The organism is Catellatospora sp. TT07R-123, from assembly GCF_018327705.1.
GTDB lineage: Bacteria > Actinomycetota > Actinomycetes > Mycobacteriales > Micromonosporaceae > Catellatospora.
In genome coordinates this window covers 3,490,558-3,716,117 of record NZ_BNEM01000002.1, presented here as the reverse complement: position 1 = coordinate 3,716,117, position 225,560 = coordinate 3,490,558, and the positions used below count along the sequence as shown (strand labels likewise).

Here is a 225,560-nt window from a genome sequence, read left to right as displayed (position 1 = left end):
CGGCAGCGTGATCAGATGCGTGTACCGGGCCAGCAGACCGACCACCATCAGCGGAATGTAGGCGTTGAGCCCCGCGGCGGTGGCCAGACCGGTGCCGGTCAACAGTTCGAGCACGGTCCAAGCATGGCACCTTCCGGGCGACACCGCCTTTCGAGCGCCGGACGTCCCATCGCCTAGGCTGGGTCGGTGCGCCTCGTCATCGCCCGCTGCACCGTCGACTATGTCGGCCGTCTGTCGGCCCACCTGCCCTCGGCCAAGCGCCTGCTCATCGTCAAGGCCGACGGCTCGGTCTCCATCCACGCCGACGACCGGGCCTACAAGCCGCTGAACTGGATGAGCCCGCCCTGCAAGCTCCAGGAGGGCCCCGGCGTGTGGCGGGTGGTCAACAAGGCCGGCGAGGAACTGCGGATCACCCTGGAGGAGATCTTCGAGGACACCTCGCACGAGCTCGGCGTCGACCCCGGCCTCCAGAAGGACGGCGTGGAGGCGCACCTGCAGGAGCTGCTGGCCGCCGCGCCGCAGACCTTCGGCGAGGGGTACACGCTGGTCCGGCGCGAGTACATGACCGCGATCGGCCCGGTCGACCTGCTGTGCCGCGACGCCGGGGGCGCCCACGTCGCGGTCGAGGTGAAGCGGCGCGGCGAGATCGACGGGGTGGAGCAGCTGACGCGATACCTGGAACTGCTCAACCGCGACCCGCTGCTGGCGCCGGTGGCGGGCGTCTTCGCCGCCCAGGAGATCAAGCCCCAGGCGCGCGTGCTCGCCACCGACCGGGGCATCCGCTGCGTCGTCGTCGACTACGACCGCCTCCGCGGCACCAAGCGCGACGAGCTCACCCTCTTCTAGGGCGCGCTCAGGGGGTCGGTGCAGTTTCGGGGAAGGTGCAGGAATCCGGACTCGGATTCGAGCACCTTCCCCGAAACTGCACGAAGGCAGATCAGCGTGAGCGGCCGTGGAGGAACTTCACGGCGGCCATGGCGAGCTTCATGCCCGCCGGGGTGCGGCGGAAGGTCAGCAGGGCCGGGGTGCTCGGCATGCGGCGCTTGGCGATGGACTTGGCGCGGGTGAACTCGCGCAGCCCGTCCGCGCCGTGGATGCGGCCGAAGCCGGACCCGCCCACCCCGCCGAACGGCAGCTCGGGCAGCACCGCGAACGCGAACGCCGAGTTCACGGCGGTCATGCCGGTGCGCAGGCGGGCCGCGATCTCCATCCCGCGCCCCTTGGAGAACACCGACGAGCCCAGCCCGTACGCCGAGTCGTTGGCCAGGGTGATCGCCTCGTCCACGCTGGCGACCTTGGTCACCACGATGGTCGGGCCGAACGTCTCCTCCCGCACCGCGGCCGAGTCGTGCGGGACGTCGACCAGGATCGTCGGGCGCACGTACGCCCCGCGCACCGAGTCCGGGCCGCCGAGCAGGGCGCGGCCGCCGTCGGTCAGGGCGGCGTCGATGTGGCGGGCGATGATGTCGCGCTGGCCGGGCATGGTGATCGGGCCGACCTGGGTGTCGACGTCGATCCGCTCGGTCTCGGCGACCAGCTTGGCCACGAAGTCGTCGTAGACCTTGGCGTGCACGTACGCCCGCTCGATGCCGACGCAGGCCTGGCCCGCGTTGAAGTTGGCGCCCCAGGCCGCGGTCTCGGCGGCCTGGGCCAGGTCCGCGTCCTCGGCCACGATCATGGCGTCCTTGCCGCCGCACTCGATCAGCACCGGCGTCAGCGACTCGGCGCAGGCCGCCATCACCTTCGCGCCGGTCGGGCCGGAGCCGGTGAAGGCGAGCTTGTCCACGCCCGAGCGGCACAGCGCCGCGCCGACCTCGCCGCCGCCGTGCACGATCTGCAGCACCGGGTGCTCCGGCACGACCTCGTTGAAGGCGTCGACGTAGAACTGGCCGATGGCCGGGGTGTACTCGCTGGGCTTGAAGACCACGGCGTTGCCCGCGGCCAGCGCGTACGCGATCGAGCCGAACGGGGTGAAGATGGGGAAGTTCCACGGGCCGATGACCCCGATGACGCCGTACGGCTGGTACTCCAGGTAACCGGCGTACTCCAGCTGCATCAGCGAACCCGGCACCCGGCGGCGGCGCAGCACCCGGCGGGCGTGCTTGGCGGCCCAGGCGGCGTGGTCCACGGCGCTGACGATCTCCAGCAGCGCCTCGTCGACGGGCTTGCCGCCCTCGCGGTGCATCAGCTCGGCCAGCGCCTGCATCCGCTGCACCAGCAGGCTGCGCCAGCGCAGCACCCGGCGGCGCCGTTCGCGCCAGCCGAGCCCGGCCCACCATGCGCTCGCGGCGCGGGCCCGCTCGACGGCCGCCGCGACGTCGGCGGCGCTCGCCACGGGCAGGCGCGCCACCTCCTCGCCGGTGGCGGGGTTGGTGGAGATCAGCTCGCCCGCGCTGACGACACTGGCACCGGGCTGCGGCTGGTTCGTCGTGGTCACGGGCGCAGTCTAGAACTACCGGTGAGTAATCCGAAACATCCTCAGGCTTTCAGATGTTCGGCGATCAGGTGGGCCGCGACGGCGGCGGGGTCGGGCAGCTCGTCGTTGTCGTACAGATCCTGGAACCGCTGCCGGCCCGCGAAGTCCGCGCCGCGGATCGCCTCCTGCATGCCCGTGTCCATCACGCCCGGGTTCACGCTGACCACGCTGAACCGGGGGTCGCGCTCGTACTGCTGCGCCACGTGGGCGAAGAACTCCTCGCCGCCGCGCTTGGTCGCCGAGTACGCCGACCAGCCGTCGATGACCCGGTGCGCGGCACCCGAGGAGACGAACATGAGCCGCACCCGGCGCACCAGCGGCGGCAGGGCCGACAGCAGCGAGTTGGTCAGCGCCATCGGGGCGGTCAGGTTGATCGTCACCGAGGCCAGCAGCTCGTCGGTGGGCAGGGTGCCGACCGCGCCGATCGGCGCCACCACGGCCGCGTTGTGGATCAGCACCACCTCGTCGGCGTCGGCGATCAGCTCGCCCAGCTCGGGGGCGGTCGGCAGGGAGGACGGTTCGGCCAGCTCGCAGTGGCGCAGGATCAGCTTCGGCCCGGCCAGCATGCGCTGGTTGTCGGTGAACGTCCGGCCCAGGGCCAGCACGGTCGTGTCCGGCTCGGCCAGCAGCTGGTTGAGCAGGGCCTCGCCCAGCCCCCGGGACACCCCGGTGATGACGACATAGCGCACGCCGCCAGCCTAGTCGCGGCTGATGATCCGTGATCGTGGACGCTGGGTGTCGCTATGGCAGCATCCAGCGTCCACGATCACGGATCATCAGGCCGGGGTTACTCGTATTCGGTGCCGCCCTTGCGGGTCAGGTATGCCGTCGAGACGAGCTTGCCGATGGCGCGACCGGCCGTGACCGGGCTGTAGCGCTCCGCCGCCGGTCTGACCACCAGGCCTTCCCGGATGTTGGCACCGGTGCCCGAGACCGTCTCCACGCCCTCGGCCAGCGCGGCGAGTTCCGCCTCGTCGTACGGCCCCCGGAACAGCACCGGCACGGCGGGCACGTCGTACGCGGCGGTGTAGGCCGCCACCTCGTCGGGCGTCAGCCAGCGGATCTCGCCGCCGACGTCGGCCGCGATGTCGAACACGGCGTAGCCGGGCCGGGTGCTCGCGAGCACGCCGTAGCCCAGGTCCTGCACGCCCCGGCCGTACACCTCGCCGAAGACGCCGACCCGGGCCGCGCCGAGGTCGGCGGCGACGGCGGCGGCCAGCCGCGGCAGGTCGTACGCCCGGATCGCCCGCCAGTAGAGGTTGCTGTCGGCCTCCCTGATCGCCAGCCGCTGCCTGCCGAACCCCTTCGACGAGGCCAGCACCGCACCCGAGTCCGCGACCAGCGTCATCAGGCACGCCGAACCGTGGATCTTCTCGGTGGCCACCACCGGCTCGCCCGCGCTGAACAGCTGCGGGTACCGGCGGATGTTCTCCACCTCCAGCCACGGCAGCAGGTCCTCGGCCGCGTGCATGTCTCCGGCGAGATGGACCGGGATCGGCGGGACCCACTTGGTCACGCCGAGCGCCTCGGCGAAGTCGGTGCCCGCGGCGGCCGCCTCGGCCAGGTCCAGATCCGCCAGCGCCTTCGGGCGGCAGACGATGCCCTGGGACAGCTCGCCGCGCAGCCGTACGGCGGTGATGCGGTCCTTGGCCGGGCCCGCCAGGCGTCCGGTGAGGCCCAGCTCGGCGATGAGCGGCTCGGGTAGCACCGAGCCTTCGGGCAGGTAGACGGCGTGGTCGCCGGTGCGGTAGGCGCCCTTGGCCACGACGGCGCGCAGGCGTCCGACCTCAGCGAGTTCGAGTGCGTCGGCGTTGGGGTGCGGATGGATCACCAGCCGCTCGGCGACGACCTTGAGTATCGACATGCGAGAGATCGTCCAGCGCGGGCGACCGACCGGCAATCGCTTTACCGCGCCCACCCGCGCGGTCGAGGCAGGGGCCAGCGGAACAGGAGGCTGAGCATCGACGCGCCAGTGGCTTTGTTCACGCCGGGGACACGATGTGGCGGACCGCCACCCGTGGCAGACTCCGCAGTAACCTTAGCGGTCGTTCGGGAGGACTGGGTGAGCACTGTGGCTCGCGAGATCAATACGGTCGGCGTCGTCGGTCTGGGCACCATGGGTGCGGGCATCGTCGAGGTGTTCGCCCGCAACGGCCTGAACGTGGTAGCCGTCGAGATCAGCGAGAACGCGCTGGAGCGCGGCCGCGACAACCTCACCGGCTCCACCGACCGCGCGGTCGCCAAGGGCAAGCTGTCGTCCGAGGACCGCGACGCGCTGCTCTCGCGCGTCGACTTCCAGGTCGGTCTGCCCGCCCTGCACAGCGTCGACTTCGTGATCGAGGCCGTGCCCGAGCACCTGGACCTCAAGCAGGCCATCTTCGCCGAGCTGGACCGGGTCTGCCCGCCGCACGCCATCCTCGCCACCAACACCAGTTCGCTCAGCGTCACCGAGATCTCGGTCGCCACGCACCGGCCGAACCAGGTCATCGGCGTGCACTTCTTCAACCCCGCGCCGGTCATGAAGCTGGTGGAGATCATCCGTACCGTGGTGACCGCCCCCGAGGTCGTCGCCGACGTCGAGGCGCTGTGCGCGCGGCTGGGCAAGGTCGACGTCACCATCAGCGACCGGGCCGGGTTCATCGCCAACGCGCTGCTGTTCGGCTACCTCAACCACGCCGTCACCATGTTCGAGAACCACTACGCGACCCGCGAGGACATCGACGCGGCCATGAAGCTCGGCTGCGGCCTGCCGATGGGCCCGCTGGCGCTGATGGACCTGATCGGCCTGGACACGGCGTACGAGATCCTCGACACCATGTACCGCCGGGGCGGCCGCGACCGCCGCCACGCCCCGGCGCCGCTGCTCAAGCAGATGGTCACCGCGGGGCTGCTGGGCCGCAAGACCGGGCGCGGCTTCTACACGTACACCAAGAGCGGCTCGCCGGTCGTCGTCGCCGACGGGCTCACCCCGTCCGGCGCCGAGCAGTCCTCGGCCGCGCGCCGCATCGGCACCGTCGGCGTGGTCGGCTCCGGCACCATGGCCACCGGCATCATCGAGGTCTTCGCCAAGGCCGGGTACGAGGTGCTGAGCGTGACCCGCGGCGCCGAGAAGTCCGCCAAGGTCTGCGAATCCGTCAAGACCTCCCTGAACAAGGGCGTGGTCCGGGGCAAGCTGACCGAGGCCGAGCGCGACGCCGCCATCGGCCGCATCACCTGGTCCACCAACCTGGACCACCTGTCCGACGCCGACCTGGTCGTCGAGGCCGTGGTCGAGGAGCTGAGCGTCAAGAAGGCCCTGTTCGCCAGCCTCGACGAGATCTGCAAGCCCGGCACCGTCCTGGCCACCACCACCTCCAGCCTCCCCGTCGTCGAGTGCGCGATGGCCACCCAGCGCCCGGCGGACGTGGTCGGCCTGCACTTCTTCAACCCGGCGCAGGTGATGCCGCTGGTCGAGGTGGTCGAGACGATCCGGACCAGCCCCGCCACCCTGGCCACGGCCAAGGCCGTGGTCGGCAGCCTCGGCAAGACCGCCGTGGCGTGCGCGGACCGGGCCGGGTTCATCGTCAACGCGCTGCTGTTCCCGTACCTCAACGACGCGGTGAAGATGCTGGAGGCCAGCTACTCCTCGGCCGACGACATCGACGCGGCGATGAAGCTGGGCTGCGGCTACCCGATGGGGCCGTTCGAGCTGCTGGACGTGGTGGGTCTGGACGTCTCGCTGGCCATCCAGCGCGAGCTGTACCTGGAGCTGCGCGAGCCCGGCTTCTCCCCGGCCCCGCTGCTGGAGCACCTCGTCACCGCCGGCTACCTCGGCCGCAAGACCGGCCGCGGCTTCCGCGACCACACCCACCGCTGACCGCCGCGACGACCCTCTCTCTCGGCCAAGTTGCCGGGCAATCGGGCGTATGAGCACCTGCCGAGTGCCCGATTGCCCGGCAACTTGCGCGATCTTGAGCGCTCGCGGCGCTTGCAGGGCGCGGGGCGGGGCGGGCGGGTCGGCGGTCCGGTCACGGGCTGGGTGGTGACGTTCGGGGGCACCAGTACCCTTGGTCGACATGAGCCCGCGTCGCAACAATCCGAAGGATCGCGCCGACCGCGATCTGGACGAAGGCATGTCCCGGCGCGGGATCGAGCACGTCCGGGACGATCCTGACGGCGAGTGGACCGTGCGGCACCTGTCCGGGGACACCTCCGACAAGGCGTACCGCTGTCCCGGCTGCGACCAGGAGATCCCGCGCGGCGTGGCCCACGTGGTGGCCTGGCCCTCGGACGGCTGGGGCGACCCCGGCGACCGCCGCCACTGGCACACCACCTGCTGGCGCGGCCGCCACCAGCGCAAACCCAACATCCAACGCTCCCGCAACGCCCCCCGCTACGGCTGACCCGCGCCGACCCCGCGCTGCCGCGCCGACCCCGCGCTGCCGCGTGCAGTTTCGGGGAAAGTGCAGGAATCTTGGACGGCGTTCGTGCACTTTCCCCGAAACTGCACGAACACACCGCCCCGCCCCGGGCCCGGCCGCCCCGGGCCCGGCCGCCCCGGGCCCGCCCCGGGCCCGCGCTCGCGAGCGGGAGCGGGAGCGGGGGGTGCGGATGTCCGCGCCGGGTGTGATCACCGCGACGGCGGGCGGGCGATGATTAGCGGGGGTGCGGGCGGGCAGACTGGTGGGCGTGACTGCCATCCGCGCCAACTCGATCCTGCCCGCGCGCCGGGAGGAGATCGAACTGCATACCGCCGACGGGCTGCGCCTGGTCGGGGAGCTCGCCGCGCCCGCCGACCGCGACCCGGTGGCGACCCTGATCTGCCTGCACCCGCTGCCCACCCACGGCGGCATGATGGACAGCCACGTGTACCGCAAGGCCGCCTGGCGGCTGCCCGCGCTGGCCGGGATCGCGGTGCTGCGCTTCAACACCCGCGGCACCGCCAGCGTGCGCGGCACCAGCGAGGGCGCGTTCGACCACGCCGTCGGCGAGCGCTTCGACGTCGCCGCCGCCATCGAGTACGCCGAGTTCCACGAGCTGCCGCACCGCTGGCTGGTCGGCTGGTCCTTCGGCACCGACCTGGCCCTGAAGTACGGCTGCGACCCCGCCGTCGAGGGCGCGATCCTGCTGTCGCCGCCGCTGCGCTTCTCCCAGCCCGACGACCTGGCGGTCTGGGCCGCCTCGGGCCGCCCGGTGACCGCGCTCGTGCCCGAGTTCGACGACTACCTGCGCCCAGCCGAGGCGCGGCAGCGGTTCGCCGCGATCCCGCAGGCGGAGGTCGTGGGGGTGCCCGGCGCCAAGCACCTGTGGGTCGGTGACGCCGAGACGGTGCTGGACGCGATCGTCGCCCGCGTCGCGCCGGGCGTCCCCGTCCCGCTGCCGACCACCTGGGACGGCCCGATGGAGTACGGCGACGCCAGCGCGTACGCCGACCGGACCGTGGCCGCGTTCGCCGACAAGCCGGTCCCGTCCCCCGACGGAGCCTGAGCGCCGCCGGGGCGACCCGGCCTCAGCGACCGGGCCTCAGCGGGCCGGGCGGGTCTGGTCCGTGGACAGCGTGACCGTCTGCTCACCGGTGTTGAGCATGACCGTCTGCTCGTCGGCGGGCTCCTCAGCCTGAGCGGGCACGGCAGGCGCGGCGGCCTGGGTGGGCGGCTCCTCGGCCGGGCGCAGAGCCTCGTCGCGGCGCCGCTCGGCCTGCTCCGCCTCACGCTGCGCCGTCGCCAGCCGCTCCTGCCCGGCGGCGAGCTGGCCCTTCAGCTCGGACAGCCGCTGCTGCACCTGCGCCACCTCGGCCTGCACCGAGGAGAGCTGGCCGCGGGTGCCCACCAGCTCCTGCTGCGCGCGCTCGGCGGCGGCCTGCTGCTGCGTGGCGGCCTCGCGGGCGCGGGCCGACTCCTGCTCGGCCTGCGAGACGCGCTCGTCGGCGGCGGCGCGGATGCCCCCGGCGGCCTGCTCGGCGGCGGCCCGGATGGCGGCGGCGTCCTGCTGGCCCTTGGCCCGGGCGGCGGCGGCCTCCTGCTCGGCCTGGGCGACGCGCTGGTCGGCGGCGGCCCGGATGTTCGCGGCGGCGGCCTCGGCGGCCGCCTTGGCGGCGGTGAGGTCCTTGTCGGTCTGGATGCGGCGGGAGGCGGCCTCCTGCGCCGCGGCCGTACGCATCTGCTGCGCCTCCAGCTGCGCGTGGGCCAGCAGGTCGCGAGCCTCGGCGCGCAGGCGCTGCGTCTCGCTGCTCAGCTCGTCGCGGCGGCGCTCCTCGTCCTTGCGCTCGTCGGCGCGGCGCGACGCGAGCGCCAGGTCGAAGTCGCGGGTGGCGGTGGCGGCCCGGTCGCGCGCGTCGGCGAGCAGACGCTCGGCCTCGGCCCGCTGGTCGGCGATCTCCTGCGCCGCGTTGTTGCGCAGGTCGTCGGCCTGGTCCTCGGCGATGGTCAGGATCTGCTCGACCTTGGCACCGAGGTGCCGGAACGAGATGCGGGCCGGCACCGAGCGGCGGGCGGCGTCGCTGAGCTCCAGCTGGAGCTGCTGCACCTGGCCCGCGAGGGCCTGCACCTGAGAGAAGGCCTGGTCCCGCTCCGCGGCCAGGGTCGACAACTCCGACTCGACGTTGGTGACGTAACGGTCCACCTGCTTCTTGTCGTAGCCCCGCAGGGCGACGTCGAAGCTGGGTTCCGATGAGACGCCCTCACCGAGTGCAAACAGGTCTCCGCCATGCGACATGCGGTCCATCTTCACATAAAAGGCCACGCCGCACCCCTCCTGGAAAGGGCACGGCGTGACCTAATGCGAAACGTGATCGGCTATCTGCGCTGCGTGTTCGCCGCCGGGGTCAGGCGCCCTCGGCGGCCTTCGGCTTTTCCTCCGCGGCGGGGGCCGGAGCCGGGGCGCCGACACCCGGGACGATGCCGGCCAGACCGGACAGCATCTGGCCCAGCTGCGCGGTGACCGCGTTCTTCTGGCGGGTGAGGTCCTCGACCTCGCGGCGGGCGGCGTTGGTGGTCAGCTCGGCCTCGTTGCGGGCCTCGGTCACCAGGCGGTGCGCCTCGGCCTTGGCCTCGTTGACGGCCTTCTCCGCGCCAGCGCGCGCCTTCTCGGTGGTCTCGGCGGCGGTGCGCTCCGACTCGACCCGGCGGGCCTCTGCACGCTGCTCGATCTCCTTGGCCCGGTCCTCGGCGGCACGGGCGCGCTCCTCGGCCTCGCCGACCAGCTTCTGCGTGGCGGCGACGGCGGCGGAGTGACGCTGGGTCTCCTCGCGCTCGGACTTCTCCCGGCGCTCGGCCAGCTCCAGCTGGAGCGCCTGCAGGTCCTTGTCGCGCTTGTCGCGCGCGTCGGCCAGCATCTTCGAAGCCTCGGCGCGCTTCTCCTCCGCCTCGCGGGCGGCCTTGGCGCGCAGCTGGGTGATCTCGCGCTCGGCGGTGGCGCGCAGGGTGGCGACCTCGCGCTCCACGGTGGCCTTCAGCTCGGCGACCTCGTGCGAGGTGGCCGTGCGCAGCTGCTTGGTCTCGCGGTCGGCGTCGGCGCGCAGCGTGTCGGCCTCGCGGCGGGCCTGCACCCGGACCTCGGCGGCCTCGCGCTCGGCGGCGGTGCGCAGGTTGCCGGCCTCGCGCTCGGCGGTCGCCTTCATGGCGGCGGCCTCGGCCCGCGCCTTGTCGGTGATCTCGCGGGCCTCGAGGCGGGCGGCGGACAGGATGCCCTCGGACTCCCGCTTGGACTCGCCGCGGTGGTCGTTGGCCTGCTCCTCGGCCAGGCGCAGGATCTGCTCGACGCGCGTGCCGAGCCCGGAGAGGGTCGGGCGGCTGTTCTCCTCGAGCTGCTTGCTGGTGTCGGTGAGCTTCTGCTCGACCGAGCTCAGGCGCTGCTCGGCCTGGCGCAGCCGACGCTGGGCGTCGTTCATGCGCTGCTCGGCCTCGTTGCGGGCCTGCTCGGACTGGACGAGCTGGGCGTTGAGGCGACCGACGAAGTCATCTACCTGCGTACGGTCGTAACCGCGCAGGACGACAGTGAAGTCATGCTGGGTGTTCGCGCCATCGAAGAACGCGACGTTGGACGGCTGCTGGGGCATTGGGACATACTCGCAGATGACCCTGGGTGCTCCGCAAGAGCGTGGGGGCACTTTCGCCCACCGGACGGTCAGTCGATTGCAAACGGATGATCCGTAAGCGAAGGCAATCGTCTGATTTGCCGGAGATGCCCGGTGCACAGGTGTGGGGCGGAACACAACTGTGACCGTTCGGCCACCGCTGCCCGTCCCTCGGCGATACCGGGGGTGGACGGGCATCCCTAGGGTCTATATGTGTCTACGTCGATGCCATCGACCCCGTCCGAGCCCGAGCCGCCAGAGAGCGGCCTGGGCCTGCGCGACGAGCTGTACTGGATCCTCCCGATCGGGATCACCCTGGTCGGCGGAGTCGCATTCCTGCTGATCAATCAGAACTGGGGCGCCAACGTAGCCGCCATCCTCGCACTGCCGGTCGAGGTGGCCGGGGTGGTCTTCGCGGTCCTCACCGCGAAGGGGGTCGGCGGCCTGGGCGGCGCCCGCAAGCCCCGGATCCCGCGCAACCGGCGCCGGATCACCGTCTACCTCTCGGTGCTGATCCTCGCGGTGAGCGGTGTCGTCTACTACTTCGTCCGCGAGCCCGACCCGTACGAGTTCCTCTCCGGCGACGTCCGCATCGGCTACGTCGAGCCCGGCTACCCGGGCTGGCACGAGGGCAACGGGCTCGGCCGGCACGGGTTCAACGTCTCCGTGGCGCAGGCCCTGCTCGACTACTTCCCGAAGATGACCAGCATCCAGTGGGTGCCGCTGGAGGACAACGACGACCGGATCGCGGCGCTGACCGGCGACAACCCGGTGCAGTTGGTGATCTCCAACTTCTCCATGACCGAGGCGCGCAAGGAGCTGATCGACTTCGCGGGGCCGTACTTCAACGACGTCGAGGGGTTCGCCACGCACGACAGCACCGCCGAGACGGTGCACGACATCCACCGCGTCTGCGTGCCGTCAGGGTCGACGGCCGAGCTGCGGCTGCGCAAGCTCGGCTACGACGTCGTCGTGGAACCCACGCTGCGCGCCTGCTTCCAGCGCTTCTTCTCGGGTTCCGAACCGGACCTCGCCGTCTCCACCGACCTGGCGATCATCCAGGCGTACGTCGGGTCGCTGCCGCCGGACAAGCGCAAGGAGGTGCCGAGGTTCCTGTCCGTCGGCGTCGAGCAGTACGGCGTCGGCCTGCCCAACAACTCCCCGAAGCTCTGCGCGAAGGTCAACGAGGCGCTGTCGCAGTTCCTGCGGCTGGGCTGGTCCAACGCGTTCAAGGCCACGCTCGGCCAGCTGGGTCTCAAGGAGATCGACACCGTGCACAGCATCGAGCACCGTCCCGAGCGCACGGACCCCTGCGAGCCCGCGGCACCCTGGCGCAAGTGAGGACCGCGGGGCGGCGCGCGGTGTGGCGCCCCGCCCCGCGGCTGGCGGTCAGACCCCGCGGAAGCGGTTGATGGCGGTGAGGTGGCGGGCCCGCTTCTCCTGGTCGCGTACGCCCAGACCCTCCTGCGGGGCCAGGCACAGCACGCCGACCTTGCCCTGGTGGGTGTTGCGGTGGACCTCGTACGCGGCCTGGCCGGTCTGCTCCAGCGGGAACGACTTGGACAGCGTCGGGTGGATGCGGCCGAGGTCGACGAGCCGGTTGGCCTCCCACGCCTCGCGGTAGTTCGCGAAGTGGCTGCCGACGATCCGCTTGAGCGACATCCACAGGTAGCGGTTGTCGTACTGATGCTCGTAGCCGCTGGTCGAGGCGCAGGTGACGATGGTGCCGCCCTTCTTGGCGACGTACACGCTGGCGCCGAAGGTCTCGCGGCCCGGGTGCTCGAACACGATGTCGGGGTCGTCGCCGCCGGTCAGCTCGCGGATGCGCGCCCCGAACCGCTTCCACTCCGAGGGGTCCTGAGTGGTCTCGTCCGACCAGAACTGGTAACCCTCCGCGACGCGGTCGATGACCAGGTCGGCGCCCATGCGGCGGCACAGCTCCGCCTTGTCCGGCGAGGACACCACACAGACCGGGATCGCGCCGCCGTTGAGGGCCATCTGCGTCGCGTACGACCCGAGCCCGCCGCTGGCGCCCCAGATCAGCACGACGTCGCCCTGCTTCATGTTCGCCCCGTGGTGCGAGACGAGCTGCCGGTACGCGGTGGAGTTGACCAGCCCCGGGCTGGCCGCCTCCTCCCAGGTCAGGTGGGCGGGCTTGGGCATCAGCTGGTTGGCCTTGACGATCGCGAGCTGTGCCAGGCCGCCGTAGTTGGTCTCGAACCCCCAGATGCGCTGCTGCGGGTCGAGCATGGTGTCGTCGTGGCCCGCCGCGTCCTCCAGCTCGACGTTCAGGCAGTGCGCCACGATCTGGTCGCCGGGCTTCCACTTGGTGACCCCGGCGCCGGTGCGCAGCACCACGCCCGCCGCGTCCGAACCCACCACGTGGTAGGGCAGGTCGTGGCGCGCGGTCAGGGGCGACAGCCGTCCGTACTTCCTGAGGAAGGCGAAGGTCGACACCGGCTCGAAGATGGACGTCCACACGGTGTTGTAGTTGACCGCGCTGGCCATCACGGCGATCAGCGCCTCGCCCGGCCCGAGTTCGGGCGTCGGCACCTCCTGCAGGTGCAGCGACTTGCGCGGGTCCTTGTCGCGGGTGGCCAGGCCGTCGAACATCGCGGCCTCGTCGGCGCGCACGACCATGCCCTGGTAGGCGGCCGGTACCGGCACCGAGGCAAGTCGGCGCAGGTGCTCGGCGGGGTCGGCGGAGCCCTCGGCCTCCATGATCACGTCGAGGATGTCTTGCACGGCGCCACCTCCGTGGTGAGGGGACGCAGACGCCCGGTGGAGCTGAGCGGAATGGCGCCTGGTCCCGGGATCTGAGTGCTGCCCATGTTGGGCGCGGTCCTGCTGGTGCCGCCATGTGGTCGACACACATGGCGGCTCAGGTGGGCGGGACGTTACTCGTCGGTAGCTTGAGCCGGAACGGGTCTGTGAAAAACTCCACGCCAGACTTAACGATGATTCAGTGCATCAGTGGTCGGCGGCAGGCTGAACCAGCTCGACGAGTACGCCGCCCGCGTCCTTCGGGTGCACGAAGTTGATCCGGGAGTTCGCGGTGCCGCGCCGGGGGGTCTCGTAGAGCAGGCGCATGCCGCGTTCGCGCAGGGCCGCGCAGGTCGCGTCGATGTCCACCACGGTGAAGGCGAGCTGCTGCATCCCGGGGCCGCTGCGGTCGAGGAACTTCCCGATGGCCGAATCGGGGCGCAGCGGAGCCAGCAGCTGGATGGCGCCGCCCTCCACGCCGGGGGCGACCTGCATCATCGCCTCGCGTACGCCCTGCTCCTCGTTGGTCTCCACGTGCACGCAGGTCATTCCGAACGTACCTTCGTAGAAGGCGATGGCGGTGTCGAGGTCCGGCACCGCGACGCCGACGTGATCGATGCGCTGCAGCCCGACGGAGAGCGATTTGACACTCTGTGACGAGGTCGACAGGGATGCTGGTTCGGTCATGCGGTTAGTCTGACCGAACCATCGTTAAGGCGGAACGTAATCCAGGCCACTCGGAGGGCTGTCACCATGACTTCTGTGATCGTCAGCGGCGCGCGTACGCCGATGGGCCGCCTGCTCGGCAATCTCAAGGACCTCTCCGCGACCCAGCTCGGCTCGGTCGCGATCAAGGCGGCGCTGGAGCGCGCCGGGGTCGCCCCCGAGCAGGTCCAGTACGTGATCATGGGCCAGGTGCTCCAGGCCGGCGGCGGCCAGATCACCGCCCGCCAGGCCGCCGTCGGCGCCGGCATCCCGATGAACGTCCCGGCCCTGACCGTGAACAAGGTCTGCCTGTCCGGCCTCGACGCGATCGCCCTGGCCGACCAGCTCATCCGCGCGGGCGAGTTCGACATCGTGGTCGCGGGCGGCATGGAGTCGATGACCAACGCCCCGCACCTGCTGATCGGCCAGCGCAACGGCTACAAGTACGGCGACGTCGTGATCAAGGACCACATGGCCCTCGACGGCCTCACCGACGCGTACGACCAGATCGCCATGGGCGAGTCGACCGAGAACCACAACAAGCGCTACGAGATCAGCCGCGAGGAGCAGGACGCCTTCGCCGCGGCCTCGCACCAGCGCGCCGCCGCCGCGCAGAAGAACGGGCACTTCGCCGAGGAGATCGCCCCGGTCACCATCCCGGCCCGCAAGGGCGACCCGATCGTGGTCAGCGAGGACGAGGGCGTACGCCCCGACACCACGCCGGAGACCCTGGCCAAGCTGCGCCCGGCCTTCGCCAAGGACGGCACCATCACCGCCGGTTCCTCCTCGCCCATCTCCGACGGCGCCGCCGCGGTCGTGGTCATGAGCAAGGCGAAGGCGCAGGAACTGGGCCTGACCTGGCTGGCCGAGATCGGCGCGCACGGCAACGTGGCCGGACCGGACAACTCGCTGCACGCCCAGCCCGCCAACGCGATCAAGCACGCGCTGGCCAAGGAGGGCCTGACCACGGTCGACCTCGACCTGGTCGAGATCAACGAGGCGTTCGCGGCCGTCGGCATCCAGTCCATGCGCGAGCTGGGCATCACCTCCGACATCGTCAACGTCAACGGCGGCGCCATCGCGCTGGGCCACCCGATCGGCATGTCCGGCGCCCGGCTGGCGCTGACCCTGGCGCTGGAGCTCAAGCGCCGCGGCGGCGGTGTCGGCGCGGCCGCGCTGTGCGGCGGCGGCGGCCAGGGCGACGCGCTGATCCTCAAGGTGGCTGCGTGAATCTCGGCTCGATCCCTGAGCTGCTCGAACGTGCCCGGGCCGGTGAGGCCCGGGCCGTCGCGCGTCTGATCACCCTCGTCGAGTCCGGGTCGCCGCACCTGCCCGAGATCGCGGCCGCGCTGGCCCCGACCGCCGGGGCGGCGATGGTCGTCGGCCTCACCGGGTCGCCCGGCGTGGGCAAGTCGACCACGACCAACGAGCTGGTCCGGACGCTGCGCGCCGCCGGCAAGCGGGTCGGGGTGCTGGCGGTCGACCCGTCCAGCCCGTACACCGGGGGTGCGATCCTCGGCGACCGGGTCCGGATGCAGGACCACGCCACCGACCCCGGCGTCTACATCCGGTCCATGTCCAGCCGGGGCCACCTCGGCGGACTGGCCGCCGCCACCCCGGCGGCGGTGCGGGTGCTGGCGGGGGTCGGCTGCGACGTCGTGCTCGTGGAGACCGTCGGCGTCGGCCAGGCCGAGGTCGAGATCGCCAGCCTCGCCGACACCACCCTGGTGCTGCTCGCCCCGGGCATGGGCGACGCGATCCAGGCGGTCAAGGCGGGCATCCTGGAGGTCGCCGACATCTTCGTGATCAACAAGGCCGACCGCGACGGCGCCGACGCGACGGTCCGCGACATCCAGGGCATGATCGCGCTGGGCGGCCCCGACCGGGGGCCGGGGAGCTGGCGGCCGCGCGTGGTCAAGGCGGTCGCGGCGAAGGCCGAGGGCATCGGCGACATCGTCGGCGCGGTCGAGGAGCACCGGGCCTGGCTGGCCGAGTCCGGCCGGTTGACGGTACGCCGCCGCGCCCGCGCCGCCGCCGAGATCGAGGCCCTGGCGCTGGGCAGCCTGCGCGCCCGCTTCGCCGACCTGCCCGGCACCAGCCTGGCCGACCTCGCCGACCACGTCGTGGCCGGCACGCTCGACCCGTACGCCGCCGCCGAGAAACTCCTCGACGAACTGGTCTAGCCGCGCCTTCCCCGCATCCACCGACCGCGCTTTCGCGGGACGGTGACATCGGCGTGCTCGCTGACGGTAATCGAGGTGAACCCGCGCGTCGATGGCGCAAATCAAAAGGTGAAGCGGCTTTCAGGGCGTGCTTGCCGGTCGCTAAGGTGTCGGGGCACGTAGGGCTTTGAAGGAGGCGTCGGTGACCGGTTGGACCGTCATGCTGCGGGGCATCCGGCACCGCTCCGGCCGCTCACTGGTGGTGCTGACGCTGTCCGCGTTCGCCACCGCGGCGGCGGTGCTCGCCCCGGCGTACGGGCGGGCGGCCCAGCAGTCGGTGCTCACCGACGCGCTCAGCGCCGCCCCGGCGACGGCCGCCGCGGTCACCGTCGGCGCTGACGGCAGCGCCGAGACCGCGCCCGCCGCGCACGAGCCGGTCGGCGACGCGCAGACCGTGATCGCCGCCGCGCTGGCCCGCGCCCCGCACCTGTCCGCGGTGCTGGGCAAGCCGGTCGGCGCGGTCAGCACCGACACCTCGCTGACCACCGGCGGCGGCCGGTTCGCGACCCGGCTGGCCTGGCGCCAGGGCGCCTGCGCCCACCTCAAGGTCACCGGCAGCTGCGCCATCGACGCCGAGCAGGTCGTGCTCAGCACCCGCTCGGCGGCCGACGCCGGGGTCGACGTCGGCGACAAGATCACGCTCAAGTCGGCGCAGGGCGGCGCCTCGCGCCAGTTCGAGGTCGCCGGCCTGTACACGCCGCTGGCGCCGGACGACCCGTACTGGGGCAACAACGGCTACTTCGCGTACGCCCAGTCCGGCGGGGACGGCGCGCCGCGCCTGGACGCGGTGTTCGCCGGGGCCGAGGACGACGTGCAGCTGTCCGACGCGGTGCCGGTCGCGCTGTCGCTGACGTACCCGCTGCGCGCGGAGCAGGTGCGCCTGGACGACGTCGCCGCCCTGCGCAACGAGCTCGGCGCGCTCGGGCTCGCCCTCAACGCCGGTGAGCTCCAGGTACAGACCGCGCTCCCGGCGATCGTCGACGACGCCGCCAAGGACCAGGACGCGCTGGCCCGTACCGTCCCGATCATCGCGGTGCCGCTGCTGCTGCTCGCGTTCGTGGTCCTGCTGCTGCTGGTCGCGGCACTTACCGAGGAGCGCGGCCCGGAGCTGGCGCTGGCCCGGCTGCGCGGCTACGGCAGCGGCGGCACGGTCCGGTTCGGCCTCGGCGAGACGCTGCTGCTGATCCTGGTCGGCGCCCCGATCGGCCTGGCCGCCGGGCTGGGCGCGGTCGAGCTGGCCGCGCGGACCGTGCTCGCCGACGGCGTACACGTCGAGCCGCGCTGGCCGGTGTTCGCCGCCGCCGCGGGCGGCCTGGTGCTGGCCTGCGCCGCCGCCTGGCTGGCGGCCCGTGCCACGCTGCGCCGCCCGGTGCTCGGCCTGCTGCGCCGGGTGCCCGAGCGCCGCAACTGGCGGGCCGGGGCGCTGGAAGGCGTCGTGGTGGCGCTGGCCGTCGCCTCGCTGGCCGCCGCGCTCCAGGACCGCGCCGCCCCGCTGGCGCTGCTCGCCCCGGCCGCACTGGCCGTCGTGGCCGGGCTGCTCGCCGGGCGCCTGCTCGCGTTGTGGGCCAAGCTGCGGCTCGGCCTGGCCCGGCGCCGGGGCTCGGTGTCCGTGCTGCTCGCCTCGGCGCAGCTGTCGCGGCGACCTGGCGCGGGCCGTACCGCCGCGGTGCTGACCGCGGCCGTGGCCCTGCTCGCGTTCTCCGCCACCGCCTGGGACGTCGCCGCCGACGCCCGCGCCCAGCGCGCCGACGACGCCGTGGGCGCCCCGACGGTCTACGCCGTCGCCGCCGACCACCCGCAGGCGCTGGTCGACGCGCTGGCCCAGGCCGACCCGTCCGGCCGTTCGATGGCCGTGGTGCGCACCGACGAGCTCTACAACAACCAGCGCGTCGAGCTGATCGGCGTGCAGTCGCAGAAGCTGCCCGCCGTGGCGATCTGGCGCGGGCACGACGAGACCGCGTTGTCCACGCTGGCCGGGTCGCTGCGCGGCCAGGCGGGCGCGCCCGCGACCGTCGGCGGTGCGATCACGCTGCGCCTGGGCGCGGTGCTGCCCGAACCGGAGCAGCCCCCCGGCGGCACCGGCACCGGCACGGGCACGGGCACCGGCACCGGTACGCAGACCGGCACCGAGACGACCGAGCCCCCGGCCGACAGCGGCTCCCGCATCGGCGTGGTGCTGTCCGCGCCCGGCGAGCCGCCGACGGTGCAGTGGCTGGGCCGCCTCAAACAGGGCGTGCACGACTACACCGCCAGCGCCGCGGCCTGTGCCGACGGCGGCTGCCGCCTGGTCGGCCTGGCCGTGGGCCGCGTCCCCGGGACCAGCGGGCCGGTGCAGGCCACGCTGACCGTGCACGAGATCCGCTCCGCCGGCAAGGACGTCGCGGTACGCATGACCGACGCCGCCGCCTGGCACTTCCTGGTCGACCGCACGCCCAACGCCAAGGTGCGCGTCACCGCCGGGGAGCAGCTGAAACTGGCCGTCGACTCCAGTGACCAGGGCGACGTGCTGGTGTCGTACGCCGACACGCCCGCCGCGCTGCCCGCGGTGCTGGCCGGGGCCGCCCCGAGCAGCGACGATCCGACCACGTTCGACCTGCCCGGGTTCGCCGAGGCGCCGCAGGCGTTCACGGTGCTGGAACAGGCGGCCGTGCTGCCCCGCGCCGGCGACCACGGCCTGCTGTTCGACCTCGACCTCGCGGTGCGCGCCGCCTCGGTCACCCAGGGCCTGGCCGACGCCACCGACCTGCGCTACGAGGTGTGGGCGGCCAAGGACGCCCCGGCCGACCTGGCCGTCAAGCTGGCCGGCTCCGGGGTACGGGTGCTGCGCACCGAGACCGTCCCGGACGAGCTGGACCGGCTGGGCCGCCGCGCCCCGGCGCTCGGGCTGCGGCTGTACCTGCTCGCGGGCATCGCCGCGGCGCTGCTGGCGCTGGGCGTGCTGGCCCTGGGCACCCGCCTGGGCAACCGCGAGCGGCGCACCGAACTGGCCGCGCTGCGCGTCACCGGCGTACGCCCGGCGACCCTGCGCCAGGGCCTGCGCCGCGAGCGGCTGGCCATGCTCGGCCTGCCGCTGGTGCTCGGAGCCGCCGTCGGGGTGGCCGCCGCGGCACTGATGCTGCCCGGCATCCCCCTGGTCACCGTCGGCACCACCGGCACCCCGCAGCTGGCCGCCGACGTCCTCGGCACGCTCGTGCCGAGCCTGGCACCCGACGCGCTGCCGCTGGCCCTGGCCGGCGGGGTGCTGGTGCTGGTCGTCGCGGTGCTGCGCGGCGGCCGCCTGGTCAAGCGGGCAACCCCCGACCTGATTCGAGGAGGCGGCCGGTGAACGGCACCGTCAGCTGTCGCGGCCTGGTCTACATCTACCGGCTGGAGGGGTACGACGTCGTCGCCCTCGGCGGGGTGGACCTGGACATCGCGCCCGGCGAGTCCGTGGCGCTGCTCGGGCCGTCCGGCTCCGGCAAGTCCACGCTGCTGTCCCTGCTCGCGGGCCTGATCCGGCCTGCGGCCGGGCGCGCCGGCGTCGGCGACACCGACCTGGCCAAGGCCACCGAGGCCGAGCTCGCCAGGATGCGCGCCACCGAGGTCGGCGTGGTGCTGCAGGGCGCCGAGCGCAACCTGCTGCCGTACCTGACCGCCGAGCAGAACGTGCGGTTCGCCCAGCGCGCCGCCCGCAGCCACGGCGCCACCGACCTGCCCCAGCCGCGCGACGTGCTCGCCCTGGTGGGCCTGCTCGGCGTACGCGGAAGGCTGCGCCAGCGCCCGTCCGAGCTGGCCCCCGGCGAGCGGCAGCGGCTGGCCCTGGCCGTCGCGCTGGCCCACAAGCCGGGCATCCTGCTCGCCGACGAGCCCACCAGCCAGCTCGACTCCCGCGCCCGCGACGAGGTCATCGCCGCGCTCGAAGGCGTACGCCGCAACGGCACCACCGTCGTCGTGGTCACCCACGACCCCGCGGTGGCCGCCGGGATGACCCGCCAGGTCACCATCCGCGACGGCCGCGTCGGCGGCGAGGGCAGCCAGGGCGAGGAGTTCGCGGTCGTCGGCCGCGACGGCGCCGTGCACCTGCCGCCGGACGTGCTCGCCCTGCTGCCGCCCGGCACCCGCGTCCGGGTCCACCCGCGCCCCGACGGCACCGTGCTGCTCGCCGCCGCCACCGCGCGCCCCGAGTACGACCACGCCGACGACCACCCGCGCCACGCGCAGCCGACCCACTACGCCCGCGAGGTGGCCTGATGAGCCGGACCCTGCTCGCCGACCGGATCACCGTCACCTACGGCCGCGACCGCGACTACGCGGTGCTGCGCGAGGTCAGCGCCGCCGCCGTGCCCGGCCGCATCCTGGCCGTCACCGGCGCGTCCGGGGCGGGCAAGACGACGCTGCTGTGGGCGCTGGCCGGGCTGATCCAGCCGGCCGAGGGCCGGATCACGCTCGACGGCGGGCCGCTGGGCGACCGCGACCAGGCCGTCTCCGCCGGAGTCGTGCTGATGCCGCAGCACAACGGGCTCGCCCCGACGCTGACCGCCGAGGAGAACATCCAGGTGGCGCTGATCTCGACGGGCATGCGCGCCGGGGACGCGCGGCGGGCCACCACCGAGGCGCTGGAGCGGGTCGGGCTGTCCGGGCAGGCCGAGCAGCTGGTCGAGGAGCTGTCCGGCGGGCAGCAGCAGCGTACGGCGATCGCGCGCGGCCTGGCCCTGCGCGGCGCGGTCGTGCTGGCCGACGAGGTCACCAGCGAACTCGACGCCGCCAACCGCCAGCTGGTGCTGAACCTGCTGCGAGCCGAGGCGGACCGGGGCGCGGCGGTCGTCTTCGCCACCCACGACCCCCAGGCCGCCGCCGCCTGCGACGACGAACTCCACCTCGTCGACGGCCACGCCACCGCCCCCACCCGCTGACCCACCCCACCCGCTGACCCACCCCGCCCGCCGCGGTGGGCCGCGTCGCCGCCAAGATCACCGTCTGCGGTCAGAATCCGCCCTCTGTGGCCACGATCTGACCGGAACTGACGATCACGCGGGAGACCGCTGCTTTCCGCGTGGGGAGGAGGCGGCATGCGTCGCATGTGGACGGATCGGCTCGCTACGATGATTAGTCGGGGTAGTCGATGAAGTGGCGACGGGGCCGCACCGCGATGATCCGCACGATGTCGTGTACTTCCGGCGGCATCCAGGCGACGATCCGAGCCGCGAGGCCCCGGGCCAGATCTTCCTGCGGGCCTGCCCGCCCTCCGTGCGGGCGAAGTTCTTCGCGGTGCTGGTGGCGGTGGCGAAGGCTCCGCCGCACCGGTTCGCCGGCGGCGGGTTGTGGGAGGCGATGCACGGAGAGATGACCGGGTGGCATGAGATGCGCGTCGACGGCCCGAAGCCGGGCGGCGGGCACGGCCGTCATCACTACCGCCTGTTCTGCCTGATCGACCTGGACGCGACCGGCCGGGACAAGCCGCTCCTGGTCGTGGTGGCCGGGGTGATGAAGGCGGTGGCCACCAGGCTCACCGATGCGGACTACGCGGTGTGCCTCGTCTGGGGGCCGAATACCGTGCGCGGAATCCGCGTTCGCTGGGGTGAGGTTCACGCCGCCGGAGCGAACCGGGTCCTGGTCTCCGGCGTCGGTCTGCCGGTGCGGAGCGCGTCGGTGACGGCGCGGCGCTCGTCCTCGGGCATCGGTTCGAGGCGGATCCGCAGGCCCAGGGCGGCGGCGACTTCAGCGAGGGTGCCGATGGTGGGGTTCGGGCTGGTCGCCGAGAGCAGTCGCCGGACCACGGCAGGCTCGGCGCCGATCGCTCGGGCTAGTTCGGCCTTGTTGATCCGGGCGGACTCGCGCGCCTCCTCCAGCGCATTGACCAGTGCATCGATGGTGGAGATGCGTACGGACTCGGTGAGGTAGGCGCGCAGGAACTCGGGGTCGTCCAGGTTGTCGGTGAGGTCGTCCCAGAACGCGCTGCTCACAGCTGCCTCCGTGGTGGGGTGCGTAGCATAAATGCTACGCACCCCACTCTGCTGCGGCAAGGATGATCGGCGTCTGCGGTCCGTTTGTGCTTGCTGAGGCCGTGGAATGGCCGGAGACGGCGATCTTGCTCCCAAGGTCGCCGGCTCCGGTCAGGTCGCGCGGTGAGTCGCGGTGGTCAGCGGGAGTAGGTCTCGAATTCGTAGAGGGAGTAGCCGTAGGTGGTGCCGCGTTTGACGCCCTGCATGCGGACGTAGCGGGCGGAGACGGGGGCGAAGACGTCGTTGTCGGTGCCGCCGTTGCCGCTGCTCGTGGACCAGACGGTGGTCCAGGTGGTGCCGTTGGTGGAGACGTCGATGCGGTACTGCAGGCCGTACGCCGCCTCCCAGCGCAGCAGCACCCGCCCGACGGACTTCGCACTGCCCAGGTCGACCGTGATGCTCTGGTTGTCACTGGACGAGCTGGCCCAGCGCGACGTCGGGCTGCCGTCGACCGCGTTGCCCGCCGGATAGAACAGCTGGGTGCTGCTCACCGACACCGAGCGCCCCTGCGCCAGGTTGCTGATGTCCTGGCCGCGAGCGGCCGGGAACGACACCACCTGCTGGTATGTCGGTCGGTTCTGCCACGCCGTCAGCGGCGAGGTGATGCCGCCGAGCGGGGACTGCAGGATCGCGTCGGCGCACCACTGGTCGCCCGCGGCGCAGTGGTCGTCGCCGGGGTAGACCGCGGTCGCGGCCTGGCCGTTCGCGCCGGCCAGGGTCGACAGCAGCATGTCCCGGCAGGCGCTGAGCACGCCGCCGCCGCAGTACGTCCGCCCGAGGCCCCCGGCGACCGGGTCGCCGAGCACGGCGCGGATGTCCTTGTCGACGTACCCCCACCAGCCGTGCTGGAACGAGGAGCCCTTGTGGGCCTGGGCCTCGTTGAGCGAGGTCGGGTAGCTGGAGGTGTCGCCGGTCTGGCCGCCCGAGGGCGACTCGTTGATCTGGATGGTGTCGACGAGCGTCTGGTAGAGCTGGTCGCCGAGGCCGGACTTGAACTCGCCCCGGACCAGCAGCGGCCACCACGCGTCGAAGATGCGGATCGCGTCGGCGTGGGCGTACGCCTTCGAACCGGCCGCCGTCTCCTTGCGCGGGGCTCCGGCCTGCTGCCAGGCCTTGAGCTTGGCGACGGCGTCGGCCAGGGCCGGATCGGCGACGGGCTGGCTCTCCAGCACCCGGATCAGCTTGCCGAGCACCTTCCAGCCGCGCAGGTCGGTGGTCCCGGCGTTCTCGACGACGCGGACCAGGCCCGCCCGGTCGAACTTCTGGCCGCTCGCCACCGCCGCCTTGATCGGGGCGTCGAGCAGGTCGCCGCGGTGCACGGCGCCGAAGCTGAAGTCGCCGTCGGCGGCGCCGAAGTCGGCCGCCTGCTTGTTGTTCCAGCTGACGAAGTAGTCCTGGTTGACGCCCTGCGGGTGGGCCGAGGCCGGGATGTACGCGGCGGTGTTGGTCGCCGCGTCGTAGCCCTGCCACTCGTACGCCGCCTCGGCCTTCATCGGCAGGTTCGGGTTGGATCCGGCCGCGCGCACCGGGTTGAGGCCGGAGTCGAAGTACGCGGTGTCGGTGGCGTTGACGTAGAACCAGTTGAAGGCGTAGCCGACGGTGGCCGCGGCGGCGGCGAAGGCGGCGGGGGTGCCCATCGCGGCCGGGTCGTTGAACATCTGGAACCCGATCGCGGAGTCGGCCTCGTGCCGGTAGGTGGAGCGCAGCCGGGTGAACGCGTACGGCGCCCCGCCGACCTTGCCGCGCCAGGCGACCAGGCCCAGCTTCGTCCGGTACGTGACGATCTTGTATGACCCGGCGGCGGTCCCGTCGGCCGTGCTCGGCGTCCAGCTGTTGGTGTGCGACAGCTCCTCCATCGCGGTGCAGGTGCCGCGGTAGAGGTACTTGTTGCTGGTCAGGGTGGGGGCGGTGCCGTCGGTGGTGCACAGCGGCAGCGCGTACGCGTCGGTGATGTCGTGCCCCGACGAGGTGGCGCTCCACGCGTAGTCCTGGCCGCGGCCGAGCAGCACGTACAGGTTGATCCCGGCGAACGCGGCGCCGCGGGCGCTGATGCCCGGGCCCTGGAGCTCCTGCACCATCAGCAGCTGCGGGGAGAAGTAGCCGGTCTGCGGGCCGAACACGGCGACCGGGTGCCCGGTGGCCGAGTTCGCCGCCGAGATCACCGCCGCGTTGGACATGCCCCGGCTGGCCGGGCCGATGGTCAGGCTGCCCAGCGCGGCCGCCAGGTCTGAGTCGGCCGTGATCGAGCTGGTCGCCGAGCCGGTCTTGTTCGTGACCACCGGCTCGACGCTGACCGAGCCCGCGTCGGGCAGGACCACGCTCGGGGCGTCGTCGGCGGCGGCGCCGTAGGGGAAGCTCTGGCCGTTGTGGAGGGTCGTCACCGCCTCGGGGTCGTTGCGCGAGCGGAACGCGTTCCACACCGCGTCGCCCTCGGCGGCGCCGTAGCGGGCGCGGGCGGCGACCCGTACCAGCGCGGACTGGACCTCGTTGCCGCCGCCGCCGCCGAACAGGCCGCCGACCACGCCCGCGATGGCGATCAGGTCGGTCATGGTGAACTGCACCGGGCCGCCCGCGTTGGTGACCGCGTCGAGGTGCCCGGTCAGCACGTACTCCCCGGGGCAGTCGCGGTCGGCCATGCACTGGGCGATGTAGGCGTTGACGCCCGCGATGTAGTTGCTGACGTCGTCGTACAGCTGCTGGCCGCGGCTGCCCAGGTTGCGCAGCGCGTCCACCTGCGCCTGGAGGTCGGCCTCCTGGTACGGCGCGTTGCGCCAGACGCTCTGCTCCAGGTCGCGGTTGCCCTGGGCGCCGCCCGCGAACGGGGTCAGCGTGCCCCGCCCGACGTGGCGCATCAGGTCCATGGTGAACAGCCGGTCCTCGGCGCCCGCGAATCCGGCGCCGAACATGGTCCCGGCGCGGGTGGTCCCGGTGACGTGCGGGGTGCCGGTGGCTTTGTCGCGCACGACCGTGACGTCGGAGCGGGGCGAGTAGCTGCGCTCGACCTGCCCGGCGGGCACGCCGAACGACGAGTTGTTGAAGTACGCGGGGATCTGCTCGTCGGTGAGGCCGGCGTAGTTGTAGATCAGGTTCGCGTACTTGTCGAGCTGGTCGGCCGAGTGCGCGGGGCGGGTGCCGAACGCCTGGTGGCCGAGGATGTCGACGAGGGTGGCGTTGCCGTTCTGGCCGGGCGGCAGGATGTCGCCGCACTGCTCAAGGCAGTAGTCGTCGGGGGTGAGCACCGCGGCGGCGGCCGGGGCGGTGGGGACGAACGAGGCCAGGGCCGCGGTGACGGCCAGGGTCGAGGCGGCGGCGAGGGTGCGCCTGAGTCGGCGGTACGGCGATGACGCGCGTCGGGGCATGGGGGCGGACTTCCCTTCGGGCAAAGGGGGACGATGCGACGCACTTACATGAAGCAATTTCGTGTACCGCATGGTAACTAAAGATTGACCACTGTGAAAGAGCTCACATATCCCGGCGTGCTCGGTTGCCCGTGGCCTACTCAACGGTAGGAGTTGGCTTAGCGATCGTTCAGGACGGCGGGCTACGCTGTGCTCGGAAACCTGTGATCCAGGTATCAGACCAGGGAGGCCGTACGTGGACGCCGACGAGATCCAGGCAGGTCGCGAGCGCTGGCAGCAGCGCTACGACGGCGCGCGCAAGCGCAACGCCGACTTCACCACCCTCAGCGGCATGGAGGTCGACCCGCTGTACGGCCCGCCCGAGGGCGTCGCCTACCCGGGCTTCGAGCGCATCGGCTGGCCGGGCGAGTACCCGTTCACCCGAGGGCTGCACCCGACCGGCTACCGGGGCCGCGCCTGGACCATCCGCCAGTTCGCGGGCTTCGGCAACGCCCAGCAGACCAACGAGCGGTACAAGCTGATCCTCGGCTCGGGCGGCGGCGGCCTGTCGGTCGCCTTCGACATGCCGACCCTGATGGGCCGCGACTCCGACGACGCCCGCTCGCTGGGCGAGGTCGGCCACTGCGGCGTGGCCATCGACTCCGCGGCCGACATGGACGTGCTGTTCGACGGCATCAAGCTGCAGGACGTCACCACCTCGATGACGATCTCCGGCCCGGCCGTGCCGGTGTTCTGCATGTACCTGGTCGCCGCCGAGCGCCAGGGCGCCGACCTGGGCAGGCTCGACGGCACGCTCCAGACCGACATCTTCAAGGAGTACATCGCGCAGAAGGAGTGGCTGTTCGACCCCGAGCCGCACCTGCGCCTCATCGGCGACCTGATGGAGTACTGCGCGCACAACATCCCGAAGTACAAGCCGCTGTCGGTGTCGGGCTACCACATCCGCGAGGCGGGCGCGACGGCCGCGCAGGAGCTGGCGTACACGCTGGCCGACGGCTTCGGCTACGTCGAGCTGGGCCTGGCGCGCGGCCTGGACGTGAACGTCTTCGCCCCCGGCCTGTCCTTCTTCTTCGACGCGCACGTCGACTTCTTCGAGGAGATCGCGAAGTTCCGCGCCGCCCGCCGCATCTGGGCCCGCTGGATGCGCGACGTGTACGGCGCGACCAGCGACAAGGCCCAGTGGCTGCGGTTCCACACGCAGACCGCCGGCGTCTCGCTGACCGCCCAGCAGCCGGTCAACAACGTGGTGCGCACCGCGGTCGAGGCGCTGGCGGCGGTGCTCGGCGGCACGAACTCGCTGCACACCAACGCCCTGGACGAGACCCTCGCGCTGCCCACCGACGAGTCGGCCGAGATCGCGCTGCGTACCCAGCTGGTGCTGATGGAGGAGACCGGCGTCGTCAACGTCGCCGACCCGCTCGGCGGCTCCTGGTACGTCGAGGCGCTGACGGACCGGATCGAGGCCGAGGCGGAGGCGATCTTCGAGCGGATCCGCGAGCGAGGCTCGGACGGCACCATCACCTCGGGCATCCTGCGCGGCATCGAGGACGGCTGGTTCACCTCCGCCATCGCCGACTCGGCCTACACCTACCAGCGGGCGCTGGAGGACGGCATCAAGAAGATCGTCGGCGTCAACTGCCACACCGGCACCGTCGCCAAGGAGCTGGAGATCCTGCGCGTCTCGCACGAGGTCGAGCGCGAGCAGGTGAAGCTGCTCAAGGGCCGTAAGACCGATCGGGACCAGGGTGCGGTCGACGCCGCGATCAAGAAGATGATCGAGGTCGCGCGCACCGACGGCAACATGGTCCCGGCGATGCTGGACGCCTGCCGGGTCGAGGCGACCCTCGGCGAGATCTGCGACGCGCTGCGCGCGGAGTGGGGCGTCTACCGCGAGCCCGCCCGGTTCTGACCGGCGCGGAGACGGTGCGGCGCCCGCCCCCAAGGCTCAGGGGCGGGCGCCGCACCGTGTCACGGCACCGTGATCACATCGGTGCGGACCATCTCCGACAGCAGGTGCTTGCCCGTCAGCGGCGTCTCGTACCACGCGAACCGCAGGGCCGACGCGTCGTGCCAGGCCACGCCGACATAGGTGGTGGCGTAGCCGGCCGAGGCGTCCGGCACGCGTGACGTGCTCTTGAACACCTGGTGCGCCAGCGGCGCCGAGGTCGCCACGTCCAGCACGGTGACCTCCAGGTCGAAAGGCCGCTGCATGCCCCGCCACACCACGGCGGCCCGGGTGCCGTCAGGGGACAGGCGCACCTCGAGGATGAACGCCTCGTTCTCGGGCAGCTTCAGCTGGTACGTGCGGCGGTCGGCCAGGTCGTAGACCGTGATGGCGGTGGCGTCGGCCTGGCCCACCAGCGGATCGGACGCCGACTGCACCAGCCTGCCCGACTGCACCGATGCGGGGACGCTCATGCCGACCTCGCTGGGCTTGGGCAGCTTGCGCAGGTCGACCACCTGGTGCTCGCCGCCGGTGGCGAGGTCGTGCGCCACCACCAGGTCGTCGCGCCGCAGGTAGGCGTACCGCTCGTCCACGCCGACCAGGGCGACGTCGTGGCACTGCCTGCGGACGTTGCGCGACAGCGTGCGCCTGCCCGTCGCGTCGTACAGCTCCAGCCGGAACTCCAGTTTCGTGACACAGGGGCCGTCCGGGCGCCGGTGACCGGGGTCGAGGTCGCGCGAGCCCAGCAGCGCCAGGCCGCCCGACGGGGTGGGCAGCACGGTGTCGACCGAGGTGAGCAGCGTGTCGCGGTAGCGCAGCGGCTGCCCGACGCCGCTGTCGGACAACTCTCCGAAGTCGGGGAAGACCACGACCGCGTCCGGAAGGGTCACGTCGCGGAAGTTCTTGACCGTGTACGGCCCGTCGTAGTCGACGTTCGACGCCGACTCGTACGCCCCCTGCCAGCTGTTGATCATCCGCTGGGCCGACTGGCCGGTCAGCGTGCGGGGCGAGGGCGAGGCCGACGGGCCCGCAGTGGCCGATGGGCGAGGGGAGACGGCCGGGTCGGGGCCCTTGGCGCGGGCGGTCCAGACCGGCACCACGGTGACCACGGCGACCAGCCCGGCCAGCACCGCCGTGGTGGCGGCGGCGCGGCGGCGACGCCACTGCACGCCCCGCCGCTGCACGGCGGCGACCCCGGCGGCAGGGATCCGGCTCGCCCCCGGGGCGGCCGCGTGCACCAGCGCGCTGATCTCGGCCGGGATGTCGTCGGCGAATTCGTCGCTCATCGCATGCCCTCTTCTTCCTGCAGGGCCGCGCGCAGGTGGCTCAGCGCGCGAGAGAGTCGGCTCTTGACGGTGCCCTCGGACAGGCTGAGGGCGGCGGCGGTCTCGGCGGTGGACAGCTGCAGCAGCACCCGGCACACCACCACCGACCGCTGCGCAAGCGGCAGGGTGTCGAGCAGGGCGAGCGCGGTCGGGTCGCCGTCGTCGACGGGCGGCAGGGTCTCCGGCAGCGGGCGCTCCCGGCGCACCTTGCGCCACCAGGAGGTGGCCCAGTTCAGCCCGACGCGGTAGAGCCATCCGCCGGGGTTGGCGTGGAGGCGGAGCTGCGACCAGCGCGCGTACCCCCGGGCCATGGCCTCGTCGGTGGCCTCTGCGGCCAGGGTCGGATCTCGTAGGGTGACAGCCAGCGCGCGGAACACCCGTTCGCGCTGGCCGGCGTAGAACTCCTCGAACTCCGCCGCCGCGTCGGCACGCGGGGCGGCGGCGCTCAAGGTCACCGCGGACGGCATCTGCATGCCACATACACGCGCGTACCGTATGCGCCGTTCCCGGCGATCGCTGACCTTCTCGTAGCCGGTGTGACGCTCGTGGGAGACTGGGTAACCATGAGCGATCTCCGACCCGGACAGTCGATCTTCACGCGTGGAGCCGTGGATCTCAGCGCGCTGGCCAACCGCCCCGCTGCCCCGGCCACGCCCGCGCCCGCACCGGCCGACAACGGCTCCGCGGCGCCCACCGGCACCTTCCCCGGCGCCCCCGCGGGGGGCGGCGCCGTGGTCGAGGTGACCGAGGCCAACGTGCAGGCCGAGGTGCTGGAGCGGTCGATGGCCACCCCGGTCGTGGTGGCGTTCCTGGCGCCCGGCTATCCCGAGGTGCAGCAGCTGGCCGACACCCTGGCCCAGTTCAACGCCGCCGACGGCGGGCTCTGGGTGCTGGCCCAGGTCGACGTCCAGGCCAACCCGCGCCTGGCCGCGATGTTCCGGGTCCAGAGCGTGCCCACCGTGTACGCCGTGGTCGGCGGCCAGCCCGTCGACGCGTTCGCCGGACCCGTCCCGCCCGCGCAGCTGCGCCAGTGGCTCGACGCGGTGCTGCGCGCGGGCGGCGTGCCGGTCGAGGTGCCGGAGGACCCGCGCCTGGCCGAGGCCGACGACGCGCTGATGATGGGCGACCTCGACGAGGCCGAGCGCGCGTACCGCAAGATCCTGTCCGACGCGCCGAAGGACGCCGCCGCCGAAGCCGGGCTGGCCCAGGTGGTGCTGGCCAAGCGCATCGTCGGGGTGGACCCGCAGGCAGCGGTCGCCGCCGCCGACGCCAGCCCCGAGGACATCGCGGCGCAGCTGCGCGCCTCCGACGTCGAGGTGCTGGGCGGCCAGGCGGAGCAGGCATACCAGCGGCTGGTGAATCTGGTGCGCCGGGTCTACGGTGACGATCGGGAGAGGGTGCGCCAGCACCTGGTGTCGCTGTTCGCCGTCGCCGGGCCGGACGACCCCGCGGTGGCGGCCGCGCGGCGCGCCCTGGCCAGCGCTCTGTTCTAGACAGCATCGCGTAGGTCCAGGGGAGAGGTGTATGCGCCGGATCGCGGTCCTCGACGCACCGTCCAACCTGGGCCTGCGCCCGCCCACCGAGACCTCGGTGCCCGGCTGCGCCAAGGCCCCGGGGGCGCTGCGCGACCGGCAACTGCTGGCGCGGCTGGACGCCCGCGACGCCGGGTGCCTCACCCCGCCCCGCTACGACCCCGGTGACTGGCGCCCCGGCGACGGGGTGTGCCACACGCCGCAGCTGCACTCGTACACGGTGCGGCTGGCGGAGCGGATCGGGGCGATCGTCGACGCCGGGGAGTTCCCGCTGGTCCTGGGCGGGGACTGCTCGATCACGCTCGGCTCGGCGCTGGCCATGCGCCGCCTCGGCGAGGAGATCGACGGCCGGATCGGGCTGGTCTTCGTCGACGGGCACTCCGACTTCCGGCATCCGGGCAACGCCCCGTACGTCGGGGCGGCGGCCGGGGAGGACCTGGCCCTGGTCACCGGGCGCGGGCAGACCGAGCTGGCCGGGATCGAGGGGCGGCGGCCGTACTACCGCGACACCGACGTCGTCGTGCTCGGCATCCGCGAGCACGACGAGTACCGGCTGGACCTCCAGGCGGCCGGGTTCGCGGTGCGCCCGGCGACCGCGCTGCGCGCCGAGGGCGCCAAGCGCACCGCGCAGTGGGCCCGGGAGCGCCTGGCCGACTGCGCCGGATACTGGGTGCACCTGGACGTGGACGTGCTCGATCCGGCGGTGATGCCCGCCGTGGACGCGCCCGAGCCCGGCGGCATCGCCCTGACCGAGCTGGAGCTGCTGCTCAACGGGCTGGTCAACACGCCGGACTGCCTGGGGATGGAGCTGACCGTCTTCGACCCCGACCACGACCCCGACGGCCGGTACGCCTCCGAGCTGGTCGCGACCCTGGCCGCCGGTCTGGCCCCGCTGCTGCCCCCCAAACGCTCCGGCCGCGCCTCGACCCAGCCCCGCCTCGCGGGCCAGCCCCGCGTCCCGGCCCAGCGCACCCCCACCGCCGACCGCCGCGCCGTCGCCTGACCGCGCCCCGCCCCGCCCCCGCGCGCACCAAGATCGGCAAGGCCGGTCGAGACCGTTCAAGATCAGCCAAGTTGCCGGGCAATCGGGCATATCTGGGCCGGTCATTGCCCCGATTGCCCGGCAACTTGGCTGATCTTGGGGTTGGGTTCGGGTGACGTGGGAGGCATCGCGTGGCGGTCGGGGTGGGAGTCCGGGGGGCGGGGGTTAGGGTGGCTGCCATGTCCGATGTCCTGGCCACGGTGACGACCGTCGTCTCCCTGCTGCTCGCGGCGATCGCCCTGATCGCCACGATGCGCGACCGCGCACCCGACCGGGTGCAGTTCGTCGGCACCGTCGCGGTCAACGCGGTGGCGGTGCTGCTGCTGGCCGCCGCGGTGGTCACCTGGATCGGCGGCAGCGGCCCGCGCGAGGTCGCGACCTTCATCGGGTACGGCCTGACGCTGGCCCTGCTGCCCGCGGGCGCCTGGATCGTCGGCAAGATGGAGCCCACCCGCTTCGGCAGCCTGATCGTCGGCGTCGCCGCCCTGATCATGCCGGTGCTCGTCCTGCGCTTGGGGCAGGTGTGGGGTGTCTGACGGCCTCAACCGCGGCCTGGGCCGGGTCCTCGTCTTCGTCTACGGGCTGTTCGCCGTGGCGGCCACCTCCCGCGCCAGCGTGCAGATCATCACCAAGTTCGCCGACGCGCCGGTGTCGTACCTGCTCAGCGCCGTCGCCGCGGTGATCTACATCGTCGCCACGGTGGGCCTGGTGCGCGGTGGCGCGCACGGGCGCCGCCTGGCGGTCGCCTGCTGCAGCGTGGAGCTGGTCGGCGTGCTCGCGGTCGGCACGCTCAGCGTGCTGGCGCCGCAGGACTTCCCGGACCAGACGGTGTGGTCGGGCTTCGGCGAGGGTTACGGTTACCTGCCGCTGGTGCTGCCGGTGCTCGGTCTGGCCTGGCTGCGCCGCTCGGCCCGCCCGGTCGCCGACCCCGCCTGATCGATCCGCGCCGGCCTGGCCCCGCTGTGGAGGGGCCGCGCCGTCGATGCGTCTATGGGAGACTCGTTGCCCGTGCGTCATAAATCGTGGCAATGGAAGCGTTATAGCCTGTTGGCCGCTTTCTTCGGGCTGCTCGGCCTGCTCTGGCGGTGGTGGCTGTCCGGCGCGGGCACCCCGCCGACCAACAGCGACGAGGCGACGATGGGCCTGGCCGCGCTGCACATCGGCGCCGGGCGCGGGCTGCCGGTCTACTTCTACGGCCAGCACTACATGGGCACGATCGAGGCATACCTCGCCGCGCCGCTGGTGCTGCTGCTCGGCCCGACGGTGACCGCCCTGCGGATCGTCACCCTCGCCCTGTACGCCGCCTACCTCGTGCTGGCCTTCGTCTTCGTGCGCCGGGTGTACTCGCCCGGCCTGGCGGTGCTGACCGTCGCCCTGCTCGCCTTCGGCGCGGACCGCACGGTCAAGAACCAGCTCATCGCCGGGGGCGGGTATCCGGAGACGCCGGCGATGGTGCTCGGGCTGCTCCTGATCACCTGGCTGCTGGCCACGCGGCGGTGGGAGCGGCCGGTCGCGTACGCGGGCTGGGGCCTGCTGTTCGGCCTGATCGCCTGGAACCACTGGCTGCCCGCGCCGTTCCTGCTCGGTGCGCTGGTGCTGCTCATCGCCGCGAAGGTGTTCACCGCGCGCCGTGCCCTGTCCGCGGCCGCCGGTTTCGTCGTGGGCCTCGCCCCACTGCTGGTGGACAACCTCACCGCCCCGCTGGCGCAGAACTCCGTCTCGGTGTTCCTCGGGCTCAACGGCGCGGGCAGCGACGCCTCGCTGTGGGAGCGGTTGGTCGGCGGCGTGTGGCTGAGCGTCCCGCTCGGCATGGGCCTGTGCGCGCCCGGCCGGTGCGAGGCGTGGTCGCTGTGGTGGTCGCCGGTGTTCCTGGCGCTGGTCGTGGTGGCGCTGGTCATGGCGGTGTCCGCCCTGCGCCGCCGGGCTGCGGCGCGTCGCGCGGCCGGGGCCGGGCCGGTGTCCGCCGAGGACCGGGACGACTGGGCGCGCGACGCGATGAGCCTGGTGCTGCTCGGCGCCGGCCTGCTCAGCCTGCTCAGCTACGTGCGCAGCCCCGCTGCGGCGGACACGCCGATCGAGAGCGCCCGCTACCTGGCGGTGCTGCTGCTGGTGCTGCCCGCCGCGCTCTGGCCGCTGTGGCGGCGGGTGCGCCTCGGCGGTGCGCGCGGTGCCCTCGCGGCGGTGCCGGTGGCGGCCCTGGCGCTGACCATGCTGGCCGCTTCGGCGAGCCTGCTGGAGGTGACCGGGGACTACGGCCGCATGCGCGACGACAACGCCGCGCTGCTGGCCGGGTTGCGGGACAGGGGGTACAGCTACGTGCACGCCGGCTACTGGACCTGCAACTGGATCAGCTACCTCAGCGACGAGAAGGTGCTCTGCGGCGTCGTCGGCGACGACCTGAACCAGGGTCTCAACCGCTACCCGTCGTACTGGCACGAGCGGCCGCAGGCCTGGGTGGCCGAGGCGGGCAGCGCGCTGGACGTGAAGCTGGCGCAGCAGGCCGGGCCGCCCGTGTTCGAGACCGGCGGCTACCGGGTCTATCCCGCCCCGGCACAGCCCTGATCGGTACAGCCTGCTTCGAACGGCGGTGCCCCGGACAAACCCGTCCGCGGCACCGCCGTTTGTCTGGTCTGCCTGGTTGTTACCTGACCGTGATGTATCGCCGTGCGTATCCGGTGTGACAACAAAAAGCCGGAAAGGGTAGTCCCTACCGATCCATATTCGCCGCGATGCTCACTATGGGTAGGCGCTTCGGACGATCACTCCATTGTGGAGGGGGCGCGGCGAGCTCGCTGCCCCCACAGATTCGCGATCTCCCATTAATGTCGACCACGGATCGATCCACAACGGACGGATCCAGAAGCTCACGGGGGGCTTCGGCGCCATGCCGGCATGGCGCGGCTCCCGTGTGCCCTGGGCGTCCAACTCGGTTCACATCACGGGAGGAAATGAAAGTGTTCACGAAGATCGCGGCCAAGGCCGCCCTGACCGTCGCTGGTGCGGCCAGCGTGCTGGCCGTCTCGGCCGCCCCCGCTGCCGCCGCGAACGTCACCCCGCAGTGGTACGGCACGGTCCACGTCACCGTCGACACCTCGACGAAATTCGGCGGCATCATCGACGGCAACGGCCCGGACAGCTACCGCTTCTGGGTCTACTGCTCCAACGGCGACTTCAAGCCCGGGGTGACCCGGTGGGCCGGCGACCAGCGGGGTTCGTTCGGCACCTGCCCCTCGGGCACCACGGTGACGGACAAGGGGTTCGACCTGTTCCCGGCGTAGTCGGGCGGCATCGCCGGCACGGCCGCCCCGACGCGGGCCGGATGGCGATGACGCGGGCGCGCGGCTGACCGCTCACGAGCGGGTTGCCGCGTCACGATAGAGATGACGCGATGGGCAGGCGGTCCGCCAGACCGCCTGCCCATCGTCGTAAGCGGGACCCGTCAGCGCAGGCCGCGCAGGAACGCCTCCGTGATCGGCACGGCGGTGTCGGACGGGCGGTAGCCCGCCTCGACGAACACCGCGAACGCGATGTCGCCCTGCCATCCGATGAACCAGGCGTGGCTGTGGTCGGGGTTGTCGTCGTACTCGGCGGTGCCGGTCTTGCCCTGCACCGGGCCGCCGGGGACGTCCTTGAGCAGCGTCGCCGTGCCGTCGGTGACCACCTCGCGCATCATCGGCCGCAGCGCGGCCAGCACGGCGTCCTTCAGCGGCGCGCCGTCGGCGGCGGGCTTGGCCGGGGCGGGGTCGAGCAGCAGGACCGGCTGCTTCCACTGGCCGCGGGCGACCGCCGCCGCGACCCCGGCCATGGCGACCGGGCTGACGATGGTCTGGCCCTGGCCGAACGCGGCCGCGGCCTGCTCGGTGGCCGACCCGTTGGCCGACACCTTGCCGGTGAACGCGGGCGTGCCCAGGTCCCAGGCCTGGCCCAGGCCGAGCGTGGCGGCGGCGGTGGCCAGCCCGTCCGGGCCCAGCTGCGGGGCGAGCGAGGCGAACGCGGTGTTGCAGGACTTGGCGTAGTCGACGTGGAACTGGACGTTGCCCAGCTCCAGGAAGTGCGAGTTCTTGAACTGGCGCCCGTCGACGGTGATGAACTTCGGGCAGTTCACGAGGGTGGTCGGGGTGACCTTGCCCGCATCCAGCAGCGCGTACGCGGTGATGGTCTTGAAGGTGGAGCCCGGCGGCACCTGGGCGTTGAAGGCCAGGTTCTCGTCGCCGCTGTTGGCCACCGCGATGATCTTCCCGTCGCTGACCCGGATCGCGACCAGCGCGCTGCGCTGCTTCACCGTGGCCACGGCCTTCTCGGCGGCGATCTGGGCGGCCTGGTCGAGCGTGGTCTTCAGCGGCGTGCCGTTCTTGGCCTCGACCGTGTAGACGGCCTCGTCCTGGGTGGTGCCGTCGGCGGCCTTGCGGGAGACCACGACCTTGATCCCGGCGGTGCCGTGCAGCAGGTCGTCGTACTGGCGCTGCATGCCGCCCAGGCCCGCCTGGTCGCCCATGGCGTACACGGTCGGCTTGGCATCCATGATCTCCTTGGTCACCGGCCCGACCGTGCCCAGCAGCGCGCGGGCGAAGGTGCGCGTCGGCGACAGCAGCCACTGCTCCTCGCGGAACACGGCGCCCGGCAGCGCGCGCAGCTTGTCCCGGATCGGGTCGTACGCCTCCCGCCGCAGCGGCACCACCTCGACGAACGCGGTCGGCTGGGCCGCCTTGACCTTGGTGGCCAGGTCGGCCACGCTCACGTCGACCTTCGCGCCCTTCAGGATGTCGTCCAGGTCCTTGACCAGCTGGTCCAGGTCCTTGACGTCGCGCGGCTGCACGCCGACCACGACCACCGGACGCGGCTTGACGATCGGCTCGCCCGCCCCGTCGAGCACCCCGGCCCGCACCGGCGCGATCCGCCGCACGGTCAGGGCGTCGCCGAAGGTGAGCTTCGGGTGCACCACGGCGGGCTCCCAGATCACCCGCCAGGCGTCCTTGGCCTTCGACATGCGCACGGTGGTGGTGTATTCCCAGGTGGTGCCGTTGGGCAGCGGCTGCTTGACGGCCACCTCGGCGGTGGCGAGCTCGGCGCTGATCACCGGGTCGGACTTCTTGGTCACCGTGGGCGGGGTCTGCGCGAGGGTGCCCTCCAGCGCCCGCAGTTCGGTGCCCACCGCCGCGGGGTCCAGCCGCTCGCCGCTGGCCTTGACGAAGTTCACATTCTCGAAGGTGGTCTTGGGCCACCCGGCGAGGAAGGCGTCCAGCATCGGTGCCGGACCGGCCTCCTCCGAGCAGGCGGCGAGTGCGGGAAAGAGCAGCGTCAAGGACAGCAGAGAGAGAATGATCTTGGGGCGTGCGGTCACGCGAAGGGCCATGTCGGCATTCTGCCGCAGTCGTACCGGCGGTAGGAGTGGCCGTGGTGTCCAAGACTGGACTGCCTTCGTTCACGTGTCGGCGGCACCCGTGCGAGATCCTGGACGGCGAGGCTGATTAGGCTGGGGGAGACGACGGGACGGCCCCTCACGGCCCGTCCCACCAGCGACCCACAGCGTCGTGGGCGAAGGGGAGTGGCTTTCCATGGAGTCTGGCGGCCGAGTCGACGGCGGCACCGTACCGGAAGTGGCGGCGGGAGCGAGCGGCGATACCGTCCGGATCGAGGGTGTGCCGCAGGCGCAGCCCGACGACCTGGACGACACCGAGCTCGACGAGCCCCTGCCGAACAGCGAGCGGCTGATCGCGGCCGCGGTCGCGCTGGCGGCGGCCGGCAGCGGACCGGGCGGCCCCGACGCTGCCGCCCTGACCGACGAGCGGCTGGCCGAGGCGCAGCTGGTCCAGCGCTACTGGCGCTTCGCCCCGGACGAGGAACTGGCCGACCTGACCCCGGCCCGGCTGGTCGAGGCGGCCCGCGCACACCGCGAGCTGGCCTCGCGGCGCCGTCCCGGCGAGCTGAAGCTGCGCCTGTCGCTGTCGCACGCCCCCCGCCACACCGTGGTCGAGATCGTCACCGACGACATGCCGTTCCTGGTCGACTCGGTCACCGCGGCGCTGAGCGCCCGCAAGGACGTGCAGCTGCTGGTGCACCCGGTGATGGTGGTGCGCCGCGACGGCGAGGGCAACCTGACCGAGGTCTGCGCCGAGGTCGAGCCGGACGACGCGATCCCGGGCGACCTGGTCGAGAGCTGGATGCGCATCGAGGTGGGCGCCATCCGCGACGACGCGGAGCTGGAGCACCTGCGCGCCGACCTGGAGCGGGTGCTGGGCGACGTCCGGCGGGCGGTGGAGGACTGGCCGAAGATGCGGGCCAAGGCCCTGTCGATGGCCGACGAGATCGCCGGAGCCGAGCTGCCGGTGCCCGACCGCGACATCACCGACTCCGTCGAGCTGCTGCGCTGGCTGGCCGACCACCACTTCACCTTCCTCGGCTACCGCGAGTACGAGCTGGTCAAGGTCCCCGGCGCGGGCGCCGGCACGGATCTGATGCGGGCGGTCCCCGACACCGGCCTGGGCATCCTGCGCGGCGACGGCTCGACCGCCCGCACGCTGGAGTCGATGACGCCCGAGGCGCAGCACAAGGCGCTGGAGAAGCGGCTGCTGGTGATCACCAAGGCCAACTCGCGCTCGACCGTGCACCGCTCGGCGTACCTGGACTACCTGGGCTTCAAGACGTTCGCCGCCGACGGCAACGTCAGCGGCGAGCGGCGTTTCCTGGGCCTGTTCTCCTCGGCGGCCTACCGCACCAGCGTGCGGCAGCTGCCGGTGATCCGGCGCAAGGTCGACAACGTGCTGGAGCGCTCGGGCCTGTCGGCCCGGAGCCACTCCGGCAAGGACCTGCTGGAGATCATGGAGACCTACCCGCGCGACGAGCTGTTCCAGATCGCCACCGAGGACCTGTACCACGCGGTCACGGGCGTGCTGCGCATGGCCGGGCGCCGACAGCTGCGGCTGTTCCTGCGCCGCGACGGGTACGGCCGGTTCATCTCCTGCCTGATCTTCCTGCCCCGCGACCGGTTCACCACCGTGCACCGGCTGGCCATGCAGGAGATCCTGCTGCGCGAGCTGAACGGCGTCGGCGTGGACTACACCACCCGCGTCAGCGAGTCGAACCTCGCCCGGGTGCACTTCATCGTGCGCACCGACCCGGCCAACCCGCCCGGCGAGATCGACGCCGACGTGCTGGCCGAGCAGCTCGGCGACGCCACCCGCAACTGGGACGACGACTTCCGGCTGGTGCTGGAGCGCAAGATCGGCGATGAGCAGGCCAAGTCGCTGGCGGCGCGGTACACCGACGCGCTGCCGGAGACGTACAAGGACGGGCACCTGCCGTACGAGGCGGTCCAGGACCTGGCCAAGCTGGAGCTGCTGGAGGAGCCCGGCCAGCTGGAGATGCACCTGTTCCGGCGCAAGTTCACCGCCGGCACGGGCAGCACGGTCGAGCGGACCGGCCCCGGCAACGACGTGCGGTTCAAGGTGTACCGCCAGGGCGAGCCGATGCTGCTGTCGGCGGTGCTGCCGGTGCTGCACTCCCTCGGCGTGCAGGTCACCGACGAGCGGCCGTACGAGGTGCGCCGCGGCGACGCCAACATGTACGTCTACGACTTCGGCCTGCAACTGCCCGCCGGGGCCCGCGACCTGGCCGAGGTGCGCGCCCACGTGGAGAACGCGTTCGCGGCCGCGTGGCGGCGCGAGGCGGAGGTCGACGGCTTCAACGAGCTGGTGCTGCGCGCCGGGCTGACCTGGCGCCAGGTCGTGGTGCTGCGGGCGTACGCGAAGTACCTGCGCCAGGCGGGCACCGTCTACGCGCAGGAGTCGATGGAAGCCACGTTCACGACGTACCCGCAGCTCGCGGCGATGCTGGTGGCGCTGTTCGAGACCCGGTTCGACCCGAAGCTCCAACTGGCCGACACCGAGCGCTCCAGCCAGGCCAAGGAGCTGGTGTCGGCGATCGGGCGGCAGCTGGAGTCGGTGGCCAGCCTCGACCAGGACCGCATCCTGCGCAGCTACCTGACGCTGATCCAGGCGACGCTGCGCACCTCGTTCTTCCAGCGCGGGGCGGACGGGCGGCCCAAGTCGTACGTCTCGTTCAAGCTGGACCCGCAGGCGATCCCGGACCTGCCCGCGCCCCGGCCCAAGTTCGAGATCTTCGTGTACTCGCCCCGCTTCGAGGGCGTGCACCTGCGGTTCGGCTCGGTCGCGCGCGGCGGCCTGCGCTGGTCCGACCGGCGCGACGACTTCCGCACCGAGATCCTGGGCCTGGTCAAGGCGCAGATGGTCAAGAACGCGGTGATCGTGCCGGTGGGCGCCAAGGGCGGCTTCGTGCTCAAGCAGGCGCCGGCCGTGACCGACCGCGACGCGCTCCAGGCCGAGGGCGTGGCCTGCTACCGCCGGTTCATCTCGGCGCTGCTGGACATCACCGACAACCTCGACGCGGGCAAGGTCGTGCCGCCGGTCGACGTGATCCGCCACGACGGCGACGACCCGTACCTGGTGGTCGCGGCGGACAAGGGGACGGCGACGTTCTCCGACATCGCCAACGAGATCTCCGCGTCGTACGGGTTCTGGCTGGGCGACGCGTTCGCCTCCGGCGGCTCGGCCGGCTACGACCACAAGAAGATGGGCATCACCGCCCGGGGCGCCTGGGAGTCCGTCAAGCGGCACTTCCGGGAGCTCGCGACTGGAAGCGGTGAGCACGGTCGGGAGCTCGCTGCCGGAAGCGGCGGGCACGGTCGGGGCGTGGGGCACGACACCCAGACCGAGGACTTCACCGTGGTCGGCGTCGGCGACATGTCCGGCGACGTGTTCGGCAACGGCATGCTGCTGTCCGCGCACATCCGGCTGGTGGCCGCGTTCGACCACCGGCACATCTTCCTCGACCCGGACCCGGACGCCGCGTCCTCCTTCGCCGAGCGGCGGCGCATGTTCGACCTGCCGCGCAGCTCGTGGGCCGACTACAACCCGGAGCTGATCTCCGCGGGCGGCGGCGTGCACCCGCGTACCGCCAAGTCGATCCCCATCACGGCGCAGGTGCGCGCGGCACTCGGCCTGGCCGAGACGGTGACCGCGATGAGCCCGCCGGAGCTGATGAAGGCGATCCTGCTCGCCCCGGTCGACCTGCTGTGGAACGGCGGCATCGGCACGTACGTCAAGGCCACCACCGAGTCGCACGCCGACGTCGGCGACAAGGCCAACGACGCGATCCGGGTCAACGGCGCCCACCTGCGCTGCCGGGTCGTCGGCGAGGGCGGCAACCTGGGCCTGACCCAGGCCGGACGCATCGAGTACGCCCGCAAGGGCGCCCAGGGCGCCGGCGGCCACATCTTCACCGACTTCATCGACAACTCGGCCGGCGTGGACTGCTCCGACCACGAGGTCAACATCAAGATCCTGCTCGGCGCGGACACCTCGCTGAGCCTGACGGCCCGCAACGAGCTGCTGGCCAGCATGACCGACGAGGTCGCCGCGCTGGTGCTGCGGGACAACTACGGCCAGGCCCGCGCGCTGGGCAACGCCCGCTCGCAGACCCTGTCGCTGCTGCCCGTGCACCGCCGGGTGCTGACCGAGCTGGAGCGCGCCGGGAAGATCGACCGCGCGCTGGAGGGCCTGCCCACCGACGAGGAGCTGGTGGTCCGTGGCGAGAACGGCCAGGGCCTGTCCACGCCCGAGTTCGCCGTGCTCATGGCGTACGTCAAGATCTCGCTGGAGGAGCAGATCGTCTCCTCCGACCTGCCCGACGACCCGTGGACCGCGCAGACCCTCGCCGGATACTTCCCGGCCCCGCTGCGCGGGATGACCAAGGAGATGGCCGAGCACCGGCTGCGCCGCGAGATCGTCACCACGGTCCTGGTCAACGAGACGGTCAACCGGGGCGGCACCACGTTCGTGCACCGGGCCGTCGAGGAGACCGGCTCGACCGTCGCCGAGGTGCTGCGCGCGTTCGAGATCGTGTGGGAGGTCTTCGGACTGGCCGAGCTGTGGGAGGCCGTCGAGGCCACCGACAACCTCATCCCCACCGCCGCGCAGACCGAGACCTACCTCAAGGCCCGGCGGCTGATGGACCGCGCCGTCCGGTGGCTCATCCAGAACCGGCGCTCGCCGCTGGACGTGCCCGCCGAGATCGCCCGGTTCAAGCCCGGCGTCACCGCGCTCATGCCGCGCCTGTCCAGCCTGTTCCGCGGGGCCGAGCACGAGGCCATGAAGGCCCACGAGGCCGAGCTGGTCGAGCTGGGCGCTCCGGCGGACCTGGCCGAGTGGGGCGCGCGCACGCTGTACAGCTTCGGCCTGCTCGACGTCGTCGAGGTCGCCGCCGACACCGGCCGCGACCTGGAGGAGGTCGCCGGGGTGTACTTCGCGCTGTCCGAGCGGTTCCGCGTGGACGACCTGCTGACGAAGATCTCCCTGCTGCCGCGCGACGACCGCTGGCAGACCCTGGCCCGGATGGCGCTGCGCTACGACCTGTACGCCGCGCTGGCCGCCCTGACCAAGGAGGTGCTGGCGGCGACGCCCGTCGGCACCGCCCCGCAGGACCGGGTGCAGCACTGGGAGCAGGCCAACGCGACGGCCACCGCCCAGGCGCGCAAGTCGATCGCGGAGCTGGACGAGGTGAAGGTGGACCTGGCCCCGCTGTCGGTCCTGCTCCGCCAGATCCGCACCCTGGTGCGTACGGCGGCGGCCTGACCAGGGACGGGCGGCCCAGCCGCCCGTCCCCACACCAGTCCCGCCACATCCCGCGCGGTCCCGCCACACCCCGTTTTGTCATAGACGTTGGCCTATGACGTCGACTTCGATCTACCCGAATTCGATGTCATAGGCCAACGTCTATGAAAAGTGCTGCCTCGCCCCGGTCGGCGTGGCGGGGGTCAGCCCGCCAGGCCCAGGACCTCGGCGGCGGCGCGGCCGTTGGCGTGGCTCGCGCCGTACGTGGTGATGAAGGCCTGTGCCCCGCGCGGCCGCCATCCGGCCGGCCAGCCCATCTCGACCACGGCCAGCGGGTGCACCGCGGCGAGCTGCTCGGCTAGCGAGCGGGCCGCCGGGTTGCGGTGCGTGTGCCGCCCGACCAGCACGATCGGCCGCCCGGCCGCCGCGTCGATCAGCGCGTCGACGCTGGTCTCGTCGGCCGCCACGGCCAGCTGCGGGGTGTCGGCCAGGTGCATGGTCAGCCCCCACGGCACGGCGCCCTCGGCGATGGTGTGCCCGGCCCGCAGCTGCACCACGAACGGGTGCTCGAACCCGTCGAGGCTGCCCTCGACGCTGACCGCGCGGCGGGCGGCGTCGTAGCCCAGCCGGGGGCTGGCCTCGACCTCGATGCTGCCCGCGGTCCACGCCGCGAGGGCGTCGTTGCGGGCCGCGGCCTCCTCGACGCGGGCGAGGCTGAGGCTGCCGTCCTTGATCGCCGCGACGATGTCGGCGGCCACCTGCTCGACGATCTCCAGGTCGATGTCGGCGCCGAGGCACAGCAGGTCGGCCCCGGCGTCCAGGGCGCGGACGGCGGCCGGTCCGATGCCGCCCGCGATCCGCTTCGCGCCCTGCATCTCCAGCGCGTCGGTGACGATCACGCCGGTGAACCCGAACTCGTCCCGCAGCAGGTCCGTGAGCACGGCCCGGCTGAAGGTCGCCGGGTCGTCGCCGGTCAGCACCGGGACCCGGATGTGGGCGGTCATCACGGCCTTGGCGCCCGCGGCCACGATCGCCGCGAACGGGGGCAGCTCGCGCTCGCGCAGCACCTGTTCGGTGACGTCGACCGTGGGCAGGTCGTGGTGGGAGTCGGTGACGGTGGCACCGTGGCCGGGGAAGTGCTTGGCGCAGGCGGCCACCCCGGCCTGCTGGAGGCCGACGACCGCCGCGGCGGCGTGCACCGCGACGCGCACGGGGTCGGCACCGAACGAGCGGGTGCCGATGATCGGGTTGTCGGTGGCGGTGTTGACGTCCACCGTGGGGGCCAGGTTCAGGTTGATCCCGGCGGCGGTGAGCTCGGTGCCGATGGCGTGGTACACCCGGCGGGTGAGGTCGAGGTCGCCGATCGCACCCAGGGCGGCGTTGCCCGGGTACGGGCTGCCGGTGCGGTGCGCCAGCCGGGTGACGTCGCCGCCCTCCTCGTCGATGGCGAGCAGCGCGTCGGGCCGGGCGGCCCGCAGCTGGCCGGTGAGCGCGGCGAGCTGGTCGCCGTCGGAGATGTTGTAGCCGAACAGGGTGTAGCCCGCCAGGCCCTGGGTGAGCAGGTCGGTGGCCCAATCCGGAGCGGTGTGGCCGGGGAACGCGGCCAGCAGCGTACGCAGTGCCAGGCGCCGCAGCCCGGGGTCGATGGTCACGGTGATCCTCCGCTTCCGTCGCCCGAACACGATGTTGGCCTTTTGGCCAGTGTGTCGGGTCTTGCCATCCATAGTGGGTTTGCGTGTCGAAGCCGTAGGCTACGGCCGTACACGGTTAAGGGTACCTAATCTAATAAGAAACTTAACTAAAAGCTAGTGTCGGTGTCTGCACACCGGCTTCGCGGCGAGCACCTAGGATGATCGACCATGGCCGCAGTTTCCCAACCAGGCACCCCCCGCCTTCTCCGCGCGCTCAACGATCGAGCCGCGCTCGAGCTGCTGCTGGCGCGTGGGCCGCTGACGCGCTCGCAGCTCGGCGAGCTCACGGGCCTGTCCAAGGTGACCGCCTCCCAGCTCGTGGAACGCCTTGAGGAGCGCGGCCTGGTCCGGCGGGTCGGCGAGCAGGCCGGTGGGCGCGGACCCAACGCGCAGCTCTACAGCGTCAGCCCCGGCAGCGCGTACGTGGTGGGCGTGGAGGTCGGGGCCGAGCAGGTCACCGCCGCGTGCGCCGACATCACCGGCGCGGTCGTGGGCCGGGTCGAGGTCTCCATGCAGACCGAGAACAGCGGCGGGGTCGACGACCCGGTGCGGCTCGTGCACGACGCCGTGGTCAGCGCCGCCGCCCAGGCCGGCGCCCCGCTGAGCGCCGTACGCCGCATAGTGCTGGGCACCCCGGGTCTGGTCGACCCGAGCAGCGGCGACATCGTCTTCGCGTTCAACCTGCCGCGCTGGCAGCGGGGCCTGGCCGCCGCGCTGCGCGACGACCTGCACACCACGATCCTGTTCGAGAACGACGTGAACCTGGCCGCCGTGGCCGAGTCGCACCTGGGCGCCGCGCGCGAGGTCGGCGACTTCCTGCTGGTCTGGGTCGGCTCCGGCATCGGTCTGGCCGTCATGCTCGGCGGGCGCCTGCACCGCGGCTTCTCCGGCGCCGCCGGTGAGATCGGCTACCTGCCGGTGCCCGGTGCGGAGATCCCGCGCGACGTCAGCCGCCGCGTCGGCAAGGGCGCCTTCCAGATGGTCGCCGGGGCCGACGCGGTCCGCTCCGTCGCCCGCGAGCACGGCTTCCGCGCCCCCAGCGCCGCCGACGCGGTGAAGGCCGCGATCGCGGCCGGCACCAAGGGCGGCCCCGTCCTCGACGAGCTGGCCCGGCGGCTGGCGCTCGGCGTCGCCGCGTCCTGCCTGGTGCTCGACCCGCCGCTGGTGGTGCTCACCGGCGAGGTCGGCGCCGCGGGCGGCACTCCGCTGGCCGAGCGGGTGCAGCACGAGGTGGCGGCGATCAGCCCGGTGGCCCCGCGCGTGGTCGTCACCGGCGTCTCCGACGAGCCGGTCCTGCGCGGCGCCCTGCTCACGGCCCTGGACACCGTCCGCGACGAGGTCTTCGGCTCGACCGTCGACTGACGAGCCCCTACGCCGCGAAGCTGAGCAGCTTCGACGATCACACCGCACGGGGCGCCCAGCGGGGCCGCGCGACAGCGGGTCCGCCTGGCGCACCGCGCACACGGCACCGCACCGCGCGCACCGCACCGCGCGCACCGTGCCGCGCCGCGTTGATCGCTGCACTTTCGGGGAAAGTGCTGGAATCTGACGCCGCGAGGCTGCACTTTCCCCGAAAGTGCAGCCTCGCGAGCGCGCCGAGCGCGCCGAGCGCGCCGAGCGCGCCGAGCGCGCCGAGCGCGCCGAGCGCGCCGAGCGCGCCGAGCGGGCGCGCTCGGCGGTCAGGTCAGGTCAGGTCGCGGCGGTGGAAGCTGAGGTAGCCGCCGCCGACGAGCAGTGCGGCCAGGCCGAGCAGGACCGCGGCGCCGGTGCCGGCGTCGATCACGAGGGCGCTGCCGTCGTAGTTGCCCCAGTACCGGTAGCCGCCGTTGACCCAGGCGGCGACGTAGGTGGACAGGAACAGCGGGTCGCTCGGCTCCAGATTGATCATGTAGAAGACGAGCCGGGCGCCCAGCTCCCACGCGATGACGTACCCGATGAGCACGCCCAGGGCCGCGGCCGTGTGCCGTCCGATGGTGGCGATGGCGTACGCGCAGGCCGCCGTCACCAGCGCCAGCACGAAGCCGCGCAGCGACAGCCCGATCAGGTCCGGCCAGAAGTCGCCGCCGAGGTTGCCGGTCCAGCCGGTCGTGGCCGCCAGCACCCAGAACACGCCGACGTAGAGCACGGTGAAGCCGAGGTTGAACACGGCCAGCCCGCCCAGCAGCACGCCGAGCTTGGTGCCGTACACGGTGCCGCGCTGCGGCCGCCACAGCAGCAGGTTGATCAGGCCGCCGCTGCTCAGCTCCGCGCCGATGAACGACGCCGCGATGAGGAACCCGAAGAAGGCCAGGTATGCCGCGAGCATGTAGGCCAGCCCGGTGATCTCGTCGCTGAAGACGAACACGCCGGACAGGTACTGCTCGTCCTTGACGTCCGCCGGGTCGTACGCGGTGCAGTCGGCCCCGTAGTACTGGTCGTACAGGTCCTGCGGCGCGCCCGGGTCCTTGCTCGTCAGGCACCGCTCGTGCTCGCGCGTCCGGTCGGCGCGCGCCTCGGCGGCCATCTGGCGGGCCTCGGCCCACGCCTGGTCGCTGGGGCGGCTGCTGTCGATCATCACGACGGCCACGGTGAGGCCGAAGACCGCGAACAGCACGACCACCAGGAGCTTGACGAACCGGCGCGACATCAGCCGGTTGAGCTCGGCTTTCGCGAGGTTCACGACTGCTCCTTCAGGTCGAGGTCGATGACGGCGGCGGGGGCGTCGGCGGCGACGGGTCCGGGCTCGGGCTCGGGCTCATCGCCCGGGGTCACGTCCTGCACCTGCGGCGGCTGGCCCGGCGCCGGGCGGGTGTCGGTGAGGTCGAGGAAGACGCTCTCCAGGTCGGGGGCGATCGCGACCAGCTCGGCCAGCCACAGCCCGGCCTCGCCGAGCGTCTGGGTGATCCAGGCCGGGTCGTCGACCCCGCCCACCACCACGTAGCCGCCGTCGACCCGGGCGGCGCGGCCCGCGGACCGCAGCAGCTGCACCGCGGCCGAGGGGTCGCCGACCTGGACGCGGAACTCGCCGGTCGCGTGCTTGGCCAGCACCTGCGCCACCGGGCCGTGGGTGACCCGGCGGCCGCGCGAGATGATGGTGACCGAGTCGCAGACCTGCTCGATCTCGGCCAGCAGGTGGCTGGAGATCAGCACGGTCACCCCGGCGGCCGCGAGGTCGCTCATCAGCGTGCGCATGGCGTGGATGCCCGCCGGGTCCAGGCCGTTGGCGGGCTCGTCCAGGATCAGCAGCTCAGGCTGCTTGAGCAGGGCCGAGGCCACGGCCAGGCGCTGGCGCATACCCAGGGAGTAGCCCTTGACCAGGTCGTCGGCGCGCTCGCGCAGCCCGACCGTGGTGAGCACCTCGTCGACGCGGGTCGCGGGCACGCCGCCCGCGGTGGCCAGGATCTGCAGCGTCTTGCGGCCGCTGAAGCCGGCGAAGAACGCCGGGCTCTCCACGATCGCGCCCACCCGGTGCGCCACGGTGGCGTAGCGCTCGCTCGGGGTGCCGAGGATGCGCATGGTGCCGGAGTCGGCGCGCATCAGGCCCAGCAGGGTGCGCAGCGTGGTGGTCTTGCCGGAGCCGTTCGGCCCGAGGAAGCCGTGGACCTGCCCGGCGTGGACCTCCATGTCGAACCCGTCGAGGGCGGTCTGCCGCCCGCGACGCACGCTGTGGAACGTCTTGCGCAGGCCGCTGATCTCGATGACGGCGGTCAACGCGCCTCCTTAGGGTGAGGGGGACCGGCTCACCGTACGTGCTGGGCGTCGATCCGTGGGGGCGCGTGACGGAGCGGGACCGGGGCAGCGCCGACTGTGATCTGGCTGGCAGGGTCGCACGCGCGCAGTGCCCGGCGTGATTGGATATCGGCTGTGTCAGGACAGCACCGCGCGGCCGCCGCCGCTCCCGTAGTCGCCGCCGACGACCCCGATCTGGTGATCGCCGCGGACCAGGTCGACGTGGTCCGCCAGGGCAAGCACCTGCTCCGGGAGATCTCGTGGCGGGTCGAGCTGGACGAGCGCTGGGTGGTGCTGGGCCCCAACGGCGCCGGCAAGACCACGCTGCTGCATCTGGCCGCCGGGCGCTCCCACCCCACCAAGGGCACCGTGTACGTGCTGGGCGAGCGCATCGGCCGCGTCGACATGAACGAGCTGCGCACCCGCATCGGCCTGTCCACGGCCGGGCTGGCCGAGCGCATCCCGCCGGGCGAGCTGGTCCGCGACGTGGTGGTGACCGCGTCCTGGGCCGTGGTCGGCCGCTTCCGCGAGTCGTACGACCCGGCCGACCTGGCCCGCGCCGAGCAGCTGCTCGGCGAGTGGGGCATGAGCGGTTTCGCCGAGCGGGAGTACGGCACGCTGTCGGAGGGCGAGCGCAAGCGCACCCAGATCGCCCGCGCCCTGATGACCGACCCGGAGCTGCTGCTGCTCGACGAGCCCGCGGCCGGGCTCGACCTGGGCGGCCGCGAGGACCTGGTGGCGCGGCTGTCGGAGCTGGCCGCCGACCCGGACGCGCCCGCGCTGGTGCTGGTCACCCACCATGTCGAGGAGATCCCGCCGAGCTTCACCCACGCGCTGCTGATGCGCGAGGGCGGCATCGTCGCCGCAGGCCCGATGCAGGACGTGATCACGTCGGCGCACCTGTCCGAGACGTTCGGGCTGCCGCTGACCGTGACCGCGGCGGGCGGCAGGTACGCCGCGCGGGCGGCCTGATGCGGCGGTTCGCGCCCGGCGACACGATCGTGCGCCGGGAGATCCTGCGCGACGAGGTCTGGTTCGGGTACGCGTCGATCTGCGTGCAGGACACCGACGAGCTGCTGGTGACGTACCTGCCGGGCGGGACGCGCTTCGGGTACCCGAGGCACGGGGCGTTCCCGGCCGGGCGGCACCCGTACCAGGTGCAGGGGCGGCAGGAGTGGCACGGCCACGGCATGCTCGCGCTGCACTTCCCGGGCATCGAGCACGCCGTCTTCGTGTTCTGGAAGGGCCCGCGGCGCACCTGGAACGGGTGGTACTTCAACCTCCAGGACGCGCCGCGGCGCACCGCGATCGGCTTCGACACCCTCGACCACGAGCTGGACCTGCACTGGGCGCCGGGCGCGCCGCGCTGGGAGTGGAAGGACGTCGAGGAGTTCGCCGCGGCCGGGCCGGTGCGCTACCCGGGGCGGATGGAGGCGATCCAGGCCGAGGGCGACCGGGTGGCCCGGCTGCTCGACGCCGGGGAGCGCTGGTGGCACGACTCGTGGGCCGACTGGCACCCCGATCCGCGCTGGTTGCCGCGGCAACTGCCCGCCGGATGGGACGAACTGGCACCGACCTTGCCCTGAGGCGTCAGCATCGAGGGTATGCGGACGCTCCTCAACATCCTCTGGTTCATCTTCGGCAGCGGTTTCCTGCTGGGCCTGGCGTACGGCATCGCGGGCATCATCTGCTTCGTGCTGATCGTGACGATCCCGTTCGGGGTGGCCTCGTTCCGGCTCGCGCGCTACTCGTTCTGGCCGTTCGGGTACGACATCGCCGAGCGGCCCAGCGCCGGGCTGGCCTCGACGCTGGCCAACATCGTGTGGTTCATCGTGGCGGGCTGGTGGCTGGCCCTGATGCACATCACCGCCGGGGTGGCCCTGTGCATCACGATCATCGGCATCCCGTTCGGCATCGCCAACTTCAAGCTGGTGCCGGCCGCGCTGTGGCCGCTGGGACGGGAGATCGTGGCCCGCGCCTGACCTCGCGCGCCGGTGGTGCGACCGCTTCGGCTTAGCGACCGTTAGGCTCGAAGCGGCATACGGCACTCGACGAGGAGGCAGCGCGGTGGGCGAGTTCGTCAACCTGGAGATCGACGGCGGCATCGGCACCATCCGGCTGGAACGCCCGCCGATGAACGCGCTCAACGTGCAGGTGCAGGAAGAGCTGCGCGCGGCCGCGCAGGCCGCCACCGACGACAGCCGCATCGCCGCGGTCGTGGTGTACGGCGGCCTGAAGGTCTTCGCCGCAGGGGCCGACATCAAGGAGATGGCCGACATGTCGTACGTGGACATGTCGGCCCGCGCCGGTGCCCTGAGCGGCGCTTTCGACGCGGTCGCCCGGATCCCGAAGCCGGTGGTGGCTGCGGTGACCGGCTACGCCCTCGGCGGCGGCTGCGAGCTGGCGCTGGCCTGCGACTGGCGGGTGGTGGCCGAGGACGCCAAGCTCGGGCAGCCCGAGATCAAGCTGGGCGTCATCCCCGGCGCGGGCGGCACCCAGCGCCTGGCGCGGCTGGTCGGCCCGGCCAAGGCCAAGGACATCATCTTCTCCGGCCGGATGGTCGACGCCGCCGAGGCGCTGGCGATCGGCCTGGCCGACCGCGTCTGCGCCGCCGAGATGGTGTACGACCAGGCCAAGGCGCTCGTGTCCGGGTATGTCGGCGGCCCCGCCCAGGCGCTGCGGGCGGCCAAGGCGGCGATCGACGGCGGCCTCGACCGCGATCTGGCGGCCGGGCTGGCCTGGGAGTCGCAGCTGTTCGCGGCCCTGTTCGCGACCGAGGACCGGCGCGAGGGCATGACCGCGTTCGTGGAGCGGCGGCCCGCCAAGTTCATCGGCAAGTGAGAAGTCTTCACCTTTTCCGGCGTGCCGGTTAGGCTCCCGGCATTCGAAGGGAGGCCGTGATGGCGGCTGCGGTGGACGGTGCGGGTATCGAGGTCTCGGGACACGGCGGGCAGCTGGCGCTGGCCGCCTTGCGCGCCGCCGGGGTGGGGGAGCTGTTCACCCTCTCCGGCGGCCACGTGTTCCCGCTGTACGACGCCGCGCACACCAGCGGCTTCCCGCTCTACGACGTACGCCACGAGCAGACCGCGGTGTTCGCGGCCGAGGCCGTGGCGAAGCTGCGGCGGCGCCCCGGGGTCGCGGTGCTCACCGCCGGCCCCGGCGTCACCAACGGCATCTCCGGCCTGACCAGCGCGTACTTCAACGCCGCGCCGGTGCTGGTGCTCGGCGGCCGGGCCCCGCAGTTCCGCTGGGGGTCCGGTTCGCTCCAGGAGATCGACCACCTGCCGATCGTGCGCCCGGTGACCAAGCACGCCGCGACGGTGCTGTCCACCGACGACATCGCCGGTGCGGTGACCGCCGCCCTGGAGCACTCGCTCACCCCGCACCGCGGGCCGTCGTTCCTGGACCTGCCGCTGGAGGTCGTCTTCAGCACCGGCGACGCCAAGGTGTCCGCGCCGCAGGTGGCGGTGCTCGACCCCGACCCCGACCTGGTCGAGCGGGCGGCCCGGCGGATCGCGTCGGCGCAGCGCCCGGTCATCATCGCGGGCTCCGACGTGTACGGCGGCGACGCGGTCGAGGCGCTGCGGGCCGCCGCCGAGGCGCTGACCGTGCCCGTCTTCGCCAACGGCATGGGCCGCGGCGCCCTGCCGCCCAGCCACCCGCTGGCCTTCGCCAAGGCCCGCCGCAAGGCCCTGGACGGGGCTGACGTCGTCGTCGTGATCGGCACGCCGCTCGACTTCCGCCTCGGCTTCGGCGACTTCGGCACCGCCGAGGTGATCCACATCGTCGACGCGCCCGGCCAGCGCGCCGAGCACGTACAGGTCGCGGTGTCGCCCGCCGGGGACCTGCGCGCCATCCTCACCGGGCTGGCCGGCTGGACCGGCGAGCGGGCCGACCACACCGACTGGGTCGGCACGCTGCGCCAGGTCGAGCAGGCCGCCGCCGCCAAGCACGAGCTGGAGATGCAGGCGGGCGGCGAGCTGATCAAGCCGAGCCGGGTCTACGGCGAACTGCGCAAGGTGCTCGACGCCGACGCGGTCACCATCGGCGACGGCGGCGACTTCGTCTCGTACGCGGGCCGCTACCTGGAGCCGTCCGTGCCCGGCAGCTGGCTCGACCCCGGCCCGTACGGCTGCCTCGGCACCGGCATGGGCTACGCGATGGGCGCCCGCGTCACCTACCCCGACCGGCAGATCTGCGTGCTGATGGGCGACGGCGCGGCCGGGTTCTCGCTGATGGACGCCGAGTCGCTGGTGCGGCAGAACCTGCCCGTGGTGATCGTGGTCGGCAACAACGGCATCTGGGGCCTGGAGAAGCACCCGATGCGCGCCATGTACGGCTACGACGTCGCCGCCGACCTGCAACCCGGCCTGCGCTACGACGAGGTGGTCAAGGCGATGGGCGGGGCGGGCGAGACCGTCCGCGACCCCGGGCAGCTCGGCGCGGCGTTCACCCGTGCCTTCGCCGCCGGAGTGCCGTACCTGGTCAACGTCATCACCGACCCCGCCGACGCCTACCCCCGCTCCGCCAACCTCGCCTGACCCGGCGCTCGCGGCGCGGCGCTCGCGCTGCGCGCTTGGGCTCGTGCAGTTTCGGGGAAAGTGCTCGAATCCCAGCCAAGATTCCAGCACTTTCCCCGAAACTGCACCTCACCCTGCCGTGGGTGACGTGGTGTCAGGGGAGACTGTCCGGTCAGGGCTTCGACGGAACGCCGCAGTGCCGGTGGGCCAGGGCGCCGAACCGCTCCACCGGTGGTTTCCTGCCGCAGTCGAGGATGCCGATCGTTGAGCCGGTCCAGGTGCGCAGCACTCCGCTGACCTGGTGGGCGCTGCCCTTGCAGGAAAGCTGGAACGTGGCGACGATCTTGTCTATGCCGGAGTACGCGGCGTACGTGCCCGCGGTCTTGAACGTCGTCGCCATCAACATCTCCATGGCGTCCTCCGCGTGCCGGGGCGCCGTGGCACCGTACGGCCCGCCCGCCTCGTTCAGGCTGCTCACCAGCCATCCGAGCAGCGGAGTGAGCTCCTCCGGCTCGACGCTCGGCACCGTGGTGGGCCACGGGTAGCTGGCGGCGGTCTCGTCGACACCGGCTGCGGAACGCTTATGCACGGCGTAGCTCTCCAGCGTCGTGGTGGAGGAGACCGGCAGGTCCCATACGGCGGTCAGCTGGTCCTCGGCGCAGTCGAGCGCGGGCCTCGGCGACGCCGGTGCGGTGGGCGCCGCGGTGGGTTCGACCGTGGTCGGTCCGTTCGCGCAGGCGGCGAGCATGACGGTCGACGCCACCATGGCCATGAGACGGCCGGTCCTCATGTCGTGCTCCTCGGGTCGGGACGCGCCACCTTAGCGTGGCGGCGCACGTCCGCGAGGCCCGTGGCGCCGGGCTCGGAGGTCGCTCGACCACCGGGCCCGGCACGGTCGCTCAGGCGGCTGCCGGAGCCGGTTCGGGTGCGGCAGCAGCGCGGCGGGCGACGACGACCGCGCCCAGCGCCCACGGGATCCAGACGAACTCGGTGAGTACGCGCAGCAGGGCGGGGGACACCGGCAGGTACGGGATCATGAGCAGGCCGTGGTCGATCGCGCCCAGCAGGGCGAGCGCCGCCACGACCAGCGTGGTGACGCCGAGCCTGCGGGCGCCTGAGGTGCGCAGGGCCAGGCCGAGCAGGGCGAAGCCCGCGCCGTACAGGGCGAGGCCGATCGGGTGCAGGACGCTGCCGGTGTCGACGGTGCCGAAGACGCCGACGGTCAGGCCCGCCACTGCCAGCAGCATCCCGAGCAGAGCGCGGCGGGAGGCGCGCAGGCGGCGGTAGTACAGGCCGATCGCGAGCAGCCCGAGCACGACCGCGCCGCCGAGGGCCCACTTGACCTCGATGCGCCCCAGCCCCTTCGCGGCGTACGCGCCGAACCAGTCGCAGTCGACGGGCAGCCGCTGCGCGCCCTGGTCGTAGTTGGCGCAGGCGTACATCTTCAGGGTGTTGCCGGGCTCGCCGAGGTAGCGGTGGGCGCCGATCGCGGGCAGGTCGTCGTCGCCGCAGGCGGGCAGGGTGCGGATGTTGGTGTCGGACATGGCGGTCCAGCAGTTGCCGGTGCCCTGCCCGTCCCACCAGAAGTTCAGCCCGTTGGGCCGCTGCTCGCCCTTCTCGCTGACGCCCATGTGGTTGCCCAGGTAGCGGTTGTGGTGCGAGGTGTCGAACTGGGCCGCCCACCGGGTGTCGTTGCGGACGAACCCCGGCACGAAGCTGGTCACGAACCCGGAGTAGTGGTTGTCGTAGATCCAGTTCTCGCGCCAGATGTTGTAGTTGCCGCCGGGGTTGACCGCGCCGGTGCCGACCGGCAGGCCGACGGCCGGGCAGACCACGCCGCGCTCGTACCCGCGCTGCTCGAACGGCTTCTTGCAGGTGCCGTCGACGATGTTGGAGTAGTAGTCGGTGTTGTTGTGCGCGATGACGTTGTGCTCGAACTTCGAGTGGTTCTGCGGCATGCCGGGGTGGTTCGGGAACGCGCTGTCGGTGGCGATGCCCGCGGTGTTGTCGGTGAAGACGCTGTCGTGCACCCAGACCGAGTCGCCGGCGGTGCCGGAGTAGCCCAGCGTGTTGTGGTGGCCGTAGCAGCGCTGGATCTCCACGGCGTAGCGCGGCACGTCGTGGCCCCGGTCCTTGTTGATGTTCGAGGCGGCGCCGGGGTAGATCGCCGAGTCGCCGTTGCCGTAGCCCTCGCAGTCGGTGTAGAGCCCGTGGTCGACGGCGAAGGTGAGGAAGGCGTACTCGTCGTTCCAGCGGCCCAGGGTGTGGTCGAGGACGAAGCCGTCGGTCTCCATCACGTAGAAGGCGTTGAACTGGCTGCGCTGGGCGGCGAGGTTGCGGAAGTAGACCCCGTCGGCGTTGTCGGCGCGGATCGCGTTGAGCTTGCGGTACTGCGCGTCGACGATGACGTCGAGCGGGGTGGCGCCGGTGCCCTCGATCTGGAGGTCCCGCTTGCCGAGGATCGCCACCAGGTTGCCCAGGTGCGGGCAGGCGAGCTGCTGGTCCCAGGTGAGCACGGGGTAGCCGTACACCTTGCCCCGGGTCGCGTTGTCCTCGACGGCCTTGCACTCGCCGCTGGCCGGGGCCAGGCTCGGCTCCTCCAGGTAGAGGCCGGGCAGCATCTTGATGATGGTCCCCGGCAGCTGGGCGGCGTCGACGGCGGCCTGGAGGTGCCGGTAGCCGTCGCGCTGGCACTGCGCCCACAGGGCCTCGTTGGCGGCCTTGAGCTCGGCGGGGAACCCGGCGATGCGGGTGGCGAAGTCGGCCGGGTCGGTCTTGCACACCAGCAGGGTGGGGCCGTCGGTCCGGTATGTCGGGACGGTGCCCGTCCCCGCGAGCTCCCGCGTGGGCCGTTCCTCGTGGGCCGCCGCCGCGGACTGCGTGCCGAGCAGGGCGATGACCGCCACCGCCGTCACGCTCAGCAGTCGAGTGAGTGCCTTCATGGCGGCGGAGCCTAGAGAAGGTTTCATGTTTGCGCCAGGGTCGGTTTCGCGCCGTTCACCCGGTCGGGGTGTCCGCGCGACACGGGCCCGACTCTCTGGCGCAAACATGAAAAGTTCTCTAAGCTCCGCTCGCACCCGCCGTGACGTCCGCCCCAGCCGAGGGACCCCCCATGACCGAACCGGCCATCCTCGCCAGCGCGAGCAGCGAGAACACCGCGCCCGACGGCGCGCGCCCCGCCCCGTTCGCCGAGCCGACCGCGCCGGTGACCGGCCGGTGGATCACCCTGTTCGCGCTCGCCTGGCTGGGCATCTGGATGGCCCAGCTGACCCCGGTGCAGCTGCTGCTGCCGGTGCAGGTCGAGGCGCAGCTCAAGGCGCATGACTGGGTCGACAACGTGGTGGCGTTCGGGGTGGTGTCGGGCATCGCGGGCGCGTTCGCGCTGCTGGCGTACCCGCTGACCGGCGCCCTGTCCGACCGCACCGTCTCCCGCTTCGGCCGCCGCCGCCCGTGGATCGCCGCGGGCGCGCTGCTGTTCGCCGGTTCGCTGGTGATGCTGGGCCGCCAGGACGGCATCGTCGCGATCGGAGCGTGGTGGACCGCCGCGATCGTCGGATTCTGCGTGCTCACCGCCGCGCTCACGGCGACCATCTCCGACCAGGTGCCGGTGGGCCAGCGCGGCTTCGTCTCCGGCTGGATCTCGGCCCCGCAGGCCGTCGGCACCATCGCCGGCATCGTGCTGGTCACCACGGTCTTCCTGGGCCAGTTCACCGGGTACGCCTCGATGGCCGTGCTGCTGGTCGTGCTGGTGATCCCGTTCCTGTTCACCAAGGACGCGGTGCTCACCCGCGAGCAGCGCCCGAAGCTGACCTTCGGTGAGCTGCTCAGCGGCTTCTGGATCAGCCCGAAGCGCTTCCCCGACTTCGGCTGGACCCTGCTCAGCCGCATCCTGGTCAACATCGGCAACGCGCTGGGCACCACGCTGCTGCTGTACTTCCTGAAGTATCACGTCAAGGCCGCGGACCCCGACAGCTCGCTGCTGGTGCTGACCCTGATCTACATGTTCTTCGTGGTGCTGGCCTCGCTGTTCCTGGGCCGCCTGTCGGACCGGATCGGGCGGCGCAAGCTGTTCGTGCTGATCTCGTCGGCGTTGCAGGGCATCGCGGCGCTGCTGCTGGCCCTGTTCCCGAACCTGACCGTGGCCACCGTCGGCGCGGGCCTGCTGGGCCTGGGCTACGGCTGCTTCCTGTCGGTGGATCAGGCACTGGCCACGCAGGTGCTGCCCGACCCCGCCGCGCGCGGCAAGGACCTCGGCATCATGAACATCGCCACCGCCGTCCCGCAGGCGGTCGCGCCGCTGCTCGGCGCGGTGGTCGTTGCCTATCTCGGTGGATTCGGGGTGCTGTACCTCGCGTCCGGTGTCATCTCGGTGCTCGGCGCGCTCGCCGTGCTGCCGGTGAGGAGTGTGCGTTGACCGCGTTGACCCTGCACCCGCCCACGGACCGGCAGCCCTGGCAGGACCGGGACGCGTACTGGGCGGGGATGGACGCGGCCACCGCGCACCTCGATCCGGTCTTCGGCGCGCTGAACCTGGCCGCGCTGTCGCACAACGCCCACGACATGCTCCGCCGCGCCGCCGGGGTGCCGATCCGGGTCGCCTCCAAGTCGGTGCGGGTGCGCGCCGTGCTCGACGCGGTGCTGGCGCTGCCCGGCTACCACGGCGTGCTGGCGTACACGCTGGCCGAGGGCCTGTGGCTGGCCGAGACGATCGACGACGTGGTGGTCGGCTACCCCAGCGCCGACCGGGCCGCGTACGCCGCGCTGGCCGCCGACGAGCGGCTGGCCGGCCGGGTCACCGTCATGGTCGACTCGGTGGCGCACCTGGACCTGATCGACGCGGTGGTCCCGGCGGACCGCCGCGCCGCCCCGATCCGGGTCTGCCTCGAACTCGACGCCTCCTGGAAGAACCCGCTGCTCGGGCACATCGGCGTCTGGCGCTCACCGGTGCACCACGCCCCCGACGCGCGGGCGCTCGCCGAAGAGGTCGTCAAGCGGCCCGGCTTCCGGCTCGTCGGCATGATGGGGTACGAAGCGCAGATCGCGGGCCTGGGCAACAAGCCCGTCGGCCAGCCCCTGCGCGGCCTGATGGTCCGCGCGATCCAGCGCTCGTCAACGGCCGAGCTGCACCGCCGCCGCGCCGCGGCCGTGGCCGCCGTGTCGGAGCTGGCCGAGCTGGAGTTCGTCAACGGCGGCGGCACCGGCAGCCTGGAGTCCAGCGGCGCCGACAGCTCGGTCACCGAGGTCGCGGCCGGGTCCGGCCTGTTCGGCCCGCACCTGTTCGACAACTACGCCCACTTCTCGCCCGCGCCCGCGGCCGCGTTCGCGCTCCCGGTCGTACGGCGCCCGGCGCCCGATCGTGTGACACTGCTCGGCGGCGGCTGGATCGCCTCCGGGCCGCCCGCACCGGACCGGCTGCCGCAACCGGTGTGGCCCGCCGGGCTGCGCATGGTCGCCCGCGAGATGGCGGGCGAGGTGCAGACCCCGGTCGTCGGCGAACCTGCCCGGCGACTCGGCCTGGGGGACCGGGTGTGGTTGCGCCACACCAAGGCGGGCGAGCTGAGCGAGCACGTCAACGAGCTGTACGTGGTGGACGGGGAGCGGGTCGCCGGATCGGTGGCCACGTACCGTGGGGAAGGAAAGGCGTTTCTGTGAGCACGAGGAGTGAGCTTGCGAGCCCCGCAGGTGCGAACCCAGGCGGCACTGTGAGCAAGGTTTGGCAGAACTGGAGCCGGATCGAGAGCGTCACCCCGGCGCGGGTGGCGTATCCGGGCAGCCCCGACGAGGTCGTGCAGGCGATCGCCGCCGCGCGCGCCGAGGGGCTGCGGGTCAAGCCGATCGGTGCCGGGCACAGCTTCACGGGTATCGCGATCGCGCCGGGCGTGCAGCTCGACCTGCGCAACCTCCAGGGCGTCGTCCGGGTCGACACCGACCGCGGGCGGGTCACCCTGGCCGCGGGCACCCACCTCTACCGCCTGCCCGAGCTGCTCGCCCCGTACGGCCTGGCGCTGCAGAACATGGGCGACATCGACGCGCAGACCATCGCGGGCGCCACCTCGACCGGCACCCACGGCACCGGCGCGGCCTTCGGCGGCCTGGCCACCCAGATCACCGGCGTCACCCTGGCCACCGCCGACGGCAGCCTGCTGGTGATCGACGAGGAGAACAACACCGACCTGCTCGACGCCGCCCGGCTGGGCCTGGGCGCGCTCGGCGTGCTGGTCGACGTGACCGTCCAGTGCGTGCCCGCGTTCAAGCTGAACGCGGTGGAGAAGCCGGAGCCGCTGGCGGCGGTGCTGAACGCGTGGGAGGAGCGGGCCACCGGCCCGGACCACTTCGAGTTCTACTGGTTCCCGCACACCGCCACGGCGCTCACCAAGACCAACACGCGGCTGCCGATGGACGCCCCCAGCGCGCCGCTGGGCTCGTTCAAGCGCTGGGTCGACGACGACTTCATGTCGAACAAGCTGTTCTCGGCGGTCTGCGGCCTGGGCCGGGCCGTGCCCGCAGTGATCCCGCCGATCAACCGGCTGGCGCAGAAGCTCACCAACAACCGCGAGTTCACCGACGTCTCCACCTCGGTCTTCACCACCAAGCGGGAGGTGCGCTTCCGGGAGATGGAGTACGCGCTGCCCCGCGAGGAGGTCCCCGACGTGCTGCGGGCCCTGGACCGCCTGATCAACCAGAACAACTGGAAGATCTCGTTCCCGGTGGAGGTGCGCGCCGCCGCCCCGGACGGGCTGTGGCTGTCCACCGCGCACGGCCGCGACACCGGGTACGTCGCGGTCCACCGCTACTTCAAGGAGGAGCCCGGCCTGTACTTCACGTACGCCGAGCAGATCTTCCGGGCGCACGGGGGCCGACCGCACTGGGGCAAGATGCACACGCAGAATGCGGAGAGCCTGTCGGCGTCGTACCCCCGCTTCGGCGACTTCCTGGCCGTGCGCGACAAGCTCGACCCGCAGCGGGTCTTCGCCAACGACTACCTCGACCGCGTCCTGGGCGCCTGAATCCGTTCCCAGCCGCAACTTGCCGGGCAATCGGGCGTATCAAGGTGTTTGATACGCCCGATTGCCCGGCAAGTTGGCTGATCTATCAAGCTTCGGGGTCTTCGCGGCGGCGGAGTTCCTCTTCGCGGCGGCGCAGGTCCATCTCCCACTTGCTGAGCAGCTCGCGGTCGTCGTCGGCGGTCTTCTTCTGCTCGCGGGCGAGCCGGCGCAGGAACTCCGGGTCGTCGTCGGGCGCCACCTGGCGGGGCCGCTCGGCCTCCGGGAAGCCCGCACCCGGCCGCCATGTGCCCGGCCGCGGCTGCTGCTCGCGCCCGGCGACGAACCAGGCGATCGCGCCGACCGGCGAGAACAGCAGGATGATGATGACCCAGATGCCGCGCGACAGGGCCCGGATCTGGCCCTCCTCCGCGGACAGGCAGCTGATGAGGGCCGCCACCGTCAGCGCGATCTCGGCGAGGAAGAGGAAGAGCCAAATACGCGTCACGGCGTAGAGATTAGAGCCTCAGGCGAGGATGAGCAGTACCCCGAGCAGACCCAATCCGACACACGACAGCGCGACGGCGGTCAGCGTCCGGCCGACCACGGCCGGATCGGACACGGCCATCGCCCGGATGCGGTGCTGCGCCGTCCACAGCAGCCCCAGCCAGACCAGCGCGGTCAGGGACAGTCCGACGGTGCCGGCGACGTCCAGGCCCCGGGTGGCGCTGAGCCGTGCCAGCAGCAGGGCGCAGACGGTCGCCGCGAGCGCGGTGCGGCGCCAGGCCAGGCGGGTGCGTTCGGCCTGGGCGCCCGGGTCGGCGCTCATCCGCGTTTGAAGACGACGTCGATCAGGACCTCGGCCAGCAGCGCGAGCGAGCCGAGGGCGACCAGGACGGCGAGGATCGCGGGGAAGCGCGACGGCGGCAGCGGGCGGCCGGTGCGCATCGCGACCTCGCAGCGGATCCAGTGGTCGATGGCGCGCAGCGCGCAGCCCGCGCCGATGACGATCATGGCGACGCCGAGCACCTTGGTCATGTGTGGGACGGCCAGCGGCGGCAGGAACTGGGCCACCGCCAGGCCGCCGCCGATCAGGGCCAGGCCGGTGCGTATCCAGGCCAGGAAGGTCCGCTCGTTGGCGAGGGAGAAGCGGTAGTCGGGAGTCGTCCCCACGTCGCGCACCTCGCGGGGATCAAACCAGTTGCGCACCCTAGCCAGCACTTTTCTAGTATCACGGGCGATGACTGAACATCTTGACCCCGACGCCATGCTTGTGGCGTACGACGCGCAGCTGCGCGCCCACGTGCCCCCTGTCCTGCCCGCCGGTGTCACCGCCGAGCACGACGGGCCCCTGCTCCGCATGGTCGGCTTCGACCACGGCGGCTTCGTCGTCCCCTACCGCGACCTCTCCGGGCTCGACAGCGCGGAGCTCGACGCGCTCATCGCCCGGCAGCGTGACTTCTTCGCCGCTCGCGGCGAGCGGTTCGAGTGGAAGCTGTACGGCCACGACCTGCCCGCCGACCTGCCTGACCGGCTCATCGCGGCCGGGTTCGAGCCCGAGGAGCTGGAGACCGTGGTGATCGGCCCGGCCGCGCCGCTGGCCCGGCCCCCGGTGCTGCCCGAAGGTGTCACCCTGCGCGAGGTCAGCTCGCGCGCCGACCTCGACCGGATCGCGGCGATGGAGGAGGCGGTCTGGGGCGAGGACCGCCAGTGGCTGGCCGAGGGCCTGGAGAAGGAGATCGCCGCCGATCCGGACTCGGTGACCGTCGTGGTCGCCGAGGCGGACGGCACGGTCGTCAGCGCGGGCTGGGTCCGGTACGTGCCGGGCACCGAGTTCGCCGGGCTGTGGGGCGGGTCGACGCTGGCGCAGTGGCGCGGGCGCGGCATCTACAAGGCGCTGGTGGCGTACCGGGCGATCCGGGCGGTCGAGCGCGGGTACACGTACCTCCAGGTCGACGCGTCGCCGGACAGCCGCCCGATCCTGAACCGCCTGGGCCTGGCCTCCATAACCACGACGACCCCCTACGTGTGGTCACCCGCCGAGTGAGGCTGCAGTTTCGGGGAAAGTGCAGGAATCTTGATTGGGATTCCAGCACTTTCCCCGCAAGTGCATGATCAACTCGCTACCGCGTGATCAGCGGGTGGCCGTCGGCAGGTTCCAGAGGGTGCGGATGGTGTCGCGGACGCAGTCGTCGCGCAGGTGGCCGCAGGTGCAGAGGTGGTCGTCGGGAGCGGGGCGGCGGTGGTGCGCCACGAGTTCGGCCGGGGTCGCGTCGCACGCGTCTGCGGGTGCGGTGCCCGGCAGAGGTGTGGTTTGTGATGCCATGTCTGACACCTCCTGCTCACCCCGACTGTACGGGATTGTCGGTATGACAGGGTGAAGTCGGTCACTATAGGTGAGCGTTTGCTGGGTCCACGGAGTGGAAATCACTAACTTACTCACTGGTAACCTTGCCTGGCCCGCAAAAAGTCACAGCCGGTCGAACTTGACCGTCGGCCTCGGACGGGAAAGGCTGCGGCGAGGGCATGAACGTCCGTTCAACTCAGGAGGGTCGTCAGAGCGCGATGAAGATCGTCGTACTTGTCAAGCAGGTGCCGGACTCCGGCGCCGAGCGCAACCTGCGCGCGGACGACAACACCGTCGACCGTGCCTCGGCCAACAACGTCATCAACGAGATGGACGAGTACGCCATCGAGGAGGCGCTGCGGCTCCAGGAGGCGCACGGCGGCGAGGTGACCGTGCTGACCATGGGTCCGGAGCGGGCCGCCGAGTCCATCCGCAAGGCGCTGTCCATGGGCCCCGACGGTGCGGTGCACGTGCTCGACGACGCCCTGGCGGGCTCCGACACGCTGGGCACCAGCCGCGTGCTGGCCGCCGCGATCAGCACCCTCTCGCCCGACCTGGTGATCTGCGGCGCGGAGGCGACCGACGCCCGCGGCCAGGTCATGGCGCACATGATCGCCGAGCGGCTCGGCTTCGCCGCCCTGACCGGCGCGCGCAAGCTCACCGTCGACGGCTCGCGGCTGACCGTCGAGCGCCAGACCGAGGAGGGCTACGAGGTGGTCACCGCCGCCACGCCCGCCGTGGTCAGCGTGTGGGACACCATCAACGAGCCGCGCTACCCCTCGTTCAAGGGGATCATGGCGGCCAAGAAGAAGCCGGTCGACACCAAGTCGCTGGCCGACCTCGGCGTCACCGCCGAGCAGGTGGGCTGGGCCGGTTCGGCCACCACCGTGCTGTCGCACAGCAAGCGCCCGGCCCGCAGCGCGGGTGTCAAGGTCACCGACAGCGGTGACGGCGGCGTGGCGCTGGTCGACTTCCTGTCGTCCGAGAAGTTCGTCTGAGAGGCGTGCCCGACATGGCTGAGGTTCTGGTAGTCGTCGAGTCCGCCGCTGGGGCGGTCAAGAAGGTCACGCTGGAGATGCTGACCCTGGCGCGCTCGCTGGGCGAGCCCGCCGCGGTGGTGCTGGGCGCCCCCGGCACGGCCGCCGCGCTGGCCGACAGGCTCGGCGAGTACGGCGCGACGAAGATCTACGCCGCCGAGAGCGCGGAGATCGACGGGCACCTGGTCGCCCCGAAGGCGACCGCGCTGGCGCAGCTCGTGCAGCGGGTCTCCCCGGCCGCCGTGCTGATCGGCTCCACCCAGGAGGGCAAGGAGATCGCCGCCCGGCTCGCGGTCAAGCTCGACAACGGCCTGCTCACCGACGTGGTCGAGCTCGCCGCCGACGGCACCGCGACGCAGGTGGTCTTCGCCGGGTCGACCATCGTGAAGTCCAAGGTGACGCGCGGCCTGCCGCTGGTCACCGTACGCCCGAACTCGCTGACGCCGACCCCGGCGGCCGCGACCCCCGCCGTCGAGGCGGTCGAGGTCGCCCTGTCCGACTCGGACAAGCTGGCCACCGTGGTCGAGCGTGTCACCGAGGCCAAGGGCGCCCGCCCGGAGCTGACCGAGGCGTCGATCGTGGTCTCCGGCGGGCGCGGCGTCGCCTCGGCGGAGAACTTCAAGATCATTGAGGAGCTGGCCGACCTGCTCGGCGCGGCCGTCGGCGCCTCGCGCGCCGCCACCGACTCCGGCTTCTACCCGCACGCGTTCCAGGTCGGGCAGACCGGCAAGACGGTGTCGCCGCAGCTCTACGTCGCGGTCGGCATCTCCGGTGCGATCCAGCACCGCGCCGGCATGCAGACCTCGAAGACCATCGTCGCGGTCAACAAGGACACCGAGGCGCCGATCTTCGAGCTGGCCGACTTCGGCGTCGTGGGCGACCTGAACCAGGTCGTGCCGCAGGCGTCCGAGGAGATCCGCAAGCGTCGCTGAACGTGATCCGCACCGGGCCCGGCCGCCGCATCTCGGCGACCGGGCCCGCGCGCGTCACTCCCGCCCACCCCGGCCCACTCCTGGGGTACGCGCGGGCGCCGGTACGGCTAGGCTTGGCGGCGAGATGGCCTACCTTGATCATGCAGCGACCACGCCGATGCTGCCGGAGGCGCTGGACGCCTACGCAGCCACGGCACGCGAGGTCGGCAACGCGTCGTCGTTGCACGGCCCGGGCCGCCATGCCCGCCGCCGGGTGGAGGAGTCGCGCGAGCGCATCGCCGCCGTCCTCGGCGCCCGGCCGTCCGAAGTCGTCTTCACCAGCGGCGGCACCGAGAGCGACAACCTCGCGGTCAAGGGGATGTACTGGGCCCGCCGCGACGCGGGCCGCAACCGCGTGCTGGCCAGCGCGGTCGAACACCATGCCGTGCTCGACACCGTGCAGTGGCTGGCCGACCACGAGGGTGCCGAGGTCACCTGGCTGCCGGTCGACCCCGCCGGCCGGGTCCGGCCCGAGGCGGTCGCCGAGGCGCTCGACGAGGCCGTGGCGCTGCTCACCGTGATGTGGGCCAACAACGAGGTCGGCACCGTGCAGCCCGTGTCCGAGCTGGCCGGGCTCGCCGCCGCGCACGGGGTGCCGCTGCACACCGACGCGATCCAGGCGGTCGGCCACGTGCCCGTCGACTTCGGCGCCAGCGGCGCCGCCTCGCTCACCGTCACCGGCCACAAGCTCGGCGGCCCGCAGGGCGTCGGCGCGCTGCTACTCGGCCGGGACGTGCCGTGCACCCCGCTGATGCACGGCGGCGGCCAGGAGCGCGACGTGCGGTCCGGCACCCTCGACGTGCCCGCGATCGTGTCGTTCGCGGTCGCGGTCGAGCACGCGGTCAAGCACCAGGCCCATGAGGCGCAGCGGCTGTCGCTGCTGCGCGACGAGCTGGTCGACCGGGTATGCGCCGCGGTGCCCGACGCGGTCCTCAACGGGCCGCGCCCCGGCGCGGCCGACGCGCCGCCCCGGCTCCCCGGCAACGCCCACTTCAGCTTCCCCGGCTGCGAGGGCGACGCCCTGCTGCTGCTGCTCGACGCGCAGGACATCGCGGTCTCCACCGGTTCGGCCTGCTCGGCGGGCGTGGCGCAGCCGTCGCACGTGCTGCTGGCGATGGGCGCCGACCCGCTGTCGGCCCGCAGCTCGCTGCGCTTCACCCTGGGCCACACCAGCACCCGCGACGACATCGACCGCCTCCTGGCGGCCCTGCCCGCCGCCGTCGACCGCGCCCGCCGCGCCGCCCCCACCTCCCGCTAGCCGAGCGGCGTGATCTTGGGCATTGATCGCAAGCTGCGGTCAGTGCGTGAGGGCTCGCGGCGGGTTTTGGCCGCAACCGCCGATCACCGCGTCGTCGGCGGCCGGAAAGGGGTTCGGGTGGGCGGGTAGGCTGTTCGACGTGCGGGTGCTGGCGGCTATGTCGGGTGGAGTGGATTCGGCGGTGGCTGCTGCCCGGGCGGTGGCGGCCGGATACGACGTGACCGGGGTGCACCTGGCGCTGTCCAAGAACGCCGCGGCGCACCGGACCGGGGCGCGCGGCTGCTGCACCCTGGAGGACTCCCGGGACGCGCGCCGCGCCGCCGACGTGATCGGCATCCCGTTCTACGTCTGGGACATGGCCGACCGGTTCCACGAGGACGTGGTCGAGGACTTCGTCGCCGAGTACGCGGCGGGCCGTACGCCCAATCCGTGCCTGCGCTGCAACGAGAAGATCAAGTTCGCCGCCGTGCTGGACCGCGCGCTGGCCCTGGGCTTCGACGCGGTGGTCACCGGGCACCACGCCCGGCTGGGCGCCGACGGCCTGCTGCGCCGCAGCGTCGACCTCGCCAAGGACCAGTCGTACGTGCTGGCGGTGCTCAACCGCGCGCAGCTCGACCACTCGATCTTCCCGCTGGGCGACTCCACCAAGGAGCAGGTGCGCGCCGAGGCGCACGACCGGGGCCTGGCCGTGGCCGACAAGCCCGACTCGCACGACATCTGCTTCATCGCCGACGGCGACACGCAGGGCTTCCTGCGCAAGCACCTGGGCAGCGAGCCCGGTGACATCGTCGACGCCGCCAGCGGCGAGGTGCTCGGCCGCCACGACGGGGCTTACGCGTACACGGTCGGGCAGCGCAAGGGGCTGGCCCTGGGCCGGCCCGCCTCCGACGGCAAGCCGCGCTACGTGCTGTCGATCACGCCGGTGACCAACACGGTCACCGTCGGCCCCGCCGAGGCGCTGGAGGTTTCGCAGGTGGACGGTGCGCGGGCCGTGTGGACGGCTGGCCCGCCCCCGGTCGGACCGATCGAGTGCGAGGTGCAGCTGCGCGCGCACGGGCGGCCCGCCCCCGCGGTGGTGGAGCTCGACGGCGGCGCGCTGAGCGCGCGGCTGCGGCGCCCGGAGCGCGGTATCGCGGCCGGTCAGGCCGTGGTGGCATACCGGCCGGACCCGGCCGGGGACGTCGTGCTGGGCAGCGCGACCATCACCGGCGCGTCATGACCAGACCACCGGCTGCGCGGACCTTCACGCCGCGACGCCGTAGGGTTCGGCCATGAGTGAGGCAGAAAAGCCGTTGTGGTCCGCGGGTTCGGCCACCGGGATCGGGTCCCTGCCGGGCACCGACATCGCGGAGGCGGTCAAGTTCACCCTCGGCGAGTTGCCCGAGCTGGCGTACCTGCCGGAGCTGCCCGGGCGCGGCCCGGGTGCCGACATGATCGGCCGGGGCGCGGCGTTCCTGGTCGGCCTGCCCATCGAGCTGTACACCGGGCGGTGGCGGGTCGCGGCGAGCGCCGGACGCGAGCTGCGCCGGTCGTACGACCTGCTGGAACGCGATCTCGACCAGCTCACCGAGCAGGCTGAGGGATACACCGGGACGCTCAAGGTCCAGGCGGCCGGGCCGTGGACGCTGGCCTCGAACATCGAGCTGCCGCTCGGCGAGGCGATGCTGTCCGACCACGGTGCGGCCCGGGATCTGGCGGAGTCGCTGGCCGAGGGCCTGAAGGCGCACGTCGCCGACGTCCGGCGGCGGGTGCCCGGGGCGACGGTGCTGCTCCAGCTCGACGAGCCGTCACTGCCCGCGGTGCTGGCCGGGCGGGTGCGGACCGCGAGCACGCTGCACACGTACCGCTCGGTGCCGCGATCCGTGATCCGCGAGACGCTCACGTCGGTGATCTCCGCGGCGGGCGTACCGGTGATCGTGCACTGCTGCGCCCCCGACGCGCCGCTGGACCTGCTGCGCGAGGCCGGTGCCGCCGCGCTCGCCTTCGACCTGGACCAGCTCGGCGGCGACCGCGCGAAGCTGGACTCCCTCGGCGAGGCGGTCGACGCGGGACTCGGGCTGTTCACGGGCGTGGCCCGGACGACGGCCCCGGCGAGCGGGCGCCTCCCCGACGCGGCCGCGCTGGCCGACCGCCTGCGGCGGCTCTGGCGCGACCTCGGCTTCGCCGAAGAGCTGCTCGCCGCCCGCGTCGTGGTCACCCCCGCCTGCGGCCTGGCGGGCGCGACCCCCGCCTACGCCCAGTCCGTCCTCAAAGCCTGCCGCGACGCCGCCCACCGCCTCACCGAGCAGTGACCGGTCACCCCCTCCTTCGGGCGGGGCGATCGTGCAGTTTCGGGGAAAGTGCAGGAATCCGGGCCAAGATTCGTGCAGTTTCCCCGAAACTGCACGAATCGGTGGCGCGGACCGCCTGCGGCTGGGACTAGGGGGTGCCGTTCGGTGCCGGTCGGTGCAGTAGCGCGATCAGGCGGTGCAGGTCCTGCCGATCGCCGCGCAGGTCGACCGAACCCCGGGCGAGCGCCTCGGCTACGGCCAGGTCGCCGGTGACGAGCTGCTGGAAGGTCGGCAGATCGGTCTCGACGTCAGCGTCGGTCGGCGTAGGTGCGGTTCCGGTGCGTACCCGTACCTCGGTGCCCTCGGCCCGCACGTGGAAGGTCTGCCCGCCGACCCGCAGCTGCCACGTGGCCGGGGGACCGACGGGGGCGGCGGGGCGGGTGCCGGCGAGGTAGAGCGCGATGAGGTCGGCGCGGGCGGTGCCGGGGTCGGCGTCGTCGTCCGCCGGCAGGGTGCTGCCCCAGGCGGCGAGCTGCATCAGGATCGGGCGCAGGGCCTCGCCGGCTGGCGTCAGCTCGTACGCCCGAAGCTCGGCCGCGCCCGGCACGGGCCGCCGCACGACCACCCCGGCCTGCTCCAGCGCCTGGAGCCGCTCGGACAGCCGGTTGGTGCCCATCGCGGGCAGCACCGCCAGCAGTTCCTTGAACCGGTGCGGCCCGAGCAGCAGCTCGCGCACGATGAGGAGAGTCCACCGCTCGCCGAGCACGTCCAGCGAGCGGGCGACCGGGCAGAGCTGCCCGTAGAGCCGTTTGGCCATGCGTTCCAGCCTACCTTTCGGGTAGCCGTCGCTATATGACTCGTATCTCAGACCGGAATCGACGAAACATGGAAGCTATACGAAACATATAGTGTTGCTGCCGGGTGTAGGGCACTCACCCAGGAGGAAGTCATGAGGATCGAAGGCGCGACCGCGCTGGTCACCGGAGCCAACCGCGGGCTCGGCAAGGCGTTCGTCGAGGAACTGCTGGCGCGCGGCGCCGCGAAGGTGTACGCCACCGCCCGCGACGTCAGCACCGTCACCGACCCGCGGGTCACCCCGCTGGCGCTCGACATCACCGACCCGGAGTCGGTCGCCGCGGCCGCCCGCGCCGCCGCCGACGTCGACCTGCTGATCAACAACGCGGGCATCGCGACCGGCGCGAGCGTGCTCGGCGACGAGGAGGGCCTGCGGCGGGAGATGGAGACCAACTTCTTCGGCCCGGTACGCGTCACGCGCCTCTTCGCCCCGGTCCTGGCCGCCAACGGCGGCGGCGCCGTGGTCAACATGCTGTCGGTGCTGTCCTGGCTCGCGCTGCCGACCACCGGCGGCTACTCGGCGGCCAAGTCGGCCGCCTGGGCGGCCACCAACGCGCAGCGCATGTCGCTGGCCGAGCAGGGCACGACCGTGACCGCCGTGCACGTGGGCTACCTGGACACCGAGATGGCGGCCCACGTCGACGGCCCGAAGGTCGCGCCCGACAAGCTCGCCGCGCAGGTGCTCGACGCCGTGGAGGCGGGGGAGCCCGAGGTGCTCGGCGACGACCGGAGCCGCATGGTCAAGGCGGCGCTCTCCGGCGACCTGCGCGACCTGTACGGCAGCCTCGGCTGAACGCCCGGCGACCGCTCGGCGACCGCCCCGCTTCGGCCACGTGAGCGGGGCGGTACGCGCAGAGGATGCGCGGGTTGCGGGTGGATGGGAGGATGCGGCGCGTGGATCGGGTGCGGGCGGCGAGCGGGTCATTGTTCGGATTGGCGTACGGGGACGCGCTGGGCAAGCCCACCGAGTTCCGCACGTACGCCCAGATCGTGCGCGAGCACGGCCCCGGCGGCCCGCGCCAGCTGCCCGACCCGGCGCTGGTCACCGACGACACCCAGATGGCGCTGGCCGTGGCCTGGGCGCTGCACGACGCCGTCGAGCCCAGCCCCGAGGAGCTGGAGCCGCTGCTGCGCGAGCGCTTCCTGACCTGGGCGAAGAGCCCGGACAACAACCGCGCTCCCGGGATGACCTGCCTCACCGCGTGCGCGAACCTGTTCGAGGGCGGCCCGTGGCAGCGGGCGACCGTGGCCGGGTCCAAGGGCTGCGGGGCGAACATGCGGGTCACCCCGGTCGGCCTGATCGGGTCGTACGACCTCGACACGCTCGGCGGCGTCGCGCAGCTTCAGGCGGGCATGACCCACGGGCACCCCACCGCGCTGGCCGCCGCCGAACTGACCGCGCTGGCGGTGCGCCTGCTGCGCGACGGCACGCCGCTGGCCGACCTGCCCGAGGTTCTGCGCGACCACTGCGCCGACCAGCGCACCGACTACCGGTGGGACTGGCTGGGCGACCTGTGGGAGCGGCCCGGGGCGACCACGCCGGAGGACTTCGCGGCGCGCGGCTGGGACGAGTGCGCGGCGGCGCTGGAGACGCTGATCCGGCACGCGGGGCGCCGCGACGACGGCGGTGACGTGTCCGTGCTCACCGGTGAGGGCTGGGTGGCCGAGGAGGCGCTGGCCACGGGCCTGCTCGCGGCGCTGCGCCACCCCGACGACCCGGTGGCGGCGCTGGGCCGGGCCGCGGCGACCAACGGCGACTCGGACTCGATCGCCTGCCTGGCCGGGGCGTTCCTGGGCGCGGCCGGGGGCATGGCGATCTGGCCCGCGGCCTGGGCCGAGCGCATCGAGTACGCCGACCAGCTCGACCTGCTCGGCACCGCCTGGGACTGAACCCGGGGCGTCCGGGCCGGTCGGCGGGCCTACGCGTGATCCTGTCGGGGTGGGCGGTTACCGTGCTCGGGTGAGCAGTGAGGTGACCGACCAGGTGAAGACGCGCTACGCGGAGCTCGTGGCGCAGATCAACGACGCGCAGCACCGCTACTACGTCGACGACGCCCCGACGCTGTCCGACGCCGCCTACGACAAGCTCATGCACGAGCTGGAGGCGCTGGAGGCCGAGCACCCGGAGCTGGTGTCGCAGGACTCGCCGACCCAGCGGGTCGGGGCCGGCCAGTGGCTGGGCTTCCCCAGCGTCGACCACGCCGAGCGGATGCTGAGCCTCGACAACGCGTTCAACGACGAGCAGCTCGCGGCCTGGGCGACCCGGGCCGAGCGCGACGCCGGGGTGCCGGTCCGCTACCTGTGCGAGCTGAAGATCGACGGCCTGGCGGTGAACCTCACGTACGAGAAGGGCCGGCTGACCCGGGGCGCCACCCGCGGCGACGGCCGCACGGGCGAGGACGTCACCGCCAACGTGCGCCGGATCAAGGGCATCCCGCACCAGCTCGCCGGGGACAACCCGCCGGACCTCGTCGAGGTCCGGGGTGAGATCTACTTCCCGGCCGAGGCGTTCAAGGCGCTCAACGAGGCGCAGGTCGAGGCGGGCGACCGGACCTACGTCAACCCGCGCAACGCCGCCGCGGGCTCGCTGCGCCAGAAGGACGCGTCGGTCACCGGCCGCCGGGCGCTCAAGCTGATCGTGCACGGCATCGGCGCGCGCACCGGCTTCGAACCCACCGCCCAGTCCGACGCCTACGAGCAGCTCAAGGCATGGGGGCTGCCGACCAGCGAGCGCTGGAAGGTGGTCGACTCGCTGGACGGGGTGCGCGAATACATCGCGAACTACGCCGAGCAGCGGCACAAGCTGGAGCACGACATCGACGGCGTCGTGGTGAAGATCGACGACACCTCGGTGCAGGCCAAGCTCGGTGCCACCAGCCGCGCCCCGCGCTGGGCGATCGCGTACAAGTACCCGCCGGAGGAGGTCAACACCAAGCTCCTGGCGATCGAGGTGAACGTGGGCCGCACCGGCCGCGTCACGCCGTACGCGGTGCTGGAGCCGGTCTACGTCGGCGGCGTGACCGTCGCCAGCGCGACCCTGCACAACCAGCAGGAGGTCGTGCGCAAGGGCGTGCTCATCGGCGACACCGTGGTGATCCGCCGGGCCGGCGACGTCATCCCCGAGGTGCTGGGCCCGGTCGAGGCGCTGCGTGACGGCACCCAGACCACCTGGACCATGCCGCCGAACTGCCCGTCCTGCGGCACCGCGCTCGCCCCGAGCAAGGAGGCCGACGTCGACCTGCGCTGCCCGAACACGCGCTACTGCAAGGCGCAGCTGGTGGAGCGCATCACCTACCTCGGCGGCCGGGACGGGTTCGACATCGAGGGCATGGGGGAGAAGGCGGCGATCGCCCTGGTCGGAGGCGACGTGATCGCCGACGAGGGCGGCCTGTTCAGCCTGGACGAGAAGCAGCTCGCGGCCGCCCCGTTCTTCCTGAAGAAGGACGGCACCCTGTCCGCGAACGCGATCAAGCTGCTGGCCAACCTGGAGAAGGCCAAGAGCCAGCAGTTGTGGCGGGTGCTGACGTCGCTGTCGATCCGGCACGTCGGGCCGACCGCCGCGCGGGCGCTGGCCGACCACTTCAACTCGGTCGAGGCGATCGCGGCGGCGTCGCTGGAGCAGATGTCGGTGGTCGAGGACGTCGGCGGCACCATCGCCGAGGCCGTGCGCGAATGGTTCGGCGAGGAGTGGCACGCCGAGCTCGTCGGCAAGTGGCGGGCCGCGGGCGTGCTGATGGAGCAGGAGCCCGTCGCCGACACCGGCCCCAAGCCGCTGGACGGCATGAGCGTCGTGGTCACCGGCACGCTGGAGAAGTACACCCGCGACACCGCGTCGGACGCGCTGGTCGCGATCGGGGCCAAGGTCGCCGGTTCGGTGTCGAAGAAGACCAGCTTCGTCGTGGTCGGCGAGGACGCGGGTTCCAAGCTCGACAAGGCACTGGCGCTCGGCGTGCCGACGCTGGACGAGGCGGGGTTCGAGGTGCTGCTCACGCAGGGTCCCGACGCCGCGCGCGCGTACGCGGAGGCCTCCCGCGAAAACGGCTAGGCGGATGATCTAGGGTCATCCGCGATGACCCTTTCACCCCCGATCGACTGGTACGTCGACATCCTGGGCACCGGCTGCGTCGCGGCCGTCGCCCCCGACGACGACTTCGCCGACGTGACCGCCGCGCTCGCGGCGCGCTACGGCGCAGACCCGGGGGAGAACGAGGACGAGTACGGCCTGCTGCGCGACTACGGCCTGGTCGAGGCCTACTGGCAGCGGCCGTCACGGCGGGCGCCGTGGCGGGGCACGGGCTTCATGGTGCAGACGCACCGGCTGGACTGCCCGCCCGACACGGCGCCGCCGCCCTTCGCCGCCATCGAGGCCGCCGTCCGCGCGCTCGGCGTCGAGCTGACCGCCGTGCCGCGCCGCCACGAAGACGGCTGCGCGGACCTGGTCGCGCCGAACGGCGTCAACCTGCTGGTGCAGCGCGAACCGCAGGAGGACGCGCAGCCGGTCGGCACCGTCGTGAAGATCCACGTCCCACCGCACCGCGCCGCGCGGACCACCCTGGGGCCGCTGCCCGAGGCGGACTGGCAGGCACTGCGCCAGTCGACCAAGGCGCTGGCAGCCGAGGGCGACCCAGACCGCCGGCGTTGGCTGGACCGGCACGCGCAGGACGACCCGGCCTGGTGGGACCGGCGCCTGTGGGGCGTGGAGTCGGCCTGGCTGTCGGGCGCGCTGGCGCCCGGGGCGGCGGCCGAACTGGCGTACTGGCTGCTGGATCGCGCCGACGAACGCACCGTCTTCCCTCACGCCGACGCCGTGCTCCGGCGCGCCCGGCTGGCCGCCGACCTCATCAGCCACCACTTCGGCGAGCAGGTCGTCGACCCGGCGGTGGTCGCGGACACTGCGCGCCGCTGCGTGGAGGTGCTCCCGCTGACACCTGTACAGGCCGCCGCGCTGCCCGCGAGCTGGCGTGACCGTACGCCGTCGCAGCGGGCCGATGCCCGGCTGGCCCGCGTGCTGCTCGGGCTGGCCGCCGAGCTGGCGCCCGGCGCCGCCCACTTGGACCAGTGGACCGTCCTGCGCTCGGGGCTGTCCGGAACCTCCGATCACGGGGAGAACACATGAGCGACCTGGAGATCCGTTCGCTGCGAGACGGCGAGACGGACCTTTTCCTGTCCTATCCGCACGAGCCGGTGCCCGGCGTCGGCGTCGAGTCGCGCCGCTCGTACGCCGAACTCGCCGAGCAGCGGCAGTACCGTCCGGAGTGGACCTGGGTGGCGCTGCGCGAGGGCCGGGTGGTGGCCCGGTGTGCGTTCTGGGGCGTGCCCGACGGGACGCAGCCCTTCAGCCTGGACTGGCTGGAGCCGGGGTACGAGCCGGACCGGATCGAGATCGCGGCCCGGATGCTGCGGGCGGCGCTGGCGGAGCTGTCCGGCCCGGACGGCGGCCGCCCCGAGTACCACCTGTTCCTGCCGCCGGGCTGGCGCGAGGACCCGGTGGTCGCGCGCGCCGCGAACGACCGGCTGGAGGCGGCGGCCCTGGCCGGGTACGAGCCGTTCATCGAACGCTTCAACTACACCTGGACCCAGGCCGGGGACCCGGCGCCCCAGCGCTCGGACCGGCTGGTGTTCGAGCAGGTCGACGACGCGGAGGCGACCGAGCTCTGCCTGGCCGTGATCGACGGCACGCTCGACGGGTACACCCGGCGCGACGTCGCCCGGCACGGGGCGGCCGAGGCGGCCCGGATCATGGTCGCGGACCTGGCCGAGTTCCCGTCGCCGCGCGAGTGGTGGCGCGTGGCGCGCACGCGCGAGGGCGAGGCGGTCGGGCTGATCGTGCCGGCGCGCAACCACGCCCGGGCCACGGTCGGCTACATCGCGGTGCTGCCCGAGCAGCGGGGCAAGGGGTATGTCGACGACCTGCTCGCGGAGACGACGGCGCTGCTGGTGGAGCAGGGGGCCGACCTCGTCGGGGCCGACACGGACCTGGGCAACCGGCCGATGGCGGCGGCTTTCGCGCGGGCCGGATACCGCAACACCGCGATCCGGGTGGTCCTCCAGTAGGTAACAACGTCTTTACATGTACGCAATGTTGCATGGGCTCTACGCTGCGTAATTCTGGAAAGGGTCAAACAATCACATCTTCGTCACACGCGAACGCGGAGCGTGGTTCAGGGCGTTTTCGGGCTTAGAGTGAAGTGACCCGCCGCGCCCGACGACGTGTCGGTTCGGCGCAGACCCGTCGGGAGGGTGCCCATGGCGGCCACGCCCCTTGCGCAGCAGACGCACCGCAACCGCATCCCGGCGGAGCGGCGGCGGACCTTCGGCCTGTACGTGCTGGCCGTGACCGCCGCCGCCGCGGCCTTCACGCTGCGGGACCTCACCACCGTGCCCGACGTGCTGCGGCACGCGACGTTCGGCCTCTGGCTGATGGCCGTGCTGGCGATCGCGGGCGACGCGCTGCCGGTCACCCTGCCCGGCCGGTGGAACACCTCGGCGATCTACCCGTCGATCTGCTTCACCTTCGCCATCATGATCGACTACGGGCTGGCCGCGGCGGTGCTGGTGCAGGGGATCGCCGTCGGCGTCGCCTCGCTGCGGCTGCGGCACGCGCTGTGGCGGGCCGTGTTCAACCTCGGGCAGTACACCCTGGCCTTCGGCATCGCGTACGGCGTGCTGCACCTGCTCGGCGGGGTCACCGGCGACGTCGGCCTGTCGGCCGCGGTCGGCGCCGCCACCGCCTGGTTCACCGCGAAGTACCTCACCACGGCCGTGGCGCTGTGGCTGCGCGACGGCGGCGCGCTGCTGCCGATCATCATCGGTCCGCTGACCAACGAGGCGCTGAGCACCGGCGCGCTGCTGATGCTCGGCCCGGTCATCGCGTTCCTGGCCCGCGACGAGCCGGAGCTCGTGCTCGCCCTGATCCTGCCGCTGCTCGCGGTGCGCCGCCTGTCGATCATCACGGCCGAGCAGCGGCACCTGGCCAACCTGGACACGCTGACCGGCCTGGCCAACCGCAAGGCGCTGATGGCCGAGGTCGCCTCCGCCGTCGCCGGACACGCGCAGCGCGCCGTGCAGGGCGACCCGCGCAGCCGCTTCGGCCTGCTGCTGCTCGACGTGGACCGGTTCAAGCACGTCAACGACGCGCTCGGCCACGAGGTCGGCGACCGGCTGCTCATCGCGGTCGGCGACCGGCTGGCCGGGGCCGCCCGCGACGGCGACCTGGTGGCACGGCTCGGCGGCGACGAGTTCGCCCTGGTCGCCAAGCGGCTGACCGGGCCCGACGAGGCCCGCGAGCTGGCCGAGAAGATCGAGCAGGCGCTGTCCGCGCCGGTCGTGCTGGACGGGCTGCCGCTGGACGTCGGCGGCTCGATCGGCATCGCGCTCTACCCCGACCACGGCACCAACTTCGCGATCCTGATGCGCCACGCCGAGGTCGCCATGTACGCGGCCAAGAACGGCGGCGACGGCACCGCCGTATACAGCGCCGACACCGACCACAACACCCCGCAGCGGCTCAGCCTGCTCGCCGACCTGCGCACCATGCTCGGCATGCCCGACCGGGGCGGCCTGCGGCTGTTCTACCAGCCGCAGGTGGAGATCTCGACCGGCGAGGTGGTCGGCGTCGAGGCGCTGCTGCGCTGGCAGCACCCCACCCGCGGCCCGGTCAGCCCGGAGGAGCTGATCCGCGTGGCCGAGCCCAGCTCGGTGATGCGGCTGCTCACCCGCTGGGTGGTCGAGGAGGCGGTGATCCAGCTCGCCAAGTGGTCGGCCGCCGGGCTGCGGCTGCGGATGGCGGTCAACGTCAGCGTGCGCGACCTGCACACCGGCGCGATCGTCGAGCAGATCGAAGAACTGCTCCAGCGATACGACGTGGCGCCTGAGCAGCTCCAGTTGGAGATCACCGAGAGTGCGCTGATGGCCGACCCGCACCGGGTGCTGGCCACGCTGACCCGGCTGCAACTGCTCGGCGTCGGCATCGCGCTGGACGACTTCGGCACCGGCTACTCGTCGTTGCAGCACCTGCGGCGGCTGCCGCTGTCCGAGGTGAAGATCGACCGGTCGTTCGTGCTGTCCATGGCCGACGACGGGGACGACCTGGTGATCGTACGGTCGATCATCGAGTTGGCCGGGGCGCTCGGGCTGCGCGTGGTCGCCGAGGGCGTCGAGGACGACCGGGCCTGGCGGCTGCTGCACGCCGCGGGCTGCGAGCTCGGCCAGGGCTGGTTCTTCGCCCGGCCGCTGCCCCCGGACGAGCTGGCCGACTGGCTGGCCCGGACCGCGCTGCCCGCCCCCGCCCGCCTCCCGGCCCCGCCAACGCCCCGCACCTGGTCCCAGGTCTAGCGCAGGCACGCGGGGAGGCGCAGGGCGCGTGCGGGGCTGGCGAGCCCGACAAATAGACTCGCTACGGGCGTGCGGGCTGTGTGATCGTGCGCTCCGACCAAGTCCACGTCACGTCTAGGGGGCATCCATGGCCGCCATCTCCCGCGAGGAGGTCGCGCACCTCGCGCGCCTGTCGCGGCTCGCCGTCACCGATCAGGAGCTCGACCGCTTCGCGGGCCAGCTCGACGTGATCCTTCAGTCGGTGGCGCGGGTCGGTGAGGTCGCCGCGGATGACATCCCGCCCACCTCGCACGCGGTGCCGCTGGAGAACGTGCTGCGCGAGGACGTGGTCGTGCCCGGCCTGACCCGTGCCGAGGCCCTGTCCGGCGCGCCGGACGCGGCCGAGGACCGCTTCCGTGTCCCGCAGATCCTCGCGGATGAGGAGTGACCCCCATGAGTGACCTGATCAAGCTGTCCGCTGCCGCGCTGGGCGAGAAGCTGGCCGCCGGGGAGGTCTCCGCCGAGGAGGTCACCCGCACCCATCTCGACCGCATCGCCGAGGTCGACGGCCGTGTGCACGCGTTCCTGCACGTCGACACCGAGGGGGCGCTGGCCGCCGCGCGCGGGATCGACAGCCGCCGCGCCGCCGGGGAGAAGCTGGGCCCGCTGGCCGGCGTCCCGATCGCGATCAAGGACGTCATCGCCACCAAGGGCGTGCCCACCACCTGCGCCTCGAAGATCCTCGAAGGCTGGCGCCCGCCGTACGACGCGACGATCATGACCCGGATCCGCGAGGCGGGCATGGTCATGCTGGGCAAGACGAACATGGACGAGTTCGCCATGGGCTCGTCGACGGAATACTCGGCTTACGGCCCGACCTTCAACCCGTGGGACCTGTCCCGCATCCCCGGCGGTTCCGGCGGCGGCTCCGCCGCCGCGCTCGCGGCGTACGAGGCCCCGCTGGCCATCGGCACCGACACCGGCGGCTCGATCCGCCAGCCCGGCGCGGTGACCGGCACCGTGGGCGCCAAGCCGACCTACGGCGGCACCTCGCGCTATGGCCTGGTCGCCTTCTCGTCCTCGCTGGACACCCCCGGCCCGTGCGCGCGGACCGTGCTCGACGCGGCGCTGCTGCACGAGGTCATCGCCGGGCACGACCCGCGCGACTCCACCTCGATCCCGCGCCCGGTGCCGGACGTGGTGGCCGCGGCGCGGCTGGGCGCCTCCGGCGACCTGACCGGCGTGCGGATCGGCGTGGTCAAGGAGTTCAGCGCCGAGGGCGTCGAGCCGGGCGTCAGCGCCGTGTTCCGCGACGCGGTGGAGACCCTGACCAAGCTGGGGGCTGAGGTCGTCGAGGTCTCCTGCCCCCACTTCGAGTACGCGCTGCCCGCGTACTACCTGATCGCGCCGAGCGAGTGCTCGTCCAACCTGGCCCGCTTCGACGGCGTGCGCTTCGGCCTGCGGGTCGGCGACGACGGCAACCGGGCGCTGGAGGAGGTCATGTCGCTGACCCGCGAGGCGGGCTTCGGCGACGAGGTCAAGCGCCGCATCATCATCGGCACGTACGCGCTGTCCAGCGGCTACTACGACGCCTACTACGGGCAGGCGCAGAAGGTGCGCACCCTGATCTCGCGCGACTTCACCTCGGCCTTCGAGCAGGTGGACGTGCTGATCTCGGCGACGACCCCGTTCACCGCGTTCGAGCTGGGCTCGCGTACGTCGGACCCGTACCAGATGTACCTGGCTGACCTATACACCATTCCGACGAACCTGTATGGGGGACCCGCGATCTCCGTTCCGGCAGGTCTTTCCGACGGTCTGCCTGTTGGACTGCAGGTCATGGCCCCGACGATGGCCGACGACCGGATGTATCGCATCGCCGCCGCGGTGGAGTCGGTGGTGGGGACCTTCACGCCGCCCGCCCTCTGAGGGCAGAATGATCGAGGCGCCCTCCACACCGCTGGGGCAGTGTGGGGGGCGCCTTTCCATGCCCGTGAGGTGCGGCTGCCGCGGCTACTTCGCGGCCGGGCGCAGCCGCGGGTAGAGCAGCCCGGCCAGCAGCGCGCCGATCGCGCCGGAGACGGCGAAGACCCACAGGCCGGACCAGTCCGCCTTGCCGCCCGCGAGGGTGAGGGTCAGTTCCGGCCCGAGGGTGCGGGCCAGGTTGAGCGACGCGCTGGTCACGGCGGCGATGGCCAGGGTGCCGGCCGCGTAGACGGCGCCCAGGCCCAGGCCGGCCCGGTCGCTGTCACCCAGTGCGAACATGACGCAGGCGAGCACGAACACGGCCAGCGCCTCGGCCGCGATCGCCGCGACCAGGCCCTTGCCGGAGCCCGCCGCGTCGGACAGGCGGTTGGCGCCCAGCCCGGCCGTGACGCCGCCGTCGCCGTACGCCAGCCACATGAGCAGGCTGCCGACGACGCCGCCGACCAGCTGCGCCACGATCACGGCGGCCGCGCCGAGCCAGTCCATGCTGCCGCGTACGGCCGAGGCCAGCGTCAGCCAGGGGTTGAAGTGGCCGCCGAAGATCCAGGCGGCGGCCGCCGCGGCGAGCATCAGCCCGATCGCGCCGGCCAGCAGTGAACCGCCGGTGACCAGCGCGCCGACGCCGAAGAACACCAGGACCGCGGTGCCGAGCAGTTCCGCGGTGAGGCGGGACGGTGTTGCCGAACCCATCAGTGCACCTCCCTGTGCATCGATAGGAGGAACCCGGCGAGCCGGAACAGCAGGTCGGGGGTAGGGGGTCGACCGGCCGTGGCCGCCGTGTCCACGGGGGGTGAGCACAGGATGCGCGGCCGGTCGTCGACGCACATACCTCGAATGAATGAACAGCCCATCGATAGATCAGCTCATCTTGTGACGCGTATCACGTCACGGACGGCCCGGTCGGCCGCCACCGCGGGCGAGAACCCGGTGCGGGCGCGGCGGGACGGGCTACTAGGCTGGTGCCTGTTATGTCCGGCGACACGTTCGCCCCGAGAGCCTGGAGCCGACGATGAGCACCAGTGTGCTGCCCACCTACGACGAGGTCCTGGAGCGCTACGAGCCGGTCATCGGCCTGGAGACGCACGTCGAGCTGGGCACCGCCACCAAGATGTTCTGCGGCTGCCCGACCGTCTTCGGCGCCGAGCCGAACACCCAGGTCTGCCCGGTCTGCCTCGGCCTGCCCGGCAGCCTGCCGGTGGCCAACAAGGCCGCGATCGAGGCGACCATCCGGATCGGGCTCGCGCTGAACTGCGGCATCGCCACCTGGTGCCGGTTCGCGCGCAAGAACTACTTCTACCCGGACATGCCGAAGAACTTCCAGATCAGCCAGTACGACGAGCCGCTGTGCACCGAGGGCTACCTCGACGTCACGGTCAACGGCGAGACCGTGCGCATCGGCATCGAGCGGGTGCACCTGGAGGAGGACACCGGCAAGACGCTGCACGTCGGCGGTGCCACGGGCCGCATCCACGGTGCCACCGAGTCGCTGGTCGACTACAACCGCGCGGGCATCCCGCTGGTCGAGATCGTCACCAAGCCGGTGCCCGGCATCGGCGCCCTGGCCCCCGAGGTCGCCAAGGCGTACGTGGCCGAGCTGCGCGACGTCATCCGCAGCCTCGGCGTCTCCGACGTGCGGATGGAGCAGGGCTCGATGCGCTGCGACGTCAACACCTCGCTGAACAGGCCGGGCGAGGAGTGGGGCACCCGCACCGAGACGAAGAACGTCAACTCGCTGCGCAGCGTCGAGCGCGCGGTGCGCTCGGAGATGCTGCGCCAGGCGTCGGTGCTCGACGCGGGCGGCACCATCACCCAGGAGACCCGCCACTTCCACGAGGACACCGGCGACACCACGTCCGGCCGGTCCAAGGAGACCGCGACCGACTACCGGTACTTCCCGGAGCCGGACCTGGTCCCGCTCGCCCCGGCGCCGGAGTGGGTGCAGCAGCTCAAGGCGGCCCTGCCGGAGCTGCCCCGGGCCCACCGCGCCCGGCTGCGCACCGAGTGGAACCTGTCCGAGCTGGACATGCAGTCCATCATCAACGCCGGTGCGGTCGAGCTGATCGAGCAGACCGTGGCCGCCGGCGCGAGCCCCGAATCGGCACGCAAGTGGTGGCTGGGCGAGCTGTCGCGCCGCGCCAACGCCGAGGGCGTCGAGCTGGAGACGGTCGGCGCCACCCCGGCGCAGGTCGCGCAGTTGCAGAGCCTGGTCGACGGGGGCAAGCTCACCGACAAGCTGGCCCGCCAGGTGCTGGAGGGCGTGCTCGCGGGCGAGGGCGACCCGGCGGCGATCATGGCGGCGCGCGGCCTGGAGGTCGTCTCCGACACCGGCGCGCTCACCGCGGCGATCGACGAGGCCATCGCGGCCCACCCGGAGGTGGCGGAGAAGATCCGCGGCGGCAACCAGGCGGCGGCGGGCGTGCTCATCGGCGCGGTCATGAAGACCACCAAGGGCGCCGCCGACGCCAAGACGGTGCGCGAGCTGGTCCTGGCCCGCCTGGCGGGCTGAGACTCAGCGCGGAGTGGGCGAGACGCCGCCGGCAGCCGAAGGGCTGCCGGCGGCGCCGTCTATGACGTGGCGGGACAGGGCCACCTCGGCCAGCCCGGCCCCGCCGACGGTGATGTCGTCATATGCCGTGAGCTGGTGCGACTTGTCGTAGTAGAGGACCGACAGGGCCAGCGGGGTCGGCTTGTCGCCTTCGAGGCCCCGCAGCCCGGCCCCGCCCGTCGAGCCCTCGACCATCAGCAGCGTCCGGCCGTCGCCGAGCCTGCTCACCTCGCGTGCGTGCAGGTGCCCGGCCAGCACCACCGGGGCGTATCCGGCCAGCGCCCCCGCCGACAGCGGGTCGTGCACCATCGCGAGGTCGACCATCTGGTCCGGCTGCCTGCCGATGGTGTTGGCCAGCGTGTCGCCGACCTCGATGATGCGCTCCAGGGTCTGCTTGGAGGTGCCCGAGCCCGTCGGCTCCTGCTCCTTGTCCGGCGTGAACCGGGGGTCGCCGATGCCCGCGATGCGCAGGCCGGCGACCGTGACCACCCGGTTGTCGAGCACGATCGCGTTGGGCTGCCGGGCCACGGCGGCCTGGGTCGCGAGCGAGTCGTGGTTGCCGCGTACGAAGACGTACGGCACCTTCAGCAGCGCGATCGACGCGACGAACGCCCGCTCCGGCTCGCTGCCCCAGTCGGTGATGTCGCCGGTGTCCACCACCACGTCGATGTGGAAGTTGTCGACCACGGTCCGGATCACCGACCAGGCGGCCGGGTTCAGGTGCAGGTCGGAGACGTGCAGCACCCGCAGCGTGCCGTCGTCGGGGGCGTACACCGGCAGGTTCTGCACGGTGGCGTAGAGCTTGCCGACGTTCTCCACCAGCTTCTGCAACTGCATGGCGTACTCGTCGTAGCGGTCGGCGATGCGCTGGGCGTCGCCGACGACCGACGGGGCGTTGGCCAGCAGGCCCTCGTACCGGGGCTCCTTGAGCGCGGCCGGGTTGAAGGTGGCGAACGCCGCCCCGAAGCTGCCCGCCATCACGGCCAGGGCCAGCCCGCCCGCCCAGGCGACCTGGCGCATCCGCCGGTAGACCAGCGCCGCGAGCAGCATCGCGCCGAGGATCGCCACGGCCGTGGCGCGCAGCAGCAGCCGGGTGACGCCCGAGCGGACGTCGTCGACGGCGGTGCGGCTGGCCCGGGTGATCCCGGCCGGATCGGTGATCAGGGCCTCGGTGCGGGCGCGGTCGAGGGAGTCCAGCCGCACGTTGAGGTGCGCCGGGCCGTCGTGGCTGTCCAGCCACAGCGCGCCCAGCGGCGGCAGGTCGACCTCGGTGTCACCGGACAGCGACGGGCTGAGCGTGAGCGTGGACCGGAACGGCCCCACGTCCACGGTGGTCCCCGCGCACAGGTAGAGGCCGAGCGCCAGCCCGCCCAGGGACACCGCGACCAGGCCGAGCCAGGCGCCGACCCGACGGAGCGGGAAGCGGCGCAGCCGCTCCCAGATCGCCCACGGTCGCGCGCTCATCGCACCATCATGCCCGCCGCTCACACCCGGCCGAGGGTGATGCGGAGAATACGGTCGTCGTCCGGGCCGGGGTCGCCGCGGCCGTCGTGGTTGCTGGTCAGCACCCACAGACTGCCGTCGGGCGCCGGGTGCGCGTCGCGCAGCCGCCCGTACTCGCCGGTCAGGGCCGCGACCGGGCTGCCGTGCAGCGTGCCGTCGGCGCCGATCGGCAGCAGCCACAGCCGCTCGCCCTTCAGGCACGCCGCGACCAGCACGTCACCGACGATGCCCGCGCCGGAGCAGGACGCCTCGGCGGTGTGCCAGGCCGCCACCGGGTCGACGAACCGCTTGTCCCCGGCGGCACCCTCGACCACGGGCCAGCCGTAGTTCTTCCCCGGCTCGATCCGGTTGACCTCGTCCCAGGTGTTCTGCCCGAACTCGGTGGCCCACAGGTGGCCGCCGGCGTCCCAGGCGATGCCCTGCACGTTGCGGTGGCCGTACGACCAGACCAGCGTGCCGAACGGGTTGCCGGGCGCGGGCCTGCCCTCCGGCGTCATCCGCAGGATCTTGCCGCCCAGGCTGCCCAGGTCCTGCGAGTTGCCGCGCTGCGAGGCGTCGCCGGTGGTGGCGTACAGGTAGCCGTCGGGTCCGAAGGCCAGCCGGCCGCCGTTGTGGATGCCCGAGATCGGGATGCCGGTCACGATCGGCTCGGGCCTGCCGCCCAGCTTCCAGCGCGCGACCCGGTTGTCCTCGCGGGTCGTGTAGTACACGAACAGCGTCTGGTCCTGCGCGTACCCCGGCGACGCGGCGATGCCGAGCAGGCCGCCCTCGCCGCCGCCGTCGACCTCGGTGATCCGGCCCGCCTCGGTGACCGACGCCCGGCCCGTGCCCGGCACGACCCGCAGCACCCGGCCCGAGTCGCGCTCGGTGACCAGCGCGGACCCGTCCGGCAGGAACGCGGTGCCCCACGGCACGCGCAGGCCGGTGGCGACGACCTCCACCTTGGACACCCCCGGTGCGGCCGCCGGGACGGCGGTCGAGGTGGGCGTCGGCATGGTGGGCAGGGTCGGTGCCCGCGAGGCCACGACGTCCGGGGCGCTGTCGGTGCAGCCCGCCGCCAGGACGAGCGCGGCGACAGCGCCGAGTGCGCCGAGCGCGAGCGGTGCGCGGTGCGACGGCATGCGAACGAGCCTACTGCGGTGACACGTGCTCAACTAATGCTCCGTTCCTCTCAACCTGCGCCACGGCAGCCGCGTGCAGACGGGTGATGGAAGGAGGAGCCGTATGGCCGAGGACGAGTTCCGCGAGTTCGTCAGATTGCGCTACGGAGAGCTGCTGCGGACCGCGTACCTGTTGACGGGGTCGGCGTACGCGGCCGAGGACCTGGTGCAGTCGGTGCTGCTCAAGGCATACCAGCGGTGGAACCGGCTGGACGAGCCGATGCCGTACCTGCGCCGGGCCCTGGTCAATCAGCGCATCAGCCTGTGGCGGCGGATCGGCTCGCGCGAACTGCTCACCGGCAGCCCGCCGGAGCGCGGCGCGGCCGACGGCGCCACCGCGTACGCCGAGCGCGACGAGCTGCTGACCGCACTGGCGGCGCTGCCCGTGCGGATGCGCGCGGTGCTGGTGCTGCGCTACTGGGAGGACCAGTCCGAAGCGGAGACCGCGCGGCTGCTCGGCTGCTCGGTGGGATCGGTGAAGTCGCAGGCCAGCCGAGGGCTGGACCGCCTGCGGACGGTGCTGGGGCACGACGGAGGCGCCGCGGCGCGGATGGTGGAGGTGACCGCATGAGCGAGCAGCGGCTCAGGGAGACGTTCGCGTGGTTGGCGGCGCCGGTCGTGCCCGCCGAGGACCCGTACGGCCGGCTGATGCGGCGGCACCGCTCGCGCCGGTACCGGCTGCTGGGTCTGGGTTCCGCCCTGGCCGCGACCGTGGTCGCGGTCCTGCTGAGCCCGCTGGCCCAGCCCGGCGCGGCACCGTCCCCGTCCCCGACGCCCTCGGTGGACGGCGGGCCGGCCACGCACGCCGAGCCGAAGGAGATCACGCCGTGGGTGCGGCGCCTGATCCAGTCGCCGCTGCGCGGCTCGCTCGCGGGCGACGAGGCATACCTCGCGGAGCTGACGAAGGAGCTGGGCCGGGAGCGGTTCAGCTTCGACGGGCAGATCAAGGTGCTGTTCGCGGGGGACGTGGGATATCACCGGGTGGTGATCGCGGTCCGCTACGACGACCACCAGCAGGTGGCGATCCTGCGCAGCACCCGGTTCACGGTGCGGGTCGAGGAGCGGCCCGATCCGCAGAAGTTCGAGCTGGACGGCGGTTGGTCCCAGACCGCGGCGCTCAGCCCGTACTTCACCGTGTCGGACAGCGACTTCAACCGGCTCGACTCGGCGTACTTCAGCCTGGGCCTGGCGCCCTCGGGGTGCCGGATCGCCTCGGTCGACGCGACCGACCCGCAGCTGGGGTGGCGTGACGAGCCCACCGGTGACTGGGCCGCCACCGAGCGCCCCGGCCAGTGGCGCCGCGTCACCTGCGACGGGCAGGTGCGCTACCAGGGGCCAGCGGACGGCGGTGTCCGGACGGAGACGGCCCGGCGGTACACGCAGGCAGAGTTGGACGCGGCGATCGCCGACGCCCGGGGTGAGATCGGGTCACGGGGGCGGGAGGCGGTGGAGCGGGCCGACCTGACCGGTGCCGTCGCACCGGCGCGGTTGCTGTACGTCGGCCGTACCCCCGGCGGCCCCGCCGACGAACCGGTGTTCGCGGTGACCAAGGTGCAGCTCCGTGACGGATGGCGGATCTCGGTGCAGGAGGAGAACGAGTACACCGTCACCGTCACCAAGGCACTCCAGCAGCGCGACGACGAGATCATCGCCGTCGAGCACTGGCAGTACCCCGGCACGGAGCCCTCGACCACCCCGAAGCCCGGCGGCGCCCCCGCCATGGGCTCGTCCGGCCGTCTGCTCGTGCTGGCCCCACCCGGCGCGGTCAGGCTCCAGGTGCTCGACCCCGAAGGCGCCGTGATCAGCACATCGCCACTGACCGACGGGATCGGCAGCGTTGCCTACACCCGCGGCGGCACGCTGCGCCTGCGCGCCCTGGACGGCGCGGGCAAGGTGGTCGCCACCGGCACCGGACCCCTTCCCACCATCCCCGACACCGACCGCAAACTCACCGACGTCATCGGCTCCGACTGGTCCTGAGATGAGGAAGGGCACCTTTTACGAGGTAGAAGGTGCCCTTCTCAGCGGCCCCAGCTCGCGTGGCGCCCGCGGTCGGGTCCCGCGCGGGCGGCGGGGTGCGGCGGGTTAGCGTGGCGTCGTGCAGATGTGGATCCCGCATGAGGCCGGTCGCGAGCTGCTCGGGCCGCTGCCCGCCGGTGTACTGGTGGACGTGCTGTCCCGCGCCGATGATCCGCTGCCCGGCGACCCGGCACAGGTCGAGTTCTGGGTGCCGCCGTTCCTGAGCACCGGCGACGCCGTCGGGCTGGCCGCCGCGATGCCGAATCTGAAGGTGGTGCAGCTGCTCTCGGCGGGTGCGGACGCCTGGGCGGGGCGGCTGCCCGACGGGGTGCGGCTGTGCGACGCGCGCGGCGTGCATGACGGGCACACCGCCGAGTGGGTGGTGGCGGCGATCCTGTCGTCGCTGCGGCGCTTCGACCACTACGCGCGGGCGCAGGCGGACCACCGCTGGTCGTACGCCGAGGTCACGCCCACCGACGTGCTCGAAGGCAAGCGGGTGCTGATCGTGGGGGCGGGGTCGATCGGGGCAGCCGCCGCCGCGCGGCTGGCGCCGTTCGAGGTCGAGCTGACGTACGCGGCCCGCACCGCCCGGCCGGGCGTGCACGGGGTGGACGAGCTGCCGGAGCTGCTGCCGTACGTGGACGTCGTGGTGCTGCTCGTGCCGCTGACCCCGCAGACCCGCGGGATGGTCGACGCGGCGTTCCTGGCCGCGATGCCGGACGGATCGCTGCTGGTCAACGCGGCGCGCGGTCCGGTGGTCGAGACGGGTGCGCTGCTCAAGGAGCTGAACTCGGGGCGGCTGTGGGCGGCGGTCGACGTGACCGACCCCGAGCCGCTGCCGCCGGACCACCCGCTGTGGGAGGCGCCGAACCTGCTGCTCACGCCGCATGTGGCCGGAACGGTGCGGGGCTTGCTGCCCAAGGCGTACCGTCTGGTCGCCGAGCAGCTGCGCCGCTACACCGCCGGTGACCCCCTCACCAACCAGGTCCACGACGGCTACTGACACGCCATCCTCGCGGCACGGCCCCGACGGCCCCGCCCCGCCAGGGTCAGGAGTGGTTGGCGGTGGCGGCGAGGCGCGGGAGGTCGGTGGGACGGACCGCGGTCAGCGGGACCACGGTGCCGTCGAGCAGTGCGGCGACCACGCGGCGCGGCCCCTCGGCCCGCAGCTCGTCGATCTGCGGCCAGGTGATGTCACGCGAGCCGAGCAGCGCGCGCACGTGCAGCCCGTCGGCGTCGGCGTCGGTCCCGGCCCGCCACGCCCACATCCCGACCATCAGGGGCACCAGCAGCACCAGCGGGTACGGGCCGCCCTCGGCGGCGATCGGCAGGCCGCCGATGAAGGCGACGGCGGCGGCGACGCTGACGGCGGCGGGCAGGCGGAAGCGGGTCACGGCCCGATTGTTCCACGTAGTGTGTTGTGTCGGACGTCACGGGCGTACTGGCCCGCGATCGGCTGGACACGGGTGGATCGAGGTCGGCGATGACCGTACTGCTGCTGATAGGCACGGCGAAGGGCCTGTTCCTGGCCCGCCGGGACCGGGTCGGTGACGCCTGGGACGTCTCGGTGCCTCAGTTCCCCATGACCGCCGTGTACGCGGTGGGCGTCGACACCCGCCGGCCCACGCCCCGGCTGCTGGCCGGGATCGACAGCTCGCACTTCGGCCCGAGCGTGGCCGTCAGCGACGACCTCGGCGGCTGCTGGCGCGAACCCGACCACGCCCCGCTGGCGTTCCCGGCCGACACCGGCGCCGCGCTGCGCCGGGTGTGGGCGATCGCCCCCGGCCCGGCGGCCGAGCCCGACGTCGTCTGGGCGGGCACCGAGCCGGGCGCGGTGTTCCGCTCCATCAACGGCGGCGTGACGTATGACCTGGTCCGCGGTCTGTGGGACCACCCGCACCGGCCCCGCTGGGACGCCGGGTTCGGCGGGCAGGCGTTCCACACCGTGCTGCCGCACCCCACCGACCCGCAGCGGGTGCTGGCCGCGATCTCGACCGGCGGCGTCTACCGCAGCGAGGACGGCGGAGACAGCTGGCACGCGGCCAACACCGGCATCCAGGCGGTGTTCCTGCCCGAACCGCAGCGGTTCCCCGAGTTCGGCCAGTGCGTGCACAAGGTCGCCCGCGACGCCGAGGACCCCGAGCGCCTCTACCTGCAGAACCACCACGGGGTCTACCGCTCCGACGACGACGGTCGCACCTGGCACTCCATCGCCGGCTCGCTGCCCAGCGACTTCGGCTTCCCGATCGTGGCCCACCCGCACCGCGGCGGCACGGTGTGGAACTTCCCGCTGACCGCCGACGCGCAGCGGTTCCCGGTCGACTTCAGGTGCCGGGTGTTCCGGACCACCGACGCGGGCGCGACCTGGTCCCCGCAGGCGTACGGCCTGCCCACGGCCCCGTTCTACCCTTCGGTGCTGCGCGACGCCATGTGCGCCGACGGCGGCGATCCGGCCGGGGTCTACTTCGGCACCCGCACCGGCGAGGTGTACGCCAGCGCCGACGAGGGCGACAGCTGGGCCCTGGCCGCCGCGCACCTGCCCGACGTGCTGTGCGTGCGGGCGGTGCGGCTCTAGTGGTCACCGTGCTGGTGCCGGGCGCGCTGCGGACCGAGTCCGGCGGCGAGTCGCGACTGGAGGTCGGCGCCGACGGTACGCTGCGCGCGGTGCTCGACGAGGTTTCGCGGCGCTGGCCCCGGCTGGGCAGGCGCGTCCGCGACGAACGCGGCGAGCTGCGCCGCTATGTCAACGTGTACGTCGACGGAGAGGACTGCCGCATGCTCGACGGTCAGGAGACGCCGGTCGCGCCCGGCGCCGAGGTCCAGGTGCTGCCCAGCGTCGCGGGTGGCAGCGCCCCCGCCGAGCCGGCCGTCGCGGCCTTCGACGGCGACCGCGTGCTCGCCGAGAACTTCGCCCCCTGGGTGCAGGAGCTGGGCCTGACCGTCGCCGAGACCGGCCCGGACTGGGCGACCCTGCGGCTGCCCTGGTCGGACCGGCTGGCCCGGGAGGGCGGCGCGCTCAGCGGCCAGGCCCTGATGGCAGCCGCCGACACGGCGACGGTGATCGCGGTCAGCGCGGCCCGGGGCGGGTTCGTGCCGATGACGACCGTCCAGCTGTCCACCACGTTCCAGCGGCCGGTGCTCGGCAGCGACGTGCTGGTCACGGCCCGGCTCACCAAGCTCGGCCGCACCATGGCCTTCGCCGACGTCACCATGACCGCCAAAGGCACCCTCGTCGCCCACGCCACCACCGTCTACGCCCTCCTCTGACGCCTCCGGGTGGGGGGCGGTCAGAGGAGGTCGGACCAGAAGGGGACGGGGCGGGGCGGGGCGGCGGGCGCCGGGGCGGGGGTGCCGGGGAGGTCGAACTCGCGGTGGAGGTAGGCGGGCAGGTCGGTGCCGTAGACGATGACGTCGGTCTGGACCACGGAGAAGACGGGCAGGCCGGGTTCGGGCAGGGCGGGGGCGTAGCGGTGGCCGTACACGGGGATCAGGCGCGGGGCCTCGCCCAGCCGGCGCCGGGCCACCGACAGGGCCAGCGTCAGGCGGCGCGGTCGGTCGCCCCAGGAGTCGAGCCAGAACCCGTTCTCCTGCACGTCGAACAGCACCCCGTCGACCGGCGCGTCGAGGGCGTCGCGCAGCTGGCCGGCGTCGCCGTCGCGCCAGTCGGGCCAGCGTGCGCCCAGCGGCAGCCCGGCCGCCAGCAGAGTGCGGTGGTCGGGATTGAACCGGAAGCCGTAAGCCCGCTCGGTGTAGGCGAGCTCGCCCTCGCCCAGCGGCGGCCCGAGGCGTACGGGCAGCGCGGTGAGCAGGTCACGGGCCTGCGCCGCCGACAGGGTCATGGGGCGAGCATAAGGCTCAGGCCGCCGGGCGAGCCGTGCTTCCGCGCGGCACGAGCTGGGGCGTCGTGTCCTGGAAACTGCGCAGCGGCATGCCGTCGAGGATCTTCAGCAGCTGCTCGGCGGCGTGCGCGCCGTACGCGGCGATGTCGCGGCTGACCGCCGACAGCTGCGGGTGCACCAGCTGGCACAGCGGCGAGTCGTCCCAGGCCACGATGGACAGCTGCTGCGGGATGGCGATGCCCATCTCGTGCGCCACGCTCAGGCCCGCCACGGCCATGGTGTCGTTGTCGTAGATGATCGCGGTGGGCGACGGGCGGCGCGACAGCAGTGCCCGGGTGGCGCGGGCGCCCTCCTCGCCGGTGTAGTCGGTGTGCACCGTGGTCACGTCGGTGAGGCCGACCCGGTCGGCGGCGGCGGTGACAGCCTGTCCGCGCAGCGTGGTGTGCCACAGGTCGGCCAGCCCGGCGACGCGGGCGATCCGCTGGTGGCCCAGCGCGGCCAGGTATTCGACGACGGCGGTGGTGACGGCGGCGTCGTCGGCCCATACGCCGGGGAGGCTGCCGAGGCCGTTGGGGCCGCCGACCACGACGCAGGGCAGGTTCAGCTCCTCCAGCACCGGCACGCGGGGGTCGTCGCGGCGCAGGTCGACCAGGATGACGCCGTCGACCCGCCGCTGCGCCCACCAGCGCCGGTACGTCGCGATCTCGCGCTCGGGGTCCTCGGTGACCTGGAGCAGCAGGCTCACGTCCCGCTCGGACAGGGTCGCCTCGATGCCCGAGATGAGCTGCATGAAGAACGACTCGATGCCCAGCGTCCGGGCGGGCCGGTCGACGATCATGCCGAGGACGCCGGTGCGGCCGTCCGACAGGGCCCGCGCGGCGCTGCTGGGATGCCAGCCGAACTGCTCGGCGACGGCCAGGATGCGCCGGCGGGTCTCCTCGGAGACGCCGGGGCGGCCGTTGAGCGCGTACGAGACCGCGCCCTTGGACACGCCCGCGGCCCTGGCGATGTCGGCGATGGTGACGCGCTTCATGTGGCTCCCGCGGTGATGGTTGTCGGCAAGCGTATGACCGACGGGCGACGGCGCGCCGATCGCGGCCCGGTGGTCCCACGATCACGCGCCGCCGGGGTGCGGCGCGGCGGCTGCCTCAGTCGGTGTAGCCCGGCATCGGGAAGCCCTTGAGCAGGTCGCGGACCTCGCCCGCGATCCGGTCCAGGGTGGCGGTGTCGGCGGCGGCCGTAGCGGCGACGGCCTCGGCCATCCACGCGGCGACCTGCGGCATGTGCTGCTCGGTCAGGCCCCGGGTGGTGAGCGCGGCGGTGCCGAGCCGGATGCCGGACGGGCTCCAGGGCTTGCGCGGGTCGTACGGCACCGTGTTGAAGTTGAGCTCGATCCCGGCCGCGTCCAGCGCCTTGGCGGCGGGCTTGCCCTCGACGCCCTTGCCGGTGAGGTCGATGAGCAGCAGGTGGTTGTCGGTGCCGCCGGAGACGAGGTCGAAGCCGTGTCCGGTCAGGGCGGCGGCCAGGGCCCTGGCGTTGGCGACGACCTGGTGCGCGTACGCCTGGAAGGTCGGCTGCGCCGCCTCGTGCAGCGCCACCGCGATGCCCGCCGTGGTGTGGTTGTGCGGGCCGCCCTGCAGGCCGGGGAAGACGGCCTTGTCGATGGCGGCGGCGTGCTCCGGCTTCGCCATGATCATGGCGCCGCGTGGGCCGCGCAGGGTCTTGTGCGTGGTGGTGGTGATCACGTCGGCGTATCCGACCGGTGAGGGGTGGGCGCCGCCCGCGATCAGGCCCGCGATGTGCGCGATGTCGGCGACCAGGATCGCCCCGACCTCCTGCGCGATCGCGGCGAAGGCGGGGAAGTCGATGGTGCGCGGGATCGCCGTACCCCCGCAGAAGATCATTTTGGGGCGCTCGTTGCGGGCGATGTCGCGGACCTGGTCCAGGTCGATGCGGCCGGACTCGCGGCCGACCGTGTAGTGCACCGGGCGGAACCACTTGCCCGTCGCCGACACCGGCGAGCCGTGCGTCAGGTGGCCGCCCTGGGCCAGCTCCAGCGACAGGAACTTGTCGCCCGGGTCCATGAAGGCCAGGTAGACGGCCAGATTGGCGGGCGAGCCGGAGTATGTCTGCACGTTGGCGTGCTCGGTGCCGAACAGCGCCTTGGCCCGCTCGATCGCCAGCGCCTCGATCTGGTCGCAGAACTGCTGGCCCTCGTAGTACCGCTTGCCGGGATACCCCTCGGAGTACTTGTTGTTCAGCACGGTCCCGCAGGCTTCCAGCACGGCCGTGGAGACGTAGTTCTCCGAGGCGATCATGCGCAGCTTGTCGTGCTGCCGCTGCGCCTCACCCTCGACCAGCGCCGCCAGCGTCGGATCCGCCGCCGCCAGATGCCGCAACCCCGGCTCGTGCATCCCAGCCCCCTTCTCCCCACCTCACCCTCACCCTATCCCCGCCCCCGCCCCGCCCCGGCCGCACCCTCCACCGCGTTGATCATGAACTTATGGGCAGGTTCGACGGCGTGTTGCGGGCACAGCTTCCTGATCGTTTCGTTACGGCGGCCACCGGGCAGGGGAGAATGGTCGGCATGGCTGTCAACTCGTTCATGGTGGATCTCGGGACGCCGGCGCCGGACTTCTCGCTGCCGTCGGCGATCAGCGGGGATCCGGTGGCGCTGAAGGACTTCGCGGACTCGCCGGCGCTGCTGGTCGCGTTCCTTTCCAACCACTGCCCGTACGTCAAACACGTCGAGAAGGTGTTCGGCGAGCTCGCCGCGAGCTACGCGACGAAGGGGCTGGCCGTCGTCGCGATCAGCGCCAACGACGTGGAGAACTATCCCGACGACGCGCCCGCGCGGCTGGTCGAGCAGGCGCACCGGGCCGGGTTCGCGTTCCCGTACCTGTACGACGCCGACCAGCAGGTCGCCCTGGCGTACCGCGCCGCCTGCACCCCCGACCTGTTCCTCTACGACGCCGAACGCAAGCTCGCCTACCGCGGCCAGTTCGACGACTCCCGCCCCCGCAACGACACCCCGGTGACCGGCGCCGCCCTGGCCGCCGCCATCGACCACGTCCTCGCCGGCACCCCCGTCCCCGAACCCCACCACCCCAGCAGCGGCTGCTCCATCAAATGGCGCCCAGAAAACGAACCCGCCTAAGCCCTGCCCCCTGCATGCGAGAGGCGCCGCCCCGGCTGTCGGGACGGCGCCTCTCGCATGTTGATCAGGAAGCTGTGCCCGCGGCACACCGTCGAACCTGCCCATAAGTTCATGATCGACGGGGCGCGGCGCCCCCGGCGGGGGCGCCGCGCGGGCGGGGGTTACGGGACGCGGCGGTAGGCGCCGTCGGAGGCGCTGGTGGCCATGGAGGCATAGGCGCGCAGGGCGGCGGAGACCGGGCGGTCGCGGTTCACCGGGGTGTACGGCTTTTCGCGCTTGTCCTGGTGGAGGCGGCGCTCGGCGAGGACGTCCGCGTCGACTTCCAGCTCCAGGGTGCGGGCGGGGATGTCGATCGCGATGGTGTCGCCGTTCTCGACCAGGGCGATGAGGCCGCCGCCGGCCGCCTCGGGCGAGATGTGCCCGATGGACAGGCCGCTGGTGCCGCCGGAGAACCGGCCGTCGGTGATCAGTGCGCAGGCCTTGCCCAGGCCCCGGCCCTTGAGGAACGAGGTCGGGTAGAGCATCTCCTGCATGCCGGGGCCGCCGCGCGGGCCCTCGTACCGGATCACGACGACGTCGCCGGCGACGATCTCGTTGGCGAGGATGGCGGTGACGGCGTCGTCCTGCGACTCGAACACCTTGGCGGGGCCGCGGAAGCGCAGGCTCTCCTCGCCGACGCCCGCGGTCTTGACCACCGCGCCGTCCGGGGCGAGGTTGCCGTGCAGGATCGCCAGGCCGCCGTCGACGGTGTACGCGTGCTCGACGGAGCGGATGCAGCCGCCCGCGGCGTCGGTGTCCAGCGTGGACCACACGTTCTCGGTGCTGAACGGCTGCGTGGTGCGCACCCCGCCCGGCGCGGCGTGGAACAGCTTCTCCGCCTCGGGCAGCGTGCTGCCGCTGCGGATGTCCCAGTCGGCCAGCCAGCTCTCCAGGTCGGGCGAGTGCACCGAGTGGACGCCGGTGTGCAGCTTCCCGCCCCGGTTCAGCTCGCCCATCAGGGCCGGGATGCCGCCGGCGCGGTGCACGTCCTCCATGTGGTACTGCTGGCTGTTGGGCGCGACCTTGGCCAGGCACGGCACCCGGCGCGAGATCGCGTCGATGTCGGCCACGCCGAAGTCGAGCTCGGCCTCGCGCGCGGCGGCCAGCAGGTGCAGCACGGTGTTGGTCGAGCCGCCCATGGCCACGTCGAGCGCGACCGCGTTCTCGAACGCCTCGCGGCTGGCGATGGCGCGCGGCAGCACCGAGGCGTCGTCGCCGTCGTAGTAGCGCTTGCACAGCTCGACGATCAGCGAACCGGCCCGCTCGAACAGCGCCTTGCGGGCGGCGTGCGTGGCCAGGGTCGAGCCGTTGCCGGGCAGCGCCAGGCCGATCGCCTCGGTGAGGCAGTTCATCGAGTTGGCGGTGAACATGCCGGAGCAGGAGCCGCAGGTCGGGCAGGCGGAGCGCTCGATGCGGCCGAGCTGCTCGTCGCTGACCTTGTCGTCGGAGGCGGCGACCATGGCGTCGATCAGGTCGAGCTTGGTGTGCACCACGCCCTCGACCGCGACGGTCTTGCCGGCCTCCATCGGGCCGCCGGAGACGAACACGGTGGGGATGTTGAGGCGCAGCGCGGCCAGCAGCATGCCGGGGGTGATCTTGTCGCAGTTCGAGATGCAGACCAGCGCGTCGGCGCAGTGCGCGTTCACCATGTACTCGACCGCGTCGGCGATCAGCTCGCGGCTGGGCAGCGAGTAGAGCATGCCGCCGTGGCCCATGGCGATGCCGTCGTCCACGGCGATGGTGTTGAACTCGCGCCCGACGCCGCCCGCCTCGAACACCGCGTCGGCGACGAGGCCGCCGAGGTCCTTGAGGTGTACGTGGCCCGGCACGAACTGGGTGAAGCTGTTGGCGATCGCGACGATCGGCTTGCCGAAATCGTCGTCGGTCATGCCGGTGGCGCGCCACAGGGCTCGGGCGCCGGCCATCGTGCGACCGTGGGTGGACGTACGGGAACGCAACTCGGGCATGTCGCAAGTGTGTCACTCGTACGGGAGCGCGCCCAGCTCAGCGCGGACGTGTCCAACTCTCGGGACGGTCGGCGGGGGGAATGTCGCACACCGTGTCTCGCTTTGTGCGCAATGCTCGGGCAGAGTGGATCCGTGGACCTCCCCCCGGGGCTCGCGATAGCCGTACTGGCGAGCGTGGTGACCGCTGTGCCCGCGGTCTGGGCAATGGCGACCAATCGGCTGGCCGACCAGCAGGGCCTGGTCGTCCGCGCGAACCGGCTGTGCGCCGGCGCGCTGGTTCTCTATGCGGTGGCGGCCCCGATCGCCTGGTTGCACACCATGCGCTGGGACGACGGCTGGGACGACCGGGTCGGCAGCCGCATCATGCTCGGCGGGCTGCTCGGGCTGCCCGCCTCGGTGGCGGCGCTGCTGCTGGTCGCGGCCCTGCTGGAGATCACCGACCAGGTGGTCGGCGACGGGGCCCGGCTGCGCCTGATGCTCGAGTCGCTGATGGGCGCCTCGGCCCTGTTCATCGTGCTGTGGACGGTGCTGCTCAGCATCCACCCGCACGGCCACGGCATGAACACCGCCGTGCCCAAGACGTGCATGCCGGTGCTGATGGCCACCGTGCTCACCTGCGTGGTGGTGGGGTTGAGCGTGGTGCTGGTGGTGCGGGCGCAGCTGCGCCGCGGGCCGCTGCTGCGCCACAGCGCGGGCGCCGCGCTGGCCTCGGTCGGCATGACCTCGGTCGCGCTCGGCGCCTGCGCGGGCTGGGCCCTGCTGGTGGTGCTGGGCGGCCTGATGATCCCGGCGGGCGCGGCGCTGTGGTTCGTCGGCCCGGCGCCGCAGCCGCGCTCCCACGACACCGAGTCGGCCTCGCCGAGCTCGGGCCTCGCCACCGGCCTGGTGCCGGTGCTCGCGATCTCGTTCGTCGCGGTGCACGGATACACCCAGAGCCAGGGCATCGAGATGGTCACGGCGCTGGTCGGCATCTCCAACGGCTTCTTCATGGCGGGGCGGCAGTATCTGGCCATCCTCGACGTGCGCCGGGCCAACCAGCGGCTGGCCGACAGCGAGTCGCACTTCCGGGAGCTGGCCCACACCGACCCGCTGACCGGCCTGGCCAACCGCCGGGGCCTGCTGCGCACGCTGTATCTCGACGCGGTGAACGGTCCGCCGTGCGTGCTGCTCACCCTCGACCTGGACGGCTTCAAGAACGTCAACGACATGCGCGGCCACGACGTGGGCGACGCGGTGCTGATCGAGGTCGGGCAGCGGCTGCGGCTCAACCTGCGCCCCGGCGACCTCGCGGCGCGGCTGGGCGGTGACGAGTTCGCGGTGCTGATGTGGGCCAAGCAGGCCGAGGCGGCCAAGGTCGCCCAGCGCCTGCTGACCGTCCTGGCCCGGCCGTACCAGCACGGCGCGGCCGACATCTTCCTGTCGGCCAGCATCGGCCTGGCCGGGTGCGCCGAGGCCGACACCGTGCCGACGCTGCTGCGCAACGCCGACCTGGCGCTGCGCTCGGCCAAGCAGCGCGGCAAGAACCGGGTCGAGCTCTACGACGAGGTGTACGACCGCCAGCTGCGCGAACGCACCGCCATCGAGCACGCGCTGCGCACCGCGATCGCCCGCAACGAGTTCTCACTGGTCTACCAGCCGGTGGTGGCCCTGCCCAAGCTGGGCATCGTCGGCGCCGAGGCGCTGATCCGGTGGAAGCATCCCGAGCTGGGCCAGGTCAGCCCGCTGGACTTCATCCCGATCGCGGAGGAGACCGGCCAGATCGAGGCACTGGGCGCCTGGGTGCTGTCCACCGCCTGCCGCCAGCTGTCGCGCTGGGTCGCCGACGGCCACGACGTGTGGGTGTCGGTCAACATCTCGCCCCGCGAGCTGCACTCCAGCCGGTATGTCACCGGGGTCAAGGAGGTGCTGCGCCAGCACGGGGTGGCGCCGTCGCGGCTGGTGCTGGAGGTGACCGAGCACGCGGTCGCCACCGACGTCGACGAGTTCCAGCGGGCACTGACGGCGCTGCGGGCGCTCGGGGTGCGCATCGCGCTGGACGACTTCGGGGCGGGATATTCGTCACTCGGGCAGCTGCGCAACATGCCGGTGGACATCCTCAAGATCGACCGGAGCCTGGTCATCGACGGCCCGACCGACCAGGGGCCGGGCGCGCCGATGGTGGACGTCGTGGTGCGCCTGGGCCAGCGGCTGGGCCTCCAGGTGATCGCCGAAGGCATGAGCGAGACGCAGCACCGCAAACTGGTCGAGGCGACGGGCTGCCCGTACGGGCAGGGCCAGCTGTTCGGGATGGGGGTCCCGGCCGAGCACCTGGAGGCGATGCTGGTCGCCTCATCGACCGGGGGGCAGGCCGGGCAGAGCGGCCAGCCGCGCCCGAGCGGGGTGCCGAAACCTTCCGGTAACCCGGTCAGGACGATGGGTCTGCACGGCCTGGTCGGCGGAGGAACCGAACGTCACGACACTGCCGTCCCAACATCCGGGAGTAGTTGACTCAGCGGCTGAGATGCGTCAAGCTGAGCCCATGTCGACCTCTCGGCCGTCTGCCCGAGTACTTACCTGAGCGCACTCTCATCCTGAGGAGAGTGCGCTGGCCCCCGTGCGTTTTTTGCACGAGGGCTTTTTTGTTGGCCGGGCTTCAACGACGTGACCTTCAGAGTCAAAGGTGATCGGAAATGACTAGACCAAGCCCTGAGTCCCTGGCCCAGCGGGCCGCGGCGCAGCGGTCGGCGCCGCCCGCGGCGCCCGGCGCCCAGATCGCACCTGTTCCGTGCACCGGTGCACAGAGCCTCGTCAAGTCACTGGAGGCGCTCAGCGTAGAGGTGGTGTTCGGCATCCCCGGCGGGGCGATCCTGCCGGCGTACGACCCGCTGTTCGACTCGAAGGTCCGCCACATCCTGGTCCGGCACGAGCAGGGCGGCGGCCACGCGGCCACCGGGTACGCCCAGGCCACCGGCAAGGTCGGCGTGTGCATGGCGACCTCCGGCCCCGGCGCGACGAACCTGGTGACGCCGATCGCCGACGCGTACATGGACTCGGTGCCGCTGGTGGCGATCACCGGCCAGGTCGCCCGGCCCGCGATCGGCACCGACGCCTTCCAGGAGGCGGACATCCAGGGCATCACCCTGCCGATCACCAAGCACAACTTCCTGGTGCAGTCCCCCGAGGACCTGCCCCGGGTGCTGGCCGAGGCGTTCCACCTGGCCGCGACCGGCCGCCCCGGCCCGGTGCTGGTCGACATCCCCAAGGACGTGCTCCAGGCGCAGACCACGTTCAGCTGGCCGCCGACGCTGGACCTGCCCGGCTACCGGCCCACGCTGCACCCGCACGGCAAGCAGATCCGCGAGGCCGCGCGCCTGATCACCTCCGCCAAGCGCCCCGTGCTGTACGTCGGCGGCGGTGTGCTCAAGGCCCAGGCCACCGACGTGCTCAAGGAGCTGGCCGAGCTGACCGGCATCCCGGTGGTGACCACGCTGATGGCGCGCGGGGCGTTCCCCGACTCGCACGCGCAGCACATGGGCATGCCGGGCATGCACGGCACCGTGTCGGCGGTGTACGCGCTCCAGCGCAGCGACCTGCTGATCACCCTGGGCGCGCGCTTCGACGACCGGGTCACCGGCAAGCTGGACAGCTTCGCCCCGGACGCCCAGATCATCCACGCCGACATCGACCCGGCCGAGATCGGCAAGAACCGCCACGCGGACGTGCCGATCGTGGGTGACGTCAAGCACGTGATCGAGGAGCTGATCACGGCGCTGAAGGGCGAGACCCACCCGCCGCGGCCGGAGTGGAACAAGCAGCTCAACGACCTGCGCACCCGCTACCCGCTGGGCTGGGAGGAGCCGGAGGACGGCACCCTGGCCCCGCAGTACGTGATCAAGCGGCTGGGCGAGATCGCCGGGCCGGACGCGATCTACTGCGCGGGCGTCGGGCAGCACCAGATGTGGGCCAGCCAGTTCATCTCGTACGAGAAGCCGGCCACCTGGCTCAACTCCGGCGGCCTGGGCACCATGGGCTACGCCGTGCCGGCCGCCATGGGCGCCAAGACCGGCAAGCCGGACACGGTGGTGTGGGCGATCGACGGCGACGGCTGCTTCCAGATGACCAACCAGGAGCTGGCCACCTGCGCGCTGGAGGGCATCCCGATCAAGGTCGCCGTGATCAACAACGGCAACCTGGGCATGGTGCGTCAGTGGCAGACGCTGTTCTACAACGAGCGCTACTCCAACACCGACCTGGGCACGCACAAGCACCGCATCCCCGACTTCGTGAAGCTGGCCGAGGCGCTGGGCTGCATCGGCATGCGCTGCGAGTCCGCCGAGGACGTCGACAAGACCATCGAGGCGGCCATGGCGATCAACGACGCCCCCGTCGTGATCGACTTCGTGGTCGGCAAGGACGCCATGGTGTGGCCGATGGTGGCCGCCGGCACCAGCAACGACGAGATCCAGTTCGCCCGCGGCGTCCGCCCGAACTTCGACGAGGACGACATCTGATGAGCAAGCACACGCTTTCCGTGCTCGTGGAGAACAAACCCGGTGTCCTGGCGCGGGTGGCCGGGCTGTTCTCGCGGCGCGGGTTCAACATCGACTCGCTGGCGGTGGGGGAGACCGAGCACCCCGAGGTCTCCCGGATCACCGTCGTGGTCAACGCCGACGAGCAGCCGCTGGAGCAGGTCACCAAGCAGCTCAACAAGCTCGTGAACGTGCTGAAGATCGTGGAGCTGGAACCCAGCACCGCGGTGCAGCGCGAGCTGCTGCTGGTCAAGGTGCGCGCGGACCGGCCGGTGCGCTCGCAGGTGCTGGAGACGGTCGAGCTGTTCCGGGCGAAGGTCGTCGACGTCGCCCCGGACGCGCTGACCATCGAGGCGACCGGCACCGCCGAGAAGCTGGACGCGCTGGTGCGCGACCTGGAGCCGTACGGCATCAAGGAGATGGTGCAGTCGGGCCTGGTCGCCATCGGCCGCGGCTCGCGCAGCATCACCGCCAACCCCGCCCTTCGTTTGGCTGCCTGACCACCCAAGACGATCACCTGGTGAGACGCGGCCCGGTCCGCGTCAACCGCAGCGCCGTCAGCGGGCGAAGATGCCTGTCGCGCGGCGAGAGCTTTGAGAGGGAACGAGAATGGTTGAGATCTTCTACGACGACGACGCCGACCTGTCGATCATCCAGGGACGCAAGGTCGCCGTCATCGGGTACGGCAGCCAGGGCCACGCCCACGCGCTGTCGCTGCGGGACTCGGGCGTCGACGTGCGCGTCGGCCTGAAGGAGGGCTCGAAGAGCCGCGCCAAGGCCGAGGAGCAGGGTCTGCGGGTGCTCACCCCCGCCGAGGCGGCCGCCGAGGCCGACGTGATCATGATCCTCGCGCCCGACACCGCGCAGCGCTTCATCTACGCCGAGTCGATCGCGCCGAACCTGACCGCCGGCAAGGCGCTGTTCTTCGGCCACGGCTTCAACATCCGCTACGGCCTGATCACCCCGCCGGCGGACGTGGACGTCGCGATGGTCGCCCCGAAGGGCCCCGGCCACCTGGTGCGCCGCCAGTACGTCGACGGCAAGGGCGTGCCGTGCCTCATCGCCATCGAGCAGGACGCCACCGGCGGCGCGCAGGCGCTGGCGCTGTCGTACGCCAAGGCGATCGGCGGCAGCCGGGCCGGTGTCATCAAGACCACGTTCAAGGAGGAGACCGAGACCGACCTGTTCGGTGAGCAGGCCGTCCTCTGCGGTGGCGCCTCCGCGCTGGTCCAGACCGGGTTCGAGGTGCTGACCGAGGCGGGCTACGCCCCCGAGGTGGCCTACTTCGAGTGCCTGCACGAGCTGAAGCTCATCGTCGACCTCATGTACGAGGGCGGCATCGCCCGCATGCGCTACAGCGTCTCCGACACCGCCGAGTACGGCGACGTCACCCGCGGCCCGCGCGTCATCGACAGCCGGGTCAAGGAGGAGATGAAGCGCATCCTGGGCGAGATCCAGAACGGCGAGTTCGCCCGCGAGTGGGTCGCCGAGGACGACAACGGCCGCCACAACTTCACCAAGCTCCAGGAGCAGGGTGCCGTGCACCCGATCGAGGAGACCGGCGCCAAGCTGCGCGCCATGATGAGCTGGGTCGACCGGCCGCTCACCGAGACCGCCTGATCACTTCCTCCCCATGAAGCAGCCAGACCGCTGACAACGGCGGTCGGGCCTACCGGGCCGCGCCCGAGGCGATCCCTCGGCGCGGCCCGGCTACCTTTCGCGTCCCGGGTTGATCCGGACTGAGCAGGACAAACGTGAGGACGGTCACGGGCCGCCTTCGGCGTGCGAACCCGTCCGAAGCCCGTAACATCGCCGGGGTAGGCCCCGAACGCAATGCGGCGGTTCCGGGCATCAAGTCATCCAACTCTCAGTCGTGAGGCAAGCTGTGACTCCCGTCGTTCTCATTGCCGAAGAACTCGCTCCCGCCGCGCTCGACGTGCTGGCGTACGACTTCGACGTGCGTCACGTCGACGGCACCGACCGGGCGGCACTGCTTGCCGCGCTGGCCGAAGCCGACGCCGTGATCGTGCGGAGCGCCACCAAGATCGACGCAGAGGCGATCGCCGCCGCGCCGAGGCTGAAGGTCGTCGCCCGCGCCGGCGTCGGTCTCGACAACGTCGAGGTGCCCGCGGCCACGGCGCGCGGTGTCATGGTCGTGAACGCGCCGACCTCGAACATCGTGTCCGCCGCCGAGCAGGCCCTGGCGCTGCTGCTGGCCGTGGCGCGCAACACCGCGTCGGCGTCGTCGGCCCTGAAGAACGGCGAGTGGAAGCGCTCGAAGTACACCGGCGTCGAGCTCCAGGGCAAGACCGTCGGCGTCGTCGGCCTCGGCCGCATCGGCGTGCTGTTCGCCCAGCGCATCGCCGCCTTCGGCACCCGCCTCATCGCGTACGACCCCTACGTGCAGCCGGCCCGCGCCGCCCAGCTCGGCGTGCGCCTGGTGGGCCTGGAGGAGCTGCTGCGCGAGAGCGACTTCATCTCGATCCACCTGCCGAAGACCCCGGAGACCGTGGGCCTGATCGGCGCCAAGGAGCTCCAGCTCGTCAAGCCCGAGGTGCGCATCATCAACGCCGCGCGCGGCGGTCTGATCGACGAGGACGCGCTGGCCGAGGCGCTGGCCGACGGCCGCGTCGCCGGCGCCGGCATCGACGTGTACCTCAAGGAGCCGTGCACCACGTCGCCGCTGTTCGCCTTCGACAACGTCGTGGCCACCCCGCACCTGGGCGCCTCGACCCACGAGGCGCAGGACAAGGCCGGCCTGGCCGTGGCCAAGAGCGTCAAGCTGGCCCTGCAGGGCGAGTTCGTGCCCGACGCGGTGAACGTGCAGGCCGGCGGTGTCGTCGCCGAGGAGGTGCGGCCGCTGCTGCCGCTGGCCGAGAAGCTCGGCCGGGTCTTCACCGCGATCGCGGGCGGCGTGGCCGCCAGCATCACCGTCGAGGTGCGCGGCGAGATCGTCGAGCAGCACGACGTGTCGGTGCTGAAGCTGGCCGCGAGCAAGGGCCTGTTCAGCTCGATCGTCGAGGAGCAGGTCACCTACGTCAACGCGCCGCTGATCGCGGCCGACCGCGGCGTGGAGATCAACCTGTTCACCAACCCCGAGGTCAACGAGCACAAGAACCTGGTCACGGTGCGCGGCGCGCTCACCGACGGGCGCACCGTCAGCGTCGCGGGCGCGGTGGTCAGCCACGGCCTGCGCGAGCAGATCAAGCTTACCGAGCTCGACGGCTTCGACCTGGAGCTGGACGCCGAGGGCAACCTGCTGTTCTTCCGCTACTCGGACCGTCCGGGCGTGGTCGGCGCGGTCGGCACCGTCCTGGGCGCAGTCGGCGTGAACATCGCGGCGATGCAGGTGGCCCGGCGCGAGGCCGGCGGCGAGGCGCTGATGACGCTGACCGTCGACTCGCCGGTCCCCGCCGACCTGCTGCAGCGCGCGGCGGAGAACATCGGCGCGGTCTCGGTCAGCGCCGTGGATCTCACCGAGGAGTAAGCAGACGCTTGCACAGCGTCGTACGCGCTCGGTAGCCTGCAAGAGTCCACTACGGACGCCCGCGGCGCGGGCACGGAGGGACGGGTCTTCGGGTGATCCGGTCCGTTCGTACGCGACGCGACACAGCAATCACCGACCGGCCCGGGTGGAACTGTTTGCCGCAGTTTCCGCCCGGGCCGGTCGTCTGTGCGCGATGGGGCCGCATCCGGGCACGAGATGCGAAATGATGACCCGTATGCACTCCCAGCTCGACCTCGGCCCGGACCACCCGGGCCGCGCCGACACCGCTGCGCGCCCCGCCGCCGGCACAGCCACGGCCGACCCGGCCGTCGACTCCGCCGCGCTGGCCAGACGCCTGACCGACTCCCGGCGCACCGTGGACATCAGCATGCTGCTGCTGCTCGCGTCGTTCCTCGTCGGCGCGATGCTGATCGCCGGACAACCGACGTGGACGTTCGGTGCGGCTGTCATCGTCGGGCTGCTGCTCGTGCTGACAGCGTTCGCGGCCTTCCTGGTCATCAACGGGCGGGACTGGCGGGTGCGCCGCGACCTCGTGCCGCTGCGGCTCGCGCTGGCCGAAGGAGCCGAGCCCGAGCCCGTGGCCCTGCGGGCGCTGCCCTGGCGCTCGTCCCGGGCCCTGATCGGGGCGTTCCTGCCGCTGGCCTTCGTCGCCCTGCTGATCTGGCGGCTGCGGGTCGAGCAGGCGACGCTCGACGAGGTGCTGCCCGGCCAGCGGATCAACCTCAAGGACGTGCTCGCCTGGGGGCTGACCTTCGGCCTGGTGCTGATCGTCCCGGCCGTGGCCATGCTGCTCGTGTACCGCCGGTACCGGGTCGGCACCCACTCCGTGCTGGCCCGGGTCGACGCGGACGGGATCTGGCTGCGGGCGATGCGGGTCACCGTGCCCTGGTCGGAGGTCGTCAGCCTCGGCCTGCGGCTGGACGACCGGCCGGAGACCGGGCTGCTGATCGAGGTCGCCGACCCCGAGGAGATCGTGGCCCGCAGCGAATACCGCGGCCTGCGCCGCCGGTACGCGCTGTGGACCCTGCGCGGCGGCGACCGGTTCCTCATGATCGACGAGTTCTGGCTGGCCGAACCGGTCGACCGGGCCCTGGCGGCGGCCCTGGCCTACCACCGCGAAGCCTGGGCGGACTCCGACTACGACGGCGCCGAACCCGTTCAGCGCGCCGAACTGACCGGTTGGGTCTTCTGACCGATGTCGGCCGAACGGCCGACCGCGGCATGCCCTGGTGAATGCGCTGCCGCGCCCCCGATCCGTGGCACGCTTCGGTTATGAGTGATGCGTCGCCGACGGAGATCGTCATCGCGCCGGTCGGGCTGGAGCACCTGCGCCAGGTGCTGGACCTCGGCAACCGGGTGTTCGACACCTCGGTCAAGCCGTACACGTCGTGGTCGCTGACCGCGGTCGCCGAGCATCTCGACAGCGGCGACAGCGCCTGTTGGGTGGCGCTGGACGGCGAGACCGTGGTCGGCTTCGTGCTCGGCTCGCAGACGTTCGAGCTGCGTGACGACTGGGGCTACCTGGAGTGGATCGCGGTGGACCCGGCGTACCAGGGCCGGGGCATCGCCGGGCGCCTGGTGAACGCGTGCTGCGAGGCCCTGTTCGAGGGTGGCGCGAGCCGCGTCGTCACCGACGTCGAGAGCTCGAACAACGCCTCGGCCACCCTGATGTCCCGCAACGGCTTCGCCCCCGCCGTCACGGTGACCCTCTTCGTCCGCAGCAGCCAGCCCGACGCCGAACCCGCCCGCAACATCCCCGGCGCCTCCAAGCGCCACCTCATCCGCAGCGGCCGCCTCGTCGGCGACCACCGCCCCCAGTAGCCCGCCGGCCCCGCCGCCCTCGGCCGGGCCGACGGCCCCGTCGATCATGAACCTTTGGCACGGTTCGACGGCGTGTCGAGGGCACAGCTTCCTGATCGACATGCTGGTCGTGCGGTGCGGTGTCCGCATGGTGGTACGGGTGTACCGTGGGGTGGGAAATGGGCTTAACGTTCGGTAGGACGTTCGGCGTGGGTGCCGGTGGGGCAAGTGAGGGGCGAGTCGGAATGCGCATTGCGGTGGTGGCCGGAGACGGGATCGGCACCGAGGTGGTCGCGGAGGGCCTGAAGGTCCTGGACGCGGTGCTGCCAGGTGTGGAGACCACGGCCTATGACCTCGGCGCGGCGCGCTACCACCGCACCGGCGAGGTGTTCCCCGACTCGGTGCGCGACGAGCTGGCCCAGCACGACGCCATCCTGCTCGGCGCCGTCGGCGACCCGACCGTGCCGCCGGGCGTGCTGGAGCGGGGCCTGCTGCTGAAGCTGCGCTTCGACTTCGACCAGTACGTGAACCTGCGCCCCTCGCGCCTGTGGCCGAACACCAGCGGCCCGCTGGCCGGCGTCAAGCCCGGCGAGATCGACTTCGTGGTGGTCCGCGAGGGCACCGAGGGCCTGTACGCGGGCGCCGGCGGCGGCATGCACCGCGGCACCCCGCACGAGGTCGCCACCGAGGAGAGCCTGAACACCCGCCACGGCGTGGAGCGGGTCATCCGCGACGCGTTCGAGCGCGCGGGCAAGCGCCCCCGCCGCAAGGTCACCATGGTCCACAAGACCAACGTGCTGACCCACGCGGGCGGCCTGTGGGCGCGCACGTTCGCCGCGGTGGCGGCGGAGTTCCCCGACATCACCACCGAATACCAGCACGTCGACGCGGCCGCCATGTTCATGGTCACGAACCCGCAGCGCTACGACGTGATCGTCACCGACAACCTGTTCGGCGACATCCTGACCGACATCGCGGCCGCGGTCACCGGCGGCATCGGCCTGGCCGCGAGCGGCTGCATCAACCCGACCCGCGCCTTCCCGTCCATGTTCGAGCCGGTGCACGGCTCGGCGCCGGACATCGCGGGCCAGGGCAAGGCCGACCCGGTGGCGGCGATCCTGTCGGTGGCCATGTGCCTGGAGCACCTGGGCTACGCGGACGAGGCGCGCAAGGTCGAGGAGGCGGTTTCGACCGAACTGTCCGGGCGCACGCCGGGACAGACGATCCGCACGGCTGAGGTCGGCGACCGAGTATCCGTACTCGTAGCATGACCACACGGCCGCGAGAATGACACGTTCGCCCGGTCCGTGAGGTGGCCGGGCGATCTGCTTTCTGCCTGGTACATCGCATGGGCTGGGGTTTAACGAGCGTTAGAGGTAAGTTTTCCCCGGACCTTTGAATGATGGAGGGCAGCGCGCATGAGCGGCGGTGGCACGATCGACTTCGAGATCCGTCCGAGTTCACAACCGGTATCGGCCACTGAGCGGGAAGCGCTCCTGGTCAACCCCGGCTTCGGACGCATCTTCACCGACCACATGGTGACGATCCGATACGCCGAGGGCAAGGGCTGGTACGACGCCCGGGTCGAGGCGCGGGCGCCGATCCCGCTCGACCCGGCGACCGCCGTCCTGCACTACGCCCAGGAGATCTTCGAGGGCCTCAAGGCATACAACCGGGCCGACGGCAAGATCGGCCTGTTCCGTCCGGAGGCCAACGCGTCCCGGTTCGTCGAGTCGGCGCACCGGATGGCGATGGCGCCGCTGCCCACCGAGCTGTTCCTCGGCTCGATCCGGCAGCTGGTCGACATCGACCGCGCCTGGGTGCCGACCAGCACCGAGGGCAGCCTCTACCTGCGGCCGTTCCAGTACGCCAGCGAGGTCTTCCTCGGCGTGCGCCCGGCGCGGGAGTACCTGTACGTGCTGATCGCCTCGCCGGTCGGGCCGTACTTCTCCGGCGGGGTCAAGCCGGTGACGATCTGGGTGTCGAACGACTACACCCGGGCGGCGCCCGGCGGCACCGGCGCGGCCAAGTGCGGCGGCAACTACGCCGCCGGTCTGGCCGCCCAGGCCGAGGCGACCGAGCGCGGCTGCGACCAGGTCGTCTACCTCGACGCGGCGGAGCGCAAGTACATCGACGAGCTCGGCGGCATGAACGTGTTCCTGGTGCGCAGGGACGGCACCATGATCACTCCGCCGCTGAACGGCGCGATCCTGCCCGGCATCACCCGCGACTCGGTGATCACGCTGGCCAAGGAGCAGGGCTACTCCGTCGAGGAGCGTCCCGTCTCGATCGACGAGTGGCGGGACGGCGCCCGCGGCGGCGAGATCGTCGAGGCGTTCGCCTGCGGCACGGCCGCCGTGCTGACCCCGATCGGCACCGTCCGCGGCACCGACGGCGACTTCACGATGGGCGACGGCACCGCCGGCCAGGCCGCGACCTCGCTGCGCCAGACCCTGGTCGACATCCAGTACGGCCGCCTCCCCGACCCCCACGGCTGGACCACCACCATCTGATCCGCGTCCGGGGATGATCAGCATTTCGGGTCACTACCTGCTGCCAAACGGCAGGTAGTGACCCGAAATCGTGATCACCGCCGCAGTGCGACGGCCCGCTCAGCGGACCGGGCGGTGGGTGCTGGCGGGGCGGGTTCCGGTCGGGCGGGAGCCGCCGCCGGGGCGGGCGCCGTACGGGCGGGTGCCGGCCCAGCGGGCCGATGACGATCGTATGACCCCGAATTGGGACTCGACGTGTGCCAGGGCCCGTTCTACGTTGTCAGTTGCCATGTCGGACCTCCTCGATACCCCGATCAACGACCGCGCAGGTGGGCGGTCGCTCAGTGCTGCCTGCGGCAGCGCGGTGGCGAGGGATGGCTCCGGTGTGGACGATCAGCCGGCGCGTCGCAGCGCGGCCTGCATGGTCGGCGGGCGACCGATGCGCGGAGGCGGGGCGAGCCGCCGCCGCGCGGTGAGGGGCAGGTCCAGGAACGACGCGTCCAGGCTGACCAACGAGCGGACGAGCGACTGCTGCAACGCGTCGGCGTCGGGCAGCTGCCAGTTCACCTGTGCGGGTGACACCTGCCAGCGCACCGGGCCTTCGGGCAGCACGGTCGGCGGGGCGGGGATCCATGAGCCGAGGCTGTGGCGCAGCACGTCGACCCGGTGGTCGAGTTCGGGTGCGAGCGCGGTGGCGGGCTTCATCAGGAGCATCCAGCGGCCGGCGGCGGTGACCGCGACGGGTCCGCGGACGCGGGCGGCGGTGCCGGGGCCGGTCGGCGGCCCGCAGACGTGGCGGGCGCCCAGCAGTGCGGGCACTTCGAGCACGTCGAAGGTGTGGCCGGTGGGCAGCAGCACGGCGTGCGGGTGCAGGGACCACCACTCGTCGAGTTGTGCGGAGAACGTGCTGGACTGCGTCTCCCAGTCCGTCAGGAGCGGGTGGCAGCTGCTGGCCAGGCAGGTGGCGCGGTCGCAGGCCATGCGCTGGCCGTTGAAGTACGCTCCCGGGGTCACCGCCCAGCCGTGGTCGGCGAACTGCTGCGCCGTGTGCCGCAGACGGCGTCGCAGCAGGCTTCTGACGAACGGTCCGTGTCGCCACCGCATGGTGCCCGACCTCCTCTTCCGGGGTACCGCGAAAAACGGGCATAGATCGACATCGGTCTTGCCCGTATCCGTGGTCTCAGGCGCTCGTTACATCGACAACAGTCCAGTAAGCAGACGTCCCAGTGCATTTTCTAACTGCAACTTGCATCAGAAGATACGAGTGACGGACCGGACGAGGGCGCACAGCCTGTGCGACTCGTTTCCCACACCCGATGAGGGGAGGGTTGTGACGTGGACGAGCTGCCCATAGGCCGGCGGGTGTCGTACTGGCGCAACCGCCGCAAGATGTCGCAGCAGGTCTTCGCCGACCGGCTGGGCAAGTCGAAGAGCTGGGTGGACAAGGTCGAGCGCGGCGTGCGCCGACTCGACAAGTTCTCCGTCGTGTACGAGATCGCCGACGTGCTCCAACTGGACGTGGCGCTGCTGCTCGGTAAGGACCCCGAGCGCCGCCCCGACAGCGTGAACTGCATCGATCAGATCGAGGTCGCCGAGATCCGGTCCGCGCTGGAGCGCTACGACCAGATCAGCGCGTTCTTCTACGCCCCGCCCGAGCCGCCGCCCATCGCCGAGATGCGCAAGGCCGCCCAGCACGCCTGGCAGACCTGGGAGCACGGCCGCTACGGCGTGCTCGCCCGCGCGCTGCCGAAGCTGCTGCGCGACGCCCAGGCCGCCGACACGGCGTACGCGGGCACCGACGACACCCGCGAGGCCGCGCACCTGCTCGGGCAGGTGTACCAGATCGCTTCGTCGGTGCTGCGCAAGCTCGGCGAGCTGGATCTGGCCTGGCTGGCGGCCGACCGGTCCATCGCGGTGTCGCAGCGCGCCGGGGACCAGCTGCTGGCGGGCGTGGCCACGACCCGGGTCGCCAACGCGCTGCGGGCGCTGGGGCGGCACCGGTCCGCGCTGGAGGTCAACGTCAACATCGCCAACCGGCTCTGCCCGGCCAGCGGCGGCGAGACCGCCGACGACCGCCTGTCCGTGTACGGCTTCCTGCTGCTCCAGGGCGCCATGGCGGCCTCCTGCATCGGCGACAGCGCCACCATGCGCGACCTGCTCACCGGTGCCCAGGACGCGGCCGCCGGGCTCGGCGGCGACCGCAACTTCTACTGGACCAGCTTCGGCCCCACCAACGTGCAGGTGCACCGCGCCGCGGCCGCCGTGGAGCTGGGCGAGGGCGGCATGGCGGTGGCCATCCACTCCTCGCTGGACCCGGCGTCGTTCAACGCGATGCTGCCCGAGCGCCGGGCGCACCACTACCTGGACATGGCCCGCGGCTACGCCCAGATCGGCGACGTGGAGAAGGCGGGCGAGATGCTGCTGGAGGGCGACCTGCTCGCCCCCGCGGAGATCCGCTGTCGCCCGATCGCGCACGAGGTGCTCAGCGACGTGCTGCGGCGCACCCGGGGGACGCCGACGGCGGCGCTGGCGGAGCTGGCCGAGCAGATGGGTGTGGGGGTCTGACATGACCGACGAGCCGCTGGACGACGCGCCGTCCGCCGAGGCACCGCGCCGGCCGGTGCTGTACGTCCTGGCCTGCGGCTCGCCGGTGGCGCGGGAGGTGGGCAAGCTGGTCGCGCTGGCCCAGCGGCGCGGCTACGACGTGTGCGTGGTGGCGACCCCGGACGGGCGCAAGTTCCTCGACATCCCGGCGCTGGCGGCCCAGACCGGCCACCCGGTGCGCACGAGCTTCAAGAACCCCGGCGACCCCGACGTGCTGCCGCCGCCCGACGCGCTGGTGGTGGCCCCGGCGACGGTCAACACGGTGAACAAGTGGGCGGCGGGCATCGCCGACACGCTCCCGCTCGGCCTGCTGATCGAGGGGTACGGCAAGGGCCTGCCGATCGTGGCGTTCCCCTACACCAACGACGCGATGGCCCGGCACCCGATGTTCCAGGAGAACCTGGACCGCCTGCGCCGCTGGGGCGTACGCGTGCTGTACGGCGACGACGTGCTGGTCCTGCCCGCGCCCGGCAACGGCGACGCGGTCCGGCACGAGTTCCCGTGGGAGCTGGCCCTGGCCGCCGTCGACGAGCTGCTGTCCCACCGGGGCGTGCGGGTGGGTGTCTGAACGGACCGGGAGTCTAGGCTGTCCGGGTGAGCTGGACTGTCGCCTCGTTCGTGCGATTGCTCGATGAAGAGTTCCCGCCCAGCTGGGCGGAGCCGTGGGACCGGGTCGGCCTGGTCGCCGGGCGCCCCGACAACCCGGTGACCCGCGTGCTGACCGTCGTCGACGTGCTGCCGGACACCGTCGCACAGGCCCTCGATCTCGGCGCCGACCTGATCGTCGCGCACCACCCGCTGCTGCTGTCCGGGGTCTCCTCGGTCGCTGCCGTCGACTACCAGGGCCGCGTGCTGCACGACCTGATCGAGAACCACGTCGCCCTGTACGTCGCCCACACCAACGCCGACGTGGCCGACCCCGGGGTCAGCGACGCGCTCGCCGACCGGCTCGGCCTGACCGAGCTGCGGCCGCTGCGCCCCACCGAGCAGGGCCGCGGCTTCGGCCGCATCGGCCGGGTCAACCCGATGACGCTCGGCGAGTTCGCGCACCTGGCCGCCGCCGCGCTGCCGGTGGCGAGCTGGGGCGTGCGCGTCAGCGGCGATCCCGCCCGCACCGTGACGACCGTCGCCGTCTGCGGCGGTTCGGGCGACAGCTTCATCCCCGACGCGGTCGCCGCGGGCGTCGACGTCTACCTCACCGGCGACCTCAAGCACCACCGCGTCGCCGACCTGCGTGCCGAGGGCGGCCCCGCGCTGGTCGACGCCGGCCACTACGCCACCGAGGCGCCCTGGCTGACGCCACTGGCCGCCTGGCTGCGTACGCGGACCGGACTTGAGATCATCGTCTCCGACGCGAACACCGACCCGTTCCCGTTCCACGCTTGCGCGACACTTGACCCTGCCACGTGAGCACCATGCCCGGCAGTGCGCTGATCAAGAGAAGGAGTGCCGAATGAAGGCCGACCCGAAGGACCAGCAGCGGCTGCTTGACCTCCAGGCGATCGACATCACGCTGCAGCAGCTGGCGCACCGCCGCCGGACGATGCCGGAGACCGCGGAGCTCGACGCGTTGACCAAGGTCGTCAGCCGGCTGGAGGACGAGCGGGTCCGCGCCGAGGTCGACGTCGACGACCTGGACCGCGACATCACCAGGCTGGAGCGCGAGGTCGACACCGTACGGCAGCGCCGGGCCAAGGACCAGCAGCGCCTCGACGACGGCCGCCTGCCCGCCCGCGAGCTGACCGCGCTGGAGCACGAGATGACCTCGCTGTCCCGCCGCCAGTCCGAGCTGGAGGACGCCGAGCTGGAGCTGATGGAGAAGCGCGAGACGGCGCAGTCGGCGCTCGACGCGGTGGACGAGCGCATCGCCTCCGCCCGCGACACCCGGATCGCCACCGAGCAGCGCCGCGACCAGACCGTCGCCGAGCTCGACAAGGAGGCGCAGTGGAAGCGGACGGCCCGGGGTCCGCTCGCCGCCGACCTCCCGGCCGAACTGGTCCAGCTGTACGACAAGATCCGTGAGCAGTCCGGCGGCCTCGCCGCGGCCCTGGTGCAGTACGGCCGCTGCGGCGGCTGCCGCCTGGAGCTGTTCGGCGCCGACCGCAACCGGGTCAAGACGGCCGCGCCCGACGAGGTCGTCCGCTGCGAGGAGTGCCGCCGCATCATGGTGCGCACCGCCGAATCGGGCCTGTGACCATGCGGGTCGTGGTCGAGGCCGACGGGGGCGCCCGCGGCAATCCCGGCCCGGCCGGATACGGCGCGGTCGTGCGCGACGCGGCCAGCGGCCAGGTGCTCGCCGAGCGGGCCGCCGCGATCGGCGTGGCCACCAACAACGTCGCCGAGTACCGGGGGCTCATCGCCGGGCTGGAGGCCGCCGCCGAGGTGGGCGCGACCCTGGTCGAGGTGCGGATGGACTCCAAGCTGGTGGTCGAGCAGATGTCAGGCCGCTGGCAGATCAAACACCAGGGGCTGCGGCCGCTGGCGGCGCAGGCCGCCGGGCTGGTACGCAGATTCGACCAGGTCACGTACGCCTGGATCCCGCGCGAGCGCAACCGTGCCGCCGACGCCCTGGCCAACGCGGCCATGGACGCCGCCGCGGCCGGGGGCGCCGAGATCGAGCACGACGCGGCGGTCGCCACGGCCGTCGCCATCACCGAACCCAAGCAGGACTGGGCGCCGCGCACCGCCCCGGCGACCCGGCTGATCCTGGTCCGGCACGGCGAGACCCCGCTGACGGCGCAGAAGCGCTACTCCGGGCGCGGCGACGTGCCGCTGTCCGAGCGCGGGCAGGCGCAGGCGGCCGCCACCGCGCAGCGCGTGGCCGGTCTGAAGCCGAACCGGGTCGTCTGCTCGCCGCTGGAGCGCTGCAAGGCCACCGCCCGCGCCATCGCCCAGGCGGCGGGCCGGGTGCCGGTCGAGGTCGAGCCCGAGCTGATCGAGTGCGACTTCGGGGTGTGGGAGGGGCTGACCTTCGGCGAGGTGCGCGAGCAGTACGCCACCGAGCTGTCCGCGTGGCTGGCCTCCACGTCCGTCGCCCCGCCCGGCGGGGAGTCGTTCCAGAAGGTGGCCAAGCGGGTCCGGGGCGTGGTCGGGCGGCTCCAGACGCAGTACGAGGGCGACACCGTCGCCGTCGTCTCACACGTCTCGCCGATAAAGCTGATCCTGCGCGACGCCCTGGCCGCCTCGGACGCGTTCCTGCACCGCCTGCTGCTGGACCCGGCCGGAATCTCCATCGTGGACACCTGGCCCGACGGCGGCATCTCCGTCCGCGTCGTCAACGACACCGCACACCTCAGCGAGTTCTGACCCCACCCGCGCACCCCTGCGCTGTGCAGACAAAAAGGGCACCTTCTCATCGGGATCCGATGTGGAAGGTGCCCTTTCTCACGCTCAGGCGAGGGCGAAGCGGACCAGGCGCTTGGCGGGGTCGGCGGTGGTGAGCCGCACGGTGACGCGGTCCCCGGCCGTCAGCTGGCCGTCGCAGCGGGCGCGTACGGCGGGGTCGTCCAGGGCGACGGTGCCGCCGGGCTTGCCGTGGTTGGTGTCCAGCACGGCAGCGGGGAACGTCTCGCCGATCCGGTCGGCGAGCACCACGGCCTCGACCAGGTCGATCGCGCCGCGCTCGGCGGCCGAGGCGACACTGCCGGTCCCGGTCATGATCTCGGGCAGGCGGGGCAGCGCCTCGGCGGCCCAGGCGGGCACGTCCCGGCCCTCGTGCAGGGCCAGGCACACCTCGGTGGCATACCGGTCGGCCAGCCGCCGCAGCGGGGCCGTGACGTGCGCATACGGCGAGGCCACCGCGGAGTGCGCGGGCTCGGCGGGCAGCTCGCCCGCGAACGGCGTGTACCCGGCGCCCCGCAGCAGCTCGGCGGCCTCGTCGATGAACGCGGCGGCCTTCGGGTCGGCGCAGTCGAGGCTCGCGATGACCTGGCCCACGGTCAGGCCGTCGGGCCAGCCGATGCCCAGGCCCTGCCCGGCCAGGCGCAGCCGGGCCACGGCGTGCGGGTCCGGGGCGGGCATGGTGCGCAGCAGGCCGATCCGGCCCTTCAACATGATCTCGGCGGCGGCCCGGCCGGTCAGCAGCGAGATCTGCGCGTTCCACTCCTCGCTGGCCAGCGGGGCGCGCAGGCTCAGCCGCCAGCTCTTGCCGTCGGGCTCGATCTCCTGCTCCGGCATGGGCAGGTTGATGGCGCCGCGCTCCAGGGCGCGTGCGATCAGCAGCTTGCCCAGTTCGGGCAGCAGCGCGATCGGCTCGGCCAGCTTGCCGCTGTCGGCATCGGACTGCACCCCGTCGTAGGCGAGCTTGGCGCGGCTGCGCACCCGGGCCCGCCCCACCTCGACGGACTCGGTGTCGCCGTCGGCGCTGACGTCGATCGTCCACACCACCGCGGCCCGCTCCACATCGGGCAGCAGGCTCACCGCGCCCTCGGACAGCACCGTCGGGTGCAGCGGCACCTTGCCGTCGGGCAGGTACACCGTCTGCCCGCGCTTCCAGGTCTCGGCCTCCAGCGCGCTGCCGGGCACGACGTACGCGGCGACGTCGGCGATGGCGTAGTGCACCCGGTAGCCGCCGCCGTCGCGGCGCAGCAGGCACAGCGCCTGGTCCAGGTCGCGCGACGAGGCGGGGTCGACCGTGACGAACGGGATGTCGGTGCGGTCGGCCTGCGGCAGCTTCACCTCGCGGGCGGCCTGCTCGGCCTGCGCCTGCGCCGCGGGCGGGAACCCGTCAGGCAGGTCCAGCTCACGGCGCAGGGGAGTGAAGTCGATGGCCTGGGCGACCAGGCGGCGGTGTGCCATTGGTCCTTCTTACCAGCAGCGGACCTCCGGCGGCACCGGCCTGCTGGCCACCCGGATCAGCGCATCGCCTTGCGAGCAGGCGCTCGGCGGGCTGTCGACTTGGTGACCGCGGACCGCATCGCGGTCTTGCGTACGGCCGTCTTGCGGGCGGGCGCGGTCTTCTTCGCCGCCATGGCCGTCTTGCGGGCGGGCGTGGTCTTGCGCGCCGTGGCCGCCTTCTTCATCGGCGTCGTCTTGCGCGCCGCGGTGGCCTTCCTGGCCGGGACCTTCTTGGCCGCGGTCTTCTTCACCGCCGCGGTGATCCGCTTGGCCGCGGTGGTCTTGCGCGCCGCCGAGGTCGTCTTGCGCGCGGCCGTCGTCTTCTTCGCGGCGGTGGTCTTCTTGGCGGCGGTGGTGGTGGTCTTCCGGGCGGCGGTGGTCTTCCTGGCCGCCGTCGTCTTGCGGACCGCGGTCTTCTTGGCCGGTGCCGTCTTCCTGGCGGTGGTCGTCTTCTTCACCGCCGTGGTCTTCTTGGCGGCGGCCTTCCTGGCGGGCGTGGTCTTCTTCGCGACGGCCGCCTTCTTCAGGGGCGTCGTCTTCTTCGCGGCGGTGGTCTTCTTCGCCGTGGCCGTACGGGCCGTCGTGGTCTTGCGGGCCGTCGTGCTCCTGGTCGCCATGGCCTTCTTCGCCGTCGCCTTCTTCGCCGGTGCGGCCTTCTTCACGGCCGCGGTGACCTTCTTCGCGGTGGTCTTCCTGGCCGCCGCGGTCGTCTTCCTGGCCGCCGCGGTCGTCTTCCTGGCCGCCGTGGTCTTCTTGGCGGCGGTCGTCTTCTTGGCAGTGGTCTTCTTCGCGGTGGTCTTCTTCGCGGTCGCCTTCTTGGCGGGCGTGGTCTTCTTCGCGACGGCCGCCTTCTTCATGGGCGTCGTCTTCTTCGCCGGCGAGGTCTTCTTGGCGGTCGCGGTCGTCTTCGCCGCGGCCGGCCCGCTCGGCGCCTTCTTGGCGACCGACTTCACGGCAGCGGCCTTCTTCGCCGGTGCCTTCTTCGCTGCGGCCTTGGCTACGGCCATCGCTCCTCCTCACGGGTATGTCCTGCCGGACATGCCTCCGGCGGAACCGCGAACAGCGGTGTCCGGCCGTACCGGCGAACGCGGTTCACCGGGGGAAATCCCGTGCACTGCTGCTCCAGACATCACTGTGCAACGCAAAAGGCCCATGTGTGAGCGAAATCCATAAAAAAGTGAAAGTCATCCGCAGTCGCGCAAGCACTCCACAGTGCACCTATCGCGGCATCGGTTGCGGCACCGGCTCTTACGGCGTCCGGCGGCGCATCGGCGGCACGGCGCCGTCAGCGGCCGGAAGCGACCGTCTCGGCCAGCCGGACCAGCATGTCGCACTGCGACGGCGTCTCCGGCGGATAGCCCCGCCGCTCCACCAGCCGGTCCATCGCCTGCCGGGCCGACAGGCCGAGCTGGATCAGCACTCCGCCCGCGATGAGTCCGGACCGGCCGATCCCGGCCCAGCAGTGCGCCACCACGTATGCCCCGGCGGTGACCTCGGCGGCCAGCCGGGCGGTGAGCGCCTGGTACGGCGCGAACTCGGGGACGTCGTGGTCGCCGACGGGGAAGTGCTCGAACCGCATCCCGGCCCGGCGCACCGCGTCGGCCTCGCCGAGCAGCCCCAGCAGTTCCAGCTCGTCGTCGGGCAGCGCGCACACCACCACGTCCACGCCGTGCACCGAGCGCAGCAGGTGCAGGTCCTCGGCCAGCGTCACGTCGCGCGCGGGCCGGGGCATCATCCCGACGCGGCCGGGGGTGTCGTGCACGACGTACGGGTCGCTGTGCGGCATGGCGCCGATTATGCGTGCGGCGGCCGGTACACGGCACCGTGCGGGTCGGCGCAGTGGGCCGCCGCGATCGCGGCCGGGGTGTCGTGCTCGTCGGTGTGGTCGACCTGGAGCGTGGTGTGCGCGATGTGGTGCTCGCCGCGCAGCAGCGCCTCGACGTCGCGGCGCACCGCGTGGCAGTCGCCGCCGGGCTGCACCAGGATGTGCGCGGACAGGGCCGGGTAACCCGAGGTCACCTGCCACACGTGCAGGTCGTGCACCTCCACGACGCCGGTCACGCAGGCCAGTTCCGCACCGAGGGCGTCGGGGCTGAGCCCGGCGGGCGCCGCCTCCAGCAGGATGCGGCCGGACGCGCCGAGCAGCTCCACGCCCGCCTTGACCATCAGCACGACCACGACCAGGGAGGCGATGCCGTCGGCGCGGTCGAACCCGGTGGTCAGCACGATGAGGCCCGCGATCGCGGTGGCGATGAAGGCGAACAGGTCGTTGAGGATGTGCTGGAACGCGCCCTCGATGTTGAGGCTGGTCCGGTTGGCCCTGGACAGGCACCAGGCGGCGACGAGGTTGACGCCGACGCCCGCGATCGCGGTGACCAGCACCGCGCCGCCGCGCACGTCCGGCGGGTGGATCAGCCGCTGGATCGCCTCGTATGCCAGCCAGGCGGCCAGCAGCAGCAGGGTGATCCCGTTGGCCTGCGCGGACAGGATCTCGGCGCGCTTGAGCCCGTACGTGTAGCCGCCGCGCGGCGGGCGGGCCGCCAGGCGCATCGCCACCAGGGCCAGCACGATCGCGGCGGCGTCGGTGAGCATGTGGGCCGCGTCGGACAGCAGCGCCAGCGAGTCGGCGAGCAGGCCGACGACGACCTCGACGCCCATGAACCCGAGGATCAGCGCGAGCGCGATGCTCAGCCAGCGCCGGTCGGCGTCGGCGGAGACGCCGTGCCCGTGGCCGCCGTGGCCGGAGTGGTCGTGCCCGGTGTGGTCGTGTCCGGCGCCCATGTCAGGCCACCTCCGGGGTGCTGGCGCAGACCGCCGGGTCGATGGCGAGCACCAGCCCGAGCAGGTCGTCCAGGGCGTGGGCCAGGCGGGCGTCGCTCAGCTCGTAGCGGCTGCGGCGGCCCTGCGGGCTGGCCACCACCAGGCCGCAGCCGCGCAGGCAGGCCAGGTGGTTGGACAGGTTGGTGCGGGTCACGCCGAGGCGGTCGGCCAGGTCGGTCGGATACGCCGGGCCTTCGCGCAGCGCCAGGAGCAGGCGGATGCGGGTGGGGTCGGACAGTGCGTGGCCGAACCGGGCCAGCACCTCCACGTCGGTGGCGGCATCGAGCATGCCCCTGATTCTACAGTCGAAGCTGACTTCAGCATCGGCTGAACAGTCAACTTACACTGGGACGGTGCCCTCGCCCCTGCTCGAACGCGCCCTGACCGACCCGCCTCCGCTGCCGCTGCCCGGCCCCGCCGCCGACCTGCTGCGCACCCTCGACGCCCCGCCGCGCCTGGCCGCCCACCTGCGCCTGGTCCACGACGTCGCCTCGCGGCTCACCGCGGCCCTGACCGCCGCCTGCCCCGGGCTGGCGTACGACCGCGACGCCGTGCTGTTCGGCGCCGCCACGCACGACATCGGCAAGGCCGAGCACCCCGCCGAGCTGGCCGGACCCGGACACGCGCACGAGCAGGCCGGGGCGCGGCTGCTGCGGGCGCACGGGATCAGCCCCGAACTGGCCCGCTTCGCCGCCGGGCACGCGCACTGGGACCGGGGCAGCACCACCGAGGACCTGCTGGTCACCGTCGCCGACAAGGTGTGGAAGGGCAAGCGGGTCGCCGACCTCGAACAGCTGCTCGCCGATCGGATCACGGCGGCCGGAACGGACCGCTGGGAGGCGTTCCTGCTGCTGGACACGCTGCTGGAACGGCTCGCCGCCGGAGCGGACGAGCGGCTGGCCTGGCAGGGGTCGTACCCCCGCTAGGCCACCAGGATCTTCACGACGGCCTCGCCCGCCTCGGCCGCGCGGTGGTAGAAGTCGACCAGCTCGACCGCGTCCTGGGCCAGGTGGCTCGCGCGCTGGTCCGACCACGGGTGCGGCGAGTACTGCCGCAGCACCGCGGCCAGCTCCAGCGACCGCTGCGCGATCCACTCACTGGGCTCCGCGTCGGCCAGGTACACCGAGACCGCCTCGACCTGCTGCGCGGTCAGCACCCCGACCTCGTCATCGGCACCGGCGCCGATCGGCCGCCAGTCGCCGCCCGACACGATCAGCCCGGCCGGGTCGGCGGCCATCCCGGTGCTGCCCGCGAACAGCACCTCCAGCAGCAGGTAGTCCTCGGCCACGGCCAGCACCACACCCTCGGCCACCGCCACCGGGTAGGCGTCGTCACCGAAGGTCGGCACGGACTCCCACAGCTCGCGCGGCGCCGCCTTCAGCGCGGTCGCGGGCACGCGGTGCCAGTACATGTCCACACCGGTCATGGCTCAGCCCTTCGCCTTGGCGGGCGCCGCCGCCTGCTTGCTCCCGCCGCCGCGCGGCGCGGGCACGACCACCCCGGTGGCCCACTTGTCCAGGTCGAACCGGAACCAGCCGCCCTTGACCGTGCCGCCGCTGCCCAGGGCGAGCACGGCGCGGATGCGGGCGGGGTTCTTGTCGTACACCCGCAGCAGCTCGGCCACGTCGGCGGCCGGGACCGTCCAGGTGGCGCTCTGGTGGCCTTCCAGCCGGAACGGCAGCTCCGGCCCGCGCCGGCCCTGCCCGCCGACCATGTGCCGGCCCCGCACGCCCCGCACCTCGAACTCGCAGGTCACCACCTGCACCGCGCCGAGCGCGCCGTTGGTGACCGTGGTGGCGATCAGGAACTCCTTGGCGTCACCGGGCCCGAAGTTGTTCATGTGGTACAGCCGGGCGGTGGGCCGCGCCCCGGACCGCCGGTACGCCAGCACGGCCACGGTCAGGGCCGCCAGCGCCACCGCGGCGGCGGTGAGCGCGGCCAGCCGTGCGATCGGATCGGACACAGCGGTGACTATGGCACAGCGGCGGCGGCCGGGAAACCCGACGACGTCGTGGCCGTCGCGCGCCCACCCCCGCCAGGCTCGTGTCACATCGGCCGGACGCATCGTTGTAAACCTGGTGAAGCTCGACATTCCCGCCGGTCGCCTGCTGCGCGTCCTGCTGTGCTGCATCGCCGCCCTGCACGCGCTCAGTCTCGGCTTCTGCCTCGTCTACCACGGCCTCGGCGTGTACGACCCGTTCCCGTACTTCGGGCGGCTGGTCAAGTTCTTCTACGTCGACAAGGAGGACAACCTGCCGACCTGGTACTCCTCCGGGGTGCTGCTGCTGGCCGCCGTGCTGCTGTGGCAGGTCGCGAACAACGCCAGGGCCGCGGGCGCCCGCTTCGCCCGGCACTGGCGCATCCTGGGCGTCGTCTTCGCCCTGCTGTCGATCGACGAGTACGCGCAGGTCCACGAGATCGGCGCCACCGTCGCCGTGGTGCACCTGGGCCAGGCGTCGTACCTGTCGTGGCTGGTGCTCGCGGCGCCGCTGGTGCTGGCGCTCGGGGTGTCATACACGCGGTTCCTGCTCGCGCTGCCGGGACGGGTGCGGGTGCTCGTCGTCGTGGGGGCCGCGCTGTTCCTGTTCGGCGCGGCGGGCATGGAGGTCGTCGGCGCGTTCTCCGGCCGCGAGAACATCGGCTTCACCCCCGGCTGGGCCAGCATGCGGTACGTCCTGTCGGCCTCGTTCGAGGAGCTGCTGGAGATGACCGGCGCGGCCCTGTTCGTGTACGCCGTCGCGCTCTACCTCCAGCAGCACCAGCGCCCCGCCGCCGTCGCCGCGCCCGCCCAGGCGGCCCGTGAGGCGGCCCCGGCCGTACCTGCCGGGAGCAGCCGGTGACCGCCGAGCCGGTGCTCGACCGGACCGCCCTGGCCGCCGCGGGCCGCGACGCCGCCGCCAAACTCACCGCCGCGGGCGTGCACGGCGTCGCCCTGACCTGGGTCGACAACGCGGGCGTGACCAGGGTCAAGGCCGTGCCAGCGGGGCAGCTGCCCGGGGCGGCCGCGTGGGGCGTCGGCATGTCCACCGTGCACGACGTGTTCTGCGTCGACGACACCATCACCGCCGGGCGGCTCGTCGGCGGACCCGTCGGCGACCTGCGGCTGCACCCCGACCTCGACCGGCTCACCGTGCTCGCCGCCCAGCCCGGCTGGGCGTGGGCGCCGGTCGACCGGTGGACCCAGGACGGTCTGCCGTACCCGGCGGACCAGCGCCTGTTCGCCCGGCGCATGGCCGCCCGCGCCGCCGACGCCGGGACCACCCTGCGGATGGCGTTCGAGCTGGAGTTCTACCTGGCCCGCCCCGACGGCAGCCCGGCCTCCGACGGCCCCGCCTACGGCATGACCCGGCTGGTCGAGCTGTCCGACTACGGCCGCGACCTGCTCGCCGCGCTGGCCGCCCAGGACGTCGCCGTCGAGCAGTTCCACCCCGAGTACGGCTCCGGCCAGCTCGAACTGTCCGTCGGCCACGCCGACCCCGTCGCCGCCGCCGACCGGATCGTGCTCGCCCGCGAGACGGTCCGCGCCACCGCGCTGCGCCACGGCCTGCGCGCCTCGTTCGCGCCCGTGTCCGTCGCGCGGCAGGTCGGCAACGGCATGCACCTGCACTTCTCGGTATGGGCCGACGGCGCCAACCTGCTCGCGGGCGGCGACGGCCCGCACGGCCTCACCGCGCGCGGCGAATCCGCCCTGGCCGGGGTGCTGTCGCGGCTGCCCGCCCTGGCCGGGCTCGGCGTGCCCAGCCCCGCCAGCGCGCTGCGCCAGGCCCCGCAGCGCTGGGCGGGCGCGTACCAGTGCTGGGGCCGGGAGAACCGCGAGGCCGGGCTGCGGTTCGTCACCGGCGTCGAGGGCAACCGGGCCGGCGCGGCCAACGCCGAGGTCAAGTGCGTCGACGGGTCGGCCAACCCGTACCTGGTGGTCGGGGCGGTGTGCGCGCTGGTCGCCGACGCGGTGGACGCGGGGCTGCGGCTGCCCGAGGAGGTCGGGGTGGACCCGTACACGCTGGCGGAGCAGCAGCGGCCGCCGCGCCTGCCGGACACGCCCGCCGCCGCGCTCGCGGCCCTGCACGCCGACCGAGGGCTGTGCGCGGCGCTCGGAGCGCCGCTGCTCGACGCGTTCGACGCGGTGCACCGGGCCGAGGCCGGCACGCTCGGGAAGCTGCCCGAGGACGAGCTGGTGGAGGCCGTGCGATGGCGGTACTGAACCCGCTGGACCTGCGCGAACTCGCGCTCGTCGACGGTCACTGCCACGGCGTCACCGCCGCGCCGCTGGAGGATGCGGCATTCGAGCTGTGGTGCACGGAGGCCGACGAACCGGCCCCGCCGGGGGCGTCATACCTGGACAGCCAGGTCGGGCTGGCCCTGCGCCGCTGGTGCGCGCCCGTGCTCGGGCTGCCCGCCGGGGCGTCGGTGGAGGAGTACCTGTGGCAGCGGCGGCGCCTGGGCGCCGACGAGGCCACGGCGCGGCTGCTGCGCGCCGCGCACCTGTCCGCGCTGCTGGTCGACACCGGCCCCGCCGCGGGCAACCTGCTCCCGCCGGGAACGCTGGGCGCGCTCGCGGGTGCCTCGACCCACGCGGTGGTACGGCTGGAGCTGCTGGCCGAGGAGGTCGCGCCCGGCAGCGGGGCGGACGGGTTCGCCGCCGCCCTCGACGACGCGCTGCGGACGGCCCTGCCCGGCGCGGTCGCGACCAAGTCGATCGCCGCGTACCGGCACGGGCTCGGCCTCGACCCGACCCGGCCGCAGCCGCACGAGGTGCGGGTCGCGGCGGGGCGCTGGCTGCGCGACGGCGGCCGCCTGACCGACCCGGTGCTGCTGCGCCACCTGCTGTGGTGTGCCGTCGACACCGGTCTGCCGATCCAGCTCCACACCGGCTTCGGAGACCGCGACGCCGCCCTGGTCCGGGCCGATCCGGCGCTGCTCCAGCCGTTCTGCGAGGCGACGCTGCGCACCGGGGCGCGCCTGGTGCTGCTGCACTGCTACCCGTACCACCGCCAGGCGGGCTGGCTCGCCCAGGTCTACCCGCACGTCTACGCCGACGTCGGCCTGACCGTGCCGCACCTCGGCGCCCGCGCCACCGCGGTGCTCGCCGAGTTCCTCGAACTCGCCCCGTTCGGCAAGCTGCTGTACTCCTCCGACGCCTTCGGCCTGGCCGAGCTGTACCTCATCGGGGCGTCCCAGTTCCGCCACAGCCTCGCCCAGGTCCTCAACGCCTTCATCGCCGACGGCGCGCTGCCCCCGGCCGACGCCCAGCCCATCGCCGACCAGCTCGGCTCCGCCAACGCCCGCCGCCTCTACGCCCTGTGAGCCGCCGGGCGCCGCACCCGCGTACCGGACTCGAACCGGCTCATCCCTCACGGGTGGAGCCGCCGTCGGGAAGGTCCCTTCCCGATGACTGGTCTGCGCACTTTCCCATCTGCTTTTCGGGGTGCGGCCAGAGGATTCTGGCAGAAGCCCCGGCCGCCGGTGCAGGATGGTGCGGGCGTACACCTCATACGGTGTGGCCACATCACAGGACGTGTACACCGCTGCGGGGCTGGGGACCAAACCGATGATGAGCACCTTCACCGTCACCGCCATGACGGACGGGCACGCCGACGCCGTGCTGGCGATCTACCAGGCGGGGATGGACGAGGGCAACGCCACCTTCGAGACCGGTGCTCCGGGATGGGCCGAGTTCTTCGCCGCCCGGCTGGACGGGCACCGGCACGTGGCCGTCGACGCCGACGGGACCGTGCTCGGCTGGGCCGCCTGCACCGCCGTGTCCACCCGCAGCGTCTACGCCGGGGTCGTCGACCACTCCGTGTACGTGCACCCCGGCCATCGCGGGCGCGGCGTCGGCCGGGCGCTGCTGGAGGCGCTGATCGCCTCCACCGAGACGGCCGGGATCTGGACCATCCAGTCCGGGGTCTTCCCCGAGAACACCGCCAGCATCGCCCTGCACGAATCAGTCGGGTTCCGCGTCGTCGGCACCCGCCGGCGGATCGGCCGTCACCACGGCGTCTGGCGCGACGTCACCTTCGTCGAGCGCCGCAGCCCGCTCATCTGAAGAGGTCACCCCGCGCCAGGCAGAAAGGAAGGGCACCTTTTATCCCTTTGGGAGGTAGAAGGCGCCCTTCTTAACAGGCTGGCCGCGTCTGCGAGCGGCCGCTCCCGCGGGCTTTCACGCGGCGGCGAGCAGGTGGCGAGCCGCGCGTTTCGGCGTATGACCGGGTCGGCGCGGGCCGTAGCCGGTCGTGGCATGGACGTCGGTGCGCGCCGGGGATCTGTCGCACGCCATCGTCGGGAGTGCGGACGACGTGAACTCTGACGCCTCATTCGCAGGCATCGTGTCGCGGTCGTGGCGGTGCGGTGCGTCCAGCCAGCCGAGGAAGCGTTGGTGCAGCAGGCCGGACGGCATGGTCGGCAGATCCAGGCAGGCCTGGATCAGGTGGCGGGCCAGACAGATCGCCAGCGAGGCGGGGGCGCCGTAGAACTGCGCGAGCAGTTGCCGCCTGCGGGTGTGACAGGGCCACTCCATGGCGCAGACCGCGCACCTCCACTGCGGGCGGATTGGCGTGTGTAAGGACATCGGGCCTCCCCGTAAGTCGGATGACTAGGGGGAAGGGCGCCCGGCGAGCCTTGGGAGATGCGTCCGCGCCCTTCCCACTACGAGCAAACCCGATGCGCCGCTCGCGTAGACCATGTGAAGACCCATGTGAGTATGTGGAAGGCTGCCCCGCCGACCGCGACGCCGGTACCGTGCGAAGGGGAAGACGTCGCAGAAGGGAGCACGATGTCTGGAGCCAACGACAAGCTGGGCAGACTGATCACTGAGGCCGGTTGTTCCTGGGCCGGACTCGCACGCCGGGTCAACGCGTTCGGAGCGCGCGAAGGGCTCGCCCTCCGCTACGACTACACCGCCGTACACCGGTGGGTCCGGCTCGGCCAGGTGCCCAAGCATCCGGTGCCCCGCCTGATCGCAGCGGCGCTCACCGAGCAGCTCGGGCACAGCGTCTCACCTGCTGACCTCGGCATGGTGGATGAGGAGTCCCTAGCGGCCAGGGCGCTGCGATACCCGTCCCGGGCAAACGATTCGCTGGCCACCGTCGCCGAGCTCGGTCAGGCCGATGTCGCGCGTCGCCGCGTCATCCAGGCGCCGTTCGTCCTCAGCGCGCTCGCCCTGTCCAGCCGGGACTGGCTGCTGGCGACGCTCGACGGGCAGAGCTCCGACGCCGGGCCACGGCGGATCGGCATGGAGCAGGTCGCGGGCATCCGCGACATGTTCGCGCTCTTCCAGGAGATGGACGTCATGCGCGGTGGCGGCCATGCTCGCGTGGCCCTGGTCGAGTACATGAACAGCTACGTCATGCCGCTGGTCCGCCGAGACCACGGCCCGCAGGTCCAGACCGCGCTGTACGAGGCCGCCGCCGAGCAGGCATACCTCGTGGGCTGGATGGCGTACGACGACGGCGAGCACGGGCTCGCCCAGCGCTACCTGATCCAGGCGCTGCGCCTCAGCCAGGCGGCCGGTAACGCCGTGCTCGGTGCCCACGTCCTGGCGGGCATGTCGGACCAGGCGAACCTGCTCGGCCACGCCGCGGAGGCGGTCGCGCTGGCGCGTTCGGGCCGCCGGGGCATCTCGGCCAGCGACTCTCCAGCGTGCTACGCCGACCTGCTGGTGCTGGAGTCCCGCGCCCTGGCCTCCCTCGGCGAGAGGGCTCAGGCCAGGACGGCAGTTCGCGGGTTCGAGGAGGTCTACGCTCAGGTCGTGCCCGATAACGAGCCGGAATGGGCCCGGTTCATCGACCGTGCGTACGTGTACGGAGAGATGGCGTACACGATGCGCGATCTCGGCGAGCTCGACGAACTCGACCGGTTCGCCACGGAGTCCGTCACTGCGGCCGGTCAGCAGAACCGTGCGCGGCGCGGCGCCCTCAGCCAAGCGGTCCTGGCCTCAGGACGGCTCCAGCGGGGCGATGCCGAGGCGGCTGCGGCGAAGGCGTCGGAGGTCGTACGGATGACGGCGACCGTCAGCTCGTCGCGCTGCGTGGAGGCCGTACGGGACCTCGGCAGGCGCCTCGGGCCGTACCGCGATCTCGGCGAGGTCCAGGCATTCGAGCAGCGCGCCCGGCACATGCTCGGCCTGGCCGCCTAACGTGTCTTGGGGGTACTTCAGCTCCAGGTGGAAGCCCATCGGCCCGGGGAGCGGGTGGCGGTTTACCGGTGGTCATAGATTCATGGGAACGAGTCACTGAACCTGGGCGGATGAGTTGGCCTACAGCCTTGAGGCGATTGTCGGATCTCCGAGTGCGGTCGAAGCCTTGGCCGCGGACTTGAACGACGCAGCCGTTATGCCCCTGAACCGGGGCATCAGCATGATTCCGATGACGGATTCCGAATTCGAGCTGGTAGAGGAGCGGGCGTCCGCCCACCGGCCGGGTATCCGAATATCGCCGTCCTTAGAGCAGATGCTGATCACCCGGTCGCACGTCGGTCCAGTCGGCTATATCGAAGCGGAATACTTCGGCGGTGCCGGTGGCCAGGGGGCCGCAGTCTGGGATCGCGGTGTGCTGGTAGTCGGACCACTGGTGAACGTAGGCGAGGCGATCGGGATCGAGGGCACCCCCATTTCGCAGGCGTTGAGGTACCTGGGTGTGGTGCGCAGCTTCCCCTGGGACGAGTTCGACGCTGCGGGACTGGGGCGCCACAGGCGTACCACCGCGTGGCTCAGGTAACCGCATCGCGTTCGAACGACCGTACGCTGGCCGCATGGACTGGTATGCCGTGGCCCAGGAGGCGGAGGAGCGTGGCGCCTGGGACGTGGCCATCGCGGCGGTGCAGCCACACGCCGAGTGCTTCTCCCGAGACCACGTCAGGCACAACGCCCACCTGTGGTACCTAGATCTGCTCGCTCGCGCCGGACGCCGCGCAGAGTTGGAGTCGCTGGCGCCCCACGACTCCTGCGCCCGGCGCCGCCTCACCCGGCTCGCGAAGCGGCAAGCTTCCTGACCGCCGCTTCGTCGAGCGGGGCCTTCGAAGATCGGCGCCTTCGCCTCCGCGCGGGTGAGCCACCCCGCGCCTTCTGACCTGTAGCACCGATCTTCCCCAGAAGATTCCGGCGGCCGCGTGTCGGATCGGGGCGGCGGCGTTCGTAGCAGGGGTGAGAGGCTGCCTGAAGGGGCGGCCGCACGACCGCAGGAGATGGTTTCGATGGCGCAATACCTGATGTCCGTGCTCGCTGAGACAGGCGTTCTGGCCACCGCGGACGAGATGGCCGCGATCGACGTCTTCAACGAGCAGCTCCAGGCCGACGGCCACTGGGTGTTCGCGGGCGGGCTCGCCTCGCCGGGCAGCGCCACCGTCGTCGACGGCCGGGACGGCGCGCCGGTGTTCACCGACGGCCCCTACCTGGAGTCGAAGGAGCACGTCATCGGCTTCTGGATCGTCGACGCGCCGCACCTCGACGTGGCGCTGCGCCTGGCCGCGCAGGGGTCGAAGAGCTGCAACCGCCGGGTCGAGCTGCGGCCGTTCCTGGAAGCATGACCGACGTCGGCGAGGTGCTCGCCCGGGTCCACCGCGAGGAGTGGGCCCGGGTGGTCGCGACCCTGGCCAGGCGGATCGGTGATCTCGACATCGCCGAGGAGATGGCCGCCGAGGCGTTCGCGTCCGCCGTCGAGCACTGGCCGGTCCACGGCGTGCCGCCCAACCCCGGCGCGTGGCTGAGCACCACCGCCTTCCGCAAGGCCGTCGACCGGCTCCGGCGCGAGGTCAGGCGGGAGGAGAAGCACAGGGAGGCGCTGATGCTGTTCGACACCCCCGAGCCGCCCGGCGCCATCGACGACGACCGGCTGCGCCTGGTGTTCACGTGCTGCCATCCGGCGCTGGCCATGGACGCGCGGGTGGCGCTGACCCTGCGCATGGTCGGCGGGCTCACCGTGCCCGAGATCGCCCGCGCGTTCCTGGTACAGGAGAGCACGATGGGCCAGCGGATCACCCGGGCGAAAGCGAAGATCAAGGCCGCCCGGATTCCGTACGGCGTGCCGTTCCGCGAGGACCTGCCGGCCCGCGTGACCGGGGTCCTCGCCGTCCTCTTCCTGATCTTCAACGAGGGCTACCTGGCCTCCGACCCCGGGAAGGCGCCGATCCGCGGCGAGCTGACCGCCGAGGCGATCCGGCTGACCCGCCTGGTGCGCAGCCTGCTCCCGGCCGACGGCGAGGTCGCCGGACTGCTGGCGCTGATGCTGCTGACCGAGGCCCGCCGCACCGCCCGGGTGTCGGCGAGCGGCGAGCTCGTCGTCCTCGGCGAGCAGGATCGCGGCGCCTGGGACCGCGGGCAGATCGCCGAGGGGCACGCCCTGGTCCGCGCCCGGCTCGCCTCCGGTCAGGCGCCGGGGCGATACCAGATCCTCGCCGCGATCAACGCCGTCCACACCGACGCCCGCGACATCCGCGACACCGACTGGTCGCAGGTCGTCGCGCTGTACGACCAGCTGCTCCGCCTCGACCCCTCGCCGATCGTGCGGCTCAACCGGGCGATCGCGGTCGCCGAACTCGACGGCCCGCAGGTCGCGCTGGCCGAAGTGGACGGGCTGCCGCTGGAGGGCTACCACGTCTTCCACGCCACCCGCGCCGAGCTGCTGCGGCGGCTGGGCCGCAGCGAGCAGTCGCGGGCGGCGTACGACCGGGCCATCGAGCTGTCCGGCAACACCGGCGAGACGGCGTACCTCATCCGCCGCCGCGACCAGCTCGCCGGCCCCTGATCCGTTCGCGGCAGCCTATGCCGCCGAGCGCGCCTTCCAGTCCGGGGCGAGGAGCCCGAGCAGGACCTCGTCCAGGAACTCGCCCATCACCCAGGCCGAGGAGCGCAGCACGCCCTCGCGGACGAAGCCGTTGCGCTCGGCGGCGCGCAGCATCGCGTCGTTGTCCGACAGCGTGTCGATCTGCAGCCGGTGCAGACCGCGTACGACGAAACCGTAGTGGCACAGCACCGCGACCACGTCGCTGCCGTAGCCCTTGCCGCGCGCGGACGGCAGCAGCCCCAGCCCGAGGTGCGCGAAACGGTGGTGGGTGTCGATGCCCCACAGTGCCGCGGTGCCGATCAGCGTGCCGCCGCCCAGCTCCACCACCGAGAACGGGACGCTGCCCTGCTCGGTGTCGTCGAGCGTGACCCGCCTGTCCTTCATCCCGGGCGCGACCGGCCGCCACGGCCGGGATTCGGCCCGCGCGGAGCCGGCCACGTCGTTGTACAGCTCGGCCACCAGGACCGGGATGTCGTCCTCGTGCCGGGCCCGCAGCCCGATCCTGTCACCTCGCAGCATGCGAGCTTCCTACCCGACCGGGCAGACCGGCGGCAAACGGATAAGGCACCCGGCGACGGCGGTCCGGACGGCCGGACGCCAGCCGCCTGAGCGCCCTTCAGGGACAGCGCCGCCGACCGCGACGGGCTTTAATGTTTCGCATGTCCTCCATGGCAGGTTCGGGTTGGCGAGTGCGGCTGAGCATCGCGGGCGCACTGCTCGGAACTCTTCCGCTGTTGCAGGGCGAGTGGTCGGCGGGAGTCGCCGCGGCACTCACCGGGGTGCTGGTCGTCGGCGCCTGGGCGTGGGGCAGCAGCTGCGCCAGCCGAGCAGGAACGGCTGTCGGCGCATGCCTGATCGGCTCGATGGCCGCCGTCTTCGCCGTATCGCAATGGCCGGGCGGCCGCCTCGGTGCGCCGTGGTTCGACTGGTTCGCAGGTTGGCTGCTGGTGGGCGGTGGTGGTCTGGTCGCCCTGCTCGTCGATCGCATCATCCACAACGCTCAGGTCCGAGCAGGCTCGGACATCCGCCCGGCGGCCCGATGGCGGTGGGTCGTCGCGGTGGCGGCGCTCGTCGGCGTGCTGTCGCTCGTATCCTGCGGAACAGCCGCAGTCGTGGGCGATGACGACGGCTCGCTGCGCTTCGAGGCCCGCGACGGCGAGCTCCTGCCGCTGCCGCCGACGCTGCGGCTGGTCTCGGCCGACCACTGCGCCTCCGGCGGCAGCAGCGGCAACTGCACGGCGGAATTCGTGGTGATCGCCGCCGACGGCGCCGCCCGCGCGACGACGGTGACCCGGCTCGTCGATCACCTGCGCGGGATCGGCTGGTCCCTGGACGCGACGTCCGGCTCCTACCGCGGCTGCCGCGAGGTCGGCGGAATCCTGCCCTGGACCCGCCACTGCCTGTGGCTCTACACCGGTCAGGAGTACGGAGACGTTCCAGCCAGCCCGGATACCGTCGCCGTCCACATCGACAACATCGGAGACGACCCCGGGATGTGACCGCCGGGCGGCGCCAGCGAACGGCGCATCCAGCCCGATACGCGCCGCCAGGGGGCGGTACCGCCACCTATCTGCGGAAACAGCGGTGGACGCGGTGGCGGGCAGCTACTACGGTGGGCGCCGTGACGTTGCAGGTGAGAGCGAAGTCGACCCTCGTGGCAGGGCTGGCTGTGGCGGTTTACGGGCTGGTCGAGTTCCTGTCGGGGGTGACCGCCACCTTCCCGATGCCGGTGAGTCTCCTGCTCGCCATGGCGGTGGCGGTGGGTTACGTGCTCTTCGTGGCCGCGCCCGGCGAGCGCCAGGGCTTCGGACTGGTCCGGCCCCTGTGGCGGCTGCCGCTGCCGGCCAAGGTGGTGTGGGTGCTGTTCCTCCTGCCCACCTTCGCCCTGCAGCTGTTCGCGCAGCGCCTGGCCGCCGGGCCGCTGGTGATCTTTCCGGCCGTCGCGGTGTACTTCGGCGTCACCTTCGCGCTGATGTCCTGGGAGCGCCTGCGCGGGCTCGGCAGCGCGGGAGAGCGTCTCAGCTCGTAGCCATGGCGTGCCTGGTGTCATACCCGGCTGGCCGGCGACTGCCGGAAGCGGTACAGGGACGGACGAGTCGACCTGTACGCCGGATTTTGTCCCGGTGCTCGCGCACCGGGGGCGGCCATCCATCTACGCCTGCCGTCGCCGACAGGCTCTAGCAACCTACCCGCGGACATCGGGCGGGCAGCCCTCGAACGTCCGCGCGACCACCGCTCGCCCGAGGGCTCACGGCGGCCAGTCTTGGTCTTGCTCCGGGTGGGGTTTACCTAGCCACCCCGGTCACCCGGGGTGCTGGTGAGCTCTTACCTCACCGTTTCACCCTTACCCGCTCCTCCGAGGAGTGCGGGCGGTCTGCTTTCTGTGGCACTGTCCCGCGGGTCGCCCCGGGTTGCCGTTAGCAACCACCCTGCCCTGTGGAGTCCGGACGTTCCTCGGCACCGCCGGGCCGGAGCCGCAGCGGTGACGCGACCGCCCGGTCGACTCGTCCGTCGCGCTGACCATGATACGTGGCACAACCGGCATGATCACCGTGCCGTACCGGCTACGGTCGGCGGCGATGGATGCCCTGCTGCTTCCCGCGCTCGCGGTGGCCGGTGTGCTCGCCGGTGCGGTGAACGCGGTCGCCGGGGGCGGCTCGCTGCTGGTGCTGCCCGCGCTGCTGGCGGCGGGGGTGCCGCCGGTCGGCGCGAGCGTGACGACGGTGATGTCGGTGATCGGCGGGTACTCGGCGAGCGTGGCGGGGACGTGGCCGGACCTGCGGGGGCGGTCGGCGCGGTTGCGGTCGCTGGTGCCGCTGGTGCTCGCGGGGGCGGTGACCGGGTGCGTGCTGCTGCTGCGTACGCCGGCTGCCGCGTACGCGGTGATCATGCCGGTCCTGGTCTTCGCGGCCTCGCTGCTGCTCGCGGCCCAGGGGCGCGTGTCCGGCTGGCTGGGCGACTTTCATCCGGTATGGCTGCGGCGCCTGCTCCTGTTCACCGTCGGCGTGTACGGCGGCTACTTCGGCTCGGTCCTCGGCGTGATCCTGCTGGCCGTGCTGGGCCTGATGCTCACCGAGCCGCTGAGCCGCCTGGTCGCGGTGAAGAACGTGCTCCAGCTCGCCGTCGGCGTGGTCACCACCACCGTGTACGCCCTGTTCGGCCCCGCCTACTGGCCCGCCGTCGCGGTCCTGATCCCGACCACCCTGCTCGGCGGCTACGTCGGCTCCCGCCTGGGCCGCCGCCTCCCCGCCCGCACCCTGCGCCGCGTAGTGGTCGCCTTCGGCCTGACCCTCTCCGTCCTCCTCCTACTCCGCGCCCTCACCTGACCGGCACCCCCACCCCCAAGCCCAGCCAAGTTGCCGGGCAAACGTGCGTTTGGCGCCCCCTCTTTCGCCCAGTTGCCAGGCAACTCGCCCGATCTTGACGCCCGCCCCGGCCCGCCCCGCCCGCCTCGCCCCGGCCCGCCCCGCCCGGCCTGGGGTGGGCGTGCAGTTTCGGGAAAGTGCTGGAATGGGGGGTCGGGTTCGTGCAGTTTCCCTGAAAATGCACGAACTCGGGTGCCGCGAGGCGGGCTGAACGATCGTTGTGGTTTCTGGGAGAGATGTCACAGGGTGTTTTGGGTGCTCCAGGTGCGAGGATCGGGCGCATGGCACTGGATCTCGCTTCCCTTCCCGACGTCAGCGCGCTGACGGTCGGCATCCTCGGCGGCACCGGCGATCAGGGCCGCGGCCTGGCGTACCGGCTGGCGCTGGCCGGGCAGCACGTGCTCATCGGTTCACGCAGCGCCGAGCGCGCCGCGGCTGCCGCGGGCGAGCTCGCCTCCACGGGCCGGGTCGAGGGCGGTGCGAACGCCGAGATCGCGAGCCGGTCGGACGTGCTCATCGTGGCGGTGCCGTACGCGGGGCACGCCGAGCTGCTGGCCGAGCTGGAGCCCCTGCTCGTCGACAAGATCATTGTCGACTGCGTGAACCCGCTCGGCTTCGACAAGCAGGGGCCGTACGCGCTGCCGATTGAGGAGGGCAGCGCCGCGCAGCAGGCGGAGAAGCTGCTGCCGCGCTCGCGGGTGACGGCCGCGTTCCACCACGTCAGCGCGGAGCTGCTGGCCGACCCGTCGGTGCAGTCGGTCGAGCTGGACGTGCTGGTGCTCGGCGACGACCGGGACGCGGTCGCGGTGGTGCAGGCGCTGGCGGGGCGGATCGCGGGGATGCGCGGGGTGCACGCGGGGCGGCTGCGCAACGCGGGGCAGATCGAGGCGTTCACGGCGAACCTGATCGCCATCAACAAGCGGTACAAGGCCCACGCAGGCATCCGCGTGACGGACCTCTGACCTGAACGCATTCCCCGTCCCCGGCCCGTCCTCGGCTCCGGCTCCGGCTTCAGCCCCGGTTTTTCATAGACGTTGGCCTATTACATCGACTGAAACAAGATCGAAGTCGACGAGATAGGCCAACGTCTTTGTAAGGCGGGTGGTGACGGCGGGGAGTGGCGGCGGGGAGTGGCGGGCAGGGGGTGGGGCGGGCGGGTCAGAAGGTGTGTTCGGCCGAGGGGAAGGCGCCCTCGCGGACGTCGGCCGCGAACGCCGTCGCCGCCTCGCTCAGCACGTTGTGCAGTTCGGCGTACTTCTTGACGAACCGGGGCATCGGCCCGGCGCTGGCCGGCCGCATCCCGGCCATGTCCTGCCACACCAGCACCTGCGCGTCGGTGTCCGGCCCGGCGCCGATGCCCACGGTCGGGATCGGCACCTCGGCGGTCACCTGCTTGGCGACGTCGCCGGGCACCATCTCCAGCACCACCGAGAACGCCCCCGCCTCGGCGACGGCCCGCGACTGCGCCAGCAGCACGGCGGCCGCGTCGTCACCACGGCCCTGCACCCGGTACCCGCCGAGCTGGTGCTCCGACTGCGGGGTGAAGCCGAGGTGGGCCATGACCGGGATGCCCGCCCCGGTGATCGCGGCGATCTGCTCGGGCCGGAAGCCTTCGAGCTTGACGGCGTGGCAGCCGGTCTCCTTCATGAGGCGCACCGAGGTGCGCAGCGCCTGCGCGGGGCTCTCCTCGTACGAGCCGAACGGCAGGTCGGTCACGACCAGTGCCCGCCTGGTGGCCCCGACGACGGCGCGGGCCAGCGGGATCATCTCGTCGACGGTCACCTGGAGGGTGGTGGGGTAGCCGTACACGTTGTTGGCCGCCGAGTCGCCGACGAGCAGCACCGGGATGCCCGCCTCGTCGAAGATCTGGGCGGTGTACTGGTCGTACGAGGTGAGCATGGCCCACTTCTCGCCGCGCTCCTTGGCCAGTTGCAGGTGCCGGGCGCGTACCCGGCTGCCGGCCTTGGCCCCGTACAGGGACCCCACACTGTCAGACATCGCTGTCTCCTCTCACCTCGTGGCCGCGCTCGCGGTCCCCGGGTCTCTGAGGAGGATGTTTCCACCTGTTGAACAGCCGATGTCAGGGTTCAGTGCAGAATTTCACTGCCCGGTCGGTCACAGCATCTCTAGCGGGATTCGCGCCAGCGGTTGGTGATCGGCAGCCGCCGGTCCCGCCCGAACGACTTGAACGAGATCTTCGTACCGGGCGCGGACTGGCGCCGCTTGTACTCCGCCCCGTCGATCAGCCGGAGGATCCGGTCGACCAGGGCGGGGTCGTGCCCGGCCGCGACGAGCTCGTCGCGGCCCTGGTCGCCGTCGACGTACCCGGCGACGATCGCGTCGAGCTGGTCATACGGCGGCAGCGAGTCGGTGTCGAGCTGGCCGGGGCGCAGCTCGGCGCTGGGCGGCTTCTCGATCGAGCTGACCGGGATCACCGGCGTGACCGTGTTGCGCCAGCGGGCGAGCTTCCAGACCAGGGTCTTCGGCACGTCCTTGAGCGGGTTGAACGCGCCGACCGAGTCCCCGTAGAGGGTCGAGTAGCCGACGGCGAGCTCGCTCTTGTTGCCGGTGGTGAGCACCAGGTGCCCTTCCTGGTTGGACAGCGCCATCAGGATCACCGCGCGGACGCGGGCCTGGAGGTTCTCCACGGCCAGGCCGGACAGGTTCAGGTTGGACAGGAAGCCGTCGACCATGTGCTGGATCGGCTCGACCCGGTAGTCCAGGCCGGTGAGCTGCGCCATCTCGGCGGCGTCGTCGCGCGAGTGCTGCGAGGAGTGGCCGCTGGGCATCGAGACGCCGACGACGTGCTCGGCGCCGAGCGCGTCGACCGCGATCGCGGCCACGACCGAGGAGTCGATGCCGCCGGACAGGCCGAGCAGGATCGACTTCGCGCCGTTCTTGCGTACGTAGTCGCGCAGGCCGAGCACGAGCGCCTGCCACACCTCGGCCTCGTCGGCCAGGCGGGCGGCGATGCCCGCGTCGGCGGGCGGGCCGACCGGGGCGCCCCACGAGGTGCGCAGCAGGTGCCGGGCCACCTTCATGGCACCCAGGTCGCCGGTGGGGGCGTCCGGGTCGGCCTCGGGCAGCTGGAGGTCGTGCACGAGCAGCGCGGCGTCGAACTGGGGCCCCCGGGCCAGCAGCGTCCCGTCCGAGGCGACGATCATGGAGTCGCCGTCGAAGACCAGCTCGTCCTGGCCGCCGATCATGTTGACGTACGCCACGGGCGCGCCGGCCTCGGCGGCGCGGCGGGCCACCAGCGGCAGCCGCACATCGTCCTTGTCCAGCTCGTACGGCGAGCCGTTGATGTTGACGACCAGCCCGACCCGGGCCGCGGCCGCGACCGCGAACGGGCCGCCCGCCTGCCAGATGTCCTCGCAGATGGTCAGCGCGACGTCGGCCTGGGCGCCGTCGGCCCACTGGAGCCGCACCACGGTCAGCGTGTCGCCGGGCACGAAGTAGCGGTCCTCGTCGAAGACGCCGTAGTTGGGCAGGTGGTGCTTGTCGTAGCGGGCCGCGACCGCGCCCCGGTGCAGCAGCGCCAGCGAGTCGCGCGGGCCGACGGCCGAGGCGCTGTCGGAGCCGAGCCGGGCCGGTCCGTCGGCGTCGAGGTAGCCGACGACCACCGCCAGCTCGCCCAGGCCGTCGGCGGCCAGGTCGGCGGCGAGCCGCTCCACCGCCTGGCGGGAGGCGTCGACGAACGACTGCCGGAACACCAGGTCCTCGACGGGGTAGCCGGTCAGCATCATCTCGGGGAAGGCCACCAGGTGGGCGCCGTTCTCGGCGGCGCGGGCGGACCACTCGCGCACCAGCGCGGCGTTGCCGGCGAGGTCGCCGACCGTGGGGTTGACCTGGGCGAGAGCGAGACGCAGCGTGGCGGTCATGACCTCATCTTCGCGCATCGCCCCAGCCGGGGCCCGTCCCGGCACCCGTGTGCCCGGACACATACCCGGCAGGGGAGACGGCGTACCCGCTAGGTGTTCTCCTTGGTGATCGGCAGGCGGCCGGAACGGCGGCGCAGCTCGACCGAGAGCAGCTCCAGGTCGTGGTCGGCGGTGTGGATCTGCGCCTGGTCCAGGGTCACGCCGACGACGTGCACCGCCGGGCTGCTGCTGATCATGTAGTAGAAGATCGCGCCCTGCTCGACGTCGAACACCATCCGGATCAGCGGCCCGGTCTCCAGCGGGTCGAACTTCGTGTTCAGCTCGCGCAGCAGGTCCACGATCTGCGGCCCGTGCTCGTTGTAGCGCTGCCGCCGGGCCGCCTGCGTCGTCTCCACCGGCTGGAAGTCCTCCAGCCGGTCGAACACGTCGATGTTGAAGACACGGGTGCGGCCCTCGTAGTAGGCCACGTAGTGCAGCTGGTCCATGCTGAGGGCGGCGCGGCAGGCGTCGAAGTACTTGGTGTGCTTGACCGGGTCGAAGCGGCCCGGCACCCGGTCGAAGGTGACCTGCTCGATCGTGGGCGGCTTGCGCTGGGCGGGGATCGCGGCGTCCTTGGCCGGGCCCTCGACCCGGAAGTAGAACCAGCCGATGGCGAACACGGCCAGGCCCAGCACCAGCGTGATCATGCCGACGACGCCCTCGATCGGGGCTGCGGCCATCCACTCCGGGCGGGCCGCCTGGAGGAAGCCCTGGGTGGCGGTGACGAAACCGGCCACGATCAGGAACGCGGCCCGCGCCCGCTCGAACACGATCCGGCCGACCTGGGAGGCGTACAGGATCGCCGCTCCGATCCCGAGCACCATCGCCGTGATCGCCGTACGCACGTAGTCGAACTGCTGGTTGTTGATGACCGCCAGCAGGATCTCGCCGAGCAGCGGGATCGCGAACGATCCGGCCAGGATCCCGGCGAGCCGTTCAGCCCACGCGCCTCTCGGGGACGGCGCGGGGTCGGGGGAGGGGGACATGGCGCACCTTGTCGCGGAGGGGACCGGGGTGCCCCATCCTAAGGCGACGGTGCCCCGCGCGCGGGGCGTCGCGGCTCAGCCCAGCGGGGCCGGGCTCGCGCCGAGCTTTCCCAGCGTGAGCGGCAGCAGCTTGCGCGCCGCCTGCGACAGCACCTCGGTGAAGTGGGCCAGGTCGGCCACTGCCCCGTGCCGCGTCGACTCCATCTCCCGCAGCACCGACAGGACCTTGCCGACCCGGCCGAGCGCCAGATACCCGGTCATGGTCTTGTCCGACCCGGTGAGCGTGAACCGCAGCGCGAACGCGTCGCCCTCCAGTTTCAGCAGCTCGGTGGGCAGGTGGTCGCGCGGCACGTCCTCGACGCGGACCCGCACGGCGGTGCCGTCCTCCAGCACCGCGCTGAAGTCGCGGCAGCGCTGCCCGACCCGGCGCAGTTCCTCCAGCGTGCTCACGGCCCCGTCCCCGGTGAACGTCGTGAGCACCTGGGTGATCAACGTCGGGCCGTACTGGCGGGAGACCGCCTGGGCGCTGGGCCGCACCGCGCTCTTGGGGTGCGGGGCGAGCGTGGCGGCGGTGTGCCGGATCAGCTCGTCGGGGGCGCCGAGCAGGCTGGCGCAGCGCTCGGCCCGCGGCGCGGCCGGCGCCTTGGTGGCCGGGGCCGGTGCGTAGCTCGGCGGCAGGTCCGACGGGGCCAGCAGTGCGGCCTGCAGCTCGGGCTGGGTGGCGGTGATGGTGTCCGTTTCGCGGATCGGCGCGGCGTGGGTCTGCGGCGTGTGCCGGACCCCCATCACCCCGGCGACGAGCATCGCGGCCAGCAGCAGGCCACCGAGGGCGATGCCGCCGGCGATGGTGCGATGGCGCACCGGAAACAGGGTGTCCAGGCGGTTCATGGGAGCTCCTTCGTGCTGCCCGGTAAAACGGGCAAGAAGGGTTCCGGTTGCGGTGTCACCGTCGCGGGGCGTACAGCTTGAGCATGGCGTAACGTGCGCGTAATGAGGCCGCGCGAGACTGGCCGGAGATCAGAGTCGAGAAAGGCGCCATCGTGGATCGTCAGCAGGAGTTCGTGCTGCGTACGCTTGAGGAGCGCGACATCCGGTTCGTGCGCCTCTGGTTTACCGACGTGCTGGGCACCCTGAAGTCGGTCAGCGTCGCGCCCGCCGAGCTGGAGGCCGCGTTCGACGAGGGCATCGGCTTCGACGGCTCCGCCATCGAGGGCTTCGCCCGGGTGTACGAGTCCGACATGATCGCCATGCCCGACCCGACGACCTTCCAGGTCTTCCCGTTCGAGGGCGGCGGCTCGGGCGAGAGCGCCCGCATGTTCTGCGACATCCTCATGCCCGACGGCACCCCGAGCTGGGCCGACCCGCGCCACGTGCTGCGCCGGGCGCTGTCGAAGGCCGCCGACAAGGGCTTCACCTTCTACACCCACCCCGAGGTCGAGTTCTTCCTGCTCGCCGACGCCCCGGCGGACGGCTCCCCGCCGATCCCGGTCGACTCCGGCGGCTACTTCGACCACACCACGCACGCCGTCGCGCGCGACTTCCGCCGCCAGGCGGTGCTGGCCCTGGAGCGCATCGGCATCTCGGTGGAGTTCAGCCACCACGAGGTCGCGCCCGGCCAGCAGGAGATCGACCTGCGCTACGCCGACGCGCTCACCACGGCCGACAACATCATGACCTTCCGCCACGTGATGCGCGAGGTCGCGCTGACGCACGGCGTGCGGGCCACGTTCATGCCCAAGCCGTTCACCGACCAGCCCGGCAGCGGCATGCACACCCACCTGTCGCTGTTCGAGGGCGAGCGCAACGCGTTCCACGACCCGGCCGACCCGCACAAGCTGTCGAAGACGGCCAAGGCGTTCATCGCGGGCATCCTGACTCACGCCCGGGAGTTCACGGCGGTCACCAACCAGTGGGTCAACTCGTACAAGCGGCTGTTCCCGCAGATGATCCCGGACCGGATCTCCGAGGCGCCCGCGTACGTCTGCTGGGGCCACCTCAACCGCTCCGCCCTGGTGCGCGTCCCGGCGTACGGCAAGCCCAACTCGGCCCGGGTCGAGGTGCGCTCGCTGGACTCGGCGTGCAACCCGTACCTGGCGTTCGCGGTGCTGCTCGGGGCCGGCCTGCGCGGCATCGAGGAGGGCTACGAGCTGCCCCCGGGCGCCGAGGACGACGTGTGGGCGCTGTCGAACGCCGAGCGCCGCGCGATGGGCTACTCGGCCCTGCCGGAGAACCTGTCCGAGGCGATCGACGTCATGGCCGGGTCCGAGCTGGTCGCCGACGTGCTCGGCGAGCACGTGTTCGACTTCTTCCTGCGCAACAAGCGCGCGGAGTGGGAGGAGTACCGCCGCGAGGTGACGCCCTACGAGCGCCGCAAGTACCTCGGCGCCCTCTGACGGTTCATCAGCGCTCCAGCGTCAATGCTAAGCGGGGTGGGCGGCACCCGCGGCACTCGCGGCCGCCTGGCTCGGGGCGGCGGCGAGCATGGTGTCGCAGGCCGCCACCAGGGCGGCTCGCAGCGGGGCGGCGCGGTCGGCGAAGGCGCGCTGCTCGGTGGCGTACCGTGCCCGCCCTTCGGGCGTCTCGATCAGCACCGGTGCGAAGCCCAGGTCGGCCAGGTCGTATGGGCTGGCGCGCATGTCCAGCTCGCGGATCTCCCGCGACAGCGCGAAGCAGTCCGCGACCAGCTCCGCGGGCACCAGCGGGGACAGCTTGTACGCCCACTTGTAGAGGTCCATGTTCGCGTGCAGGCACCCCGGTTGCTCCAGCGCCTGCTGGGACTCCCGGGACGGCTGGAGCACGTTGAGCGGCCGCGCGGGCGCGGTGAAGAAGCGGAACGCGTCGAAGTGGGTGCAGCGTACGCCCCGGTCCTCGACGACCTCGGCCGTCGCCGCCGGTGACAGCCGCAGCGGCCAGGCGTTGTGCCGCACCTCGGCCTGCGTCTGGCGGTAGACCATGGCCCACTCGTGCATCCCGAAGCAGCCCAGCTGGGCGGGCCGCGACGCGGTCGCGGCGAGCAGGTCGCGGATCCAGCGCACCGAGTCGGCCCGCCGGGCGATCAGCGCCGGGTCCAGCACCGTGCCGCCGTCGGCGCAGACGTAGTCGCGGGCGGGCTCGCCGCCCTCCAGCAGCACGCCCGCGCCCGGGTGCCAGGTGCGCAGCTGGGCGGGCCGGTGCGAGTAGTACGTGAACAGGAAGTCGTGCACCGGGTGCTTCACGCCGTTGCGGCGGCGGTGCAGGTGCTGGTCGATCCAGCCGTCGACGCGCTGCTCGTGGGCCGTGCGGCGGGCACGCCAGGCGGGCTCGGCGAGGCGGGTGGCGGTCGCGGTGGTCACCGGCCAAGGTTAGCGGCCGGGCCGGTCTAGATGGCGACACCAGCTAGCTGGCTGTGCTACCTTCTGCCGCCATGGACTCCGAACGGCGCAGCCAGTGGCTGCGAGGGGTGCTGGACCTGTGCGTGCTCGGCCTGCTCGCCCGCCGCGAGTCGTACGGCTACGAGCTCACCCAGTCGCTGCGGGCCGCCGGCCTCGGCGAGATCCAGGGCGGCACCCTCTACCCCGTGCTGCTGCGGTTGCAGCGCACTGGGCAGGTCAGCGCCGACTGGCGCGAGGGCGGCGGCGGCCCGGCCCGCAAGTACTACCTGATCACCCCGGCGGGTGAGTCGACGCTGCGGCAGGCCGCGGCGGACTGGACCGGGTTCACCGGCGGGGTGGGCGCGATCCTGGGAGAGGTGGCGACGCGATGACCTGGCTGGACGAACTGGGGCGGGAACTGGCCCGGCAGGGGCTGCCCGAGGGCGCGGTGCGGCACGTGCTCGGCGAGACCGCGGCCCACCTGTGGGACAGCGGCGAGGACCCGGTGCGGGCGTTCGGCCCGGCCGCGGCGTACGCGGTGGTGGTGGCCGAGAGCATGCGCGGCCCGGCGCCGTCGCGGCCGCGCGAGGCCGGCCCGGTGCGGCTGGAGGTCACCGGCATCACCAAGCGGTACGGCCGCCGCCAGGTCCTGCGCGACGTGGACCTGACCGTACGCGCCGGCGAGGTCGCCGCCGTCGTCGGCGCCAACGGCAGCGGCAAGAGCACCTTCCTGGGCATCTGCGCCGGGCTGGTCGGCCCCGACAGAGGCACCGTCCGGGTGCACGGCACCCTCGGCTACTGCCCGCAGGGCGGCGGCACCAGCGACTTCCTGCTGCCCGAGGAGCACTTCACCCTGGTCGGCGCGGGGCGCGGGCTGGGCCGCGAGGACGCCCGCGCCGCCGGGCGCGCCCACGCGCGTGCCCTGGACTGGGATCCGGCGCCGACCCAGGCCCGGCACCTGTCCGGCGGCACCCGGCAGAAGCTGAACCTGGTCATGGCCGGGCTGGGCGAGCCCGACGTGCTGCTGCTCGACGAGCCGTACCAGGGCTTCGACCGGGGGTCGTACCTGGACTTCTGGCAGCAGGTGGCGGCCTGGCGCGATGCCGGCAAGGCCGTGGTCGTCGTCACCCACCTGCTGAGCAGCCGCGACGGCGTCGACACCGTGCTGGACCTGACACCCCGGGAGCGAGCGTGACCAAGACCCTGACCGTCGCCGAGATGGCGCTGCGCGAGGTGTCGCGCCGCCGGGGCGTGCTGGCCATCCTGCTGGTGTTCCCGCTGGCCTTCTACCTCAGCCGCCGGGACCACACCGGACAGTCGATCCGGTTCGTGTGCCTGGGCGTGGGCTGGGCGATGAGCACCGCGGCCCTGTTCGCGGGCAGCGCGGCGCGCTCGCTGGAGCCCCGGCTGCGGCTGTCCGGCTACCGCGGGCACCACCTGTGGCTCGGGCGCCTGCTGGCCCTGTGGGCACTCGGGCTGGCGCTGGCGCTGCCGTACTTCGTGCTCATCCGCCTCGACGCCCAGAACGTGCGCTACGGCGCGATCGCACTGATCATGCTGCTGACGGTGGCCGTGGCCGTCCCGTTCGGGCTGGCCCTGTCCTCGGCGCTGCCGCGCGAGCTGGAGGGCATGCTGGTGCTGCTCACGGTCGTCGGGTTGCAGATGATGATGGACCCGGCCGACGCCGCTTCGCGGGTGCTGCCGTTCTGGTTCAGCCGCGAGATCGGCACGTACGCGGTCGACCACACCGACAGCGGCTACCTGCACCGCGGTCTGGTGCACGGGCTGCTGTTCCTGGCGGCGCTGCTCGCGGTGGTCGCGCTGGGCTCGGCCGTCCGGCTGCGGCGCCGCCCACACCTGCGCTTCGTGCCCTGAGCGCCCGCGTTAGGTTGGGCACGAGGAAAACTGTCGACAGCTGGGGGCTGTGGTGCGGATCGCACGCTTTGTTCATCCAGGAGGAATGTCGTTCGGGGTCGTCGAGGGCGACCCGGACGCGGGATCGCAGGGGCTGACCGTACGCGTCATCAACGGCCACCCCTTCGGTGAGCTCGATCTCACCGACCAGCGGTACGCCGTCGACGACGTGCGCCTGCTCTCGCCGATCCTGCCCAGCAAGGTGATCGGGGTCGGGCGCAACTACGCCGACCACGCCGCCGAGCACGGCGTGGAGGTGCCGAAGGAGCCGCTGCTGTTCCTCAAACCGTCCACGTCGGTGATCGGGCCGTACGACGTGATCCGGCTGCCCGAGCAGTCGCGGCAGGTCGAGCACGAGGCCGAGCTCGCCGTGGTGATCGGCGCCACCGGCGCCCGCCGGGTCGACCGGGCCGCGGCCGAGAAGGCGATCTTCGGGTACACCGTCGCCGACGACGTGACCGCCCGGGACCTCCAGCGCAGCGACAACCAGTGGACGCGGGCCAAGGGCTTCGACTCGTTCTGCCCGATCGGGCCGTGGATCACCACCGGTGTGGACGTCGGCGACCTGGAGGTGCGGTGCGAGGTCAACGGTGAGGTGCGGCAGCTCGGGCGTACCTCGGACATGGTGTTCGACGTGCCGACGCTGATCTCGTACATCTCCCACGTGATGACGCTGCTGCCCGGTGACGTGATCCTGACCGGCACCCCGGCCGGGGTCTCGCCGATCGTCGCGGAGGACGTCGTCAAGGTCCGGATCGCGGGGCTGGGGGAGCTGCGCAACCCGGTCAAACCGGTGGTGTGACGGGAGCTCCGCGACGCGCGGGGGGTATCGATTTGGCAGGGCCGGGGGTGTCAGGTAAAGTTCACACCCGGCAGCGGAGACGGTGCCGATGGGGTATGGGGTAATTGGCAGCCCAACTGATTCTGGTTCAGTTAGTCTAGGTTCGAGTCCTGGTACCCCAGCTTCCAAGCCTGATCGGGCGAGAGCCCGATTCGCGCGTGGGAGCTGGAACTGTTAGAGTTTCAGCAGGCCGCCGAGCTGAGAAATCAGCTGAGGCGGTCGAAAACTGAAAAGGAAAGTCCTGGCCCCGTCGTCTAGCGGCCTAGGACGCCGCCCTCTCAAGGCGGTAGCGTGGGTTCGAATCCCATCGGGGCTACAGATCAATCGGCTCACCAGCAAACGCTGGTGAGCCGATTGCTTTTCCCGGCATAGCCCGGCCCGCCGCCCGGTCCGGCTGGCGCCTGCCCACCCGCCGATCGGCGGCGTTCGGCGTTCGGCCATCGCGCTTCACCGGCCGCCGCGCCGTGGGACATCGCGCATGAAGCCGCTGCACGCCGTAAAGATCGCCGATTGCGGTCCGATACTGCGGTCAGGGCGAAGGTTTCGACCGGAGACAGTGATCACAGAGTGAGCCCCGTCGGCACCGCCCGCCGGGGATCGGTCCGGAGACGGCGATCGCGGCGTGAAGATCGCCGTCTGCGGTCGGAAACGGGACTCCTGGGCCACCTTTCGACCGGAAGCAGCGATCATGGCCGCCAGCCGCCAGCCGCCAGCCGCCAGCCGCCAGCCGCCAGCCGCCAGCCGCCAGAAGTGGGGGCCGAGACCGGCCGGGGCTGGGGCGAGTTGCCGGGCAATCGGGCGTATCTTGGCCGGTCATTCCCCCGATCGCCCGGCAACTTGGGTGGTCTTGGAGATGGGGAGGCCCCGGTCGCCGCACTGGTGACCGGGGCCTCGGGGGTATCGGTTCAGAGGCCGGACAGGCGCTGTCCGGCGCGTACGACCGCCATGGCGTGCCGATCGCCGGGGCGGCGGCCCAGGCGCTCTATGGGACCCGACACGCTGATCGCCGCGATGACCCGGCCGGTGCGGTCGCGCACGGGGGCGCTGACCGAGGCCACGCCCGCCTCCCGCTCGGCCACCGACTGGGCCCACCCGCGCCGCCGTACCTCGGCCAGGGTGCGGCCGGTGAACTTGCAGCGCGGCAGCAACGGCATGACCGCCTCCGGGGGTTCCCACGCGAGCAGGATCTGGGCGGCCGAGCCTGCCGTCATGGGCAGGATCGCGCCGACCGGCACCGTGTCGCGCAGGCCGCTGGCCCGCTCGGCGGAGCAAACGCAGATGCGCTCGTCCGCCCGGCGCAGATACAGCTGCGCACTCTCGCCCGTCGCGTCCCGCAATGCGGACAGCAGCGGCTCTGCCGCTGTCAGCAGTACGTCGGGGGCCGCGTTGGCGAGCTCTCCCAATCGGGGACCCGGGCGCCAACGGCCCTGCGTGTCCCGTACCAGCATCCGATGAATCTCCAGCGCTTGCGCCAGCCGGTGCGCCGTTGCCCTCGGCAGCTTGGTGCGATCGACGAGTTCCGCGAGGCTCGCGCCGTCGACACAGGCGGCAAGGATCACTACCGCCTTGTCAAGCACGCCCACGCCAGACATACTGTGTCCCACAGACCGAAACATACCTCCCAAGATGCGGGATGTCCAGATGGTGGGAGACACCCAGTGAGCAGGACCCTTGCCCAGAAGGTCTGGGACGCACACGTGGTACGCCAAGCCAACGGCGAGCCGGACCTCCTCTATATCGATCTTCATCTGCTGCATGAGGTGACCAGCCCCCAGGCCTTCGACGGCCTCCGGCTGGCCGGACGTGCGGTGCGCCGGCCCGATCTGACGATCGCGACCGAGGACCACAACACGCCCACCGACAACCTGCTGACGATCAGCGACCCGGTGTCGCGGACGCAGATCGAGACCCTGCGCCGTAACTGTGCCGAATTCGGCGTGAAACTGCACCCGCTGGGCGACCCGCAGCAAGGTGTGGTCCACGTGATGGGACCGCAGCAGGGTCTGACCCAGCCGGGCATGACCATCGTCTGCGGCGACTCGCACACCTCGACCCACGGCGCCTTCGGCGCGCTCGCGTTCGGCATCGGCACCTCCGAGGTGGAGCACGTGCTGGCCACGCAGACGCTGCCGCAGTCGACGCCCAAGCAGATGGCGGTCACCGTCACCGGTGAGCTGCCCCCGGGCGTCTCGGCCAAGGACCTGATCCTCGCGCTGATCACGCAGGAGGGCACCGGCGGCGGCCGCGGCTACGTGGTGGAGTACCGCGGGCCCGCGATCGAGAAGCTGAGCATGGAGGGGCGGATGACCGTCTCCAACATGTCCATCGAGTGGGGCGCCAAGGCCGGCCTGATCGCGCCGGACGAGACCACGTTCGCCTGGCTGAAGGGGCGCACCTTCGCCCCCCAGGGCCAGTCCTGGGACGACGCGGTGGCCTACTGGCGCACCCTGCCGACCGACGAGGGCGCGGTCTTCGACAAGGAGGTCTTCCTCGACGCCTCGGCGCTGACGCCGTTCGTGACCTGGGGCACCAACCCGGGCCAGGGCGCCTCGCTGGACGGCAGCATCCCGGACCCCGAGTCGTTCGCCAGCGAGTCCGAGCGCGCCGCCGCCCGCCGGGCGCTGGAGTACATGGACCTCCAGCCGGGCCAGGCCCTGCGCGACGTGAACGTGGACGTGGTCTTCGTCGGCTCGTGCACCAACGGCCGCCTGGAGGACCTGCGCACCGCCGCCGAGGTGCTGCGCGGCCGCCACGTGGCCGACGGCGTACGGATGCTGGTGGTGCCGGGTTCGGCGGCCGTGCGCGAGCAGGCCGAGGAGGAGGGCCTGCACGAGGTCTTCACCGCCGCCGGCGCCGAGTGGCGCTTCGCCGGGTGCTCGATGTGCCTGGGCATGAACCCCGACACCCTGAAGCCGGGGCAGCGTTCGGCGTCCACCTCGAACCGCAACTTCGAGGGGCGGCAGGGCAAGGGCGGCCGTACCCACCTGGTGTCCCCGGCCGTGGCCGCGGCGACCGCCGTGACCGGCCACCTGTCCGCACCCGCCGACCTCGCGCCCGTCGCGGCCTGATCCGGAGGTTTCCCATGGAGAAGTTCACCGTGCACACCGGCACCGCGGTGCCGCTGCGCCGTTCCAACGTGGACACCGACCAGATCATCCCGGCCGTGTACCTGAAGCGGGTCACCCGCACCGGCTTCGAGGACGGCCTGTTCAGCGCCTGGCGCGAGGACCCGTCGTTCGTGCTCAACAACCCGGTCTACGCCGGGGCGTCGGTCCTGGTGGCCGGGCCGGAGTTCGGCACCGGCTCGTCGCGCGAGCACGCGGTGTGGGCCCTGCACGACTACGGCTTCCGGGTCGTCATCTCCCCGCGCTACGGCGACATCTTCCGCGGCAACTCCCTCAAGCAGGGCCTGCTGACGGTGGAACTGCCGCAGGAGGCGGTGGAGACGCTGTGGGAGCTGACCGAGGCCGACCCGGCCACCTCGGTGGAGGTGGACCTGGTGGCGCGGGAGGTCCGGGCCGGCGGCCACGCGTGGGCGTTCGCGCTGGACGACTTCAGCCGCTGGCGCCTGCTGGAAGGCTTGGACGACATCGGACTCACCCTGCGCCACTCCGACGCGATCGCCGAGTTCGAGACCCGGCGTCCCTCTTTCGGAGTGCTCGTCGGCTGAGGCCATAGGCCCGTAAACAGGGCCTTTTCCGGGCCGTACCCGGCTGATGAAGAGTGACAGCAACGCGAAATGCCCCCGTCCGGTTATGCGGACGGGGGCATTTCTGCGTTGCGACACATAGGTGGTTTTTCACCCTCCTGTTGGCATATTGCTGACGTTGGGCCTACTGTGCGCACAGAATGACTGTTATAAGTCCAGTAGTACCTATACGGGAGGAATCCGTGAACAAGACAGAGCTGATCGACGCGATCGCCGCTCACCCCACCGTGGTCGACAAGAAGACCGCCGCGGCCGTGCTGGAGGCCACGCTCACCGAGATCCAGAACGCGGTCACCAAGGGCGACAAGGTCTCGCTGACCGGCTTCGGTGTCTTCGAGAAGCGGGCCCGGGCCGCGCGGATGGCGCGCAACCCGCGTACCGGCGAGGCCGTCAAGGTGAAGAAGACGTCGGTCCCGGCCTTCCGTCCCGGCGCGGGCTTCAAGGACACGGTGGCGGTCGGCAAGGTCGCCGCCCCGGCCAAGAAGGCCGCCAAGTCCGCGGCGAAGAAGACCACCGCCGCCTCCACCCGCCCGGCCACCAAGGCCACCGCCGCCGCGAAGACGGCCCCGGCGAAGAAGGCCGCGGTCAAGAGCACCGCCACCAAGGCCGTCGCCGCGAAGGCGACCGCCGCCAAGAAGGCGCCGGCCAAGACGGCGGCGGCGGCGAAGAGCACGGCGGCGGCCAAGAAGACCGTGACCGCCAAGGCGACCGCGAAGAAGGCGCCGGCGAAGAAGGCCACCAAGAAGAGCTGACCCGACTGAGTACGACCACAGGCGAGCGCCCGCCCGGACCCCCGGGTGGGCGCTCGCCTTTCGCGTACCCGCTATTGCTGCGGCGGTTGGGAGCGGCCCTTGCAGCCGGAGATGCGCAGCATGGCGCGGTAGGTCTGGCGCGGCGTGGGCGGTGCGGGCAGCGGTTCGGCGCGATCGGAGACCCGGAACGCCTGCAACAGGTACGCCACCAGCCGCTGCCACGCCTTCGGGGCGGCCTCGGCGGTGCCGCGCAGCACCCCGGCGTTGGCCATCAGCAGCAGCGGCAGGTCCTCGGCGACGTAGTCCTCGCGCAGGGTGCCCTCGGCCTTGGCCGCCGCCACCAGGTCGGTGAAGCCGCGGTGCAGCGCGATCCGGCGCTGCTCGAAGTCGCGGGAGCCGGGGAAGCTCATGGTGAGCACATCGGCCAGTCCGCCGTCGGCGGCCTGCATGGCGCAGACCGCGGTGACGTAGCCGCTGAAGCCGGTCCAGGCGTCCGGCGCGGCCTGGGCGTCGCGCAGCGCCTGCTCGTACTGCTCGATCTTCGTGCTCGCGGCGGCGGCGGTCAGGTCGTCGCGGGTGGGAAAGCGCCGGTACAGCGTGGCGATGCCGACCCCGGCCCGGCCCGCCACCTCCTCCAGCGGCACGTCCAGACCCCGTTGCGCGAACAGCTCGCAGGCGGCGGTGACGATGCGGTCGCGGTTGCGGGCGGCGTCGGCGCGCAGCGGATTGCCCTCCATGATCAGAAGGGTAGCAGGACTGGAGGACCGCCTCCGGTTAGTGCTACCGTCCCGTCGACAAGTGGAGGAGATCCACCGTTTAGGAGAAACTGATGAACACCGCCCTGTGGGTCGTGCAGATCCTGCTCGGCCTGGCCTTCTTCGCCGCCGGCCTGATGAAGTCCACCCAGCCCAAGGAGAAGCTGCGGGCCAACCTCGGCTGGGTCGACGACTACTCGGCCGGGATGGTCAAGCTCATCGGCGTCAGCGAGGTGCTCGGCGGCATCGGCCTGATCGCGCCGTGGGCTACCGGGATCGCCCCGGTGCTGACCCCGATCGCGGCCGTCGCCCTGGCCGCCGTCATGGTCGCCGCCGCCGTGGTGCACCTGCGCCGCAAGGAGTACCCGGGCATCGTCTTCAACGTGATCCTGGGCGCGCTGGCGGTCTTCGTCGCCGTCGGCCGCTTCTGAGCAGGACCATCAGCGCCGTGCGGGCGGCACGGGCGGCGGCGGACTCCCGCTCCACCAGCCGCCCGCACGTCACCGCCACCTCCGGGTGCTCCCGCCCGAGCGCCTGCCACAGCGCCGCGGCCACCACGGCGTCCTGGTGCTCGCCGAGCAGGTCCTGGAGTTCGACCAGGGCCCTGGCCAGGCGCCGCAGGCCCACGGCCTCGGCGGCGTAGCGGGCGCGCTTGGCGCTGATGCGTACGCCGTGCCAGTCCACATCGGGCGAGGCGGGGGTCAGGTCCCGGGTGCCGGGGACGTCGCGGCGGCCGCGCCGCAGGTGGCGCAGCGGCCGCCGGACCAGCTTCCGTCGGCTGACCGGGGCGAACGCGGCGTCGGCCAGCGGGACGTGCTCGGCCGCGGCCGCCAGCCGCCCGGCCAGGACCGCGTAGCGGGCGGTGTCCAGGCCCGCCAGCACCGCGCGGTGGGCCGCCGCCCGACGGGCCGCCAGCAGGCCGTCCAGGGCCGCCACGGCCGCCGGGTCCAGGGGGTGCGCCGGGTCGGCACCGGCCGTCGCCCACAGCCGGGCCCGCTGCACCTCGGCGTCGCGGGCCCCGCCGAGCAGCCCGGCCAGCCAGCGCAGCTCCGCCCGCAGCGGCACCGACCAGCGCCGGTCCACCAGCGGCGCGAACGTACGCAGATCCGAGCGCAGCCGGCGGCAGCCGACCCGCATCCGGTGCACGGCGGAGTCCCCGCCGGGCACGGGCGCGTCCAGCCGCACCAGGGGCTCGTGGGCCAGGATCTGCGCCACGGACCTGCGTACGGCCGAGGTGACCAGGCTCGCCGCCACCCGACCGGCCATGCGGTCAAGCCTAGTCGCCCCGGCGCCGTACGCCTCAGCGCTTGAGCACCCGGTTCAGCAGCGCCACCTGCAGGTCGACCCGGGGGTGTTCCGAAGTGGAGATGTAGCGGGTCCAGCTGCCGTCCGACTCCAGCTCGAACGTCTCGGTGCCGTCGGACATCGCGGCGTCGAGCAGGTCGGCCAGCTCGGCGCGGGCGGTGGCGTCGGTGACCTGGATCAGCGCCTCCACCCGCCGGTCGAGGTTGCGGTGCATGATGTCGGCCGACCCGATCCAGAACTCCGCCCGGCCCCGGCCGGCGCGCGGGTCGCCCGCGCCGAAGCGGAACAGCCGCGAGTGCTCCAGGAACCGGCCCAGCACCGAGCGCACCCGGATGTTGTCCGACAGGCCCTTCACGCCGGGCTTGAGCGCGACCATGCCGCGTACGAACAGGTCCACCTGCACCCCGGCCTGCGAAGCCCGGTAGAGGGCGTCGATGACCGCCTCGTCGACGAGCGAGTTCACCTTGATCTGGACCAGGCCCCGCTTGCCCTGCCGGGCCAGCTCCGCCTCGCGGTCGATCCGCTCGATGAGGCCCGACCGGACCCCGTGCGGGGCCACCATCAGCCGCCGGTACGCCGTCTGGCGGCTGTAGCCGGTCAGGGAGTTGAACAGGTCGGTCAGGTCCGCGCCGATCTCGGGATCGGCGGTGAGCAGGCCGAAGTCCTCGTACATGCGGGCGGTCTTGGGGTGGTAGTTGCCGGTGCCGATGTGGCAGTAGCGGCGGATCTGGCCCGCCTCCTCGCGCACCACCAGCGCCGTCTTGCAGTGCGTCTTCAGGCCCACCAGGCCGTAGACCACGTGGCAGCCCGCGCGCTCCAGCATCCGCGCCCAGCCGATGTTGGCCCGCTCGTCGAAGCGCGCCTTCACCTCGACCAGGACCACCACCTGCTTGCCCGCCTCGGCGGCGGTGATGAGGGCGTCCACGATGGGGGAGTCGCCGGAGGTGCGGTACAGCGTCTGCTTGATCGCCAGCACGTGCGGGTCCACCGCCGCCTGCTCGATGAACCGCTGCACGCTGGTGGAGAACGAGTGGTACGGGTGGTGCAGCAGGATGTCGCCGTCGCGCAGGATGTTGAAGACGCTGCGGGTGGACTCGCCGTCGCGCAGGCGCGGGTGGGTCGCGGGGACGAACGGCGCCTCCTTGAGGTCGGGCCGGTCCACGTCGTAGATCTGCCACAGCCCGGACAGGTCCAGCAGGCCCGGCACCCGCAGCACGTCCCGGGCGTCGACCTCCAGCTCCGTCACCAGCGTCGCCAGCACGTGGTCGGAGATCTCCGCCGACACCTCCAGCCGCACGGGCGGCCCGAACCGGCGCCGGGCCAGCTCCCGCTCCATCGCCTGGAGCAGGTCCTCGTCGCGGTCCTCGTCGATCTCGACGTCGGCGTTGCGGGTCACCCGGAACAGGTGCTGCTCCACCACCTCCATGCCGGAGAAGAGCTGCCCGAGCTCGCCGGCGATCAGCTCCTCCACGGGCAGGAACCGGTAGGCCGTCTTGCCGTCGGCGGTCAGGATGCGGCCGGAGCCGCTGTCGACCTGCACGAACCGGGGCACGTTGTTGGGCACCTTGACCCGGGCGAACAGCTGCTCCCCGGTGGCCGGGTCGCGCACCACGGCGGCGACGTTCAGCGACAGGCCCGAGATGTACGGGAACGGGTGCGCCGGGTCGAAGGACAGCGGCGTCAGCACCGGGAAGATGTGCTCGCGGAAGTACGACCGCAGCTGCTCGCGCTCGCCCCGGTCCAGATCAGACCAGCCGACGATGCTCACGCCGGTCTTGGCCAGCGCCGGGCGCAGCACCTTCGCGAACTCGGTGGCGTGCTCGGCGACCAGCTCGGAGGAGCGCTCGGCCACCATCTCCAGCTGGAGCCGGGTCGGCACCAGGTCGGCGCCCCGGGTGGGCAGGCCGGTCTCCAGGCGGCGGCGCAGCCCCGCGATGCGGACCATGTAGAACTCGTCCAGATTGCTCGCGAAGATCGCCATGAACTTCAGGCGCTCCAGCAGCGGCTGCCGCGTGTCCTCGGCCAGCGCCAGCACCCTGGCGTTGAAGTCGAGCCAGGAGACCTCGCGGTTGAAGTACCGGTCCTCGGGCAGTTCGACCGGGGCCGGGTCGGCGGGCGCCTGTGCCTGCGCGATCAGCTCGGGCGTGGTCGTCTCGGCGCTGTCCGGCCCTGCCTGGGCCGGCACGGAATCGGATGTCGAGGACTTTCGCGGGCGGCGGGGCGGAGTCTGGCTCACCCCACAATTCTGTCCCGATCAACATGAACGAGGGGTGAACTCGTGGCAGCGCAGGGTGGTCGCGCCAGCGAGCGCGGACCGTGGCGTCCGTCACTGCATGCCGGGTGTCACCGCACGGCGGGTGTCACGGCATGGTGGGTATGGCGATCCGGCGCAACCGGTCGCCGTCGTACTCCAGCCGCACCCGCTGGCCCAGCCGCAGCAGCCGCAGCCCGGAGGCCTCGAACGCGGCCCGGTCGAAGGCGACCGGGGTGCCGTCGTCCAGCAGCAGCGTGCCGGTACGGGAGTCGGGGTCGAACGTCGCGACGGTGCCCTGCATGGCTGCCAACCTACGCCGCCGAGCCCGCGTACGGCAGGCCCCAGGCCCGAACCGCCGCCAGGTCCTCGGCCGTGTCGACGTCGCGGCGCAGCGTCGGCCAGCCGCCGCCGAGCCGCCGCGCCCCCGACAGCTCGTGCGCGGCCGCCGAACCGGGGCCGAACCGCGGATCCAGGCGCCCGCCGACCGCGCTGACCAGCAGCACCGTCCCGATTCCGGCCGCGTCCGGCACGAAGGCCCGGCCCGGTCCGGCCGCCGCGAGCGCCTGCGCCAGCTCGTCGGGCCGCAGCGCGGGCAGGTCGGCGGGCAGCGCGGCCAGCCGCTGCGTCCGGCCGTCGAACCGGTCGGCGGCCTGGCACAGCGCGTCGTTGAGGTCGCGGCCGGTGTCGGGGGCGATCTCCGCCCCGCAGTCGCGCAGTTCCCGGGCGGCCCTGCCGTCGCGGGTCACCACGTAGACCCGGGCCACCCCGGCGGCGGCGCGGGCGGCGCGGACCGTACGGCGGGCCAGGTCGAGCACGAGCGCCTCGTGGTCGGCCTCGGCGCCGCGCAGCCGGCTCTTCGCCTCGGCCAGCGGCTTCAGCGGAACCAGGACAGTCACGGGCAGGGCGGGCACCATGCCATTCTGGCGCCCCGGCGCGGCGGTGGCGGTACCGGCGGGCGGGTTCCGGGTATGCCGGGACGTGACATGATGCGCTCACGTGGTCGTGACGTACCCTGGTGCGCCACGACGGCGGTGGCGTCCGCCGGAGGCGGCGGGCGTGTTGAAGGAGGCTACGTTGGCGCGGCGCAGGCTGGGCTTCTGGCAGCGGTTCGCGGTGTACCTGGTCAAGCCGGCGATGACCGTGCTCACCCGGCGGGACTGGCGCGGCTTCGAGCACATCCCGGCCGAGGGCGGCATCATCCTGGCCGTCAACCACGTGTCGCACGCCGACCCGTTCACCACCGCCCACTACGTGTACGACTCCGGCCGCTGGCCGCAGTTCCTGGGCAAGGAGAGCGTCTTCCGGATCCCGCTGGCCGGGAAGATCCTCCACTGGTGCAGGCAGATCCCGGTCCACCGCGGCACCGCCGACGCCGTCAAGGCGCTCGACGCCGCCGTCGAGGCGGTCCGGGAGGGCGGCTGCGTCGTCATCTACCCCGAGGGCACCACCACCAAGGAACCCGACCTGTGGCCGATGCGCGGCAAGACCGGCACCGCCCGGCTCGCGCTGCTCACCGGTGCGCCGGTGATCCCGGTGGTCACCTGGGGGCCGGAGCGCATCTTCGACCCGCGTACCAAGAAGGTCCGGCTCATTCCGAAGATCCCGGTCTCGGTGTGGGCGGGCGAACCCGTGGACCTGTCCCGCTGGCAGGGCGCCGAGCCGACCGCGGCGGTGCTCAACGAGATGACCGAGGCCGTGATGCTGCGCCTGCGCGACATGCTCGCCGAGATCCGGCACGAGCCGTCCCCGCCGCCGATCTGGGCGCCGTCGACGCGGGCCGAGGGAGCGGAGCGATGAAGGTAGCGGTGCTCGGCGCCGGTTCCTGGGGGACCGCCTTCGCCAAGATCCTCGGTGACGCCGGCAACGACGTCGCGCTGTGGGCGCGCCGCCCCGAGATCGCCGCCGCGATCCGCGAGACCGGCCGCAACCCGGAATACCTGGAGGACATGTACGTCGGGGCGCGGGTCACCGCGACCGGCTCGGCGCTGGAGGCCATCGACGGCGCCGAGATCGTGGTGCTCGCCGTGCCGTCGCAGACCCTGCGCCCGAACCTGGCCGACTGGGCCGCCTCGGTGCACCCCGACGCCACCCTGGTCTCGCTGATGAAGGGCATCGAGCTGGGCACCACCCAGCGGATGAGCCAGGTCATCGTCGAGGCCGCCGGGGTGTCGCCCGACCGCGTCGCCGTGGTCAGCGGGCCCAACCTGGCGCCGGAGATCGCGCTGGAGCAGCCCGCCGCCACCGTCGTGGCGTGCAGCGACATCGACCGGGCCACCACCGTGCAGCGGGCGACGACCACGCCGTACTTTCGGCCGTACACCAACGACGACGTCATCGGGTGCGAGCTCGGCGGCGCGGTCAAGAACGCGATCGCGCTCGCGTACGGCGTCGCGCACGCGATGGGCCTGGGCGACAACACCAAGGCCATGCTGGTCACCCGGGGCCTGGCCGAGACCGCCCGGCTCGGTGTGGCGCTGGGCGCCGACCCGCTCACCTTCTCCGGCCTGGCCGGGATGGGCGACCTCATCGGCACCTGCATGTCACCGCTGTCGCGCAACCGCACCTTCGGCGAGCACCTGGGCCGGGGCAAGACGCTGGAGCAGGCGCAGGCCGCCACCCGGTACACCGCCGAGGGCGTCAAGAGCTGCCTGGCCATCCGGGACCTGGCCCACTCGCACGGCGTCGAGATGCCGATCACCGAGCAGGTCGAGCGGATCTGCCACGAGGGCGTCGACCCCCGGACCGCGCTCACCACGCTGATGTCACGTTCGACCAAGCCCGAGTGATCCCGCCAGGTGGGCCGGTTACGGTTCGCCTATGACAACGCAGTACGGCGACAGCACCCTGTCGGTCCACGTCGGCATGCCCGAACCCGTTCCCGGAGCACCGCTGCTCCCGGGCCCGGTGCTGGCCGCCCCGTACCACCTGCCGCCCGAGGGCTACCGGCCCGACCTGGACGGCTACGGGCGGGGCGACAACCCGACCCGGCGGCTGCTGGAGGCGGCCATCGGCGGGCTGGAGGGCGGCGACTGCCTCGCCTTCGGCAGCGGCCAGGCCGCGATCACCGCGCTGCTGCTGACGGTGCTGCGTACCGGTGACACCCTCATGATCCCCGCCGACGGGTACTACCAGGTGCGCGCTTTCGCCGCGAGCACCCTCGCCGGGCTCGGCGTGCAGACCGTCGAGGTGCCCACGGCCGGTCCCTACCCGTCCTTCGACGGCGTACGGCTGGTGCTGCTGGAGACCCCCGCCAACCCCGGCCTCGACCTGGTCGACATCGCCGCCGTCGCCCAGGCCGCCCACGCCGCCGGAGCCCTGGTCGCCGTCGACAACACCACCGCCACGCCGCTGTCGCAGCGCCCGCTCGACCTCGGCGCCGACGTGGTCGTCGCCTCCGGCACCAAGGCCATCTCCGGCCACTCCGACCTGCTGCTCGGCTACGTCGCCACCCGCGACGCCGACCTGCTCGGCGGCATGCGCCAGTGGCGGGCGCTGGCCGGCGCCATCCCGTCGGCGTTCGACTGCTGGCTGGCCCGGCGCTCCATGGGCACCCTCGCCCTGCGCCTGCGCCAGCAGGCCGCCAACGGCGCCGCCGTCGCCGCGCTGCTGCGCGGGCTGTCCGGGGTCCGGGGTGTCCGCTGGGCGGGGGACTCGCCGATCGCGGCCCGGCAGATGAAGATCGTGCCCGGGCTGGTGTCGTTCGAGCTGGGGTCCGCGGAGCAGGTGGCGACATTCCTGCGCGCGTCGAACCTGGTGGCGGCGGCGACGAGCTTCGGCGGCCTGCACAGCAGCGCCGACCGGCGCCACCAGTGGGGCGACAACGTGGCACCGGGATTCGTCCGGCTGTCCTGCGGCGTCGAGGACACCGAGGACCTGCTGGCGGACCTGCGTACCGCCCTCACCGCCGCAGCCTGACCCACCCAACCCCCCGCCCCGCCCCACCCCACCCCGTCCCGTCTCACCCCGTCCCGTCCCACCCCGTCCCACCCCGTCCCACCCAACCCGTCCCACCCACCCCACCCAGCCCGTCGCTTCCCAGCCCCGTTTTTCATAGACGTTGGCCTATTACGTGGAAGGTGATCTACGTGGAGTCGACGAGATAGGCCAGCGTCTATGTCGGCGGGAGTGAGGTGGGTCGGGGGAGTCGGCGGTTTCGGTCAGAGCCCGGCTTCGAGGGGATGGAGGGTGGCGGGTTTGACCGAGGACAGTGATCTTCGGTGCGGAGGGGCTGATGATCGCTGCTTGCGGTCAGAACGGACTGCTCAGCTCGACGTTTTGACCGAAGACAGCGATCTTGTGGCGGAACCCCGGCGCGAGTCCCTTCGCCCGTCCCGCCCCGCGCCGGCCCCCGCGCCCGGCCCCCGCCCCGCGCCCGGCCCCCGCCCCGCGCCCGGCCCCGGCCCCGCGCCCGGCTGGCCGTTCGGCGCGCAGGCGCCCGCCGCCGCAGGTCACCCTTCGAAGTTGCCGGGCAATCGGGGCAATGAGCACCGCTCATTGCCCCGATTGCCCGGCAACTTGGCCTGGGGTGGGGGTGCTCGTGGAGGTGCGGTCGGTTAGGCGGCGGTGGGGGCCGGGGGTGGGGTGGGGGCGGGCTGGGGGGTCAGGGCGAGGATGTGGCGGCGTACGACCAGGAGCGGGACGATGCCGAAGACGCCGAACGAGCAGTCGATCGGGATCCACCACCACGGCAGCCCCCGGGTCGGCGCCGCGATCAGCGCCAGCGGGATCACCGCCACGCAGCAGAACATGCCCCAGTGGATCACCCAGAGGTTGCGGACGGGGTCGCGCAGCGGTCCCCAGTAGGCGGCCGCGATGACCAGGTGCGCGAAGGCCAGCCAGTCCGTGCCGTACGCGAGGAAGGGGTAGTCCCGGCCCGTCGCCTCCAGTCCGGCGCGGACGTGGCCGAGGAAGTCGACCAGGGCCTGCGGTGCGGGCACCCAGGGCTCGCGTAGCAGCCCGTCGAGCCAGCGGACCTCGGTGAGCAGCGGAAAGGCCGTCGCGCCGCTCAGCACGAGGCAGATGATGAAGCAGACGAGCCAGATGCGGATGCGCCGCAGGCGCGCGTGAGGGGTCACGGTGCGAGACCCTAGTGCCACCTGGGGTGCCGCACGACGTGCTCTTCACCGGTTCATCACAGAGCACGGTAGGGTCAGCCGCGTGAGTGAAAGCAGCCAGCGCAAGATCCGCGTCGCCGTCGTCTTCGGCGGGCGCAGCACCGAGCACGGCGTCTCCTGCGTGAGCGCCGGCAGCATTCTGGGCGCGCTCGACCCCGACGAGTACGAGGCGGTGCCGGTCGGCATCACCCGCGAGGGACGCTGGGTGCTCGCCTCGGGCGAGTCCCCGCTCGCGATCGAGGGCGGCGCCATGCCCGAGATCACGGCCGCCTCCGGCCGGGCGGTCGTGCTGCCCGCCGACCCGACCAGCCACGACCTGGTGGTGCTGGAGCCGACCGAGGGCGCCGCGGCGGCGCTGGCCGAGGTCGACGTGGTCTTCCCCGCCCTGCACGGGGCGTACGGCGAGGACGGGACGATCCAGGGGCTGCTGGAGATGGCGGGCATCCCGTACGTCGGGGCGAACGTGTTCGCCTCCGCGGCCGCCATGGACAAGGAGTTCACCAAGAAGCTCGCGGCCGCCGAGGGCATCCCAGTCGGGCCGTACGCGGTGCTGCGCAACGGCCAGGAGCTCACCCAGGCCGACCGCGACCGCCTCGGCCTGCCGGTGTTCGTGAAGCCGTCGCGGGCCGGGTCGTCGTTCGGCATCAGCAAGGTCAGCAGCTGGGACGAGTTCGACGCGGCGCTGGCCAAGGCGCGCGCGATCGACCCGAAGGTGCTGGTCGAGGCCGCGATCGTGGGCCGCGAGGTGGAGTGCGGCGTGCTGGAGGGCGAGGCCGGCGGCCAGCCCGAGGCGTCCGTGCTGGCCGAGATCCGGGTGGTCGCGGGCGGGCACGAGTTCTACGACTTCGAGGCCAAGTACCTCGGCGACGACTGCGAGTACGACCTGCCCGCGAACCTGTCGCCCGAGCTGGCGGCGCGGGTGCGGGAGCTGGCGGTGCGGACCTTCACGGCGCTGGACTGCGCCGGGCTGGGGCGGGTCGACTTCTTCGTCACGGATGACGGCGAGGTGTACCTCAACGAGATCAACACCATGCCGGGGTTCACGTCGACGAGCATGTTCCCGCGTATGTGGGCAGCCAGCGGGCTGGACTACCCGAAGCTGGTGTCGCGGCTGATCCGTACCGCGCTGCACCGGGGGACCGGTCTCCACTGACGCGCGCCCGGTCGGCCCGGGTCACGTACCGGGGGCTGCGAGCAGCCACTAAGCATTGACGCTGGCCTATCTAGAGGACGACTTTGACGAATTCGTCCTCTAGATAGGCCAGCGTCAATGAAAAGGCGGGCGGTTGGCGGTGCGGCCCGACTCAGCGGCAGCCGGTGGGCATGGTCGCCGCCGACGGGACCGTCTCGATCAGGGTCTTCGAGAACTCGATGATCAGCTCGGCCGGCCGGCCGGCCGGGACCGTGACGGAGACGGGGACCTCACGGTCGACCGTGGTCAAGGTGCCGGCGGACTCGTGCCAGCAGACGCCGTCCAGCTTGTACACGTCGTCGGTCGGCGGGAAGGTGGGCGTCGTGCCACCGCAGGTCAGCATCAGGGCCGGGTCGCCCCAGGCGGCGTTCTGCTCGAAGCCGCCGGAGACCTGGCGGCGGGGCAGGCCGCCGACCTGCTCGGGCAGTTGCGACAGCAGGGCGCGGCACACGGTGGCCTGGCGGTCGCCGAGGACGGGGGTGGCCATCACCACGGGCGCGGTCGGCATGACCTGCGGGCTGGCGGAGGTGCCGACGCTGGGCTTCGGGGCCGCCGCGGGGGCGTCGGCCGGGCGCATGACCTGGAAGAAGGCGTACCCGGCGGCCAGTGCCACGGGCACGGCGATCGCTGCCGCGAGGAGCTTGGCGGAGCGGTCGGCCGGACGTGTCGCCTGATCGTTACTCATAGGTGGATGATCGGGCACGTCAGCGTACGGGTGATGTTCGGGATCAGCTGGATCTGTGACAGTACGAGTTTGCCGAGTTCGTCGACGGTGTGCGCCTGCACCATGGCGATCACGTCGTACGGCCCGGTGACCGCGTCGACCCGGGTGACACCCTGGATGTCGCCGATGGCAGCGGAGACGTCGACCGACTTGCCGACCGACGTCTGGATCAGGATATAAGCGTGAACCACGGACGACTCCTTTGTGCGTACCGCTGTGAAACTACCTCACGGGTGGTCTGCGGACAGCGGCAGGAGGCGCGCCACAAGCGAAAAGAGGTGCTATGAGCGTCGCGCGTACGGGTGAGTTCGGGCTGATCGAGCGGGTGGTGGCCCGGCTCGGCAGGGGCCCGGCCACCCTGCTCGGTCCGGGCGACGACGCCGCGCTCGTGATCGCATCGGACGGTCGCGTGGTCGCCTCGACCGACGTCCTCGTCGAGGGGCGCCACTTCCGGCGCGACTGGGCAGACGCGGAGGACATCGGCCGTCGGGCGGCGGCGGCGAACCTGGCCGACATCGCGGCGATGGGCGCCACCGCGACGGCGCTGCTGGTGGGCCTCTGCGCCCCGCCCGACCTGGACGTGGCCTGGGCCGAGCAGCTCGCCGACGGGCTGGCCGCCGAGGCGGCGCTGGTCGGTGCGAGCGTCGTCGGTGGTGACATGACGGCCAGCCCCACCCTGACGATCGCGGTGACGGCCCTGGGCGACCTGCACGGGCTGGCGCCGGTGCTGCGGTCGGGGGCGGTCGAGGGCGACGTGGTGGCGCTGGCGGGCCGGGTCGGGTACGCCGCCGCCGGGTACACGGTGCTGTCGCGCGGCTTCCGTACGCCGAAGCTGCTGGTGGAGGCGTATCGGCGGCCCATCGTGCCGTACACGGCGGGACCGGCGGCGGGCCGGGCCGGGGCCACCTCGATGATCGACATCTCGGACGGGCTGATCGCGGACCTGGGCCACATCGCGCAGGCCAGCAAGGTCGGCATCAACCTGCACCGGTCGGCGTTCGCGGTGCCGGAGCAGATGCGCGACGCGGCGCTGGCGCTGGGCGTCGACCCGTACCAGTGGCTGCTGGCCGGCGGTGACGACCATGCCCTCGCCGCCACCTTCCCGCCCGGCATCCCCCTGCCCGACGGCTGGCACCCGGTCGGCGAGGTCGTCCACGGCACCACCGTCACCGTCGACTCCCGCCCCTGGTACGGCCCGAAGGGCTGGGACCACTTCCGCGCCTGACCCCGCCCCGCCCCGTCCGGCCGCGTCGATCATGAACTTATGGGCGTGCTCGACGGTGTGTCTGCACCCCGGCGCCGTGATCAACTCGGCGTCGGTAAGGTACCGGCGAGTAGTGGGCCGGTTACCTAACGGACAAGTGGTGCCAATGCGCGGAAGTCCGTATTCTCTGGCGCGTGACCGAGATCGAGATCCGGCCGACGCGCTTCGGGGCGCCGGTCGCGCGCAAGTTGATCGCCGAGCTGATGGCGGACCTCACCGAGCGGTACGGCGGGGGTGACGCCACCCCGATCGACGCCGTGGAGTTCGACCCGCCGGACGGCGGGTTCTTCATCGCGTACCACGAGGGGGCGCCGGTGGGCTGCGGCGGCTGGCGCAGCTGGAACGAGACCGAGGACGTCGCCGAGATCAAGCGCGTGTATACGGCGCCGGTAGTGCGCGGCCAGGGCGTCGGTCGGCGGATCATGGCGGTCGTCGAGGCCGACGCGCGGGCGCACGGCCGGGCGCGGGCCATCCTGGAGACGGGCACCGCCCAGCCGGAGGCGATCGCCATGTACCAGGCGATCGGGTACCAGCTGATCGAGAACTTCGGCCACTACCGCGACGAGCCCGGCTGCCGCAGCTTCGGCCGCGACCTCTGACCTATTCCGGCACCGGACGGCTTACGCTCCCGCCGGCCGACCACCTCGCGCTTCCATCTCGCGCCTTTCATAAACGTTGGCCTATCTCATCGACTCGGAAGAGATCGAACTCGATGAGATAGGCCAACGTTTATGAAAAGACCCAGGCCGGCCCGGCCCGGCCCGAGGTGGTGTGGGGTCGCGGGCTGGGTGGGGCGGCGCCGACCGGGTGGGTCAGGTTTCGGGGGTACGGCAAAAGGCCGCCGAGCCGGAGCTCGGCGGCCTTGGGAAGTCTCGCGTCAGGCGCGGGTGACCTTGCCGGCCTTCAGGCACGAGGTGCAGACCTGCACCTTACGGGTGTTGCCGCCACCGGCGGGGGTGCGCACCGACTGGATGTTCGGGTTCCAGCGACGGTTGGTCCGCCGGTGCGAGTGGGAAACGTTGTGGCCGAAACCCGGCCCCTTGCCACAGACGTCGCACACGCTAGCCACGGGAATCTCCTGAGTTCGTCTAGATCAACAACCCGACCGCAGCGTCATTGTGCCGGGAACCTGACCAGGGTAGCTGACCGGCTCCTCGGATGCCCAATCGGGGAACGAGCCCGGGGTGCCGTTCCTCTAGGTGACGGCGCACGATCGGGCTGCACATCACTCTACCGTCTCGCGGCGCCGAGCGTGAGAACAGGGTGCGCCCCCGTTAGGCTGGCCCCGTGCTGGAGGTCCTCGACGTCGCCGCGGTGCGGCGCTGGAGTTCGCTCGCCGTGGCCGTCGTCGGCCGGCAGGAACACGCGCTCAACCAGCTCAACGTCTACCCGGTGCCCGACGGCGACACCGGGACCAATCTGCTGCTGACGTTGACCGCCGCGCACCAGGCGCAGGTCGACGTGCTCACCGAGGACCCGACGCCGGGCTCGGTGCTGCGGGCGATGGCGCGCGGGGCGCTGCTGGGCGCGCGCGGCAACTCCGGGGTGATCACCGCGCAGTGGCTGTCCGGCCTGGCCGACCGCGTCGACGACGACGGCCTGGTCCCGGCCCTGGACGCGGCCGCGACGTCGGCGTACGCGGCGGTGGCGCGGCCGGTGGAGGGCACCATCCTCACCGTGGCCCGCGACGCGGCGAAGGCGGCCGCGGGCTGCCGGACCGACGACTGCGTGACCGCGGTGCGCGAGGCGGTGGGGGAGGCCCGGCGGGCGCTGGCGCGTACGCCGGAGCAGCTGCCGGTGCTGGCGACGGCCGGGGTGGTCGACGCGGGCGGGCACGGGCTGGTCCTGCTGCTGGAGGCGATGCTGGAGGCGCTGACCGGCGAGCACGACGAGAGCCAGGCGCCCGGCGTGGTGGCGACTGTCACCGATGACGAGGAACACAGCGGGCACGATCACGGCGCGCACGCGCGCCCGGCATACCGCGGCCCGGCCTACGAGGTGCAGTTCCTGATCGACACCGGGGCGGGGGAGATCGCCGAGCTGCGCGAGGCGCTGGACCGCCTCGGGGACTCGCTGGTGGTGGTGGGCGGCCCGGCGACGTGGCGGGTGCACGTGCACGTCGACGACGCCGGCGCGGCGGTGGAGACGGGGCTGGCCGCCGGGCGGCCGTACCAGATCCAGATCACGCACCTGACAAGCCCGACCGCAGAGCACGCGCCGCGCCGCCCGGACCCGACCGCCCGCGCGGTCGTGGTCACCGCGGCGGGGGAGGGCATCGAGGACCTGCTGACCGCCGAGGGCGCGGTCGCGGTCCCGGCGAACCCGTCCACGGCCGAGGTGCTGGACGCGATCCTCGCCACGGGCGCGGGCCGGGTCGCGGTGGTGCCGACCGACGGCAACCTGCGCGCGGTGGCCCAGGCCGCCGCCGACGAGGCGTTCGGCGAGGGGGTCAAGGTCCGGGTGATCCCGACGCGCTCGCCGGTGCAGGCGCTGGCCGCCCTGGCGGTGCGCGACTCCTCCCGCCGGTTCGAGGACGACGTGATCGCGATGGCGGAGGCCGCCGGTGCCTGCCGCTCGGCCGAGGTGACCTGGGCCAGCAGGGAGGCGCTGACGGTGGCGGGGCGCTGCCGCCCCGGCGACGTGATCGCGCTCATCGAGGGCGAGGTCAACCTGATCGGCGACGACCTGCGCACGGTCTGCGTGGAGCTGCTGGACCGGATGCTGGCCAGCGGCGGCGAGCTGGTCACCCTGATCGTCGGGGCGCAGGCGCCGCAGGAGCTGGTGCCCGCGCTGAACGCGCACGTCGCGGCCCGCTGGCCGTTCGTGGAGATCCACGCGTACGACGGCGGCCAGCCGCACTACCCGCTGCTGGTGGGGGTGGAGTGATGGGCGACGCCGACGTCGAGACCCCGCTGAAGAAGCTGGTCGGGGAGAAGACCGCCAAGGCCCTGGCCACGCACCTGGACCTGTACACCGCCGGTGACCTGCTGTTCCACTTCCCGCGCCGGTACGACGAGCGCGGCGAGCACACCGACATGCGCTCGCTGGAGATCGGCGAGCAGGTCACCGTGCTCGCGCAGGTGCTGCGCACCACGACCCGCCCGATGCGCCAGCGCCGCGGCAGCATGCTGGAGGTCGTCGTCGGCGACGGCTCCGGCGGCCAGCTCATCCTGACGTTCTTCCAGCAGGCGTGGCGCGAGCGGGAGCTGCGCGCGGGCCTCTGGGGCCTGTTCGCGGGCAAGGTCGGCGAGTTCCGCGGCCGCCGCCAGCTCAACAGCCCGGAGTACGTGCTGCTCGACGCCGGGGCCGAGGGCGGCGAGGTGGCCGCCGAGGTGGAGGAGTTCGCCGGGGCGCTGATCCCGGTGTATCCGGCCGCGGCGGCGGTGCCGACCTGGGTGCTGGCCCGGTGCGTGCGGGTGGTGCTGGACACGGTCGAGCTGCCCGCCGATCCGCTGCCGTCCGGGCTGCGCGCCGGGCGCAAGCTGCTCGACCTGGCCACGGCGCTGCGCGAGATCCACCGGCCGAGCTCCAAGGAGCTGCTGTACATCGCGCGGCGGCGGCTGGCGTGGGACGAGGCGTTCGCCGTACAGCTGACGCTGGTGCGGCGCAAGCAGCAGGCCGCCGCGTGGCCCGCCGTGCCGCGGCCCCCGCGCGAGGGCGGGCTGCTGTCCGGCTTCGACGCGTCGCTGCCGTTCACGCTCACCGACGGGCAGCTCGCGGTCGGCGAGGAGATCGCCGCGGACCTGGCCCGGCCGCACCCGATGCACCGGCTGCTGCAGGGCGAGGTGGGCGCGGGCAAGACGCTGGTCGCGCTGCGGGCGATGCTCCAGGTCGTGGACGCGGGCGGGCAGGCGGCGCTGCTGGCGCCGACCGAGGTGCTCGCCACCCAGCACCACCGGGGCATCGGCCGCCTGCTCGGTCCCCAGGGCCGCGCCGACGAGCTCGACGGCGACCCCGACGGCACCCAGATCGTGCTGGTGACCGGCTCGCAGGGCGCGGCGGCGCGGCGCAAGGCCCTGGCCAAGCTCGCCGACGGTTCGGCCGGGCTGGTCGTGGGCACACACGCGCTGCTGTACGAGGGAGTCGACTTCGCCGACCTGGGCCTGGTCGTCGTCGACGAGCAGCACCGGTTCGGCGTCGAGCAGCGCGACGCGCTGCGGGCCAAGGCCGAGCAGCCGCCGCACGTGCTGGTCATGACCGCGACGCCGATCCCGCGCACGGTCGCGATGACCGTCTACGGCGATCTGGAGGTGTCCAGCCTGTCGCAGCTGCCGGGCGGCCGCTCGCCGATCGCCTCGCACGTGGTGCCGGTGGCGGAGAAGCCCGCGTTCCTGGAGCGGGCCTGGCGCCGTGTGGTCGAGGAGGTCCAGCGGGGCCACCAGGCGTACGTCGTCTGCCCGCGCATCGGTGACAACGGCACCGAGGACGAGGTCGAGCCGGTCGAGGGCGCCGAGGAGGACGACAGGCGGCCACCGGTCGCGGTGCTGGACGTGGCCCCGCTGCTGGCCGAGGGGCCGCTGCGCGGCCTGCGCATCGGGGTGCTGCACGGCCGCCTGCCCGCCGACGAGAAGGACGCGGTGATGCGGTCGTACGCGGCCGGGCAGCTCGACGTCCTGGTCGCCACGACCGTGATCGAGGTCGGCGTGGACGTGCCGAACGCGACCGCGATGGTGATCCTCGACGCCGACCGGTTCGGGGTGTCGCAGCTGCACCAGCTGCGCGGCCGGGTCGGCCGGGGCACGGCGGCGGGCCTGTGCCTGCTGGTCACCGAGGCGGTCGAGGGCACCCCCGCGCGCGAGCGGCTGGACGCGGTCGCCTCCACCCTGGACGGCTTCCGCCTGGCCGAGCTGGACCTGGAGCAGCGGCGCGAGGGCGACGTGCTCGGGGCGGCGCAGTCGGGGCGGCGCTCGCACCTGCGGCTGCTGTCGCTGCTGCGCGACCGCGACCTGATCGGCGAGGCGCGCGCCGAGGCCGAGCAACTGCTGGCCGACGACCCGGACCTGGCGGCGCATCCGCTGCTGGCCGAGCAGGTGGCGCGCCTGGTCGACGCCGACCGCGCCGAGTACCTCCAGAAGGGCTGAGCGCAAGCGAAAGGGCGGACCCCCGCGGGGGCCCGCCCTTGTTCGTACGGTGGATCAGCTCACGGTCACACGTCGGTCAGGTTCAGCCGGCGGCGACGGGCGAGCAGGAAGATCACGGCACCGACCGCGATCAGCACCAGGCCGGAGACCACGGCCAGCGTCACGTTGGCGCCGGTGGTGGGCAGGTGCGGCTGCGGCGAGCCCGAGGGGGACGGCGACGGCTCGTCGCAGTGCTGGACCTCGGGGGTGTACTCGCCGCCGGGCAGCAGCACGCCGCCCTCGGTGACGGAGATCTTCTTGGCGTTCTTGGCGGGCACCGTCACGGGCAGCGCCTTCTCGCCGGCCTGCACCACGACCGGGCCGCTGGTCCAGCCGTCGGCGCCGGTGACCTCGAAGGTCGCGGCCTTGGTCGCCTCGGCGGCGTTGATCAGCGTCACGGTGACGACGCCGGTGCAGTCGACGGCGAAGGTGACCGACGGCTTGGGCGAGTTCTTGATGCAGGCGCCCTCGAACGCGATCTCGCTGGAGTCGGTGTCCTCGGCCGCGCCGGGCTGCGGCGTGGCACTGCCGGGGCCGCCGTTCCAGTCCAGCTTGACCTTCAGCCGCGCGCCCGCGGCGGTGCCGGGCACCGTCTGGGTCGCGTTGACGGTCGCGCCGCCGGGGATGCTCTGGCCGTCGGCCAGGCCCACGACCTGGGTCTTGTCGGCCAGCGGGGTCCAGGTGCCGTCGGTCAGCGTGCCGCTGAACTTCAGGTCGGCCGGGTTGTTGACGATCTTCGCGACGGCCGCGTCGGTGTAGTGCTTGTTGACCACGGCCCAGGTGACCTGCCACGTGCCGCTCTCGGCGTCGCAGCGGGCCGAGCCGGTCACGTCGGCCTTGTAGTTGCCGCAGTTGGTGCGGTCGAGGTCGATGTGGCCGGTGTTGGTGGCCGAGACGCCGTTGGTCCACGTGCCGGTGATGCTCAGGTCGGCCGAGGTGGTGGACAGCGGGACGGTCTGGTCGCCGTACAGCTTGCCGCCCTTGTTGTTCTTGGTCTTACCCGGCAGGGTGGCGCCGTCCACGATGTTGGTGATCGGGGTGTCCGGGTTGGCCGTGACCTGGAGCGTCGCCGACATCTGGGTGTCCCAGTTCTCGACGGTCCAGGAGATGACCCACTCGTTGGGGGTGCATTTGGCCTTGGCCGTGACGACGGTGTGGTGCGCCTGGGCGGGGCTCGCCAGTACGAAGGCGCCCGCGAGGCCGAGCACCGCGCTGCCCGCGTAGGCGAGCAGGCGTCGGGTGAATGGACGATTCACGCGTGCTCCATTGGGGTGGATGTGACTGGGGTGAAAGTCTGAGACCGGTTGACCCTAGTGAAGGTGCGCGGTCGCACGGAAACGCTACGGGTGGCTGGTGAATGAACCGTTGCCGAATCGTTATCGCTTTCCGGCGACGGTCGCCGCCTGGTGATCGACCGCGCGCACGGGGTGAGCAACCGCTGATCCCGTAGCGTGGGGGCGTGACGAGGATCGTGGCGGGCAGGTACGGCGGGCGGCGGCTGCGCACCCCGGACGGGCGCGACACCCGGCCCACCTCCGACCGCGTACGCGAGGCCCTGTTCTCGGCGCTGGAGTCCATGACCGACCTCGGCGGCGCCCGCGTGCTCGACCTGTTCGCCGGTTCCGGCGCGGTCGGGCTGGAGGCGCTGTCGCGCGGGGCGGCGCACGCGCTGCTGGTCGAGTCCGACGCCAGGGCCATCCGGGTGATCAGGGAGAACATCGCCACCCTGGGCGCGGCCGGGGCGGCCGTGGCGGCGGGCCGGGTCGGCACGGTGCTCGCCGCGGGACCGCAGGGCGGCCCCTACGACGTCGTCTTCGCCGACCCGCCGTACCCGCTGACCGAGCCGGAGCTGACCGCGGCCCTGGCCGCGCTGGTCGGGCACGGCTGGCTCGCCGACGGCGCGGTGCTGGTGGTGGAGCGGGCCACCCGCTCGCCGGAGCCGTCCTGGGTGGAAGGCGTCACTGCCGATCGCGGCCGCCGCTACGGGGAGTCGACGCTTTGGTACGGTCGCGCCGTTGCGCAGAGTGGCGGAGCGAGTGAACCAGAAGGGTGAGCAGCTAGTGAGGCGTGCGGTCTGTCCCGGGTCGTTCGACCCGGTCACCCGGGGACACCTGGACATCATCGATCGATCGGCCCGGCTGTTCGACGAGGTGATCGTCGCGGTGCTGATCAACCAGTCGAAGCAGGGCCTGTTCAGTGTCGAGGAGCGGCTGGAGATCCTGCGCGAGGTGACCAAGGGCCACCCCAACGTGCGGATCGAGTCCTTCCAGGGCCTGCTGGTCGACTACTGCCGGGACGAGGACGCCCAGGTCGTGGTCAAGGGCATCCGGGCGGTCAGCGACTTCGACTACGAACTGCAGATGGCGCAGATGAACGTCGGGCTGTCCGGAGTGGAGACCCTGTTCATGCCGACGAACCCGCTCTATTCATTCATCGCGTCCAGCCTGGTCAAGGAGGTCGCCAAGTGGGGCGGCGACGTCTCTCCGTACGTGCCGGAGCTGGTGGAGCGCCGGCTCGCGGAGCGGTTGCGGCCTGCCCGAGCGGCCTGAAACTTCCCTACCTGCGGCGACTCGCCGCAGCGGGACCGGTCTGCCGCGACGGTAGGGCCGGGACGCATCATGGTGTGGACTACAACCGTGTATGAGGAGTGACCGTCGGTGGACCCACTCGACCGTATTGACGACATCATCGCTCTGGCGGAAGCCGCGCGATCGGTGCCGATGTCGCGCAACTGCATGGTCGACCGCGGTGAGCTGATCGGCGCGCTGGACCAGTTGCGGGCAGAGCTGCCCGGCGAGCTGCGCCGCTCCGCCGCTTTGCTGGAGGAGCGCGACAAGATCCTCGACGCCGGCCGGCGCGAGGCGGACCGGATCATCCACGAGGGTGAGCAGGAACACGCCCGCCTGGTCTCGGTGAACGAGATCACAGTCTCCGCCGAGCACGAGGGCGCCCGCATCGTCGCGGAGGCCCGTGCCGAGGCGCAGCGACTGCGCGACGAGGTCGACGAGTACGTCGACACCGCCCTCGGCAACTTCGAGCAGTTCCTCACCCGGGCGCTGGCCTCGATCGAGCGGGGGCGCGACAAGATGCACGCGCTGCGCGAGATCGGGTCGTTCGTCCCGGGTGACGACGATCGCCCGCTTCCGTTCTGACCCCGAACCGGCCCGCGGCGCGCGGGTGAACCGGCCCGTTCGACGGCATCGGGCCGGTTCAGGTAACCTTCTACGTCGGCCTGCGACAACTCGGCCGTTCCACGATTCGCCTCTGTGAAAAGTCATGTCTGATCATTCGATGAAGCACCTTGATCCGCGAGCGCCGCTCGTCCTCGACATCCGGGACCTGCCGCGTGGCGCGGGTGCGATGCGTACCCTCCATCGGGTGGTCCCGGCACCGGCTGACCTGGGTCTGGAGATGATCGGTGTGCCGGAAGGCGCCGACCTCGTCCTGGACCTGCGGATGGAGTCGGTGTCGGAGGGCGTGCTCGTCTCCGGGACCGTCACCGGTCCGCTGGTGGGCGAGTGCGGCCGCTGTCTCACCGAGATCGAGGACGAGGTGGACGTCCAGGTCCAGGAGCTGTTCGCGTATGCCGACAGCGCCACTGGCGAGACCACCGACGAGGACGAGGTGGGACGGATCCGGGACGACCTGGTCGACCTGGAGCCGGCGGTGCGGGATGCGGTGGTGCTGTCACTGCCGGTCAACCCGCTGTGCCGCGAGGACTGCCCAGGGTTGTGCCCCGAGTGCGGGGTGCGCTGGGACGAGCTGCCCGACGACCACACGCACGAGGTGGTCGACGCACGTTGGGCGGCGTTGCGCGGGTTGACCGGCCTGGAGCCGGAGAAGCCCGCAGATCCGCAAGCCTGACGGCGCCGCGGAGCCAGACACCAGTCGGCCGCCGGCCGAGAAGAGAAGGTCGGCACCCGCCGGCTACTACTGAGGAGTAATACAGTGGCAGTCCCGAAGCGCAAGATGTCGCGCAGCAACACCCGTCACCGCCGGGCGCAGTGGAAGGCCACCGCGGTCGCGACCGTGGCCTGCCCGCAGTGCAAGTCGGCCAAGCTGCCGCACAGCGCCTGCACCGTCTGCGGCACGTACAACGGCCGCCAGGTTCTCGAGGTCTAACCAGAGCCGTTCCCGGTGCCGCCGGGGTGTTCAACTCGTCGCGTCGCCGACCGGCATGAGCCGGTCGGCGACGTCGCCATGTCCGCGCCGTCCCGCGGCCGCCGAATGGGGTGTCGCTGATGGCAGCGAAATCGCACGACCCGAAACCGGCCGAGGCGCCGGACCCCGCCGAACTGGCCGCCGCGTTCGGCGTCCCGTTCGAGCCCGAACTGCTGGGGCGCGCGCTGACCCACCGCTCGTACGCGTACGAGCACGGCGGCCTGCCCACCAATGAGCGCCTGGAGTTCCTCGGCGACTCGGTGCTCGGCGTGGTGATCACCGCCTCGCTGTACCACGCCCATCCCGACCTGGCCGAGGGCCGGCTGGCCAAGCTGCGCGCCAGCGTGGTCAACTCCCGGGCCCTGGCGGGGGTGGCCCGCTCCCTGGGGATCGGCCCGCACCTGCTGCTGGGCAAGGGCGAGGAGGCCACCGGCGGCCGGGACAAGGAGTCGATCCTGGCCGACACGCTGGAGGCGCTGCTCGGCGCGATCTACCTGGAGCACGGCATGCCCCGGGCCAGCGACGTCATCAAGAACCTGTTCGACCCGCTGATGGCCGAGTCGGCCCGGCGCGGGGCGTCGCTGGACTGGAAGACGAGCCTTCAGGAGCTGACCTCCGAGCACGGCTGGGGCGTCCCCGAGTACGTCATCGAGGAGCAGGGCCCCGACCACGCCAAGACCTTCACCGCCTGGGCGGTGGTCAGCGCCGAGCGCTTCGGCGGCGTGACCGGCCGCACCAAGAAGGAGGCCGAGCAGCGCGCGGCCGAGGACGCCTGGCAGGTGCTCTCCAACCGGGCCGTGGACCTGGACCATCCCGAGGCCCGGGAGCCCTGACCCCGTGCCGCCGTCGGCTCGTTGTCAGACGGCGGGAGCAGAATGGGCGGGTTGGCCGAGGAGAGGGTGGAGCATGCCGGAGTTGCCTGAGGTCGAGACCGTGCGCAGCGGGCTGGCGGAGTGGGTGGTCGGCCGGACCATCGCCGCCGTCGAGGTGCGCCACGCTCGCGCGATCCGCCGCCATGCCGCCGGGGCCGCCGACTTCGTCGCGGTGCTGACCGGGCGGACCGTCACCGCCGCCTGCCGCCGCGGCAAGTACCTCTGGCTGCCGCTGGACAGCGGGGACGCGATCGTCGGCCACCTCGGCATGTCCGGTCAGATGCTGGTGCAGCCCGCCACGGCGCCGGAGGAGAAGCACCTGCACATCCGCTTCGACTTCACCGACGGCGGACCGCAGCTGCGCTTCGTCGACCAGCGCACCTTCGGCGGCCTGGCCGTCTCACCGGGCGGCGCGCAGTTGCCCGCCGAGATCGCGCACATCGCCCGCGACCCGATGGACCCCGAGTTCAAGCCCGCCGACTTCCTGGCCGCGCTGCGCCGCCGGCGCACCGGGGTGAAGCGGGCGCTGCTGGACCAGGGGCTGATCTCCGGGGTCGGCAACATCTACGCCGACGAGGCGCTGTGGCGGGCGAAGCTGCACGGCGAGCGGCCCTGCGACGAGCTGTCCGCGGCCGCCGCCACGAAGCTGCTCCAGCAGGTGCGCGAGGTGCTCGGCGAAGCGATCAAGGTCGGCGGCACCACCTTCGACGCGCTGTACGTCAACGTCAACGGCGAGTCCGGCTACTTCGACCGCTCGCTCAACGCGTACGGCCGCGAGGGCGAGCCCTGCGGGCGCTGCGGCACGGCGATCCGCCGCGAGCAGTTCATGAACCGCTCGTCGTACTCCTGCCCGAAGTGCCAGCCCCGCCCACGGGTGACGGCGGCAGCCTGAGGTCGGCCCGCGCGTCGGAGCGGTCGACCAGCCCGACGGGCAGGCGCAGCTCGCGCGCGGCGTCGAGCACGCGTACCAGGACGTCCTCGGGCGCCGCGGCCAGCCGGTCCAGCGCGGCGGCGTCGAAGCCCTTGTCGCGGCACACCCGCAGCCGGTCGGCCAGGATGGGCGCGACCGTGTCGCGCAGCGCCCGCGCCGGGGCGTCCCAGCGGATGCCGTGGTCGGCGGCCCGCAGCGAGCGGGGGAACCGGGCCGCGTCGGGCTGGCCGCCGACCGTGCCCAGGGCGAGGTAGCAGACCGCGTGCCGGCGGCGCCGGTGCAGGTCCTGCACCGTGGCGGCGTCGGTGGTGAAGCCGTCGAGCACGAACACGTCGGCGGCGCCGGGATCGGGGTCGGGGCGGTCCAGCGACCACTGCCAGTGCAGCCGCTCCGGGTCGACGGGCGGCGGTGGCGGTGGCTCGTACCAGGTCCGGGGCGGGGTGGCGCAGGCCAGGCAGGCCAGCACCACCACCGCCGTGACGGGGACCTTCACACCGCGACCGGCAGCACCGGCGCCCCGTGCACGGACGCCTCGTTGGTGGCCAGTCCGAACCGGGCGCCCCGGGCGCGCATCAGCTCGTGGCAGGCCTCGATCTGGTCCAGCGGCACCGAGTGCACCAGGTGCGCGTCGCCGGAGCGCACGCCCTCCTCGGTGCCGACCCGGTACTGCTCCCACGCGCCCTCGAAGGTGCACAGCACCGTGCCGAGGCCCCGGTAGAGCGAGTCGGTGGGGCGGCCGGGGTTGACCAGCAGCGTGTCGAAGCCGATGCGGCGGGCGGCGCGCACCGCCACCGCCACCGGCCCGATCGAGTACGGGCTGGTCGGGGCCTGGTCGAAGAAGATCCCCCGGACCGGATACCCGGCCCAGCGGCCGAGCTCGGCGCGCACGTGCTCGGTGGGCCGGGCGCCGTAGGCGAGGTCGACGTAGCCGAGCAGGCTGGCCCCGGCGCGGACCAGGCGGGTGGTCGCGGCGGTCCAGGTCGGGTCGAGCCCGGTGCCCGGACCGGCGTCGATGTTGAGCAGGACGGTGGCGCCGACGCCGGCGGCCTCGATCGTCTCCCACAGCTGCGGGTGCAGGTGCGGGTGTGCGGGGAGCGGCAGCAGGGGGGTCACGCCCGTACCAACGATCGGTGCCCGAGCCCCGCGACTGCCCGCGCGGGTATGTCGACATGCCGACTGAACTCCCCCGACGAGGCCTACTCGTAGCCGAACTCCTGCGTCCAGTACGGCGTGCGCCCCCGGTACGCCAGGCCGGTGGCGCTCGCCTCCGCGTCGCAGTTGAGGATGTTGTCGCGGTGGCCGCCGCTGCCCATCCAGGCCTCGACCACCGCCTGCGGGTTGGGGTAGCCGTAGGCGATGTTCTCGCCCGCCGCGTCGTCGCGGGGGTAGCCCGCGTCGTCGAGCCGGTCGACGAAGTCGTCGCCGTCGCGGTCGGCGTGGCTGAAGTAGTCGTACGCGGCCATGTCGGCGCTGTGCTCCCGGGCGGCGGTGCGCATCCGCTCGTCGGTGTGCACCTGGTCGCAGCCGGCCAGGCCGCGCTCCCTGTTGATCAGCACGGTCACCTGGTCCTCGATCCAGGTGATGAGGTCGGTCGCCGGGGTGACCGCATCGGTGCGCCGGGTCTTCGGCGTCGCTTTCCGGGTCGCGCCCGCCCGGGGCGTGCGCAGTGTCGCCGGTTCGGGTGGTTTCGTGTCGCGGGCGGGGGCGGCGGTGCCCGACGCGGCCCGCGGCGGTGCCGCGTCGCGTCGCAGTGCCGCGGCCGTCCCGGCGGCCACGAGGGCTGCGCTCGCGGCGATGGCGAGGACGGCGGCGCAGGCCGCGATGGCCGGCGCGAGGTGCAGGGGCGTGCGGTGCCGACTGCGGTGTGCCACGTATCGACGCTAGCAGTTCGGGCGGATTGTCACGTTGCGACACCTTTGGTGATGTGTGGCGCAGGGCAACTTGACGTTCCCGGTGTATCGGCGGACTATGGAACTGTCGCCAGTCGCGCCCGACCGCGCTCGTCAGCATCATCTGGAGTCACATTCCAGTTTGCCGGGCCGCGGGAGCCGCGAATACAACTGGGCGCGCGTTTGGCCGGCGAACCGGCAGCGCTTCACAAGGAGACGATATGGCGAAGGCCCTCTATGGCCACGTCACGGCAGCGCCCGACCGGCGCATGCTCGACGAGGTCACCCGTTTGCGTGCCACGGTGCGGGCACTGGAGTTCGAGGTAACCCGGCTTCGGGCGGAGAACGATCGGCTGGCGGCCGCTGCCGCTGAGGCCGACGAGTTCTTCCGCATCGCCGAACCGGCTCTGACCTGATCCTTCCCCGCGACAGCGGGACGGACAGCCGCTCCATGGAGCGAGCTGCCGCGGCACCAGACCTTCTGCGCGCCTCCACCCTGTGGCGGCGCGCTTTCTTTTTGCCCGGCCCGGGACCGCGAGTGACTTCTTCTCGCGTGCCGCGACGGTTCTTCCGTCGTGCCGAACACCGTCCCCGGGCCGGGGCGACCCGAAACCGGCATCCTCCGATGGTTCAGCCGACCGGTGGCCGGGCATACGACTGCGGCCCCGGCGGTCAGGCGTCTCGGAAGGGCCTGTCGGGCGACCGGGTACCCTGCGCTTTGACCGGTAGCATGTGCCACCCACGCGCCTCGCGGGCGCCAAGATGATCGATTCCGGAGTGTCGTGCACCTCAAGAGCCTGACGGTGAAGGGCTTCAAATCCTTCGCCTCCGCGACGACGTTGAAGCTCGAACCGGGGATCACCTGCGTGGTGGGTCCCAACGGCTCGGGCAAGTCCAACGTGGTCGACGCGATCGCCTGGGTGCTCGGCGAGCAGGGCGCCAAGGCACTTCGCGGCGGCAAGATGGAAGACGTGATCTTCGCGGGCACCTCCGGCCGCCAGCCCCTGGGCCGCGCCGAGGTCACGCTCACGATCGACAACACCGACGGCGCGCTGCCCATCGACTACACCGAGGTGTCGATCACCCGCCGGATGTTCCGCTCCGGCGAGAGTGAATACGAGATCAACGGCGACGCCTGCCGCCTGCTCGACATCCAGGAACTGCTCAGCGACTCCGGCATCGGCCGGGAGATGCACGTCATCGTCGGCCAGGGCCAGCTCGACGCCGTGCTGCACGCCAAACCCGAGGACCGCCGCGCGTTCATCGAGGAGGCCGCGGGCGTCCTCAAGCACCGCAAGCGCAAGGAGAAGGCGCTGCGGAAGCTGGACGCGATGCAGGCCAACCTCAACCGCGTCACCGACCTCACCGACGAGCTGCGCCGCCAGCTCAAGCCGCTCGGGCGGCAGGCCGAGGTGGCCCGGCGCGCCGCGGTGATCCAGTCCGACCTGCGCGACGCCCGCCTGCGGCTGCTCGCCGACGACCTGTTCACCCTGCGTACGACGCTGGACAAGGAGGTCGCCGACGAGGCGGCCCTGCGCACCCGCCGCGAGCTGGTCGAGGCCGAGCACGAGCAGGTGCAGGAACGCCTGTCCGAGCTGGAGTCGGCGCACGCCGTCGACGCGCCCCGGCTGACCCAGGCCCAGGACGTCTGGTATCAGCTGTCCGCCCTCCAGGAGCGCTTCCGCTCCACCGCGCAGCTCGCCTCCGAGCGCCACCGCCACCTGTCCGCGCCGGTCGAGGCCGAGCGCCCTGGCCGCGATCCGGAGCAGCTGGAGGCCGAGGCCGAGGCGGTGCGCGATCAGGAGGAGACCCTGCGCGAGGCCTTGGCCGAGGACCAGGTGCGCCTGGCCGAGGCGGTCGAGCGCCGCCAGGAGCTGGAGCGCCAGCTCGCCGCCGCCGAACGTGCGCTGGTGGCGGCGGTGAAGGCGATCGCCGACCGCCGCGAGGGCATGGCCAAGCTGACCGGCCAGGTCAACGCCGCGCGGGCGCGCACCGCCACCGCCGCCGAGGAGATCGAGCGCCTGTCCACCGCGTACGGCGATGCCGCGATGCGGGCCGAGGCGGCGCAGGAGCAGGTCGACGCGGTCGCCGAGCTGACCTCCGACGCCGACCGCGACAACGCCGACCTCGACACCCGGCACGCCGCCGCGGTCGCCGCGCACGAGGACGCCGCCGCGGCCGTCCGCCGCCTCAACGAGGCCGAGCGGTCTGCCGAGAAGGACGCCACCGGCTGGAAGGCCCGGGAGGAGGCGCTGGCCCTCGGCCTCAACCGCAAGGACGGCGCCGGGGCGCTGCTGGCCCGCGCCGCCGAGGTGCCGGGCCTGCTGGGCAGCGTCGCGTCGCTGCTCAGCGTCGAGCCCGGCTGCGAGGCGGCCCTGGCCGCCGCGCTGGGCACGCTGGCCGACGCCGTGGCCGTCGCCGGGGTCGACGAGGCCGCCGAGGCGATGCGCCTGCTCAAGATCCAGGACGCGGGCCGGGCCGCGCTGCTCATCGCGACCTCCCGGCCGCAGCCCCGCTCCGACGTGGCGCTGCCGCCCGGCGCCCGGTGGGCGATCGACGTGGTGCGCTGCGCCGACGCGATCCGCCCGGCCGTGGCGCACGCGCTGCGCGACGTGGTGCTCGTCGCCGATCTGCCGTCCGCGTCCGCCCTGGTCGCGGCCCAGCCGTCGCTGCGCGCGGTGACCACTGAGGGCGACGTCGTCGGGGTGTTCGCGGGCGCGGGTGGTTCGGCCAAGGCGCCCAGCTTCATCGAGGTGCAGGCCGCCGTCGACGAGGCCCGCGCCAGGAAGGTCGCGGCCGAGGAGAGCGTCGCGGTGCTGCGCGAGCAGATCGCCGAGGCCCGCGAGGTCGTCTCCGAGCGCAAGGCGGCCATGGACGCCGCCGCCGCGGCCAAGCGCGCAGCCGAGGGCGAGCGCAACGCCGCCGCCCGCAAGCTCGCCGAGGTCGGTGCCGCCGCCCGTTCGGCGCAGGCCGAGGCGCAGCGGCTGGGCGCCTCCCGGGACAAGGCCGCGGCCGCCCGCGAGGAGGACCTCGCCCGGCTCGCCGAGCTGGAGGAGCGGCTGGCCGCCGCCGAGGACGCGCCGGTCGACGAGGACCCGTCCACCGCCGAGCGCGACCAGCTCGCCGCGATGGTGCCGCAGTCCCGGCAGAACGAGGTCGAGGTGCGGTTGGCGGTGCGCACCGCCGAGGAGCGGGTGTCGCAGATCGCCGGCCGGGCCGACTCGCTGCTGCGCCAGGCCGCCGCGGAGCGGGCCGCCCGCGAGCGCGCCGCCGCCCGCCGCGCCGCCCGCGAGCGGGGGGCCGCGATCGCCAAGGCCGTCGAGTCGGGCACCCGCGAGCTGCTCAGCCGTCTGTCGGTGGTGCTGGAGGAGGCCGCGACGCGGCGCGACGAGATCGCCAGCGCGCGTACGGCCCGGGAAGCCGAGCTGGCGCAGGTGCGCGGCCAGGCCAAGCGGCTGGGCGACGACCTGAACCGGCTCACCACCGAGGTGCACCGCGACGAGGTCGCCCGCGCCGAGCAGCGCATGCGCATCGAGCAGCTGGAGAACCGCGCCGCCGAGGAGTTCTCCCTCGACGTGGAGACCCTGCTCGGCGAGTACGGCCCGAGCGTGCCGGTCCCGGTGATCGTGCTGGGCTCGGCCGACCTGGCCGACCCGGAGCCCTACGACCGGGCGATCCAGGAGAAGCGCGCCGCCCGGGCCGAGCGCGACCTGAACCTGCTCGGCAAGGTCAACCCGCTGGCGCTGGAGGAGTTCGCGGCGCTGGAGGAGCGGTTCAAGTTCCTCTCCGACCAGCTCGAAGACCTCAAGGCGACCCGCCGTGACCTGCTGACCGTGGTCAAGGACGTCGACGACCGCATCCTGGAGGTCTTCGCCACCGCGTTCGCCGACACCGCGCGCGAGTTCGAGGTCGTCTTCCCGATCCTGTTCCCCGGCGGCGACGGGCGGCTGGTGCTGACCGACCCGGACAACATGCTGACCACCGGCGTCGAGGTCGAGGCGCGCCCGCCGGGCAAGAAGATCAAGCGGCTGTCGCTGCTGTCCGGTGGCGAGCGCTCGCTGACCGCGGTGGCGATGCTGTGCGCGATCTTCCGCGCCCGCCCCAGTCCCTTCTACATCATGGACGAGGTCGAGGCGGCGCTGGACGACGTCAACCTCGGCCGTCTGATCACGCTGTTCCAGGAGCTGCGCTCGCGCAGCCAGCTGATCATCATCACGCACCAGAAGCGCACCATGGAGGTCGCCGACGCCCTGTACGGCGTGACCATGCGCAACGGTGTCACCGAGGTGATCAGCCAGCGGCTGAAGGGTGAGGGCGAATGAGGCGGCGACCGGCCGAGGCCCTGCTGATCGACTTCGACGGCGTGCTGCGGCAGTACGACCCCGACGCGTACCCGGGATTCGAGCAGCGCCACGGCGTCGCGCCGTCGGCGCTGCTCGACTCGGGCCTGACCTGGGGGCGGCTGCTGCCGGCGATCACGGGCTACTGGACCCGGCAGCAGTGGCTGGACGAGATCGCGGCCGACACCGGCGCCTCCGCCGAGGCCGTCGCCGAGTGGGACGCCTACCGGGGGCGCATCGACGGGCCGGTGCTGGAGTTCGTACGCGCCGCGCGGGCGGCCGGGCGCAAGGTCGCCCTGGTCACCAACGCCACCGACGACCTGCGCCAGGACCTGGCCCGGTTCGGGCTGGAGGCCGAGTTCGACGCGGTGATCTCGTCGGCTGAGCTGCGGACGCACAAGCCGACCAAGGAGTTCTTCGCCGCGGCGTGCCAGGCGGTGCAGACCCCGCCGGACCGCTGCCTGCTCGTCGACGACACCGACCGCCACATCCGCGGCGCCCGCGTCGCCGGCCTGTCCGCGATGCGCTGGTCCGGCCCCGCCGACCTCCCCTACCTCCGCGCCGCCCTCTCCCTCTGACCGCCCCCGCCCGCCCCGTCCCGCCGGGCCCCGTCGGGCCGGGCCGTCAAGATCGGGCAAGTTGCCGGGCAACTGGGTGAATGGGGCGCCAAGATACGGCCGATTGCCGGGCAAGTTGGACGATCTTGGTGTTCGGAGAGCGCTCTACCGCATACCGGTGCAACAGGGGTGCAATTTATGCACACAGCTTGCGTTGAGCTGTTCCTAATGTGCCCGCCTGGTGAAACGGATTTCGCGTCCTGACAACCTGATCGCTAGATTGCGCGTGACTACTGCGGAAACGGGAGATCACTCCCGGGACGGCGGGAACGGCAAGGCGAGAGGAGAGCGGCGATGTCGTCGGCTCTGGTGGTTGACCGCGTGACCGTGGAGTACGCGGCGGGCGCGCCCGTCCTGCGCGAGGTGACCGTGACGGCCCGGCCCGGCCGCATGCTCGCCGTGACCGGCCCGTCCGGGGCGGGCAAGACCACGCTGCTGCGGGCCATGGCGGGCGTGCTGCGCCCGGTCGCCGGGACGGTCGAGGTCGACGGCAGCCCGCTGCGCGACCGCGACGACGCCGTCGGCCGCAAGGTCGTGCTGATCCCGCAGGACAACGGGCTGGCCACCATCCTCACCGCGGGCGAGAACGTGCAGGTCGTGCTCGTCGCCAACGGGTTCACCCCGGAGCACGCGCGCCGCGCCACCGCCGAGTCGCTGGAGCTGGTCGGCCTGTCCGCCCAGGCGGGACAGCTGGTCGAGGAGCTGTCCGGCGGCCAGCAGCAGCGTACGGCGATCGCGCGCGGCCTGGCCCTGAGCGGCCGTGTGCTGCTGGCCGACGAGGTCACCAGCGAGCTCGACGCCGCCAACCGCAGCCGCGTGCTCGACCTGCTGCGCGCGGAGGCGGACCGGGGCGCCACCGTCGTGCTGGCCACCCACGACCTGGAGGCCGCCGCGGCGTGCGACGCCGAACTGCACCTGCTCGACGGCACCGCCGAGCTGGTCCGGGGCTGACCCTCGCCCCGTACCCCCGCTTGTTCCACCCCCGACCGCCCCTGAGAGCGCTCCGCTCGCGCGTCACCGGCGATCTGATCACCTGAAGAGGTCGTTCATGCTCCGCTTGGTGCTCGGCGTGCTGCGCAGTCGGCGCGCCCAGGCCGTGACCCTGGCCGTGCTGGCAGTCCTGTCGGTCGCCGCCGGAACCGCCGCACCGCTGTACGCCACCGCCGCCGACCGTGCCGTCGTCGCGGCCGAGCTGCGCACCGCCACCCCCGCCGAACGCGCGATCACGTTCACCGCCGAGGTGTCCGCCGTCGACGGCCACGAATCGTCCCTGAACGACCTGCGCGGGCAGGCGCTCGCGATGACCGGCGAGAACACGCTCACCCAGGCCGCCGGGGTGCTGGTCCCCGGCCGCGCCGGGGTCGGCGGCCCGAGCCCGGTCTCCGCGCCGGTCGCGGCCCGCGACGGGGTCTGCGCCCACCTGCCGCTGCTGGCGGGCACCTGCCCGGCCGGGGCGGGCGGGGCGGTGCTCAGCGACCCGACCGCCAGGGCGCTCGGCGTCGCGGTCGGCGACGACCTGGTGTTCCAGGCCAACCGCGCCGAGCAGCCGGTCACGCTCAAGGTCGCCGGGGTGTACGACCCGGCCGCCGCCCTGCGCGACGCCGACCCGTACTGGGCCGGCCGCGTCGAACTGACGCCGCAGCCGCTGCGCGCCGTCAACCCGATCTTCGTCGACGAGAACACCGTCGACTCGCTGGCCGCCGACACGGTCGTGGCCATGCTCGACCTGTACGCGGGCCCGGACGCCCTGACCGCCGACAACGCCGCGGCCGTCGCCGCCTTGCTCAAGGCGGAGCTGGGCATGCCCGGCATCACCGTCGCCAACGGCCTGCCGCAGCTGCTGCGGCGCATCCAGTCCACCCGCGACGTGCTCGGCCTGGCCGCCCCGCTGGGCGCGGTGCAGCTGCTGGTCGTGTGCTGGTTCGTGCTGCTCATGGCGGTGGCGTACACGGCGGCCGGGCGGCGTACCGAGCTGGCGCTCGGGATGCTGCGCGGCGCCCCGGCCCGGCACCGGACGCTGCTCGCGCTCGGGCCGACGGCGCTGGTGCTGGTGCTGGCCGCCCCGTTCGGCGTGGCGCTGGGCTGGCTGCTGGTGCGGCTGCTCACCTGGGCCACGTTCGCCGGGCAGGCGCCGGTGCCGCTGGACGGCACCGCGCTGCTGGCCGCGGCGGGCACGCTGCTGCTGGTCATGGCCAGTGCCGCGATCGCCGAGCAGCGGGCGCACGGCGGTTCGCTGCTCGACGCGCTGCGCCAGGTGCCCGCACGCCGGGGACGGCGCTTCGGACTGCTCGAACCCGCGGTCATCGTGATCGCGCTGGCGGCGGTGGGGCAGAGCTACGCCTCCGCCGACGACGACGGCGGGCTGGCGCTGCTGGTGCCGCTGCTGCTCGCGCTGGTCGCGGGCCTGCTCACGGCCCGGCTGATCCGCCCGGCCGCCACCGCGTACGGCGCGAACCTGCTGCACCGCGGCCGCCTGGCCGCCGGGCTGGCCTCGTTGCAGGTGGCGCGCCGCCCCGGCGCCGACCGCCTGGTGGCGCTGACCGTCGTCGCCGTCGCCCTGGTCGGGCAGACCTTCAGCGCCTGGGACGTGGCCGGTGCCGCCGCCCGCGAACGGGCCGAGCTGGAACTCGGCGCGGCCCGCGTGCTCACCGTGTACGCCGCCTCGCGGCCCGCGCTGCTGGACGCGGTGCGCACCGCCGACCCGCAGGGCACCTGGGCGATGGCGGTGACCCGCCAGCCCGAGGGCGGCGACCTGCTGCTCGGCGTCGACAGCTCGCGGTTGGCGGCGGTGGCCGCGTGGCCGGGGCTGGCCGACACCACCGCCGCCGAGGTCGCGGCGGCGCTGCGGCCGAAGACCGCCGACCCGGTCACGGTCACCGGCGGCGAGCTGGGCCTGTCCGTGTACGTCGTGACCGACCTCGGCGCCGCGATGGACGTCAGCGCGGTGCTGACCGGCCCGCACGGCGAGCCGGTGACCGGTGCGTTCGAGATCGGCAAGCAGGTGGGCCCGGCTGTGTACCGGGCGGCGGTGCCGCAGTGCGCGCAGGCGCCCGGCTGCCGCCTGGCCTGGCTGAGCTTCACGCGCTCGCCGCACGAACTCCAGCTGACCGGCCTGAGCCAGTTCGGACCCGACCGCACGCTGCTGTCGGCCACCGAGATCAGCTCCGCCTCCCGCTGGCGCCCGCAGTTCGGCGCCGAGCCCGAGGTGACGCTGTTCAACGGGGCGCAGGCACGCGCCGCCGCCGCGCTGGAGGGCGCGCAGGCCCCGCAGCCCGGGTCGAAGGACTACATCTCCCTGCACTACGTGCCGGCCGACCCGCGCCACATCAGCACCGACATCCGGCTGGCCGTGGCCGACGGGCCGGTGCCGCTGCCGGTGGTGGCGGCCGGGCCGCGGCGGCTGGCGCATACGCGGGAACTGTCCAAGATCACGCCGTTGCAGGCGCTGGCCCGCCCCGCCGACGTCCGGCACGTGTCGCCGGTGCTGCCCGGCGCGGCCGCCGACGGCGTCATGTTCGACCTCGAACTGGCCGACCGGCTCGCCGACACCCGCGACAACACGGTGACCCTCCAGGTCTGGCTCAACGACCAGGCTCCCGCCGACGCCGTCGACCGGCTGCGCAAGGCCGGGCTGGTGCCGGTGGGCGACGAGACCGTGGCCGCGCGGGTGGTGCGGTACCAGGAGCAGGGCGCGGGCCTGGCCCTGCGGCTGCACCTGGCCGCCGCCGTGCTCAGCGTGCTGCTGGTGGCCCTGGCCATGCTGGTGCTGGCCGCGACCGACCGGCGCGGCCGCGCCGCCGAGCTGTCCGCCCTGCGGGTGCAGGGCCTGCCCGGCGGCGCGGCCGCTCGGGCCGCCCGGCTGGGCAACCTCGCGATGATCGCCGTCGCCGCGCCGGTCGGCGCGCTGACGGCGGTGGCGTCGTGGACCCTGAGCGCCCCCGCGCGGGCGGTGCTCACCTCGGCGGCGGAGTCGCTGCCGATACCAGATCCGGATTTGAGAGTCGTCGCACCCGCGGTCGTCGCGGCGGCGGCGCTGCTCCTGCTGGCGGCGCTGCTGGCCGGACGGTCCCTGAACCGCGCCACGGCGCGGGGCGACGAGAACACGGCGGGGGTGCGGCGATGACGGCGCTGCTGTGGTCGATGATGAAGGCGCGTCGGGGACTGGCCGCCATCACGCTGGTGCTGGCCGCGATGGCCGCGGCCGCCGCGGCGGCGGGCCCGATCTACCAGGCGGCGGCCACGGTGTCGCTGCGCACGGTCGAGGTGGGCGCGGCCGCGATCGACGAGCAGGCCCTGGTCGGGCTCGCGGCGGGCGACCCGCGCGAGCGCGGCGGGATGCCCGACGAACCGGCCCCGCTGCCGTACGTGCCGGGGTTCACCACGGTCGGCGGCTCGATGGTCGAGGGCACCGGCGCGGCCGTCACCGGCGACGCGCCGATGTTCCTGGTCTGGCGCGAGGGCGCCTGCGAGCACCTGTCGATCGTCAAGGGCCGGTGCGCCGCGGGCGAGCGCGAGGTGGTGCTGCGCGAGGACGTCGCGACCCGGATCGGGGCGAGCGTCGGCGGCGACTTCACGTTCACGCAGCCGCAGCCGATCGGCGGCCGGGACCGTCCGCAGCCGGAGCCGCTGACCGTCGTCGGCCTGTACGCCCGCCCGGCCGTCGACGACCCGTTCTGGGTGGGCCGTCCGGCGCTGCTCGGCCTGGACGCCACGGCGGCGTTCACCAACGAGCGGACCGTGGCCGCCGTGTCCCCGGGCCCGGTGCAAACCGTCGACCTGCTCGTCTCGGCCGACGCCTTCACCGACCTCGGCACGCTGCGCGACGACCTGGAGGACGCCGACGCGCAGCTGGTGGCCGCCGGGTACGGCACCGACAGCAACCTGCCCGACCTGATCGCCCGCATCGACGCCGGGGAGAAGCAGCTCGCTTCCAGCCTGCTGCTCGCGGTCATCCCGCTGGTGCTGCTGTGCTGGCTGGTCCTGTTCATCACCGTCGCGGGCGGGGTCGAGCAGCGCCGCGGCGAGCTGGGCCTGACCGCGCTGCGCGGTGTGCCCGGCCGCACCCGCTGGCTGCTGTCCAGCGCGGAGACGGCCATGCCGGTGCTGCTGGCGATGATCCCCGGCTACCTGCTCGGCTACGCGGTGACCGCGCTGCTGGCCCGGTTCGTGCTGCCCGGCGCGCCGCCGGTCGAGCCGGGCTGGGCGTCGATGGCGTACGCGGCCGTCGCCGTGCTCGGGGCGCTCGCGGCGGGCCTGCTGGCGCAGGTGCGCGCGCTGACCACGCCGGTGCTGGGGCTGCTGCGGCGGGCCCGGGTGCGCCGCCGCGGCGGCCTGGTCGGCGGCGTCGAGGTGGCCGTGGGCGCGCTGGCGCTGGTGGCCGGATACCAGGTCGCCGCCGGGGGCGCGGGCTCGGGCGGGGTCGGGCTGCTGGCCCCGCTGTGCGTGTCACTCGGGCTGGGCCTGCTCGCGGCGCGGGCGGTCGGCGTGCCCGCCGAGCGCTACGGCCGCCGCGCGCTGCGCAAGGGCCGGCTGCGGACCGGCCTGGCCGCGCTGACGCTGGCCCGGGGCTCGGGCACGCACTGGATCGTGATGCTGCTGACCGTCGTGTTCGGCCTGCTCGGATTCGCGCTGACCGCGCGGGACGTGGCCGACCGGGCCTGGCAGGACCGGGCCCGGGTCGAGGGCGGCGCCGCGCGGGTGCTGTCGGTGACGCCGCTGCCGGTGCCCGCCCTGCTGCACGCCGTACGCGCGGCCGACCCGGAGGGCCGCTACGCGATGGCGGCGGCGCGGGTCAACATCGCCGAGGACACCAAGGTGCTGGCCGTGGACAGCTCGCGGCTGGGCGTGGCGGCGCTGTGGCCCTCGTCGTACGGCCCCGTCTCCGCCGCCGACACCGGGAAGCTGCTGCGCCCGAAACAGGTGGAGCCGCTGCTGCTCCAGGCCGGGGCGCTTGAGGTGACGGTGACGCTGGACGACCTGACCGAGGGCGGGCAGGCCGCGGTGACGCTGCGCCTGACCAGCACCAAGGGCAGCCTCGCCCTGGCCCGGATCGACAAGCTGCGGCCGGGCACCGGGACCTACCGGATCGAGACGCCGTACTGCGCGGACGCGCCGTGCCTGCTCAAGCAGGTGCAGGTGGACCTGTTCACGCGGGGCCGCTACCGGGTCGACCTGACCGTGGGCGGCATCAGCGACGGCGACGGCAAGCCGCTGTTCACCGCCGACCAGCTCGCCACGCACCAGTGGCGGCTGCCCGCCGAGACCGCCGCCCGGCCGGTGCCGGCGATGGACCTGTCGGACAAGGGCATGCGCCTGAAGCTGGAGTCGGTGCTGACGCCCGACATCCGGGTGTTCTCCGACTCGGCGCCCACCCCGCTGCCGGTCGTCGCCTCGGGCACCCTGCCCGACGAGCTGTCGGCGTACGCGGGGACCGTGCGGGTGGCGGTGGACCGGGTCGGCACGCTGAACCAGGTGCCGCGCTACGGCGTACACGGGACGCTGGTCGACCTGGAGTACCTCGACATGCGGCTGGGCCAGGACTCCGACGCCACCGACCCGGAGGTGTGGCTGGCCGCCGACACCCCGGACTCGGTGGTCGAGAAGCTCGGCGCGAACGGACTGATGATCGTCGGCGAGCGTACCGAGGCCGACCAGCGCCGCCTCTACGGCCAGCAGGCCCCGGCGCTGGCGCTGTGGTTCCTGGCCGCAGCGGCGTTCACCGGCATCGTGTTCGCTGCGGGCGGGCTGCTGGTGACGGCGGTGCTGGAGCGCGGGCGCACCGACAACGGGCTGGACGTGCTGCGCGGGCAGGGCCTGCCCGCCGGGGTGGTGCGCGGGGCGGCGCTGGGCGGCCGGTGGGCCCTGGTGGGCGCGGGCAGCCTGATCGGCCTGGTCGCGGCGGCCGGGTCGTGGCTGCTGGCCAGCCGGGTCGTGCCGATCTTCAGCGACGGGGCGGCGACGATCCCCGCCGCCTCGCTGCCGGATCCGGTGCCGGTGCTCGTGCCGGTCGTGGTGGCTCTGCTGGTGCTGTTGACGACGTGCGTCGTGGCCACCCGGGTGGCGGCGGGCACGGACAGGAAGGTGGCTTGACCATGAAGAAGAACCAGAGCGCCCCGAAGCACCAGAGCCTGACCGGCCTGGCCGTGGTCTGCCGCCGCGTGGTGCACATCTACCGCTCCGACGGCGGCGACGTGGTCGCGCTGGCCGGGGTCGACCTCGACATCGCGCCCGGTGAGCGGGTCGCCCTGGTCGGCCCGTCCGGCTCGGGCAAGTCGACGCTGATCTCGCTGCTGGCGGGCCTGATGCGGCCGAGCGCGGGCCGGGTGCAGATCGGCCTGGTCGACATCGGGCGCATCAGCGAGGCCGAGCTGGCCCGGCTGCGCGGCACCGACCTGGGCGTGGTGCTCCAGGGTGCGCGGCGCAACCTGCTGCCGTACGCGACGGTGCTGAGCAACGTGTGGCTGGCCCAGCGCCGCGCCGCGAAGGTGCGGCCGGGCGACCTGGAGCCGCCGGAGCGGATCCTGGCGCTGCTCGGCCTGACCGGCCTGGGCCACCGCAAGGTGGAGGATCTGGCGCCCGGCGCGGCGCAGCGGGCCGCGATCGCGGTCGGCATGGCGTCCTCGCCCGGCCTGCTGCTGGTCGACGAGCCGACCAGCCAGCTCGACCGGGACGCCCGCGACGAGGTGCTGTCGGCGCTGGAGACGGTGAACACCGAGCGCGGTACCACGATCGTCGCGGTCACCCACGACCCCGAGGTCGGCGAGCGGCTGGGCCGCGCGGTGACCATCCGCGACGGCCGGGTCGGCTCGGAGGGTCGCGACGGGCGCGAGTTCGCGGTCATCGCGGGCGACGGCACCGTGCAGCTGCCGCCGGACGTGCTCGACATCCTGCCCCCGGGCACGCTGCTGTCGGTGGAGCACGCCAACGGCAAGGTGACCCTGCTCAGCGACGACCACTCGGTAGCCGTGGAGCTCCCGACCGCCTGACGGCGCCGCCCGTCGGCGGCGCCGCGGCTGAAGATCGCGATTTCGGGTCGTAACCTGCTCTGCCGGAGCGGGATATGACCCGAAACCGCGATCATGACCGCCTGAAAGCGGCGGTGGCCGCGCGGTGCGGTCACGACCCGGTGGCCGCCGGGGCGGGGGCGGGGGCGGGGGCCGGGGTGGGGGCGGTCGGCGTGTCCGCCAGGCGGTGCTGGAGCACGGGGGTCAGGCGGCCGCCGGGGTGGGCGCCCTCGATGAGGACGTCGGCGGAGCGGCCGCGGTGGGTCAGGGTGGCCACGGCGGTGCCGAAGTACGGTGGGCGCCCGGTCCGCCAGCGCACGCGCGGGCGGGGCACGCCGAAGGCGCGGGCGACCAGCCACGCCGGGCCGGACAGCACCCGCCACCAGCCCAGGCGCAGCAGGGTGCGCATGACGCCGCGCACGCTCTGGTGCAGCGGCGAGCAGACGATCTGGTGCACCTGCGCGGTGGCGCCCGCGACGTCGGCGCGGGCCACGTACGAGTGGTGCACGTCGCCGCCGAGCACGCTGACCGTGGCGGGTCCGCGTACGCCCGCGATCAGGGCGGTCAGCTCGTCGAAGGAGTCGCCGACGGCGGCCCAGTGCTCCAGGTCGTACTTCTGGCGCAGCTTCTCCGCGCCGCCGTGCCGCGCCGCCAGCACCTCGATCACGGCCTCGCCGTGGTGGATCACCGGGGCCAGCAGCCACGGCAGCGAGCACGCCAGCACCAGGTGGTCGCAGTCGGCCGCCGCCTGCCGCGCGAGGGCGTCCCAGTGCTCCTGCGGCCACATCCGGCGGCGGGCGCGGTCGAGCACGCGGTTGCCCCGGCAGTCCATCATGATCAGCCGGGTGCGCCCGACGTCGACGGTGTAGCCCCACTGGTAGGGCTCGTCCCCGGCCGGTGTCGACGCCCGCCGCGCGAACTCCGTCAGCACCGCCGTGGCGTCCCCGCCCGCGCGGACGCGCGTCCACACCGGGTCGCGCTCCAGCTGGGCCGGGGTGAGGTTGCCCAGGTGCTGGAACAGCCAGTACGACGCCAGCCCGGCGGTGATCCGCTCGTCCCACCACGGCTCGCGGCGGGCTGCCGCCAGCCATCCCGCCGAGGAGTTCCAGTCGTCGATGATCTCGTGATCGTCGAAGACCATCACCGTGGGCACGGTCGACAGCAGCCAGCGGACCTCGGGATCGGTCCACGACTCGTGGTAGAGGTGCACGTACTCGGCGAAGCCGACGACCTGGCGGGGTGGCGCCTGCGGGTGCCGCTCCTGCTCGGCCAGCCAGGCGACGGTCGGGGCGGACAGCTCGTCGGCGTAGATCTGGTCGCCGATCAGGGCCAGCAGGTCCGGCAGCGCGGCCTGGCCGGTCCGCGCGCCGGCCAGCAGCCGCGCCGCGAGCGCTTCCAGCACGTCCGGATCGTGGCCGCGTGCGGCGTGCGTACGCCCGGTCGCCTCCCGGCACGAGCCGAAGACGATGGTCGCGTCCCCGTCGGCCGGGTCACGGACGGTCACCACCGAGGGCGGCAGCTCCGGCGGCGGCCACACCGGCGCGCCGTCGAGCGAGACGGTGTACGGGTTCGCGCCGACCGGCAGTCCGCTGAGAACGGCGACCCCGATGTGGGTACCGAACGCAGTGAACGTGTCAGATGTCACCGTCACCCCGGCGGCGGCCACCGTGACCTGGACGGGGCGGTCGGTCTGTACCCAGATGACCGCCTGGTCGCCGTCGACGCGGCGCAGCAGGGGACCGAGAAGAAGGTTCGCCACGCCGCTATCGTCGCGTGATCACGCGACGCGGACCAGTAGCGACGGCGCGGCGGGCTCCGGTGTACGCGCGGTGACGATGAGTTTGAGAGGATGCCGGAATGGCTTCGCAAGACGTGCTCGTCGTCGTACTCGTGGTCCTCGCTGTGCTGCTGCTCGGCGGCCTCGCGGTGTACCTGGTGCGCCGGCCCGGCAAGGGCACCACCCTGCCGCCCGCGCCCCCGGCGCCGACCGAGCCGCCGCAGGTCGAGCGGGGTCCGAAGATCCCGCCGAGCGTGATCGAGCCGTCCGCGGACCAGAAGGTGATCGAGCGGCCGGCCGCGCCGGAGCGCCCGGCCGCGCCCGAGGTGCCGACGCAGGCCGCCCCGCCCGCTCCCGCGCCCGCCCCGGCCGCGCCGGAGATCGAGACGCCCGAGCCGACCGCGGGCCGCCTGGTGCGGCTGCGCGCCCGCCTGGCCCGCTCGCAGAACGTCTTCGGCAAGGGCCTGCTGGGCCTGCTGTCGCGCGACCACCTCGACGACGACGCCTGGGACGAGATCGAGGAGAGCCTGATCAGCGCCGACGTCGGCGTGGCGGCCACCGGCGAGATCGTGGCCAAGCTGCGCGAGCGCACCAAGGTGCTGGGCACCCGCACGACCAAGGAGCTGCGCGCGCTGCTGACCGAGGAGCTGACCGACGCGCTGAACCCGAAGATGGACCGCTCGGTGCACACCGGCGTCGTCGACGGCAAGCCGTCGGTGGTGCTCGTCGTCGGCGTCAACGGCGCGGGCAAGACCACCAGCTGCGGCAAGATCGCCCGGGTGCTGGTCGCCGACGGCCACACCGTGGTGCTCGGCGCCGCCGACACCTTCCGCGCCGCCGCCGCCGACCAGCTGGCCACCTGGGCCGGGCGCGTCGGCGCCGAGGTCGTGCGCGGTCCCGAGGGCGGCGACCCGGCCGCGGTCGCGTTCGACGCGGTCAAGAAGGGCATCGAGGCCGGGGTGGACACCGTGCTCATCGACACCGCGGGCCGCCTGCAGAACAAGGTCGGGCTGATGGACGAGCTCGGCAAGATCAAGCGTGTGGTCGAGAAGCACGGTCCGGTATCGGAGACGTTGCTGGTGCTCGACGCGACCGCGGGTCAGAATGGCTTGAGCCAGGCCCGGGTCTTCACCGAGGTCGCCGACGTCACCGGCGTCGTGCTCACGAAACTGGACGGGACGGCGAAGGGCGGTATCGTGATCGCGGTGCAGCGGGCGCTCGGAATCCCCGTCAAGCTCGTCGGTCTCGGCGAGGGCCCCGACGACCTTGCCCCCTTCGATCCCGCCGCGTTCGTGTCCGCGCTGCTGGGCGACGAGTGACGAACGGCTGAGCAGCGATCGTGACAGCTCCCTATCTGGACCCGACCGAGATCCCGCTGCGCGGCGGCAACGTCAGCACGGTGGTGCGGGTCGGCGAGACGGTCCGGCGCAACGCCGGGCCCTGGACGCCGACCGTGCACGCCCTGCTGCGCCACCTCGAGTACGCGGGCTTCACCGGCTCCCCGCGTGCCCTGGGCATGGACGAGCACAACCGCGAGGTCCTCTCCTACCTGCCCGGCGAGTGCGGCGAATACCCGCTGGCCCCGCACTGGGTCACCGACGAGGCCCTGGTCACCGTGGCGACCATGCTGCGGATGTTCCACGACGCCCAGGCGGGCTTCCGCACGCCGCAGGGCGGGGTGTGGCGCTCGTTCGGGCCGCCGCCGCCCGACGCGGAGATCATCTGCCACCACGACGCGGCGCCGCACAACGTGATCTGGCGCCCCGACGGCACCCTGGCGATGATCGACTTCGACCTGGCCTCGCCCGGGTCGCGCATCTACGACGTGGCGTACGCCGCGTGGACCTGGGTGCCGATCTTCAGCGACCGCGACTCGATCACGCTGGGCTGGCACCGGCCGGACCGCCCGCGCCGCCTGCGCCTGTTCGCCGACGCGTACGGGCTGATCCCGCGCGACCGCCACCGCCTGGTCCGGACCATCCGCAAGCGGATCGTCGACCACGTCGAGGGCATCCGCCGGCTGGCCACCGCGGGGGAGCCCGCGTTCGTGCGGATCGTGCAGAAGGGACACCTTCGGCGGCCGCTGCGCGACCTTCGGCTGATTGACTACGAGCGTTACACGCTGGAACACGCCCTGCGCTGATTCACGAGATGAATCGGCTTCTCACGTGTGAACATTTCTTCACACGTACGAAACAGATCGTGACGTGCTGGAAACCGAGCAGCGTCGTTGCGTGAAACAGGGGACGGCAATGCTGCCCCCCAACCAGCACCAACGGCACTGCGGCCGGTGGGCGGAGGTGACGGGCCGAAAGGCTCGCCGGATCAGCGGCGGTGAGCCGTACGGGACACCTCCGGGGGCTGGGAGGGAGGATCTCACCCAAAGGGAGGGCAGCGTGCTGCTCGCTGAGGAAGTACTTACGGTCGACACCGGCAACACCACGTGGTTGCTGGTCTCCTCCGCGCTCGTCCTGCTCATGACTCCCGGCCTGGCCTTCTTCTACGGCGGCCTGAACCGGTCGAAGAGCGTCCTGAACATGATGATGATGAGCTTCGCGTCCATCGGACTCATCTCGGTGCTGTGGCTGCTGTACGGCTTCTCGCTGAGCTTCGGTATCAACGAGAGCAACAACGACTACATCGGCAGCTTCACGCAGTACCTCGGCTTCGCCAAGGGCACCACCGGCACCACGTTCTCGGAGTTCTGGTTCGCGGGCGGTGCGTCCACCGGCATCCCGACCTACGTGTTCATGGTCTTCCAGATGATGTTCGCCATCATCACGGTCGCCCTGATCAGCGGCTCGCTGTCGGACCGCACCAAGTTCTTCGGCTGGCTGCTGTTCGCCACCGGCTGGTTCACGCTGGTGTACGTCCCGGTCGCGCACTGGGTGTGGGGCGGCGGCTTCATCGGCGCCAAGATCCACGCGCTCGACTTCGCCGGCGGTACCGCGGTCCACATCAACGCCGGTGCGGCGGCCCTGGCCGCGGCGCTGGTGGTCGGCAAGCGCGTCGGCTGGCCCAAGGACACCTTCAAGCCGCACAACGTGCCGTTCGTCGCCCTGGGCGCCGGTCTGCTGTGGTTCGGCTGGTTCGGCTTCAACGCCGGCTCCGAGCTGACCGCCGACGGCACCGCCGCGATCGCGTTCGTCAACACCCAGGTCGCCACCGCCGCCGCGCTGCTGGGCTGGCTGCTGGTCGAGTGGATCCGCGACGGCAAGCCGACCCTGGTCGGTGCCTCGTCGGGTGCCGTGGCCGGTCTGGTCGCGATCACCCCCGCCTGCGGCTTCATCTCGCCCTGGGCCGCCGTCGTGCTCGGCCTGGTCGCCGGTGCGGTCTGCGCCCTGGCGGTGAGCCTGAAGTACAAGCTCGGCTACGACGACTCGCTCGACGTGGTCGGCGTGCACTTCGTCGGTGGCTGGATCGGCTCGCTCGCGATCGGCCTCTTCGCCAACGCGGCGGTCAACTCCTGGATCACCGACCCGAAGATCCTCGGCGCCAGCGAGGGCCTCTTCTACGGTGGCGGCGTGACCCAGCTGGGCCGCCAGGCGCTGGCCAGCGGCATCGTCTCGGTCTACTCGTTCACCGTGGCCGGCATCATCGCCTTCCTGGTGAGCAAGGTCGCCGGTCTGCGGGTCTCCAAGGAGGCCGAGATCGAGGGCATCGACATCAGCGAGCACGCCGAGAGCGCGTACGACTTCTCTCCGGCCAGTGGTGGCGGCGGCACCGGCGCCTTCGCCCTCGCGGGTATCAGCACGCCGAAGGCCCCCGTGGCCGAGGTCGAGGAGTCGGCTCCGGTCACCGAGAAGGTGTCCGGTTAAGGTCCCTGGATGGAGGGGTTGAGCATGAAGCTGGTTACCGCCGTCATCAAGCCGTACCAGCTGGACGCTGTCAAGGAGGCTCTGCACGCCATGGGCGTGGCCGGGCTGACGGTCAGCGAGGTCCAGGGGTATGGCCGGCAGAAGGGCCACACCGAGGTGTACCGGGGTGCCGAGTACACGGTGGAGTTCCTGCCGAAGATCCGCATCGAGGTCGTGACGGACGAGCTGGACGTGGAGAAGGTCGTCGACTCCATCGTCACCGCCGCCCGCACCGGCAAGATCGGCGACGGGAAGGTCTGGGTCACGGAGGTCTCCGACGTGGTCCGGGTCCGCACCGGCGAGCGCGGTCTCGACGCGCTCTGAGTCTGTCGCTGTAGCAGCAACCTGAAAGAGGGACCATGGGCCCGGGGCACACCGCACCTTCCAGCACGGACGGGGCGGTGGGCCCCGGGCCCGCCTATTCCCGGCTCGCGCAGCGCGATCCGTCCGCCATCGGCGCCGACGCCCGGGCCGCCCGGGCCGACGCGCTCGACGACTGGCTGCGCCGCCTGCTGCCACCCGCCTTCACCGGGCGGCCCACCGGGCTCGCGCTGGTGGCCGTGGGCGGACTGGGCCGCCGCGAGTGCACGCCGCACGGCGACCTCGACCTGATCCTGCTGCACAGCGGCGTGGCCGGGGTCGACGAGCTGGCCGCCTCGCTGTGGTACCCGATCTGGGACGCCCGGATGGGGCTGGACCACTCGACGCGCACCGTCGCCGAGTCGCTGGACGCCGCGCACGACGACGTCAAGGTCGCACTCGGCCTGCTCGACGCCCGGCACGTGGCCGGCGACGCGGCTCTGACCGCTCAGCTCGCCCGCTCGGCCGTGGACCAGTGGCGGCGCACCGGCCGCCGCCAGCTGCTGCGGCTGCGGGAGCTGTGCGAGGAGCGCCACGCCGCCCACGGCGAACTGGCATACCTGCTGGAGGGCGACCTCAAGGAGGCCGCAGGCGGGCTGCGCGACGTCGGCGTGCTGCGCGGCATCGGCGTGGCCGGAGTCGCCGACGCGCTGCCGCCGCAGGTACGCGCCGCCGCGACGCGGCTGCTGGACGTACGCGACGCGCTGCACGTGAGCATCGGGCGGCGCAACGACCGGCTGCGGGCCCAGGAGCGGTCGCAGGTGGCCGAGCTGCTGGGGCTGGCCGACGGGGACGCGCTGCTGCGCCGGATCGGGCTGGACGCGCGTACCGTCTCGTGGTCGCTGACCGACGCCTGGCGCTCGGTGCAGCGCTGGCACGGGCCCACCGGCCGCGGGGTCGACCCGCGCGCCGCCGAGGCCGCCGCGATCCGCCGCCCGATCGCCCGCGACGTCGTGGCCGTCAACGGCGAGATCGTGCTGGCCCGCGCCGCCGTCGGGCCGCAGCCCGACCCGTCGCTGTCGCTGCGCGTGGCCGCCGCCGCGGCGCAGCACCACATGCCCATCGCGCGGGCCACGCTGGAGTGGCTGGCCCGCTTCTGCCCGCCGCTGCCGACGCCGTGGCCCGCCTCGGCGCGGACCGCGTTCCTGACCCTGCTCGGCGCCGGGACCGGCCTGGTGCCCGCCTGGGAGGCGTGCGACCGGTTCGGGCTGACCTCGCAGTGGCTGTCGCAGTGGACCCGGCTGCGCGGCACCCCGCAGCACCACCCGGTGCACCGCTACACCCTCGACCGGCACCTGGTCCAGGCCGCCGCCAACGCCGCGACCTGGTCGCGCGAGGTCGCCCGGCCCGACCTGCTGGTGCTCGGGGCGCTGCTGCACGACGTCGGCAAGGGCCTGCCCGGCGACCACAGCGAGATCGGCGCCGACCTGGTCGTGGAGATCGGCACCGCGATCGGCCTGCCCACCGCCGACGTGGCCACGATCTCCGACCTGGTCCGCCACCACCTGCTGCTGCCGGACGTGGCCACCCGCCGCGACCTCGACGACCCGGCCACGATCGCGCAGGTGGTCAAGGCGGTCGGCGACGTGGGCACGCTCGAACTGCTGCACATGCTGGCGCGTTCCGACGCCGCCGCCACCGGCCCGGCCGCGTGGTCGGCCTGGAAGTCCAAGCTCATCGACGACCTGGTGAACCGGGTGCGCGCGGTGCTCGGCGGGGCCGAGCCGCCCGCGCCCGCCGCGCCCGATCCGGCCCTGGTCGCCGGTCCGCTGCCGGTGGTCCAGGTCGCCGACGACTGGGTCGCGCTGGCCGCCCAGGACCGGCGCGGGCTGCTCGCCGCGGTCGCGGGCTGCCTGGCCACGCACCGGCTGGAGATCGTCGCGGTGAACTCGTCGACCATCGGCGACCGGGCGATCTTCGAGTGCGCCGTCAACGCCCGCTACGGCGCGGCGCCGGACCGGGAGCTGCTCGCCGCCGACCTGCGCCGGGTCGGCCTGGACCAGCTCCCCGCTCCGCGCCGGCTGGCCACCGCCGGCGGCGGGCGTGCCGCGACCGTCGCGCCCAGGGTGATCTGGGCCGAGGCGACCGACGCGCAGGTGCTGGAACTGCGCGCCACCGACTCGCCCGGCCTGCTCTACCGGGTCACGTCGGCGCTGGCCGAGCTGGGCGTCGACGTCCGCACAGCTCGGGTGTCGACGCTGGGCGCCGACGTCGTCGACGCGTTCTACCTGGTCGGTGACTTCGACCGGGCCGAGGTCGAGGCGGCGGTGCTGGCCGCCGCCTGACCTCCACGCGCAGGGTTCGTGCAGTTTCGGGGAAACTGCACGAATCACGCCCGCCATTCGTGCAGTTTCCCCGAAACTGCACGGTGGTTCGGCGCCGCTGGACGGGGAAGTAGATGGGTGGGGCGCGCGGGCGCGGTGGGGGAGGAGCCCACGGGCTACCCTTACCAAGGCTGCTTCGGCCTGTACCCAGTAGAACTCGACGATTTGGGATGTTGCGCTGTGTTTGACACCCTGAGCGACCGGCTCTCCGGCATCTTCACGAAGCTGCGGGGCAAGGGCCGGCTCACCGACGCCGACATCGACGCCACCGCCCGCGAGATCCGGCTGGCGCTGCTGGAGGCCGATGTCGCGCTGCCCGTGGTCAAGGCCTTCATCTTCAAGCTCAAGGAGCGGGCGCGCGGCGCGCAGGTGTCGCAGGCGCTCAACCCGGCCCAGCAGATCATCAAGATCGTCCACGAGGAGCTGATCGCGATCCTGGGCGGCGAGGCCCGCCGCCTTCAGTTCGCCAAGCAGCCGCCGACCGTGATCATGCTGGCCGGTCTCCAGGGTTCCGGTAAGACCACGCTCGCGGGCAAGCTGGCCCGCTGGCTGAAGGCACAGGGCAACCAGCCGCTGCTGGTCGCCTGCGACCTCCAGCGCCCCAACGCGGTCAACCAGCTCCAGGTGCTCGGCCAGCGCGCGGGCGTCGAGGTGTACGCGCCGCAGCCCGGCAACGGCGTCGGCGACCCCGTGCAGGTCGCCAAGGAGTCGATCGAGCACGCCAAGCGCGCCATGCGCGACATCGTGATCGTCGACACGGCCGGCCGCCTCGGTATCGACGTCGAGATGATGAACCAGGCCGCCGCGATCCGCGACGCGGTCAACCCCGACGAGGTCATCTTCGTCATCGACGCCATGGTCGGCCAGGACGCGGTCGCGACCGCCGAGGCGTTCCGCGACGGCGTCGGCATCACCGGTGTGGTCCTGTCGAAGCTCGACGGCGACGCCCGCGGTGGTGCGGCGCTGTCGGTGCGCGAGGTCACCGGCCAGCCGATCCTGTTCGCGTCCACCGGCGAGAAGCTGGAGGACTTCGACGTCTTCCACCCCGACCGGATGGCCAGCCGCATCCTGGGCATGGGCGACATGCTCACGCTGATCGAGCAGGCCGAGGCGGCCTTCGACGCCGATCAGAAGGAGAAGATGGCGTCGAAGCTGCTCGGTGGCGAGCAGTTCACGCTGGAGGACTTCCTCGACCAGCTCGTCGCCGTACGCCGGATGGGCCCGATCGCGAACCTGCTCGGCATGATGCCCGGCATGGGGCAGATGAAGGACCAGCTCGCCGAGCTCGACGACAGCCACTTCGACCGGGTCACCGCGATCATCCGGTCGATGACCCCGGCCGAGCGCACCACCCCGAAGATCATCAACGGCTCGCGCCGCGCCCGCATCGCCCGCGGTTCCGGCGTCACCGTGATGGACGTCAACCAGCTGCTCAACCGCTTCGAGCAGGCGCAGAAGATGATGAAGCAGATGGGCGGCATGATGGGCCTGCCCGGTGCCCGCCGCAAGGCGACCAAGTCGCCGAAGAACAAGCGCAAGGGCACCAAGAGCGGCGGCGGTGGCGGCGGCCGGGGCGGCTTCGCGGGCCTGCCCGGTGGCATGGCCGGCATGCCGCAGCTGCCCCCGGGCATGGACCCGGCGGCGCTGGAGCAGCAGCTCGGCGGCCAGAGCGGCGGCGCCTTCAAGGCCCCGAAGCTCGACTTCGGCAAGCTGATGAAGGGCGACAAGGACAAGTAGCGGGTACGACGAAGACCGCCGCCCCCCGAGGGCTTGTGCGCGCCACGCGCGCCGGGGGACGGCGGTCTTCGTCTGCACTGGATCGATGCAGTTCGTCGGCGATGCCTCAAATCGCCAACGGTGAGGCGTCGGTGCAGATGCTGACTGCCATCACTCAGCTGCCCCGGCGCCCCGCCATGCATCCATTATCGAACACGTGTTCGAACAAGGCAAGGTTTACTCGTTCGGGTGAACCGTGAATGATCGACTAATCTCGGCGTCATGCCTGATCAACCACTGCGCTACCGCTCGTCCGAGGAGGACAGTGCCCGCTGGCTCGGCTTCCCGCCCCGGCCCGGCGACATCGTGATCAGCACCCGTTCCAAGAGCGGCACGACCTGGATGCAGATGATCTGCGCCCTGCTGGTGTTCCAGACCCCCGACCTGCCCGCCCCGCTGGCCGAGCTGTCGCCCTGGCTGGACTGGCTGATCGCCCCGGCCGACGAGGTGTACGCCGAGCTCGCGGCGCAGCCGCACCGCCGCTTCATCAAGACCCACACGCCGCTGGACGGCGTCCCGCTGCATCAGCGGTGCACGTACGTCGTGGTCGCCCGGCATCCGCTGGACCTGGCGGTGTCGCTGCATCACCAGAGCGACAACCTCGACCGCGTACGCCTGCGCGAGCTCACCGGCCAGCCCGAGCCCGACCCGTCCGAGCCGCTCCGGCCGCGGCGCACCGAGCATGAGGCGCTGCTGCGCTGGGCCACCCGCGAAGCCGACCCGCGCGAGGAGATGGACTCGCTGCCCGGCGTCATCTGGCACCTGGCCGACGCCTGGCGCCGCCGCGACCAGCCCAACATCGTGCTGGTGCACTACGACGACCTGCTCGCCGACCTCGGCGGGCAGATGCGCGCGCTGGCGGCCCGGCTGGACATCGCCGTGCCGGAGCGGCTGTGGCCGTCGCTGGTCGAGGCGGCCACCTTCGACCGTATGCGCGCCGGAGCCGACCGGCTCGTGCCGGACACCCAGGGTGTGCTCAAGAGCCGGTCTGCCTTCTTCCGCCGCGGCGGCTCCGGCGCCGGACGGGAACTGCTCACCCCCGCCGAACTGGCCGCCTACCGCACCCGCGCCACCGCCCTGGCCGCGACCTACGGCGCCCCCGACCTACTGCCCTGGCTGCACCGCGACTGAGTCGTGCTGGAGTCCACACCTCATACGGTGTGCCCACACCGTATGAGGTGTGGACGGTGTGCGGGACTCATGCCGCCGGGACGGTCAGCGCCTCGGTGAGGCGGGAGTGCTCGGCGTCGGTGCCGATCGCGGCGCGGTCCTCGGGGTGCTCGGCGTAGTGGCGGATCGCGCGGGCCAGGAAGGCGCCGTCGACGTACAGCGGGCTCAGCGTCAGCGCGACCCACCGTTCGGCGCCGCCGGGGCGGGACAGGTTCAGCCACAGCTGGCTCTGCTTGGGCACGGGCACGGCCGGACCGCCGGTCAGCAGTTCGGTCCAGGGGATGCTGCGCGTGCGCAGGGTCCGGATGCGCAGGCCGTGCGGCGTCAGCGTCACCCGGGGTCCGCGCCAGAGCCACATCGCGGCGCCCGCCAGGAGCAGCAGGGTGAAGACGACTCCCGCGATGTTGTCGGAGCCGTCTGGGTACAGCACGCGGCTGCCGCCGCCGGGGGCGGACCGGGCGGGAACGGCGTAGGCGGCGAGCAGGCCCCACAGGATCGCTTGAGAGCCGACGACGGCCGGGGCCGACGGCGCGGTGAAGGTGCCCGCTTCGACGTCGAAGGCCGCCGGAGCCGTCCGGTACGGCCGGACCACCCGCCCGAAGACCCACCAGGTCAGCCCGACGATCACCGCGAGCGGCAGCGCCTGGCCCAGCAGGAGGTCCACCGCGAGGTTCAGGCGTTCGAAGCGCGGCTGCCACCAGAACCGGTCGGCGGTGTGCAGCACGAACGCCAGCAGGGCCAGGGCGAACGCGGATCTGCGCAGGTGGGGGAGGGGCGACATGGCCGACAGGGTAGCGGCACCCGCCCAGCCCGTGTGGGACAGTGCAGATCATGGTGACGGCGCTGCACGTACGCGGAGTTGTGCTTCCCGAGGACGAGGTGCGGGACATCTGGCTGGTCGGCGACCGGGTGTCGCTCACCCCGGTGGCCGGTGCCCAGACCGTCAGCGACGGCGGGTTCGTCCTGCCGGGCCTGGTCGACGCACACTGCCACATCGGCATCGCGCCGGGCGGCGCCCCGGTGACCAGTCTCGCGCAGGCCAAAGAGCTGGCGCTGGTGGACCGGGACGCGGGGGTGCTGGCGCTGCGGGACGCGGGCTCGCCCTTCCCGTACCCGGTGCTGGACGACGACCCGGAGGTGCCGCGCCTGGCCCGCGCCGGGCGGCACGTGGCCCCGCCTCGCCGCTACCTGCCCGAGATCGGGGTCGAGGTGCCCGCCGACGAGGTCGTGGCCGAGGTCACCCGGCAGGCGGCCGCGGGCACGGGCTGGGTGAAGCTGGTCGGCGACTGGATCGACCGCGACCGCGGCGACCTCGCGCCCGCCTGGGACGACGCCACGCTGACGGCGGCGGTCGAGGCGGCGCACGCCGCCGGGGCCCGGATCACCGCGCACTGCTTCGAGGAGTCCAGCGTGGCGACGCTGGTCCGGGCCGGGATCGACTGCGTCGAGCACGGCACCGGCCTGTCGGTCGACCTGGTCGACGAGATGGCGCGGCGCGGCACGGCGCTCGTCCCAACGATGATCAACATTGAGACGTTCGGGGACATCGCGGCGCGGGCCGAGGCGAAGTATCCGGGCTACGCCAAGCACATGCGGGCGCTGCGCGACCGGTTCCCCGACGTCGTGCGCGCGGCGTACGAGGCGGGGGTGCCGCTGTTCGTCGGCTCCGACGCCGGCGGCGGCATCGCGCACGGCCTGGCCGCGCAGGAGATGCTGCGCCTGCACGCCGCCGGGATGGCCGCGCCGGACGTGCTCGCGGCGGGCTCGTGGCGGGCGCGGGAGTGGCTCGGCTTCCCCGGCCTGACCGAGGGCGGCTGGGCCGACCTGGTCGTGTACGACGCCGATCCGCGCAGGGAGATGCGCACCCTGCTCGCCCCGCGCCGGATCGTGCTACGCGGCCGGGTGGTCGCCTGACCCGGCCGGTAGGATTGCCCGCTATGGCGCGCGTGCTCACTCCCCGGGCGGAAGACTTCCCCCGCTGGTACCAGGATCTGATCTCCAAGGCCGAGCTGGCCGACAACGGGCCGGTCCGCGGCACCATGGTGATCCGACCGACGGCTTATGCCATCTGGGAACGGATGCAGGCCGACATGGACACCCGGATCAAGGCGGCGGGCGCCCAGAACGCGTACTTCCCGCTGTTCATCCCGGAGAGCTACCTCAAGCGCGAGGCCGAGCACGTCGAGGGCTTCTCGCCGGAGCTGGCCGTGGTCACCCACGGCGGTGGCAAGCAGCTGGCCGAGCCGGTCGTGGTGCGTCCCACCAGCGAGACCGTCATCGGCGAGTTCATGGCCAAGTGGATCGGCTCCTACCGGGACCTGCCGCTGCTGCTGAACCAGTGGGCCAACGTGGTCCGCTGGGAGATGCGCCCCCGGATCTTCCTGCGCACCTCGGAGTTCCTGTGGCAGGAGGGGCACACCGCCCACGCCACCGAGGCCGACGCCAAGGCGTACACCCTGAAGATCCACCACGAGGTGTACGAGCGCCACATGCGTGACCTGCTCGCCATCCCGGTGGTGCTCGGGCGCAAGACCAACCGCGAGCGCTTCGCGGGCGCCACCAGCACGTACACGCTGGAGGCGATGATGGGCGACGGCAAGGCGCTGCAGATGGGCACCTCGCACGAGCTCGGCCAGAACTTCGCCAAGGCGTTCGACATCGCCTTCTCCGGCGTCACCAACGAGCGCGAGTACGCGTGGACCACCTCGTGGGGCACCTCGACCCGCATGCTCGGCGGTCTGATCATGTGCCACGGCGACGACAACGGCCTGCGCATCCCGCCCGCGCTCGCGCCGGTCCAGGTCCTGGTCACCGTGGTCAAGGAGACCGACGGCTCGGTCACCACCGCCGCGCAGGCGCTGGCCGACGACCTGGCCGCCGTGGGCGTACGGGTCAAGCTGGACGACCGCGTGGACACCCCGTTCGGCCGCCGCGCGGTCGACGCCGAGCTCAAGGGCTACCCGATCCGGATCGAGGTCGGTCCGCGCGACCTGGCCGAGGGCCGGGTCGTGCTGGCGCGCCGCATCGACGGCTCGAAGACGCCGCTCTCGCTCGGCGAGACGGTCGGCGCGGTCACCGCCGCGCTGGAGGCCGACCAGAAGGCGCTCTACGACGAGGCGCTGGCCCGGCGTGAGGCCAACACCGTCGAGGTGGACAACCTCGCCGACGCGCTCGCCGCGACGGCGACCGGCTGGGCGAAGGTGCCGTGGTCGCAGGTCGGCGTCGAGGGCGAGGCCAAGGCCAACGAGCAGTCGATCACCGTACGCTGCCTGTTCCGCGCCGACGGCTCGGTGCCCGCCTCCCAGGACGAGCCCGACCTGACCGCGATCCTGGCCCGCTCGTACTGACGACGTGACGAAGGGCGGTCACCGGAATGCTCCGGCGACCGCCCTTCGTGCATGCTCAGGCCGTCCGCTGCTCCGGCAGCCTGGAGAGGATCACGGCCAGCGTCTGCTTCACGTCAGCCATGTCGGTCTTGAGCCCGGTGACGTCGTCTTCCAGGGTGAGGAAACGGGTCTCGACCACATGCCTGAACTCGGCGAGTTCGGTGCGGATGGCGGCCAGCTCGGTGCGGTGCTCGCGGTGGTAGACGGTGTGGCGCTCCAGCATCGCGGTGTGCTTGAGCTGGGTTTCGGCGATCTGGCCGACATGGTTCGACAGCGAGGTCATGTCTTCGTCGATCTTGGGCATGCGGCCGGGGTTGAAGGGCATGGACATCCCTTCCGCCTTCTGAGTTCGGTGAACAGGGTCGTTACTCAGGTCTGGTCAGCTCGTCGCCTCCGGCCCGGTCGCCCGGACGAGGACCAGCCAGTCCCGCCTTGGTGCCCGCGCCGGGATCCTCGGTCGCGGCCACCGGCGGGCCGGGAAAGGCCACTTCTTGCCTGTGACGGTCCGACTCTAATGTCAGCAACTTAATCAATCAAGCCGGATGATTAAGGTTGGCACATGCGCTTCGAACCCGGACGGGTGATCCTGCACCGGCACTTCCACGGCCACCGGATCGGCCTGCTCAAGACCGCTGTCGTCGTCGCCGACGACGAGCGCGGACTGCTGCTGTGGGTGCCGCGCGGCGCCCCGATGCTCGACCGCAAGACCGTGGACAACCGCGGCCTGCGCTCGCTGCCCTTCTCGGAGTGGCTGGTCACCGACACGAAACTCTGGGAGGTCGTCTGGAACGGCCCCAGCCTGCTCAAATGGCTGCCGCGCGGCGAGGACCACTCGGTCTGGTGGTTCCGCGACGAGCAGGGCCGTTTCACCCGGTGGTACGTGAACCTGGAGGAGTCCGGGGTGCGCTGGGACGACGGGCACGTAGCGGGGGTGGACATCGTCGACCAGGACCTCGACATCGTGGTCGCCCCCGACCTGTCCTGGCAGTGGAAGGACGAGGAGGAGTTCGTCGAGCGGCTGGCCTACCCGGACGGCTACTGGGTCGCCGACGAGGCCGCCGTACGGGCCGAGGGCGAGCGCGTGGTGAAGCTGATCGAGGCGGGGCGGTTCCCGTTCGACGGCACCTGGTGCGACTTCGCACCGGACCCGGCGTGGACGGTGCCGGACGCGGTGCCCGGGGGCTGGGACCGGCCGCGCGAGCGCTGAGCGGATACGCCGACGGCCGGGGCGCAGCCACGCCCCGGCCGTCGGAAAGTCTTACGGGTGCCGGACTCAGGCCGCCGCGACCGGGTCGACCGCGGGGGTCTCGTCGTCCTCGCGCTTGCCGCGCAGCAGGCCGACCACGATCCAGCCCGCGCCACCCAGCGCCGCCGCGCCGCCGAGGCCCATGGCGATCATCCCGCCGGTGTGCTGGCTGGACTTCTCCTCCTCGTAGGTGCTCTCGGTGGTGTGTCCCTTGCGCGTGGTCTGGCAGATGTCGCCGGGCGACATGACGTCGCTGCCGCAGGTGACGTCGGTCTGGTTGACCATGTAGAAGCCGGCGCCGAGCACCAGCAGACCCACGATCAGCAGGCCGTACTTGTTGGTGATGATCTTGCCGAGAATGCCGCCCATGAGCGGTGCCCTCCCCGTGGTTGATGATCGTCTGTGACCTCGCGCACGCTACTTTCAGCAACTTCACAGGAAAATCAGCCGTACGGACGAGCGGCATTGGCCCTGTTCAGGGCGTAAGCGCCACTCCCGGGTCGGGCGTTCGGCAGTGGATGGTCCGCGGCGACGTGTGCCGTCGCTGCTCAGGTGCCGGGGTGTGGCGAGCGGGTGGCCCAGGTCGCGGCTGGGAGCGTATCGGCGTACCGAAAAGTGTCGATCATGTGATGCGTGCCACTGTCTGGTCGGCCCGCGTGCCGCAGGTTACAACGCGCCCGCCCCGCCCGCGCGCGGTCGCGGCGTCGGGGTCTGGCAGAATGGTCAGCTGATATTCGATGCGTTTCCGGCTGCCCTCTAACTTCCGGGCGCCTCGATGTCTCGAGCAACGGAGCCCGGCAACCCCACGCGGGGCGATGGAGCTCACCTCAATCCCACAGGAGTAAAACCGTGGCCGTTCGTATCCGGCTTCTGCGGATGGGCAAGATCCGCAACCCGCAGTACCGCATCGTCGTCGCCGACTCGCGCACCAAGCGTGACGGCAAGGCGATCGAGTACATCGGCATCTACCAGCCGAAGGAAGACCCTTCGGTGATCGAGGTCAAGTCTGACCGCGTGCAGCACTGGCTGTCGGTCGGCGCCCAGCCGAGCGAGTCCGTGATCGCCATCCTCTCCAAGACCGGCGACTGGCAGAAGTTCAAGGGCCTGCCGGCCCCGCCGCCGCTGCTGGTGGCGGCGCCGAAGACCGACCGCAGGGCGACCTACGAGGCCGCCGCGCAGGCTGCCGCGGGCCTCGAGCCCGCCAAGGCCGCCCCGGCCAAGAAGGCGGCCAAGGCCGCCGAGAAGCCGGCCGAGCCGGTCGAGGCCAAGGCTGAGGAGCAGGCCGTTGCGGCCGGCGACGACCAGCAGAGCTGACTCGGCGCTCCGGCCCGCGCTGGAGCACCTGGTCAAGGGCATCGTGGACCACCCGGACGACGTCCGGGTGCGTCTGGTCGACAACCGCCGCGGGCCGCGGCTGGAGGTCCGGGTCAATCCCGAGGACCTCGGCACGGTCATCGGTCGGGGCGGCCGGACCGCGCGTGCCCTGCGCCAGGTGGTCGGCTCGGTCGGCGGCAAGGGCATCCGCGTCGACATCGTCGACACGTTCTGACCGGCGGCCAGCAGCAGATGCTTCTGATCGTCGGACACGTCGTGCGCGCGCACGGCATCCGGGGCGAGATCCTGGTCCAGCCGCGCACCGACGAGCCCGAGCAGCGCTTCGCGGTGGGCTCGACGTTGATCGTCGAGCCCGCCGTGGCGGGGCTGCCCGGCACGCTGACCGTGGAGTCGGTCCGCGCCCACCTGGGGCGCTACATCATCGTCTGCCCGGAGATCCCGGACCGGAACACGGCCGAACTGGCGAAGAGCGCCCTGCTCAACGTCGATTCCGCCGACGTCCCCGCGCCCGAGGACCCGGACGAGTTCCTCGACCACCACCTGGTCGGGCTGTCCGTGGTCACCGTGGGCGGCGAGCCGCTCGGCAAGGTGACCCGCATCGACCACGCTCCGTCGTCGGACCTGCTGGTGGTGCGGATGCCCGACGGCCGCACCGGCCTGATCCCGTTCGTGAGCGCGATCGTGCCCGAGGTGGACGTGGCGGGCGGCCGCATCGTGGTGGACCCGCCCGGCGGGCTCTTCGACCTGTAGAAGGGAAGACGGCATGCGGGTCGACGTCGTGACCATCTTCCCGGAGTACTTCGCCCCGCTGGAGCTGTCGCTCATCGGCAAGGCGCGGACCCAGGGCACGCTCGACCTCGGGCTGCACGACCTGCGCCGGTGGACCCACGACGTCCACCGCACCGTGGACGACACGCCGTACGGCGGCGGCCCCGGCATGGTGATGCGCCCGGAGCCGTGGGGTCAGGCCCTCGACGAGCTGGTGCCGGAGTCGACCGTCGCGCGGCTGGTCGTGCCGACCCCCGCCGGTGCCCCGTTCACCCAGGCGATGGCGTACGAGTTCGCCCACGAGCAGCACCTGGTCTTCGCCTGCGGCCGGTACGAGGGCATCGACCAGCGGGTGCTCGACCACGCCGCCGCCCGGATGCCGGTCAGCGAGGTGTCGCTCGGCGACTACGTGCTGTTCGGCGGCGAGGTCGCCGTGCTGGTGATGCTGGAGGCGGTCACCCGGCTGATACCGGGCGTGCTCGGCAACGCCGAGTCGCTGGCCGACGAGTCGCACGCGCACGGCCTGCTGGAGACCCCGGTCTACACCAAGCCCGCGAGCTGGCGCGGCCACGAGGTGCCGGAGATCCTGCGCTCCGGCGACCACGGGAAGATCGCCCGCTGGCGCCGGGACCAGGCGCTGCTGCGCACCGCGTCCCGGCGGCCGGACCTGCTGGCCGCCCTCGACCCGGCCACGCTGGACAAACGTGACCTCGCTCTACTCGACGGGGCCGGATTTCCGGCCCGACCGGCAGGTATGGCACAGTAGGGAGGTTGCCGTCTTCGGGCGGTGACTCTGCCGTGTGACGGTCACGCCGTGACCGACCACGAGGACCTCAGCCGACGCCCCGCAAGGTGCGCTCGCGCGCGGGTCAGAACCGCCCACACGCGCACCGGACAGGTGTGCTGAGAATCAAGGATGCAGCGATGAACACGCTGGACGTACTTGACGCCGCCTCTCTGCGGGCCGACGTCCCCTCCTTCCGCGCCGGTGACACCCTCAAGGTGCACGTCCGCGTCGTCGAGGGCAACCGGTCCCGTATCCAGGTCTTCCAGGGCGTCGTGATCCGCCGTCAGGGCTCCGGCCTGCGCGAGACCTTCACGGTCCGCAAGCTGAGCTTCGGCGTCGGGGTGGAGCGCACCTACCCGATCCACGGTCCCGCGATCGACCGGATCGAGATGGTCAGCCGCGGTGACGTGCGCCGGGCGAAGCTCTACTACCTGCGCGACCTTCGCGGCAAGAAGGCGAAGATCAAGGAGCTGCGCGAGGCCAAGGCCTCCTGAGGCCGAGACCTTCCGGCAGGCCGGTGACATCAGCGGATGTCACCGGCCTGCTGCGTTCCGGTGGCCGCCGTCCATCGTCAGATCGGGTCTCCCGAAAAAGCTTCTCGTCTCTTAGGCTGACGCCCTGACATTCCGGGTCGACTTTTGAGCGGCGGCAGTGGTGGCACTCATTCCCAGCGGCAGGGCAGCTAAGGACGAGTTCACGGGTGAGGAGTGGCCGAAGCGCCGCCGTCGCGGCCGGCGCAAGGGCATGCCCCTGTGGCAGGAGCTTCCGCTGCTGCTCGTCGTCGCCTTCTGCCTGGCCGTGCTCATCCGCACCTTCCTGATGCAGGCGTTCTACATCCCGTCGGGATCGATGGAGGACACCCTGCTCGTCGGTGACCGCGTGCTGGTCAACAAGGTGGTGTACGACTTCCGCGACCCCGAGCGCGGCGAGGTCATCGTCTTCCGCGGCCCCGACAACTGGGCGCCGGAGAACCGCACCGACCCCGACGCGGGCTTCTTCTCCAAGCTCGGCCGCACCGTCGGCGACCTGGTCGGCATCAGCCAGCCCGGCGAGAAGGACTTCATCAAGCGCGTCATCGGCGTGCCCGGCGACCGGGTCTCCTGCTGCAGCGTCGAGGGCTGGATCTACGTCAACGGGGTGCCGGTCGAGGAGCCGTACGTCATCCGCAACTCGCCGATCGACTCCGGAAACGACGCCAAGTCCTGCATCTCGCGCAAGTTCCCCGAGGTGACGGTCGAGCCCGGGATGCTGTTCGTGATGGGCGACCACCGGCTGGTCTCGCAGGACTCGCGCTGCCAGGGGCAGGTGCCGATCGACGACGTCATCGGCAAGGCGATGGTGGTGGCGCTGCCGTTCGACCGCTGGGGTTCGGTGGCGCACCAGGAGGTCTTCGACAAGGTGCCCGCGCCGGGTGCCAACGCGATCGGCGCGCCGGGCACGCAGCCCGCGTCGGGGCTGGCCGTAGTGGCGCCGCTGCTGCTGAGCCTGGCCGCGCTGCGGCGCGGCCGGATCGGGCGTCCGTCGCACGAGTGACGGTATTACGCCATCTTTTCGAGGTGACATCGGCGCGTGCCAGGACCGGCACGCGCCGTCACCATGTGCTGGACGGTGCGCCGTACTGGGGACACACCACCGGTGATCGTCGTTTTCAGTTTCGCCGCGTAGGCTCCGTGCGTGATTGACGAGCAGACCAAAAGCAGCAAGGGTTCGTTCTGGCGCGAACTGCCAATCTTGCTGGGCGTTGCCATCATCGTGGCGTTCCTGGTGCGCCAGTTCGTGGTGCAGACCTTCTTCATCCCCTCCGGGTCGATGGAGCAGACGCTGCTCATCGACGACCGGGTGCTGGTCAACAAGCTCGTCTACGACTTCCGCGACCCCGAGCGCGGCGAGATCATCGTCTTCGTCTCCCCGGACAGCTGGCGCAGCACGCCGGAGCACGAGGACTACATCAAGCGCGTCATCGGCATCCCCGGCGACCGGGTCGTCTGCTGCGACCCGCAGGGCCGCCTCCAGATCAACGGCCACCCGCTGGACGAGCCGTACGTCTACCCCGGCAACAAGATGGCGCCGCAGAAGTTCGACATCGTGGTGCCCGAGGGCCGGTTGTGGGTCATGGGCGACCACCGCGAGGCGTCGGGCGACTCGCTGGCCAACTACAGCAACTCCAACCAGGACATCATGCAGGCCACGATCCCGTTCGACTCGGTGATCGGGCGCGCGTTCGTGCTGTTCTGGCCGTTCGACCGGGGCACCTGGCTGTCGATCCCCAAGACGTTCGAGGACGTGCCGGCACCCGCGCCGGGCGGGTAGCGACCGGTCCGCCAGCTGAGCATTCCCCGAAGGGCGCGGCACGCTGCCGCGCCCTTCGGCGTGACGAACTAGGCTGCAAGGCATGTCCACCGAGCCGCGGCAGGAGCCCCGTCCCCGACGCGCAGGCCGGGTGCTGCTGGTCGATGCGCGCGAGCGGGTGCTGCTGTTCCACGGCACCGACCCGCACCAGCCCGGCGCGGCGTACTGGTTCACGCCCGGCGGCGGCCTCGACGACGGGGAGACCACCGCGCAGGCCGCGGCCCGCGAGCTGTTCGAGGAGACCGGCCTGTCCGTGCCCGTCGACCGGATCGGTCCGGCCGTGCACTCGGAGGTCGCGAACTTCTCCTTCGCCGGGGTCGCCTACCGCCAGGAGCAGGACTTCTATCTGGTACGGGTGGACAGCTGGCACGTCGACACCAGCCGCTTCGACGAGGTCGAGCAGGCGTCGGTGGACGGCCACCGCTGGTGGAGCGTGTCCGAGCTGCGCGAGACCGGCGAGGTCTACTTCCCGGCCGACCTGACCTCGGTGCTGGCCGCCGCGGGGGTGGCCGGATGCTGACTCCCACGCGTCCGGTGCTGCGCTCCGAGAGCGGCCTCTACGCCCTCGAACGCGCGTTGCAGCGGCGCGGCTTCGCCACCGTCGCGGGCGCCGACGAGGCCGGCCGGGGCGCGTGCGCGGGTCCGCTGGTGGCGGCGGCCGTGGTGCTGCCGCCCGGCCGCCGGGGCGAGATCGCGGGGCTGGCCGATTCGAAGCTGCTCACCGCGGCCGCCCGGGACCGGATCTTCGACGAGGTGGTCGCGGCGGCCTCGGCGTACGCGGTGATCGTGATCGAGGCGCCCGAGATCGACGCCCGAGGGCTGCACGTGTGCAACCTGGCGGCGATGCGCCGGGCGCTGGCCGCGCTGACCGAGCGCCCGTCGTACGTGCTGACCGACGGGTTCCCGGTGGACGGGGTGGGCGTGCCGGGGCTGGCGGTGTGGAAGGGCGACCAGGTCGCGGCCTGTGTGGCGGCGGCGAGCGTGCTCGCCAAGGTGTCCCGTGACCGGATCATGACTCAGCTCGATATGGTGTACCCCCAGTACGGCTTCGCGGTGCACAAGGGGTACAGCACGGCTGAACACACGGCCGCGCTGGAGGCCTACGGTCCCAGCGCCGTGCACCGGCACTCATACCAGAACGTCGCACGGGTGATGGAACGGGACGGTTCGGGCGCGCCGCGGTCGCGGCGCGCGGCGGGCGGCCCGGCCGTGCCGGTGTGACCCGGCTGACGTCCCACGGCCGCCGTCCGTGGCTAACGCGCGTGCCGTGCCGCGGCGGGGTACGGTTTCTCGGCAGGATGTGGCCGCAGGAGGGCGAACGATGAGCGCAGAGGATCTCGAGAAGTACGAGACCGACATGGAGCTGCAGCTCTACCGGGAGTATCGCGACATCGTGCGCCAGTTCTCCTACGTGGTGGAGACCGAGCGTCGGTTCTATCTGGCCAACCAGGTGGACCTGCACGTGCGCAACTCCGACGGCGAGGTCTACTTCGAGGTCGAGATGCACGACGCGTGGGTGTGGGACATGTACCGTCCCGCGCGCTTCGTGAAGAACGTCCGGGTCATGACGTTCAAGGATGTGAACGTCGAGGAGCTGGAGAAGCCCGACATCTCGGTGCCCTCGGAGGGCGGCTTCTGAGCGGTTAGCACACCGTACGCACGATCGGGCGGTCGTCCCCAAGGCGGGCGCCGTCCACAGGCCGCCGGGTGCGTCCGTCGCGCCCGGCCGCCTCGGCCCGGCAGCCTCGTCGGCATGACCTCGATCACCTCGGTCCGCTCCCACCGGGCCCGGACCGCCGCCGCCCTGCTGCTCTGCCTCGTCCCGCAGCTGGCCGCCGCGCCCGCCGCAGCAGCGACCAGCCCGCCCGCGCGGCCGGTGCCCGCGTTCCGCGCGGCCGTCCCGGCCGCCGCCCGCGCCGCCGCCGACCGCGTGCACCGAACCCGTCCGCCCCGACCGGCGGCGGCCCGCTCCGCCCTGCCGGGAACCTGGCGCTGGCCGCTGGACGGCACACCCCGGCCGGTACGCCGTTTCGACCCGCCACCGCAGCGGTGGCTGCCCGGCCACCGCGGCGTCGACCTCGCCGCCGGTCCCGGCGCGCCCGTGCTCGCCGCCGGGGCGGGAGTGGTCCGCTTCGCGGGCGTGATCGCCGGGCGCGGTGTCGTCAGCGTGGCCCATCCCGACGGCCTCATCACGACGTACGAGCCCGTACAGCCCTCGGTAGAGGTGGGACAGCACGTGGACGCGGGAAGCGTGCTGGGCGCCCTGTCGCCGGGCCACCCCGGCTGCCCGGCCGCCGCCTGCCTCCACTGGGGCCTGCGCCGCGCCGCCGCCTACCTGGACCCGCTCGCCGTCCTCGGCCTCGCCCGAGTCCGCCTCCTCCCCACCCCCTGACCCCGCGCGCCGGTCGCGGTCGGTGATGCAGTTCCGGGGAAAGTGCTGGAATCGCGGCCATGATTCGTGCACTTTCCCCGAAAGTGCACCGCCGCCGACCCGGGGCGCGTGCGGCGCGGGGGGGGTCGGCGGCGGGTGAGTGCGGGCGGGGCGGGTCAGCGGAGGAGGGCGGGGAGGGTCTCGGCGAGGCGGTCGTACTCGGCGGCGTCGTTGTAGATCTGGGCGCTGAGCCGGACGAACAGGCGGTCGCGCCACGACGTCACGTTGACCTCGGCCCGCAGCTCGTCGCTGATCCGGGCCCGCAGCCGGGAGCCCGCGGCGTGCCCCGCGGCCACGTGCGCGGGGACCGGCAGCACCCGCATGCTCACCCCGGGTCCGGGGTCGGCGAGTTCGGCGGGGTCGAGTCCGAGCGCCTGCCCGACCACGTGCTGGCCGTACGCGGCCAGCCGCACGTTGTGGTCGCGGACCGCGTCGGCGCCGTACCGGTCGAACAGGTCCAGGCCGGCCGGGGCGGCCAGCCAGATGCTGTGGTCGAGGGTGCCCTGCTGCTCGACGCAGGCCGGGAACCCGTCGGGCTGCCCGTGCGACACCACCAGCGGCACCATCCGGTCGCGCCACTGCTCGGCGATCTGGAGCACCGCCGTGCCGCCCGGCGCGAACGCCCACTTGTGCATGTTGCCGACCCAGAAGTCGGCGTCGACCCCGGCCGCGGGCCGGTCGAGCATGCCGGGGGCGTGCGCGGCGTCGACCAGCAGCGGGATCCCGAGCTCGCGCAGCCGCGCCGCGATCGCGGCGACCGGGTGCAGCTGCGCGGTCGCCGACGAGATCTGGTCCACGATCACCAGCCGGGTGCGCGGCCCGACCCGCGACAGCACCGCCTCGACCGCCTCGTCGTCGCTCGCCCCGAGCTCGACGGGCGCCGTCACGACGCGTACGCCGTGGCGGCGCCGCTGCTCGCCCAGCGCCAGCACGACCGCGTTGTAGCCGTGGTCGGTGACCACGATCTCGTCGTCGGCGCCGAGGCCGACCGCGGCCAGCGCCAGTGCGGTGCCCGCGGTCGCGTTGGGCACCAGGGCGCTGCGGTCGGGGTCGGCGCCGCAGAACTCCGCCAGCGGCCCGCGCACCGCGTCGACCCGGTCCAGCAGGACCGTGTTGATGAAGCGGGTCGGGTTGGCGTCGTGCTCGGCCTGGACGGCCCGCCGGGCGGCGGCGACCGCGCGCGGCACCGCCCCGAACGAACCATGGTTGAAGTGGGTGTACGCCGGGTCCAGCGCGAACAGGTCCCGCGCGCCCGCCAGCGGCTCCGGAGGGGTCGAAGCATCGATCATGTAGCCGGAGTCTACGACCCGGCCCCGTTCCGGGCACGGACGAAACCGCCCGCCTGCTCGCGCACGTGTCCGCGCAGGGCCAGCGACGGCAGCTTCGCCAGCGCCTCGCGCAGCGGCACCCCGGCCTCGTACGCGATCTGACCGGCCGCGGCGGCGCCCCGGCGCGGCACCGCGTCCACGAGCTGCCGCTCGACCGGGTCGAGCGCGTCGAGGGCCTGCTCGCGCCCGCGCGGCACCGGCGCCAGGTCGCCCACCCCGCCGACCTCCTCCAGCACGTGGCCGACCGAGGCCACCGCGCGCACCGGCTCGTGCGGTTCGCGGCGCAGCTCCTCATGGCAGCCGACCGAGTTCTCCGAGGTGACCGGGCCGGGCACGGCCATCGCGGCGCGGCCGAGCTGCCGGGCCCGCCGCAGCGTCTGCCGGGCGCCGCTGCGCGCGGCCGCCTCGACCAGCACGGTGCCGCGCGACAGGGCCGCGATGACCCGGTTGCGCACCAGGAACCGCACCTTGAACGGGGCGGTGCCCGGCGGCCACTCGCTGACCAGCAGGCCCTCCTCGGCGATCTGCTCGAACAGCGCGCTGTTGCTCAGCGGGTACGGCCGGTCGACCCCGCACGCCAGCACCGACACCGTCAGCCCGCCCGCCGCCAGCGCGGCCCGGTGCACCACCGCGTCGATGCCGTAGGCGCCGCCGGAGACCACGGTCCAGCCCCGGTCGGCCAGCCCGTAGCCCAGCTCTGCGCCCACGTGCGCGCCGTACACGGTGCTGCTGCGGGAACCGACGAGCGACACCGCGCGGGCCCCGGCCTCCCGCAGGTCGTGCGGGCCGCGCACCCACAGGCACTGCGGCGGGTACGTGTCCCGGTCGATGGTGTCGCGCCCCTCGACGCTGATGTGGCGCAGGTCGTCGAGCTGCTCGGGCCACTGCGCCGACTCCGGGGTCACGATCCGCACCCCCAGCCGCGCCCCGCGCTCCCACAGGGCCTGCGCCAGCCGGGCCGGGTCGCGCCCGTTCAGCCGGACCGCCGCCGCCTCGGCCAGCGCCCCGGTGGCGGCCCCGGCGGTCAGGCGCGCCAGCGCCTCCACCGGGCCGTGCGCCCGCACCAGCTCGTACAGCTGCTTGCTGCCCGGTTCCACCAGCCAGCCCAGCACCAGCCGCGCGTCGCGCACCTGCTGCTCGTCGGCGCCCGCGGCGCCTTCGGTCGTCGTCACTGCCAGCTCCCTCTGCGTAGTTCGAGCGCGATGTTGAGTTCCGCTTCGCCGGGCCGCTCCAACCCGGACAGATCCGCCACGGTCCAGGCCATCCGCAGCACGCGGTCGAAGCCGCGGGCGGACAGCTCGCCCCGGTCCAGCCGCACCCGCAGGCCGGCGGTGACCGGGTCCGGCAGCTTCCAGCGCCGCCGCCGCAGCACCGTGCCCGGCACCTCGGCGTTGGTGCGCACCTCCAGCTCCCCGGCCCAGCGCGCGACCGCCGCCCCGCGCGCCGCGGCGACCCGGGCGGCGACCACGCGCGACGGCTCGCGCGACGCGGTATCGGTGAACAGGTGCGCGGCCTTGAGTGGCAGCAGTTCCAGCTGGATGTCGATCCGGTCCAGCAGCGGCCCCGAGATGCGCCCCCGGTAGCGGCGCTTGACGTGCGGGGTGCAGCCGCAGGCGACGTCCCCGGCGGGGCGGGCGCACGGGCACGGGTTGGCGGCGAGCACCAGCTGCACGCGCGCCGGATACACCACGACGCCCCGGGACCGGCTCAGCGTGACGATCCCGTCCTCCAGCGGCTGCCGCAGCGTGTCCAGGGCGTGGCGCGAATATTCGGGCGCCTCGTCCAGGAACAGCACGCCCGGTGGGCCAGCGACAGCGCGCCCGGCCGGGGCAGCCCGCTGCCGCCGCCGACCAGCGCCGCCACCGAGGCGGTGTGGTGCGGTGCCCGGAACGGCGGCCGCCGCACCAGCGGCGCCCCGGGCGCGAGCACCCCGGCGATCGAGTGCAGCGCGGTCACCTCCAGCGCCGCCTCGTCGTCCAGGCCCGGCAGCAGCGACGGCAGCCGCTGCGCCAGCATCGTCTTGCCCGCGCCGGGCGCGCCGAACAGCGCCATGTGGTGGCCGCCCGCGGCGGCGACCTCGACCGCGTACCGCCCGAGGTCCTGACCGGCCACGTCGGACAGGTCGAGTTCGCCGGCGACCGGCGGCGGGGGCACCGGCGGCGGGTCCGGCAGCCCGGTGATGCCCCGGATGTGGGCGGTCACGGCGGCCAGGCTGCTCGCGGCGTACACCCGGATGCCCGGGACCAGCGCGGCCTCCGCCGCGTTCGCCGCCGGGACCACCGCTTCCACCGCGCCCGCGCGTGCGGCGGCCGCGACCATGGGCAGCACCCCGCGCACCGGCCGCACCTGCCCGTCCAGGCCCAGCTCGCCCAGCACGAGCACGCCGTCCAGGGCCGCCAGCGGCAGCGTCCCGGTGCCGCCGAGGATCGCCAGTGCGATGCCGAGATCGAAGCTCGATCCGCGTTTCGGCAGGTCCGCCGGGTACAGGTTGACGGTGATCCGCCGCATCGGCCAGGTCTCACCGGAGTTGGCGATCGCGGCGCGGACCCGCTCGCGGGCCTCGTTCAGCGCGGAGTCGGGCAGCCCGGTGACGGTGATGCCGGGCAGGCCGTCGGCGAGCATCGCCTCGATCTCCACCAGTTCCCCGGTGACGCCGAGCAGCCCGGCGCAGCGCACCCTCGCGTAGCTCATGCCGAAACCCCGCTTCGCGGCGTTTCCGCATGAGGCTCGGTCGCGCGGTGCCTCTTGATTCGCAAGCTCATGCGCCCGCCTCAGAACGCGCCGCGGATGTGGTCGACGACCGGGTCGGCGTCGCGCTGGGCGCGCACGCTGACCACGTCGAACCGCACCTCCGACGGGCGTACGCCGCTGACGGCGAGCCACTGCGTGGCCAGGTGCCGCACCTTGCGGACCTTCGCCCAGCCGACCGCCTCGGCGGGTGTGCCGTACACGGTGCCGCGCCTGGTCTTGACCTCGCAGAACACCACCGCGTCACCGTCGCGGGCGATGATGTCGATCTCGCCGCCCGCGCCGCGCCAGTTGCGGTCGAGCACCACCATGCCCGCCGCCACCAGGTGTGCGGCCGCGAGCCGCTCGCCCCAGGCGCCGAGCGCCTGCCTCACCTTCGTCATGCCCGGAACCCTGCGGCCGGGCGGCGGCCGCCGCACCCGGGTCACGGCGAGCGTTGTGGACACCGGGCCGGTTGGGGACGACCGCCCGATCATGCTCGCGGTCTGCTACCGCGCGGCCGGTGTCGCGCGTCGACGCGGCCCGCGACACCGGACGGCGGAACGGTCCGCGACGTCCGAACCGACCGGCCGATGGAACCGGCGGAAGAACTCTGCCTGTCGGTGTGATTGATCTTTCAAGGCCGCTGTGCATTGGCGCTGACGCGAGTTCTCCTCTACGGTTTGCGCCCGTGGACGGACGTGACGATTTCGCCGACTGGAGTTCCTTCCGCGAGCCGCGCGGCGGCCGGGACGACCGCGGCGGCCGCGACGAGCGGCGGGGAGCCGACCAGTACGGCTTCGACTTCGACCTCGACGGCGACGCCCGGGTGCCCGCACCCCGGTCGGGTGACTCCCGCTACGCGTCGCTGGCCGAGCTGAGCGAGCGCGGCGCCGAACGAGGTGCCGAGCGTGGCGGTGCCGAGCGTGGCAGTGCCGAGCGTGGGGCCGAGCGCCCGCGCGGGCGCGAGCGGGACCGGGAGCGGGACCGCGGTCAGGACCGCGAAGCTCGCGGCCAGGACCGCTTCCCGATTCCGGTGGATCCCGACTTCGCCCCCCGCGGCCAGCGGTCGGGCGAGCCGCTGCCGCCGCTGCCCGGTCCGGTGCCCGGCAGCGCGATGCCCGGCTCGCCGATGCCGGGTCCGCCGATGGGCGGGCAGGTCTACCCGGAGCCGGAGCCGCTGCGGCAGCGTACGGAGACCGTCGACGCCGCCGCGGTGCGGCGCTCGGTGGCCGAGTCCGACGGCGTCTACCGCAGCAAGCGCCCGGCGCTGGCGGCGGCTTTCGGCATCTTCGCCGGTCTCGGCGAGCTGATGATGCTGCGTCCGCTGCTGGCCGGGCTGTTCGCGCTCGAAGCCGGCAAGGCGCTCGCGCCGCTGCTGGCGATGGTGGCCTTCCCGTTCCTGGCCCTCGGCCTGTACGCGGTGACCACCGGCGCGGCGACCGCGGTCCAGTTCCAGGGCCCCCGGGTCTGGCTGCGTACGCCGCTGGTCTACCTGGTCATCGGCGCGGCCCTCATGATGGCCGCCGCGTCGGCGGCCTAGCCGCGGGCGGTGTCCCGGGGGAGAGTGACCCGGGGCACCGCGTACACTTGATAACCGCGACCACCTCGGTGGTCGACTTCGCGCGCCCTCCCGCCTGTCACAGGTAGGGCGTCGGCCTCCCTGGTCCCCGTGGTGGGTTCCATCCTGGCCGACGACCGGGCGCCAGGCGGCGGCCGCCGGCCGCCGGCACAACCAGGGATCGCACGGGCCTTCGCCCGTGCCGAGAGACAGGCAGACACATGGCTGTTGTCAGCATGCGCCAGCTGCTCGAAAGCGGCGTTCACTTCGGGCACCAGACCCGTCGCTGGAACCCGAAGATGAAGCGCTTCATCTTCACCGAGCGCAACGGCATCTACATCATCGACCTGCGCCAGACCCTCGACTACATCGAGAAGGCGTACAGCTTCGTCCGCAACACCGTCGCCGAGGGCGGCACCGTGCTGTTCGTCGGCACGAAGAAGCAGGCCCAGGAGGCCGTGGCCGAGCAGGCCGCGCGCGTGGGCATGCCGTACGTGAACCACCGCTGGCTGGGTGGCATGCTCACCAACTTCCAGACGGTGTACAAGCGGCTGCAGCGGATGAAGGAGCTGGAGTCGATCGACCTGACCGGCACCGCCGCGGGGTACACCAAGAAGGAGACCCTGCAGCTGTCGCGGGAGAAGACCAAGCTCACCAAGACCCTCGGTGGTCTGCGGGACATGCAGAAGCTGCCGTCCGCGGTCTGGATCGTCGACACCAAGAAGGAGCACATCGCCGTCGACGAGGCCCGCAAGCTGGGCATCCCGGTGATCGCGATCCTGGACACCAACTGCGACCCGGACGAGGTCGACTTCCCGATCCCGGGCAACGACGACGCGATCCGCTCGGCCGAGCTGCTGACCAAGGTCATCGCGACCGCGGTGGCCGACGGTCTGATCGCCCGCTCGGGCAAGGCCTCCCGTGGCGGCGCCGACGTGAAGCCGGAGCCCGGCACCGTCGCGGCCGACGAGCCGCTGGCCGAGTGGGAGCAGGAGCTGCTGACCGGTGACAAGCCGGCCGAGGCCGCCCCCGCCGAGGCCGCCGACGCCGCCCCCGCCGCGACCGCCGCTGAGTGACCCGCTGCCACGCGGTGCGGGTGAGCAGCCCGCACCGCGTGGTACGACTTGCGAAGTCTTCTACCAAAGAGGGAACTGATGTCCACTATCTCCGCCGCAGACGTCAAGCGGCTCCGTGAGCTCACCGGCTCCGGCATGATGGACTGCAAGAAGGCGCTCGAGGAGGCCGAGGGCGACTTCGACAAGGCCGTCGAGATCCTGCGCGTCAAGGGCGCCAAGGATGTCGGCAAGCGTGCCGGTCGCTCGACCGCCAACGGCCTGGTCGCCCACTCGGGCAGCGCGCTGCTGGAGCTGAACTGCGAGACCGACTTCGTCGCCAAGAACGACGCGTTCGTCGCGCTGGCCGAGCAGCTGGTGGCGCACATCGCCGCCGCCAAGCCGGCCGACCTGGACGCGCTGCTCGCGACCAAGCTCGACAACCAGACGGTGGCCGACCTGATCCAGGAGCAGTCCGCCAAGATCGGTGAGAAGCTGGCGATCGGCCGCTTCGCGGTGCTCGACGGCGACATCGCCGTCTACCTGCACCGCAAGAGCGCCGACCTGCCCCCGCAGGTGGGTGTGGCCGTGCAGTACGCCGGCAAGAACGACGAGGCCGCCGAGGCCGACGCCCGCGCCGTCGCGATGCAGATCGCGGCCATGCGGCCGAAGTTCCTCACCCGCGAGCAGGTGCCCGCGGAGGTCGTCGAGTCGGAGCGCCGCATCGCCGAGCAGACCGCGATCGAGGAGGGCAAGCCGGCCGCGGCCCTGCCCAAGATCATCGAGGGCCGCGTGAACTCGTTCTTCAAGGACTTCGTCCTGGTCGAGCAGTCGTCGGTGACCGACCAGAAGAAGACCGTCAAGCAGGTGCTGGCCGAGGCCGGCATCGAGGTCACCCGCTTCGAGCGGTTCGAGGTCGGCCAGGCCTGATCTCGCCGCGGCGGGCCTCGTGCCCGCCTGGGGTGAAACGCACGAACACGGGGAGGTTGCTGGTGTCCGCCACGACCTCCCCGTGCCATATCGTCTGCCGGTAGCGGGCAGGCGACCGCAGCAGAAGGGGCGCTGATGTCGGGTCACCAGTTCAACCGGGTGGTGCTGAAGCTTTCGGGCGAGGTCTTCGGCGGAGGCGAGGTCGGCGTCGATCCTGACGTCGTGGCCGGGATCGCCCGCCAGATCGCGGTGGTGGTCCGCCGCGGCATCCAGGTCGCCGTGGTGGTCGGCGGCGGCAACTTCTTCCGCGGCGCCGAGTTGCAGCGGCGCGGCATGGACCGGGCCCGCGCGGACTACATGGGCATGCTCGGCACGGTCATGAACTGCCTGGCCCTGCAGGACTTCCTGGAGAAGGAAGGCATCGAGACGCGGGTGCAGACCGCGATCACCATGGCCCAGGTGGCCGAGCAGTACATCCCGCTGCGGGCGATCCGGCACCTGGAGAAGGGCCGCGTGGTCATCTTCGGCGCGGGCGCCGGCATGCCGTACTTCACCACCGACACCGTCTCGGCGCAGCGCGCGCTGGAGATCCGTGCCGACGTGGTGCTGCTGAGCAAGAACGGGGTGGACGGGGTCTACACCGCCGACCCGCGCACCGACCCCGGGGCGGTCAAGCTCGACACGGTCACCTTCGCCGAGGTGCTGCGGCAGAACCTGCGGGTCGCCGACGCCGCGGCGTTCAGCCTGTGCCACGACAACGGGCTGCCGATGCTCGTGTTCGGCGCGGAGGGCGACGACACGATCGTGCGCGCGGTCGCGGGGGACAAGATCGGTACCCTGATCACGGCGGACTAGGCCGGCCGGCCCCGCGCGGGGCCGACCTTCCGCACGCCTTCCGGGTGCGGGCGGTACCCTATGGCCGCGCGACGACGTGCCCGGTAACGGCGGGTTGCGCCGCTGAATGAACGTTACGCCGCCGGCAGGCGGATGATCGAAGACAGAGCACCGAGACGAGACGGAGAAGCCCGTGATCGACGACACGCTCCTTGAGGCCGAGGAGAAGATGGACCGGGCGGTCGACCACGCCAAGGAGGAGTTCGCGGCGATCCGGACCGGCCGGGCCAACGCGGCGATGTTCTCCAAGATCGTGATCGACTACTACGGCACGCCCACGCCGCTGCCGCAGATGGCTTCGATCGGCGTGCCGGAGCCGCGCATGGTGATCATCAAGCCGTACGACACCTCGCAGATCGGCGCCATGGAGCGGGCGATCCGTGACTCCGACCTGGGGGTGAACCCCGGTAACGAGGGCACCCAGCTGCGGATCATGGTCCCGCCGATGACCGAGGAGCGCCGCCGCGACATGACCAAGATCGCGCGGAGCAAGGGCGAGGACGCGAAGGTCGCCATCCGCAACGTGCGCCGCAAGGCCAAGGAGGAGCTCGACCGCATCGTCAAGGACGGCGAGGCGGGCGAGGACGACGGGCGCCGCGCGGAGAAGGAGCTCGACGACCTGACCGCCAAGTACGTGGCGCACATCGACGAGCTCATCAAGCACAAGGAAGCCGAGCTGCTCGAAGTCTGATGAGCCACTCCTACGACCCGGACCCTCGCCGGTCCGACGCCACCCGGGCGCGGCGCCCCTACGATGCCGCGCCCGACGCGTATACCGCCTCCTCCGACGGCCACGGCCCTGCCGACCGCGACTACGGCTCGCCGGACCGCGACTACGGCTCCGGCGACCGCGACTACGGCTCGCCGGACCGTGACTTCGGCTCCGGTGAGCGGGGCCACGGCTCCGGCGAACACGGCCAGGGTTCCCCGGACCAGGGCTACTACTCCGCCGACCCCGACTTCCGTTACGCCGGCCGTGACTACGAACCGGCCGACCGGGAGGACGAGCTGTCGGGAGGCCGCCGGCACCGCCGGGAGGAGCCCGTCGGGGCACCCGCGGCGTCCGCCGAGGAGCCCAAGCGTGACTACGGCCGGGCCGGGCGCAACGTGCCGGTCTCCATCGCCGTGGCCGTCGGCCTGCTCGTGGTCATCCTGGCCCCGCTGTTCTTCGCCAAGCCGCTGTTCCTGGCCGTACTGGTGGCGGCGGGCGGGCTCGGCATCTGGGAGATGACCCGCGCCCTGGCCACCTCCGGCGCCAAGCCGCCGCTGATCCCGCTGGTCGCCGGCGGTGCCGCGATGATCGGGCTGGCCTGGTTCTCCGGCGTCGAGGCGCTCAGCATCGGCCTGCTGGTCACGGTCCTGGCCACCATGGTCTGGCGGATGGGCGACGGCCCGGCGGGCTACCAGCGCGACATCGGCGCCGCGGCGCTGATCATCGTGTACGTCCCGTTCCTGCTCGCCTTCGCGGCGCCGCTGACCACCCCGGCCGACGGCAAGTGGCGGATCGTGGCGACGCTGGCGGCGGTGGTGCTCTCCGACACCGGCGGGTTCGTGGCGGGTGTGCTGTTCGGCAAGCACCCGATGGCCCCGACGATCAGCCCGAAGAAGTCCTGGGAGGGCTTCGCCGGCTCGATCGTGGCGACCGCGGCGGGCAGCGCCGCGATCCTGTGGGGGCTGCTGGACGTGGCGCCCTGGTGGGGTGCGTTGTTCGGGGTGCTGGTCTCGATCGCGGCGGTGCTGGGCGACCTGGCCGAGTCCCTGCTCAAGCGGGACCTCGGCATCAAGGACATGAGCAACATCCTGCCCGGCCACGGCGGCATCATGGACCGGCTCGACTCGATCGTGTTCGCCGTGCCCACGGCGTATCTGCTCCTGTCGGTCATCGCGCCGACGTCCTGAGCGCGGATCCGCACCCGCGGTCCACCGCGGTATTGCTCCGCACCACCCTGGCGCCGTGAGGGTGGTGCTGAGCGGCCGCTACTGCGGGTGACGGAACCCCGACAGGGGTGAGGTCGACCACAGGGAACGCCTGGTGAACACCGCTAGCAGCGCGGTTGGCACCCTCGGGGGCTGTCGACCCGGTACGGACGTGGGACACTGGCTAGGTCATGACGAGCCTGCCCTTGATCTCAGTTACCGACGGTGACGCCGCGAATGCACGCCGCGCGTCCATGCCGCCGCGCCACCTGGCCGACCTCGACCTGTCCGAACGGCGGACCGCCGTCGCCGAGCTCGGCGAGCAGCCGTTCCGCGCCGGCCAGTTGTCGACCCACTACTTCGGGCGGCTCGAACGCGACCCCGCGGGGATGACCGACATCCCGGCCGCCGCCCGCGAGCGGCTGACCGGTGGTCTGCTGCCCCGCCTGCTCACCCCTGTCCGCGAGATGACCTGCGACGACGGCGACACCCGCAAGGCGCTGTGGCGGCTGCACGACGGCTCCCTGGTGGAGAGCGTGCTGATGGGGTATAGCGACCGGGTGACCGTCTGCATCTCCAGCCAGGCCGGGTGCGGCATGGCCTGCCCGTTCTGCGCGACCGGACAGGCCGGGCTGACCCGCAACCTGTCCACCGCGGAGATCGTGGACCAGGTCGTCTACCTGGCGGGCGTGGCCGCCTCGGGCGTCATGCACGGGACCCCGCGTCGGCTGAGCCATGTCGTCTTCATGGGCATGGGCGAGCCGCTGGCGAACTACAACCGGGTCATCGCGGCGGTGCGCCGCCTGACCAGCCCCGCGCCGGAGGGCCTGGGGCTGTCCCAGCGCCACATCACGGTGTCGACGGTCGGCCTGGTGCCCGCGATGCGCAAGCTGGCCGAGGAGGATCTCTCCGTCACCCTTGCGCTCTCGCTGCACGCGCCCGATGATGACCTTCGCGATGAACTGGTGCCGGTGAACCAGCGCTGGAAGGTGTCCGAGGTGCTCGATGCGGCCTGGTCGTACGCGGCGCGCACGGGCCGCCGGGTGAGCATCGAGTACGCCATGATCAGAGATGTGAACGATCAGCCGTGGCGGGCCGACCTGCTGGGTCGCCTGCTATCGGGGCGGCTGGCACACGTCAATCTCATTCCGCTCAACCCCACGCCGGGCAGCAAGTGGGACGCCAGTCCCAAGCCGGTGGAGCGGGAGTTCGTCCGGCGGTTGCGCGCCGCCGGAGTGCCGACTACGGTGCGTGACACCCGTGGTCGTGAGATCGACGGCGCATGTGGGCAGTTGGCTGCGAGCGAGGTTGAGGCATGAGCACGGAGCACGGCATGAGTGGTGAGGGTCCGGCATGAGTTCTCATGGTCAGCGGTTCCGCCGACGCGCGGTGCGGCGCGGATACAAGGTCGACGAGGTCGACGTCTTCCTGGACCGGGTCGAGGCGACCCTCAACGGCGCCCCGACGGGCCCTGAGGTGCGCTCGCACGAGGTCCGCGACGTCGTCTTCCGGGTCCGCTTCGGCGGTTACGACGAGTGGCAGGTCGACCTGCACCTCGACCGGGTCGAGCGGCAGCTCGCCGAGATCGAGGAGCGGGTGTCGTCCAGCCCCGGGCGCGGCGCCGAGCTGCGCGCGACCATGAACCCTGCTCCACCTCCGCCTCCGCCGCCGCAGCCGGTGGCGACGCCGGGCGGCCCGCCCGGCCCGATGAACGCGCCGCCGCCGCTGCCGACGCGCACGCCCAACGCGAACGTGCCCACGGGCGCGATGCCGCGTTTCGACCAGCGCTTCGAGGAGCCGCAGCCGCAGTTCGCCGGGCCCCCGCCCGGTCCGCAGAACGGGTTCGACGGCTTCAACGGCGGCCACGGCCGTCCCGACATGACTAGCGAGATCCGGATGGAGCGGCCGCAGCCGCCCCGGATGCCGGAGCCGCCGCGCAACGAGCCCCCGCGCATCGACCCGTACGGGCCGAGTGCCGGGTTCAGCTCGCAGACCGGGCAGCAGCCCGTCTACGGGGGCGGCCTGCCGCAGCGCGGCGGGTTCGACAACGAGGCCACGGGCACGTTCAGCGCCCCGCGCGGCGGGTTCGACAACGACGCGACCGGCACGTTCAACGCGCCGCGCGGCGGCTACGACAACGAGGCCACGGGCACGTTCAGCGCCCCGCGCGGCGGGTTCGACAACGACGCGACCGGCACGTTCAACGCACCGCGCGGCGGCTACGACAGCGACGCGACCGGCACGTTCGGGGCGGTGCCCCCGGCGCCGGCGGTGTCGTCGTACGGCGGTGGCGGTTTCACGACGCCCCCGCCGCCGCCTCCGCCCGCCCCGGCGGGCCCGGCCTACACCGGCGAGCTCCAGCGCGTGGACCAGCTGCGGCGCACGTTCCAGCTGCGCCGGTTCGGCAGCGGCTACGACCCGCAGCAGGTGGACCGGCTGTTCGAGAGCCTGCTCGGCTCGCTGTCCGGCCGCAGCGGCGGCCCGGTCAGCGATGGCGAGCTGGACCCGTCGCGGCTCAGCCTGGTGCCCGGCGGCTACTACGAGGCCGAGGTCGAGCAGGCGCTGCGCGAGATCCGTGAGATCGTCGGCCGCCGCTGACCTGGTAGACACGACGGCCCCGGTCCGCTGACCCAGTCAGCGGCCGGGGCCGTTCCACGTGCTCAGCTCACTCGCGCAGGCCGTTGCGGCGCAGCACCGCGTCGATGATCATGATGGCGGCGAGGATGCCGGCCACGAGGATCAGCCAGATGTTCTCCACGTTGCCCCGGTGGTTACCGGCGAGCATCAGCAGCAGCATCACGATGACGACGACGCCCGCGATCCGGGCGGCCTTGACCGGGGTCTTCGCGTGCTGGTCAGGTGAGGTTACCGGCTCTTGTGCGGCCACGGTCTGCTTCCTTGTCTCTCGGTCCGCGCGCTCGCCACGGCGCTGGCCACGGCGGCGACAAGCACAGTCTGGCATGAGCGAGCGGAGCGAGCTCATCATGGGGCACAGTTCGGCTGGTGCCTCGTGTCGGTCGTCCGCGCAGCGGGCGACCGACACGAGCTGGTGCTGGGCGGTCGCGTCGGGGCGGATACGGCTCCGGTAGCGTCTAAGGCTGCACCACCAGCAGCGAGAGGGGAACGAGCAGTGCGGATCACCGGTACGGGTCACGCCAGCATGCGCATCGACACGGCGGCGGGCTCCATCCTGTGCGACCCCTGGGTGAACCCGGCCTACTTCGCCTCGTGGTTCCCGTTCCCGGACAACTCGCAGCTGGACTGGGACGTCCTCGGTGACGTCGACTACCTGTACGTCTCCCACCTGCACCGCGACCACTTCGACGCCAAGCACCTCAAGCGCTTCGTGTCGAAGAAGGCGACCGTGCTGCTGCCGGAGTACCCGACCTCGCAGCTGGAGGACGAGCTGCGGGAGCTGGGCTTCACCAGATTCTTCAAGACGGTGTCGGACGAGGTGCACGAGCTCGACGGCGGCCTGAAGGTCATGATCCAGGCGCTGATCTCGCCCACCGACGGCCCGATCGGCGACTCCTCGCTGTGGGTCGAGCACGAGGGCGTCCGCGTGCTGAACCAGAACGACGCCCGCCCGACCGACCTGGTCCGCTTCGCCGAGCTCGGCCACGTGCACGCGCACATGCTCCAGTTCTCCGGCGCGATCTGGTACCCGATGGTGTACGAGCTGCCCCAGGCGGCCAAGACCGCGTTCGGCAAGCAGAAGCGCGAGCGGCAGTACGACCGCACCTGGCGCTACATCGACGACCTGAAGGCCGACTTCGTCTTCCCGATCGCGGGCCCGCCCTGCTTCCTCGACGACGAGCTGTGGCAGTTCAACGACATCCACGGCGACGAGGGCAACATCTTCCCCGACCAGTGGGACTTCGTCGCCGAGTACGCCAAGGTCGGCGGGACCAACGGCGTGGTGCTGCTGCCCGGCTCGGTCTCCGAGATCACCGTCGCGGGCTGCGAGACCGCCCACCCGGTGCCGGACCTGGCCGAGTTCTTCGCGGCCAAGGAGGAGCACCTCAAGGCGTACCGGGAGCGGCAGCGTGTGGTGATCGAGCACGAGAAGGCGTCCTGGTCGCACCCCGAGATCGACGTGCTGGCGGGCATGCGGGCCCGGATCGAGCCGCTGTTGGAGGAGTCGGTGCGGCTCGCGCAGGGCGTGGGCGGCCCGGTCCGCTTCGACCTGACCGCGCCGGTCGAGGGCCAGGACGTGCCCGAGGTGCTCGAGTCCATCATGATCGACTTCCCGAACAAGGTGGTCCGGCGGCCGGAGCTGGTCGAAGGGGCGCCGGAGAAGGTCCGCTACCGGTTCCGGACCGAGCGGCGGCTGGTCGAGCACCTGCTGCACATCGACGAGGGCGACTGGGTCAACTCGCTGTTCCTGTCCTGCCGGTTCTCCGCCGCGCGCATCGGGCAGTACAACGAGTTCGTGTACGCGTTCTTCAAGTGCCTGTCCGAGGAGCGCCTCCAGTACGCCGAGGGCTGGTACGAGTCGCAGCGGCCCGACGCCGAGGACATCACCGTCGGCGACTGGTCCTTCCAGCGCCGCTGCCCGCACCTCAAGGCCGACCTGACCCGCTTCGGCATCGTCGAGGGCAACCAGTTGACCTGCCAGCTGCACGGCTGGAAGTGGGACCTCAAGAGCGGCCGCTGCCTGACCAGCGTCGGCCACGAGATCCGCTCCGAACCCGCCGGCCAGTCGGCCGCCCAGCAGACCGCGGTCTGACCCGGCCGCCGGGCTGGTGATCGCTGTCTCCGGCCAAAAAGTAGCTCCGGAGTGCACTGAATGACCGCCGACGCTGATCTCCGTGATGGAGATCGACGTCGGCGGTCGGCGCGTCGTCGCAGGTCAAGGGCTGTTTGCGGCTTCACTGTGGGTTGAGGTGGGGCGGCGGCTCAGTCTTTCGGGTGAACCGCGGCAATCGAAAAACTGAAGTCTTTTTATATTTACGATCGTTGTATACGTTCCTCCTCATATCAGCAGCCGGTCGGCCCAGCGGCCAGCAGCCGCCCGGTCGGCCGGTCCGGCAGGGGAGGAACCGATGAGTCGTACCAGGATGCTCGTGCTGGCCGCCGCGCTCGCCGTCGCCGGCGTCACGGCCGTGCCCGCCGCGGCCGCCGCCGCACCGCCCGAGGCGCCGCTGCTCGCGGTCGGGGGCGAGGCCGTGCCCGGCAGCTACCTCGTCGTCTTCAAGGACGGCAGCAAGGCCGACGCGGCCGCGGTGGCCGGCCGCCACGGCGCCACGGTGCGCCGCAGCTTCGCCGCCGGGCTCAAGGGCTTCTCGTTCAACGGCAGCGAGCGGGCCGCCCGGCGCATCGCCGCCGACCCGAGCGTGGCGTACGTCCAGGCGAACCTGATCCACCGGATCGCCGCCACGCAGTCGCCCGCCACCTGGGGCATCGACCGCATCGACCAGCACAGCCTGCCGCTGAGCAACTCGTACACGTACGGCAACACCGCCTCGTCGGTGCGTGCCTACATCATCGACACGGGCATCCGGTTCTCGCACAGCGAGTTCGGCGGGCGTGCCGTCTCCGGCTTCGACGCCATCGACGGCGGCAGCGCCGACGACGCCAACGGGCACGGCACCCACGTCGCGGGCACCGTCGGCGGCGCCACGTACGGCGTGGCCAAGGGCGTGACCCTGGTCGGCGTACGGGTGCTCGACGCCGAGGGCAGCGGCACCACCGAGCAGGTCGTCGCGGGCATCGACTGGGTCACCGCCGACCACGACCCGGGCGAGCCCGCCGTCGCGAACATGAGCCTCGGCGGCAGCGCCGACACGGTGCTGGACAACGCGGTCAAGGCGTCGATCGCCGACGGGGTCACCTACGCCATCGCGGCGGGCAACGGCATCCTGGGCATCTTCGCGGCCAACGCGTGCAACTACTCGCCCGCCCGGGTGCCCGAGGCGATCACGGTGTCGGCGACGCAGAGCAACGACGCCAAGCCGAGCTGGGCCAACCGGGGCACCTGCGTCGACATCTTCGCCCCCGGGGTGGACATCACGTCGTCGTGGCTGGGCAGCGACACCGCGACCAACACCATCAGCGGCACGTCCATGGCCACCCCGCACGTCACGGGGGCGGCGGCGCTGTACCTGCAGAACAACCCGACGGCGACACCCGCGCAGGTCCAGGCGGCGCTGATCGCCAACGCGACCACGGGCGTGGTCGGCTCCCCGGGCAGCGGCTCCCCGAACCGCCTCCTGTACACCGCCAACTTCTAACCACCCCGCCCCGCGCCGCCGGGACGCCCCGCGCCGCCGAGCGCGCCCCGCCCCCACCCCGTTTTGAATAGACGTTGGCCTATCACGTCGACTGGAACAAGATCGAAGTCGATGTGATAGGCCAACGTCTATGAAAGGGCGGGACGGTGACGGCCCGGGCGGGGCCGCCGGCCGGTCAAGGGCTACTGCTTGATGCGGTCGTTCTTCGGGTCGTACAGGGGTCGCAGGCTGGCTGTCGCGGGCCACTGGCGGTCGGCGATCTCCACCGTCCACCTGCCCGAGTCGATCCACGCCTGGTCCAGCGGCTGCCCGGCCTCGATCATCGCCAGCCCGACCGCCCCGCCGAGCGTGTGCCCGTACGACGCGGCCCGGATGTAGCCGACCTCCACGCCGTCGCGCCGCACCACCTCGGCGTGGTACATCAGCGGC

Annotated in this window: 208 protein-coding genes, 2 tRNA genes, 1 other RNA gene and 2 pseudogenes (2 of these 213 only partly in view); 140 read left to right on the top strand and 73 right to left on the bottom strand. The window is 72.5% G+C overall.

From position 1 onward, the window contains the following. Positions 1–114 carry the 5' end (the start) of a DUF4126 domain-containing protein gene (locus Cs7R123_RS36355; RefSeq protein ID WP_212833378.1) on the bottom strand. The gene continues 483 nt to the left of window position 1, outside the view, so the window shows 114 of its 597 coding nt (coding positions 1–114); its start codon is at positions 112–114; its stop codon lies off the left edge, out of view. Positions 115–186: 72 nt separating this feature from the next. On the opposite strand from Cs7R123_RS36355, the gene nucS reads away from it, so the two are divergent. Next, positions 187–846 carry an endonuclease NucS gene (nucS, locus tag Cs7R123_RS36350; RefSeq protein WP_212833376.1) on the top strand — a complete coding sequence of 220 codons (660 nt, stop codon included), beginning with the start codon at positions 187–189 and terminating at the stop codon, positions 844–846. Between the two features lie 91 nt (positions 847–937). On the opposite strand, the gene Cs7R123_RS36345 is transcribed toward nucS, so the two are convergent. The 3 genes from Cs7R123_RS36345 to Cs7R123_RS36335 form a co-directional block, all read right to left on the bottom strand. Next, complete coding sequence (locus Cs7R123_RS36345) at positions 938–2,437, bottom strand: aldehyde dehydrogenase family protein (RefSeq protein WP_212833374.1); 1,500 nt, start codon at positions 2,435–2,437, stop codon at positions 938–940. Between the two features lie 41 nt (positions 2,438–2,478). Then, the gene (locus Cs7R123_RS36340) at positions 2,479–3,165 is read right to left on the bottom strand and encodes an SDR family NAD(P)-dependent oxidoreductase (protein ID WP_212833372.1); all 687 of its coding nucleotides are present in this window, start codon (positions 3,163–3,165) and stop codon (positions 2,479–2,481) included. A gap of 98 nt (positions 3,166–3,263) precedes the next feature. Further along, positions 3,264–4,340, bottom strand: a complete 1,077-nt coding sequence (locus Cs7R123_RS36335; protein WP_212833370.1) for an RNA ligase (ATP) — start codon at positions 4,338–4,340, stop codon at positions 3,264–3,266. A gap of 207 nt (positions 4,341–4,547) precedes the next feature. Here Cs7R123_RS36335 and Cs7R123_RS36330 point away from each other — a divergent pair, with 207 nt between their 5' ends. The 3 genes from Cs7R123_RS36330 (at position 4,548) to Cs7R123_RS36320 (ending at position 7,942) form a co-directional block, all read left to right on the top strand. Continuing rightward, positions 4,548–6,332, top strand: a complete 1,785-nt coding sequence (locus Cs7R123_RS36330; protein ID WP_212834955.1) for a 3-hydroxyacyl-CoA dehydrogenase family protein — start codon at positions 4,548–4,550, stop codon at positions 6,330–6,332. A gap of 199 nt (positions 6,333–6,531) precedes the next feature. Then, positions 6,532–6,858, top strand: a complete 327-nt coding sequence (locus Cs7R123_RS36325; protein ID WP_374707066.1) for a hypothetical protein — start codon at positions 6,532–6,534, stop codon at positions 6,856–6,858. A 286-nt stretch (positions 6,859–7,144) separates the two neighbouring features. Further along, positions 7,145–7,942, top strand: coding sequence for an alpha/beta hydrolase (locus tag Cs7R123_RS36320; RefSeq protein ID WP_212833368.1), 798 nt, complete (start codon positions 7,145–7,147; stop codon positions 7,940–7,942). Positions 7,943–7,978: 36 nt separating this feature from the next. Here the strand turns inward: Cs7R123_RS36320 and Cs7R123_RS36315 are convergent, their stop codons facing one another. Beyond that, positions 7,979–9,169 (bottom strand): hypothetical protein, encoded by a 1,191-nt coding sequence (locus tag Cs7R123_RS36315; RefSeq protein ID WP_212833366.1) that lies wholly within the window; start codon positions 9,167–9,169, stop codon positions 7,979–7,981. Between the two features lie 109 nt (positions 9,170–9,278). Then, positions 9,279–10,511 carry a DivIVA domain-containing protein gene (locus Cs7R123_RS36310; protein WP_212833364.1) on the bottom strand — a complete coding sequence of 411 codons (1,233 nt, stop codon included), beginning with the start codon at positions 10,509–10,511 and terminating at the stop codon, positions 9,279–9,281. A 231-nt stretch (positions 10,512–10,742) separates the two neighbouring features. Here Cs7R123_RS36310 and Cs7R123_RS36305 point away from each other — a divergent pair, with 231 nt between their 5' ends. Continuing rightward, positions 10,743–11,870 carry a transporter substrate-binding domain-containing protein gene (locus Cs7R123_RS36305; protein ID WP_212833362.1) on the top strand — a complete coding sequence of 376 codons (1,128 nt, stop codon included), beginning with the start codon at positions 10,743–10,745 and terminating at the stop codon, positions 11,868–11,870. A 48-nt stretch (positions 11,871–11,918) separates the two neighbouring features. On the opposite strand, the gene ccrA is transcribed toward Cs7R123_RS36305, so the two are convergent. Next, positions 11,919–13,274 carry a crotonyl-CoA carboxylase/reductase gene (ccrA, locus tag Cs7R123_RS36300; RefSeq protein WP_212833360.1) on the bottom strand — a complete coding sequence of 452 codons (1,356 nt, stop codon included), beginning with the start codon at positions 13,272–13,274 and terminating at the stop codon, positions 11,919–11,921. A gap of 225 nt (positions 13,275–13,499) precedes the next feature. Next, positions 13,500–13,979, bottom strand: coding sequence for a methylmalonyl-CoA epimerase (gene mce / locus Cs7R123_RS36295; RefSeq protein ID WP_212833358.1), 480 nt, complete (start codon positions 13,977–13,979; stop codon positions 13,500–13,502). 66 nt (positions 13,980–14,045) lie between these two features. On the opposite strand from mce, the gene Cs7R123_RS36290 reads away from it, so the two are divergent. The 5 genes from Cs7R123_RS36290 (at position 14,046) to Cs7R123_RS36270 (ending at position 21,111) form a co-directional block, all read left to right on the top strand. Then, positions 14,046–15,227, top strand: coding sequence for an acetyl-CoA C-acetyltransferase (locus Cs7R123_RS36290; protein ID WP_212833356.1), 1,182 nt, complete (start codon positions 14,046–14,048; stop codon positions 15,225–15,227). Beyond that, a complete protein-coding gene (meaB, locus tag Cs7R123_RS36285; protein WP_212833354.1) occupies positions 15,224–16,180 on the top strand; it encodes a methylmalonyl Co-A mutase-associated GTPase MeaB in 957 nt (318 codons plus the stop codon). The genes Cs7R123_RS36290 and meaB overlap by 4 nt, the downstream gene beginning before the upstream one ends. 181 nt (positions 16,181–16,361) lie before the next feature. Next, complete coding sequence (locus tag Cs7R123_RS36280; RefSeq protein ID WP_212833352.1) at positions 16,362–19,544, top strand: FtsX-like permease family protein; 3,183 nt, start codon at positions 16,362–16,364, stop codon at positions 19,542–19,544. Then, positions 19,541–20,449 carry an ABC transporter ATP-binding protein gene (locus Cs7R123_RS36275; RefSeq protein ID WP_212833350.1) on the top strand — a complete coding sequence of 303 codons (909 nt, stop codon included), beginning with the start codon at positions 19,541–19,543 and terminating at the stop codon, positions 20,447–20,449. The genes Cs7R123_RS36280 and Cs7R123_RS36275 overlap by 4 nt, the downstream gene beginning before the upstream one ends. After that, a complete protein-coding gene (locus Cs7R123_RS36270; protein ID WP_212833349.1) occupies positions 20,449–21,111 on the top strand; it encodes an ABC transporter ATP-binding protein in 663 nt (220 codons plus the stop codon). The genes Cs7R123_RS36275 and Cs7R123_RS36270 overlap by 1 nt, the downstream gene beginning before the upstream one ends. A gap of 193 nt (positions 21,112–21,304) precedes the next feature. Here the strand turns inward: Cs7R123_RS36270 and Cs7R123_RS36265 are convergent, their stop codons facing one another. From Cs7R123_RS36265 to Cs7R123_RS36255, 3 genes are all read right to left on the bottom strand, one after another. Beyond that, entirely contained in the window at positions 21,305–21,787 is a 483-nt protein-coding gene (locus tag Cs7R123_RS36265) for a hypothetical protein (protein WP_212833348.1), read from the bottom strand. Beyond that, entirely contained in the window at positions 21,784–22,161 is a 378-nt protein-coding gene (locus Cs7R123_RS36260) for a DNA-binding protein (RefSeq protein ID WP_212833347.1), read from the bottom strand. Before Cs7R123_RS36260 ends, Cs7R123_RS36265 begins: the two co-directional genes overlap by 4 nt. Before the next feature lie 176 nt (positions 22,162–22,337). Further along, positions 22,338–25,559: a penicillin acylase family protein gene (locus Cs7R123_RS36255; protein WP_212833346.1), complete on the bottom strand. Its 3,222-nt coding sequence runs from the start codon at positions 25,557–25,559 to the stop codon at positions 22,338–22,340. Positions 25,560–25,794: 235 nt separating this feature from the next. Here Cs7R123_RS36255 and Cs7R123_RS36250 point away from each other — a divergent pair, with 235 nt between their 5' ends. Further along, entirely contained in the window at positions 25,795–27,468 is a 1,674-nt protein-coding gene (locus tag Cs7R123_RS36250; RefSeq protein ID WP_212833345.1) for a methylmalonyl-CoA mutase, read from the top strand. Positions 27,469–27,527: 59 nt separating this feature from the next. Here Cs7R123_RS36250 and Cs7R123_RS36245 read toward each other — a convergent pair whose 3' ends face one another. After that, positions 27,528–28,790, bottom strand: a complete 1,263-nt coding sequence (locus Cs7R123_RS36245) for a hypothetical protein (protein WP_212833344.1) — start codon at positions 28,788–28,790, stop codon at positions 27,528–27,530. After that, the gene (locus tag Cs7R123_RS36240; protein WP_244872368.1) at positions 28,787–29,302 is read right to left on the bottom strand and encodes an RNA polymerase sigma factor; all 516 of its coding nucleotides are present in this window, start codon (positions 29,300–29,302) and stop codon (positions 28,787–28,789) included. The genes Cs7R123_RS36245 and Cs7R123_RS36240 overlap by 4 nt, the downstream gene beginning before the upstream one ends. A 90-nt stretch (positions 29,303–29,392) precedes the next feature. On the opposite strand from Cs7R123_RS36240, the gene Cs7R123_RS36235 reads away from it, so the two are divergent. From Cs7R123_RS36235 to Cs7R123_RS36210, 6 genes and pseudogenes are all read left to right on the top strand, one after another. Then, positions 29,393–30,322 (top strand): tetratricopeptide repeat protein, encoded by a 930-nt coding sequence (locus Cs7R123_RS36235; protein WP_212833342.1) that lies wholly within the window; start codon positions 29,393–29,395, stop codon positions 30,320–30,322. Between the two features lie 31 nt (positions 30,323–30,353). Then, positions 30,354–31,383: pseudogene (locus Cs7R123_RS36230) on the top strand (arginase family protein); the annotation flags it as partial. 199 nt (positions 31,384–31,582) lie between these two features. Beyond that, positions 31,583–31,939 (top strand): hypothetical protein, encoded by a 357-nt coding sequence (locus tag Cs7R123_RS36225; RefSeq protein ID WP_212833340.1) that lies wholly within the window; start codon positions 31,583–31,585, stop codon positions 31,937–31,939. After that, a complete protein-coding gene (locus tag Cs7R123_RS36220) occupies positions 31,932–32,339 on the top strand; it encodes a hypothetical protein (RefSeq protein ID WP_212833338.1) in 408 nt (135 codons plus the stop codon). The genes Cs7R123_RS36225 and Cs7R123_RS36220 overlap by 8 nt, the downstream gene beginning before the upstream one ends. A gap of 111 nt (positions 32,340–32,450) precedes the next feature. After that, positions 32,451–33,965, top strand: a complete 1,515-nt coding sequence (locus tag Cs7R123_RS36215; protein ID WP_212833336.1) for a hypothetical protein — start codon at positions 32,451–32,453, stop codon at positions 33,963–33,965. Between the two features lie 392 nt (positions 33,966–34,357). Further along, positions 34,358–34,681, top strand: a complete 324-nt coding sequence (locus Cs7R123_RS36210) for a hypothetical protein (RefSeq protein ID WP_212833334.1) — start codon at positions 34,358–34,360, stop codon at positions 34,679–34,681. A 161-nt stretch (positions 34,682–34,842) separates the two neighbouring features. Here the strand turns inward: Cs7R123_RS36210 and Cs7R123_RS36205 are convergent, their stop codons facing one another. Then, positions 34,843–36,756, bottom strand: coding sequence for a penicillin-binding transpeptidase domain-containing protein (locus Cs7R123_RS36205; RefSeq protein WP_212833332.1), 1,914 nt, complete (start codon positions 36,754–36,756; stop codon positions 34,843–34,845). 202 nt (positions 36,757–36,958) lie between these two features. Here Cs7R123_RS36205 and Cs7R123_RS36200 point away from each other — a divergent pair, with 202 nt between their 5' ends. Continuing rightward, the gene (locus tag Cs7R123_RS36200; RefSeq protein ID WP_212833330.1) at positions 36,959–42,052 is read left to right on the top strand and encodes an NAD-glutamate dehydrogenase; all 5,094 of its coding nucleotides are present in this window, start codon (positions 36,959–36,961) and stop codon (positions 42,050–42,052) included. 182 nt (positions 42,053–42,234) lie between these two features. Here the strand turns inward: Cs7R123_RS36200 and Cs7R123_RS36195 are convergent, their stop codons facing one another. After that, entirely contained in the window at positions 42,235–43,683 is a 1,449-nt protein-coding gene (locus tag Cs7R123_RS36195; protein WP_212833328.1) for a glycoside hydrolase family 3 protein, read from the bottom strand. Positions 43,684–43,890: 207 nt separating this feature from the next. On the opposite strand from Cs7R123_RS36195, the gene Cs7R123_RS36190 reads away from it, so the two are divergent. Beyond that, positions 43,891–45,084 carry an ROK family transcriptional regulator gene (locus tag Cs7R123_RS36190; RefSeq protein ID WP_212833327.1) on the top strand — a complete coding sequence of 398 codons (1,194 nt, stop codon included), beginning with the start codon at positions 43,891–43,893 and terminating at the stop codon, positions 45,082–45,084. 322 nt (positions 45,085–45,406) lie between these two features. Here Cs7R123_RS36190 and Cs7R123_RS36185 read toward each other — a convergent pair whose 3' ends face one another. Beyond that, positions 45,407–46,381 carry an ABC transporter permease subunit gene (locus Cs7R123_RS36185; RefSeq protein WP_212833326.1) on the bottom strand — a complete coding sequence of 325 codons (975 nt, stop codon included), beginning with the start codon at positions 46,379–46,381 and terminating at the stop codon, positions 45,407–45,409. Then, complete coding sequence (locus Cs7R123_RS36180; RefSeq protein WP_212833325.1) at positions 46,378–47,412, bottom strand: ATP-binding cassette domain-containing protein; 1,035 nt, start codon at positions 47,410–47,412, stop codon at positions 46,378–46,380. The genes Cs7R123_RS36185 and Cs7R123_RS36180 overlap by 4 nt, the downstream gene beginning before the upstream one ends. 153 nt (positions 47,413–47,565) lie before the next feature. On the opposite strand from Cs7R123_RS36180, the gene Cs7R123_RS36175 reads away from it, so the two are divergent. The 5 genes from Cs7R123_RS36175 to Cs7R123_RS36155 all read left to right on the top strand — a co-directional run bounded on the left by Cs7R123_RS36175 (position 47,566) and on the right by Cs7R123_RS36155 (position 51,971). Next, positions 47,566–48,402, top strand: a complete 837-nt coding sequence (locus Cs7R123_RS36175; RefSeq protein ID WP_244872365.1) for an ABC transporter ATP-binding protein — start codon at positions 47,566–47,568, stop codon at positions 48,400–48,402. Beyond that, on the top strand, positions 48,402–49,016 hold the full coding sequence (locus Cs7R123_RS36170; RefSeq protein ID WP_212833324.1) for a DUF402 domain-containing protein: 615 nt from the start codon (positions 48,402–48,404) through the stop codon (positions 49,014–49,016). The genes Cs7R123_RS36175 and Cs7R123_RS36170 overlap by 1 nt, the downstream gene beginning before the upstream one ends. Positions 49,017–49,034: 18 nt before the next feature. Further along, the gene (locus Cs7R123_RS36165) at positions 49,035–49,412 is read left to right on the top strand and encodes a YccF domain-containing protein (RefSeq protein ID WP_212833323.1); all 378 of its coding nucleotides are present in this window, start codon (positions 49,035–49,037) and stop codon (positions 49,410–49,412) included. Positions 49,413–49,497: 85 nt separating this feature from the next. After that, the gene (locus tag Cs7R123_RS36160) at positions 49,498–50,271 is read left to right on the top strand and encodes an enoyl-CoA hydratase-related protein (RefSeq protein ID WP_212833322.1); all 774 of its coding nucleotides are present in this window, start codon (positions 49,498–49,500) and stop codon (positions 50,269–50,271) included. Between the two features lie 59 nt (positions 50,272–50,330). Continuing rightward, positions 50,331–51,971: an acetolactate synthase gene (locus Cs7R123_RS36155; protein WP_212833320.1), complete on the top strand. Its 1,641-nt coding sequence runs from the start codon at positions 50,331–50,333 to the stop codon at positions 51,969–51,971. A 151-nt stretch (positions 51,972–52,122) separates the two neighbouring features. On the opposite strand, the gene Cs7R123_RS36150 is transcribed toward Cs7R123_RS36155, so the two are convergent. Next, a complete protein-coding gene (locus tag Cs7R123_RS36150) occupies positions 52,123–52,740 on the bottom strand; it encodes a hypothetical protein (protein WP_212833318.1) in 618 nt (205 codons plus the stop codon). Positions 52,741–52,849: 109 nt separating this feature from the next. Further along, positions 52,850–54,892 (bottom strand): right-handed parallel beta-helix repeat-containing protein, encoded by a 2,043-nt coding sequence (locus tag Cs7R123_RS36145; protein WP_212833316.1) that lies wholly within the window; start codon positions 54,890–54,892, stop codon positions 52,850–52,852. Positions 54,893–55,062: 170 nt separating this feature from the next. Between Cs7R123_RS36145 and Cs7R123_RS36140 the strand changes: the two genes are divergently transcribed. The 3 genes from Cs7R123_RS36140 to Cs7R123_RS36130 all read left to right on the top strand — a co-directional run bounded on the left by Cs7R123_RS36140 (position 55,063) and on the right by Cs7R123_RS36130 (position 58,957). Next, on the top strand, positions 55,063–56,364 hold the full coding sequence (locus Cs7R123_RS36140) for an MFS transporter (protein WP_212833314.1): 1,302 nt from the start codon (positions 55,063–55,065) through the stop codon (positions 56,362–56,364). A gap of 68 nt (positions 56,365–56,432) precedes the next feature. Further along, entirely contained in the window at positions 56,433–57,602 is a 1,170-nt protein-coding gene (locus Cs7R123_RS36135; RefSeq protein WP_212834948.1) for an alanine racemase, read from the top strand. A 50-nt stretch (positions 57,603–57,652) separates the two neighbouring features. Next, on the top strand, positions 57,653–58,957 hold the full coding sequence (locus tag Cs7R123_RS36130; RefSeq protein WP_212833312.1) for a D-arabinono-1,4-lactone oxidase: 1,305 nt from the start codon (positions 57,653–57,655) through the stop codon (positions 58,955–58,957). An 85-nt stretch (positions 58,958–59,042) separates the two neighbouring features. Here the strand turns inward: Cs7R123_RS36130 and Cs7R123_RS36125 are convergent, their stop codons facing one another. Genes Cs7R123_RS36125 through Cs7R123_RS36115 form a run of 3 tightly spaced genes read right to left on the bottom strand, consistent with a single transcriptional unit; the run spans position 59,043 to position 60,154 of the window. After that, the gene (locus Cs7R123_RS36125) at positions 59,043–59,441 is read right to left on the bottom strand and encodes a PLD nuclease N-terminal domain-containing protein (protein ID WP_212833310.1); all 399 of its coding nucleotides are present in this window, start codon (positions 59,439–59,441) and stop codon (positions 59,043–59,045) included. A gap of 18 nt (positions 59,442–59,459) precedes the next feature. Next, entirely contained in the window at positions 59,460–59,762 is a 303-nt protein-coding gene (locus tag Cs7R123_RS36120) for a DUF202 domain-containing protein (RefSeq protein ID WP_212833309.1), read from the bottom strand. Further along, on the bottom strand, positions 59,759–60,154 hold the full coding sequence (locus tag Cs7R123_RS36115; protein WP_212833308.1) for a YidH family protein: 396 nt from the start codon (positions 60,152–60,154) through the stop codon (positions 59,759–59,761). The genes Cs7R123_RS36120 and Cs7R123_RS36115 overlap by 4 nt, the downstream gene beginning before the upstream one ends. Positions 60,155–60,173: 19 nt before the next feature. Between Cs7R123_RS36115 and Cs7R123_RS36110 the strand changes: the two genes are divergently transcribed. Beyond that, on the top strand, positions 60,174–60,980 hold the full coding sequence (locus tag Cs7R123_RS36110) for a GNAT family N-acetyltransferase (protein WP_212833307.1): 807 nt from the start codon (positions 60,174–60,176) through the stop codon (positions 60,978–60,980). Positions 60,981–61,067: 87 nt separating this feature from the next. Here Cs7R123_RS36110 and Cs7R123_RS36105 read toward each other — a convergent pair whose 3' ends face one another. Further along, positions 61,068–61,259: a hypothetical protein gene (locus tag Cs7R123_RS36105; protein WP_212833306.1), complete on the bottom strand. Its 192-nt coding sequence runs from the start codon at positions 61,257–61,259 to the stop codon at positions 61,068–61,070. Between the two features lie 239 nt (positions 61,260–61,498). Here Cs7R123_RS36105 and Cs7R123_RS36100 point away from each other — a divergent pair, with 239 nt between their 5' ends. From Cs7R123_RS36100 to Cs7R123_RS36080, 5 genes are all read left to right on the top strand, one after another. Beyond that, positions 61,499–62,278, top strand: coding sequence for an electron transfer flavoprotein subunit beta/FixA family protein (locus tag Cs7R123_RS36100; RefSeq protein WP_212833305.1), 780 nt, complete (start codon positions 61,499–61,501; stop codon positions 62,276–62,278). A gap of 14 nt (positions 62,279–62,292) precedes the next feature. Continuing rightward, positions 62,293–63,249 carry an electron transfer flavoprotein subunit alpha/FixB family protein gene (locus Cs7R123_RS36095; RefSeq protein ID WP_212833304.1) on the top strand — a complete coding sequence of 319 codons (957 nt, stop codon included), beginning with the start codon at positions 62,293–62,295 and terminating at the stop codon, positions 63,247–63,249. A gap of 124 nt (positions 63,250–63,373) precedes the next feature. Then, on the top strand, positions 63,374–64,546 hold the full coding sequence (locus tag Cs7R123_RS36090; RefSeq protein ID WP_212833302.1) for a cysteine desulfurase family protein: 1,173 nt from the start codon (positions 63,374–63,376) through the stop codon (positions 64,544–64,546). A gap of 139 nt (positions 64,547–64,685) precedes the next feature. Continuing rightward, positions 64,686–65,765 (top strand): tRNA 2-thiouridine(34) synthase MnmA, encoded by a 1,080-nt coding sequence (gene mnmA / locus Cs7R123_RS36085; protein WP_212833300.1) that lies wholly within the window; start codon positions 64,686–64,688, stop codon positions 65,763–65,765. A 52-nt stretch (positions 65,766–65,817) separates the two neighbouring features. Continuing rightward, on the top strand, positions 65,818–66,837 hold the full coding sequence (locus Cs7R123_RS36080; RefSeq protein ID WP_212833298.1) for a methionine synthase: 1,020 nt from the start codon (positions 65,818–65,820) through the stop codon (positions 66,835–66,837). Positions 66,838–66,964: 127 nt separating this feature from the next. Here Cs7R123_RS36080 and Cs7R123_RS36075 read toward each other — a convergent pair whose 3' ends face one another. Continuing rightward, positions 66,965–67,633, bottom strand: a complete 669-nt coding sequence (locus Cs7R123_RS36075) for a helix-turn-helix domain-containing protein (protein ID WP_212833296.1) — start codon at positions 67,631–67,633, stop codon at positions 66,965–66,967. 132 nt (positions 67,634–67,765) lie between these two features. Here Cs7R123_RS36075 and Cs7R123_RS36070 point away from each other — a divergent pair, with 132 nt between their 5' ends. From Cs7R123_RS36070 to gatA, 8 genes are all read left to right on the top strand, one after another. Beyond that, on the top strand, positions 67,766–68,464 hold the full coding sequence (locus tag Cs7R123_RS36070; protein ID WP_212833294.1) for an SDR family oxidoreductase: 699 nt from the start codon (positions 67,766–67,768) through the stop codon (positions 68,462–68,464). A gap of 92 nt (positions 68,465–68,556) precedes the next feature. Further along, positions 68,557–69,561 carry an ADP-ribosylglycohydrolase family protein gene (locus Cs7R123_RS36065; RefSeq protein WP_212833293.1) on the top strand — a complete coding sequence of 335 codons (1,005 nt, stop codon included), beginning with the start codon at positions 68,557–68,559 and terminating at the stop codon, positions 69,559–69,561. A 49-nt stretch (positions 69,562–69,610) separates the two neighbouring features. Beyond that, complete coding sequence (ligA, locus tag Cs7R123_RS36060; protein WP_212833292.1) at positions 69,611–71,716, top strand: NAD-dependent DNA ligase LigA; 2,106 nt, start codon at positions 69,611–69,613, stop codon at positions 71,714–71,716. Positions 71,717–71,740: 24 nt separating this feature from the next. Then, complete coding sequence (locus Cs7R123_RS36055) at positions 71,741–72,787, top strand: hypothetical protein (protein WP_212833291.1); 1,047 nt, start codon at positions 71,741–71,743, stop codon at positions 72,785–72,787. Continuing rightward, on the top strand, positions 72,784–73,725 hold the full coding sequence (locus tag Cs7R123_RS36050) for a GNAT family N-acetyltransferase (RefSeq protein WP_212833290.1): 942 nt from the start codon (positions 72,784–72,786) through the stop codon (positions 73,723–73,725). Before Cs7R123_RS36055 ends, Cs7R123_RS36050 begins: the two co-directional genes overlap by 4 nt. A gap of 192 nt (positions 73,726–73,917) precedes the next feature. Continuing rightward, entirely contained in the window at positions 73,918–76,005 is a 2,088-nt protein-coding gene (locus Cs7R123_RS36045) for a bifunctional diguanylate cyclase/phosphodiesterase (RefSeq protein WP_244872362.1), read from the top strand. Between the two features lie 127 nt (positions 76,006–76,132). Then, a complete protein-coding gene (gene gatC / locus Cs7R123_RS36040) occupies positions 76,133–76,432 on the top strand; it encodes an Asp-tRNA(Asn)/Glu-tRNA(Gln) amidotransferase subunit GatC (protein ID WP_212833289.1) in 300 nt (99 codons plus the stop codon). Positions 76,433–76,437: 5 nt separating this feature from the next. Continuing rightward, on the top strand, positions 76,438–77,913 hold the full coding sequence (gatA, locus tag Cs7R123_RS36035) for an Asp-tRNA(Asn)/Glu-tRNA(Gln) amidotransferase subunit GatA (protein WP_212833288.1): 1,476 nt from the start codon (positions 76,438–76,440) through the stop codon (positions 77,911–77,913). 84 nt (positions 77,914–77,997) lie between these two features. Here the strand turns inward: gatA and Cs7R123_RS36030 are convergent, their stop codons facing one another. Further along, complete coding sequence (locus Cs7R123_RS36030; RefSeq protein WP_212833287.1) at positions 77,998–78,660, bottom strand: MIP/aquaporin family protein; 663 nt, start codon at positions 78,658–78,660, stop codon at positions 77,998–78,000. A 319-nt stretch (positions 78,661–78,979) separates the two neighbouring features. Here Cs7R123_RS36030 and gatB point away from each other — a divergent pair, with 319 nt between their 5' ends. Continuing rightward, positions 78,980–80,476, top strand: a complete 1,497-nt coding sequence (gene gatB, locus Cs7R123_RS36025; protein WP_212833285.1) for an Asp-tRNA(Asn)/Glu-tRNA(Gln) amidotransferase subunit GatB — start codon at positions 78,980–78,982, stop codon at positions 80,474–80,476. A gap of 3 nt (positions 80,477–80,479) precedes the next feature. On the opposite strand, the gene Cs7R123_RS36020 is transcribed toward gatB, so the two are convergent. After that, positions 80,480–81,979 (bottom strand): metallophosphoesterase, encoded by a 1,500-nt coding sequence (locus tag Cs7R123_RS36020; RefSeq protein ID WP_212833284.1) that lies wholly within the window; start codon positions 81,977–81,979, stop codon positions 80,480–80,482. A gap of 20 nt (positions 81,980–81,999) precedes the next feature. After that, positions 82,000–83,139 (bottom strand): sorbosone dehydrogenase family protein, encoded by a 1,140-nt coding sequence (locus Cs7R123_RS36015; protein ID WP_212833282.1) that lies wholly within the window; start codon positions 83,137–83,139, stop codon positions 82,000–82,002. A gap of 103 nt (positions 83,140–83,242) precedes the next feature. Here Cs7R123_RS36015 and Cs7R123_RS36010 point away from each other — a divergent pair, with 103 nt between their 5' ends. The 3 genes from Cs7R123_RS36010 (at position 83,243) to Cs7R123_RS36000 (ending at position 86,200) form a co-directional block, all read left to right on the top strand. After that, positions 83,243–83,749, top strand: a complete 507-nt coding sequence (locus Cs7R123_RS36010; RefSeq protein ID WP_212833280.1) for a SigE family RNA polymerase sigma factor — start codon at positions 83,243–83,245, stop codon at positions 83,747–83,749. Further along, the gene (locus tag Cs7R123_RS36005) at positions 83,746–85,158 is read left to right on the top strand and encodes a hypothetical protein (protein ID WP_212833278.1); all 1,413 of its coding nucleotides are present in this window, start codon (positions 83,746–83,748) and stop codon (positions 85,156–85,158) included. Before Cs7R123_RS36010 ends, Cs7R123_RS36005 begins: the two co-directional genes overlap by 4 nt. A 118-nt stretch (positions 85,159–85,276) precedes the next feature. Next, positions 85,277–86,200, top strand: coding sequence for a 2-hydroxyacid dehydrogenase (locus tag Cs7R123_RS36000; protein WP_212833276.1), 924 nt, complete (start codon positions 85,277–85,279; stop codon positions 86,198–86,200). 46 nt (positions 86,201–86,246) lie between these two features. On the opposite strand, the gene Cs7R123_RS35995 is transcribed toward Cs7R123_RS36000, so the two are convergent. Continuing rightward, positions 86,247–86,591, bottom strand: a complete 345-nt coding sequence (locus tag Cs7R123_RS35995) for a PH domain-containing protein (protein ID WP_212833274.1) — start codon at positions 86,589–86,591, stop codon at positions 86,247–86,249. Between the two features lie 89 nt (positions 86,592–86,680). Between Cs7R123_RS35995 and Cs7R123_RS35990 the strand changes: the two genes are divergently transcribed. Both Cs7R123_RS35990 and Cs7R123_RS35985 read left to right on the top strand, forming a co-directional pair. Continuing rightward, complete coding sequence (locus Cs7R123_RS35990; RefSeq protein ID WP_212833273.1) at positions 86,681–87,772, top strand: exo-alpha-sialidase; 1,092 nt, start codon at positions 86,681–86,683, stop codon at positions 87,770–87,772. Continuing rightward, positions 87,772–88,464, top strand: coding sequence for a MoaD/ThiS family protein (locus tag Cs7R123_RS35985; RefSeq protein WP_244872361.1), 693 nt, complete (start codon positions 87,772–87,774; stop codon positions 88,462–88,464). The genes Cs7R123_RS35990 and Cs7R123_RS35985 overlap by 1 nt, the downstream gene beginning before the upstream one ends. A gap of 20 nt (positions 88,465–88,484) precedes the next feature. Here Cs7R123_RS35985 and Cs7R123_RS35980 read toward each other — a convergent pair whose 3' ends face one another. From Cs7R123_RS35980 to glyA, 3 genes are all read right to left on the bottom strand, one after another. Continuing rightward, complete coding sequence (locus Cs7R123_RS35980) at positions 88,485–89,036, bottom strand: hypothetical protein (RefSeq protein WP_212833272.1); 552 nt, start codon at positions 89,034–89,036, stop codon at positions 88,485–88,487. A 16-nt stretch (positions 89,037–89,052) separates the two neighbouring features. Further along, entirely contained in the window at positions 89,053–90,069 is a 1,017-nt protein-coding gene (locus tag Cs7R123_RS35975) for a LacI family DNA-binding transcriptional regulator (protein WP_212833271.1), read from the bottom strand. 115 nt (positions 90,070–90,184) lie between these two features. Next, entirely contained in the window at positions 90,185–91,450 is a 1,266-nt protein-coding gene (gene glyA / locus Cs7R123_RS35970) for a serine hydroxymethyltransferase (protein ID WP_212833270.1), read from the bottom strand. A gap of 173 nt (positions 91,451–91,623) precedes the next feature. Here glyA and Cs7R123_RS35965 point away from each other — a divergent pair, with 173 nt between their 5' ends. Next, positions 91,624–92,193, top strand: coding sequence for a thioredoxin family protein (locus tag Cs7R123_RS35965; RefSeq protein WP_212833269.1), 570 nt, complete (start codon positions 91,624–91,626; stop codon positions 92,191–92,193). Between the two features lie 161 nt (positions 92,194–92,354). Here Cs7R123_RS35965 and ilvD read toward each other — a convergent pair whose 3' ends face one another. Beyond that, a complete protein-coding gene (gene ilvD / locus Cs7R123_RS35960; RefSeq protein ID WP_212833268.1) occupies positions 92,355–94,199 on the bottom strand; it encodes a dihydroxy-acid dehydratase in 1,845 nt (614 codons plus the stop codon). Positions 94,200–94,331: 132 nt separating this feature from the next. Here ilvD and Cs7R123_RS35955 point away from each other — a divergent pair, with 132 nt between their 5' ends. The 9 genes from Cs7R123_RS35955 (at position 94,332) to Cs7R123_RS35915 (ending at position 106,528) form a co-directional block, all read left to right on the top strand. Beyond that, positions 94,332–96,686 (top strand): bifunctional diguanylate cyclase/phosphodiesterase, encoded by a 2,355-nt coding sequence (locus tag Cs7R123_RS35955; RefSeq protein ID WP_244872360.1) that lies wholly within the window; start codon positions 94,332–94,334, stop codon positions 96,684–96,686. Positions 96,687–96,868: 182 nt separating this feature from the next. Beyond that, a complete protein-coding gene (locus tag Cs7R123_RS35950; RefSeq protein WP_212833267.1) occupies positions 96,869–98,689 on the top strand; it encodes an acetolactate synthase large subunit in 1,821 nt (606 codons plus the stop codon). Continuing rightward, on the top strand, positions 98,689–99,207 hold the full coding sequence (gene ilvN, locus Cs7R123_RS35945; protein ID WP_212833265.1) for an acetolactate synthase small subunit: 519 nt from the start codon (positions 98,689–98,691) through the stop codon (positions 99,205–99,207). The genes Cs7R123_RS35950 and ilvN overlap by 1 nt, the downstream gene beginning before the upstream one ends. Positions 99,208–99,316: 109 nt before the next feature. Next, complete coding sequence (gene ilvC, locus Cs7R123_RS35940) at positions 99,317–100,327, top strand: ketol-acid reductoisomerase (protein ID WP_212833263.1); 1,011 nt, start codon at positions 99,317–99,319, stop codon at positions 100,325–100,327. Between the two features lie 265 nt (positions 100,328–100,592). Next, entirely contained in the window at positions 100,593–102,194 is a 1,602-nt protein-coding gene (gene serA / locus Cs7R123_RS35935; RefSeq protein ID WP_212833261.1) for a phosphoglycerate dehydrogenase, read from the top strand. A gap of 226 nt (positions 102,195–102,420) precedes the next feature. Further along, entirely contained in the window at positions 102,421–103,407 is a 987-nt protein-coding gene (locus tag Cs7R123_RS35930; RefSeq protein WP_212833259.1) for a hypothetical protein, read from the top strand. An 80-nt stretch (positions 103,408–103,487) separates the two neighbouring features. After that, a complete protein-coding gene (locus tag Cs7R123_RS35925) occupies positions 103,488–104,036 on the top strand; it encodes a GNAT family N-acetyltransferase (RefSeq protein ID WP_212833258.1) in 549 nt (182 codons plus the stop codon). Positions 104,037–104,260: 224 nt separating this feature from the next. Further along, the gene (locus tag Cs7R123_RS35920; RefSeq protein WP_212833256.1) at positions 104,261–105,286 is read left to right on the top strand and encodes a 3-isopropylmalate dehydrogenase; all 1,026 of its coding nucleotides are present in this window, start codon (positions 104,261–104,263) and stop codon (positions 105,284–105,286) included. Positions 105,287–105,433: 147 nt separating this feature from the next. Further along, positions 105,434–106,528: a branched-chain amino acid aminotransferase gene (locus Cs7R123_RS35915; protein ID WP_212833254.1), complete on the top strand. Its 1,095-nt coding sequence runs from the start codon at positions 105,434–105,436 to the stop codon at positions 106,526–106,528. Positions 106,529–106,900: 372 nt separating this feature from the next. On the opposite strand, the gene Cs7R123_RS35910 is transcribed toward Cs7R123_RS35915, so the two are convergent. Beyond that, on the bottom strand, positions 106,901–107,611 hold the full coding sequence (locus Cs7R123_RS35910; RefSeq protein WP_212833252.1) for a bifunctional DNA primase/polymerase: 711 nt from the start codon (positions 107,609–107,611) through the stop codon (positions 106,901–106,903). 231 nt (positions 107,612–107,842) lie between these two features. Here Cs7R123_RS35910 and Cs7R123_RS35905 point away from each other — a divergent pair, with 231 nt between their 5' ends. The 5 genes from Cs7R123_RS35905 to Cs7R123_RS35885 are packed head-to-tail and all read left to right on the top strand — an operon-like array spanning position 107,843 to position 112,417. Beyond that, positions 107,843–109,072 (top strand): helix-turn-helix domain-containing protein, encoded by a 1,230-nt coding sequence (locus Cs7R123_RS35905; protein ID WP_212833250.1) that lies wholly within the window; start codon positions 107,843–107,845, stop codon positions 109,070–109,072. Position 109,073: 1 nt separating this feature from the next. Next, positions 109,074–109,679, top strand: coding sequence for a flavoprotein (locus Cs7R123_RS35900; protein ID WP_212833248.1), 606 nt, complete (start codon positions 109,074–109,076; stop codon positions 109,677–109,679). Positions 109,680–109,705: 26 nt separating this feature from the next. After that, entirely contained in the window at positions 109,706–110,521 is an 816-nt protein-coding gene (locus tag Cs7R123_RS35895) for a Nif3-like dinuclear metal center hexameric protein (RefSeq protein WP_244872359.1), read from the top strand. A 43-nt stretch (positions 110,522–110,564) separates the two neighbouring features. Beyond that, complete coding sequence (locus Cs7R123_RS35890; protein ID WP_212833246.1) at positions 110,565–111,305, top strand: zinc ribbon domain-containing protein; 741 nt, start codon at positions 110,565–110,567, stop codon at positions 111,303–111,305. Between the two features lie 2 nt (positions 111,306–111,307). After that, positions 111,308–112,417: a bifunctional RNase H/acid phosphatase gene (locus Cs7R123_RS35885; RefSeq protein WP_212834936.1), complete on the top strand. Its 1,110-nt coding sequence runs from the start codon at positions 111,308–111,310 to the stop codon at positions 112,415–112,417. A gap of 84 nt (positions 112,418–112,501) precedes the next feature. Here Cs7R123_RS35885 and Cs7R123_RS35880 read toward each other — a convergent pair whose 3' ends face one another. From Cs7R123_RS35880 to Cs7R123_RS35860, 5 genes are all read right to left on the bottom strand, one after another. Continuing rightward, complete coding sequence (locus tag Cs7R123_RS35880) at positions 112,502–113,908, bottom strand: RNB domain-containing ribonuclease (protein WP_212833244.1); 1,407 nt, start codon at positions 113,906–113,908, stop codon at positions 112,502–112,504. Positions 113,909–113,964: 56 nt separating this feature from the next. Further along, positions 113,965–114,954 (bottom strand): histone, encoded by a 990-nt coding sequence (locus Cs7R123_RS35875; RefSeq protein ID WP_212833242.1) that lies wholly within the window; start codon positions 114,952–114,954, stop codon positions 113,965–113,967. A gap of 278 nt (positions 114,955–115,232) precedes the next feature. Continuing rightward, positions 115,233–115,733, bottom strand: a complete 501-nt coding sequence (locus tag Cs7R123_RS35870; RefSeq protein WP_212833240.1) for a tyrosine protein phosphatase — start codon at positions 115,731–115,733, stop codon at positions 115,233–115,235. An 8-nt stretch (positions 115,734–115,741) separates the two neighbouring features. Then, positions 115,742–116,728: a cation diffusion facilitator family transporter gene (locus Cs7R123_RS35865; protein WP_212833238.1), complete on the bottom strand. Its 987-nt coding sequence runs from the start codon at positions 116,726–116,728 to the stop codon at positions 115,742–115,744. 1 nt (position 116,729) lies between these two features. Next, entirely contained in the window at positions 116,730–117,056 is a 327-nt protein-coding gene (locus Cs7R123_RS35860; RefSeq protein ID WP_212833236.1) for a helix-turn-helix transcriptional regulator, read from the bottom strand. Positions 117,057–117,120: 64 nt separating this feature from the next. On the opposite strand from Cs7R123_RS35860, the gene Cs7R123_RS35855 reads away from it, so the two are divergent. Further along, positions 117,121–117,693 carry an HD domain-containing protein gene (locus Cs7R123_RS35855; RefSeq protein ID WP_244872358.1) on the top strand — a complete coding sequence of 191 codons (573 nt, stop codon included), beginning with the start codon at positions 117,121–117,123 and terminating at the stop codon, positions 117,691–117,693. Here the strand turns inward: Cs7R123_RS35855 and Cs7R123_RS35850 are convergent. Both Cs7R123_RS35850 and Cs7R123_RS35845 read right to left on the bottom strand, forming a co-directional pair. Then, positions 117,690–118,193 carry a DUF1877 family protein gene (locus tag Cs7R123_RS35850; RefSeq protein WP_212833233.1) on the bottom strand — a complete coding sequence of 168 codons (504 nt, stop codon included), beginning with the start codon at positions 118,191–118,193 and terminating at the stop codon, positions 117,690–117,692. The genes Cs7R123_RS35855 and Cs7R123_RS35850 overlap by 4 nt on opposite strands. Before the next feature lie 3 nt (positions 118,194–118,196). Beyond that, positions 118,197–118,730, bottom strand: coding sequence for a hypothetical protein (locus Cs7R123_RS35845; protein WP_212833232.1), 534 nt, complete (start codon positions 118,728–118,730; stop codon positions 118,197–118,199). 115 nt (positions 118,731–118,845) lie between these two features. Between Cs7R123_RS35845 and Cs7R123_RS35840 the strand changes: the two genes are divergently transcribed. From Cs7R123_RS35840 to Cs7R123_RS35825, 4 genes are all read left to right on the top strand, one after another. Next, complete coding sequence (locus tag Cs7R123_RS35840; RefSeq protein WP_212833231.1) at positions 118,846–119,607, top strand: hypothetical protein; 762 nt, start codon at positions 118,846–118,848, stop codon at positions 119,605–119,607. Further along, positions 119,604–120,968 (top strand): glutamine synthetase family protein, encoded by a 1,365-nt coding sequence (locus Cs7R123_RS35835; RefSeq protein WP_244872357.1) that lies wholly within the window; start codon positions 119,604–119,606, stop codon positions 120,966–120,968. The genes Cs7R123_RS35840 and Cs7R123_RS35835 overlap by 4 nt, the downstream gene beginning before the upstream one ends. Beyond that, positions 120,956–122,071 (top strand): amidohydrolase family protein, encoded by a 1,116-nt coding sequence (locus Cs7R123_RS35830; protein WP_212833230.1) that lies wholly within the window; start codon positions 120,956–120,958, stop codon positions 122,069–122,071. Before Cs7R123_RS35835 ends, Cs7R123_RS35830 begins: the two co-directional genes overlap by 13 nt. Before the next feature lie 247 nt (positions 122,072–122,318). Beyond that, positions 122,319–122,813, top strand: coding sequence for a GNAT family N-acetyltransferase (locus Cs7R123_RS35825; protein WP_244872356.1), 495 nt, complete (start codon positions 122,319–122,321; stop codon positions 122,811–122,813). Positions 122,814–122,927: 114 nt separating this feature from the next. On the opposite strand, the gene Cs7R123_RS41025 is transcribed toward Cs7R123_RS35825, so the two are convergent. After that, positions 122,928–123,284, bottom strand: coding sequence for a hypothetical protein (locus Cs7R123_RS41025; RefSeq protein ID WP_308442908.1), 357 nt, complete (start codon positions 123,282–123,284; stop codon positions 122,928–122,930). 255 nt (positions 123,285–123,539) lie between these two features. Here Cs7R123_RS41025 and Cs7R123_RS35815 point away from each other — a divergent pair, with 255 nt between their 5' ends. The 5 genes from Cs7R123_RS35815 (at position 123,540) to Cs7R123_RS35795 (ending at position 127,506) form a co-directional block, all read left to right on the top strand. Beyond that, entirely contained in the window at positions 123,540–124,901 is a 1,362-nt protein-coding gene (locus tag Cs7R123_RS35815) for a hypothetical protein (protein ID WP_244872355.1), read from the top strand. A gap of 229 nt (positions 124,902–125,130) precedes the next feature. After that, positions 125,131–125,481 (top strand): hypothetical protein, encoded by a 351-nt coding sequence (locus Cs7R123_RS35810; RefSeq protein ID WP_212833229.1) that lies wholly within the window; start codon positions 125,131–125,133, stop codon positions 125,479–125,481. Positions 125,482–125,515: 34 nt separating this feature from the next. Beyond that, the gene (locus Cs7R123_RS35805; RefSeq protein ID WP_212833228.1) at positions 125,516–125,755 is read left to right on the top strand and encodes a hypothetical protein; all 240 of its coding nucleotides are present in this window, start codon (positions 125,516–125,518) and stop codon (positions 125,753–125,755) included. 201 nt (positions 125,756–125,956) lie between these two features. Then, entirely contained in the window at positions 125,957–126,289 is a 333-nt protein-coding gene (locus Cs7R123_RS35800) for a YciI family protein (protein WP_212833227.1), read from the top strand. Then, a complete protein-coding gene (locus tag Cs7R123_RS35795; protein ID WP_212833225.1) occupies positions 126,286–127,506 on the top strand; it encodes an RNA polymerase sigma factor in 1,221 nt (406 codons plus the stop codon). Before Cs7R123_RS35800 ends, Cs7R123_RS35795 begins: the two co-directional genes overlap by 4 nt. A 15-nt stretch (positions 127,507–127,521) precedes the next feature. On the opposite strand, the gene Cs7R123_RS35790 is transcribed toward Cs7R123_RS35795, so the two are convergent. Beyond that, positions 127,522–128,064, bottom strand: coding sequence for a GNAT family N-acetyltransferase (locus tag Cs7R123_RS35790; protein ID WP_212833223.1), 543 nt, complete (start codon positions 128,062–128,064; stop codon positions 127,522–127,524). A 149-nt stretch (positions 128,065–128,213) separates the two neighbouring features. Here Cs7R123_RS35790 and Cs7R123_RS35785 point away from each other — a divergent pair, with 149 nt between their 5' ends. Continuing rightward, positions 128,214–129,044, top strand: coding sequence for a hypothetical protein (locus Cs7R123_RS35785; RefSeq protein WP_212833221.1), 831 nt, complete (start codon positions 128,214–128,216; stop codon positions 129,042–129,044). 122 nt (positions 129,045–129,166) lie between these two features. Continuing rightward, positions 129,167–129,574 carry a hypothetical protein gene (locus tag Cs7R123_RS35780; RefSeq protein WP_212833220.1) on the top strand — a complete coding sequence of 136 codons (408 nt, stop codon included), beginning with the start codon at positions 129,167–129,169 and terminating at the stop codon, positions 129,572–129,574. Between the two features lie 59 nt (positions 129,575–129,633). Here the strand turns inward: Cs7R123_RS35780 and rnpB are convergent. After that, positions 129,634–130,052, bottom strand: an RNA gene (rnpB, locus tag Cs7R123_RS35775) — RNase P RNA component class A. A gap of 72 nt (positions 130,053–130,124) precedes the next feature. Between rnpB and Cs7R123_RS35770 the strand changes: the two genes are divergently transcribed. After that, a complete protein-coding gene (locus Cs7R123_RS35770; protein WP_212833218.1) occupies positions 130,125–130,871 on the top strand; it encodes a sulfite exporter TauE/SafE family protein in 747 nt (248 codons plus the stop codon). Between the two features lie 320 nt (positions 130,872–131,191). After that, positions 131,192–131,872 carry an NADPH-dependent F420 reductase gene (gene npdG, locus Cs7R123_RS35765; RefSeq protein ID WP_212833216.1) on the top strand — a complete coding sequence of 227 codons (681 nt, stop codon included), beginning with the start codon at positions 131,192–131,194 and terminating at the stop codon, positions 131,870–131,872. 196 nt (positions 131,873–132,068) lie between these two features. Here npdG and panB read toward each other — a convergent pair whose 3' ends face one another. The 4 genes from panB to Cs7R123_RS35745 form a co-directional block, all read right to left on the bottom strand. After that, on the bottom strand, positions 132,069–132,908 hold the full coding sequence (panB, locus tag Cs7R123_RS35760; RefSeq protein WP_212833214.1) for a 3-methyl-2-oxobutanoate hydroxymethyltransferase: 840 nt from the start codon (positions 132,906–132,908) through the stop codon (positions 132,069–132,071). 128 nt (positions 132,909–133,036) lie between these two features. Continuing rightward, on the bottom strand, positions 133,037–134,791 hold the full coding sequence (locus Cs7R123_RS35755) for an NAD+ synthase (protein ID WP_212833212.1): 1,755 nt from the start codon (positions 134,789–134,791) through the stop codon (positions 133,037–133,039). Between the two features lie 89 nt (positions 134,792–134,880). Continuing rightward, the gene (locus Cs7R123_RS35750) at positions 134,881–135,816 is read right to left on the bottom strand and encodes a hypothetical protein (protein WP_212833210.1); all 936 of its coding nucleotides are present in this window, start codon (positions 135,814–135,816) and stop codon (positions 134,881–134,883) included. A 75-nt stretch (positions 135,817–135,891) separates the two neighbouring features. Beyond that, positions 135,892–136,704, bottom strand: coding sequence for a hypothetical protein (locus Cs7R123_RS35745; protein WP_212833208.1), 813 nt, complete (start codon positions 136,702–136,704; stop codon positions 135,892–135,894). 152 nt (positions 136,705–136,856) lie between these two features. On the opposite strand from Cs7R123_RS35745, the gene Cs7R123_RS35740 reads away from it, so the two are divergent. Then, complete coding sequence (locus Cs7R123_RS35740) at positions 136,857–138,209, top strand: glutamine synthetase family protein (protein WP_212833206.1); 1,353 nt, start codon at positions 136,857–136,859, stop codon at positions 138,207–138,209. A gap of 27 nt (positions 138,210–138,236) precedes the next feature. Here the strand turns inward: Cs7R123_RS35740 and Cs7R123_RS35735 are convergent, their stop codons facing one another. Then, positions 138,237–139,148 carry a 3-methyladenine DNA glycosylase gene (locus Cs7R123_RS35735; RefSeq protein ID WP_212833204.1) on the bottom strand — a complete coding sequence of 304 codons (912 nt, stop codon included), beginning with the start codon at positions 139,146–139,148 and terminating at the stop codon, positions 138,237–138,239. Positions 139,149–139,219: 71 nt separating this feature from the next. On the opposite strand from Cs7R123_RS35735, the gene Cs7R123_RS35730 reads away from it, so the two are divergent. The 6 genes from Cs7R123_RS35730 (at position 139,220) to Cs7R123_RS35705 (ending at position 142,237) form a co-directional block, all read left to right on the top strand. Continuing rightward, positions 139,220–139,558 carry a PadR family transcriptional regulator gene (locus Cs7R123_RS35730; protein WP_212833202.1) on the top strand — a complete coding sequence of 113 codons (339 nt, stop codon included), beginning with the start codon at positions 139,220–139,222 and terminating at the stop codon, positions 139,556–139,558. Beyond that, entirely contained in the window at positions 139,555–140,361 is an 807-nt protein-coding gene (locus tag Cs7R123_RS35725) for an ATP-binding cassette domain-containing protein (protein ID WP_212833200.1), read from the top strand. The genes Cs7R123_RS35730 and Cs7R123_RS35725 overlap by 4 nt, the downstream gene beginning before the upstream one ends. Beyond that, on the top strand, positions 140,358–141,041 hold the full coding sequence (locus tag Cs7R123_RS35720; RefSeq protein WP_212833198.1) for an ABC transporter permease: 684 nt from the start codon (positions 140,358–140,360) through the stop codon (positions 141,039–141,041). The genes Cs7R123_RS35725 and Cs7R123_RS35720 overlap by 4 nt, the downstream gene beginning before the upstream one ends. A gap of 52 nt (positions 141,042–141,093) precedes the next feature. Next, the gene (locus tag Cs7R123_RS35715) at positions 141,094–141,882 is read left to right on the top strand and encodes a fumarylacetoacetate hydrolase family protein (RefSeq protein WP_212833196.1); all 789 of its coding nucleotides are present in this window, start codon (positions 141,094–141,096) and stop codon (positions 141,880–141,882) included. An 89-nt stretch (positions 141,883–141,971) separates the two neighbouring features. Continuing rightward, a tRNA-Gln gene (locus Cs7R123_RS35710) sits at positions 141,972–142,043 on the top strand. A gap of 121 nt (positions 142,044–142,164) precedes the next feature. Then, positions 142,165–142,237, top strand: a tRNA-Glu gene (locus tag Cs7R123_RS35705). A gap of 589 nt (positions 142,238–142,826) precedes the next feature. Here the strand turns inward: Cs7R123_RS35705 and Cs7R123_RS35700 are convergent. Next, positions 142,827–143,513 (bottom strand): IclR family transcriptional regulator, encoded by a 687-nt coding sequence (locus Cs7R123_RS35700; protein ID WP_212833194.1) that lies wholly within the window; start codon positions 143,511–143,513, stop codon positions 142,827–142,829. Between the two features lie 66 nt (positions 143,514–143,579). On the opposite strand from Cs7R123_RS35700, the gene leuC reads away from it, so the two are divergent. From leuC to Cs7R123_RS35685, 3 genes are all read left to right on the top strand, one after another. Next, complete coding sequence (gene leuC / locus Cs7R123_RS35695) at positions 143,580–144,989, top strand: 3-isopropylmalate dehydratase large subunit (protein WP_212833192.1); 1,410 nt, start codon at positions 143,580–143,582, stop codon at positions 144,987–144,989. 14 nt (positions 144,990–145,003) lie between these two features. Continuing rightward, complete coding sequence (gene leuD / locus Cs7R123_RS35690) at positions 145,004–145,591, top strand: 3-isopropylmalate dehydratase small subunit (protein ID WP_212833190.1); 588 nt, start codon at positions 145,004–145,006, stop codon at positions 145,589–145,591. Positions 145,592–145,812: 221 nt separating this feature from the next. Then, entirely contained in the window at positions 145,813–146,382 is a 570-nt protein-coding gene (locus Cs7R123_RS35685; RefSeq protein ID WP_244872354.1) for an HU family DNA-binding protein, read from the top strand. Between the two features lie 71 nt (positions 146,383–146,453). On the opposite strand, the gene Cs7R123_RS35680 is transcribed toward Cs7R123_RS35685, so the two are convergent. Then, the gene (locus Cs7R123_RS35680) at positions 146,454–147,119 is read right to left on the bottom strand and encodes a TetR/AcrR family transcriptional regulator (protein WP_212833186.1); all 666 of its coding nucleotides are present in this window, start codon (positions 147,117–147,119) and stop codon (positions 146,454–146,456) included. A 92-nt stretch (positions 147,120–147,211) separates the two neighbouring features. On the opposite strand from Cs7R123_RS35680, the gene Cs7R123_RS35675 reads away from it, so the two are divergent. After that, on the top strand, positions 147,212–147,568 hold the full coding sequence (locus Cs7R123_RS35675; protein ID WP_212833184.1) for a DoxX family protein: 357 nt from the start codon (positions 147,212–147,214) through the stop codon (positions 147,566–147,568). Here the strand turns inward: Cs7R123_RS35675 and Cs7R123_RS35670 are convergent. The 4 genes from Cs7R123_RS35670 to cofC all read right to left on the bottom strand — a co-directional run bounded on the left by Cs7R123_RS35670 (position 147,516) and on the right by cofC (position 151,592). Next, positions 147,516–148,403, bottom strand: coding sequence for a CHAD domain-containing protein (locus tag Cs7R123_RS35670; protein WP_212833182.1), 888 nt, complete (start codon positions 148,401–148,403; stop codon positions 147,516–147,518). The two genes, Cs7R123_RS35675 and Cs7R123_RS35670, sit on opposite strands and share 53 nt — an antisense overlap. 34 nt (positions 148,404–148,437) lie before the next feature. Beyond that, positions 148,438–150,678, bottom strand: a complete 2,241-nt coding sequence (locus Cs7R123_RS35665; protein WP_212833180.1) for an RNA degradosome polyphosphate kinase — start codon at positions 150,676–150,678, stop codon at positions 148,438–148,440. Positions 150,679–150,802: 124 nt separating this feature from the next. Continuing rightward, the gene (locus tag Cs7R123_RS40580) at positions 150,803–150,997 is read right to left on the bottom strand and encodes a cold-shock protein (protein WP_244872353.1); all 195 of its coding nucleotides are present in this window, start codon (positions 150,995–150,997) and stop codon (positions 150,803–150,805) included. A 10-nt stretch (positions 150,998–151,007) separates the two neighbouring features. Next, positions 151,008–151,592, bottom strand: coding sequence for a 2-phospho-L-lactate guanylyltransferase (gene cofC, locus Cs7R123_RS35660; RefSeq protein WP_244872352.1), 585 nt, complete (start codon positions 151,590–151,592; stop codon positions 151,008–151,010). Between the two features lie 178 nt (positions 151,593–151,770). On the opposite strand from cofC, the gene Cs7R123_RS35655 reads away from it, so the two are divergent. From Cs7R123_RS35655 to Cs7R123_RS35645, 3 genes are read left to right on the top strand one after another with little or no spacing between them, the layout of a single operon-like run. Beyond that, positions 151,771–152,493: a 1-acyl-sn-glycerol-3-phosphate acyltransferase gene (locus Cs7R123_RS35655; protein WP_212833178.1), complete on the top strand. Its 723-nt coding sequence runs from the start codon at positions 151,771–151,773 to the stop codon at positions 152,491–152,493. After that, positions 152,490–153,482: an NAD(P)H-dependent glycerol-3-phosphate dehydrogenase gene (locus Cs7R123_RS35650; RefSeq protein WP_212833176.1), complete on the top strand. Its 993-nt coding sequence runs from the start codon at positions 152,490–152,492 to the stop codon at positions 153,480–153,482. The genes Cs7R123_RS35655 and Cs7R123_RS35650 overlap by 4 nt, the downstream gene beginning before the upstream one ends. A 31-nt stretch (positions 153,483–153,513) precedes the next feature. Next, a complete protein-coding gene (locus Cs7R123_RS35645; RefSeq protein WP_212833174.1) occupies positions 153,514–154,611 on the top strand; it encodes a cystathionine gamma-lyase in 1,098 nt (365 codons plus the stop codon). 638 nt (positions 154,612–155,249) lie between these two features. Here the strand turns inward: Cs7R123_RS35645 and Cs7R123_RS35640 are convergent. Further along, positions 155,250–155,771, bottom strand: a complete 522-nt coding sequence (locus Cs7R123_RS35640; protein WP_212833172.1) for a hypothetical protein — start codon at positions 155,769–155,771, stop codon at positions 155,250–155,252. Between the two features lie 82 nt (positions 155,772–155,853). Here Cs7R123_RS35640 and Cs7R123_RS35635 point away from each other — a divergent pair, with 82 nt between their 5' ends. Continuing rightward, entirely contained in the window at positions 155,854–156,963 is a 1,110-nt protein-coding gene (locus Cs7R123_RS35635; protein WP_212833170.1) for a D-alanine--D-alanine ligase family protein, read from the top strand. Positions 156,964–157,114: 151 nt separating this feature from the next. Here the strand turns inward: Cs7R123_RS35635 and Cs7R123_RS35630 are convergent, their stop codons facing one another. Beyond that, positions 157,115–157,687 (bottom strand): DUF3515 domain-containing protein, encoded by a 573-nt coding sequence (locus Cs7R123_RS35630; RefSeq protein WP_212833168.1) that lies wholly within the window; start codon positions 157,685–157,687, stop codon positions 157,115–157,117. Beyond that, positions 157,684–157,917: an Lrp/AsnC ligand binding domain-containing protein gene (locus Cs7R123_RS35625; RefSeq protein WP_212833167.1), complete on the bottom strand. Its 234-nt coding sequence runs from the start codon at positions 157,915–157,917 to the stop codon at positions 157,684–157,686. Before Cs7R123_RS35625 ends, Cs7R123_RS35630 begins: the two co-directional genes overlap by 4 nt. 92 nt (positions 157,918–158,009) lie before the next feature. Here Cs7R123_RS35625 and Cs7R123_RS35620 point away from each other — a divergent pair, with 92 nt between their 5' ends. Together Cs7R123_RS35620 and Cs7R123_RS35615 are read left to right on the top strand one after the other, a co-directional pair. Further along, positions 158,010–158,951 (top strand): thiamine-phosphate kinase, encoded by a 942-nt coding sequence (locus Cs7R123_RS35620; protein WP_212833166.1) that lies wholly within the window; start codon positions 158,010–158,012, stop codon positions 158,949–158,951. A gap of 173 nt (positions 158,952–159,124) precedes the next feature. Further along, entirely contained in the window at positions 159,125–159,589 is a 465-nt protein-coding gene (locus Cs7R123_RS35615) for a GNAT family N-acetyltransferase (RefSeq protein WP_212833165.1), read from the top strand. Between the two features lie 278 nt (positions 159,590–159,867). Here the strand turns inward: Cs7R123_RS35615 and rpmB are convergent, their stop codons facing one another. Next, the gene (gene rpmB / locus Cs7R123_RS35610) at positions 159,868–160,059 is read right to left on the bottom strand and encodes a 50S ribosomal protein L28 (RefSeq protein ID WP_212833164.1); all 192 of its coding nucleotides are present in this window, start codon (positions 160,057–160,059) and stop codon (positions 159,868–159,870) included. A 218-nt stretch (positions 160,060–160,277) separates the two neighbouring features. Between rpmB and Cs7R123_RS35605 the strand changes: the two genes are divergently transcribed. Next, positions 160,278–161,876, top strand: coding sequence for a DAK2 domain-containing protein (locus Cs7R123_RS35605; protein WP_212833163.1), 1,599 nt, complete (start codon positions 160,278–160,280; stop codon positions 161,874–161,876). Then, entirely contained in the window at positions 161,876–164,071 is a 2,196-nt protein-coding gene (recG, locus tag Cs7R123_RS35600) for an ATP-dependent DNA helicase RecG (protein ID WP_212833161.1), read from the top strand. Before Cs7R123_RS35605 ends, recG begins: the two co-directional genes overlap by 1 nt. A gap of 65 nt (positions 164,072–164,136) precedes the next feature. Here the strand turns inward: recG and Cs7R123_RS35595 are convergent, their stop codons facing one another. After that, positions 164,137–165,366, bottom strand: a complete 1,230-nt coding sequence (locus Cs7R123_RS35595; RefSeq protein WP_212833159.1) for an LPXTG cell wall anchor domain-containing protein — start codon at positions 165,364–165,366, stop codon at positions 164,137–164,139. Between the two features lie 203 nt (positions 165,367–165,569). On the opposite strand from Cs7R123_RS35595, the gene rsmD reads away from it, so the two are divergent. From rsmD to mutM, 7 genes are all read left to right on the top strand, one after another. After that, positions 165,570–166,163 carry a 16S rRNA (guanine(966)-N(2))-methyltransferase RsmD gene (gene rsmD, locus Cs7R123_RS35590; RefSeq protein WP_212833156.1) on the top strand — a complete coding sequence of 198 codons (594 nt, stop codon included), beginning with the start codon at positions 165,570–165,572 and terminating at the stop codon, positions 166,161–166,163. A 7-nt stretch (positions 166,164–166,170) separates the two neighbouring features. Beyond that, positions 166,171–166,659, top strand: a complete 489-nt coding sequence (coaD, locus tag Cs7R123_RS35585) for a pantetheine-phosphate adenylyltransferase (RefSeq protein WP_212833154.1) — start codon at positions 166,171–166,173, stop codon at positions 166,657–166,659. 108 nt (positions 166,660–166,767) lie between these two features. After that, complete coding sequence (locus Cs7R123_RS35580) at positions 166,768–167,262, top strand: hypothetical protein (protein WP_212833152.1); 495 nt, start codon at positions 166,768–166,770, stop codon at positions 167,260–167,262. Positions 167,263–167,386: 124 nt separating this feature from the next. Next, positions 167,387–167,974, top strand: coding sequence for a DUF177 domain-containing protein (locus tag Cs7R123_RS35575; protein ID WP_212833151.1), 588 nt, complete (start codon positions 167,387–167,389; stop codon positions 167,972–167,974). An 84-nt stretch (positions 167,975–168,058) separates the two neighbouring features. Next, on the top strand, positions 168,059–168,232 hold the full coding sequence (rpmF, locus tag Cs7R123_RS35570; protein ID WP_212833150.1) for a 50S ribosomal protein L32: 174 nt from the start codon (positions 168,059–168,061) through the stop codon (positions 168,230–168,232). A 119-nt stretch (positions 168,233–168,351) separates the two neighbouring features. After that, entirely contained in the window at positions 168,352–169,104 is a 753-nt protein-coding gene (gene rnc, locus Cs7R123_RS35565; protein WP_212833149.1) for a ribonuclease III, read from the top strand. 73 nt (positions 169,105–169,177) lie between these two features. Next, a complete protein-coding gene (mutM, locus tag Cs7R123_RS35560; RefSeq protein WP_212833148.1) occupies positions 169,178–170,035 on the top strand; it encodes a bifunctional DNA-formamidopyrimidine glycosylase/DNA-(apurinic or apyrimidinic site) lyase in 858 nt (285 codons plus the stop codon). On the opposite strand, the gene Cs7R123_RS35555 is transcribed toward mutM, so the two are convergent. The 3 genes from Cs7R123_RS35555 to Cs7R123_RS40575 all read right to left on the bottom strand — a co-directional run bounded on the left by Cs7R123_RS35555 (position 169,968) and on the right by Cs7R123_RS40575 (position 171,945). Continuing rightward, positions 169,968–170,567 (bottom strand): endo alpha-1,4 polygalactosaminidase, encoded by a 600-nt coding sequence (locus Cs7R123_RS35555; protein WP_212833147.1) that lies wholly within the window; start codon positions 170,565–170,567, stop codon positions 169,968–169,970. The genes mutM and Cs7R123_RS35555 overlap by 68 nt on opposite strands. Further along, positions 170,564–171,187, bottom strand: a complete 624-nt coding sequence (locus Cs7R123_RS35550) for a spherulation-specific family 4 protein (RefSeq protein ID WP_212833146.1) — start codon at positions 171,185–171,187, stop codon at positions 170,564–170,566. The genes Cs7R123_RS35555 and Cs7R123_RS35550 overlap by 4 nt, the downstream gene beginning before the upstream one ends. An 83-nt stretch (positions 171,188–171,270) precedes the next feature. After that, positions 171,271–171,945, bottom strand: coding sequence for a CAP domain-containing protein (locus Cs7R123_RS40575; protein WP_244872351.1), 675 nt, complete (start codon positions 171,943–171,945; stop codon positions 171,271–171,273). 239 nt (positions 171,946–172,184) lie between these two features. Between Cs7R123_RS40575 and Cs7R123_RS35540 the strand changes: the two genes are divergently transcribed. From Cs7R123_RS35540 to Cs7R123_RS35510, 7 genes are all read left to right on the top strand, one after another. Further along, on the top strand, positions 172,185–172,379 hold the full coding sequence (locus Cs7R123_RS35540) for a hypothetical protein (RefSeq protein WP_155372087.1): 195 nt from the start codon (positions 172,185–172,187) through the stop codon (positions 172,377–172,379). A 366-nt stretch (positions 172,380–172,745) separates the two neighbouring features. After that, positions 172,746–176,285, top strand: coding sequence for a chromosome segregation protein SMC (smc, locus tag Cs7R123_RS35535; protein ID WP_212833144.1), 3,540 nt, complete (start codon positions 172,746–172,748; stop codon positions 176,283–176,285). After that, entirely contained in the window at positions 176,282–176,881 is a 600-nt protein-coding gene (locus tag Cs7R123_RS35530; RefSeq protein ID WP_212833143.1) for an HAD-IA family hydrolase, read from the top strand. The genes smc and Cs7R123_RS35530 overlap by 4 nt, the downstream gene beginning before the upstream one ends. 333 nt (positions 176,882–177,214) lie before the next feature. After that, on the top strand, positions 177,215–177,871 hold the full coding sequence (locus Cs7R123_RS35525; RefSeq protein WP_212833140.1) for an ABC transporter ATP-binding protein: 657 nt from the start codon (positions 177,215–177,217) through the stop codon (positions 177,869–177,871). Positions 177,872–177,968: 97 nt separating this feature from the next. Then, positions 177,969–181,043: a hypothetical protein gene (locus Cs7R123_RS35520; protein WP_212833138.1), complete on the top strand. Its 3,075-nt coding sequence runs from the start codon at positions 177,969–177,971 to the stop codon at positions 181,041–181,043. Further along, positions 181,040–184,009, top strand: coding sequence for an FtsX-like permease family protein (locus Cs7R123_RS35515; protein ID WP_212833136.1), 2,970 nt, complete (start codon positions 181,040–181,042; stop codon positions 184,007–184,009). The genes Cs7R123_RS35520 and Cs7R123_RS35515 overlap by 4 nt, the downstream gene beginning before the upstream one ends. A 2-nt stretch (positions 184,010–184,011) precedes the next feature. After that, positions 184,012–184,905 (top strand): ABC transporter ATP-binding protein, encoded by an 894-nt coding sequence (locus tag Cs7R123_RS35510; RefSeq protein WP_212833134.1) that lies wholly within the window; start codon positions 184,012–184,014, stop codon positions 184,903–184,905. A gap of 130 nt (positions 184,906–185,035) precedes the next feature. On the opposite strand, the gene Cs7R123_RS35505 is transcribed toward Cs7R123_RS35510, so the two are convergent. Continuing rightward, positions 185,036–186,682 (bottom strand): alkaline phosphatase D family protein, encoded by a 1,647-nt coding sequence (locus Cs7R123_RS35505; RefSeq protein ID WP_212833132.1) that lies wholly within the window; start codon positions 186,680–186,682, stop codon positions 185,036–185,038. Between the two features lie 98 nt (positions 186,683–186,780). Here Cs7R123_RS35505 and ftsY point away from each other — a divergent pair, with 98 nt between their 5' ends. The 7 genes from ftsY to Cs7R123_RS35470 all read left to right on the top strand — a co-directional run bounded on the left by ftsY (position 186,781) and on the right by Cs7R123_RS35470 (position 196,148). After that, complete coding sequence (gene ftsY / locus Cs7R123_RS35500) at positions 186,781–188,019, top strand: signal recognition particle-docking protein FtsY (protein WP_212833130.1); 1,239 nt, start codon at positions 186,781–186,783, stop codon at positions 188,017–188,019. 20 nt (positions 188,020–188,039) lie between these two features. Next, positions 188,040–188,843 carry an aminoglycoside phosphotransferase family protein gene (locus Cs7R123_RS35495; RefSeq protein ID WP_374707062.1) on the top strand — a complete coding sequence of 268 codons (804 nt, stop codon included), beginning with the start codon at positions 188,040–188,042 and terminating at the stop codon, positions 188,841–188,843. Between the two features lie 253 nt (positions 188,844–189,096). After that, positions 189,097–190,518, top strand: a complete 1,422-nt coding sequence (locus Cs7R123_RS35490; RefSeq protein ID WP_280517346.1) for an ammonium transporter — start codon at positions 189,097–189,099, stop codon at positions 190,516–190,518. Between the two features lie 24 nt (positions 190,519–190,542). Then, positions 190,543–190,881: a P-II family nitrogen regulator gene (locus tag Cs7R123_RS35485; RefSeq protein ID WP_212833127.1), complete on the top strand. Its 339-nt coding sequence runs from the start codon at positions 190,543–190,545 to the stop codon at positions 190,879–190,881. 35 nt (positions 190,882–190,916) lie between these two features. Continuing rightward, the gene (locus Cs7R123_RS35480; RefSeq protein WP_212833126.1) at positions 190,917–193,202 is read left to right on the top strand and encodes a [protein-PII] uridylyltransferase; all 2,286 of its coding nucleotides are present in this window, start codon (positions 190,917–190,919) and stop codon (positions 193,200–193,202) included. A gap of 219 nt (positions 193,203–193,421) precedes the next feature. Further along, a complete protein-coding gene (gene ffh / locus Cs7R123_RS35475) occupies positions 193,422–194,978 on the top strand; it encodes a signal recognition particle protein (RefSeq protein ID WP_212833125.1) in 1,557 nt (518 codons plus the stop codon). Positions 194,979–195,239: 261 nt separating this feature from the next. Further along, the gene (locus Cs7R123_RS35470; protein WP_212833124.1) at positions 195,240–196,148 is read left to right on the top strand and encodes a sulfotransferase domain-containing protein; all 909 of its coding nucleotides are present in this window, start codon (positions 195,240–195,242) and stop codon (positions 196,146–196,148) included. Positions 196,149–196,215: 67 nt separating this feature from the next. On the opposite strand, the gene Cs7R123_RS35465 is transcribed toward Cs7R123_RS35470, so the two are convergent. Continuing rightward, complete coding sequence (locus Cs7R123_RS35465; RefSeq protein ID WP_212833123.1) at positions 196,216–196,968, bottom strand: hypothetical protein; 753 nt, start codon at positions 196,966–196,968, stop codon at positions 196,216–196,218. Positions 196,969–197,018: 50 nt separating this feature from the next. On the opposite strand from Cs7R123_RS35465, the gene Cs7R123_RS35460 reads away from it, so the two are divergent. Beyond that, positions 197,019–198,101, top strand: a complete 1,083-nt coding sequence (locus tag Cs7R123_RS35460) for an amidohydrolase family protein (RefSeq protein ID WP_212833122.1) — start codon at positions 197,019–197,021, stop codon at positions 198,099–198,101. A 23-nt stretch (positions 198,102–198,124) separates the two neighbouring features. Then, positions 198,125–199,534: a proline--tRNA ligase gene (gene proS, locus Cs7R123_RS35455; protein ID WP_212833120.1), complete on the top strand. Its 1,410-nt coding sequence runs from the start codon at positions 198,125–198,127 to the stop codon at positions 199,532–199,534. A 55-nt stretch (positions 199,535–199,589) separates the two neighbouring features. Here proS and Cs7R123_RS35450 read toward each other — a convergent pair whose 3' ends face one another. Then, positions 199,590–199,904, bottom strand: a complete 315-nt coding sequence (locus tag Cs7R123_RS35450; protein ID WP_212833118.1) for a hypothetical protein — start codon at positions 199,902–199,904, stop codon at positions 199,590–199,592. 228 nt (positions 199,905–200,132) lie between these two features. Between Cs7R123_RS35450 and Cs7R123_RS35445 the strand changes: the two genes are divergently transcribed. Beyond that, positions 200,133–200,780 (top strand): DUF402 domain-containing protein, encoded by a 648-nt coding sequence (locus tag Cs7R123_RS35445; protein ID WP_212833116.1) that lies wholly within the window; start codon positions 200,133–200,135, stop codon positions 200,778–200,780. Positions 200,781–200,846: 66 nt separating this feature from the next. Here the strand turns inward: Cs7R123_RS35445 and Cs7R123_RS35440 are convergent, their stop codons facing one another. Continuing rightward, on the bottom strand, positions 200,847–201,188 hold the full coding sequence (locus Cs7R123_RS35440) for a hypothetical protein (protein WP_212833114.1): 342 nt from the start codon (positions 201,186–201,188) through the stop codon (positions 200,847–200,849). 480 nt (positions 201,189–201,668) lie between these two features. On the opposite strand from Cs7R123_RS35440, the gene rpsP reads away from it, so the two are divergent. The 11 genes from rpsP (at position 201,669) to Cs7R123_RS35385 (ending at position 208,450) form a co-directional block, all read left to right on the top strand. Then, complete coding sequence (gene rpsP / locus Cs7R123_RS35435; RefSeq protein WP_212833112.1) at positions 201,669–202,133, top strand: 30S ribosomal protein S16; 465 nt, start codon at positions 201,669–201,671, stop codon at positions 202,131–202,133. Next, the gene (locus Cs7R123_RS35430; RefSeq protein ID WP_212833110.1) at positions 202,105–202,368 is read left to right on the top strand and encodes an RNA-binding protein; all 264 of its coding nucleotides are present in this window, start codon (positions 202,105–202,107) and stop codon (positions 202,366–202,368) included. The genes rpsP and Cs7R123_RS35430 overlap by 29 nt, the downstream gene beginning before the upstream one ends. 17 nt (positions 202,369–202,385) lie before the next feature. After that, positions 202,386–202,904: a ribosome maturation factor RimM gene (gene rimM / locus Cs7R123_RS35425; RefSeq protein ID WP_212833108.1), complete on the top strand. Its 519-nt coding sequence runs from the start codon at positions 202,386–202,388 to the stop codon at positions 202,902–202,904. Between the two features lie 13 nt (positions 202,905–202,917). Next, a complete protein-coding gene (trmD, locus tag Cs7R123_RS35420) occupies positions 202,918–203,688 on the top strand; it encodes a tRNA (guanosine(37)-N1)-methyltransferase TrmD (RefSeq protein ID WP_212833106.1) in 771 nt (256 codons plus the stop codon). A gap of 158 nt (positions 203,689–203,846) precedes the next feature. Further along, a complete protein-coding gene (gene rplS / locus Cs7R123_RS35415; protein WP_212833104.1) occupies positions 203,847–204,203 on the top strand; it encodes a 50S ribosomal protein L19 in 357 nt (118 codons plus the stop codon). A 169-nt stretch (positions 204,204–204,372) separates the two neighbouring features. Then, positions 204,373–205,242, top strand: coding sequence for a signal peptidase I (gene lepB, locus Cs7R123_RS35410; RefSeq protein ID WP_244872511.1), 870 nt, complete (start codon positions 204,373–204,375; stop codon positions 205,240–205,242). A gap of 141 nt (positions 205,243–205,383) precedes the next feature. Beyond that, a complete protein-coding gene (gene lepB / locus Cs7R123_RS35405) occupies positions 205,384–206,019 on the top strand; it encodes a signal peptidase I (RefSeq protein ID WP_212833102.1) in 636 nt (211 codons plus the stop codon). Positions 206,020–206,101: 82 nt separating this feature from the next. After that, entirely contained in the window at positions 206,102–206,578 is a 477-nt protein-coding gene (locus tag Cs7R123_RS35400; protein ID WP_212833100.1) for an NUDIX hydrolase, read from the top strand. Then, positions 206,572–207,279, top strand: coding sequence for a ribonuclease HII (locus Cs7R123_RS35395; RefSeq protein ID WP_212833098.1), 708 nt, complete (start codon positions 206,572–206,574; stop codon positions 207,277–207,279). The genes Cs7R123_RS35400 and Cs7R123_RS35395 overlap by 7 nt, the downstream gene beginning before the upstream one ends. Positions 207,280–207,379: 100 nt before the next feature. Then, a complete protein-coding gene (locus Cs7R123_RS35390) occupies positions 207,380–207,697 on the top strand; it encodes a DUF2469 domain-containing protein (protein WP_212833096.1) in 318 nt (105 codons plus the stop codon). 114 nt (positions 207,698–207,811) lie between these two features. Further along, positions 207,812–208,450 (top strand): murein hydrolase activator EnvC, encoded by a 639-nt coding sequence (locus Cs7R123_RS35385; protein WP_244872349.1) that lies wholly within the window; start codon positions 207,812–207,814, stop codon positions 208,448–208,450. Positions 208,451–208,605: 155 nt separating this feature from the next. Here the strand turns inward: Cs7R123_RS35385 and Cs7R123_RS35380 are convergent, their stop codons facing one another. The 5 genes and pseudogenes from Cs7R123_RS35380 to Cs7R123_RS35365 form a co-directional block, all read right to left on the bottom strand. Further along, positions 208,606–209,778: an aminotransferase class V-fold PLP-dependent enzyme gene (locus Cs7R123_RS35380; RefSeq protein WP_212833094.1), complete on the bottom strand. Its 1,173-nt coding sequence runs from the start codon at positions 209,776–209,778 to the stop codon at positions 208,606–208,608. An 11-nt stretch (positions 209,779–209,789) separates the two neighbouring features. Continuing rightward, positions 209,790–210,989, bottom strand: a complete 1,200-nt coding sequence (gene dprA, locus Cs7R123_RS35375; RefSeq protein WP_212833092.1) for a DNA-processing protein DprA — start codon at positions 210,987–210,989, stop codon at positions 209,790–209,792. Continuing rightward, a complete protein-coding gene (locus Cs7R123_RS40570; RefSeq protein WP_244872510.1) occupies positions 210,986–211,285 on the bottom strand; it encodes a hypothetical protein in 300 nt (99 codons plus the stop codon). Before Cs7R123_RS40570 ends, dprA begins: the two co-directional genes overlap by 4 nt. A 102-nt stretch (positions 211,286–211,387) precedes the next feature. Continuing rightward, positions 211,388–212,439 (bottom strand): annotated as a pseudogene (locus tag Cs7R123_RS35370) (YifB family Mg chelatase-like AAA ATPase); the annotation flags it as partial. 149 nt (positions 212,440–212,588) lie between these two features. Beyond that, positions 212,589–212,948: a YraN family protein gene (locus Cs7R123_RS35365; protein WP_212833090.1), complete on the bottom strand. Its 360-nt coding sequence runs from the start codon at positions 212,946–212,948 to the stop codon at positions 212,589–212,591. Between the two features lie 287 nt (positions 212,949–213,235). On the opposite strand from Cs7R123_RS35365, the gene Cs7R123_RS35360 reads away from it, so the two are divergent. The 8 genes from Cs7R123_RS35360 to Cs7R123_RS35325 all read left to right on the top strand — a co-directional run bounded on the left by Cs7R123_RS35360 (position 213,236) and on the right by Cs7R123_RS35325 (position 221,496). After that, positions 213,236–214,087, top strand: a complete 852-nt coding sequence (locus Cs7R123_RS35360) for a hypothetical protein (RefSeq protein WP_212833088.1) — start codon at positions 213,236–213,238, stop codon at positions 214,085–214,087. A 239-nt stretch (positions 214,088–214,326) separates the two neighbouring features. Then, positions 214,327–215,181: a 30S ribosomal protein S2 gene (gene rpsB / locus Cs7R123_RS35355; protein ID WP_212833086.1), complete on the top strand. Its 855-nt coding sequence runs from the start codon at positions 214,327–214,329 to the stop codon at positions 215,179–215,181. A gap of 78 nt (positions 215,182–215,259) precedes the next feature. Continuing rightward, on the top strand, positions 215,260–216,087 hold the full coding sequence (tsf, locus tag Cs7R123_RS35350; protein WP_212833084.1) for a translation elongation factor Ts: 828 nt from the start codon (positions 215,260–215,262) through the stop codon (positions 216,085–216,087). A 135-nt stretch (positions 216,088–216,222) separates the two neighbouring features. Further along, complete coding sequence (pyrH, locus tag Cs7R123_RS35345; protein ID WP_212833082.1) at positions 216,223–216,942, top strand: UMP kinase; 720 nt, start codon at positions 216,223–216,225, stop codon at positions 216,940–216,942. Between the two features lie 172 nt (positions 216,943–217,114). Next, positions 217,115–217,672, top strand: a complete 558-nt coding sequence (gene frr, locus Cs7R123_RS35340) for a ribosome recycling factor (RefSeq protein ID WP_212833080.1) — start codon at positions 217,115–217,117, stop codon at positions 217,670–217,672. Further along, positions 217,672–218,880 carry a phosphatidate cytidylyltransferase gene (locus tag Cs7R123_RS35335; protein ID WP_212833079.1) on the top strand — a complete coding sequence of 403 codons (1,209 nt, stop codon included), beginning with the start codon at positions 217,672–217,674 and terminating at the stop codon, positions 218,878–218,880. Before frr ends, Cs7R123_RS35335 begins: the two co-directional genes overlap by 1 nt. 209 nt (positions 218,881–219,089) lie before the next feature. Next, the gene (rlmN, locus tag Cs7R123_RS35330) at positions 219,090–220,217 is read left to right on the top strand and encodes a 23S rRNA (adenine(2503)-C(2))-methyltransferase RlmN (protein WP_212833077.1); all 1,128 of its coding nucleotides are present in this window, start codon (positions 219,090–219,092) and stop codon (positions 220,215–220,217) included. Positions 220,218–220,251: 34 nt separating this feature from the next. Continuing rightward, positions 220,252–221,496, top strand: coding sequence for a DivIVA domain-containing protein (locus Cs7R123_RS35325; RefSeq protein ID WP_212833076.1), 1,245 nt, complete (start codon positions 220,252–220,254; stop codon positions 221,494–221,496). A 67-nt stretch (positions 221,497–221,563) separates the two neighbouring features. Here Cs7R123_RS35325 and Cs7R123_RS35320 read toward each other — a convergent pair whose 3' ends face one another. Further along, positions 221,564–221,785: a DUF2631 domain-containing protein gene (locus Cs7R123_RS35320; RefSeq protein WP_244872348.1), complete on the bottom strand. Its 222-nt coding sequence runs from the start codon at positions 221,783–221,785 to the stop codon at positions 221,564–221,566. 243 nt (positions 221,786–222,028) lie between these two features. Here Cs7R123_RS35320 and Cs7R123_RS35315 point away from each other — a divergent pair, with 243 nt between their 5' ends. Both Cs7R123_RS35315 and Cs7R123_RS35310 read left to right on the top strand, forming a co-directional pair. Beyond that, positions 222,029–223,627 carry a Rieske 2Fe-2S domain-containing protein gene (locus Cs7R123_RS35315; RefSeq protein ID WP_212833075.1) on the top strand — a complete coding sequence of 533 codons (1,599 nt, stop codon included), beginning with the start codon at positions 222,029–222,031 and terminating at the stop codon, positions 223,625–223,627. Between the two features lie 316 nt (positions 223,628–223,943). After that, entirely contained in the window at positions 223,944–225,131 is a 1,188-nt protein-coding gene (locus tag Cs7R123_RS35310) for a S8 family peptidase (protein WP_244872347.1), read from the top strand. Positions 225,132–225,313: 182 nt separating this feature from the next. Here Cs7R123_RS35310 and Cs7R123_RS35305 read toward each other — a convergent pair whose 3' ends face one another. After that, positions 225,314–225,560, bottom strand: the 3' end of a protein-coding gene (locus Cs7R123_RS35305; protein WP_212833074.1) for an FAD-dependent oxidoreductase. It continues 2,228 nt past the right edge of the window; the window shows 247 of its 2,475 coding nt (coding positions 2,229–2,475); its start codon lies beyond the right edge, outside the window; its stop codon occupies positions 225,314–225,316.

Excerpts from the sequence above, each read along its gene's own strand:
- Cs7R123_RS36310 (WP_212833364.1), bottom strand. The coding sequence starts at position 10,511 with ATGCCCCAGCAGCCGTCCAACGTCGCGTTCTTCGATGGCGCGAACACC.
- Cs7R123_RS35395 (WP_212833098.1), top strand. The coding sequence starts at position 206,572 with ATGCTGACTCCCACGCGTCCGGTGCTGCGCTCCGAGAGCGGCCTCTAC.
- pyrH (WP_212833082.1), top strand. The coding sequence starts at position 216,223 with ATGTCGGGTCACCAGTTCAACCGGGTGGTGCTGAAGCTTTCGGGCGAG.
- gatB (WP_212833285.1), top strand. The coding sequence starts at position 78,980 with ATGAGCACCAGTGTGCTGCCCACCTACGACGAGGTCCTGGAGCGCTAC.
- Cs7R123_RS36100 (WP_212833305.1), top strand. The coding sequence starts at position 61,499 with ATGAAGATCGTCGTACTTGTCAAGCAGGTGCCGGACTCCGGCGCCGAG.
- Cs7R123_RS35810 (WP_212833229.1), top strand. The coding sequence starts at position 125,131 with ATGACGGATTCCGAATTCGAGCTGGTAGAGGAGCGGGCGTCCGCCCAC.
- Cs7R123_RS35645 (WP_212833174.1), top strand. The coding sequence starts at position 153,514 with ATGACAACGCAGTACGGCGACAGCACCCTGTCGGTCCACGTCGGCATG.
- Cs7R123_RS35805 (WP_212833228.1), top strand. The coding sequence starts at position 125,516 with ATGGACTGGTATGCCGTGGCCCAGGAGGCGGAGGAGCGTGGCGCCTGG.
- rimM (WP_212833108.1), top strand. The coding sequence starts at position 202,386 with ATGCTTCTGATCGTCGGACACGTCGTGCGCGCGCACGGCATCCGGGGC.
- rplS (WP_212833104.1), top strand. The coding sequence starts at position 203,847 with ATGAACACGCTGGACGTACTTGACGCCGCCTCTCTGCGGGCCGACGTC.
- Cs7R123_RS36315 (WP_212833366.1), bottom strand. The coding sequence starts at position 9,169 with ATGTCGCATGGCGGAGACCTGTTTGCACTCGGTGAGGGCGTCTCATCG.
- Cs7R123_RS36165 (WP_212833323.1), top strand. The coding sequence starts at position 49,035 with ATGCGGACGCTCCTCAACATCCTCTGGTTCATCTTCGGCAGCGGTTTC.
- Cs7R123_RS36240 (WP_244872368.1), bottom strand. The coding sequence starts at position 29,302 with ATGCAGATGCCGTCCGCGGTGACCTTGAGCGCCGCCGCCCCGCGTGCC.
- Cs7R123_RS40580 (WP_244872353.1), bottom strand. The coding sequence starts at position 150,997 with ATGCAGGGCACCGTCGCGACGTTCGACCCCGACTCCCGTACCGGCACG.
- rnc (WP_212833149.1), top strand. The coding sequence starts at position 168,352 with ATGGCAGCGAAATCGCACGACCCGAAACCGGCCGAGGCGCCGGACCCC.
- Cs7R123_RS35540 (WP_155372087.1), top strand. The coding sequence starts at position 172,185 with ATGGCGAAGGCCCTCTATGGCCACGTCACGGCAGCGCCCGACCGGCGC.
- Cs7R123_RS36110 (WP_212833307.1), top strand. The coding sequence starts at position 60,174 with ATGACTGAACATCTTGACCCCGACGCCATGCTTGTGGCGTACGACGCG.
- Cs7R123_RS35750 (WP_212833210.1), bottom strand. The coding sequence starts at position 135,816 with ATGTCCCCCTCCCCCGACCCCGCGCCGTCCCCGAGAGGCGCGTGGGCT.
- gatA (WP_212833288.1), top strand. The coding sequence starts at position 76,438 with ATGAGTGACCTGATCAAGCTGTCCGCTGCCGCGCTGGGCGAGAAGCTG.
- Cs7R123_RS35860 (WP_212833236.1), bottom strand. The coding sequence starts at position 117,056 with ATGCTCGATGCCGCCACCGACGTGGAGGTGCTGGCCCGGTTCGGCCAC.
- Cs7R123_RS36335 (WP_212833370.1), bottom strand. The coding sequence starts at position 4,340 with ATGTCGATACTCAAGGTCGTCGCCGAGCGGCTGGTGATCCATCCGCAC.
- Cs7R123_RS35975 (WP_212833271.1), bottom strand. The coding sequence starts at position 90,069 with ATGAAGCGCGTCACCATCGCCGACATCGCCAGGGCCGCGGGCGTGTCC.
- Cs7R123_RS36290 (WP_212833356.1), top strand. The coding sequence starts at position 14,046 with ATGACTTCTGTGATCGTCAGCGGCGCGCGTACGCCGATGGGCCGCCTG.
- Cs7R123_RS36245 (WP_212833344.1), bottom strand. The coding sequence starts at position 28,790 with ATGAGCGACGAATTCGCCGACGACATCCCGGCCGAGATCAGCGCGCTG.
- Cs7R123_RS36255 (WP_212833346.1), bottom strand. The coding sequence starts at position 25,559 with ATGCCCCGACGCGCGTCATCGCCGTACCGCCGACTCAGGCGCACCCTC.
- Cs7R123_RS35875 (WP_212833242.1), bottom strand. The coding sequence starts at position 114,954 with ATGGCCGTAGCCAAGGCCGCAGCGAAGAAGGCACCGGCGAAGAAGGCC.
- Cs7R123_RS36225 (WP_212833340.1), top strand. The coding sequence starts at position 31,583 with ATGTCCGATGTCCTGGCCACGGTGACGACCGTCGTCTCCCTGCTGCTC.
- gatC (WP_212833289.1), top strand. The coding sequence starts at position 76,133 with ATGGCCGCCATCTCCCGCGAGGAGGTCGCGCACCTCGCGCGCCTGTCG.
- Cs7R123_RS36065 (WP_212833293.1), top strand. The coding sequence starts at position 68,557 with ATGCGGCGCGTGGATCGGGTGCGGGCGGCGAGCGGGTCATTGTTCGGA.
- Cs7R123_RS35865 (WP_212833238.1), bottom strand. The coding sequence starts at position 116,728 with ATGGGCGCCGGACACGACCACACCGGGCACGACCACTCCGGCCACGGC.
- Cs7R123_RS36015 (WP_212833282.1), bottom strand. The coding sequence starts at position 83,139 with ATGCCGTCGCACCGCGCACCGCTCGCGCTCGGCGCACTCGGCGCTGTC.
- Cs7R123_RS35325 (WP_212833076.1), top strand. The coding sequence starts at position 220,252 with ATGAGTTCTCATGGTCAGCGGTTCCGCCGACGCGCGGTGCGGCGCGGA.
- Cs7R123_RS35920 (WP_212833256.1), top strand. The coding sequence starts at position 104,261 with ATGCGCATTGCGGTGGTGGCCGGAGACGGGATCGGCACCGAGGTGGTC.
- Cs7R123_RS35980 (WP_212833272.1), bottom strand. The coding sequence starts at position 89,036 with ATGACCCTGTCGGCGGCGCAGGCCCGTGACCTGCTCACCGCGCTGCCC.
- Cs7R123_RS36190 (WP_212833327.1), top strand. The coding sequence starts at position 43,891 with ATGGCCGCAGTTTCCCAACCAGGCACCCCCCGCCTTCTCCGCGCGCTC.
- Cs7R123_RS35910 (WP_212833252.1), bottom strand. The coding sequence starts at position 107,611 with ATGCGGTGGCGACACGGACCGTTCGTCAGAAGCCTGCTGCGACGCCGT.
- Cs7R123_RS35725 (WP_212833200.1), top strand. The coding sequence starts at position 139,555 with ATGACCTGGCTGGACGAACTGGGGCGGGAACTGGCCCGGCAGGGGCTG.
- npdG (WP_212833216.1), top strand. The coding sequence starts at position 131,192 with ATGGCACTGGATCTCGCTTCCCTTCCCGACGTCAGCGCGCTGACGGTC.
- Cs7R123_RS36070 (WP_212833294.1), top strand. The coding sequence starts at position 67,766 with ATGAGGATCGAAGGCGCGACCGCGCTGGTCACCGGAGCCAACCGCGGG.
- tsf (WP_212833084.1), top strand. The coding sequence starts at position 215,260 with ATGTCCACTATCTCCGCCGCAGACGTCAAGCGGCTCCGTGAGCTCACC.
- Cs7R123_RS35700 (WP_212833194.1), bottom strand. The coding sequence starts at position 143,513 with ATGTCTGGCGTGGGCGTGCTTGACAAGGCGGTAGTGATCCTTGCCGCC.
- Cs7R123_RS35890 (WP_212833246.1), top strand. The coding sequence starts at position 110,565 with ATGAAGGCCGACCCGAAGGACCAGCAGCGGCTGCTTGACCTCCAGGCG.
- Cs7R123_RS36200 (WP_212833330.1), top strand. The coding sequence starts at position 36,959 with ATGGAGTCTGGCGGCCGAGTCGACGGCGGCACCGTACCGGAAGTGGCG.
- Cs7R123_RS35830 (WP_212833230.1), top strand. The coding sequence starts at position 120,956 with ATGGCGGTACTGAACCCGCTGGACCTGCGCGAACTCGCGCTCGTCGAC.
- Cs7R123_RS36075 (WP_212833296.1), bottom strand. The coding sequence starts at position 67,633 with ATGGCCAAACGGCTCTACGGGCAGCTCTGCCCGGTCGCCCGCTCGCTG.
- Cs7R123_RS36325 (WP_374707066.1), top strand. The coding sequence starts at position 6,532 with ATGAGCCCGCGTCGCAACAATCCGAAGGATCGCGCCGACCGCGATCTG.
- Cs7R123_RS36090 (WP_212833302.1), top strand. The coding sequence starts at position 63,374 with ATGGCCTACCTTGATCATGCAGCGACCACGCCGATGCTGCCGGAGGCG.
- Cs7R123_RS35900 (WP_212833248.1), top strand. The coding sequence starts at position 109,074 with ATGACCGACGAGCCGCTGGACGACGCGCCGTCCGCCGAGGCACCGCGC.
- Cs7R123_RS35870 (WP_212833240.1), bottom strand. The coding sequence starts at position 115,733 with ATGCCGCACAGCGACCCGTACGTCGTGCACGACACCCCCGGCCGCGTC.
- Cs7R123_RS36080 (WP_212833298.1), top strand. The coding sequence starts at position 65,818 with ATGAGTGAGGCAGAAAAGCCGTTGTGGTCCGCGGGTTCGGCCACCGGG.
- Cs7R123_RS35460 (WP_212833122.1), top strand. The coding sequence starts at position 197,019 with ATGGTGACGGCGCTGCACGTACGCGGAGTTGTGCTTCCCGAGGACGAG.
- Cs7R123_RS35800 (WP_212833227.1), top strand. The coding sequence starts at position 125,957 with ATGGCGCAATACCTGATGTCCGTGCTCGCTGAGACAGGCGTTCTGGCC.
- Cs7R123_RS35440 (WP_212833114.1), bottom strand. The coding sequence starts at position 201,188 with ATGGGCGGCATTCTCGGCAAGATCATCACCAACAAGTACGGCCTGCTG.
- Cs7R123_RS35630 (WP_212833168.1), bottom strand. The coding sequence starts at position 157,687 with ATGAGTAACGATCAGGCGACACGTCCGGCCGACCGCTCCGCCAAGCTC.
- Cs7R123_RS41025 (WP_308442908.1), bottom strand. The coding sequence starts at position 123,284 with ATGGAGTGGCCCTGTCACACCCGCAGGCGGCAACTGCTCGCGCAGTTC.
- Cs7R123_RS35770 (WP_212833218.1), top strand. The coding sequence starts at position 130,125 with ATGGATGCCCTGCTGCTTCCCGCGCTCGCGGTGGCCGGTGTGCTCGCC.
- Cs7R123_RS35310 (WP_244872347.1), top strand. The coding sequence starts at position 223,944 with ATGAGTCGTACCAGGATGCTCGTGCTGGCCGCCGCGCTCGCCGTCGCC.
- leuD (WP_212833190.1), top strand. The coding sequence starts at position 145,004 with ATGGAGAAGTTCACCGTGCACACCGGCACCGCGGTGCCGCTGCGCCGT.
- proS (WP_212833120.1), top strand. The coding sequence starts at position 198,125 with ATGGCGCGCGTGCTCACTCCCCGGGCGGAAGACTTCCCCCGCTGGTAC.
- Cs7R123_RS35400 (WP_212833100.1), top strand. The coding sequence starts at position 206,102 with ATGTCCACCGAGCCGCGGCAGGAGCCCCGTCCCCGACGCGCAGGCCGG.
- Cs7R123_RS36170 (WP_212833324.1), top strand. The coding sequence starts at position 48,402 with ATGCGGCGGTTCGCGCCCGGCGACACGATCGTGCGCCGGGAGATCCTG.
- Cs7R123_RS35670 (WP_212833182.1), bottom strand. The coding sequence starts at position 148,403 with ATGGCCGGTCGGGTGGCGGCGAGCCTGGTCACCTCGGCCGTACGCAGG.
- Cs7R123_RS36055 (WP_212833291.1), top strand. The coding sequence starts at position 71,741 with ATGACCCTTTCACCCCCGATCGACTGGTACGTCGACATCCTGGGCACC.
- Cs7R123_RS35465 (WP_212833123.1), bottom strand. The coding sequence starts at position 196,968 with ATGTCGCCCCTCCCCCACCTGCGCAGATCCGCGTTCGCCCTGGCCCTG.
- mce (WP_212833358.1), bottom strand. The coding sequence starts at position 13,979 with ATGACCGAACCAGCATCCCTGTCGACCTCGTCACAGAGTGTCAAATCG.
- panB (WP_212833214.1), bottom strand. The coding sequence starts at position 132,908 with ATGTCTGACAGTGTGGGGTCCCTGTACGGGGCCAAGGCCGGCAGCCGG.
- Cs7R123_RS35575 (WP_212833151.1), top strand. The coding sequence starts at position 167,387 with ATGTCTGATCATTCGATGAAGCACCTTGATCCGCGAGCGCCGCTCGTC.
- Cs7R123_RS35530 (WP_212833143.1), top strand. The coding sequence starts at position 176,282 with ATGAGGCGGCGACCGGCCGAGGCCCTGCTGATCGACTTCGACGGCGTG.
- Cs7R123_RS36155 (WP_212833320.1), top strand. The coding sequence starts at position 50,331 with ATGGCGGCTGCGGTGGACGGTGCGGGTATCGAGGTCTCGGGACACGGC.
- Cs7R123_RS36105 (WP_212833306.1), bottom strand. The coding sequence starts at position 61,259 with ATGGCATCACAAACCACACCTCTGCCGGGCACCGCACCCGCAGACGCG.
- rpsB (WP_212833086.1), top strand. The coding sequence starts at position 214,327 with ATGGCTGTTGTCAGCATGCGCCAGCTGCTCGAAAGCGGCGTTCACTTC.
- Cs7R123_RS35880 (WP_212833244.1), bottom strand. The coding sequence starts at position 113,908 with ATGGCACACCGCCGCCTGGTCGCCCAGGCCATCGACTTCACTCCCCTG.
- Cs7R123_RS36005 (WP_212833278.1), top strand. The coding sequence starts at position 83,746 with ATGAGCGAGCAGCGGCTCAGGGAGACGTTCGCGTGGTTGGCGGCGCCG.
- Cs7R123_RS35620 (WP_212833166.1), top strand. The coding sequence starts at position 158,010 with ATGAGCGTCGCGCGTACGGGTGAGTTCGGGCTGATCGAGCGGGTGGTG.
- Cs7R123_RS35950 (WP_212833267.1), top strand. The coding sequence starts at position 96,869 with ATGACTAGACCAAGCCCTGAGTCCCTGGCCCAGCGGGCCGCGGCGCAG.
- Cs7R123_RS35445 (WP_212833116.1), top strand. The coding sequence starts at position 200,133 with ATGCGCTTCGAACCCGGACGGGTGATCCTGCACCGGCACTTCCACGGC.
- Cs7R123_RS35965 (WP_212833269.1), top strand. The coding sequence starts at position 91,624 with ATGGCTGTCAACTCGTTCATGGTGGATCTCGGGACGCCGGCGCCGGAC.
- Cs7R123_RS35385 (WP_244872349.1), top strand. The coding sequence starts at position 207,812 with ATGACCTCGATCACCTCGGTCCGCTCCCACCGGGCCCGGACCGCCGCC.
- Cs7R123_RS35790 (WP_212833223.1), bottom strand. The coding sequence starts at position 128,064 with ATGCTGCGAGGTGACAGGATCGGGCTGCGGGCCCGGCACGAGGACGAC.
- Cs7R123_RS35525 (WP_212833140.1), top strand. The coding sequence starts at position 177,215 with ATGTCGTCGGCTCTGGTGGTTGACCGCGTGACCGTGGAGTACGCGGCG.
- Cs7R123_RS36150 (WP_212833318.1), bottom strand. The coding sequence starts at position 52,740 with ATGAGGACCGGCCGTCTCATGGCCATGGTGGCGTCGACCGTCATGCTC.
- Cs7R123_RS35925 (WP_212833258.1), top strand. The coding sequence starts at position 103,488 with ATGAGTGATGCGTCGCCGACGGAGATCGTCATCGCGCCGGTCGGGCTG.
- Cs7R123_RS36010 (WP_212833280.1), top strand. The coding sequence starts at position 83,243 with ATGGCCGAGGACGAGTTCCGCGAGTTCGTCAGATTGCGCTACGGAGAG.
- ftsY (WP_212833130.1), top strand. The coding sequence starts at position 186,781 with ATGGCTTCGCAAGACGTGCTCGTCGTCGTACTCGTGGTCCTCGCTGTG.
- Cs7R123_RS35480 (WP_212833126.1), top strand. The coding sequence starts at position 190,917 with ATGGGCCCGGGGCACACCGCACCTTCCAGCACGGACGGGGCGGTGGGC.
- Cs7R123_RS36095 (WP_212833304.1), top strand. The coding sequence starts at position 62,293 with ATGGCTGAGGTTCTGGTAGTCGTCGAGTCCGCCGCTGGGGCGGTCAAG.
- Cs7R123_RS35795 (WP_212833225.1), top strand. The coding sequence starts at position 126,286 with ATGACCGACGTCGGCGAGGTGCTCGCCCGGGTCCACCGCGAGGAGTGG.
- Cs7R123_RS35650 (WP_212833176.1), top strand. The coding sequence starts at position 152,490 with ATGAAGGTAGCGGTGCTCGGCGCCGGTTCCTGGGGGACCGCCTTCGCC.
- Cs7R123_RS35520 (WP_212833138.1), top strand. The coding sequence starts at position 177,969 with ATGCTCCGCTTGGTGCTCGGCGTGCTGCGCAGTCGGCGCGCCCAGGCC.
- Cs7R123_RS36045 (WP_244872362.1), top strand. The coding sequence starts at position 73,918 with ATGGCGGCCACGCCCCTTGCGCAGCAGACGCACCGCAACCGCATCCCG.
- Cs7R123_RS36135 (WP_212834948.1), top strand. The coding sequence starts at position 56,433 with ATGGACGCGGCCACCGCGCACCTCGATCCGGTCTTCGGCGCGCTGAAC.
- Cs7R123_RS36140 (WP_212833314.1), top strand. The coding sequence starts at position 55,063 with ATGACCGAACCGGCCATCCTCGCCAGCGCGAGCAGCGAGAACACCGCG.
- rlmN (WP_212833077.1), top strand. The coding sequence starts at position 219,090 with ATGACGAGCCTGCCCTTGATCTCAGTTACCGACGGTGACGCCGCGAAT.
- Cs7R123_RS35680 (WP_212833186.1), bottom strand. The coding sequence starts at position 147,119 with ATGGAGGGCAATCCGCTGCGCGCCGACGCCGCCCGCAACCGCGACCGC.
- ilvD (WP_212833268.1), bottom strand. The coding sequence starts at position 94,199 with ATGCCCGAGTTGCGTTCCCGTACGTCCACCCACGGTCGCACGATGGCC.
- Cs7R123_RS36030 (WP_212833287.1), bottom strand. The coding sequence starts at position 78,660 with ATGGGTTCGGCAACACCGTCCCGCCTCACCGCGGAACTGCTCGGCACC.
- Cs7R123_RS35915 (WP_212833254.1), top strand. The coding sequence starts at position 105,434 with ATGAGCGGCGGTGGCACGATCGACTTCGAGATCCGTCCGAGTTCACAA.
- Cs7R123_RS35850 (WP_212833233.1), bottom strand. The coding sequence starts at position 118,193 with ATGACCGGTGTGGACATGTACTGGCACCGCGTGCCCGCGACCGCGCTG.
- Cs7R123_RS35365 (WP_212833090.1), bottom strand. The coding sequence starts at position 212,948 with ATGACGAAGGTGAGGCAGGCGCTCGGCGCCTGGGGCGAGCGGCTCGCG.
- recG (WP_212833161.1), top strand. The coding sequence starts at position 161,876 with ATGGGCGACGCCGACGTCGAGACCCCGCTGAAGAAGCTGGTCGGGGAG.
- Cs7R123_RS35510 (WP_212833134.1), top strand. The coding sequence starts at position 184,012 with ATGAAGAAGAACCAGAGCGCCCCGAAGCACCAGAGCCTGACCGGCCTG.
- Cs7R123_RS36270 (WP_212833349.1), top strand. The coding sequence starts at position 20,449 with ATGAGCCGGACCCTGCTCGCCGACCGGATCACCGTCACCTACGGCCGC.
- Cs7R123_RS35825 (WP_244872356.1), top strand. The coding sequence starts at position 122,319 with ATGAGCACCTTCACCGTCACCGCCATGACGGACGGGCACGCCGACGCC.
- ilvN (WP_212833265.1), top strand. The coding sequence starts at position 98,689 with ATGAGCAAGCACACGCTTTCCGTGCTCGTGGAGAACAAACCCGGTGTC.
- Cs7R123_RS36205 (WP_212833332.1), bottom strand. The coding sequence starts at position 36,756 with ATGGCCCTTCGCGTGACCGCACGCCCCAAGATCATTCTCTCTCTGCTG.
- Cs7R123_RS35470 (WP_212833124.1), top strand. The coding sequence starts at position 195,240 with ATGCCTGATCAACCACTGCGCTACCGCTCGTCCGAGGAGGACAGTGCC.
- Cs7R123_RS35990 (WP_212833273.1), top strand. The coding sequence starts at position 86,681 with ATGACCGTACTGCTGCTGATAGGCACGGCGAAGGGCCTGTTCCTGGCC.
- mutM (WP_212833148.1), top strand. The coding sequence starts at position 169,178 with ATGCCGGAGTTGCCTGAGGTCGAGACCGTGCGCAGCGGGCTGGCGGAG.
- Cs7R123_RS35675 (WP_212833184.1), top strand. The coding sequence starts at position 147,212 with ATGAACACCGCCCTGTGGGTCGTGCAGATCCTGCTCGGCCTGGCCTTC.
- Cs7R123_RS35485 (WP_212833127.1), top strand. The coding sequence starts at position 190,543 with ATGAAGCTGGTTACCGCCGTCATCAAGCCGTACCAGCTGGACGCTGTC.
- Cs7R123_RS36120 (WP_212833309.1), bottom strand. The coding sequence starts at position 59,762 with ATGAGCGCCGACCCGGGCGCCCAGGCCGAACGCACCCGCCTGGCCTGG.
- Cs7R123_RS35390 (WP_212833096.1), top strand. The coding sequence starts at position 207,380 with ATGAGCGCAGAGGATCTCGAGAAGTACGAGACCGACATGGAGCTGCAG.
- Cs7R123_RS35745 (WP_212833208.1), bottom strand. The coding sequence starts at position 136,704 with ATGAACCGCCTGGACACCCTGTTTCCGGTGCGCCATCGCACCATCGCC.
- glyA (WP_212833270.1), bottom strand. The coding sequence starts at position 91,450 with ATGCACGAGCCGGGGTTGCGGCATCTGGCGGCGGCGGATCCGACGCTG.
- Cs7R123_RS35380 (WP_212833094.1), bottom strand. The coding sequence starts at position 209,778 with ATGATCGATGCTTCGACCCCTCCGGAGCCGCTGGCGGGCGCGCGGGAC.
- Cs7R123_RS35785 (WP_212833221.1), top strand. The coding sequence starts at position 128,214 with ATGGCAGGTTCGGGTTGGCGAGTGCGGCTGAGCATCGCGGGCGCACTG.
- Cs7R123_RS36145 (WP_212833316.1), bottom strand. The coding sequence starts at position 54,892 with ATGAAGGCACTCACTCGACTGCTGAGCGTGACGGCGGTGGCGGTCATC.
- Cs7R123_RS35450 (WP_212833118.1), bottom strand. The coding sequence starts at position 199,904 with ATGTCCATGCCCTTCAACCCCGGCCGCATGCCCAAGATCGACGAAGAC.
- Cs7R123_RS35930 (WP_212833259.1), top strand. The coding sequence starts at position 102,421 with ATGACCCGTATGCACTCCCAGCTCGACCTCGGCCCGGACCACCCGGGC.
- Cs7R123_RS35515 (WP_212833136.1), top strand. The coding sequence starts at position 181,040 with ATGACGGCGCTGCTGTGGTCGATGATGAAGGCGCGTCGGGGACTGGCC.
- trmD (WP_212833106.1), top strand. The coding sequence starts at position 202,918 with ATGCGGGTCGACGTCGTGACCATCTTCCCGGAGTACTTCGCCCCGCTG.
- Cs7R123_RS36235 (WP_212833342.1), top strand. The coding sequence starts at position 29,393 with ATGAGCGATCTCCGACCCGGACAGTCGATCTTCACGCGTGGAGCCGTG.
- Cs7R123_RS35885 (WP_212834936.1), top strand. The coding sequence starts at position 111,308 with ATGCGGGTCGTGGTCGAGGCCGACGGGGGCGCCCGCGGCAATCCCGGC.
- Cs7R123_RS36050 (WP_212833290.1), top strand. The coding sequence starts at position 72,784 with ATGAGCGACCTGGAGATCCGTTCGCTGCGAGACGGCGAGACGGACCTT.
- Cs7R123_RS35755 (WP_212833212.1), bottom strand. The coding sequence starts at position 134,791 with ATGACCGCCACGCTGCGTCTCGCTCTCGCCCAGGTCAACCCCACGGTC.
- Cs7R123_RS36020 (WP_212833284.1), bottom strand. The coding sequence starts at position 81,979 with ATGAGCGCGCGACCGTGGGCGATCTGGGAGCGGCTGCGCCGCTTCCCG.
- Cs7R123_RS35335 (WP_212833079.1), top strand. The coding sequence starts at position 217,672 with ATGAGCCACTCCTACGACCCGGACCCTCGCCGGTCCGACGCCACCCGG.
- Cs7R123_RS35730 (WP_212833202.1), top strand. The coding sequence starts at position 139,220 with ATGGACTCCGAACGGCGCAGCCAGTGGCTGCGAGGGGTGCTGGACCTG.
- ilvC (WP_212833263.1), top strand. The coding sequence starts at position 99,317 with ATGGTTGAGATCTTCTACGACGACGACGCCGACCTGTCGATCATCCAG.
- Cs7R123_RS35815 (WP_244872355.1), top strand. The coding sequence starts at position 123,540 with ATGTCTGGAGCCAACGACAAGCTGGGCAGACTGATCACTGAGGCCGGT.